Raw genomic sequence first — 230,686 nt, 5'->3', positions numbered from 1 at the left:
ACGCTCCAGCAGATTGACCAGATCCACCGTGGAGAAAAAGCGCACGCGTTTGTTGTGGGCCGTAATTCCGGATACAGCCAAGGCACTGGCCAGGTGTGTTTTCCCGGTTCCAGGGCCGCCGATGAACACGACATTCTGCGCGGTTTCAGTGAACGCTAAGCTGGATAGATCGCTGACCAGCCGGGCATCAGCGCTGGAAGCGCTGAAGTCAAAGCCAGCTAAGTCACGGTGCATGGGGAGTTTTGCCATGTTCATCTGATGATTCACCGAGCGCACCGCGCGATCTGCATGTTCCTGCTGAAGCAGATGTTCCAGCAGCCATTTCGATGAAGCCGTCGACGCTGTTCCTTGAGATACCAGTTCTTCCCAAGCACTGGCCATGCCGTGCAGGCGCAGTTCTTTGAGTTCAGTCATCAGGTCACGCATTGCGATTCTCCTCATCGGTCGTACGGAGCCGGTCGTAGCGCGCCGTATTGGCAACAGGCGCGACCTTGAGTTGCAGGCTGGTTTCTACACAGGGAGGTGGTGCGGTGGAGGTCAAGCGGGCAAGGACATTGAGGATGTGATCGGCGCTCAGACTTCCCGATTCAAGTACCAGCTCCACCGCCACCAGCACAGGTTCGAGACCCGCAATTGGCACAGCAGCCAGTACCTGCATCATGATTCGATCACCGTTGGTGTGACGCCTCAGCCCTCGTTTGAGAAGCCGTAACGGTTTTGGCAGATCAGCAAATGGCGCGCCATTGCGCAGTGCACCAGGCTTGCGTTCGATGAGTGGGATGTAGTGCTGCCAGTCAAAACTGACCTGATCTCGATCAAAGAGGCGCTCATGGCTGGCGATCACCGTTTCGTCGGCAATGACCACGATCCGCGAAGGGTACAAACGGCTGCTGACCCACTGACCAACACGCTCGCAAGGCACCGAATAACGATTGCGCGCCACGCTGATCAGGCAGGTGCTAGAGACACGGACGGTGCGTTCCACGTAGCCATCAAAGGCCGTCGGCATCGGCATCATTTCAGCCTGCTCCAGCTCCAGGACTTCTGCCACCGTCAAACCGTTGTACTGCGGATGTACAAGTTCGGCCCAGAGCGTACGACAGCGTTGGCCGAGCCAGACGTTCAGCTCCTCGAAGGTATGGAACATGCAGTTTTGAGCATCGAGCCAGATTCGTCTCCGGCTGTCCTGCACGTTCTTTTCGACGATGCCTTTCTCCCAGCCAGAGGCCACGTTGCAGAAGTCCGGATCGAACAGATAGTGCGCGCACATCACGGAAAACCGGGCGTTGACCGTGCGGCCTTTGCCTTTGTTGACCTTGTCGACAGCCGTTTTCATGTTGTCGTAGATGCCGCGACGTGGCACGCCACCCAACGCTCCAAACGAACGGGTATGGGCATCAAACAGCATCTCGTGGCCTTGGCTGGGGTACGCAACCAACCAGAATGCGCGACTGGCGCACAGCTTCATGTGGGAGACCTGGATACGTCGAAACAGGCCACCGATCAGCAGACTCTCTTCGCTCCAGTCAAATTGAAACGCCTCGCCGAGCGCAAAAGTCAGCGGTACAAAAGCGCGTAAAGACTTGCCTTGCTCACCTCGCCAAGAGCGTACAAACGCCGTGAGCTGGCTGTAGCCGCCGTCGTAACCCTCGGCCTTGATCTGGTCGAAAAGCGCTTTGGCGCTCCTGCGGTTGTGTTTTGGCCGGAACGAATCGGCCTTGAGCGCCTGTTCCAGCGTCTCGTGGAAAGGGCTGAGTTTGTTGAAGGTTGCGCACCGTTGGTACGCCGGCTGAGTGGCTTCGGGCGCTCTGACCCATTTTCGGATGGTGTTTCTAGAAAGCCCGGTACGCTTGGCTATCTGATGCAGCGAGAGCTTGTCGCGGAAGTACATCCGCCGGATTTTCCCCAACATTTCCATGCTGATCACCCTGTGTTCTCCTGCTCAAAAAGTGAGCAGAAGCAGTTGAACACCTGGGTCAGTTTTCAGTCGGCAGAACAGCCTCTACTGGGTCAGTTTTCGGTCAGCGGCAACAGTTCATCCTCAGACTGCTATTTTCCTCGATCCTCTGGCAGATCCAGGTCGTGTCGAATATCAACACATGACCAACACCGGCATCCTCGAAAGCCTCTTCTATCTTGAGACTGCTTGCCCCAGTGACCCCAGCGTTGGTCATCAGAACATAGACGTCACAGGCTCCCCGCTTCACGAGCTTTCGCACCTTAGCGATTTCGTCCGCCACATCCGAAAGGCTGAGCTTATGATCACGCCGGGCGGTGAACTTGCACTGAATGACGTACCTGCCTGCCAATAGCTCGCCGGTTTTGGGCACCCACTCACCTTGAAAGGCACCGTCCCGGCCACCGTCGTTCCCCTCCAGGAAAGACTCAACCGTTTGACCCAAAACCTGAGTTGCGACCTTGATGCAAAGCTGCTGGAAATCGCTCCATCCAAGCTGATGAAGGTCGTACTTGTTCGAACTCATACTGCGCGCCAATCCTGCGGTGATGGTTGTGGTGGTCGGCGCATAGAGCCATCGCCTTAAGCAGTATTATCTGCGGGTACATCAGCTTAGCTCCTGGCTAATGCCTTCTCCAAAATGACCTTCAGATCCGGAGCAACCGTAAAACCCTCTGGAATGGTGAAGGTGCTCAGAAGCTTATCGCTGTGGCCGTTTTGGGTAGCCACAACTTTGATTTGAGCCAACAGTTTCTTGCCTTTTACGGTCGTTGGACTAGGTCCCGCCTCCTGAACCCATAAGTCATCAGTTGCAGGTGAACCACCATCTGGCCAAATGAGTCTATTGATGACTTGACGTTTTGAGACAAAATCGGCTCGTGCCTTAGTTACAGCCTTGGACGCAGTCTCCCGCCATTGCTCAGCTTCATCAAGCGAGATTCCATACAGCGATGCCAGATAGTCGGCTGAGCAGAAATATCCTTCAATATCAGATCCTGCGGTTGTCCAGGGATACACCCCCTTCGTGCGGAATGTTGTGGCCCATTTGATCGCTTCCTGAGGTGTCATGAAGTCACCATCACGATGGATTACTGCAGTTACATCAATTCTGCCATCAACTAGCAAGCCGGAAAGCAGTTTGTCTTTGGGAAGGTTTTCGATCCCAAAACATCGGCACAGCGACAGCTGGCGACCAAGCTCAGGCCATTGTTTGAGAATGGCCCGCAAAGGTTTGTCATCCTCATCTTCTATGAAGAATAAAACAGATTTGTCCAGCCCCCCCCATCCCAAAAGCCGGCGTATCGCTTCGTCATCATCTGTCTTGACTACACCCTCACTCATCCATACCAGCTTCGTCATAGGGCTGGCTGCACGAACTACATGTGGGCTGTGTGTAGACAAGATGATCTGAGTGTTATGCTCATCAGCCGCTTGCTCCAGAGCTTCAATCAGTCGTTCTTGTCGATTCGGATGGAGATGAGCATCTGGCTCATCAATCAACATAAGTCTTGGCTCAAAAAGAATGAGGTAGGCAAAAATCTGAATCGTTTGGAGTATGCCTGTAGCGGCGGTTTCTAGCGGCCTTTTATACCCATCCATATGCACCGTGGCTGAGATATGAAAGTCTTCCCTGTCATCGTAGGACACATTGATGGACACGTTAGGATGCACTTTCTGCAGCAGCAAGTTTAGCTGCCTCAAACGCTCCTCCCCTTTCAACCCATCAGGTTCATCCGCTTTGCGAGCCTTGAGGTTCAGGAGTATGTTTCGGAGGACGCCTCCGGCATCACCGCTGGCAGCCTGTCTACGCAATGATGGCTGCGCCAAGATGGCCTCCTTTTCAGAGAGGCCAGCCAAGCCAGGTATATAGGTAGTGAGAAACTGAAACCGCTGCTTATACGGAGTGACAGCATTTCCGCCGTCGATATGGGCCGTAATTCCAGCTTTATTCCTCGCCGCCCTTAACCGCACAACAGTCTGAACCGGATCGTCGCCGGCTGCCGCGTGATTGAAGGCAACCTCAACAGGCGTCGATGTCGCTCCTGGTTTTAACTGACCGTTGTGAAGCGTTGAGAGTGGATCACTTGAGGGTATGTAGTCTAGCCGCTCGAAAGAAATCATTTCTTTCGTGTTTTTCGGCAGAATGTAGCTCGCGGCGCGAGCTGCCCAGTGTATAGCCTGAAGTACCGATGATTTACCGCACCCATTCGGGCCGACCAGAATGGTTACTTTCCCCAAAGGTATGCTAGCGCGCTTAGCAGCCTTAAAATTCTGAACAGTGATTGACTCCAAAGGGCTCCAACGCTTCGCACGCGTGGAGCGCGTATCCGGAAACACCACTGCAGTTTCTAAGAGCTGAGGTTTTTCAACTTCTTCCACATCTTCAGTCACGCGTCGTGGGCGCCTAATGCGTATAATTCGGCTAACGGCAGGCGCTAGGTCTGCAATTTCTACTGCGTCTTCCGGGTTCACGAGATCTTGCATCGGTTCCTTCCTATCTATCTATACTGCCACGCGCATGGCACGACTTCGCCAATAAATGGCCTTGAGCCAGTATATGGAGCTCGTGGTTCATTGGATACATCGGCTACGCAGCTTCGGTTGACGTTCGCCACCTAAGAGCAAAGCTGATGACATGCCAAGTTTGGATCAGGCCATGCGCTACCTTGGGCCTACCTGACCTATAGCAGAAGGTCTCCGCATCTCATCTCTGCTCAATGGGTAGGTCAAAGGGCAGAACATCCATCAGATGGGCGAGTCCGCCGGACGCTTACGCGGCATTGACAAATTTCTACGACCTCAACCCACCAATAAAAATTTGTTGAAGACGGAGATAAAGAGCATAGGATCTCAGATCCTGCGGCATCATCAGGTGTTTCTCCATATACCATCAAGCGAGCTAACGGCCAGAAAGGCGGCTCGGGATAAAACGCCTGTGTAGTGCCGACTCGCTAGCTCGTCTAAATCACTAAAGTCTTCTGTCCTTAAGCCTTAGTCGAAAATGTTCTTCGGCTAGCCTTAGCACGCACTACCCTTTTTCGGCCCGACGACCCAATCTTCATCCACCAGTTCTCCAGTGAGATATGTACCCTGTGATCCGGTGAAGTCTGTTTCGAAGGTGTTGGCGTTGCGGAAGTCAGCGCCGTCCAAGTCGGCATCTACAAATTTTGCACCTCTCATGTACGAACCACGGAAGTCAGCACCCGTCAGATCTGCATGGCTAAAATCCGCTACCCAGAAATGTCCGCCAGGACGAACGAGAGGGTCTACGGTGACCGTATAAAATTTCGCGTCACTGAAATTTGCGTGGTTGAACTTCATTACGTCCAATACCCAGTGCCAGTGAACAAGGCTGCCAGGAGCCTGAAGATGGCTAAAATCAGGCACCTTGCGTCGCCTTAGCACCTGATCAATCCGTCCGAATAGCAGGCTACTGAAATGGAAACCGGCGAAATCAACGCCTCGTTTCTGAGCGGCCTCAGCCAAAGGCACCTGGTCGCTAAGGCATTCCACCAAAGCATCGAATTGCCGCAAGTACCGGGCACGACGAAATGGATACCCATAAGGCTCACGCCAGAACCCATTTGCTTGTGAATGCTGGACATAACGAGAAATCAGCTTCTCTTCGTGGGCTGCCTCAGCGAAGGTCGTACCATACTCCTCGGCAACGACGCGCAAGCATGTATCGTGCTTTAGCTCCTCGACTCTTCGAAAGCCTTGTCGCACAAGTCGACTCACTGCGTCTGGGCAGCCGTCACGAGCATCACGTAAAAGTGCCTCAGCATCAGACTTCAAAATCGAAAGTGAAGGTGTATCTGGAGTGTTCATGACCAAACCTCAAATTATCAGCATGGAACCCTAGAGGATGCTGACCATTGAGATGGCTTAAAAGCGGGGGAGCAACACGACGGTGCAGGGGCTTCACCAAGCTAGGGCCGAACGCCTCCGTCAGTGGCGCGTGATGTAATATTGAGAAATTACTGTGCTGCCGTCAAGACGCTGCCACTTCGATTTCGGGCTAACATTCGGTTTGGTCTCTGAACGCAAACGGTGACATCCGTTGTCACCGCTCGAAGATAGCATCTCAGCTTAGGCCCAGGGCGCGGCAAACGATTCGTGCAGTTAAGTCGAAATTCTCCAGTGTGAGCCCATCGATTGGCGAACGCCCCTTCAGTCGCTCATGAGGCTCACAAACCGTCCGATAAAGCCGCCAAGAGTCCACATCTGGAAACCGCTTCAAGACGGCGAGCACCAACCTTTGTCGCAATGGATCAAGCTGCCAATCGGGAATGCGCTGACCGCGATTTCCCAAGCTCAGGGATAGCAGGCGCCGAGCCCTGATATCGCGGTTGATCTGATCTCGGGATTTGCCTGCCAGTTTGGCGAAGACAAGCAGCGGCAAATTATTCGAAGCTTCATAGGTAGCTAGCATCTCGGCGCGCTGACGTTGTATCGCAGATACTTGGGGTTCACGCAGCTGTTCAGTCTGCGTTGAAGCAGGTAGGACAGGTGAATACTGAGCCGCGTTAAGGAACGGTTCGTTGCTTACGGACTTTTTAGAGGCTGGGACCGTCGTCGCTGGGAAGCCACTGCTGTACAGAACGGCGTTTGCGTTCGCGCTTTCCAACGAAGGTAACGAAGCTGCGCCCTCTAAACGAATAGTAAGCGGAGAGCTAGCCGCTTTCAGCTGGCCTTGCCCCCAAAGATCCAGACGGTTCGCCCAGTCCTGCATCATCGTCCGGCGCTGCTCGACATACTCCGCATGATTGTAGGCCGCACTCACCTTGTCCGGATCAGCATGAGAAAGCTGAGCATCAACCCACACCTTCGGATATCCGATCTCGTTCAGTGCCGTCGAGATCGTCGCCCTCATCCCATGACCAGTGAGTTGATCGGCATATCCCATCCGGCGTAACGCGCCATTCAGCGTGTTCTCACTGATACGCTTGCTCAGGTCGCTTCGATGCGCAAATAAGTAGCGCTGTGCGGGGACAACCTGGTCCAGCAAGTGACGCACGATCTCCAGCGCCTGTACCGACAGCGGCACGATATAAGGCGGTACATTTTGGGTCTGTTTACCTGGCTTCCGCATCGCTAGCTGAAGTTGTTTCACCACTTCCGCTGGTATGATCCACAAGCGCTTCTCCAGATCGAACTGATCGGGTGTTGCCAACCGCAATTCGCCCGTGCGAACACCGGTCAGCAGCAACAACCGAAGGCCAAGCCGAGTTTGGTTGGCGCCACCGTAATTTCGAAGAGCAGCCATCAATCCCGGAAGCTCGTCCATACGAAGAAATGGGTTGTGCGTAACCGGAGGTTTGGGGAGTGCGACAACGTCAAGATCTGAAGCTGGGTTGTGTTCCAGCCCCTCGATTTTCACCAGCGCATAGCGGAACAATTGGTTGAACCAGGTCCGGCATTTTTCGGCTGTCGTTAAGGCCTTGCGCTGTTCGATCCTGCTCAGTAAATCCAGCAGATCGTGACGATTGATATCGTAGATGGACCGCCCGCCCAGGGTGGGCAGGACGTCTTTATTGAAGATTCTCAAGATCTGCGAGAGCGTGCTCTGCCGCCCTTCCTTCAGGCTTAGCCTGCGGAACTCTACCCACTGATTGAACACGGCCTCGAAGGTGTGCTCTGTCGCAAAACGAACAGCAAGCCGCTGTTGTTTGCGATGCTCATAGGGATTGATGCCCTGGGCAACCAAGGTACGGGCTTTATCACGACGGGTACGGGCTTCTTTAAGCCCAATTTGGGGATAACTACCGAGGGACATGCGCTTCTGCTTGCCTGCCCAGTAGTAACGGAAGAGCCAGATTTTTCCGCCCCTGGCCGTCACATTGAGTGTGAGACCATCACTGTCGCCGAGGGTGTAGTCATTACCGGTGATTCGGGCGTGCCGAACTGTCATTTCTGAGAGTGCCATCGCGAGCTCCTGAACAGAGTCAGGGCCAGATGCTCATCTCGTTGCGCAAACTGCTCCAGCATCAAACCGATTCGGTACGCGTCAGGATTCTGGACTCAATCCTGGACTTAAACGCACCGGATAGTGCTGGATTTCAGTGGTTCCCGCTGGAACGAAAAAAGGGCCTAAAGGCCCTAATTTCAATCACTTACAGAATTCAGTGGAACTCTGTAGCGCAATATTTGGAGCGGGAAACGAGACTCGAACTCGCGACCCCGACCTTGGCAAGGTCGTGCTCTACCAACTGAGCTATTCCCGCGTCTTGGTGTGGCGCATTCTATAGATTCAGATTACGCCGTCAACCCCTTGATTCAAAAAAGTTTTATTTCGGCTCTACATCCGTCCGCAGATGCGGCCAGGCGGCGCGTAGGTATTGGACCATCGACCACAGCGTCAGGCCGGCGGAAACCAGCAACAGCGCATAGCCCAACAGCACCCAGAAACTGAAGTCCGAAGGGTTGGCCAGCAGGATCACCAGCGCCAGCATCTGCGCGGCGGTTTTCCATTTGCCGAGGTTCGACACGGCGACCTGGGCGCGGGCGCCCAGCTCGGCCATCCACTCACGCAGCGCCGAGACGACAATTTCGCGGCCGATGATCACCGCCGCTGGCAAGGTGAGCCAGAGGTTGCCGTGTTCCTGTACCAGCAGCACCAAGGCCACTGCGACCATCAGCTTGTCGGCCACCGGGTCGAGGAAGGCACCGAACGGCGTGCTCTGCTCCAGGCGTCGCGCCAGGTAACCATCCAGCCAGTCCGTCGCGGCGGCGAAGGCAAAGACCGAGGCGGAGGCCACGTAGCTCCAGTGGTACGGCAAATAGAACAGCAAAATGAAGATCGGAATGAGCAGGACGCGTAGAACGGTAATCAGATTTGGGATATTCATCGGCACAACTGGCTACAAGGTTGACGGGCATTCTACTCGCTGTGCAGGTTTGCATAAATCGACTCAGCGAGCTTTTTACTGATACCGGGTGCTTTGGCTATCTCCTCGATGCTGGCACGAGACAGTTCCTGCAATCCACCAAAATGTTTCAACAAGTCGCGACGGCGCGTCGGGCCGACGCCTGCCACACCTTCCAGTGTAGACGTACGGCGCGTCTTGCCACGGCGGGCACGGTGTCCGGTGATGGCGAAACGGTGGGCTTCGTCACGGATCTGCTGGATCAGGTGCAACGCTGGCGAATCGCCCTTGAGGGTGAACTCATGGGCAGCGTCGTTCAGGTACAAGGTCTCGAAGCCGGCCTTGCGCGTCGCGCCCTTGGCCACGCCCAGCAGGATCAGGTCGGGGACCATCAGCTCATTGAGCACATCGCGGGCCATGGACAATTGGCCCTTGCCGCCGTCCACTAGCAAGATGTCCGGCAACTTGCCCTCCCCGTCCTTCAGCTTGCCGAAGCGGCGCATCAATGCCTGGTGCATGGCCGCGTAGTCATCACCAGGCGTGACACCTTCGATGTTGTAACGGCGGTAATCGGACTTGATCGGGCCTTCCGGGCCGAACACCACGCAGGACGCCACCGTTGCCTCGCCACTGGAATGGCTGATGTCGTAGCACTCCAGCCGCTGCGGCGGCTCGTCCAGGTTAAGGACATCGGCCAGGGCATCGAACCGCGCCGCCACGTGCTGACGGTTGGCCAGGCGCGCGCCCAGGGCCTGTTCGGCGTTGGTCACGGCCAGTTGCTGCCAACGGGCACGGGTGCCACGAACGCGGTGGCTGATGGTCAGTTCACGACCGCGAAGCTTGTCGATGGCTTCGATCAGGGCCGGGAAATCCTCGTGGACCACGTTGACGATCAACTCGGCAGGCAAGTCGCGTTCCGGACTGCTGATGTAGTACTGGCCCAGAAACGCCGCCATGACCTCGGCCACGTCCTCCTCGATACCCACTTGGGGAAAGAAGTTCTTGCTACCCAGCACACGACCGCCCCGCACGCTGATCAAATGCACGCAGGCGCCGCCCGGATTGATGAACGCGGCGATCACATCGACATCACCGCTGCCCCCTTCCATGCTTTGCTGGTCCTGCACGCGGCGCAGCAGGCCAATCTGGTCGCGCAGCTCGGCAGCCCGTTCGAACTCAAGGTTGACCGCCGCGTCTTCCATGGCTGCCGACAGTTCATCGGTCAGCGCATTGCTGCGGCCTTCCAGGAACATCACCGAGTGACGCACGTCTTCGGCATAGACCTGCGGCTCGACGAATCCCACGCAAGGCGCCTTGCAGCGCTTGATCTGGTATTGCAGGCAGGGCCGGGTGCGGTTCTTGTAGTAGCTGTCTTCACACTGGCGAACGAAAAAGGTCTTCTGCAGCAGGCTGAGGCTCTCACGAATCGCCCCGGCGCTGGGATAAGGACCGAAATAGCGACCCTTGGCCTTTTTGGCACCCCGATGAATGCTCAGGCGCGGAAAGGCCCCGTCGGACAGAAACACATACGGGTAGGATTTGTCGTCGCGCAACAGGATGTTGTACGGCGGGCGCCATTCCTTGATCAGCGTCTGCTCGAGCAGCAGCGCCTCGGTTTCATTGGCGGTGATCGTCGTTTCGATTTGCGCGATGCGCCCCACCAGGGCGGCAGTCTTCGGGGCGAGGCCGGTCTTGCGAAAGTAACTGGCCAGGCGCTTCTTGAGGTTCTTGGCCTTGCCGACATACAGCAGGCGTGCGTCGCCGTCGAACATGCGGTACACGCCGGGGCGACCGCTGCAAGTGGACAGGAACGCGCTTGGATCAAACAAATCAGTCATTTTCAGGCGCTGGCATCGACCATGCCGTGGCGCACCGCCAACAGTGTCAATTCGACGTCACTGCTGATCGAAAGCTTCTCGAAGATACGATAGCGGTAGGTGTTGACGGTTTTTGGCGACAGGCACAGCTTGTCGGAGATGATCTGCACCTTCTGGCAACCGACAATCATCAGGGCAATCTGGATTTCCCGCTCCGACAGCGCATCGAAGGGAGAATCGTTGGTTGGCTGGAACGACTTGATCGCCAATTGCTGGGCGATTTGCGGGCTGATGTAGCGTTGCCCGGCAAAAACCAGACGAATGGCCTGGACCATCTCGTTCAAGCCAGCACCCTTGGTGAGGTAGCCCGCCGCGCCCGCCTGCAACAGCCGGGTGGGAAACGGATCCTCTTCGCACACGGTCACCGCGACCACCTTGATGTCCGGGTGACTGCGCAGCAGCTTGCGCGTGGCCTCAAGGCCGCCGATGCCAGGCATCTTGACGTCCATCAACACCACGTCGGGCTTCAATTCACGCGCCTTGATCAGGGATTCTTCCCCGGATTCAGCTTGGCCAACTACCTGCAGGCCGTCTATGTCAGCCAGCATTCGTGTAATGCCCGTACGGACGAGATCATGGTCATCGACCACTAACACCCTAATCAAGCAGACACCTCACGATTTGGTCTTATTTGGGTTGCACAACACCTTAGCAAAAAGCGTCCGGCAGACCTAGCGCAAAGGGACAGATAAAAGTTACAACACGTCTTTATTGAGATAACGCGCGAGGCTTCAAGCACCGGCGTCTCGCTGCATCCTCAGGAAACACTCGTCCTCGCCCACGACGTGCAGGCCCATGCGTTCGTACAACGCCCTGGCCGGATTATCCTTGAACACCGTCAGGCGCAGCGCCGGGCGACGCTCCACCCCCACCAGGCCCCAAACCTGTCCGATCGTCCAGGTCCCGGCGCCCTGCCCGCGAAACGACGCGTCGATCTGCAGCTCCCGGATATACAACGCCCGGGCGTCACGACTGAGACTGACAAAACCCAGCGCCTGGCCGGCACGACTGATTATCCAGTTCTGACGAATGATCCAGGCCAGATCGAATGCTTCGTCCTGCCAGAGCAAATCATGCCTGAGGTAGTAAGGAAGCATGTTGTCGCAGGTCAGCTGCCGGGCGAAGTCGATGTCCTCGCTCGTTGCGGCACGCCACTCGAAGCTCATGAATACCTCATTAAAGCACTGCCACCGGCACGACTTGCCCGGCCCAGCCGTTGGCGTCGCGACGAGCGATCACTAACAACTCGCCCGTACCCGACGCCGCCGCGAGCAGCGCACCGTCCGAGCCCCAGATGGCGCTGCGGCCAGCCGACTCCCAACCGCCAGTAGCGCCGCCATGATTAGCCATCAGCACAGTCATGGCATGCTGCCGGGCATAGCCTTGCAACAACGTCGTATCGGGCACGTAGCCACCTTCGGTAATCAACACGCCTGCTGCATACAGCGTAGCGCCCTGCCCGGCTGCCGCGGCAGCATGGCTGGCGTGGGAGAAATCGGCACACACCGCCAGCGCGATGCGGTCCTGCCCCATCGTCAGCATCGAGCCGCCATGCCCCGGGGCGAAGGCGACTTCTTCCCCCGGATGCAGATGCTGCTTGCTGTACACCCCGAGGGAGCCATCGGCACCGAGGACCAACGCGCCGATCAACACCGGAGCGTCGGCCGACAGTCGAATGGGCATGCCCACCACCGCTGTCAGGCCAAGCTCGCGGGCCAAGTCGCGCAGCGGTTGCAATACGCCATCCTCCGGCAGGATGGCCAGATCCGCCGCCAGGCCGCGCTCGTAGCCGGTGAGCGACAGCTCAGGAAACACTAGCAACTGCACGCCCTGCTCAGCGGCCGCCTGCATGAAATGCTGATGACGCAGAAGGTTGGCGTGAACGTCCCCCGCGATGGAGATCGACTGGGCGGCGGCGAAGGCTGGAGCGGTCATGAGTCATCCTTGGGAGGCGCTGCAAACCTGAAGTTTGTCATAAAGCCCAGCGGACTCAAGCCGGGGTGAACCATTGCATGCCCTCGATAGAATTTTCTGATTGAACCGGCGCCCCGTCCTCAAGTAAGCTCAGGGCCATTCATCGGAGACAGACCATGTTCAACGCCCTCTCACCGCTTCAAACCGCCAGCGCCCCGCGCTCGGTTGCGGCTGCCCGGGCGAACAGCGTTCAAACTCCGGTCAGCTTTTATTTTGGGTATTGGTTTAGCCACTGGCGCGCCTGATACCCAACCGGCGCCCACTTTAAACGGGTCGCCTTCCAGAGTTTTCCAAACCCCCGGTCGGCCTCCCGACCGGGGGTTTTGTTTTTTCAGGCCCCACACATTTGCAGCACCAGACAACTTGAGGATTGAGCCATGAACTACGCCACTTATTACCGTTACGACAGTTTTTCCGCCTGGCGATTTACCAGCCACCGCTCGGGACAGCCTGCCGCCTCCGATCGGTCACCTACCGGTGGCAAGCCTCAATTGCGGGCCAATCCGGCCAATTGTCGAACACCCCACTAGGACCGGCGCGCGGGAATGAACCCGCTGCCCGTCCAGGAAGCCAAATCATGAATTCGTCCGTCTCCGCTTTGCCGCTGTCCACGCTCAACCCTGCCAACGAAGCCCTGACCCTGCGTCTGCCGAGCTCGTTGCAACTCAAGCACCAATTGCCGCTCAGCACCGCGTTGAGCCATCAAGTGAGCGCCCATCGCCAGGCCATCCGCGCGATCCTCGAGGGTGAGGACTCCCGCCTGCTGGTCATCGTTGGCCCCTGCTCGATCCACGACCCGAAATCCGCCCTCGAATACGCCGCCAACCTGGCTCGCGTGGCCCATGAAGTGAGCGACAGCATGCTGCTGGTCATGCGCGCCTACGTGGAAAAGCCCCGCACGACCGTAGGCTGGAAAGGCCTGGCCTACGATCCTGGCCTGGATGGCAGCGATGACATGGCTGCCGGCCTGACCCTGTCCCGGGAACTGATGCGCGAAATATTGCAACTGGGCTTGCCCGTCGCCACCGAACTGTTGCAACCCATGGCCGCCAGCTACTTCGATGACCTGCTCAGTTGGGTCGCCATCGGTGCACGCACCACCGAATCGCAGATCCATCGGGAAATGGCCAGCGGCCTGGGCATGCCCGTGGGGTTCAAGAACGGCACGGACGGCGGGGTCGGCATTGCCTGCGATGCCATGCGCTCTGCCGCCCATCCCCATCGGCATTTCGGCGTGGATAGCCAGGGGCATCCAGCGATCATCCAGACGCCGGGCAACCCCGACACCCACCTGGTGCTACGCGGCGGCCATCGCGGGCCGAACTACGACCAGCAGAGCGTCACGCAGATACACCACGACCTGACCCGCCTCAAGATACCGGCCAGGATCATGGTGGACTGCAGCCACGCCAACAGCGGCAAAGACCCGCTGCGCCAACCGCAGGTGTTCAACGACGTGCTGGAACAACGGCTGCAAGGGAACCGCGCCCTGATCGGCATGATGCTCGAAAGCCATCTGTTCGAAGGCTGCCAACCGCTGAGCCCATCGATGCGCTACGGCGTCTCGGTCACCGACGGTTGCCTGGGCTGGGAGTCCACCGAGCTATTGCTGCGCGAAGCCCATCGCAAGCTGCGATTGCCAGCCTGAGGTCCGAATGCGCCCTCTTCTGGGATAAATACTGTGGCTTGTCTGGATCATTGTGGTGAGCACTTGCTCCCGTTGGGCTGCGCTGTAGGAGCTGTCGAGTGAAACGAGGCTGCGATCTTTCCATTGCCAATTGAGTCTGGAGCGAAAGATCAAAAGATCGCAGCCTCGCTTCGCTCGACAGCTCCTACAGCGACCAGCGGGAGCAGGCTCTCTCGCCACAGATCTATCGCCCCTCCCAAGTGAACAGCATTATCTTCTCTGGGAGCGCCTCGCTCAGCCTGGCGCACTGGAACGAACCTGGACCGTCACCCACTCGGAACGCTGGCTGACGTCATCCAGGCGCTCGACCTGATAGAACACGTCCACCGACCTGTCGCCTTGATCCTGCCAATACACCGCAGGAATCACAAAAGCGAGCGGTTGGCCCGCCGTGGCCTCGGTGATTTCGCGTTCAAGGACATAAGACGAGTTTCCGTTGCACTGCAACCAGACCAACTCGCCCGCCTCAAGCCCGGGATCATCGACGACAATCGTCACCCCCTCTTGCAAATCGTCGACATCCAGCCACCCGTCGTTCATCTCCCGGATCCTGGGCGCCTTCAACGCAGGACGCAGCAGAGGACCGATGTGCACCGACAAGGGCTCGGCACGGCGCACCGAATGTCCGCGCCTGACGACATAGGCCAAGGCCAGGTTGTGCCCTACATGGGGAGCGATCAGCGAATGATCGACCCAGAGCGATACCTCACGACCGACAGCATGGGCTTCTATCTCCAGCACATCGCGCCAAAGCGCGTTGGAGTCCTTGCTGGCCGTCAGGATCAACCGATCGCCGACCGCCATCCTGGCGTAGGGCCGAATCATCACCCACGTTCCGTCAGGTACCCGACTCGGATCAAGGCTGCCACCGACCGCATCGTTGGCAATGGCAGGCAGCAGTTGCGGTGATACATCGCCGATGTCCAGTTGCAGATGTTGCGAAACCAGGGTGGCCGGCAACTGTTTGCCCGTCACCTGGTAGGAGAGCTCCAGCGAGCCACCGTCCAACTCGGCGATATGCGGTTCGCGCACGACGAACACGACGTCTCGCCCTACTTGCCGCTCCGTGACGAACCCGGCCACTTCATGTCGGTAAGGCTCTCCCTCGTTGTTGAGCCCATGCCAACGCAGCAGCACCTCATCCCCGCACGCCATCATCGGATAAGGCTTGACGGTAACGACGGCCTTGCGCCAAGCGGGGTCGATCACCCCGTCTCTGGCCGCTGCCAGGACCGGTGGCGGCAGCCTTGCTCCTGAGGTTGAACGGGATCGTTGAAGAGAGGGGTAAGTGATCATGTACAGGCTCCAGTCCTTGGATGAAGGCACCGTTTGCATAACGGCGCTCGATGGAGCCATTAAAACCCGTTCGCGCCAAACCCACAGCCAGACAAGACGACAACGGCGGTGGTCCCTGGCGTTCAAAGCTGTAGCTGCAAACGACTCGGGTTATAGGAGACCTCCTACACCTTTAGCCAGCACCGGGCTATTTCCCATTCTTCCCACTTTTTCTATTCCGGTTTCCCCGGTTCAGCGCGGTTTCTTCCTACACCGTCCATTACAGGCCTGGATTAGAGTGAAGTCGCAAATTCATCGTGAACCTCTTCGAAAAAGGTACGAACATGCAACGGAATGCAACCACTCAATTTCCCATCCTGTTGGTCCATGGGTTGTTCGGGTTTGACAGGATCGGCGGTTTCGAACTTTTCCATGGCATCAAACTAACCCTACGCGCAGGCGGTGCCCGGGTGTTCATCCCGTACCTGTCGGCCACCCATTGCAACGAGGCCAGAGGCGAACAACTGCTGGCGCAAATCGATCGGGTCCTGGCCGGCACCGGTGCCGCCCGGGTCAACCTGATCGGCCACAGCCAAGGTGCGCTGGCCGCCCGGTATGCCGCCGCGCTGGCACCCGACAAAGTGGCCTCGGTCACGTCGGTCAGCGGTCCCAACCATGGTTCCGAACTGGCCGACTTCCTGCACAAGGCCCTTACCCCCGGACGCTTGCCGGGGCATGTGGCAAGGGGCGTCGCCACACTGTTCGCCGATTTCATCTCGCTGCTTGACGGGCAGGCGCAGCTATCGCCCACCGCCGTCGCCGCGCTGGCGACGTTGACCACTGAGGGTGTGGGCACCTTCAACGACAAATACCCCCAAGGCCTGCCGAAGCACTGGGGTGGGAACGGCCCGGACCGGGTCAATGGCGTGCGCTACTACTCATGGAGCGGTACGTTGCGCGAGGCTACGGGGCAAGCATCGGAGCCTTTGCAGGGTTTCTGCCGCGCCTTTTCCGACTACTTCATCACCGAAGCCGAGCAGAACGACGGCCTGGTCGGACGCTTCAGTTCGCACCTGGGCAAGGTCATTCGCTCCGACTATCCAATGGACCATATGGAGGCCATCAGCCCAGGAGCCGGCATATCACGCAAGGGTACAGACCCCACAGAGCTTTACCTGCGCCACGCCGAGCGCCTGCGCAAAGCCGGCCTTTGATCGCCGGGTCCAAGGTTTTGACGCAATTTTGACAACAACCCGTCAATGAATCCGGTAGGCTCAACACCTTTAACTACATCGAAAGGAATTTCCCTCATGGCCAAAGCCACTGCCCGCCACATCCTGGTTTCCACCGAAGACAAGTGCAACGAACTCAAGGCCCAGATCGAAGCCGGAAAAGATTTCGCCGAAGTAGCCAAGGCCAACTCCACCTGCCCGTCCAGCCGTCAGGGCGGCGACCTGGGTTCGTTCGGCCCGGGCCAGATGGTCAAGGAATTCGACACCGTGGTATTCAGCGCACCGATCAATGTGGTCCAGGGCCCGGTCAAGACCCAGTTCGGCTACCACCTGCTGGAAGTCACCAGCCGTCAGGACTGATCCCGGTACAGATACCCTTCACTCAAGGGTGATGTGATTCATTGTGGCGAGGGGATTTATCCCCGCTGTGGGAGCAAGGCTTGCCCGCGATGAACGATAACGCGGCTTAGCTGTTGGACCGTGGCGCGGCCATCGCGGGCAAGCCTTGCTCCCACAGGTCTTGCTCCCACAGATAAATCCCTTCTCCACAAGGGCTGGCGATTCATGCGCCGCTCGCGTACAAATCGTGTCATCGATCACCCGGCTTTAAGGCTGACAATGCGACTGGCGTTCCCTTCCCTGCTATTGACTGCCGTGGTCCTGCTGACAGGCGCCGTCGGCGCCGATGCAGCACCGCAACATGCCCTGACTGTCTATGGCGAACCGGCCAAATACGCCGAAGGCTTCGGCCACTTCGCCTACACCAATCCCCAGGCCCCCAAAGGCGGGACTATGCGCCGCTCGGCCATCGAGATCGGCCACTTCGACCATGTGCTGCCGTATATCGACAAAGGCATCGGCGTCAGCCAGATCGACGGGATGCTGTATTCGCCACTGGCCCAGCGCTCGCTGGATGAGCCCTATACCGTCTACGGCCTGGTGGCGCAGAAGATGGAGCGAGCCGACGATGGCCTGTCGCTGCGCTTCTACCTGAACCCGAAGGCGCGCTTCGCCGATGGCAAACCCATTACCGCCCAGGACGTGCGCTACAGCTTCGAGCTGTTGATGACCCAGGGCAGCCTGCGCTATCGCACCCAGTTCGCGGCGGTCAAGGACGTCGTGGTCGAGGACGAACGCACCGTTCGCTTCAACTTCAAGAACAACGAAAGCCGTACCCTGCCCCTGGACATCGCCACCCTGCCGGTCTTTCCCGAACACTGGTGGAAGACCCGCGACTTCGCCAACGGCGGCGGCTACGAGGCCCCGCTGGGCAGTGGCCCCTACCGGGTGAGCAAGGTCGATTCCGGGCGCAGCATTACCTTCAAGCGCAATGCCGATTGGTGGGGCAAGGACCTGCCGGTCAGTCGTGGGCTCTACAATTTCGACCATTTCAGCATCGAGTATTTTGGCGACACCGACGTCGCCCGCCAGGTGCTGCGCGGCGGCGCCTATGACTACAACCGCGAATTCTCCGCCACCGGCTACGCCATCGGCTATGACGGCCCGGCCCTGCAGGATGGTCGCCTGCAAAAGGCCCACCTGGCCACCCAAGCCCCCCAGACTGCCCAGGGTTTCGTCTTCAACCTGCAAAAACCGCAGTTCCAGGATCGTCGTGTGCGCCAGGCCCTGGCGATGCTCTGGGATTTCGAATGGAGCAATCGCCAGATGATGCGCAACGTCTATGTGCGTCAGCAGAGTTACTTTTCCAACACTGACCTTGCCGCCCGGGAACTGCCCGATGCCGGCGAACGGGCGATTCTCGAGCCCTTGCGCGGGCAGATTCCCGACGAAGTCTTCACCCAAGTCTTCCAGGCTCCGAAAACCGACGGCAGCGGCGTGATCCGCGACAAGCAACTGCAAGCCCTGGCGCTGCTGGAACAGGCCGGCTGGAAACCCGACGGCGACCGCTTGGTGAATGCCGAGGGCGAGCCGCTGAGCTTCACGTTCCTGAACAGCCAGAACGGTATCGACCGCCTGCTGCTGCCCTATAAACGAACCCTGGCGCAAATCGGCATCGACATGAGCATCCGCCATATCGACGCGTCCCAGTACGTCAATCGCCTGATGAGCCGTGACTACGACATGATCATCACCGGCTACCCCGTCAGCACATCGCCGGGCATGGAGCTCTACAACTACTTCGGCTCGGCGGCCGCCAACGACCCGGGGGCCAACAACTACATGGCCTTGCAGAACCCGGCGGTGGATGCCCTGATCGACGGCCTGGTCAAGGCCACGACCAAAGCCGACATGCTCCACCACGCCCGTTCACTGGACCGGGTGCTGCAATGGAATTACTACTGGATTCCCAACTATTACCCGCCGGGCAGCTCGACCGTGTGGTGGAACCGCTTCGGCATCCCGAAAGTTCAGGCCAGTAATGACGAAGCCATCGAAAGCTGGTGGGAAGTGAGCACCACTCCGTTGACCAACGAGCAGATGCGCGCCGAACGCATCAAGCGCGGCACACCCGGAGGGCCGCATTGATGTGGGCTTATATCGCGCGACGCCTGCTGCTGATCATCCCCACGCTGGTGATTATCCTGCTGGTGAATTTCGTCATCGTGCAGGCCGCGCCCGGCGGACCGGTGGAACAGGCCATCGCCCAGCTGCAAGGCATCGGCGGCGCCAGTGTCGGCGGTTCGGGCAATGCCATGACCGGCAGCTCCCGCGCCAGTCGCGGCCTGGATCCGCAACTGATCAAGGACATCGAGAAACAATACGGCTTCGATAAACCGGCCCACGAACGCCTGTGGCTGATGCTCAGCAGTTACGCTCGCCTGGACTTCGGCAAGAGTTTCTTCCGCGGCGCGACGGTCACCGACCTGATCCTGGAAAAGATGCCGGTGACCATTTCCCTCGGGCTCTGGGCGACGCTGATCACGTACCTGGTGTCGATCCCCCTGGGCATCCGCAAGGCGGTGCGTCACGGTTCGGCATTCGATGTCTGGAGCAGCACGGCGATCATCATTGGCTATGCGATGCCGGCGTTCCTCTTCGCGATGTTCCTGATCGTGGTGTTCGCCGGCGGCACCTCGCTGAACTGGTTTCCGGTGCGCGGGCTGGTGTCGGATAACTTCGAGTCGCTGTCGACGCTGGGCAAGATCGCCGATTACTTCTGGCACCTGGTGCTGCCCGTGACGTCGCTGGTGATCGGCGGCTTCGCCACCCTGACGATCCTGACCAAGAACTCGTTCCTCAATGAAATCACCCGCCAGTACGTGGTCACCGCGCGGGCCAAAGGCATGAGCGAACAACGGGTGCTGTACGGTCACGTGTTCCGCAACGCGATGCTGCTGGTGGTATCGGGCATTCCCCAGGCGTTCATCAGCGTGTTCTTCGCCGGCTCCTTGTTGATCGAGGTGATTTTTTCCCTCGACGGCCTCGGACGCATGAGCTACGAGGCCGCGGTCTCCCGGGATTATCCGGTGGTGTTCGGCTCGTTGTTCATCTTTACGCTGTTCGGCCTGCTGATCAAACTCGTCGGCGACCTCTGCTACACCCTGGTGGACCCGCGCATCGACTTCGCCGCGAGGAACGCCTGATGTTCAAGTTTTCCCCCTTGGGCCGCCGGCGCTTCGAACGTTTCAAGAAAAATCGCCGGGGCTGGTGGTCGCTGTGGCTGTTCATCGGCCTGTTCATCCTGAGCCTGGGCGGCGAGTTGATCGCCAATGACAAGCCGCTGGTGGTCAGCTACCAGGGTTCGCTGTATTTCCCGGTGTTCAAGCGCCATACCGAACAGGAATTTGGTGGGCAGCTGCCGTTCCAGGCCGACTACCGCAGCAGCTACGTGCAGAACCTGATTCACAAGGACGGCGGCTGGCTGTGGTTCCCACCGATCCCGTTCAGCGACGACACACCCAATTACGACCTCAACCAACCGGCCCCGAGCCCACCCTCGACCGTGAACTGGCTGGGCACCGATGACCAGTCCCGGGACGTGCTGGCCCGGGTGATCTTCGGTGCGCGGGTGTCGATCCTGTTCGCCCTGGCCCTGACCGCCATCAGCGCGCTGATCGGTATCGCCGCCGGTGCATTGCAGGGGTATTACGGTGGCTGGGTGGATTTGCTCGGGCAACGCTTGCTGGAAGTCTGGTCCGGGCTGCCGGTGCTCTACCTGCTGATCATCCTGTCCGGCTTCGTCGAGCCGAATTTCTGGTGGTTGCTGGGGATCATGGCGCTGTTTTCCTGGCTGGCCCTGGTGGACGTGGTCCGCGCCGAGTTCCTGCGCGGGCGCAACCTGGAATACGTGAAAGCCGCCCGGGCGCTGGGTTTGTCGGACCGCAAGGTGATCGTGCGGCATATCCTGCCCAACGCGATGAACGCCACCCTGAGCTATCTGCCCTTCATCCTCACCGGGGCGATCTCCACCCTCACCGCCCTGGATTTCCTCGGCTTCGGCATGCCGGCCGGCAGCGCGTCGCTGGGGGAACTGATCGCCCAGGGCAAGCAAAACCTGCAAGCGCCGTGGCTGGGGCTGACGGCGTTTTTCACCCTGGCACTGATTCTTTCTCTACTGGTGTTTATCGGCGAGGCGTTGCGAGACGCGTTCGACCCACGATCATGAAACGGCCATGAAGCAGAACCTTGAGATGAGCGACAACCTGATCGAAATCCGCGACCTGAGCGTGGCCTTCAACGACCAGACGGTGGTGCGCAACCTGTGCCTGGACATCCGCCCCGGCGAGTGCCTGGCCCTGGTGGGCGAGTCCGGCTCCGGCAAGTCAGTGACGGCCCACTCGATCCTGCAATTGCTGCCCGAGACAGAAGCCCGCACCACCGGCAGCATTCGCTACCGCGGCCAGGAACTGCTTGGCGCCGAGGCCAAGATCCTGCGGGAGTTGCGCGGCAACCGGATCGCGATGATCTTCCAGGAACCGATGACCTCGCTGAACCCGCTGCACAGCGTCGAGAAGCAGATCGGTGAAACCCTGATGCTGCACCGGGGCCTGGGCGGCAAAGCGGCGCGCCAGCGCATCCTCGAACTGCTGGCCCTGGTGGGTATCCAGAAACCTGCCGAACGCCTCAAGGCCTATCCCCACCAACTGTCCGGCGGCCAGCGGCAACGGGTGATGATCGCCATGGCCCTGGCCTGCGAGCCGGAGCTGTTGATCGCCGACGAACCGACCACCGCGCTGGACGTGACCGTGCAGCGCAAGATCCTGTTGCTGCTCAAGTCCTTGCAGCAACGGCTCGGCATGTCCTTGCTGCTGATCAGCCACGACCTCAACCTGGTGCGCAGCATCGCCCAACGGGTGTGCGTGATGAAGGCGGGAGAAATCGTCGAACAGGCGCCTTGCGAAACCCTGTTCAGCGCACCGAAACATCCCTACAGCTGCGAGTTGCTGCACGCCGAACCGGAAGGCGAAGCCCTGCCCCGGGACGAGCGCGAAAACGTGTTGCAGGTGCAGGACCTGCGCGTGAGTTTTCCCTTGGGCGGCGGGCTGTTCCGGCGCAAGGAATACTTGCGCGCCGTGGACGGTATCAGCCTGAGCATCCAGCGCGGCAAGACCCTGGGCATCGTCGGCGAGTCCGGTTCCGGCAAGTCCACGCTCGGCCAGGCGATCCTGCGGCTGATCGACTCCGAAGGCAGCATCCACTTCCAGGGCCAGGCCCTCGATCAGCTGTCGCACAAGGCACTACGGCCATGGCGCAAGCAGATGCAGGTGGTGTTCCAGGACCCGTTCGGCAGCCTCAGCCCGCGCATGTCGGTGCAGCAGATCATCAGCGAGGGCCTGGAGGTCCACCAGCCTTCCAGCGCCGAACAGTGTGAAGCCCGGGTGATCCAGGCCCTCAAGGAGGTCGGCCTCGACCCTTCGACCCGTCATCGCTACCCCCACGAGTTCTCCGGCGGCCAGCGCCAGCGCATCGCCATTGCCCGGGCCTTGGTGCTCAAGCCAGCGTTGATTTTGCTGGACGAACCCACCTCGGCACTGGACCGCACCGTGCAGAAACAAGTCGTCGCCCTGCTCCGTCAGCTCCAGGAGAAGTACGACTTGACCTACCTGTTCATCAGCCACGACCTGGCGGTGGTCCGCGCCTTGGCCCACGACATGATCGTGATCAAGGACGGCAAAGTGGTCGAGCAAGGCGCCAGCCATGACGTGTTCGACTCGCCCCAGCATCCTTATACGAAGGAGCTGTTGGCGGCGGCGCATCCGGGGTGGGCATAATCGGCGTTATGCAGTTGGACCGCGTCGCGGCCTTCGCGAGCAAGCCCGCTCCCACAGGTGCTCTCGATCGTTCATACGAACACAATCCAATGTGGGAGCGGGCTTGCTCGCGAAGAGGCCCGAACAGAACCCACACATTCTGGAATTATCATGAACCCCACCGAAAGCCTCAAGGATTATAAGCGCGTCCGCACGCTGGCGATCCGTTCGTTGTTCGAGATCATCGAGCAGTCCAGCGAAGGCACGGTGATTGTCGACCGTGACGCGAATATCGTCTGGATGAACGAACGCTACGCCCGCCGCTTCGGCCTGAACTCGGCGCAGGAGGCGATTGGCCGGGCGTGCGAAAGCGTGATTCCCGGCAGCCTGTTGCGTGAAGTGGTGCGCACCGGGCGCCCGATCCTGCTGGACATGCAGGACACGCCCAAGGAACCCCTGGTGGTGATGCGCCTGCCGATCCACGACAGCGCGGGTGCGGTGATCGGTGCCATCGGCTTTGCCTTGTTCGATGAGTTGCGCAGCCTGTCACCGATGCTCAAGCGCTACCTGAGCATGCAGGAAGAACTGGCCTCCACCCGCTCGCTGCTGCGGGCGCGCCAGACCAAGTACAACTTTGCCCATTTCATTGGCACCAGCAACGCCGGCCTTGAGGTCAAGCGCCGTGCCCGGCGCAGCGCCAGCGCCGATTCGCCGGTGCTGCTGCTCGGCGAAACCGGCACCGGCAAGGAACTGCTGGCCCAGGCCATCCACAGCGCTTCGCCGCGCGCCCACAAGGCGTTCGTCAGCATCAACAGCGCGGCGATTCCCGAGTCGCTGCTGGAAGCCGAATTCTTCGGCACCGCCCCGGGGGCCTTTACCGGGGCCGACCGCAAGGGCCGCGCCGGCAAACTGCAGATCGCCCAGGGCGGTACGCTGTTCCTCGACGAGATCGGTGACATGCCGCTGCCGCTGCAAAGCAAACTGCTGCGCGTGCTTCAGGAAAAGGAATACGAACCGGTGGGCTCCAATGAGGTGCTGCAAAGCGACGTGCGCATAATCGCCGCCACCTCCATGGACCTGGAAGCAGCGATCAAGCGCGGAGAGTTCCGCGCCGACCTGTATTACCGCCTCAACGTGTTGCCGATCCAGGTCCCGCCGTTGCGCGAGCGCCTGGAAGACTTGCCGGCCCTGAGCGAAGCGATCCTTGAAGAACTGCGCAGCCAGCATGAACTGAACCACGCCGCCCTCGACCTGCTGCGGCAACACGCCTGGCCGGGCAACATCCGCGAACTGCGCAACGTGCTGGAACGGGCCGCGCTGCTCAGCGATGACCTGGTGCTCACGGCGGCGGACATCCGCGCCGCCATCGGCACGTTCATACCGGTAACCCACACGGCAAGCCCGAGCCTGGAACCGTTGCCGCAAGAAACTTTCAGCGAGGCCCGGGCACGCTTCGACCGGCAGTTGATCGAAACCACCCTCGTGCAATGCGGGGGCAAAGTGGTTGAAGCGGCCGAGCGGTTGGGGTTGGGGAGGTCGACGCTGTACAAGAAAATGGTGGCGTTGGGGATTGCCGAGTCTCAATAGAGAGACTCTATTCTCAAAATATAGACTACTGACTTTGGAGCGCTTCGCGCTCATCGCGAGCAGGCTCGCTCCCACATGGGATAGCGTTTCTCCTGTTCAACGCGGTCAACTGTGGGAGCGAGCCTGCTCGCGATGAGGCCAGCCCAGCCCATAAAAATCTCAAAACAGAGACAAAACCTTCACCCTCACCCTAAAAATTTAAAAAATTTCCTTATATTTCAGCCAGTTACACACCTGGCACAAAACTCGCTAAAGCCCCCTCCACAGCTTCACCACAACAATAACAATCCAGGAGACACACCATGAGTGTGATCATTGCCTTGGCAGCCCTCACGCTGCTGATGGTCGCCGCCTACCGTGGCTACAGCGTTATCCTCTTTGCCCCCATCGCCGCCCTCGGCGCCGTCCTGCTCACCGACCCGTCCGCCGTCGCCCCTGCCTTCACCGGGGTGTTCATGGAAAAAATGGTCGGCTTCATCAAACTGTATTTCCCGGTGTTCCTGCTCGGCGCGGTGTTCGGCAAATTGATCGAGCTGTCGGGGTTCTCCCGCTCCATCGTTGCCGCGGCGATTCGCTTGCTGGGGACGCGCCAGGCCATGCTGGTGATCGTGCTGGTCTGTGCCTTGCTGACCTATGGCGGTGTGTCGCTGTTCGTCGTGGTGTTCGCGGTGTACCCGTTCGCCGCCGAGATGTTCCGCCAGAGTAATATCCCCAAGCGCCTGATCCCGGCCACCATCGCCCTCGGCGCGTTCTCGTTCACCATGGACGCCCTGCCCGGCACGCCGCAGATCCAGAACATCATCCCCAGCACATTCTTCAACACCACCGCCTGGGCCGCACCCTGGCTGGGCGTGATCGGCACGATCTTCGTGTTCAGCCTCGGCATGCTGTTCCTGCAACGCCAGCGCAACAAGGCCCAGCGTGTGGGCGAAGGCTACGGCACCGAGTTGCGCAACGAGCCGGAAACCGCCGAAGACATCAAGCTGCCAAACCCCTGGATCGCCGTTTCGCCGCTGCTGGCGGTTGGGCTCATGAACCTGTTGTTCACCCAGTGGATTCCCCAGTGGTATGGCAAGACCCACAGCCTCGCGCTGCCAGGCATGACAGCCCCGGTCACCAGCGACATCGCCAAGCTCACCGCGATCTGGGCGGTGCAGGCGGCGTTGCTGGTGGGCATCATCATGGTCTTGCTGTTCGGTTTCCGGGCCATTCGCAGCAAACTGGCCGAAGGCAGCAAGAGCGCCGTGGGCGGTGCGTTGCTGGCGGCGATGAACACTGCGTCGGAATACGGCTTCGGCGCGGTCATCGCATCCTTGCCGGGTTTCCTGGTGCTGGCCGACTGGCTCAAGAGCATTCCCAACCCACTGGTCAACGAAGCGGTGACCGTCACGCTGTTGGCGGGCATCACCGGCTCCGCCTCGGGCGGCATGAGCATCGCTTTGGCGGCGATGTCTGAAACCTTTATCAGCGCCGCACACGCCGCCAACATTCCTCTGGAAGTGCTGCACCGAGTGGCGGCCATGGCCAGCGGCGGCATGGACACCCTGCCCCACAACGGCGCGGTGATTACCCTGCTGGCGGTGACCGGGCTGACCCACCGCGAAGCCTACAAAGACATTTTCTGCATTACGCTGATCAAGACCCTCGCGGTGTTCTTCGTGATCGGTGTGTTCTACGCCACTGGCATTGTGTGAGGTTCCCATGACAACCCCTCTTTCGGGCAAGACCGCCCTGGTCACCGGTTCTACCAGCGGCATCGGCCTGGGCATTGCCCTGAGCCTGGCCAAGGCCGGGGCCAACCTGATCCTCAACGGCTTTGGCGATGCCTCGGCGGTAATCGCCGAGGTGCAACAGTTCGGCGGCAAGGTCGGTCATCATCCAGCCGATGTCAGCGACCCAGCGCAGATCGCCGACATGCTCGCCTACGCCGAGCGCGAGTTCGGCGGCGTGGACATCCTGGTGAACAACGCCGGAATCCAGCACGTGGCCGCCGTGGAGGATTTCCCGGTGGAGCGCTGGGACTTGATCATTGCCATCAACCTGTCCTCGGTGTTCCACGCCACCCGCCTGAGCCTGCCGGGCATGCGTGCCAAGGGCTGGGGGCGGATTATCAACGTCGCCTCGGTGCACGGCCAGGTCGGCTCGGTGGGCAAGGCGGCGTATGTCGCGGCCAAGCATGGGGTGATCGGTCTGACCAAGGTGGTCGGCCTGGAAACCGCCACCAGCAACGTGACCTGCAACGCCATCTGCCCGGGCTGGGTGCTGACGCCGCTGGTGCAAAAACAGATCGATGATCGCATTGCCACCGGCGTCGATCCGCAACAGGCACAGCATGACCTGCTGGCCGAGAAACAGCCGTCCCTGGAATTCGTCACCCCGCCGCAACTGGGGGAACTGGTGCTGTTCCTGTGCAGCGAAGCCGGCAGCCAGGTGCGCGGCGCGGCGTGGAATATCGATGGTGGGTGGTTGGCTCAATAAACTCCTTGCGATCCCTTGTGGCGAGGGGATTTATCCCCCATTTGTGGGAGCAAGGCTTGCCCGCGATGCCCGCTCCGCGGTTTAACAGCAAAACCGCGTTTTCGTTCATCGCGGGCAAGCCTTGCTCCCACAGGCCTTGCTCCCACAGATAAATCCCCTCGCCACAAGATTGGGTCGCTCTATAGTTTGTGTGTACACAAAAAACAAGAGGCACCCCATGTCCGACATCCTCTGGCAACCCAGCCCCGAACGCATCGCCCAGTCGCGCATGAACGCCTTTCGCCAGTTCGTCAACGCGCGGCATCACCTGCAACTGCATGACTACCCGGCTCTGCACGCCTGGAGCATCGATCAGCGCGAAGCCTTCTGGCAGGCCATTGTCGACTTCTTCGAGATTCGCTTTCACCAAGCCCCCGACGCGGTATTGGTGGAAGATTCGCAAATGCCCAGCGCCCAGTGGTTCCCTGGCGCCACGCTGAACTTCGCCGAGCACCTGCTGCGCCGCCGCGATGACGCCGTCGCGGTGGTGGCGCTCGACGAAAACGGCGGCCAGGAACAACTGACCTGGGCCGAACTCGCCGCCCATGTCGCAGGCCTGCAAACAAGCCTGAAAGCCGCTGGCGTCACCCAGGGCGATCGAGTCGCCGCTTGCCTGCCCAACACCTGGCAGACGCTGGTCGGCATGCTCGCCACCACCAGCCTGGGCGCTATCTGGTCGTGCTCGTCACCGGACTTCGGTACCCAAGGCGTCATCGACCGGTTCGGCCAGATCGAACCCAAGGTGCTGATCACCTGCGCCGGTTATCGCTACGCTGGCAAGGTCATCGACCAGCAGGCCAAGGTCAATGAAATCCTCGAACGGCTACCGTCGCTGCAGCAACTGATCGTGTTGCCTTATGCGCAGCCGGACGTGCGCGTCGAGGCATTCAAGACCTCGGCCGCTGTCGCGCTGTGGAACGACTTTTATCAAAGCGGTGGCGAACCGGAATTCGTCAGCGTGCCCTTCGACCACCCGCTGTACATCCTGTATTCCAGCGGCACCACCGGGGTGCCGAAGTGCATCGTCCATGGCACCGGTGGCGTGCTGCTGCAACACGTCAAGGAACATGGCCTGCACGTCGACCTCGGGCCCGAGGATCGGTTGTTCTACTACACGACCTGCGGTTGGATGATGTGGAACTGGCTGGTGTCGGCCCTCGCTGTGGGCAGCACGGTGGTGCTCTACGATGGTTCGCCGTTCCACCCCGGCCCCGAGCGCTTGCTGGACCTGATCGACCAGCAGCGCATCAGCGTCTTCGGCACCAGCCCCAAGTTCCTCGCGGCCCTGGAAAGCGAGGGCCTCAAGCCCCGCCAGACGCACCGTTTGGACAGCCTGAAAACCCTGCTCTCCACCGGTTCGGCACTGGCGCCCCATAGCTACGATTACGTGTACCGCGACATCAAGGCCGATGTTTGCCTGGCCTCGATGTCCGGCGGCACCGACATTGTGTCCTGCTTCGTCAACGGCAACCCACTGTCGCCGGTGCGCCGGGGCGAGATGCAGGGCAAGAGCCTGGGCATGGCCGTGCAGGTCTGGAACGAGGCCGGCAACCCGGTCATCGGTGAAAAAGGTGAGTTGGTGTGCACCCGGCATTTCCCGGCAATGCCCATTGGTTTGTGGAACGACCCTCGGCAGGAAAAACTCCGCGCCTCCTACTTCGCCCAGTTTCCCGGCGTGTGGGCCCAAGGCGACTACGCCGAGGAACTGCCCCACGGCGGTTTCCTGATCCACGGACGCTCCGACGCCGTGCTCAACCCCGGCGGCGTGCGCATCGGCACGGCGGAAATCTATCGGCAGGTGGAAAAAGTCGAGCAGGTGCTGGACAGCGTCGCCATCGGCCAGCAATGGCAGGGCGATGTCCGGGTGGTGCTGTTCGTGCGCTTGCGCGAGGGTGTGACGCTGGATGAAGCCCTGGAGCAAAGGATCCGCCAGGTCATCCGAGCCAACACCACGCCGCGTCATGTGCCGGCGAAGATCCTCGCGGTCAGTGATATTCCGCGAACCATCAGCGGCAAGGTGGTGGAGCTGGCGGTGCGCAATGTGGTGCATGGCGAGGTGGTGAAGAACACCGATGCCTTGGCCAACCCTGGGGCTTTGGAGCAGTTTCGGGATCGGCCGGAGCTGGCGAGCTGACCGTCAGGGCCTCAGACCTGTGGGGAGCAAAAACTTGTGGAGCAAAACACTTATGGGAGCAAAGCTGTGGGAGCAAAGCTTGCTCGCGATACAGGCAACGCGGTTTTTCAGACCTACCGCGTCATCGTTCATCGCGAGCAAGCTTTGCTCCCACAGGTTTGCCTCCACAGGTTTTGCTTCCACAGGTTTGCCTCCACAGGTTTTGCTTCCACAGGTTTGCCTCCACAGGTTTTGCTTCCACAAGTGTTGTTCCCACAGAAGTACTCAATCCATAAGCCCCCACTCACCCGCCGCCGGATCGACCGGTGGCGCCGCCGCCCCCGACTCGCTATGCAACTTCAACCGCAACCGCAGGTTGTTCGCCGAGTCGGCATTTTTCAGCGCTTCTTCCTCATCGATGGCGCCCTCGACCACCAGGTTGAACAGCGCGTGATCGAAGGTTTGCATCCCCAGTTCCTCTGACTTTTCCATGATGCCCTTGAGCTCGCCGAGCTCGTTGCGCCGTATCAGGTCCGCCACCGTCGGCGAGCCCAGCATGACCTCCACCGCCGCTCGCCGCTGGCCGGTGCGGGTGCGCACCAGGCGCTGGGAGACGAACGCCTTGAGGTTGTTGCCCAGGTCATTGAGCAACTGCGGTCGACGTTCTTCCGGAAAAAAATTGATCACCCGGTCCAGGGCCTGGTTGGCGTTATGGGCATGCAAGGTGGAAATCACCAGGTGCCCGGTGTCGGCAAACGCCAAGGCATGCTCCATGGTTTCCCGGTCGCGGATTTCGCCGATCAGCACCACGTCCGGCGCCTGGCGCAGGGTGTTTTTCAGCGCCGCATGAAAACTGCGGGTGTCGACACCGACTTCCCGTTGATTGATGATGGATTTTTTGTGCCGATGGATATACTCCACCGGGTCTTCGATGGTGATGATGTGGCCGCTGCTGTTGCGATTGCGGTAGTCGATCAGCGCCGCCAGGGAGGTCGACTTGCCCGAGCCGGTGGCACCGACGAACAGCATCAACCCCTGTTTCTGCATGATGGTGTCCAACAGCACCCGAGGCAGTTTCAGGTCTTCGAAGCGCGGGATGTCCAGCTTGACGTTGCGGATCACCATGGACACGTCATTGCGCTGCTTGAAGATATTGACCCGGAACCGCCCGACGCCGGCCAGGGAGATCGCCAGGTTCATTTCCAACTCCCGATCGAACTCAAGGCGCTGTTCGGCGTCCATCAGAGACTCGGCGAGCCGGGCAATGTCACCGACCTTGAACGCCTCGTTTCCCAAGGGCTTGATCACGCCCTCGAAACGCGCGCACGGTGGCGCCCCCGTGGACATGTAAAGGTCGGAACCATTCTGGCTCGCCAGGATTCGCAACAACGGATCGATTTCCATGGACTGAAACTTCCGCGAGACATCAATGAAACAAGCTGAGCCGAACATGAAACCCTTCAGACCCACCCGCATGTACCCTCTTCTGAGGATAGTCGACACCGTGGCACAGACACGACAGCCAGGGATCGCGTGATGAACGCGACACCCGCCGGCAGCGATACGCAACGCCTGATCAGCCAGGTGGACTGGGCCCTGACCCCGCTGGGCACTGCCCAAAACTGGCCGCAAAGCCTGCGCACCGCCGTGGACATCATGCTCCATTCGCCCATGGCGATGGCCTTGCTGTGGGGACCGCAACTGTCCCATCTCTACAACGACGCCTTCGGCCGACTGGCCGGTGACAAGCACCCCCGGGCGTTCGGCCGGCCGACCCATACAGCATGGCCCGAACTCAAGAGTGTGACCGAAGGGATTTATCACCGCGTGTTGCAAGGCCAGACGCACACCTGCCGCGACCAGCAATGGCGCGTGCCCTTCGCCGGCCGTCTCTGCGATGTCTGGCTGGACCTGACCTACAGCCCGGTGCGTGACGAAAGCGGCGGCGTCGCCGGCATCCTGGTCACCGCCATCGAGACCAGCGAACGACGCCGCCTGGCCATGGAGTTCGAACGGCGCTCCGAGGCCAGCCTCAAGGCCCAGCACGAAAGCGAAGAGCGCTTGCAACTGGCGCTGGCCGCCGCCGATGCGCTGGGCACCTGGGACTGGGACATCAGCGAAGACCGCTTTATTGCCGACGCCCATTTCGCCCTCTTGCATGGCGTCGATCCCAGCCTGTCGCGCCAGTTGCCCATCAGCGCCTATCTCGAAGGCGTGCACCCCGAGGACCGGGCGATGGTTGCCCGCAGCATCAAGCACTGCATCACCCATGGCACCGAATACGCCGAGGAATACCGGCTGTTGCAGCCCAATGATGAATTACGCTGGGTGTACGTGCGCGGCCGTTGCTACAAGGATCGCCACGGCCGACCCAAGCGCTTTCTCGGCGCGGCGCTGGACCTGACCGAACGCAAGCGCACCGAGCAAGCCCTGCGCCAGAGCCAGACCGAGCTGCAGCTGATCATCAACGCCATGCCGATCCTCATCAGCTACGTGGACCGCGAAGAGCGTTTCCGGCTGAACAACAGCGCCTACCTGGACTGGTACGGCCTGACCCCGCAGGAGCTCTACGGCAAGACCATCCGCGAAGTGCTCGGCGAAGAGGCCTATGCCGCCCGCGCCCAACAGATCGCCGACGCCCTGGCCGGCAAGCCGTGCAGCTTCACCGTGCAGATGGACCATCGCGACGGGCGCCCGCGCCATTCGCTGATCAACTACCTGCCTCGCCATGGGGCGGACGGTGCGGTGAACGGTTTCTACATCTTCGTGATCGACGAAACCGAAAGCCGGAAAACCGAGGAAGCCCTGCGCAACCTCAACGAAACACTGGAAGAACGGGTCATTGCCCGCACCCAGCAACTGGCCGAAGCCAATCACCGGCTGCAAAGCGAGATGTTTGAACGCGAGCGCGCCGAAGAAGCCCTGCGTCATGCGCAGAAAATGGAAGCCGTGGGCCAGCTCACCGGCGGCATTGCCCATGACTTCAACAACATGCTCACTGGCATCCTCGGCAGCCTCGACCTGATGCAACGCTACATTGCCGCTGGTCGCACGGAAGAGATCGGGCGCTTCACCGAAGCGGCGGTGTCCTCGGCCAACCGCGCCGCGGCCCTGACCCATCGGCTGCTGGCTTTTTCCCGACGCCAGTCCCTGGACCGCAAACCGCTGGACGCCAATGACCTGGTGCACTCGCTTGAAGACCTGCTGAGCCGCACCACCGGCGATCACATCGGACTGCGGCTGCAACTGGCCAGCGAACTGTGGCCCGTCAACACCGACGCCAGCCAGTTGGAAAACGCCCTGCTCAACCTGGTGATCAACGCCCGCGATGCCATGCCCGAGGGCGGCGAACTGATCGTCGAAACCGCCAATGTCTATCTCGACGGTACGGACATCAACAGCCTGGAGCCGGTCAAGGCCGGGGACTACGTGATGATCGCCGTCAGCGACAACGGCAGCGGCATGACCCCCGCCGTACTGGCCAAGGCCTTCGATCCGTTCTTCACCACCAAGCCCATCGGCCAGGGCACCGGCCTGGGTTTGTCTATGATCTACGGTTTTGCCCAGCAGTCGGGTGGGCACCTCAACCTCGACAGTGTGCCGGGCCAAGGCACGCGGGTGCAGTTGTACCTGCCGCGCTTGCACGTTTCGTCGGCCCAACCACCCGATACGCCCGAGACGGTCGACGTACCGCCGGCCATCGCCGGGGAAACCGTGTTGCTGGTGGAGGATGAACCCGCCGTGCGTATGCTGGTGCTCGACCTGTTGCAGGCCCTGGGCTACACCGCCCTGGAAGCCCGGGACGCCGTGACCGCGCTTCCCGTGCTGGAATCGGACCAGCGCATTGACCTGCTGGTGACCGATGTCGGACTGCCGGGCATGAATGGCCGGCAACTGGCGGAAATCGCCCGCCAGCACCGGCCGGGGTTGAAAGTGCTGTTCATGACCGGTTACGCGCAGAAAGCCGCCGAACGCCAGGGGTTCCTCGACCAGGGCATGGACATGGTCGCCAAGCCCTTCTCCCTCGATCTGCTGGCCAACAAGATTCGGACGATGATCAACCATGGCAGCTGACTTGAGGCATAATCGCCGCCCCGTCGCACCGTTCAGGTCACCGCAACAATGAAAGCCCAAGCCCGCCATATCCTGGTGAAAACCGCCGAAGAAGCTGAACAGCTCAAGCAACGCATCGCCAAGGGCGAAGCTTTCGACGTGCTGGCCAAGAAATACTCCACCTGCCCTTCGGGCAAACGCGGCGGCGATTTGGGTGAAGTAAGGCCGGGGCAGATGGTCGGGGTGATCGATGCGGTGATTTTCAAGAAGCCGCTGCGGGTGGTGCATGGGCCGATCAAGAGCAAGTTCGGCTATCACCTGGTGCAGGTGTTCTACCGGGATTGATCGGTCACTTTGTCAGCGAAGCCTGTCTGTGGAAACAAAGCTTGCCTGTGGGAGCAAAGCTTTGCTCCCACAGGCCAGCTTTGCTCCCACAGGTGTACATCGATTCCCCCGATCAGTCCTTGGGCATCAACGCCCCCGGCACCTGAATCACCCGGCTCGCCAACAGGTGCCCTGCCTCGGCCGCTTCCACCGGGCTGCCGCCCAGCAAACGACTCGCCAGGTACGCGGCGCTGAAGGAGTCCCCCGCCGCCGTGGTGTCCACGACGCGCTCGACCCGCAGGGCGGGCACCTCATAGGACTGGCCATCGCAACGAATCAGGCAGGCCTCGGCACCGCGCTTGAGCACCACCTCGGGCGTGCCGAGCTGCGCATAGGCTGCGAACACCGCCTCGCTGTCGGCATGACCGAACAATGCCTGTTCATCCTCTACGGTCAGCAGCGCCAGCTCCACATAGGGCAAGACGCTGCGATACGCCGCCCGCGCCGCTCCGATCGAGGCCCAGAGCCTGGACCGGAAGTTATTGTCGAACACCACCAGCGCCCCGCGTCGACGGGCTTCGACCAGGGTTTCGATGAGTTTTCCACGCCCCTGCTCGCCGAGCACCGCCAGGGTGACGCCGCTGAAATACAGCACATCGTAATCCAGCAACGCGGCCAGGATCGGCCCGGCGGCCGGGGTGGTAAAACAATCGCGCACCGCCGCCTCGTTGCGCCAGTAGAGGAAGCGCCGCTCCCCCGCCGCATCGGTCTGGATGCAATACAAACCCGGCAGACGTCCTGGCAAGCGCTGGACCCGTTGCAGCCCGATGTTCTCCGCGGCCCAGCTTGCGCACATGGCATCACTGAAGCTGTCGTCGCCCAGGGCGGTGACGTAATCCACCGCGCCCCTGTCGCCCAAGGCGCGGGCCAGGTACACCGCCGTGTTCAGGGTGTCGCCGCCGAAGCTCTGCAGCAGGCTGCCGTCGGCGCGTTGTTGCAATTCGATCATGCATTCGCCGATCAGGGCGATGCGGGGTTTGGGGTTGCTCATGGATGATCCTGATAATTCAGCGGTGTCTGGCAGGCCGCTATCGCGAGCAAGCTCGCTCCCACAGGGGATCTTGGGTAAACACCCATTTTGTGTTCACAGTCGATCAATGTGGGAGCAAGGCTTGCCCGCGATAGCCGCAACTCGGTTCAAAGGCTAGAAACAAGTCTCCATGCTCTCGACCACCCGCAACTGCTCATCCACCAGGCACCCCACCCGCCACTTGTCGAACGTCAGGCACGGATGTGACGTACCGAACGAGATGATGTCCCCGACCCGCAACTCAACCCCCGCCGCCACGGTCATGAACGCATGCTGGTCCATCACCGCCGTCACCTTGCAGCCACTCACATCGTCACCCGCCAGCGAGTCCGACCCGGGCTGGTAGCGCTTGAGCGGCACCGGCAAGCCAGCGTCGTAGGCCACGTCGCGCTTGCCCAGGGCGATCACCGCGAAGCCCGGCTCCGGCAGCGATTGCACATGGGCCCAGACTTCCAGCGCCGGGCGCAGGCCTTCGTGCAGGTCGCTGCGGCGCTCCAGCACGCAGCACTGCGCCTCTTTGTAGATGCCATGGTCATGGGCCACGTAGCTGCCGGGACGCAGCACGCTGAGGAACCGTCCGTGGGCATTCTGCGCTTCGAAGGATTCGGCGATCAGGTCGTACCAGGCCGACCCCGAGGCGGTGATGATCGGTTTGTCGATGGCAAACGCGCCGTTGTCCTGCAACTGCACCGCCAACCGCACCAGGGACGCCGCGAACGCACGAATGCCACTGATGGCGTGGTCACCGTGGATCACCCCTTCGTAGCCTTCGATGCCAGTCAACGCCAGCGCCGGTTGCGCCTGGATCGCCTCGGCCAGGGCCAACACCTCGGCTTCGGTCCGGCAGCCACAACGCCCGCCGACCACGCCGTACTCGATCATCACATTGATCCGTACGCCGCGAGAGGCGAAGTAAGCGCCCAGGTCAGCGACATTATCCGGATGATCGACCAGGCAGTGGAATTCGAACGCCGGGTCGGCGAGCAAATCGGCAATCAGCGCCATGTTCGGCGCGCCCACCAATTGGTTGGCCATCAACACCCGGCGCACGCCATGGGCGTAAGCGGCACGGGTCTGCACGGCGCTGGCGAGGGTCAGGCCCCAGGCGCCGGCCTCCAGTTGCCGGCGAAACAGCGCCGGGGTCATGCTGGTCTTGCCGTGGGGCGCCAGTTCGGCACCGCTGCGGGTGACGAAATCTTGCATCCAGCGGATGTTGTGCTCCAGCGCCGCGTGATGCAGCACCAGCGCTGGCAGGCTGACGTCCCGGAGCAGGTGGGCGCCGACGGTGGCGGCGCCCTTCTCGACGCCGGCATGAAGGATGGCGGAAGGCATGTTCGAACTCCTCGCACACGGCCGCTAGTGCCGTGGCTGTCTATTCATTGATACGACGGGCCAGGTGGTTGGCGCTTTCGATCAGCACCCGGCGGTAGTCGGCGTAATTGTTCTTGGCGTCGGCCCGTGGGGCGACGATGCACAGGGTGGCGATGGCCACGCCATTCGGGTCTTTGACCGGTGCGGCGAAGCAGTGGGTGAAGGTGTCGGCGACACTGTCGAAGGAGAAAAACCCATCGAGGCCGGCCTGGCGGATTTCCTTGAGGAATTGCTCCAGGGGCAGGCGCTCGCCGTCCGGCAAAATGAAATCGTCGGGGTCGATCAGGTCGACGATCTGCTGGTCGCTCAGATGCGCCAGTAGCAGGCGCCCTGACGCCGTCCACGGGATCGGCGCGTTTTCCCCGATGTCCGATGAAATGCGAAAATGCCGCTCGCCTTCCTTCATCAGCGCGACGGTGTATTTGCGCCCGTTGAGCAGGCACATCTGCGCCGTTTCCCGGGTCTGGCGCACGATCTCCTGCAAGGCCTGGTCAGCCTCGCGGCTCAGATCGAAATGCCGCAGGTGCGCCTGCCCGAGAAAGTACAACTGGCGGCCCAGGTAGACATGGCCTTCCTTGCCCACCGGCTCGAGGATGCGCCGCTCCAGCAGCGACGCCACCAGTTCATAGACCGTGGACTTGGGGCTGCCGATGCCGCTGGCAATATCGTTCGGGCGCAGCGGCTGGCCGATTTCCTTGAGGAAATCGAGGATATCGAACGCCCGATCCAGTCCCCGGGCCCGGCGTTTGATGGTGTCTTCGGTCATGTCTTTGGTTCCCATTCAGTTGGCCGGGAGTTTAACCAGACTGCTGCGCCGCCTGATAGATCGCTATCGCGGGCAAGCCATGCTCCCACAGAAGAATGCGCTCCCTTGTGGGAGCAAGGCTTGCCCGCGATGAGGCCCCCGTGGTTCAGGCTTTTTTCTTGTAGGCGACGCAATCGATCTCGACCTTGCAATCGACCATCATGCTCGCCTGCACGCAGGCTCGGGCCGGGGCGTGTTCCGGGCTGAAGTACTCGCCGAAGACCTTGTTGAAACTCCAGAAATCCCGCGGGTCTTCCAGCCACACGCCGCAGCGCACCACATCCTCCAGGCCGTATCCGGCCTCCTCGAGAATGGCGACCAGGTTCTTCATGGTCTGGTGGGTCTGCTCGACGATCCCGCCGACAATGATCTCGCCGTTCACCGCCGGCACCTGGCCGGACACGTGCAGCCAGCCATCGGCTTCCACGGCGCGGGCGAATGGCCGAGGCTGACCTCCACCTGCGGTGCTGCCGGTGCCGTAGCGCGTAATGCTCATGGGTTATCTCCTTCTTGAGTCGATTGAAAGCTGAATGGATTAAAAACGCGTGTTCTTGAGAAATTCCGCCAGGCGTGGCGACTGTGGCCGTTCGAACAATTCCTTCGGCGGCCCCTGTTCTTCGATGCGGCCCTGGTTCATGAACACGATCTTGTCGGAGACCTCGAAGGCGAAGCGCATTTCGTGGGTCACCAGCAGCATGGTCATGCCGTCTTCGGCCAGGCCCTTGATCACGTTCAGTACTTCGCCAACCAGTTCCGGGTCCAGGGCCGAGGTCACTTCGTCGAACAGCATCAGGCTGGGGTTCATGGCAATCGCCCGGGCAATCGCCACGCGCTGCTGCTGGCCGCCAGACAACTGACCAGGAAAGTGATCGCGCCGCTCCAACAAGCCCACCCGCTCCAACCATTTCTCGGCCAGGGCCACCGCCTCGTCCTTGGGCAGCTTTTTCACTTTGAGCAGGCCCAGGGTCACGTTCTGCAACGCGGTCAAATGCGGGAACAGGTTGAATTGCTGGAAGGCCATGCCGGTCATGGCCCGGTGCCGGGCGATGACTTTCTCGGCGTGGCGCACACGCTTGCCGTCGATGTCGTCGTAACCGATGGACTCGCCGTCGAGCATGATCTGCCCGCCCTGGAATTCTTCCAGCATGTTGACGCAGCGCAGCAGCGTGGTCTTGCCCGAACCGCTGGAGCCGATCAGCGTAACCACGTTGCCGCGCTGCATGCTCAGGTCCACGCCCTTGAGCACTTCCAGCGGGCCGTATTGTTTGCGCAGGCCGCGAATGTCCAGCAGCGGCTGGGTGTTGGATAAGTTCGTATTGGAGAAATTCGAGACGTCAGTCATGGCAAGGCCACCCGCTTTTCAATGTGTCGCCCGAGCAATTCGATGGCGTAATTGATGATGAAAAAGAGAAACCCGGCGAACAGGTAAAACTCCAGGGTCATGAAGGTCCGGGCGATGATCTGCTGGGTGCTGAGCAGCAGTTCGGCAACGCCGATCACCGACAGCAGGGTCGAGGCCTTGACGATCTCGGTGGAGGAATTGACCCAGGTCGGCAAGATCTGCCGCAAGGCCTGGGGCAACAGCACATAACCCAGCGCTTGGAAAAAGGTCAGGCCAATGGCCTGGCTCGCTTCCATCTGACCACGGGGCAATGCCTGCAAGGCCCCGCGCACGATCTCGGCGACGTGGGAGCCACAGAACAGCGTCAGCCCCAGGACCCCGGCCTGGAACGCGCCGATCTGCCAGCCCAGGGCCGGGGCCATGTAGAAGCAGGCCAGCACCAGCACGAACACCGGCGTGCCGCGAATCAGGTCGACGTAGAAGCGAAACGGCGCACGCATCCAGGTCCGGCCATAGGTCAGCACCAGGCCGGCGACCAAGCCGATCAACGTGCCCAACACAATCGCCAACAGCGAACACTGCACGCTGGTCAGGAAGCCCGCCCACAGGGTGTCGCGGGCAACCCATAACTCATGCAACCAACTGGGTGATTCGTACATGGGAGACTCCTAACGGCGGATCGCCAGACGCTGCTCGAAATACCGCAGCACCATGGCAATGAGGTAACAGGCCGCGACATACAGGGCCGTGGTCACCAGCCAGGTTTCGATCACCCGGTAGCTCTCCACGTTGATCTTGCGGGCGTAATAGGTCAGCTCCGGCACGGCAATCGCCGCCGCCAGGGAAGTGTCCTTGAACAGCGAAATGAAGTTGTTCGACAAGGCCGGCAACACGTTGCGCAGCATCACCGGCACGGTGACGTAGGCCTTCACCTGCCACTCGCCCAGGCCGATGGCCAGCCCGGCTTCACGCTGTCCCTTGTGAATGCTCAACAACCCGCCGCGAAACACTTCGGTCAGGTAGGCCCCGGCGTACAGCGAGAGGGTGATGACGAACGACGGCAGCTTGTCCAGGCGGATGCCCAGGCTCGGCAAGGCGAAGTAGATCAACAGGATCAACACCAGGATCGGCGTATTGCGGATCACCGTGACATACACCGACGCCAGCACCCGCAAGACCCGATGTTTGCTCAGCAACGCGAACGCCATCGCCAGGCCGATCACGCAACCGATGGCGATCGACACCAGCGCCAGGGAAAGCCCCAGGCCCAGCCCCGCCAGCAGGGTGTCGAAATCGCGCCAGACGGCGGCAAAGTTCAACTGATAATTCATGGTCGGCAGTACCTTCGACGGAGCGCCCGCAAGTGGCGCCCCGGGCTCACAGGGTCATTTGAATTCAACGGGGAAACCGATCGCTGGCGACGGCAGCTCGACACCGAACCACTGCTTGAAGGACGCCGCATAGGTGGGGAACTCCACGCCGGTCATGGCTTCATGCAAGGTGGTGTTGACGAAGTTCAGCCAGTCCTGGTCGCCGCGCTTGACCGCACAGGCGTAGGTTTGGGGGCTCCAGGCATAGGCCGGGCTGCGGTAGCGGCCAGGGTTCTGCACCATCAGGTATTTGACCGAGGACTGGTCGGTGGCGGCGGCATCGGCGCGGCCGGAGTTCACTGCCTGGTACATCAGGTCGACGCTGTCGTACTGGTCGACCTTGGCCCTGGGCAGCGCCTGGTGCACCAGTTCCTCGGCGTAGACGTTCTGCAGCACCGCCACGGTGACGCCGTCGCCGGCGGCCTTGAGGTCTTCGATTTCCTTGTACTTGCTGTTGGCCGGCAGCAGCAGGCCCACCCCTTCGCGGTAGTACGGCAAGGTGAACGCCACTTGCTGGGCGCGGCTGGCGGTGACGGTGATGAACTGGCAGCTCATGTCGACCTTGTCGGTCAACAGATTGGGAATGCGCGCATCGGAAGACTGCACCACGAACTCGACTTTCTCCGGGTCGTTGAACAGGCCCTTGGCGACCATCCGCGCGATATCGATATCAAAGCCCTGCAACTTGCCATCCGCTCCCTGGAAGTGCCACGGCGCATTGGTACTGCCCGTGCCCACGATCAATTTCCCCCGCTGCAGCACGCTGTCCAGCTTGCTGTCGGCCGCCTGAGCGACCCCCATGGCAGCCGTCGTGGCCGCGAAGAGAAAAACACACGCTTTGAACAAGGAAGGTCGGCGTTGCATGGCAAGCACTCCAGAATGAGTTTATTCCGCTATACCGGAACATGGTATGTAACAACGGAATAGACAGCAGAAAGTGTGCCACAGGTTTGATGCCCGCGGGAGGGCAAAAAGGAAAGTTAAGGAAATCAGGGAGATGGGAAAAACAGACGCCAGGACAGTCGCATCTGCGTGCGACCACTGTTGCTACCGTTGGCCACGACGCACGGGTAACAAGGCCCCAAGCCGGGTACTCGGCGCACTCGGCGCACCGAAACGGAGCCACTGTGGAATGTGTAAATGGATACCCTGTGGGAGCGAGCTTGCTCGCGATGGCGGTATATCAGTCAATATCGATGGCGACTGACCTGACGCTATCGCGAGCAAGCTCGCTCCCACAAGGGTTCGGCGGCGTACCTGGGCTATTTGCGCTTGTAGCTCTTGCTGCCGCCGGGCGTGAGGCAATAGACCCCGCCCCGAGGCCCGACGCAGTAATTGCCACTGCCGCACTGGCAACCCTCGGATGATTTGAGCAGCGATTGCGGCCGGGCCTCGTTCCGAAGCCCCAGCACAGCGGAACAGGACTTCTTCGAAGCACTGATGGAACCGTCGTTGCACAGGAAGGTATCGCCGTCACACCCGGCAATCCCGCCCTTGCGTCCGGAACACGGTTGATTGGCGGCAAGGGCTGAAGTACACAGCACCAACACCAGGGTCGTGACGCAGATGCGAAGTAAAGCAGACGTTCCGTGACAGAGATTCATGACAGCTTCCAGGCTGATAGATGGCCCTATGCTAGCACCGGATAATCTACCGCACCTAACGCCCGCAAAACCTCACCCTGGACAACATCCGCAAATCCCCCTCGCGGTAATAGTCATCACTCCAACTGTCATCCACTGCCAGTGGCTTGACCTGCTTGAGGGCGAGTTTTTTCGCGAAGTAGCGAAAGCGGTAATGTTCATAGAAACGCAGCAACTCCAGCCCGTAGCGGTCGGCCAGGTCGGTGTTGCCCTGGATGATCAGGTAATTCTCGTCGTTGCCGCTGCTGGCGGCGGCGCTCAGGTTGTGGCTGCCGCTGAGGATGGTCGGCGTGTCGCTGGTGAAGTCGGTGACGATGGCTTTGGTGTGCACCAGCAGGTTGCCCTTCTGGCCTTTCATGTTTTCCCGCAGCCAGCCTTCCAGGCCGGTGTTGAGCAGCGCGGTGGCGGCGAATTCGGCGGTGCGGTCGGCGTGAAAGCCGGTGATGCGACTCTTGGTGTTTTGCAGGCCGTAGCGCAACACGTCGTCATTGGGTGCGCCGAGCAAGGCGTCTAGGATGCGCTCGGGCAACACAAAAGCGGTGACGAACAACAGGTCCTTTCGCGCGCCCTTGATGATGTCGACGAAGCGATCCAGGTCGCCCTCCCCGGTGCGCGGCGAGAATCCGGCGAACAATGCCTCCTGCGGATCCATGGCATTGTTGTCGGTCAGCCACTGGCGAGTGGCACCGACGTCCTGGGGTTCGGCCCAGATCTGCTCGAACACCTGGAAGTAGCTGCCGCTCACCCGAGGGTCGTCCAGCACATGGACCACGTTGGCCTGGCGGTAGACACCGTTGGCGGTGAAGTTGGTGCTGCCGCATAGCACGGCTTCGGGTTGCAATGAGCCGCTGACATCTACCTTGCTCAGCACAATGAACTTGTTATGAAAAATGTTGTGGGTGACCCGCCCGCGCTTGTTGGCCGCCGGCATTTTTTCGAGGCTGGCTTCGTTACGCGCCGTGGTGTCGTCGCCCGGCTCGGCGTGGTACAGCACTCGTACTTGGGCGCCGCGAGCGTGAGCGGCAGTCACCGCATCGACGATCACCGGCAGTTCGTATTCATAAATGGCGACATCCAGCGCCCAGTTGGCATCCAGTGCCCGATCGATAAAACCGGTCAGGCGCCCCAGCAGGCCATTTTCCAGCCAGCGACGCGGGGCGTCGGGCCAGTCGTCGATGGACAGGTGCTTGTTGGCGCCGATCAGCGCGTCCACTTCAGGAAACTTGCGCTGGAACGCCTGGCTGGCGGCCACGGCACGGTTGAAGATCACCCGCTGGTTGGCCGGCTGTCCGTCGTCGCTGGTGACGGTGACGGCCAGGGATTCGCCCAACTGCGGTGCTTCGGGGCTGCCGTAGGCCAGGTGCACGCGGTAGTGCATGGTCACGCCGGGGTTGACGGCGTAGTCGGCCCAGCGAAATTTCTGCAACGGTGCCTTGTCGCTGGGGGTGGCGTGGAACTGGGGAAAGGTGTGGGCCTTGTCGGGGAAGGTCAGGCTGTTGAACAGGAACAGCCAGGGCTTGTCACCCTGCTGCTTCTCGATGGCAAAGCCCAGCAGCCCTTTGCGTCGGGATTCCGCCAAGTCCATGGCGAGCAGCACGCCGTTGGTGCCGGCATAGGCCTTGACCCGAAAATCGTCCTGGGCGTTGGTGACGAGTACGCGCATGGTTCACTCCTGTGAGGGGCTGCCTGAGCATAGTGCAGTGATGCGGGTCAGGTGGTCATATCCGGGACCGAGGTGATGCCTTCGCGAGCAAGCCCGCTCCCACATGGGTTCTGCGGCGTTCACACATGATCTGTTCACAGAGATCAAATGTGGGAGCGGGCTTGCTCGCGAAAGCGCCCGCCCAGACACCTTACATTCAAGCCATCACACTTGATCGATATGCCGATACTCAGCCCCCAACCGCCCCGCCAACTGCCGGGCCCGGCCCAGGCGAATCGGGCCTCTTTCGATATCGATCAACAGGCACGGGCAATCGAGAGGCGGCGGTGAAAACCCCTCCTTGACTCGTCCGTCGGTCATCACCAACACCCGCTGCTGCTCCGCCGGGTAGCGCTTGCGTCGGGCCACCAGCCAGCGCCCGGCCTCGTTCAGCGCCGCCAGCAACGGCGTTCCGCCCCCGGCACCCAGCCCATCGAGCCAGTGGCGCAGGCCGGCCGAGGCCTTGAGGCCTTGCACCTGCCAATTGGGGAGCGTGCCGCTGGCCGTCAACAGCGCCAGGCGGGCGCGTTGTCGGTAGGCGTCGTCGAACAGTTGCGCCAGCAGGCCCTTGCCGTCACTCAAGGCGCGATGACGCCGGGTCGAGGCCGACGCATCGACGATGACCAGCCACAACTCATGGGGCGAACGCTGGCGACTGTGAAAGCGCAGGTCTTCGTACAGACGTGGCCGGCCATTGAGTAACGTCCCCGGCCAGTTCACCGCACCGCTGGCCGCCGCTTTGCTGCGGCCCTGGCGGCCCTGGTCGAGTCGTCCTGCACGGGGTCTGGCATTCGCCCCCGCTGGCGAACGGGGGCGAATGCCTAGGGCTTTTTTGGCCAGCTCGGCACGTCACGCCGGGCACCGGTCGGCAATGCCCGGGCCGGCAGGTCGCCCCACTGGCCCTGGCCTTCGTTGGGTTCAGTGGTTTTTTCCGCGCCGGTCGGCGCCTGGGACGGTGCCGGTGCCGAATGCCCACGCCGCCGGTGCCGCAAGGCAAACTCGGCGACCGCATCGATGTCCTCATCGGCAATTGCAACAGCCCCGCGCCAGGCGGCATGGGCCCGGGCCGCCCGCAGCCAGACCAGGTCGGCGCGCAAGCCATCGACCCCGGCGGCAAAACAGCGCTCGGTGATCTGCGCCAGCGCCGCGTCATCCAGAGCGATCCCGGCCAAGCGGTCGCGCGCCTGTTGGCAACGGTCACGCAACTGCTGCTGGGCCGTCTCCCACGCCACGCAGAACGCCAGCGGATCACTGTCGAAATCCAGCCGTCGCCGGATGATCTGACCGCGTTCAGTCGGTGCAGTGTGACCGTCAAGGGCGACGTTCAAGCCAAAACGGTCGAGCAACTGCGGGCGCAACTCACCCTCCTCCGGGTTCATCGTGCCGATCAGCACAAAGCGCGCCGGATGCCGATGGGAAATGCCGTCGCGCTCGATCAGGTTGATGCCACTGGCGGCCACATCGAGCAGCAAGTCCACCAGGTGATCGGGCAGCAGGTTCACTTCATCGACGTACAGCACGCCACCGTCGGCCTTGGCCAACACGCCGGGAGAAAACTGCGCGCGCCCTTCCCCCAGCGCTGCGTCCAGGTCCAGGGTACCCACCAGCCGCTCTTCGGTAGCACCGAGGGGCAAGGTGACGAACTGACCGCTGGCCAGCAGGTCCGCCAGGCCCCGGGCCAGTGTGGACTTGGCCATGCCACGCGGCCCTTCGATCAGCACACCGCCGATTTTCGGATCGATCGCGGCCAGGCACAGGGCCAGTTTCAGATCATCGGCACCGACCACGGCGCAGAGCGGGAAATGGGGGGTGTGGGTCATATCTAATTCTCAAGGGTGGTCGGTAACGTCAATGTCAAAAGGGGACTTGTGGGAGCAAGGCTTGCCCGCGATGAACGAAAACGCGGTTTAGCTGCTAAACCGCGGCGCGACCATCGCGGGCAAGCCCTGCTCCCACAGGGTGGAGATAAATCCCTTTGCCACAGGTCAACCCATCACAGGGGTTGTGTCTCGCCTGCTCAGTAGGCATGTCAGCCATCTTCTTCAATGTCCAACAACAAATTTTCCAACGCCTCGCGATACTCGCCTGGATCCTGCCACATCCCCCGCTGCTGCGCTTCGAGCATGCGCTCGGTCATGTCCCGCAGGGCGTCGGGGTTGTGCTCGCGGACGAAATCCCGGGTGTCCGGGTCGAGCAGGTAGGCATCGGCCAGCAAGGCGTACTGGTGATCGTCGATCAACCGGGTGGTGGCGTCGAAGGCAAACAGGTTGTCCACCGTCGCCGCCAGTTCGAAGGCGCCTTTATAGCCATGACGCTTCACGCCGTCGATCCACTTCGGGTTCGCTGCGCGGGAACGGATGACGCGGTTGAGCTCTTCCTTCAGGGTACGGACCCTGGGCAAGTCTGGCTGGCTGTGATCGCCATGGTAACTGGCCGCCGCATCACCACTGAGGGTCTCGACCGCCGCCAGCATGCCGCCCTGGAACTGGTAGTAATCGTTGGAATCGAGCAGGTCGTGCTCGCGGTTGTCCTGGTTCTGCAACACCGCCTGCACCTGGCTCAAGCGCCGGGAGAACTGCTCCCGGGCGGCCGTGCCTTCATCGCTGGCGCCGTAGGCGTAACCGCCCCAGTTCAGGTACACCTCGGCCAGATCCTCGCGGCTCTGCCACAAGCGCCCGTCAATCGCGCCCTGCACGCCCGCGCCATAGGCACCGGGCTTGGCGCCGAAGATCCGCCAGCCGGCCTGGCGCGCCGCGGCTTCCGGCTCAAGACCCGATGCCAGCAGGGCTTCGCGTTCGCCACGCACCTTGGCCGCCAAGGGGTTCATGTCGTCCGGCTCATCGAGTGCGGCGACGGCCTGCACGGCGGCATCGAACAAGCGAATCAGGTTGGCAAAGGCGTCACGGAAGAAGCCGGACACGCGCAGCGTGACATCGACCCGAGGCCGGTCCAGCAGGCTCAGCGGCAGGATCTCGAAGTCATCGACCCGCTGGCTACCCGTGGCCCACACCGGGCGCACGCCCATCAGCGCCATGGCCTGGGCGATGTCGTCACCGCCGGTGCGCATGGTCGCGGTGCCCCACACCGAGAGGCCGAGCTGGCGCAGGTGGTCGCCGTGATCCTGCAAATGCCGCTCAAGGATCAGGTTCGCCGATTGGAAACCGATGCGCCACGCCGTGGTGGTGGGCAGGTTGCGCACATCCACCGAGAAGAAATTGCGCCCGGTGGGCAACACATCAAGGCGCCCGCGGCTCGGCGCGCCGCTGGGGCCGGCGGGCACGAAGCGCCCGCTCAAGGCATCGAGCAGGCCGCGCATTTCCGCCGGGCCGCAAGCGTCCAGACGCGGGGCCACGACGGATCGCAGGTTTTCAATGATGCTGCCCACCACCTCCCAGCCTGGCGCGTCGAGCTGCTCCACCGCACCGTCCAGCGCCTGCTCGATCAACTGCACAGCGAACAGCTCCAGGCGCTCGCGGGTATCGCCGGCGGTGCGCCAAGGCTCGGCGCTGACCTGACGCAACGCCTCGGGACACTCACCGGTCCAGGGCTCGGCCAAGGCACAATCCAGCGGGTCGAAACCCAGCCCGAACGCCTTGGCCAGCGCCCGCAACAAGCTCGACTGCGCGCCTTTGCCGTCGCCCCGGGGAATGCGCAGCAACGCCAGCAAGGTGTCGATGCGCAGCCGTCCGCTGGGCGACTCACCAAAAATATGCAGGCCGTCGCGGATCTGCGACTCCTTCAAGTCGCACAGGTAAGTGTCCAGGCGTGGCAACCAGATCGCCGCGTCGGCGTCGCTGTCCAGACCGGCATCGAGTTGCAGTTCGCGGTCGATGTGCGTCTCGCGCACCAGGTTGAGGATGTCCCGTTGCAGCTCCCGGGCACGGCGCGGATCGAGCAATTGCGCCTCGTAGTACTCGTCGGCCAGCAGCTCGAGGTTACGCAGCGGCCCATAGGTTTCGGCCCGGGTCAGCGGCGGCATCAAGTGGTCGATGATCACCGCCTGGGTGCGACGCTTGGCCTGGGCGCCCTCACCCGGGTCGTTGACGATGAACGGATAGATATTCGGCAGCGGCCCCAACAGCACGTCCGGCCAGCAGTTTTCCGACAGCCCGACGCCCTTGCCCGGCAGCCATTCGAGGTTGCCGTGCTTGCCGACGTGAATCACCCCGTGGACGCCGTAGGTGTGGCGCAACCAGAAATAAAACGCCAGGTAACCGTGGGGCGGCACCAGGTCCGGGTCGTGGTACACCGCGCTCGGATCGACCTGGTAACCCCGCGCCGGCTGGATGCCAACGAACGTCAGGCCCAGGCGCAGGCCGGCGACCATCAGGCGCCCGTCGCGGCACATCGGGTCTTGCTCGGGCGAGCCCCAGCGCGCCAGCACCGCTTGGCGATTGGCTTCGGGCAGCGCGTCGAACAAGGCCTGGTACTCGGCAAGGGCCAGGCTCTGATGACAGGGACGCAAGTCGAGGCTGTCCAGGTCGTTACTGACCCCGCCGAGCAATTGCTGGATCAATGCGGTGCCGCTCGCCGGCAGTTCAGCCGGCAATGGATAACCTTCGACCTGTAGGGCCCGGAGGATATTCAACGCCGCTGCCGGGGTGTCCAGGCCGACGCCATTGCCGATGCGACCGTCGCGGGTCGGGTAGTTGGCGAGGATCAGCGCCACACGCTTCTGGGCATTGGGCAAGCGCGCCAGGGTGGTCCAGCGTCGGGCCAGTTCGGCGACAAAATCCATGCGCTCGGGCGCGGCCCGGTAGCAGACCACGTCGCTCTGGCTGCGCTCGCTGCGCCAGGCCAGGTCCTTGAAACTGATCGGGCGGCTGATGATCCGTCCGTCCAGTTCCGGCAAGGCAATGTGCATCGCCAGGTCCCGCGGTCCCAGGCCCTGCTCGCTGGCACGCCAGCCGGGTTCGTTGTCCTGGGCGCAGATCGCCTGGATCACCGGGATGTTGCGGCGAAACGGTCGCAAGTGCGGAGCTTCGGGGCTGGATTGCGCGAAGCCGGTGGTGTTGAGGATCACGCCCGCCTGCACCTCGTCCAGCCAGTCCTCTACTAGTGCGAGGCAACCAGGCTCCTTGAGGCTGGCCACGGCAATCGGCAGCGGATTGAGCCCCGCCGCTTGCAGGCGCTGGCAGAACACGTCGATGAACGCGGTGTTCGCCGCTTGCAGGTGGGAGCGATAAAACAGCACCGCTGCCACCGGTTGCCCGGCGCTCCAGTCGGCTTGCCAATCGTCGAGGTTGGCGCTGGTTTTCGCCGGGTGATAGATGGCCGTGCGTGGCAAGGCCTGCGGCTCGGCCCACGGATAATCGCGGCCAAACCATTGGCTGCCGAGGTTGTAAAACAGGTCCAGGGCATTGCCCAGCCCGCCCTGGCGCAAGAACTGCCAGAGCCGGTCGCGGTCTTCGCAGGGCACGTTGCTCAGGTCACTGAGTTCCGGGTCCGGACGATCATCCCCCGGCACCAGGATCAGCTTCACCCCGCGCCCGGCCAGTTCCATCAGGCGCTCGATGCCGTAGCGCCAATAGCCGATGCCGCCGTGCAGCGACAACAGGATGACCTTGGCGTGTTGCAGCACGTCTTCGACATACAGATCCACCGAGGCGTGGTTCTGCACCTGCATCGGGTTGGCGAGGCGAAACTGCGGATAATCGCCCGGCAACTGCTTCGCCGCTTCGGCCAACAGCGCCAGGCTGGAGTCGCCGCTGCACAGGATCACCAGTTCGGCGGGGGTTTGCCCCAGGTCGGCGATGTTGTCATCCGACACGAAACCGCCGGGCTGGGTCCTGAGCAGGTGCATGGCTTAGGCCCCGAGGGCGGCGCGCAATTGCGCTTCGAGCAGCGCGGCGTCAAGCGCCTGGCCGATCAGCACCAGACGGGTGACCCGCGCTTCCTCGGCGCCCCACTGGCGGTCGAAATGCTTGTCGAAACGCGTCCCGACGCCCTGGATCAACAGGCGCATCGGCTTGTTCGGGATCGCCGCGAAACCCTTGACTCGCAGTACGCCGTGCTGGACCACCAGTTGCGTCAACGCGTCGAGCAGCAGGCTTTCGTCAGCCTGGGGCAGTTCGATGGAAATGGAATCGAAGGCGTCATGATCGTGGTCATCATCGTCGCCATCGTGGTGATGGTCGTGATGGCTGTGGCGGCCGTCGATGTGTTCTTCGGAACCAGCGCCCAAGCCGATCAGTACATCCAGCGGCAGGCGACCGCTGCTGGCTTCGATGACCTTGACCGCCGGTGGCAGCTCTTCGGCGACTTCCAGGCGAACTTTGGCCAGGTCTTCAGGGCTGATCAGGTCAGCCTTGTTGAGGATCACCAGGTCGGCGCTCGCCAGTTGGTCAGCGAACAGTTCGTGCAGCGGCGATTCGTGGTCCAGGTTCGGGTCGAGTTTGCGCTGGGCATCGACCTGGTCGGGGAACGCGGCAAAGGTACCGGCGGCCACGGCCGGGCTGTCGACCACGGTGATCACCGCATCAACGGTGCAGGCGCTGCGGATTTCCGGCCATTGGAAGGCCTGGACCAGCGGCTTGGGCAAGGCCAGGCCGGAGGTTTCGATGAGGATGTGGTCGAGGTCGCCACGCCGGGCCACCAGCTCGCGCATCACCGGGAAGAACTCTTCCTGCACCGTGCAGCACAGGCAGCCGTTGGCCAGTTCATAGACGCGGCCGTTGGCTTCTTCTTCGGTGCAGCCGATGGAGCACTGCTTGAGGATCTCGCCGTCGATGCCCAGCTCGCCGAACTCGTTGACGATCACGGCGATACGGCGGCCCTGAGCGTTGTCGAGCATGTGCCGCAGCAAGGTGGTTTTACCCGAGCCGAGGAAACCGGTGACGATGGTGACGGGGAGTTTGGCCAGTGTTTTCATCGGATGCCCTTTGGCAAGGTGGCGGGCAAACGGGACGACAACCGCTGGCACAGGCGCGCGCGGAAGATTTCGCCACCGGATCACCCCGCCCGGTTGTAGTGAGAATCTGTCTCGAGGCAGGTCTCCTGGCTGACGGCGGGCCAATCTTTCGACTGGCAATTGCTGCGCCTTCCCGTGCGCCCGTTTTAAAGGCATGCACAGTGGCCTCGCAGAAACAGCACCGTTCACAGTTGCGGGGGCAGCCGCGGCTTGGACCGCGTTCCCTTCTTAGCTCCGGCACGTGCCGAAGAACCTCGAAGGCGCAAGGCTACGCAGGGTGTGGGGGCGGGTCAATCGCCAGAGCGTGTTGCGGCGCATGGACGGGCCTCATCGCGAGCAGGCTCGCTCCCACAGTTGATCTTTGTTGAACATGAGTTCTGTGATCGGCGAGATTCATTGTGGGAGCGAGCCTGCTCGCGAAGGGCGCAACTCAGTGTCAGCCTGAAACCCCATGCCAATTGACGACCCAGCCCCGCCCATGCTCTCCTGTGCGCCTAGTTATGGGTGCCCTTCACAGGGTGAAACGGGAAACCGGTGAATCGTGTGCTTTACTTCAAGGCCACGTCAGTCCGGTGCTGCCCCCGCAACGGTAAGCGAGCGAAGCGTCTGAACCACTGTGTCCCAGGACATGGGAAGGTGACGCTTGCAGGCCAGGCGCAAGCCCGGCCCCTCGCGAGCCCGGAGACCGGCCCATGACTCATGCATCAACAAACCCGCGGTGGGCGGGCGCTGTTCGAACCTTGGTGGGCTTTCGCCCGGGGTCTCATCGCGCTCGAATGCCCACTGAACAAGAACAGAGGGAAGCGCCATGTCGACCATCAGCAGCACCGCCCGCACCGCCAGCAGCACCACCACCCTGAGCCAACGCCTGAGCGCCGCGATCCTTGCTTCGATCCTGGGCGCGGGGCTGGTCTATTTCGCCGGTTTCTCCCACATCGAAGCGGTGCACAACGCCGCTCACGATACCCGTCACAGCGCCGCCTTCCCGTGCCATTGAGAACTGACGACATGATCAAGCGTATCGCGCAGACCGCCGGTTTCAGCGGCTTGCTGGCCGCCCTGCTGCTGACCCTGCTGCAAAGTTTCTGGGTATCGCCGCTGATTCTCCAGGCGGAAACCTTCGAGAAGGCCCCGGCGACCGAGGTCCATGAACACGCCGACGGGGCGGCTCATACCCATGATGCCGAGGCCTGGGAGCCGGAAGACGGTTGGCAGCGCGTGCTGTCCACCACCGGCGGTAACCTGGTAGTTGCCGTGGGTTTTGCCCTGATGCTGGCGGGCCTGTACACCTTGCGCGCACCGACTCGCACGTCCCAAGGCCTGCTCTGGGGCCTGGCCGGCTATGCCACTTTCGTCCTGGCGCCGACACTTGGCCTGCCGCCGGAGCTGCCTGGCACCGCAGCGGCCGACCTGGCCCAGCGGCAGATGTGGTGGATCGGCACCGCGGCGTCCACGGCGGTGGGCATTGCCTTGATCGCCTTCGGCCGGCATTGGCTGCTCAAGCTGTTGGGTGTGGCGACGTTGCTGGTGCCCCACGTCATCGGCGCACCGCAGCCCGAAGTCCACTCGATGCTGGCGCCCGAAGCGCTTGAGAGCCAGTTCAAGATCGCCTCGCAGTTGACCAACGTCGCGTTCTGGCTGGCCCTGGGCCTGATCAGCGCCTGGCTGTTTCGCCGTGACGGCCAAGCCCACCACGACGCATGAGCGCCGAGCCGATCCTGGTGATCGGCCTGGGCTGCCAGCGTGGTTGCCCGGCCAGCACGCTGCGGGCCTTGCTCGACGAGACGCTGCTGGCCCACGGCATCGAACTTCATCGGGTACGGGCCCTGGCCAGTATCGACCTCAAACGTGACGAGCCCGGGCTGCTGGAGCTGGCCGGGCAACTGGCCCTGCCGCTGACCTGTTTCAGTGTCGAACAGTTGGCCAGCTACGAGCAGCGGCTCAGTCACCGCTCCGAGATCGCCTTCGAGCGCACCGGTTGCTACGGCATCGCCGAAAGCGCCGCCCTGGCCTTGGCCGACCACTTGGGCACACCGCCCGCGACGCTGCTGATTACTCGCCAAAAAGGCCCCAAGAGCACGTTGGCATTGGCGGTCGTGGCGTAAATCCCGATAATCGGCGCCCAGGATCATGAGCGATCTTCATCTGGGCGACACTCACCCACCTTTCAAAGGAGCCGGTCATGACCGTTTACTTCATCGGCGCCGGCCCCGGCGACCCGGACCTCATCACGGTCAAAGGCCAGCGACTGATCCGCCACTGCGCGGTGATCATCTACGCCGGCTCCCTGGTGCCGACCGCCGTCCTGGAAGGCCACTGTGCCGAACAGGTGATTAACAGCGCCGAGCTGCATCTGGAACAGATCATCGAATTGATCAAGAGTGCCCATCTCAAGGGCCAGGACGTGGCCCGGGTGCATTCCGGCGACCCGAGCCTGTACGGTGCCATTGGCGAGCAGATTCGTTGCCTGCGGGAATTGGACATCCCTTTCGAAATCATCCCGGGCGTGACCGCGACCTCAGCCTGCGCCGCCCTGCTGGGCGCCGAACTGACCTTGCCGGACATTTCCCAAAGCCTGATCCTCACCCGCTACGCCGACAAAAGCCCGATGCCCGCTGGGGAAGAACTGGGCAGCCTGGCGCAGCACGGGGCGACCATGGCGATTCACCTGGGGGTCAATCATCTGGAAAAAATCGTCGACGAACTACGGCCCCACTATGGCGCCGATTGCCCGATTGCGGTCATCCACCGGGCGACCTGGCCGGATCAGGATTGGGTGATGGGGACACTGGACGATATCGCGGCAAAGGTACACGCCAAGGGCTTTCGCCGCACGGCGCTGATTCTGGTGGGACGCGTGCTGGGCAATGATGTGTTCAGCGAGTCTTCGCTGTACCGCGCCGGGCATGCGCATCTCTATAGACCCTGACTCGCCAGAGAATCCACCTGGATCCCCCTGTGGGAGCGAACCTGTGGGAGCAAGGCTTGCCCGCGAAGGCGTCGCCTCGGTCTATCAGCTACACCGAGGTGTTTGCATCGCGGGCAAGCCTTGCTCCCACAAGCTCGCTCCCACAGGTTACGAGCTGATCGCAAGATGGTATCGCCACAATCAGTAGTAGGCGTTTTCTTTCTGCGTGTGGTCGGTCACGTCGCGTACGCCCTTGAGTTCCGGAATGCGCTCGAGCAAGGTGCGCTCGATGCCTTCCTTCAAGGTGACGTCAGCCTGGCCGCAGCCCTGGCAGCCGCCACCGAACTGGAGCACGGCGATGCCGTCTTCCACCACGTCGATCAGCGAAACCTGGCCGCCGTGGCTGGCCAGCCCCGGGTTGATTTCGGTCTGCAGGTAGTAATTGATGCGTTCGTTGACCGGGCTGTCGGCATTGACCATCGGCACTTTGGCGTTTGGCGCCTTGATGGTCAGTTGGCCGCCCATGCGGTCGGTGGCGTAGTCGACTACCGCATCGTCCAGGAAGGCTTCGCTGAACGAGTCGATGTACGCGGTGAAGCTCTTGAGCCCCAGCGCGGTGTCTTCGGGTTTTTCTTCCCCCGGCTTGCAGTAGGCAATGCACGTCTCGGCGTACTGGGTGCCGGGCTGGGTGATGAAGATGCGGATCCCGATACCAGGCGTGTTCTGCTTGGACAGCAGGTCGGCCAGGTAATCGTGGGCGGCATCGGTAATGGTAATGGCGGTCATGGAAACTCCTCGCAGGCTTGCCGGCAGTTTACGCCAATCATCGCGCCGGACAAAGTCCCAGTATTTTTGTCAGGAAAGCGCCCGGCGGCACGGAGTTTGCCGCCGGCGCTGTCGATCAGAGGTTCTGGTAGCGATTCATGTCCAACACACCGCTTTCCACGGGCTCCGTCTCCTGGATGTATTGGCTCAGGTCGTGGAAGTAGTACCAGAACTGCGGGTGGCTGCGGCGAATGCCCCAGCGCTCGACAATCCGCTCGAACGCTGGCGCATCCTGGGCGCCTTGCATGGCCTCGACGAACGCCGGCACTTGCCCGGCCGGAATGTTGAACATGAAGTTCGGATAGCTGCTGAACACACCCGGGTAGACCGTCAGCGTGTCCAGCCCCAGCTGGTAGCGCCGCTCCTCGCCCAGCAGGAACGCGACGTTGCTGTGGGCTCGGTTGCGCAGCAGGCTGTAGACCTCACGCTGACCGCTGGCGGTTTCGACGCGCAGCAGGGTCGCTTCCGGCAGTTGGTCGATCACCTTGAGCCCCGCCGCCGGGCGCGACACCAGGCGGCTGAGGGCCTGTTCGGCGTTTTGCAGCGCCGGGTCGATGTTCGGGCGCGAGCAGTAGGCACCGTCACAGCGGTTGATCGGATCGGGACGGGCATTCAGCTCGCCGTACCGGGCCAGCAGTTGCTGGGTGAAATCGCCCTTGGGGTCGAGCTCGTCAAGCTTGAGGGCGGTCGATGTGTCATCGTCGATGGCCTCGTAATCGAGCCACATCTTGAATTGGCCACCAGCCTGGTACCAATCGTCCAGGTAGCCTTCCCGGGCGTCAGCCGGCATCAGGCGCAGAAAATTCTGCTCCGCACCGTTGCGGATCAGGTCGAAATACAGCCGGGTCTGGGCCTGGTGGGACACGTTGCCGAACACATCGAAATTTACCGCCAACTGGTAATAGGTGCGCTCCAGCAACGGGAAGTCGAACAGCCACATCGTCTGCGGCACTTCGCCGATCAACCCCTTGGTGACCGAAGCACTGTCGAAATGCCGGAAAATGCTCAGCAGCGCGTTGTCGTTACCGGCCCACAGCGTCGACCAACTCGGCGCCGGCAGCTCGGCATAGTTGTCGCGGCGCAAGGCCTCGTACTCGTTGCGTTTGTCGCGGTAGTCGAGCCACAGGCTGACGACGCTGCCCACGTCGTCGTTCTGCCCCGGCATCGCCAACAGCGGCGTGGCCTGGCCGCGGTAGTTCGGGTCGGTGATGTACAGGTCGTGTTCGGGGTCCTGGAACAGCGCCCAGAAATTGTCGCGGATCACGTCCGTGGCAATCTGGCCCCGGCACACCGGCCCGCGGATGAAGGTGCGCACGAAATACTCGGCGTTATCGAGCATAAACTGGTAGCGCGCCTGGGCCGGGATCGCTTCGAAGGTGGAAAACGGATTGGCCCGGCGCTCCGGGCCGTAGCCCGGCAACGCGGAGACCTGCCATTTGCCGCTGTAGAACAGGCTCTTGATCCGCGCCATCTTCGCCGCGCTCAAGCCGTAGGTGATGTGGGTCTTGTGCACGATCACCCCTTGCACCGGCCAGAGCCGATAATAGACGCGGGTGCCGGGATCATCGTTCGGTCGGCGGGTGTTGATCAGGTCGATGGGCTGGCCGGTGGGCGTGCGCGAACGGACCCACTGGAAGAAATGCCCCGGCTCGCCGCCCTTGAAATAGATGTGCGCCAGGAACCAATGCTCGAACAACCAGCGGCCCACCAGGCTTTCCCGGGCGCCCGGGGCATTGAGCAGGTTTTCCCATTGCACCACCTGCAAGGCTTCGGCCGCACTCGGCGCCAGGGCCTGCTGATCGATGGGGGCGCCTGCGGCCAGCCAGCTTTGCAGGGTCTGGTATTGCTGGTCGGTCAGGCCGGTGACAGCCAGGGGCATGCCTTCCTTGGGATGGCTGCCTGCGTATTCGTTGAATTGATCCGGCATCGCGCAGCTGTTTTCACGATTGAGGCCCAGCACGATCTCTTCCGGCAGCTTGGCGTTGGGCTGCAACGGTGTGCGGTGGCCCAACTCCAGCATGCGCGCCATCAGGGCAGCCTGGCTGCCTTGGGCGTCGAGCACTGAATAAAAGCCCTTGCGCTGCCAGGCGCGCGGGCCGGAGGCGTCATAGAACAAGCGAGTCGGATCGGCCGCCTGGCGCCGCTCGCCGTCGTACACCGACAGCTTGCTCGCTCCCCGTGCCGCACCTTCGCCGCTGCCCAGGTTCAACTGGCAAGCGGAGTCGTAGCAGGCATGACAGGCCACGCATTTTTCCGTGAAGATCGGCTGGACGTCGCGAGTGTAGGAGATCGCGGGAGCGGGACTCCCGGCGGCTGCGGTAAAACACAACAGCAGCAACAGACTGCCGAATAAGACGCGGTACGGCATGTCTCGGGTCCCTAAGAGATAGTCCGGCGATTCTACCGGGCCAGCATCGCCTTGCAAACATGAGCGATATTCATGCAAAAGCCCATCATGATCAAATCCTGCACAGGTTTGCTATCATCCCGGCCTTCGTAATGGTCTTTTTTCCAGGTAGTCCTATGTCTGATCGCAGCGCTCGCCTTTATCTTCTCCAGCAAGCCCTCAAGGAACGCATCCTGATCCTCGACGGCGGCATGGGCACGATGATCCAGAGCTACAAGCTGGAAGAACAGGACTACCGCGGCAAGCGCTTCGCCGACTGGCCGAGCGACGTCAAGGGCAACAACGATTTGCTGGTGCTCAGCCGCCCCGACGTGATCGGTGCCATTGAAAAAGCCTACCTGGATGCCGGCGCCGACATCCTGGAGACCAACACCTTCAACGCCACCCAGGTGTCCCAGGCCGACTATGGCATGCAGAGCCTGGCCTACGAGCTGAACCTGGAAGGCGCGCGCCTGGCCCGTAAAGTGGCCGACGCCAAGACCCTGGAAACCCCGGACAAGCCGCGCTTCGTCGCCGGCGTGCTCGGCCCGACCAGCCGCACCTGCTCGCTGTCACCGGATGTGAACAACCCCGGCTACCGAAACGTGACCTTCGACGAACTGGTGGAAAACTACACCGAGGCCACCAAGGGCCTGATCGAAGGCGGCGCCGACCTGATCCTGATCGAAACCATTTTCGACACGCTGAACGCCAAGGCGGCGATCTTTGCCGTGCAAGGGGTCTACGAAGAACTGGGCGTCGAACTGCCGATCATGATCTCCGGCACCATCACCGACGCCTCCGGCCGCACCCTCTCGGGCCAGACCACCGAAGCCTTCTGGAACTCGGTGGCCCACGCCAAGCCGATCTCCGTGGGCCTGAACTGCGCCCTCGGCGCCAGCGAATTGCGCCCGTACCTGGAAGAGCTGTCGAACAAGGCCAGCACCCACGTATCGGCCCACCCCAACGCCGGCCTGCCCAATGAGTTCGGTGAATACGACGAACTGCCAGCCGAAACGGCCAAGGTCATCGAAGAGTTCGCCCAGAGCGGTTTCCTGAACATTGTCGGCGGCTGCTGCGGCACCACCCCGGCGCACATCGAAGCCATCGCCAAAGCCGTGGCCGGCTACGCGCCGCGGCCAATCCCGGAGATCCCGCGGGCCTGCCGCCTGTCGGGCCTGGAACCGTTCACCATCGATCGCAGTTCGCTGTTCGTCAACGTCGGCGAGCGGACCAACATCACCGGTTCCGCCAAGTTCGCCCGGCTGATCCGCGAAGACAACTACACCGAAGCCCTGGAAGTGGCCCTGCAACAGGTCGAGGCCGGCGCCCAGGTGATCGACATCAACATGGACGAGGGCATGCTCGATTCGAAGAAGGCCATGGTGACCTTCCTCAATCTGATTGCCGGCGAACCGGACATCTCCCGCGTGCCGATCATGATCGACTCCTCCAAGTGGGAAGTGATCGAAGCCGGCCTCAAGTGCATCCAGGGCAAGGGCATCGTCAACTCCATCAGCATGAAGGAAGGCGTCGAGCAGTTCATCCATCACGCCAAGCTGTGCAAGCGCTACGGCGCCGCCGTAGTGGTGATGGCCTTCGACGAAGCCGGCCAGGCCGACACCGAGGCGCGCAAGAAGGAAATCTGCAAACGCTCCTACGACATCCTGGTCAATGAAGTCGGCTTCCCGCCGGAAGACATCATCTTCGACCCGAACATCTTCGCCGTCGCCACCGGTATCGAAGAGCACAACAACTATGCCGTGGATTTCATCAACGCTTGCGCCTACATCCGCGACGAACTGCCCTACGCGCTGACCTCGGGCGGGGTCTCCAACGTGTCCTTCTCGTTCCGCGGCAACAACCCGGTGCGCGAGGCGATCCACTCGGTGTTCCTGCTCTATGCAATCCGCGCGGGCCTGACCATGGGCATCGTCAACGCCGGCCAACTGGAGATCTACGACCAGATCCCGGTGGAACTGCGCGACGCCGTGGAAGACGTGATCCTCAACCGCACCCCCGAAGGCACCGACGCCTTGCTGGCCATCGCCGACAAGTACAAGGGTGACGGCAGCGTCAAGGAAGCGGAAACCGAAGAGTGGCGCGGCTGGGAAGTGAACAAGCGCCTGGAGCATGCGCTGGTCAAGGGCATCACCACCCACATCGTTGAAGACACCGAGGAATCGCGACTGTCTTTCGCCCGGCCGATCGAGGTCATCGAAGGCCCGCTGATGGCCGGCATGAACATCGTCGGCGACCTGTTTGGCGCCGGCAAAATGTTCCTGCCCCAGGTGGTCAAGTCCGCCCGCGTGATGAAGCAGGCCGTGGCCCACCTGATCCCGTTCATCGAGGCGGAAAAAGGCGACAAGCCGGAGGCCAAGGGCAAGATCCTGATGGCCACGGTCAAGGGCGACGTGCATGACATCGGCAAGAACATCGTCGGCGTAGTGCTCGGTTGCAACGGCTATGACATCGTCGACTTGGGCGTGATGGTGCCGGCGGAGAAGATCCTGCAGGTGGCCAAGGAGCAGAAATGCGACATCATCGGCCTGTCTGGGCTGATCACCCCGTCCCTGGATGAAATGGTGCATGTGGCGCGCGAGATGCAGCGCCAGGACTTCCACCTGCCGCTGATGATTGGCGGGGCCACCACCTCCAAGGCCCACACGGCGGTGAAGATCGAGCCCAAGTACAGCAACGACGCGGTGATCTACGTCACCGACGCCTCCCGCGCCGTGGGCGTGGCGACCCAGTTGCTGTCCAAGGAACTCAAGCCGGCGTTCGTCGAGAAAACCCGCCTGGACTACATCGAAGTGCGCGAGCGTACTTCCAACCGCAGCGCCCGCACCGAACGCCTGAGCTACCCCGCCGCCGTGGCCAAGAAGCCACAGTTCGACTGGAGCAGCTACCAGCCGGTCAAGCCGACTTTCACCGGCGCCAAGGTGCTGGACAACATCGACCTGAACGTCCTGGCCGAATACATCGACTGGACACCGTTCTTCATTTCCTGGGACCTGGCCGGCAAATACCCGCGCATCCTCACCGACGAAGTGGTCGGTGAAGCCGCCACCGCGCTGTACGCCGACGCCCGGGCGATGCTGCGCAAGCTGATCGACGAGAAACTCATCAGCGCCCGCGCCGTGTTCGGCTTCTGGCCGGCCAACCAGGTGCACGACGATGACCTGGAAGTCTACGGCGACGATGGCAAGCCACTGGCGCGCCTGCATCACCTGCGCCAACAGATCATCAAGACCGATGGCAAGCCGAACTTCTCCCTGGCCGACTTCGTCGCGCCGAAGGACAGCGGCGTGACCGACTACGTCGGCGGTTTCATTACCACCGCCGGCATCGGCGCCGAAGAAGTCGCCAAGGCCTACCAGGAGGCCGGCGACGACTATAACTCGATCATGGTCAAGGCCCTGGCCGACCGACTGGCCGAAGCCTGTGCCGAATGGCTGCACCAGCAGGTGCGCAAGGAACATTGGGGTTACGCCCAGGACGAGCACCTGGACAACGACGCCCTGATCAAAGAGCAATACACCGGCATCCGCCCTGCCCCCGGCTACCCGGCCTGCCCGGACCACACCGAGAAAGCCACCCTGTTCCGCCTGCTCGACCCCGAGGCCAGCGAACTGAAGGCCGGGCGCAGCGGTGTGTTCCTCACCGAACACTACGCCATGTTCCCGGCAGCGGCGGTCAGCGGCTGGTATTTCGCCCACCCTCAGGCGCAATACTTCGCCGTGGGCAAGATCGACAAGGACCAGGTGCAGAGCTATACCGCGCGCAAGGGCCAGGACTTGAGCTTGACTGAGCGCTGGCTGTCGCCAAACCTCGGTTACGACAACTGATATAAGGTCTTTTCAGCCCAGATAGACTGTGGCCTTCAGCAGCTATTGCATGGATAGACCCATCCAATAGCTGCTGAAGGCCGCGATCTCTTCAATTTATTTTTTTACAGAGATGAAAACATTAATCGGCTGCTTCCAATCAGAATTAGGTCTACGAGCCTCCAACTGCAACATCCCATTGTAATATCCCGGCGGGAGCGCCATATTGTCCCGTGCATCGTACTGTATTTCGAGGCCAAGCCATTGGCTAAGCGCTCCAATAAAGCGCTTGCTGTTCATATGCTCCCTCCAAGCGTACTCCCCCCCCTCTTCGGTGCGGACACCCCGCAACTTCACGACTACCGCTTGACCCTGGGCGTTTAATAATGACGCATTCAACATCGTAAACTTCTCGTCTGTGCCGGGCGTCAACTGAGTAGGACCAATATTTGCATTCAGAGCAACTATCCCCCCACTGTAAAGTCGCTCAATGCCGGGGACTCGGAGATAAGTCGACACCTGATCTTGCAGTCCACTGACAACCAGCATACGTAGACCTGGCAACTCCGCATTGTAGCCTGACATTCGCGCCGCATTTTCTCGCCATACACGAGCCATATCGGCGGTTTGTGCATTGCCCAATGGCAAGCCATGTGTATCCTTGACTGCCGGCGTCGAATAATAGGGAACCTTGTTACCGCAAAGGTAAGTAGAGGATTTTCCATTGTTATAGCCAAAATTATAGTTGCTCGGATTGTTATTGCAGTCTCCGCCGCCAGCATTGTGCCCAACTTCATGTCGAAAAGCGGCTGGTTGTACCCAGTTGCTAACGCTCGTATAGCCAGGAGCAAAAGCTATTCCACCCGCACCTGCTGCCACTGAGTAAGCTGCACTGACGTCAGTGCTATAGAGGGTTCTGTAAGGCTCCAGCATATCCTGCCAAGCGATCAGTCCGTCCCCCGAAGTATTGTGGGCCACGTCAAAAACATTAACTGCGGCGAGTCGCAAGGAAAGATTCTCAACCCGTGAATTCCTGAGGCCGAGATTGGCTGTCTCCAGTTGTGCCAGAGCAAAGGCGATAGGGTCTGTATTCAATCGACCCAAGGCATAGGCGGTGTAAGCCACCAGCATATCGATATAGCGCGGCTCACCAGCTTTTGAATTGTCCACCGCAGGCACTGAAGTCTCAGACATCTCAACGGTATCGGGAGTCATATAATCGTCGGGCGGCTCTTGGGTAAAAGTGCTTTTCCCCTGCGCATCGACCACCAACAAACCGCGCTTGCCAGGCTCATCGACAATCGCGGTGACCGCACCATCAGGCGACCTGACCACCACCAGCGAGCCTGTTTCGCCATCGCGGGTGTACAAATTGCCGCTTTCTACCGTGTACCCCTGCTCAACCTTGATAGCCGAACGCTCAAAGCGCGCGCTGCCGATTGTATCGGCATATATACTGGCCGACGTCGCTTGGGGCGAATTTTCGGGGCTATCGGTTGCAGCGCTGACCAGTGCGGGCAGCGCAAGTACCAACGTCAGCGCTGTCAGGCCGGAGCGCCCAGCCGTAGAGAATGGATTTCCAGTATTCATGGCGTATTTCCTTGCGAAGACAGGAGCCATAAGACTGATCCCATTAAACCGGGACGACTACTGTCAGATATGACAGTAGCTAGTGTCCTGTATCACAAATACTGTTCCTTTTTGACGGCGTCTGTTGTCGTCATGCTGCGTTGCCGCTCCTCGCCATAGCGGGCTATGACTCGTCGCGGCGCCTTGCCTGACGACAACAGCCACTCGCCAAAAAAGAAACGTATTTGCGAAACAGGACACTAGAGCAGCAAACAAGCCTACGCTTTAACATCAGCAAACCGACCCATCGACGGCACCGGTATCGACAGATCGGCCTTCAGATCCGCAACCGCGGATCAGTTGCGGCGTGACGGTCCAGGTTGGGGTGAACGGTTACCGAATTGCTCCGCTTCACCAACGGTGCTTCGCAAATCGTTCAACTCGCTTCGCGTCAACTCAACCAGCTTCTCCGTGCGCAGGGCATCGACTGTTCGGCCCAACGCATTGAGTTCCAGGTTGTACCGCTGCGTATCGATTCCGCCATCAGCCCGGCGATCCTCCAGTGCGTCCAGGAGCTCATGACGCCTATTGGCGACAACGTCTTCGATATTGCGCATTTGTTGTGGATGTCGCTCCCGAAGATAGGTCATCCAGTAATCACGCGACACCATGCTCACCAATAGCGCATCGCTGCGCTCTGCCTCAAGAATCGAGGTGCGGGTGCGCGCCGCCAGTTCTCCAGTGATCGGCGCGCCGAACGCCATGTGCGTAGGCTGCCCCGGCAAATCGATGCCGTCGCCCCATCCGCTCGTCAGGCCAATGCGATAACGCAGGCGTACTTCCGCCCGATCCCTGCCCTGGCCGGCCGCTTCAGCCAACGTTTCGACCCTCTCCAGCCGGAACAACTGCCGCGACAAGCGCAGCAACGCCTGGCCCCTGAGCAGGGGACGGTCCAGCGGAATGTCACGCAAGGCCTGAAAGACAAACACACGCACTTCCAACTCGCTAAAGGTCAAGATGCGGCCATCGATGCAAGTACCGTGGGTTTCGGCGTTTTGAAACAGCAACTGACGCAACTCGCTGTTTTCGCTGGCAGCGTCCATGATGTTCCAGACCCGTCGCGTCAGTTCTGCCCGGTCAAACCTGAAATCGAACGTATCGGGCAACAGCGCAAGCAATTGGAAGAACCGCTCGTGATCGTTTTCTTCGGCCAACTGCGCCCAGATCCGGCTCCGGACCGTGATTTGTTCACTGTTTGAGCCCACCAGCCATGGACTCAGCGCCTCGGCCGATGCGTCGCCCGTCGGATCAAGAAGAGGTTCGACCGCAGCGACAGAGGCATGCGGATCGTAACGGCCATCAGCGCCTGCGCCACCATCGGAGTCGTCATTGGAGTCCGAGATATCGTCTTGCGGCGCCTCTGACATGGCGATCAAGCTATCGATTTCGTCTCGGGAAAATCCTAAAACCTCTTCGCGATTGCCTGACTCAAGGTATTCCCTGAGTTCATAAAATGTGTTGAGCGACAGGTCTTCGTTATCACTCAAATCCATTCCGTCCACGAGCCTCTGGTGGCTGCCATCCAGCAACCACGCCGGAAGATCAGTAAACTCGTTGCCGCTCAAGTTCAGCACACCCAGCTCTTGCGCGTTCAATAGCTGACTGGGCCAGTTTTCTATCTCGTTATAGCTGAGGTCCAGTGCTTCGATCTGGCCAAAATCCGGAGGATCGAACGTGACCAGTCTATTAATGGTCAAGTTAAGCGAACGCAGGCGACCGTTTGTCAATAACGGGTAAGCCGCCGCAGGCGGCAAGTAGTTATCACCGAATCCCAGATGCTCCAATTGCTCCATTTGCAGGACAGCATCCGGAACGGCGGTCAGTTCATTGCCGCCCAGGTCCAATCGATTCAAATGAGCAAAGGAACCGAAGAAACCGTTTGAGCCCCGTTCGGTCAGCAAGACACCCGAAAGCTCCAGCGTCGTCACGCCAGGAAATTGCACACCCAACTCAGGCAAGTCGCCCAATTGCAGGCCATGCAGACTGAGTGTTTGTCCTGCCCCACCGTGGCGTATCAGTCCCTCTTGCCAAACCTCACGGATGCTCTTGGCCGCCAGCGCGCGGCTTTGCGCGGAAACGGTGCCCCCTGCGACTCGAACTTCTCTGATGAAGAGCCAGTCATTCAACCGTCGAGTCAGCAAGACACACGATTGATGCCACTGGCTGACCTGGTCGTCGATCTGCGTCTCGGTCATCCCGTTTTCACGCCATTGCCCGAGCTTCAGGGCTGCCTGTTCCTGGGTCAGGATCGGATCCAGCCGCTGCAGGCGCAGTTTGCGTCCCGCATCCCCCTCGACCACGGCCGACGCCTCGGGCGGCGGTAATAGAAGTTGAGCGATCGACCAGCTTGTTTCCGTCGGCGGGAATTGATCCGGTACAGACTCCTTGGCAAATCGGGCCAATGCCCCATGGGGAAGCCCTCTTGCATCTTCGACTCGCTGATATGCCGCACTCAAGGCTGCCTCGCCTTCAGGGCTGAAGAGATTACCGGCCAAATGGGTCTTTAACAGGACTTCATCATTGGACAGCACTGTTGGTGGGAGCGACTGCAGTTGGTTATCCCGCAAGTCAAGCCAGGAAAGCTGCGTCAGGTTCTCGGCACCGGCTGGCCAAGCCCGCAACTGGGTGGCTTTGAGGCCCAGTGCCTTGAGCCGGGTCAAGGCACTGACATCAAGCGTCTCGAGCGGGTTGTTTTCCAGATTCAGTTGCTCAAGCATCGTCAACCCATTGAACTGCGCTTGAACAGTGGGCGTGACGAGCAGGTTGTTGTTGCGCATATCGAGTTGCGTCAAGGCCGGCAAGTCTTCGGCGTCGAAAGGCAGCTCGGTGAAGCCGTTGCCGCTTATTTCCAATGTTCGCGTACCGCTGAAGGCCCTGAAAAAGTTGCGCGCCTGCCGGGGGGAAACATCCAACGATCCCAAGCGCAGCGTTTCTACGTGGGAGAAGCTTGCGGGCGGCAACGCTGGGAGCGCCGCAAACTGCTTACCGGGAAGAGCAGACCCGGAAGCCGGCAGCTCAAACAAGGAGCCCCCTGCGGTCGGCAAACCCAGGCGTTGGCGTACAGCGCCGCGCCAGCTGTCTCGCAACGCTCGAAACAACAGACCTCCGCCCTCCCACCACACTGGCGAAAGCAAGGCGTATGACAAATCTTCCGCCCCCGTCGGCTCGAAAAAAAACTGCGCAAAGATTCCATCGTGTTCAGCCCTGAGTGCTTCTACCGCAGCAAATCGTTCCTGAGGAGTATTGGAGGCACTGTCAAATTTCACGGGCAGGCGCCCGACAGACTCGGCCTCCCCGACCAGCAAGCGCAATTGCCCGCGACAGTAGCCGTCCACCATTTGATCCACGTCCACCAAATGGCCGAACGCTCCCGAGTATTCGCTGACGTACCGGTAGGCGCGCGCGAACGCTTGCGGAGTCAGCGCTGACCAATTCAGCGATAGCCCGGCCCACAACTTTTCGTGCCCTTCGAATATTGCATCCGGCAGCGTACGTATCGATGTGCGCGACAGCTCCAGGCGTTCGAGCCGGGGAAGACGCTGCACGTATTCAGGCCATTGCGATAACGTTTGAGGCGCCTCGATTTTCAACGTACGCAAACGGCTCAATGGTGTCAGGTCAAGGTTGTGCATGGCGGTCTGATCGAAACCTGAGTAATCGATGTGCAGCACCTCCAGTGAAGTCAGCGAAGAGAGCCTTTGTGGAAAACTCTCGGCCAGCGAGACAGCAGCGGTGGAAAACCGCAAGTCGGTGAGTCCTGGCATCTGGCTCACCGCGTGCGGCAAGGTGGTCAACGGCGGGTGCCCGAAGGACAGATCGAGGAATCCGGATTCCCTGAGGCCAATCTCCAATTTCGTGACCCCAGGGAAAAGTGCCAGGAAGGCATCCGCATTGGCGTCTGTCATGCCGCCGCCAATCACCGACAATTCCCGTACATGCGCAAAATGGGTGGCTATTGGGGGCAGCGACACCTCACAGGAAAGCACCAGCCGCGCGCCTTCGGGGGACTCTTGCGCTAACGGGCGATTGCGCCAACCGTCCCTGAGCGCCTGCGCAAACCTATTTTTATGCGCATCGGCCGGGCTGCCGAGCGTCTCGCCCAGCCATTGTTCAAGCGTGCCGTCGAGCGACTCCCACTCGCGCTGGCGCGTTTGCAGTTCCAAATAGATCTGCCGTTCGGTCTTGCCCCGTTGTTGCCTGATGAACGCCTCGGCCTGTGGCTCGCTGGGGTAAAGTGCCTCCACCCGCGCCTCAATGGAAGGATGCATTCCCCTACCCCGGCCGCTCGCGTAATACCCCTTGAGCGTCGCGCTCACGCGAACCGGTGGTTTGAAGCGCTTGGCGGGGGTTTCAAGGAGCTGGGTCATGTCCCCACGATGCAGGTAGGCGTAATCGATGATCATGCGTTGCAGCTCGGGGCCGTTCCCCTCCGGCAGCCCCAGGGCGGAACGCGCATCAGCGGGCAGAACCTGCAGGATCGAACGGTAGAAGTTGCCGCCCCGCCGGGGCATGCCACCAGGCTCCTCACCCAGCTCATTGAAGGCCTGATAGCCAGGTCCGTTTTTGATCAGGTATTTTTTTTCAGGCGCATTCTTGTCGCCGATGCTTTCGAGCAGCGCACCCGCGTCGCTTCCCTCGCGCACTTCCAGGCGCAGCGTAACGGGCCAGCCCGGCAGTCTTTCCAGGGCATGCAATGCCAAGCGTCGGCTGTCCGCCGAAACGATATTGTCGCTGTGCAATCCCCCATACGCCCGAACCTGACGTCCTTGTCGTGCATACCAGCGAGCCTCTTCGAGCATGCTCAACGGCGCGCGGCGCTTTGCGTCAAGACGGGCGAGATCCGCAGCACTACCGTGGGCGATGACCTCCTGGGCGGCAGCCTCGCTAAGGCCTGGGCACTCACGCTGCAAAATCCTGATACGACTGTCCACAGGTTCCGTGCCCTTGTAGATCCTTTCAAAAACTTGCTGCCGGGTTAACCCTCCCGGATTTTCTTCAGCTTGCAACTGATCAATCACCTGCGCGGCCTCGGCATCCGCCTTGAACAGCCGCATCGCATCCCTCAGCTCGGGAGGGGGCATCATTCGGTCCATGTGCATTTTGCGTAGCGCGTCATCGCTGACGCCGCTGACATCGGCGAGCCTGAGCAGCATCTCATCCGAAAACGCCGCGGTCTCATGGCCCATGCGCCTGAGCAGCGTCAGGCGATCCCACGCCATCGGGCGCTCCAGCGAATGCCGCCAGGCTCCGTTGCCGTTATGCAGGAGGATAGGTTGGTACGCCGCCTCGTCCGTTGGATGCTTGATTCGCCATTTGTGGATCGATGCGTCGAAAAACTGCTCGTACACCTTTCCCCCTAAACGAATATGGGTTTTCCCATCGACTTCGTATTGCCCCAGCGCGTTCGGAGTGCTCGTATCGGTGAGTGTTACAGCGCTTTCATAGCTGCTCAGTTCCGGCTTCCACAAGCGTGTTTCGCCATTAGGCAACGTCACAGGCTCAAGGCACTCGATCACCGGTTCAGGCTTGATGGCGGCCAGCTTGCTGACCCCGGCCCCCACACCGGCCATCGCGCCCATCAACGCCAGGTTTTCTGCGACGTCGATCAAGTGAGCCTTGGCTGCCCGTTTGTCGCCTTCGCCCCACTCGACCGCACCTTCAAGGGTTTCATATAAAAGCTGTCCCGCCATGACGACCATCATGACCTCGCCCAACACCGGAACGAACATGGATACCAGGTTGAGTGCAAACAGACCCTCCTCCATTAAATGGGCCAGCTTTGCATCCCTTGCCTTGGTGTCGACATCATCCGTTGGAACCGCATGACTGCGCGCATCGGCCAGTACCTTTTCACGATGTCGATCATAGAGGTAGTCCCACGGATCCAAGTTATCGTCCCACAATGCTTGCCCTTTGCGGCTCACCGTCGAAGCTGCGATATAGGGATCAGATTCACGCTGCATTTTTGGGTGTTTGGGGGCAGGATTTTTAATGTACGTCAGGCTATAGGCTGGATTAGTGGACTCGATGAAAATCATCCATGGCGAATCGCTGATGGTTTCGCCTATAGAAATCACTGTATCGCCTAGTGAATGGGCCGCTTCCTGGACAAACTGACTGAAGAAATAAGGCCGCATATCGTACGGCACGAACTGACTGAAAAAACGTTGATAAGGCGTGGGGCCGATGTCTTGAGATTGCCCAGTATCGGGCGTGGTAAGCAATTGTTTGATGCGTGTTTTCAGTTGATCGCCGTTGTAACGCTTCAGCGGATGTTCGGGGTCATGAGGCACGTAGAGAATCGTTTCATCGCTGTAGCGATGCATTTCACAAATCGTGAACGCAACACAGCCCACCAGCCGTTGCTTCATAACGGTCATGTCTTCGAACCAGACCGGTTTTTTGCCCAGCCAAGGGTTGTTCTCCCCCTCGATGACCGAAAGAATCATCGCGTGATCCCCGGGCTCGATATCCTTTGCCAGCAGCGCTTGTTCGGCGGCGGCCCTCATCGCGGTTTTCTGGCTGGCAATGAAGTGCTGGCGCAAAGTCGTTTCGATCGCCGCGTCAGCCGGGTAAAAAAACGATTTGAGGTAGGCCTGGTACTTGGTACCGATATCTAGGGTACGGCACAGGGTGAGGAATTGGCTTACCGACAGGCTCAGAGCCACGGGTGCGTATGCGTCAGGGGTTCCCGTTTCCCTGACAAATCCGGAGCTATGGTGGTAGGCATCGTGATCGCATTCCCAACTTTCGAAGTTGTGCAGCGCGGCCTGCAGCATAGGCAGCTTCAACAACTCAAACGTACCAATTTCTATCCTGAACACACCCATTTCCGTGGCTCGTCTAAGGCACAACAAGGTCTTGTCGACATCCAGCTCTATCTTGAATTGATCTTTCAGTGCCTGAACCAACAGCGGCCTGGCAAAGGTATCGATGTCCTGGAATGAGGACATGGTCTTATCCAGTTGATTCTGTGCCGCAAGACTTTCCTTAAAACAGGCATCCACGACCTTGCGCTGCTCTGGCGAAGCGTTCGCGTACCAGGCCGGCATCTGCGTTCCGACTTGCTTCATCGCCTGCCTGCGTTGCGTCGAAGCCTCGATGAGCCATGCCGGCATGGCGGCTTCCAGGAAGTCCGCGTGCAGACTCTCCGTGGCCCGTGGCTTTGGCTGTATTTTTTCCGGGGACTGTGTGGAATCGGGTGACATACATCGCTCCTTTGAATGAAGCGACAGCAGACCCGTTTAGCGAACCGCATGGGCGGTACATAGTTATAGGTCGATGGGAAACTGTGTAATGAGGGATTTAAGCCTGCAGAGATTGGCTATGCTCTCCACATACGACCTTGTGTATGGAGAGCATCATGGACGAACCAAGCGAAAATAAGGCGCCCACCCTCTGGCAAATGCTCCACAGCGTGGGAGCGGCGGCCCTTGGCGTGCAAAGCGGAAAAAACCGCGCCCGCGACTTCACCCACGGCAAGCCGAGTCACTTTATTCTGCTGGGCATCCTGTTTACGGTGATTTTCGGGTTGACGTTGTATGGGATCGTCAATCTGGTGTTGTACTTTGCGGGCGTATAGAACGGATCTGCAAATATGGAACCGGGCCTCGTGCGAAACGAAACAGCCGTACCGCCCGTCTCGATCTGAGTCGCTCTAGCGCCGCCCCAGGGCATCGAGCGAAAAGGCATAGCGCTCGCCATCCGGGTGAGACACCAGGCTGAAGCGCTTGAAGTCCAGGCGATAGTCCTTGGCGGGATTCATGTTCAACCACGCGCGGGCGCGGGCCGGATCGAGCGATTGCATCAGGTCGATCTGCTGGTTGTAACCGCCATGACGCGCGAGGTCGACGCCTCGGGCGTGATCATGGAGCAGCACCATGGCCCACCCTCCCAAGCTGAAGTGCCCGGTGAACAGCACGCTCAAGCGCCCGTCGATACGGGCCTGGAGCGCCGCCCTGGAGCTGTTCATGGCGCTGAACAACACATCCTTGCCCGGTTGGCGACCCGCCGCCTCGAACGCCTGCATGGCACCCAGGGCCATTTCATCGTTGGCCGACCAGACCAGCGCGGTCTGCGGATAGCGCTTGACCAACTGGCTCGCCTGCTCATGAGCCCGTTCGCGATTCCACTCGCCATAGACCAACTGGCGCAGGTGCACTTGCGGGTGCTCGGCCAGCGCCCGGAGCAGGCCCTTCTCGCGCAGTTGCGCCGAAGGGGTGAGTTTCTTCCCGGAAAAAGCCAGCAAGTCGAGGGTCTGCCCAGGTGCCAGCGGTCCGTATTGGCGCAACAGTTCCTTGAGCATCAGGTAACCGCTGCGCTCATCATTGGGCACCAGGCTGCCGAGCAACTCGGGAGGTGCGGCACCGTTCTCTGTCAGCAGGCGAGTCTGATCGCTGGTCAACGTGTTGTTCACCAGGAACAGCTTGACCCCACTGCCCTGCGCCAATTGCAGGATCCGCGGGGCGACATATTGCTCGTTGACCAACACCAGGTAGTCCGGACGGTCCTTCGCCGTGACGGCCTCGCGCGCCAGGCGAATCATCAGTTGGGGATCGCGCCCGGCATACTCCACGCGCAGCCGCAAGCCCAGCTTGCTTGCCGCCGCTTGCATGAATTCGGTGTAGCTGACCCAGAAGGGTTCGGTGGAGTGGCCCGGGTTCAGGAACACGACCGAAGGAGCAGTCGAACTGCCAGGCAACGCCTCGGAAGAAGAAACCACATGGGCGGCTTGGGCCTGCGTCCAGAATGACAGGCATAACAGCCCCAATAGCCTGCAGATAAACTTCGACATCCCGCCCGCCCCAAGTAATACGCCACCCAGTATAACGACCCGGGTGGCGAACCGGCACATGAACGCGAGACCTTCATGTGGCCGGCAACGGCTCGAACCTATTGATGGCTGACCCAGAACACTGCGGTGCCCACCACCAGGATAATCAGGAACAAAATGGCCCAGGCATCAACAGAACTGTCGCTTTTCCTTGCTTTGGTCGGATTGCTCATTGCATCGCCTCTTGTCGGTTTTGTAGGTGATTGCATAGGGACTCGACCACAGTTAAGACGATGATTGCCCGCACGACAAATGTGGGTTAGGCAATAATCAATCTCATTAGTCGATTTGGTTCTTTACATATACTCAAACATCACTTTTGCGCATAACTCAAAACAGGTATCTTGCACCGGCTCCTCTAGGAGTGCGCGGCCGTGCGCGCAGAATTGCCGAGGCAGAACCCGATTCCAGCGAGCCAACATGCAGCTGTTTCTGATCGGCCCAAGCCTGAGACCGAGACTTATATGTACGTATATGACGAGTACGATCAGCGGATCATCGAGGACCGCGTCAAGCAGTTCCGTGATCAGACCCGACGCTATCTGGCAGGCGAGCTGAGCGAAGAAGAATTCCGCCCTCTGCGCTTGCAGAATGGCTTGTATATCCAGCGCTTCGCCCCGATGCTGCGCGTGGCTGTGCCTTATGGCCAACTGACCTCGCGCCAGGTGCGCATGCTGGCGAAAATTGCCCGCGACTACGACAAGGGCTACGCCCACATCAGTACCCGGCAGAACGTCCAGTACAACTGGCCAGCCCTGGAAGATGTGCCCGAGATTCTCGCCGAACTGGCCACCGTGCAGATGCACGCGATCCAGACCAGCGGCAACTGCCTGCGCAACGTCACCACCGACCAGTTCGCCGGTGTCGCAGCCGACGAGCTGATCGACCCGCGCCCATGGTGCGAGATCGTCCGCCAGTGGACGACGTTCCACCCGGAATTCGCCTACCTGCCACGCAAGTTCAAGATCGCCATCAACGGCTCGACCTCGGACCGTGCGGCCATCGAAGTCCACGACATCGGCCTGGAGACGGTCTACAACGCGGCCGGCGAGCTGGGCTTCCGTGTGCTGGTGGGCGGTGGCCTGGGACGTACGCCGGTGGTCGGCGCGTTCATCAACGAGTTCCTGCCGTGGCAGGACCTGCTGAGCTACCTCGACGCCATCCTGCGGGTATACAACCGCTACGGCCGTCGCGACAACAAATACAAGGCGCGGATCAAGATCCTGGTCAAGGCCCTGACGCCTGAAGTGTTCGCCGAGAAGGTCGACGCCGAGATGGCTCACCTGCGTGGCGGCCAGACCACCCTGACCGAAGCCGAAGTGCATCGCGTCGCCAAGCATTTCGTCGACCCGCAGTACAAAGCCCTGGGCAATCAGGACGCCGAACTGGCAGCCCTCGACAAGGAACACCCGGGCTTCGCCCGCTGGCGCACCCGCAATACCCTGGCCCACAAGAAGCCGGGTTATGTCGCGGTGACCCTGTCCCTGAAGCCGACCGGCGTCGCGCCCGGCGACATCACCGACAAGCAACTGGACGCCGTGGCCGACCTGGCCGAGCGCTACAGCTTCGGCCAGCTACGCACTTCCCACGAGCAGAACATCATCCTGGCAGACGTTGAACAGAGCCAGTTGTTCACCCTGTGGGGCGAGCTGCGCGAGCAAGGTTTCGCCACCCCGAACATCGGCCTGCTGACCGACATGATCTGCTGCCCGGGCGGCGACTTCTGCTCGCTGGCCAACGCCAAGTCGATCCCTATCGCCGAATCGATCCAGCGTCGTTTCGACGACCTGGACTACCTGTTCGACATCGGCGAGCTGGACCTGAACATTTCCGGTTGCATGAACGCCTGTGGTCACCACCACGTCGGCCACATCGGCATCCTGGGCGTGGACAAGAAAGGCGAAGAGTTCTACCAGGTCTCCCTGGGCGGCAGCGGTAGCCGCGACGCCAGCCTGGGCAAGATCCTCGGCCCGTCGTTTGCCCAGGACGACATGCCTGACGTGATCGAGAAGCTGATCGACGTGTACATCGAACAACGTACCGAAGACGAGCGCTTCATCGACACTTACCAACGTATTGGCATCGACCTCTTCAAGGAACGCGTCTATGCAGCGAATCATTAAGAACAACGAGGTCATCGACGAAACCTGGCACCTGCTGCCCAAGGACGCGACCTTCGACGGCATCTCCAACTGTGACGACCTGATCGTGCCCCTGGCCCTGTGGCGCGATCATGCCCACGCCCTCAAGGCCCGCGACGGCGGCCTGGGTGTGTGGCTGGACGCCGACGAGGAAGCCGAGGAAATCGGCGAGGACGCCAACCAGTTGCAGGTCATCGCCTTGAACTTCCCGGCCTTCACCGACGGGCGCAGCTACTCCAACGCTCGCCTGCTGCGTGACCGCTATGGTTTCAAGGGTGAATTGCGGGCAATTGGCGACGTGCTGCGCGACCAGCTGTTCTACATGCGCCGCTGCGGCTTCGACGCCTTCGCCTTGCGTGCCGACAAAGACCCCTACGAAGCCCTCGAAAGCCTCAGGGACTTCTCGGTGACCTACCAGGCTGCCACTGACGAACCGCTGCCGTTGTTCCGTCGTCGCTGAAACAGCCCCATGAAAAAGCCCTGAGCCGGGGATACCGGTTCAGGGCTTTTTTGAGGGTGAGTGATCGATGCCCAGCCACCTCGGAATCACTGTGGGAGCGGGCTTGCTCGCGAAAGCGGTGTGTCTGAACAGAGGATGTTGGATGTGCCGCCGCCTTCGCGAGCAAGCCCGCTCCCACAGGGAATTGGCGGTGGGACTCAACGCTGAGAGCCCCTACCCCCGAGTTACCAGAACCGCTGCTGGGTCAGGCGGCTCCACCAACTGAGCAGCACGCGATCCACCGAACCGCTGGCCGCCATGCCTATACGCTCCTGCAGGCTTTTGCGTTCGGCGTAGTGCAGGTGGTACAGCTCGGCACCCTTGGCCCGCTCGGCCAGGTATTCATCGCTGGTTTTCAGCTCGTCCACCAAGCCCTTGCCCTGCGCCGCGACACCCAGCCAGACTTCACCGGTCGCCACTTCATCGATGGCCAGTTGCGGGCGGTAGTTGGACACGAAGTTCTTGAACAGCTCATGGGTGATGTCCAGGTCTTCCTGGAATTTCTCCCGGCCCTTCTCGGTATTTTCGCCGAACACCGTCAACGTGCGTTTGTATTCCCCGGCCGTCAACACTTCGAAATCGATGTCATGCTTCTTCAGCAAACGGTTGACGTTGGGCAATTGCGCGACGACGCCGATGGAGCCCAGGATCGCAAAAGGAGCGCTGATAATCTTCTCGCCAATACACGCCATCATGTAGCCACCGCTGGCCGCGACCTTGTCGATGCAGACCGTCAACGGCACGCCGGCCTGACGGATCCGCGCCAGTTGCGACGAGGCCAGGCCGTAGCTGTGGACCATGCCGCCGCCACTTTCCAGGCGCAGCACCACTTCATCCTTGGGTGTCGCCAGGGTCAGCAGCGCGGTGATTTCATGACGCAGGCTCTCGGTGGCCGAGGCCTTGATGTCACCGTCGAAATCCAGCACGAACACCCGGGGCTTGGCCGCCGGCTTGTCCTTGTTTTTCTTCCCGGCCTTTTCAGCCTTGCCCTCGGCCTTGCGCAGCGCCTTGAGCTGATCCTTGTCCAGCAGCGTCTGCTCCAGGCGCTCACGCAGTCCCTTGTAGAAATCGTTGAGTTTGCTCACCTGCAACTGGCCGGTCGACTTGCGCCGCCCCTTGCTGCGCAGCGCCGCAAAACTGGCCAGCACCACCAGGATGGCGATCACCAACGTCACGGTCTTGGCCAGGAAACCGGCGTACTCGATGAAAAACTCCACAGCAACTCCTTAAATGCGATGCGCCACTGAACGCAGGCGCGTAACGGCTCCAGCATACCCATGCGACTGCGTCGCGGCCAGTCATGAAACCTGTGGTTACCTTGAGGCGAGCGAGGCAGGACAAGGCTGCAACGGGCATTTCAAACAAGCGTATGTTTTTTCATTGACAGCTCACCGCCATCCCCATAACCTCGCCAAACCTTCAACGTACCGGGATGACGCGGACGTGGGCAGTATCTATCTGATTCGACATGGCCAGGCCTCCTTTGGTGCGGACGACTACGATGTCCTTTCACCCAATGGCGTGCGCCAGGCGCAAGTGCTCGGCGGCCACCTGGCGGAGCTCGGTGTCGTATTCGATCGCTGCCTCTCGGGTGACCTGCGTCGCCAACAGGATACCGCCATCGGCGCGCTGGGCCAGATGTCCGCCGCCGGGTTACCGGTTCCCGGGCTGGAAATCGACGCCGCGTTCAACGAGTTCGATGCCGACGCGGTCATTCGCGCCCTGCTGCCGGACATGCTCCCCCAGGAGCCCGAGGCGCTGCATATCCTGCGCAACGCTGCGCAGAACCGTGCCGAGTTCCAGCGCATCTTCGCACTGATCGTCGAACGCTGGCTCAGCGGCCAGTATGACCCGCCGGGCCTGGAAAGCTGGCTGGGTTTCGTCGAGCGGGTCCAGGCGGGCCTGCACCGCATCCTGGAGCAAGCCGACAACACCCATAAAATCGCCGTATTCACCTCCGGCGGCACCATCACCGCCCTGCTCCACCTGATCACCCAGATACCGGCCCGACAGGCCTTCGAACTGAACTGGCAAATCGTCAACACCTCGCTCAACCACCTGAAATTCAGGGGTCGCGAGGTGGCCCTGGCTTCCTTCAACAGCCATGCCCACCTGCAACTGCTGAAGGCCCCGGACCTCATCACCTTTCGCTGAGTCCGGATTACTGTAGACCCTTGCTGTACCACCCAAATAAGGATCGAAACCATGACCTCCGTAGCCGACGCCGTACAAGCCATGAAAGCCAAGTTCAACCCAGCCGCCGCTGCCGGCCTGGACCTGGTATTCGGTTTCCGCATCGACGATACCAAGAATTTCTCGCTGATCGTCAAGGACAGCACCTGCGAACTGCAGGAAGGTGAGAACCCGGACGCCCAGGTGACCCTGGTGATGGACGGCGAAACCCTGCAGGGCATCGTCGACGGCAGCACCGACGGCATGCAAGCGTTCATGGGCGGCAAGCTGCGCACCGAAGGCGACATGATGCTGGCCATGAAACTGTCCGAGCTGTTCCCAGGCTGAGACTGCGCTCGCGTTCTTCGCGGGCCTTTGATTGCAAACGAATCCCGCCCCCGTGGCGGGATTCGTGTTTTTGCCTCAAGTATCTTCGCTGGCTGCCCCGCCGCTATCGCGAGCAGGCTCGCTCCCACAAGGGATCTGCGGTTCGCAGGTATCGGGGAGGCGCGTCAGCTCTTACAATGCCCGCTTCCCCGTATCGGCCTGAACATGGACATCGACCTCGCTCGCACCTTCCTGGAAATCGTCCGCCACGGCAGCCTCGCTGCTGCGGCCGAAAAGCTGCACGTGACCCAGACGGCGATCACCGCCCGGGTCCAGAAGCTCGAAAGCCAGCTTGGCTGCGCGCTGTTCGTACGCAACAGGGCCGGCGCGCGCTTGACCAGCGACGGCGAGGCGTTTGTGGTCTACGCCAACCAGCTCGTGCAGACCTGGGAAGCAGCCCGTCGGGACCTGCCACTGCCCGAGGGCTATCGCAACGTCTTGCACCTGGGGGGCGAGGTCAGCCTGTGCAATCCGTTGATGCTCGCCTGGGCCGGCGGACTGCGCCAGAAGATTCCCGGCCATGCCCTGCGCATGGACATCCGCGACGGCGAGAAACTGCTGCAACAGCTGGAGCTGGGTCTGCTGGACGCGGCGGTGGTGTATCAACCCGAATACTGGCCGCGGCTGCAGGTAGAACAGCTGCTGGAAGAAAAGCTCATCCTGGTACGCCTGGCCGCCCGTCCCGAGCCCTACGTGTACATCGACTGGAGTGCTGACTTCCGGCGCCAACACGACACCGCGCTACCAGACAAGGCCAAGGCCGCCGTGACCTTCAACCTCGGCCCCCTGGCCCTGCAGTACATCCTGGAAAACGGCGGCAGCGGCTACTTCCGCACCCGGGTCGTGCAGAGCTACCTGGACAGCGGCATCCTGGAACGGGTGCCCAAGGCACCGGAATTCAACTACCCCACCTACCTGGTCTACTCCCGCGATCGGGATTCAGCGGCGTTGCAGCAGGCGTTCGAGGTGTTGCGAGAGATCGTCAAGACCGGCAGCGACTGGTCGCAGCGCTGGGATCCATTGACCTGACAGGTTGGGAGGCAAGGCATGAGGGGCCGTCGTGGCCAGAGCTTGCTCCCGCTTTGTAGGAGCTGGCGAAGCCTGCGATCTTTTGATCTTTTGATCTTTTGATCTTTCGCTTGAGGTTCAAGTGGCAGGGAAAAGATCGCAGCCTCGTTGCACTCGACAGCTCCTACACAGCTCCTACGGCCCAGCGGGAGCAATCTCTGGCCACAAAAGCCCTTCGCACTACCTCTGCATGTGGGCCACGATCTCGTCCTTGACCAGTAATCGCTTCTTCTTGAGCGTCTCCAAAGCATCGTCGGACAACGCGCCGGAGGACGGTTTCTCGGCTTCGACCACCTCGGCATCAAGTTGGGAGTATTTTTGAAGTAACGAGTCGAGCCTTGGATTCTCGCTGCGTTTTTGCTGGATGTGGTCTTTTGTGCATTTGAGATCCTGGCACAAATCGTGGGACACCGGCATGGAACACCTCCTTCGATGGGTCGGTGGCAGACGCCCTTGCGGCGCCCGTCGATTATCAGGATGGCCTCCTCGACAGGGTTCTGTCGACCGCCAATCCGACCAGCGGTGACCGTTCGTCGTACCGGATCGCTTGGCGATCAAACCTTTGCCGGTGCCTCGCCCTCCATTGAGCAGAGACGACAAGAATCGCTCGTTCAACGTGTGTGGAGACTTACCTATGGACAGATTCACCCTGCGTCAACTCGGCCTGGCAGTTGCCCTGAGTACCAGCATGGGCATGGCATGGGCCGCGACTTCCAACGACTTTGTCGACAACGCGGCGGCCGGTGGCATTGCAGAAATCGAGACCAGCAAACTGGCCTTGGAAAAAAGCCAATCGGCGGACATCAAGGAATTCGCCAACAAGATGATCACCGACCACACCAAGGCCAACGAAGAGCTGAAAGCCCTGGCGCAAAAACATGACATCGAAGTACCCGACGACACCACGTTGATGAAAAAAGCCAAGGCGAAGATTCTCGACGTGCGCGATGAATCCTTTGATGCGGCCTACGCCAACAACCAGGTCAAGGCCCACGAAGAAACCATCGCCCTGTTCAAGAAAGAAGCCGAAACCGTTACCGACGACAAGAAGGCTGGCAATACCGAACTCAAGGCGTTCGCCCAGAAGATGCTGCCGGAACTGCAACATCACCTGGAAGCCGCCAAGAAACTTCAGGCTGCGCATCCAAGCAAGTAGAGCGAGGCACGAAAAAAGCCCGGCGCCTCCGTTGGAAGGGAAGCGCCGTTTTTTCGAAGCCCTCCCTGTGGGAGCGAGCTTGCTCGCGATAGCGGTGGTCCAGTCACAGGGATATCGAATTTGCCACAGTCATCGCGAGCAAGCTCGCTCCCACAATGAATCGGTGTCGCACATCCGTCATGGGCTAGCCACCATCGGTGTCGATATCAGCGTCAGTATCCTCGCCAGATTTCGGCCGATCCGGTTCAGGCTTGAAGCCGGGGCTGAAGGTGTTGTCATTGTCCCTATGACGATTTTTCTGATCGACCTCCGTGGCGGCGCTCTGGGCCTGGTCCGTTCCGGCAGGGCGCAGTGGTTGGGTGGTTGCGGAATCGTCGTTCATAGGCACCTCGTTCATGGCAGGGCCGGATGGATGACCGGTCTCGAACATTCGAAAGTGACGCGACGGCATCGGTTCCATTTGTTTGCAGTGCCGCGATCAGCCGCCCAGCACACTCCTCACCATCCGGGTCAGCGCGTCCGGGCCGTAGGGTTTGCTCAACAAATGGGTATCGGGGCTCAACTGATGGTTGCGGGAGATGATGTCCCGGGTGTGCCCCGAGGTGAACAGCACCGGGACCGGTGGGTTCTGCACCTTGGCCCAGGCGGCGAGGTCGGAACTCTTGATCAGGCCGGGCATGACGACGTCGGTGAAGATCAGGTCCACCGAGATGCCTTCCAGCAGCAGCCTCATCGCCTCATCGCCGTTGGCGGCCGTGAGGGTCCGATAGCCAGACTGCTCCAGCAGTTCCACCGACGCGCTGCGCACCTCGTCGTTGTCCTCCACCACCAGGATCGTCTCTTGCCGGCCGGACTGAAGCGCGTCGTGTTGCTCGGTTTCGCCCGCTTCGGGCGCAAGGCTTCGAGGAAAATACATCCGTACCCGCGTGCCCTCGCCCAGGTCGCTGGAGATCTCGATATGGCCGCCACTCTGCTTGACGAACCCGAACACCATGCTCAATCCAAGCCCAGTGCCCTGGCCATCGGTCTTGGTGGTGAAAAACGGTTCGAACACCTGCTTCAGGATCTCGGGCGGCATGCCGGCACCGCAGTCGATCACCGACAGCCGGACATAGTCGCCGGCCGAGATCCCCTTGCCGGCACAGAACGCTTCATCGAGCCCGATGTTCTCCCCGATCAGGCGGATGATGCCCTCGCCGCCCATGGCATCGCGGGCATTGATCGCCAGGTTCAACAGGGCGTTTTCCAATTGATTGCGATCGACGTGGATGCACCAGGGCTCCTGGGGCAGGCTCACTTCAATCTGGATGGTTTCACCCAAGGCCCGTTGCAGCAGCTCACCCATGCCCTCGTAGATGCGTCGTGGGTTGTAGACCGCCGGTGACAATGGCTGGCGCCGGGCAAAAGCCAGCAGTTGCGATGACAACTTGGCCCCTCGCTCCACGGCTTCGATGGAGGCACTGACCCGCCGTTGCACGTTGACGTTGTCCCGCTCGTGGCGGGCCAGCAAGTGCAGGTTGCCGGCAATCACTTGCAGCAGGTTGTTGAAGTCATGGGCCACGCCACCCGTGAGACCGCCAATGGCCTCGAGCTTTTGCGACTGACGCAACTGTTCTTCTGCCGCCAGTCGCGCCTGCACCTCGTCGGCGACCCGCTGTTCCAGGTCGCGGGTGAATTTGAGCAGCGAAGCTTCGGCTGTCTTGCGTTCATTGATGTCAATCAGCACACCTGGAAAACGCAGGGGCTTGCCCGTGGCATCGAATTCGCAGCGACCGCTGGCCAGCACCCACAGGTCATCACCGCCTATGCGGCGCACCCGATATTCAGCGCTGTAGGGGATGCCCGTACGCACGGTCAGTTCGATCCGCTGGTTGACCTCTTCAAGGTCATCCGCGTGGATGCGCTGGCGGGCGATTTCGATGGGCAGTGCGTCCAGCGAACAGTCTGGCGGGTAGTTGAAGGTACGGGCGAAACGCTCATCGCCCGACAGCGTGTCGGCTTGGATGTCCCAGACGAACGATCCCAGCAATGGTCCGGCCGAGAGGGCCAACTGGATGCGTTCATTGACGGCTCGGTAACTGCGTTCGGCCTCTTGCCGGGCACGCTCGGTCAACACGAGCTCGGTGGTTTCCACCACAATCGCCAGCACGCCCGCCGGGGACTGGTCGTCATCGGGCACCGGGCTGTAATAGAGGTCCATCCACACATCTTCAGGCTTGCCATCGCGCAGCAGGACCAACTCTTTGCTGCGGTAGGACAAGGTGCCGCCGGCCAGGCAGACGTCCAGCACATGCCGATTGAATTCGGCGACCTCCGGCCAGCCCAACTCCACCGCGCACCCCAGCAGGTAAGGATGGCGGCCACCGGCGAACTCGGCATAGGCATCGTTGTAGATCATGAAGCCCTGGCGGCCCCACAACATCACCATCGGCAGGGGCGAAGCCAGCAGCAACTGAACGGCACTGCGCAGGCTGGCGGACCAGTGCTCGATGGCGCCCAACTCGGTCCGGCTCCAATCGAACGCCCGGATACGCCCGGCCATTTCACCGCCCCATCCAGGGCACCCGTGATTCTGGGATAGAAACTGCATGGTCGATTCTGAACCTCAAAATGCCTGCTGGGAGTCGGCATACACAAATCCCTTGCGATCAGAGCTTCGAGCGCTGGGTTGGCGTTTGGTTTCATGTGAGGGTGCTGTTTGGATCGAGGACATGATTCCTGTGGCAAAAGTAAATATCTGTGGCGAGGGGATTTATCCCCGCTGGGTTGCGCAGCAACCCCCTGCGTCCTGTCTGACACATCACAGTGGCTGATGAATCATGGGGTTGCTTCGCAACCCAGCGGGGATAAATCCCCTCGCCACGTAATTCCGTTGCCGCAGAAATCGTGTCTCCAGCCTAAAACAACGTGCGGATTCAGCGGAAATCACGGCTCTGCACCTGGATCCCCGCCAACAACTCGGTCAGGTCGCTCAGGCGCCCGGCGATCAGGTGGCGGACCTCGCCGACGCTTTCCCAGCGCCCGTCGACCTTGAGCAATTGCGAGCCCACCAGGGTTTTGCGCTGGCGCTCGGCCAGGTCGCGCCAGACCACCACGTTGAGGTTGCCGAATTCATCTTCCAGGGTGACAAAGGTCACGCCACTGGCCGTGCCCGGGCGTTGGCGGCCGGTGACCAGCCCGGCGACGCTGACGTTGCGGCCATGCTCCACATCCTGCAACTCCCGTGAACTGCGGCAGCGCCGGGCGCGCAGTTCGGGACGCAGCAGGGCCAGCGGATGAGGGCCCAGTGTCGTACCGAGCGTGGTGTAATCGGCAAACAGGTTTTCCCCCAGCGTGGGTTTTGGCAGGGCCACAGGCGGTTCTTCCTGGCAGGGCAAACCGGCGAACAAGCCCAGTTGCTTCTGCACCCCGGCCACCTCCCAGCGGGCACGATGGCGATCACCGGCCAAGCCCTGCAAGGCACCGGCATCGGCCAGTTGCGCCTGGGCCCGGGCATCGAGTTGCGCGCGCTCGCCCAAGTCAGCCACGTCGCTGAAGGGCCGATGCCGGCGGGCCGCTTCGATACGGCGGGCATCCTCTTCGCGAAAGCCCTTGACCATGCGCAGCCCCATGCGGATCGCCGGTTGCCGACCGTCCATGGGCTCGAGGCTGCAATCCCAATCGCTGGCACGCACGTCCACCGGACGGATCGACAGTTGATGCCGGCGGGCATCCTGGAGGATCTGGTCCGGGCTGTAGAACCCCATGGGCCAACTGTTGATCAGGGCACAGGCGAACGCCGCCGGTTCGTGGCATTTGAGCCAACTGCTGGCGTAGGTCAGCAAGGCGAAACTGGCGGCGTGGGATTCCGGGAAACCGTAATTGCCGAAGCCTTTGATCTGTTCGAAGATTTGCGCGGCAAACTCAGCGGTGTAGCCGTTTTTCTTCATCCCTTGCGCCAGGCGTTCCCGATGGGGCTCCAACCCACCGTGACGTTTCCAGGCCGCCATGGAGCGACGCAATTGGTCTGCTTCACCCGGGGTGTAATCGGCCGCGACGATGGCGATCTGCATGACCTGTTCCTGGAACAAGGGAACACCCAGGGTGCGGTTGAGCACTTCCTTCAACGCTTCAGAGGGATAAGTCACCGCCTCTTCTTTGTTTCTGCGGCGCAGGTACGGATGCACCATCCCACCCTGGATTGGCCCGGGCCGCACGATCGCCACTTCGATGACCAAATCGTAGAAGGTCTTGGGTCGCAGCCGAGGCAACATCGACATCTGCGCCCGGGACTCGATCTGGAACACACCGATGGTGTCGGCGCGGCTGATCATTTCGTAGGTCGCCCGATCATCCTTGGGCAGCGACGCCAGGGCGTAGCGCTGGCCCCGGTAGTGCTCGATCAAATCGAAACAACGACGAATCGCACTGAGCATGCCCAGGGCCAGGATGTCCACCTTGAGTAACCCGACCGCGTCCAGGTCGTCCTTGTCCCACTGAATGATGGTGCGTTCGGCCATGGCGGCGTTTTCCACCGGCACCAGGGTGTCCAGGGGTTGCTCGGAAATCACGAAGCCACCCGGGTGCTGGGACAAATGCCGGGGAAAACCGATCAATTGCCGGGTCAGGCTCAGGACCCGGCGCAACACCGGGCTGTCCGGGTCGAAGCCGCCTTCACGCAAGCGCTCCACTGGCGGCGCCTCGTCGCTCCAGCGGCCACAGCAGTCGGCCAGGGCGTTGATCTGGTCCGGCGGCAGGCCCAGGGCCTTGGCGACATCGCGCACCGCCCCGGCGCCGTGGTAACTGCTGACCACCGCCGTCAATGCCGCACGATGACGGCCATAGCGCTGGAACACGTACTGCAGCACTTCCTCGCGACGCTCATGTTCAAAGTCGACGTCGATGTCCGGCGGCTCGTTGCGCTCCCGGGACAGGAAGCGTTCGAACAGCAGGCTGGTAAGGCTGGGGTCGATTTCGGTGATGCCCAAGGCGTAGCACACCGCCGAGTTGGCCGCCGAACCGCGCCCCTGGCAAAGGATATGGCGGCTGCGGGCGAAGCTGACGATGTCCTGTACGGTGAGGAAATAGCTGTCATAACCCAACTCGGCGATCAGGCTCAGTTCCTTGTCGATCTGTGCCCGCACTTTGTCTGTCACGCCAGCCTTCCACCGCTCGCGCATGCCACACTCGGTCAGTTCCCGCAGCCAGGACGCCGGATCATGCCCCTCGGGCACCAGCTCGCGGGGGTATTGGTAACGCAGTTGACCAAGATCGAAGGTGCAGCGCCGGGCGATGTTCAGGGTTTCGTCGAGCAAGGCCCGCGGGTAGAGATCGGCCAGATCCTTGCGGCTGCGCAAGTGGCGCTCGCCGTTGGGGTGCAGGCGCTGGCCAGCCTCGGCCACCGTGACGTGGTGGCGGATGGCGGTCATGGTGTCCTGCAAGGCACGACGACCACGCACGTGCATGTGCACATCGCCACTGGCCACGGCGGGAAGATTCAAGCGCTCGGCCAGCGCCAACGAGTCTGCCAACCGGCGGCGGTCGTCCTGCCCACAATGCAACTGGACCGCCAGCCACAGGCGTCCGGCAAAGATCGGCTGGAGCCAACGGCCATGTTCCTCGACATCTTTGCCCTCGGCTATCCACAACGCCAGCAGCCCGGGCAAGGGCTGGTCGAAATCCTCTCGCACGATGCGATAGTGGCCCTTCTCGCTGCGACGCCGGGCGCGGGTGATCAGCCGGCACAAGGCTTGATAGCCTTCCAGGTCTTCCACCAGCAACACCAGTTTCGGGCCGTTCTCGACCTGGATTTCGCTGCCGACGATCAGTTGCAGCTCCAGTTCCTTGGCCGCCTGCCAGGCCCGGACGATTCCGGCCAAGGTGCATTCGTCGGTGATCGCCAGGGCCTGGTAGCCCTCTTGCCTGGCCCGACGACACAGCTCCAGGGCACTGGAGGCGCCGCGCTGGAAGCTGAAGTTCGACAGGCAATGCAGCTCGGCATACTCAACGCTCATGCGAACCAACCCTGCAGCCACAACGGCCCGCCCTCGCCCACCGTTCGATAGGCCCAGCCACGTTGTCCGCTGCGGGTTTCGATCAGGTAGTAGTCGCGGCGTACGTCGGCACCGTCCCACCAGCCGGTCTCGATGCGCTCCGGGCCCATGAGGACTCGCGCCTGGCTGTCCTGCAGCACCTGGGCCTCATTCAGCAACCAGCCGGGACGCTGCACGCCAGCGCGCACCGGGCAGGCCCGGGGCCGGGGTTGGGGCGTCATTTGCCAGGCGCATTCAGGTCGATGGTCATCGCGAAACCCCAGGCCCTGCACCGCGTCATCCCCCAGCCGCGCCCGCAGCCGTTCGCGCAGTTGCTCCCAAGGCAAGGACTGTTGCGGGCGCTCGTCGAACAGCTCCAGGCGCTGGGGCACGAAACTCGGCAGGTCCTCGGCACACAAACGAAAACCCCGCACCGGGGCCGCGACCTGCACCTGTTCCAAGCGACCGCGGGCCAGTTCGAAGAGCATCGCTGGGTCCCGTTCGGCGCTGAGCAGGCCGACCTTGATCACGGTATCCGGCAACCCGGCGTGCTCCAGGTGCAGGTCGAAACGCTGCACGCCGCTGTCGCGTCCGCACAGGAAGGCCGACAAGTCACCGGTCAGCCGGCGCAACGGAAACAGCAGCGCCTGATGGGACTGAACGTCGTAGTTGAGTTCGATGCGTACATCGAAACGGTCTGGCGGCAGGTAGAACGACAGCGCCAGGGTGCGACTGCCCGTCAGCGCGTCGAGGTGCTTGAGCACCTGGGCCTCGAAGCGCCGAGCCAGGGTCTGCCGGGGCAAGGCCTGGACCTGGCTCAGGCGGCGCAGGCCCATGCGCGACAGCGCCGTGGCGACCTCGGGTTCCAGGCCGATCCGCTCCACGGGCATGTCTCCCAGGCATTGCTGCAAAGTCTCGGCGTCGGGCACCACCAGGGCGTCGTAGGCATTGGCCAACACCCGCGCCGCCACCGGATTGGGAGCGGCGACGATGCGATGGCGAAAGCCCAGCTCGGTCAGCTCGGCCCGCAAGCGCACCTCGAACACCGGCCAGGGGCCAAACAGGCCCAGGCTCGACTCGATCTCGAACAGCAGCGTACGCGGGTAATGCACGCTGACCTGGGAACTGAAACGGTAGGCCCAGGCTGCCAGGAACTGTTGCCAATATTCGATCTGCGCCGCGTCGTATTCGGCGGTGGCAAAGCCTTTGCTCAAGGCCTGGGCGGCGGTCATGGTCTGGCCGGGGCGCAAGCCCAGGGCTCGTGCCGGCGCATTCACCGCTTGCAGCACCCGACGCTGGGCCGGACCGGTCAGCAATGCCAGGGGCTGCTCGGGATCGGGGCGCTGACGCAGCGCGGCGTCCAGCGCCAATTGCGGGAAGAGAATACAGACCCAGCGCATCGCAACCTCAATGCCCGGTTTGTGGGACGAGCGTGGCAAAGGCAATCGGCGCCGAACGAGCCAACCCGCCGCGGCACTTGAGCACGCGCAATTGCGCCGGCCGGGTATCGATGGCGATGCGCAGCGCCGCCGGCGACGGGTTGATGGCCTCCTGGATCGAGCGCCAGGCGAACGCCAGGGTCTGGCCGGTTTCCGCCGCCACTTGCAAGCGACGCAAGGCCCGGTCGTCCGCCTGGCGGGGCCAGCACAGGACCGCGCCACAACTGCCAGAACGCAAGCATTGTTCGGTGGCCCACAGGGCATCGCGCTCATCGGCGCGGATCACCGACAACTGACGCAGGTCGACGCCAGCGTTCTGCCAGGCCTGGGGATAGGGCACGAACGGTGGCGCCACCAGCACGATCCGCTCCCCCGCCGCCGCCAGCCGCGCCAGGGTCGGCCACACCAGTTGCAACTCGCCGACGCCCGGCGCGGCGATGAGCAGTTCCGTCAACGCCGACTCCGGCCAGCCACCACTGGGCAACGCCGCGTCCAATGCCGCATGACCGGTGGGTTGCGGGCTGGCGGCTGGCGGCGCAGGCCGGCCCTTCCAGACCTGGCCGCCGTTGAACAGCGTGTCCAGCGCAACGACAGCGCCCATCAGCCTTGCCTCACCAAGCCACAGAACACCCCTTCTATCGCCAGGTCCTGGTCGGCCTCGACGATGATCGGTTGGTAGGCCGGGTTGCGCGGCAACAAGCGCACCCGCTCGCCAATGCGCTCGAAGCGCTTGATGGTGACTTCGCCATCCAGACGCGCCACGACAATCTGGCCGTTGGAGGCCTGGGGTGTGCGCTGCACGCCCACCAGATCACCGTCAAGAATGCCGTCCTCGATCATCGAATCGCCCTGGACCCGCAGCAGGTAATCCGGCGCCTTGGTAAAAATCGCCGGGTCCAGCATCAGGCGACTGTGGACCTCGGCATCGGCGCCGATCGGCAACCCGGCGGCCACTCGCCCCAGCACCGGCACGTCCAGCAGCTCGGGTCGTGGTGGCTGGTTCAGCAAGCGAATGCCCCGGGCCTGGTGCGGATTGACCTCGATGAAACCGGCTTCGGTCAGCGCCAGCACATGCTTGCGCGCCACACTGCGGGAGGCAAAACCGAACGCCTCGCTGATTTCAGCGAGGCTGGGAGGCTGGCCCTGATCGGCGATGCGTTCGCGGATGAAAGTCAGGATGGCGGTACGGCGGGGAGTGAGAGTCGTCATGGAGTACATTTGTACTCTTCCGGGGTTTTTCTGACAAGCGCCACCAGTCAGTTCACAGCGGGGATAACCCCCCTCACCACAGGCTCATCGTTTTCTTGGCCAACAGCATTCACAGGAGGAACGCATTCATAGGGGTTCTGTGGGAGCAAGGCTTGCCCGCGATAAAGAACACACGGTTTATCTGGTACCGAGTCGCCTGCTTCGCGGGCAAGCCTTGCTCCCACAGAGCGGCTGGCCACAGGGGCATTGCGTGCTCAGGGGAGTAACAGCCCCTGCTCCCGTTCGCACAACTGCACCACGTAATCCCACAACACCCGCAAGCGTACGGATTTATGCAGTTCGCGGCGGGTGCTGATCCAGTAGCTGCGGCGGATGGTCTCGTCCGGAAGCAACCGCACCAATGTCGGGTCGCCGCTGGCCATGTAGCACGGCAGCACAGCGATCCCCAGGCCCGAGCGCGCGGCCTGTTGCTGGGCGATGACGCTGGTGCTGTGGAACACCACCCGAGGGTTGCGGCAAAAGCTGTTGAGGAACATCAGTTCCTGGCTGAACAGCAGGTCGTCGACATACCCGATCCAGGCATGGCGGGCCAGGTCTTCGCGGCTGCGCAGCGCCGGCGAGCGGTCCAGGTAGGCCTGGCTGGCGTACAGCGCCAGGCTGTAGTCGGTGAGCTTGCGGGTGACCAGCAGGTCGGCCGCCGGGCGTTCGAGGTGGATGCTGATTTCCGCCTCACGGTTGAGGATGCTGACAAAGCGCGGCACCGCCACCAGTTCCACCTCCAGCCCCGGATAGCGCTGGAACAGCCCGTCCATGCGGCTGGCGAGGAACATGATGCCCAGCCCTTCGGTCACCCCCAGGCGGATCTTGCCCAGGGGCGCACTGGACTGGGTGATGTCCTCCTGGGCCAGCAACGCCACGTTCTCCATGGCTTCGGCGTGCTTGAGCAGCGTCTCGCCGGCCGGGGTCAGTTCATAACCCTGGGCATGCTGGACAAACAGCGCGGTGCCGAGGCTTTTCTCGATGGCCTCGATGTGCCGGGCCACCGTGGCGTGGGTGGTGTTCAGGCGTCGTGCAGCCGTCAGCAGACGCCCGCTGCGTTGCAGCTCCAGGAAATAACGCAGGTCATTCCAGTCGAACATGAGGCGATCCTTGAACGCGCCTGAAGGCATGACTGTTTATAAACGCACAGCCGCTGCGCAAAAACTAACATTCTTTTGACGAAAACTAACAACTAGGATGGATCCCACAAAAACAAGAATGAGGTCGCGAATGCAACCTGTCGTCGATGAATACGATTACGTGATCGTGGGCGCCGGCCCTGCCGGATGCCTGCTGGCCAATCGGCTGTCGGCCAACCCGCAACACCGGGTGCTGCTGCTCGAAGCCGGCGGGCGCGACAACTATCCGTGGATTCACATCCCGGTCGGCTACCTGTTCTGCATCGGCAACCCACGCACCGACTGGTGCTTCAAGACCGAAGCACAACCCGGCCTGCAAGGGCGCGCCCTGAGCTACCCCCGCGGCAAGGTCCTGGGTGGCTGCTCCTCCATCAACGGCATGATCTACATGCGCGGCCAGGCGACGGACTACGACAGCTGGGCCGCCGAGGGCAATGCTGGCTGGGCCTGGAACGACGTGCTGCCGCTGTTCCGCCAGAGTGAAAACCACTTTGCCGGCGCGTCCGAATTCCACGGCGCCGGCGGCGAATGGCGGGTCGAACGCCAGCGCCTGTCATGGCCGATTCTCGATGCCTTTCGCAGTGCCGCCGAACAGAGCGGCATCCCCAACGTCGACGACTTCAACAGCGGCGACAACGAAGGCTGCGGTTACTTCCAGGTCAACCAGAAAGCCGGGGTGCGCTGGAACGCGGCCAAGGCGTTTCTCAAGCCGGTTCGCCACCGCGCCAACCTCACGGTGCTGACCGACGTCGAGGTCGACCGCGTGCTGCTGCGTGACGACCGCGCACACGCCATCAGCGCGCGCTGGCAAGGCAAGGGCATGACCTTCAAGGCCCGCAAGGAAATTGTCCTGTGCGCCGGCGCCGTTGGCTCGCCGGGCATCCTGCAACGTTCCGGGATCGGCCCGCGCAGCCTGCTGCAACACCTGGGCATCGGCGTGACCCATGAACTGCCCGGGGTCGGCGGCAACCTGCAAGACCACCTGCAACTGCGGCTGATCTACCAGTTGGAAAACGCCCGCACCCTGAACCAGATCGCCGGCACCCTGTGGGGCAAGATGGGCATGGGCCTGCGCTACCTGTACGACCGCAGCGGCCCACTGTCCATGGCCCCCAGCCAACTCGGCGCATTCGCCCGCTCGGGCCCGGAGCAGGCCTCGGCCAACCTCGAATACCACGTGCAGCCGTTGTCCCTGGAACGCTTCGGCGAACCGCTGCACAGCTTCCCGGCGTTCACCGCATCGGTCTGCGACCTGCGCCCGCAAAGCCGTGGCCGGGTGGACATTCGTTCGGCCGACCCGCACGAAGCGCCGCTGATCCAACCCAATTACCTGAGCCACCCCGAAGACTTGCGGGTCGCCGCCGACGCCATCCGCCTGACCCGACGCATCGTCGCGGCCCCGGCCCTGAGCGCGTTCAAACCGGTGGAATACCTGCCGGGCCCCAGCCTGCAAACCGAAGAGGAACTGCACCAGGCCGCCGCCCGGATTGGCACGACGATTTTCCACCCGGTCGGCACGTGCCGCATGGGCCAGGATCGCGACGCGGTGGTGGATGCGCAACTGCGTGTCCATGGCATCAAGGGCCTGCGCATCGCCGACGCCTCGATCATGCCGCGCATCACCTCGGGCAACACCTGCTCGCCGACGTTGATGATTGCCGAGAAGGCGGCGCAGATGATGCTTGAGGCAGACACCCGAATTACCACGCTGCAAAAGGAGCCCGCCACGGTATAGAAAACAACAGAGTCCCCCTGTGGGAGCGGGCTTGCTCGCGAAAGCGGTGTGCCAGTCGACATCATCGTTAGCTGACACACAGCTTTCGCGAGCAAGCCCGCTCCCACAGGGGAAATGTGTAAGCAAAGGGAAACGTATCAAATCAGGAGGCGCCACCCCGGCGTCGCAGTGGAACAACAAAAACAATCACTGTGAGGGATACCGCTATGTCCGAGCATGTTCAGTCCCTGGAAGCCACGCGCAGCGTCGGCACCAGCCAGGAAACCCAGAAAGTCATCTTCGCCTCGTCCTTGGGGACGGTGTTCGAGTGGTACGACTTTTTTCTCTATGGCGCCCTGGCGGCGGTGATCAGCAAGCAGTTCTTTGCCGGGGTCAACGACACCACCGCGTTCATTTTCGCCCTGATGGCGTTCGCCGCCGGTTTCATCGTGCGGCCGTTCGGGGCCCTGGTGTTCGGTCGGTTGGGGGACATGATCGGGCGCAAGTACACGTTCCTGGCGACCATCGTATTGATGGGCCTGGCGACGTTCTGCGTCGGCCTGCTGCCCAACTACGCCAGCATCGGCATCGCCGCGCCGATCATCCTGGTGGTGTTGCGCATGCTCCAGGGCCTGGCCCTGGGCGGTGAGTACGGTGGCGCAGCAACCTACGTTGCCGAGCATGCGCCAATGGGCAAGCGCGGTTTTCATACCAGCTGGATTCAGTCCACGGCCACCCTCGGGCTGCTGCTGTCGCTGCTGGTGGTGCTGGGCTGTCGCTACTTCACCGGCGATCAGTTCGAAGTCTGGGGCTGGCGCATTCCGTTCCTGCTGTCGATCCTGCTGCTGGGCATCTCCACCTGGATTCGCCTGAGCCTGCATGAGTCGCCGGCCTTCCTGAAAATGAAAGAAGAAGGCAAGTGCTGCAAGGCGCCGATCCGCGAATCCTTCGGCAAATGGGAGAACCTGAAGGTGGTGCTGATCGCCCTGTTCAGCATCAACGCAGGGCAAGCGGTGACCTTCTATGCCGCGCAGTTCTACGTGCTGTTTTTCCTCACCCAGTTCCTGAAGATGGACCCGGCCCTGGCCAACAGCCTGCTGATTGTCAGCGTGGTGATCGGCGCACCGTTCTTCATCTTTTTCGGCTGGCTGTCGGACAAGGTCGGGCGCAAACCGGTGCTGATGATCGGCCTGCTGCTGGCCACCGCGCTGTACTTCCCGATCTTCAAGACCCTGGCCCACTACGCCAACCCGGCCATCGACCAGGCGAGCCGCCAGGCACCGATCACCGTGATCGCCGACCCGGCCACCTGCACCTTCCAGTTCGACCCGGTGGGCAAGGCGCGTTTCGACAGCCCTTGCGACAAGGTCAAGACCTTCCTGGTCAAGCAAGGCCTGCCCTACAGCAGCGTGGCGGCTCCGGCTGGCAGTTCCGTGCAGGTCAGCGTCGGTGACGTGAAACTCGAAGGTTACGACGAAGCGGCCCTGCGCGGCGCCGTGACCCTGGCAGGCTATCCGCAACAGGCCGATGCCCAGCAGATCAACCGGCCAATGATCGTGGCCTTGATCGTGGCACTGATCATCATCTCGGCGATGTGCTACGGACCGCTGGCGGCGTTGATGGTCGAACTGTTCCCGACCCGCATTCGCTACACCTCCATGTCCCTGCCCTATCACATCGGCAACGGTTGGTTCGGCGGTTTCCTGCCCACCGTGTCGTTCGCCCTGGTGGTCTACACCGGGGATATTTTCTATGGGCTGTGGTACCCGGTGGTGATCACCGGGGTCAGCCTGGTGGTGGGCATGATCTGCCTGCGGGAAACCCGGAACGTGGACCTGGATAAAAACTGAGGACGAAACCGTAGCGAGGGCACTGGCGCCCTCGCCAGCGGATCAGAAGCGCGCCTTCATGGTCATGGTGAAGTTGCGCGGCTCACCGTAGTAGTTACCGAAGTTCTCGGTACCGATGGTGGTGTAGTAGCGCTTGTCGAGCAGGTTGTTGCCATTGAGGGCCAACGACCAGGTGTCATCGATGCGGTAGCCAACGCGACCGTTCCACACGGCATAACCGGCCTGGGTGATCTTCTCGCCCGTCGCCGGCGATACGCGGAAGTTGTCGCTTTGGGCATTGACCCCGGCGCCGACACTGACCCGTTCGAACGCTCCGCCGAGGGCATAATCGGCCCACAGGCGCAGCACATGGCGTGGCACGTAGCTGTTGAACGAACCACCGTTGAGGCTGGTGTCAATGTCGTTGAGGGTCTTGGTCTGGGTGTAGGTGTAGCCGGCCAGCAGTTGCAGGCGCTCGATGACTTCACCGCTGATCTCGGCTTCGAACCCCTGGGCGCGAACCTTGCCGGCGTTCTCATAGCAGTAACCGTCCGAGGACGCACAACTTGAGAAGTAGTCGGTCTGGGCCTGGTCTTTCTGCAACGTGCGGAACAGGTTGAAGGCGCTGTTCAGGCTTCCCTCGAACCACTCCCCCTTGATCCCCAGCTCATAACTCTCGCCCACCAGGGGCTTGAGCGCCGAACCGCTTGCGGAGCGATAGTTGCCCTGGGGCGTGAAGATATCCGAATAACTGGCATAAGCCGTCAGGTGCTCATTGAGGTCCAGCAACACGGCGGTAAACGGCGTGACCTGGCCCGTCTCCGTGCTCTTGGCGTGCTCCGAACCGCCGGTGAGAAACTGCGAGTCGGTCTTGGAGCGGTACCAGCTCACCCGACTGCCGACGACAAAGGTCAACGGGTCTGCCAGTTTCAGGCGCAGGGTCGAATACATGCCTTGCTGCTGGGTAACGGTCTTGACCGGGCCACCGCGCGTCGAGTTTTCAATGAAGTAACTGTCGTCCGGTTCGGGAATATGTCGATCCGGATCGAACACGTTCTGCTTCTGCGGCAAGAAGGCGACCGAGAAAAAATCGTCCTTGTCCGAACGACTGGCGTTGAAACCCACGATCAATTCATGTTGCTGCCCCAGGGCGTCGAACTTGCCGTCCAGGTAGGCGTCGAGGCCGTAATCGACCTGGTCGTAGTCGTACATGCTGCCCAACAGGTTGGTGGTCGAGGTGCCTGGCGCCACCGAACCCGATGCAAAGGCGTATTTGATGTCCTGGGTATTTTTCGTATAGACACCGGCGACCTTCACCGCCCAGTCGTCATTGAGCTGATGCTTGAGATCGCTGAACACCGTGGTGCGCTGGCTGCGCCAGGTGTTCCACGACGGATCCAGGCAAGTGGAACGGCTGAGTTTCAAATCGCTGCCGTCCCGGTAGCGAGGAAGCCCGCCCCAGCAAGGGCTTGCATCGACGTCTTCATAGGCAACGCCCACGCCGAGCGTCGTGTCGGGCGACAGATCGAAATCCAGGGCACCGTAATAAATCTGGTCCTTGCGCCGGGCATCGTCGTAGAAAAAATGCCGGCTCTGCTCGGCGATCACCGCCCTGCCCCGCACGGTACCGGAATCATTCAGCGGGCCACCGGTATCGACCTGCCCGCGGTAGTTGTCCCAGGTGCCGCCCGAGAGGCTGAGTTCGGTCTGGGCCGTGGCCTGGCCGCGTTTGCGCACGAAATTGACGCCACCGGAAGTACCGCCCGCGCCCTTCATCATCCCGGCGGCGCCGCGCAGGACTTCGACACGGTCGTAATAGGCCATGTCGCTGCTGAAACTGTCGGCCTGGACATAGCTGTTGCCCATGTCCAGCGGAACGCCGTCGTATTGATACTGGCCGGACATCCGGAACCCACGGGAATAGAAATACTTACCGCCCATGGTCGAGTCGTAGACGGTAATGCCGGGGGTCTTTTCCATCACTTGATCGATGGTGTTGAGGTTCTGGTCATCGAGCATCTTGCGGGTGATCACCGTCACCGACTGCGGCGTTTCGCGCAGGGAATGCTCGCCCTTGCCGATGGTCACCGCGCCCGTCGTGTAGGAGCCACTGTTCTCGGTGGTCGCCCCGAGCATCTGAGCCTCGATGCGGGTGGCTCCCAGTTCCATGACCGAACCGTTGGCGGGCAGCCGGCGCAGCACGTACGTGCCGTTGGCCTGGGGCTCAGCTTGCAGGCCACTACCGCCAAGAATGCGAGCGAAACCGTCACCCACGCCGAAAGAACCTCTCAGGCCGGGCGATTGCAAATCCTCCAGTTGCCGGGCATCAAACGACAGGGCGACACCGGCGGCGCTGGAGAAGCGGGTCAGCACATCCACCAGGCTGCCGGCGCCGATATCGTAGGCCTGCACCAAACGCTGCTGCGCCGAGGCACCTGGAACCGGGCTGGCATTCACGGCCGTGGCGCCGGCGGTGGTGACCGCCAGCAAGCCGATTTTCACTGCAAACACCAGACGGCCTGGCGCGCTTACCCAAGGCATATTTCCCCTCCCCAAAACAGTCGATAAAAACTCACTGAGGAAGAGCCGAACGAGGGGGGTGAAAAGTGCAGGGCCGGATTTTTTTATTACACAGCGTCACCGCCGATCGCCACCCGCGACCTGGACCCAGAATCGGCTGTAGCGGGTCACTTGCAACGAGAAACCACTTTCCAGCGCGGCCAAGGCAAGATCGGTGTTATCGACGGGAAACACACCGGAAACTTTCAAGTCGCCAATCGCCGGGTCCCAACGCAGCACACCGGGGCGGTAGCGCGACAGTTCATCCAGCAGCGCCGCCAGGGGACGATCAATGGCGATGATGCTGCCCTTCTGCCAGGCACCGACCGACACATCGTTGCCACGCAACGTGCCCAGCGACCGCTCATTGAAACCCAGGCGCTGGCCGGCTTCGACCCGCCTCCTTGCTCCAGTCGCCAGCAGGCTCACCTCGACCGCTTTCTCCAGCACCGCCACTTCGCCGCCTCGCGCCTGGCCACGGACGATAAACCGCGTGCCCAGCGCAAGCACCTCGACCGGCCCCGTGACCACCTTGAACGGACGCCGCAAGGGATCGACCGCCGTCGTCACGAGCACCTCACCCCGCAACAGCTCCAGGCGCCGCTGCTGTCCATCGAAACGAACATTGATCGAAGTATCGGTGTTGAGCAGGACCGTGCTGCCATCGGCCAGTTGGAACTCGCGACGCTCGCCCACGGCGGTGCGGTAATCGCAAAACAGGTTCTGGCTTGCCTGGCTGTGCCAGCCCAACCAACCCAGGCCGCCAGCGGACGTCAGCAGCAAGGCGCTGCGCAACACCTGGCGGCGGGATCGATGGTGGGTGTCGCTCAAGGTCGGCGCGGCCAGGGCGCCCGGTACGCTTGCCATCTGCTCGGCCACTGCCGCCATGCGTTGCCAGGCCTGGCTGTGCAACGGATCGGCAGCCAGCCAGGCGTGCCAGTCGGCCCGGTCCGCGTCGGTGCTGATGCCGGAATGCAGCCGGGCGTACCACTGCGCCGCTACACGAATGGCGTTCAACTCTTCCGGGGGCAGGTTCATGAAAGTTGCAGTTGAATCTGCATCAGGCAGCAATGCTCCATGGCCTTGGCCATGTGGTTGTTGACCGTGCGTACGCTAACCCCCAGGCGTTCGGCAATTTGCGGGTACGTCAGGCCGTCGAACTGCGACAGGATGAACGCCTGCCTGACCCGCGGCCCCAACCCCAGGAGCAAGCGGTCGATCTCCAGCAGGGCCTGGAGCATGATCGCCTGCTCTTCCAGCGAGGGGTGCTGCTCTTGCGGCATGGCCGCCAATACTTCGAGGTAGGATTGCTCCAGCGAGCGACGGCGAAACAGGTCGATCAACAGCCCTTTGGCGATCATCGACAGGTACGGTCGTGGCTCACGGATATCCAGCGCAGTGCGCGCCTTGATCACCCGCACAAACGTATCCTGGGCAAGGTCCGCGGCATCGAAGGTGTTGCCCAAACGCTTGCGCAGCCAGCCCTGGAGCCAACCGTGATGATCACTGTACAGAACGTCGACAGCACTGCGTAGGGACAGATCGTTGGCGGACATGGCAATGGAATAATTCGCGACTGATAATGACTCGCATTGTCATAGAGCCCATCACCGCTTGCAACCCAAACATACCCGGCCACTGCCCACTCGCTGGAATGACTCAGTTCAGGGAGTGACTTTTCACCGTGCTTTCCACCAGGTCCAGCATTTGTCCCAGCGCCCAGGGCTTGGCGATGAACGAAGCGTGGTGCTTGATTCCCGCGCTTTCCGGCGTTTCGAAGCCGGACATGATCAGCAGCGGTATCTGCGGCCAGCGGTCTCCGGTCAGGTTGGCCAGGTCCGCGCCGTCGATCTTGCCGGGCATGGTGATATCGGTGAGCAACAGGTCGACGTAATCGGCGCTCTCTTCGAGAAACGTCAACGCCGCGTCGGCGCTTTCCCGAGGCTCCACGACAAACCCTTCCTCCTCGAGGATTTCACAGAGGAACTCCAGGATGGTCGGATCATCTTCCACAACGAGAATCAAACGTGTAGTCGCCTGGCCGTTGCCATTTGGCATCGAATTCATGAAAGTGACTCTCCTTGACCTCATAAAACCTTCTTTGCGGCAACAACCGCCTTGAAGTTATGAGCAATCCCCCTGCGAGAAATTCATTCTGTGTGCCAACAGGCCGCCGAATGTCACGCCAGAGCCCCCCCGGCAACGCAGTGCAACGCTTTTTATCTGTATATCCATACAGATAAAACTTGCCCTGGCGCGCATCCATGACCATGCTACAACCCCATGAAACCTGCTCAGGAAAAGGGCGCTATGCAGCTGTACCTGTGTGAAAAACCGTCCCAGGCCAAGGACATCGCCGCCGTGCTCGGTGCCACGCGCCGTGGCGACGGTTGCTGGCTGGGCCCTGGCATCACGGTCACCTGGTGCATCGGCCACCTGCTGGAAACCGCCCCGCCCGACGCCTACGACGCGCGCTACAAGCGCTGGGTACTGGCCGACCTGCCCATCGTGCCGGCGCAATGGAAAATGACCGTCAAGCCGAAAACCGCCAGCCAGTACAAGGCGGTCAAGCGCCTGCTGGGGGAAGCGAAGGAATTGGTGATCGCCACCGACGCCGACCGCGAAGGCGAAATGATCGCCCGGGAACTGGTGGAACATTGCCGTTATCGCGGGCCGATCCGGCGGCTATGGCTCTCGGCCCTGGACGAAGCATCGATCCGCAAGGCCCTGGCCGCCCTCAAGCCAGGGGCCGAAACCTTCAACCTGTATCACTCGGCGCTTGGCCGTTCCCGGGCCGACTGGCTGATCGGCATGAACATGAGTCGCCTGTTCACCTTGCTGGGGCGCCAGTCCGGCTACCAGGGCGTGTTGCCGGTGGGCCGCGTGCAGACACCGACGCTGCGGCTGGTGGTGGACCGCGACCGCAGCATCGCCGACTTCGTGCCGGTCGCCTACTGGGCCATCGACGTGCAGCTCAGCCACGAAGGCACGGCGTTCACCGCCCAGTGGCGCGCCGATCCGGACGCCTGCGACGACCAGGAACGCTGCCTGAACCAGGCCCTGGCCCGGGACGCCGCCCAAGCCATGAGCAACGCCGCCACCGCCCGGACACTGAAGGTACGTACCGAACGTCTGCGCGAAGCGGCACCGTTGCCCTTCGACCTGGGCACGCTGCAGGAAGTCTGCTCGAAGAAACTCGGCCTCGGCGCCCAGGAAACCCTGGACATTGCCCAGTCGCTCTACGAGACCTACAAGCTCATCACCTACCCTCGCAGCGATTGCGGTTTCCTGCCCTTGAGCCAGCACAGTGAGGCACCGGCCATCCTGGCCGCCCTCGCCCAGGCCGACCCAAGCCTTGCACCGCTGCGCGAGCACCTGCAACCGCAACGCAAGTCCCGGGCCTGGAACGACGCCAAGGTCAGCGCCCACCACGGCATCATTCCCACCGCCGCCGCCAGGAACCTCGACAAACTCGCGGGCAAGCAGCGCGCGGTCTATACGCTGATTCGCGCGCGCTACCTGGCGCAGTTCCTGCCCAACCACGAATACGACCGGACCCAGGCCGACTTCGACTGTGCCGGCCAGGCGCTGCGTGCCGTGGGCAAGCAGATCGTCGAACCCGGCTGGAAACGCGCCCTGCCCGAAGCGCTGGCACCGGCAAAAGGCCGTGAAGCACCGGCGCCGCAGACCTTGCCGGCGCTGAGCGAAGGTCGCGATTGCGCCGTGGACGAGGTGAAACCCAAGGACCTGTGGACCCAACCGCCCAAGCCGTTCACCGAAGGCGACCTGATCAAGGCGATGAAGAACGTCGCCAAGCTGGTGGAAGACCCGCTGCTCAAGCAAAAGCTCAAGGACACCACCGGCATTGGCACCGAAGCGACCCGGGCCTCGATTATCCAGGGGCTGCTCGACCGCGGTTACCTGGTGAAAAACGGTAAGGCGCTGTCCGCCACCCCGGCGGCCTTCAGCCTGATCGACGCCGTGCCCCGGGCCATCGCCGACCCGGGCACCACGGCCATCTGGGAGCAAGCGCTGGACATGGTGCAAAGCGGCGAAATGAGCCTGGAAGAATTCGTGACCCGGCAAGCCGCCTGGATGAGCAAGCACGTCGCCCGCTGCCAGGGCATGAGCCTGACCATCAGCGGCCCGGCCAGCCCCGCCGGGCGTGGCGCCACGCCGTGGAAAAACAAACGCAAGCCAGCCAAGCGCAAGACCAGCGGTGCACCGCGCAAGGCGAGCAAGACCAAGGCGACCTGAGCAGCGGCTCACCGAAGACATGGAACCTGTGGCAGAAGATCTGTGGGAGCAAGGCTTTGTGGGAGCAAGGCTTGCCCGCGAAGCAGACGACTCGGTTCCAGATCGACCGTGTGTTCTTCATCGCGGGCAAGCCTTGCTCCCACAGATAAGTCCGCGCCTTCGCCGATTTTTCATACCCAAACCGTTTTGTCCGACAATATGTAGTGACCAAAAATAATCACTACAAAACCGTTGACGCCTCCGATTTGCCCTTGCATGATGCAGACGTCTCCCCGATCGGGAGTACAGGCAACTGTTTGAGCAAGCTCGTCTGACCGCCGAGCTGTTTTTTGGATAAGGGACTGCCCACAAGGCAGATTGAAGGTGCTGACCTGGCCTGACCGTCCGGTAACAAGGACGAGAAACGTCGGCGAAGATCCTCATGATGCGCGTGGTTCAACCCTCGAAAGTTGACACTGCCTGAAGATTCTTCGCTGTTTCTCTTCGTTGTAGCGCATTTGCGTAGCAGCCCTTCGATAACACTACACAACCGATGCACGACCCCGTCGAAGTTCGATGGAGGAACGCTGACGGCCTGGTTTCGGTGCTCGCCATGCAGGCACTGGGCAGGTACTTACCGAATAGCGAAGTTTTTGCGAACCACCAGACAGATCAACCAAATGGTCAAGGGGCTTACACATGAATCTGAATAATCAACCATCTATTGATGAACTGGCTCGCATATTCGCCGCACACAAGGACACGCTCGACAACCATATCCTGTGGATCAGCAAGACTGGCCAGGTGCATATGGACTGCCTCTCGCCCTACACCCGCGAAGACGAGTTCGAAAAGAACACGCAAGAGCTGGGCGCCCGGCTGAAGATGTACCGCCGTGGCCAGGGCTACGTTGGCAAGAAGGCTGCGGCAGACAAAGACTTCATCGGTCGCGTGTTGCAAACGCTGACCCAGGCCTGGCAGTCGATGCAGAGCACCTCTGAGGTCCGGGTCATCGACCGCCTCTGCTGATCACCACTCAACAAAAAGGCCCGCGCCTGGATCAGGAGCGGGCCTTTTTTTGTGAGGCCGGCTCTAGAACACCGACCAGCCGATCCGCTGACTCATCAACTCCAGCGCCGCCATGCCGGCCAGGGAGTTGCCGGCGACGTTGAGCTCAGGTGACCAGACGCACACCGTGAACCGCCCCGGCACCACGGCGACAATCCCGCCACCGACCCCGCTCTTGCCCGGCAGGCCGACGCGATAAGCGAAATTGCCGGCCTCATCGTACAAGCCGCTGGTGGCCATGATGGAGTTGACCTGCTGGGTTTGCCGGGCGGTGAGGATCTGTTCGCCGCTGTGCTTGCAGAACCCGTCGTTGGCCAGGAAGCAGAACGCCCGCGCCAGGTCGACACAGCTCATCCGCAGGGCGCAGTGGCTGAAATAACTGCGCAGTACCGCTTCCACATCGTTATGGAAATTGCCGAACGATTGCATCAGGTACGCCATCGCCGCGTTGCGGGCGCGGTGCTGGTATTCCGATTCGGCGACCTTGCCGTCCACCATCACCTGTGGATTACCCGACAGACGGCGCACGAAATCGCGCATCGACAACGCCGGAGCGGCGAAACGCGACTGGTTGATATCGCAGATCACCAACGCGCCGGCATTGATGAACGGGTTGCGCGGTCGACCACGTTCGAATTCCAGTTGCACCAGGGAATTGAACGGTTGGCCAGACGGCTCATGGCCCAAGCGCTCCCAGATCGCCTCGCCTGAATGCCCGATGGCCTGCACCAGGCTGAACACTTTGGAAATACTCTGCACCGAAAACGCTGTTTCGGCGTCGCCGGCGCAATACAACTCGCCGTCGTTGCCATACACGGCAATACCCAACTGGTTGGACGCTACGGTGCCCAGGGCCGGAATATAGTCGGCCACCTTGCCCTGACCAATCAGGGGGCGAACCGTATCGAGGATCTCGTTCAACAGTGCTTGCATATGCGCGGGGTCCAGTCATTCCCCGTTCGAGTGCGGGGATACAGACGCTAGACGCTGGTGGGCGGGAGCAGAGCACACTGATTATCAAACTTCAGGCACACACACCTGTGGCAAGGGGCTCTGTGGGGCAGACTTTGTGGGAGCAAGGCTTGCCCGCGATGAAGATCACACGGTCTATCTGGAACCGAGTCGCCTGCTTCGCGGGCAAGCCTTGCTCCCACAGGATGCAAGCGTTTTCATGGGCGCTGGTCGTCGAATCGAGCGGTCTATAGTGCAAAGGATCAATCGGCAGGAGTAGACGATGCGTCAGGTCATGCAAAAAGAACCCTGGTGGGCCTCGCCGCCCAAGCCCGGGCAGGATGAAAGCGAGCTGGAATGGGGCTGGCTGGTGATCTACAGCGAAGGCGAGCCGCGCTTCGAATTCATCAAGGAACGCCCATCGGACGAGCAGATCCGCCAGCGCAAGGGTTGTCGCGTCACCCTCGGGTCAGAATGAGTCGGCCCGTCACGGCTTGATGTCCGGCAATGCCACCGCTCGATTGGCCAGGTCCGCCTCCACCAGGTCTCCTTTAATTGCCTCGTCCAGGTAATACACCGGTGCCATCACCCCGCTGAGGGGATGCTTGAGCGACTTGGACCACGCCTCATCGAACGCAGCGCTCAGGCTTTTGCGGATCTGCGCCTCCATTTCCGGCCGCTCGCCCTCGTGGATGATCGCGCGAATGCCCGCCACGCCCACCGAGATCAACGCCCCGGCCGCCTTCCCGGCCACGGCCGCCGCCGCGCTGGTCGCCCCACGCGTGGCAAATTGCGCCTCGATTTTTTCGCTGGTGCGTTGCGCCACCGTTGCGATCACCGCCTCCGATGGCCCGGCCCCTGTGTCAGCGGCCTTGTTGACGTGATCGATCAGGGCCGCATAAGCCGGCAGTGTGTTCAGCGGCTCGGTGTGAACCATCTCGTACAACGAAGCATCACGCGCCGGCGGCGGCCCCAGGCGGACGGCAGGAATGCTGTGCAGGCGCCGGTTCATCAATTCGTTCGGGATGCGATGGCGCAGGGCAATGACCTGGACCTGCTGATTGAGCAGGCGTAGGTAATAGCCCGTCGCGTTGGCCCTGATCGCCTCGGGATCAATTTCCACCGCCACCGGTTCCAACACCTGCTCACGATATTGTTCTTGCAGGTAGACCGCCAGACGCCTGGCCGAGGAATCCGCCTCACCCTCGGCGCTGGCGGCGTACCAACTGACCTTCACCGCCAGCCACTCCTGGGTCCAATAGCTGCTGAACCAGGGAATGAATTCAGCCTCGGTGCGTTCATAGACCAACACACGCCAATGCTCCATCGAACCGCGGGCGTAGAGTCCGGCCTGTTCGATAGCGCTTTTCGATGCTGCGATGATCTGCTGGTCCACCTGTCGCCAAGTATCCTGGGCTATCACTACCTTGGCGACCGGTTGGCCGCGCTGTGACGTGGCGCACCCCGCCAGAACGAGCATAACGGCCAACATCAGCGAACGCAGCACAGTCGCGCCACCCCGGATTCAGGTCATCCACGGGGTTGAGTATAGGTCGCGAGAAACAGGGATCCCGGCCTAAACCAAAAACCAATGTGGGAGCGAGCTTGCTCGCGATTGCGGTGGGTCAGCAGCATTGATATCAACTGCTCCACCGCTATCGCGAGCAAGCTTTGCTCCCACAGGAACGCCCACTGGATCTGATCCAACAGGTCTTTGGCAGGGCCTTCAGCCCAGCGCCGTGTCGAGGAACATCATCACCGCAAACCCCATCATCAAGCCCAGGGTGGCCGGGGTTTCATGGCCGTTACGATGGGTCTCGGGAATCACCTCGTGGGACACCACGAAGATCATCGCCCCCGCCGCCAGCCCCAGGCTGATGGGGTACGCGATGGCGACGCCCGACGACATGCCCAGGCCGATCACCGCGCCCAGTGGTTCCATCAACCCCGAACCGACCGCGATGAGCGCGGCGCGCAAGGTGCTGATACCGGTGACGCGCAGTGCCATGGCAATGGCCAGGCCTTCGGGGATGTCCTGGATGGCGATGGCAGTGGTCAGGGGCAGGCCGACCTTGAAGTCGCCGTCGGCAAAACTGACGCCGATGGCCATGCCCTCCGGCAAGTTGTGCAAGGTGATGGCAAGCACGAACAGCCAGACGCGATTGATGCGCTCGACCTGGGGCCCACGTCGGCCGCTGAGTTCGTGCTCGTGCGGCACGAAACGGTCCAGGCCGATCATGAGAACAACGCCCAAGCCCAGGCCGACCACGACGACAAATGCGGCGAGCAACTGGTTGCCACAGATGACTTGTGCCGCCTCGATGCCTGGCAGGATCAACGAGAACGAACTGGCGGCGAGCATCATGCCGGCGGCAAAACCGAGCATGATGTCCTGGGTACGCGAGGAGATATCCCGCAGTACCACAGCCATCAACGCCCCCAGGGCGGTAGCGGCAAAGCCCGAGGTACCGCCCAGCACCGCGTAGCCCAGGTTCTGACGGTCGGCGCCGACCAGGGCGTTGTAGCCGCTGTAAAGCAGCAATGCAGTCACCAACGCCAGCCCGAGCCAGAACGTCACCCCCAGCAACAGGTTGTCTTGCACCGGGTTCAGCCAGGTGCGCCAAGGGGATCGAATCCGGGAGGTGGGCTGGTCCATCGAAGGTCCTTACGGGTCTTGACCAAAACATGGCTGATCGTGCGCCAAAACGGTGGCAACGATCAAACGTAATATCCAGGCAAGGAAGCGCTGCCCTCGCCGTTTTTTTATAGTCGAAGGAAGTAGCAGGATGATTTATCTTTTATTCAATAAACGAGACCAAGGGTGATTGACTCAGCGATTAACCAATATCTTTTAACGAATAAAGCGGAAAAGCTGTAAAAGCCGGCTGTAGTTTAAACCCGGCAAACTCCACTATATAAACCCATTGGGGCCCCATGCCATGGGCACGGGGCTAGCCATGTCAGCGGGCATTATGAATCGTCGCCACGGCTGTTTTCACCGCCTTTTCTACCCGCGTTGGAGGCTTTTTCCCGATCGTTGGCAAAGTTGCCGCCCGAGGCCTGGCCACCTTTGCGGCCGGCTTCCGACGCCCGTTCAGGGTCGTTGGCAAAATTACCGCCCGAGGCTTGCCCGCCTTTGCGGCCGGCTTCTGCGGCACGCCCAGGGTCGTTGGCAAAATTACCACCCGATGCCTGCCCTCCCTTGCGCCCGGCCTCGGATGCACGCTCAGGATTATTGGCGAAGTTGCCACCTGATGCATGGCCGCCCTTTTTCCCGGCTGCCGATGCCTTTTCACGATCGTTAGCGAAATTGCCAGGATTGTTATTTCCTGTGTTAGCCATTTCATTCACCTCGTTTAGTTGATATCAACGAGCCTTGCTGGCTCGTCTTATTCGGAAAACATGACGCCGCCAAGGTTTTAAGAGAAATCTGCAAACGGCGACGAGTGGTCAATGCCGATATTTCCCCTGCTGCCTCGGCCTCTATTGCAACAGGCAGTGATTGATTAGCCGCCCTGAACACCGAAACTTCATCCAGCAAAATCCTGTGGGAGCGAGCTTGCTCGCGATGGCGGTGTGTCAGTCAATATCAATACAGGCTGATCCGACGCTATCGCGAGCAAGCTCGCTCCCACAGGGGGCCAGGTCGCGCCAGCACCCCGTTGCAGCGGTCTCGAAAGCGCGTCAGGAAGAGCCCACCATCAACTGCACCTCAAGGTTGGCCGTCGCCACACCGTGGTTTGCCACATACACATCGGCGGTCCAGCCCTTGGTCTGGTTGTGATAGGACTGAGTGCCCAAGGCCGTGCCGCTGTCCCACTCCAGGATGTCGCCAATATCGATGTCATTGGCCGAACGCAGCGCCAGCACGGTATGGCCGTGCTCCTTCCCCACGTACACACCCACCAATCCGCGCTGTCTGTTGATGGCCCGTACTTCACCGATGGTCTGCTTCATAAGCCTCCTCTGCGACAGGTTCAGAGCGACCGAAACAACCCGATCGCTCTTTCACACATAAGTGTGGAGGCCCCTCCTGCAAGGAAAGTTTGCACAACAGCGCCGCTGAGCGACGAAAGGCGTGACGCAGGCCTCGTGCTCGACAGTGCTACCCTCAACGAATCCAGGCCCACGGAGAACCCCCCATGCCGGACGATTTCCATCGCGAACCGCTCGATCAGTTGCAGGCGTACCTGGCCGGACGCCGTTTCCTGGTGCTCACCGGTGCCGGCATCAGCACCCCTTCGGGCATCCCCGACTACCGCGACAGCGACGGTGTGCGCCGGGGTCGACAGCCGATGATGTACCAGGAGTTCCTCGCCCAGGCCGAGGCACGACGGCGCTACTGGGCGCGGGCGATGCTGGGCTGGCCCCGCGTGCGGCAGGCCAAGCCGAACGCGGCTCACGAGGCCTTGGCCGAGTTGCAGGCACGGCAACGCATCACCGGCCTGATTACCCAGAATGTCGACACGCTGCATGACCAGGCCGGCAGCCAGGACGTCATCGAACTGCACGGCAGCCTGCATCGCGTGCTGTGCCTGGATTGTGGCCAGCGTAGCCAACGACAGCAGATTCAACAGTTGATGGAAACCGAAAACCCTTACCTGGCCGGCGTCGATGCGGTGCAGGCGCCCGATGGCGACACCCTGCTCGACCCGGCTTTCGAGGCGCGCTTCCAAGTGCCCCGCTGCCCTCATTGCGGCGGCGAGCGGTTGAAACCCGACGTGGTGTTTTTCGGCGAAAACGTCGCCCCCCTCACCGCGACCCGCGCCGTGCAAGCCGTCGAGCAAGCGGACGGCCTGCTGGTGGTGGGCTCGTCGCTGATGGCGTATTCGGCGTTTCGCCTGTGCCGGGCCATCAAGGACCAGGGCAAGCCGCTGCTGGCAATCAACCGGGGCAAGACCCGGGCCGATGAGCTGCTGGACCTGAAGCTGGAAGAGCCGTGCGAGCAACTGTTGCCACTGTTGATCTGACACCACGCCATACCCCTGTGGGAGCGGGCTTGCTCGCGAATGCGGTGTGTCAGTCGATATCTGCGTAGCTGACACACCGCATTCGCGAGCAAGCCCGCTCCCACAGGGGATTGTGGTTACTTCGGTATCAACTGCGCCCCCAAATCCTGATCCCTGAGCGTATCGAACAACGCCTGCGCCGCCGCCGACAGTTCATGCCCCGGCTTGGTCAGCACCCCGATGGCCCGTTCGATCACCGGATCGCTCAAGGTGATGCAGCGGGCACCCAGTTCATGCATCTGCCCGACGCACAGCGCCGGCACGGCACTCACCCCCAGCCCGCTGGCGACCATCCGCCCGACGGTCGCCAACTGGTGGCTCTCGAACTCCACAGGCAGTTTCATGCCCCGGGCCAGCAGATGTTCTTCCAGCATCACCCGTACGGTGGAGGGTCGTTGCAACGTGATGAAGGGCTGTTCCAGCAAGGTTTCCCACTGGATCTCGTCGCGCAGGGCAAGCGGTGAGTCCAGCGGCACCACCGCGACGAAGCGATCGAGATACAAAGGTATGAACGCCAATGACGAACCCTGCATCGGCTCGAACGCCACGCCCAATTCGACATGACGATCACGCACCATTTCCAGCACCTGTTCGTTGATCACGTCGTTGACCGTGACGTTGACATTCGGGTAGCGGGCGCGGAAGGTCTTGAGGATCGGCGGCAACAAGTTGCCGGCAAATGACGGCATCGCCGCCAACGTCACGCGACCGCGCTGCAAGGTGAAGCGCTGGCGCATTTCGTCCTCGGCGTTGTCCCAGTCGGCAATCAGCCGTCGGGCCAGTGGCAGCAAGGATTCACCTTCGGGCGTCAGCGCCACGTTACGGGTATTGCGGCTGAACAAGCGACCGCCGAGGCCTTCTTCCAGGGCCTTGATGGTCAGGCTCAGGGCCGACTGGGACAGATGCAGCCGCTCGCAGGCCACGGCAAAGCTCAGGCTCTGGGCCACGGCGAGAAAGGCGCGGATTTGCTTGAGGGTCATGGGCGTCCTGTGTCCGGTTGCGTAGGAGCTGCCGAAGGCTCGGGCCGAGTTCGGACGATCTTTTGATCTTTCGCTTGGGATTCAAGCGTCTCTGGCAAGATCGCAGCCTCGTTGCACTCGACAGCTCCTACAGTGGGAGGCAATTATTGAGTTTTATCAATCAATCCAACCTAAAAATCAACTTAACAAATATATGACTTGGCGCAACACTGCATCCCATTGCGACCCCATCAAGAATAAAAGAGGTGTCTATGGCAGGTTTCGACAAACGCGTGAGCTCCTATGAAGAAGCGCTGGAAGGCTTGAAGGACGGCATGACCGTCATTGCCGGCGGCTTCGGCTTGTGCGGTATCCCGGAAAACCTGATCGCCGAGATCAAGCGCAAGGGCATCCGCGACCTCACCGTGGTGTCCAACAACTGCGGCGTCGACGGTTTCGGCCTCGGCGTGCTGCTGGAAGACCGGCAGATCCGCAAGGTGGTCGCCTCCTACGTGGGCGAAAACGCCCTGTTCGAGAAGCAGCTGCTCAGCGGCGAAATCGAAGTCGTACTCACCCCCCAAGGCACCCTCGCCGAAAAAATGCGCGCCGGTGGCGCAGGCATCCCGGCGTTCTTCACCGCCACCGGCGTCGGCACCCCGGTGGCCGAAGGCAAGGAAGTGCGTGAATTCCATGGCCGCCAGTACCTGATGGAAGAATCCATCACCGGCGACTTCGCCATCGTCAAAGGCTGGAAGGCCGACCATTTCGGCAACGTGATCTATCGCCACACCGCCCAGAACTTCAACCCGCTGGCCGCCACGGCGGGCAAGATCACGGTGGTGGAAGTCGAAGAAATCGTCGAACCCGGCGAGCTGGACCCGACGCAGATCCACACCCCTGGCATCTACGTCGACCGGGTCATTTGCGGCGCGTTCGAAAAACGCATCGAACAGCGCACCGTGCGTAAGTGATCCCCTGCCCCCGGCCCGAATGAAGGAATAACAACATGGCACTTTCCCGCGAACAAATGGCTCAACGCGTCGCCCGCGAAATGCAGGACGGCTACTACGTGAACCTGGGCATCGGCATTCCGACCCTGGTCGCCAACTACATTCCCGAAGGCATGGAAGTCATGCTGCAATCGGAAAACGGCCTGCTCGGCATGGGCGCGTTTCCCACCGAAGCCGAAGTCGATGCCGACATGATCAACGCCGGCAAACAGACGGTCACCGCGCGCATCGGCGCGTCGATCTTCTCGTCGGCCGAATCGTTTGCCATGATCCGTGGCGGCCACATCGACCTGACCGTGCTGGGCGCGTTCGAGGTGGACGTTGAAGGCAACATCGCCTCGTGGATGATCCCCGGCAAACTGGTCAAGGGCATGGGCGGCGCGATGGACCTGGTGGCCGGTGCCGAGAACATCATCGTCACCATGACCCATGCGTCCAAGGACGGCGAATCGAAACTGCTGCCCCGTTGCAGCCTGCCGCTGACCGGCGCCGGTTGCATCAAGCGGGTGCTGACCGACCTCGCCTACCTGGAAATCCAGGATGGCGCCTTCATCCTGAAAGAACGTGCCCCAGGCGTCAGCGTCGAGGAAATCGTCGCCAAGACCGCCGGCAAATTGATCGTGCCGGACCACGTGCCGGAAATGCAGTTCGCTGCCCAGTGAGGAGAGATTCGATGCAAGAAGTCGTGATTGTCGCCGCTACCCGTACCGCCATTGGCAGTTTCCAGGGTTCGCTGGCTGCCATTCCCGCGCCGGAACTCGGTGCCGCGGTGATTCGTCGCCTGCTGGAACAGACCGGTTTGTCGGGCGAACAGGTCGATGAAGTGATTCTTGGCCAGGTGCTGACCGCAGGATCCGGGCAAAACCCGGCTCGCCAGGCGGCGATTCTGGCCGGCCTGCCTCATGCGGTGCCGGCGCTGACCCTGAACAAGGTCTGCGGCTCGGGGCTCAAGGCATTGCACCTGGGCGCCCAGGCGATCCGCTGTGGCGACGCCGACGTCATCATCGCCGGCGGCATGGAGAACATGAGCCTGGCCCCGTACGTGTTGCCGGCCGCCCGCACCGGCCTGCGCATGGGCCACGCGAAGATGATCGACAGCATGATCACCGACGGCCTGTGGGACGCCTTCAACGATTACCACATGGGCATCACCGCCGAGAACCTGGTGGACAAGTACGGCATCAGCCGCGAGGAGCAGGACGCTTTCGCTGCCGCGTCCCAACAGAAGGCCGTCGCCGCCATCGAGGGCGGTCGGTTCGCCGATGAGATCACGCCGATCCTGATTCCCCAGCGCAAAGGCGATCCGGTGGCGTTCGCCACCGACGAGCAGCCGCGCGCCGGTACCACCGCCGAATCCCTGGGCAAGCTCAAGCCTGCCTTCAAGAAGGACGGCAGCGTCACCGCGGGCAATGCGTCCTCGCTCAACGATGGCGCCGCCGCCGTGATCCTGATGAGCGCGGAAAAAGCCAAGGCCCTGGGCCTGCCCGTGCTGGCGAAAATCAGTGCCTACGCCAATGCCGGCGTCGACCCGGCCATCATGGGCATTGGCCCGGTCTCGGCCACCCGCCGCTGCCTGGACAAGGCCGGCTGGTCGCTGGATCAACTGGACCTGGTCGAAGCCAACGAAGCCTTCGCCGCCCAATCGCTGGCCGTGGCCCGGGAATTGAAATGGGACATGGACAAGGTCAACGTCAACGGCGGCGCCATCGCCCTGGGCCACCCTATCGGCGCATCGGGGTGCCGAGTCCTGGTGTCGCTGCTGCATGAAATGATCAAGCGCGACGCCAAGAAAGGCCTCGCGACACTGTGCATCGGCGGCGGCCAAGGCGTGGCCCTGGCGCTGGAACGGGCATAACCGACACAAGTTCAACGGTGGTTGCGCGGACCCACGAATATCCGCGCAGCCACTGGCACCACCACCGGCGCAACCTCGGTTGCGCCGGTTTTTTTTGCCTGCTGGTTTTGAGCACGCCCTACCGGCCCCTTCGCGAGCAGGCTCGCTCCCACAGGAGGGCCTGGGTGTTCACAGATCCGCTGCCCGCCACAGATCCATTGTGGGAGCGAGCCTGCTCGCGATGGCGGTGGGTCAGTTTGCAGTGATGCTGAATGTGCAGGCCCCTTCGCGAGCAGGCTCGCTCCCACAGGAGGGCCTGGGTGTTCACAGATCCGCTGCCCGCCACAGATCCATTGTGGGAGCGGGCTTGCTCGCGATGGCGGTGGGTCAGCTTGCAGTGATGTTGGATGTGCAGGCCCCTTCGCGAGCAGGCTCGCTCCCACAGGAGGGCCTGGGTGTTCACAGATCCGCTGCCGCCACAGATCCACTGTGGGAGCGAGCCTGCTCGCGATGGCGGTGGGTCAGTTTGCAGTGATGCTGAATGTGCAGGCCCCTTCGCGAGCAGGCTCGCTCCCACAGGAGGGCCTGGGTGTTCACAGATCCGCTGCCGCCACAGATCCACTGTGGGAGCGAGCTTGCTCGCGATGGCGGTGGGTCAGGCGACGATGAGCCGTCAGGAACCTGCGCCAAACCGGTCACGGCTGTTGGTCAGGTGCAGCCACATGGCGGCGCGGGCGGCGTCCGGATCCTGGCGTTTGATGGCGTTGAAGATCGCCTCATGCTCGAGGTTGGCCAGTTGTGCCAGCTTGCCCAGGTCGGCCTGGCCGCGTTCAGCCACGTTCACTCGGGTCCTGGGGATCATCGCACTGCCCAGGTGCTGCATGATTTCGACAAAACAGGCATTGTCCGTGGCCTCGGCGATGAGCAGATGGAAGCGCCGGTCGGCCTCGACACAGCTGTCGTTGTTGCTGGACAAACGCTGATAGTCATCCAGCGCCTGGCGCATCTGCTGCAACTGGTGTTCGCTGCGACGCTGGGCCGCCAAGGCCACCGCCTGGGTTTCCAGGCCCAGGCGCAACTCCAGGATTGCCCGCACACCCGCCGCAGTGTCGACATTGAGCCGCAACCCCGGCTCGCCGGTTTGCGCCAGCACAAAGGTGCCGATGCCGTGGCGGGTCTCCACCAGCCCCGAAGCCTGCAACTTGGAAATCGCCTCGCGTACCACCGTCCGGCTGACGCCATGCTCGCGAACGATGGCACCTTCCGATGGCAGTTTTTCCCCGGGTTTCAACTGCCCCAACAAGATGCTCTGGCTCAGCTTCGCCACCAGGTCATGGGCCAGGTTGTGGGTACGCTTGCGCAGGGGTGCTTCGGTGTCTTGCGGCATCGCCAGGGTTCCTCGAAAACAGGCTGATCGATCCTACCACCGGCAGGCTTGAGAGTGAGCATTACAGAACGCCAAACTTGTATGACAACACACTATATCTGGCGATTAACTTCGAAAATCAACGCCAAAAAAACCTCGACCCCTACCGCACCGCACCCCCTGCGCACAATCAAAAACCTCAACATCACCTAATAAATACGGCACCAACAAGTCCAACCGCCCATCCAGTCGCGCTAAAAAATGTCTTGTCACTCAAAAAAATCAAGTTGTATGATGTCTATCAACATCGGCACCTGCACGATGCCCCGCATAAAAATAACGAGTGGGAGAAAAACCAGTGAACACATCCAGCCTCAAGGCGAATGCCGGAGCGGATCCGGTGCTGCTGTCGGCCATTGCCAAGGTCAAGCGCCACATCCTGCCGCTGTTCGTCATCATGTTTATCGTCAATTACATCGACCGTGTGAACATCGGCTTCGTGCGTGCCCATATGGAGCACGACCTGGGCATCGGTGCCGCGGCCTATGGCTTTGGTGCCGGCCTGTTCTTCATCGGCTATGCGCTGTTCGAAGTCCCGTCCAACATCCTCTTGCAACGAATCGGCGCGCGCATCTGGCTGACCCGCATCATGCTCACCTGGGGCCTGGTGGCCGCCTGCATGGCCTTCATCCAGAACGAAACCCACTTCTACATCCTGCGCTTCCTGCTGGGCGTGGCCGAAGCCGGTTTCTTCCCTGGGGTGATCTACTACTTCACCCGCTGGCTGCCGGGTGTCGAACGCGGCAAAGCCATCGCCATCTTCCTCAGCGGTTCGGCCATCGCGTCGCTGATCTCCGGCCCGCTGTCGGGGTTGCTGCTGCAAATCAACGGCCTGGGCATGCACGGCTGGCAGTGGATGTACTTCATCGAAGGGATGTTTTCCGTCTGCCTGTGCGTCTTCGTCTGGTTCTGGCTGGACTCCAAGCCCCACGACGCCAAATGGTTGAGCCGCGAAGAACAAGATGTGCTGGTCCAGACCATCGACGATGAACAGCGCGCACGGGAAGCTGCTTCGCCGATCAAACTGTCCATCGGCCAGCTGCTCAAGGACCGCCAGATCCTCCTGTTTTGCCTGATCTACTTCTTCATCCAATTGACGATCTATGCCGCCACGTTCTGGCTGCCGAGCATCATCAAGAAAATGGGCGAACTGAGCGACATCCAGGTCGGGCTGTTCAACTCGATCCCGTGGTTGCTGTCGATCGTCGGCATGTACGCCTTCGCCTCGTTGTCGGCCAAGTGGAAATTCCAGCAGGCCTGGGTCGCCACGGCCCTGTTGATCGCGGCAGCCGGGATGTTCATGTCCACCACCGGCGGACCGATCTTCGCCTTCGTCGCCATTTGTTTCGCGGCCCTGGGTTTCAAGTCGGCGTCGTCGCTGTTCTGGCCAATTCCCCAGGCTTACCTGGACGCCCGGATCGCCGCCGGGGTGATTGCCCTGGTCAACTCGGTGGGCAACCTCGGTGGGTTCGTTGCCCCGACCACGTTCGGCCTGCTGGAACAGCACACCGGCTCGATCCAGGGCGGCCTCTATGGCCTGGCGGCCACCTCGATCATTGCCGCGATCATCGTGTTTGCCGCACGCAACACGCCCAAGCCCAAAGCCGTGACAACTCCAGCCGACCCGGCCGCCAGCCACGTCTGATCATTCGATTGTTCAAGGATAAGTACAGATGAGCACCCCAGAAACCAGCAAAGCCCCGATCATCACCAGCATGCAGATCGTGCCCGTGGCCGGCCATGACGGCATGTTGCTGAACCTCAGCGGCGCCCATGGCCCGTTCTTCACCCGCAACATCGTCATCCTCAAGGACAACGCCGGCCACACCGGCGTGGGCGAGGTACCCGGTGGCGAGCGCATTCGCCAGACCCTCGAAGATGCCCGCTCGCTGGTGGTCGGCAGCCCCATCGGCACGTACCAGAAGATCCTCAACACGGTGCGCCACGCCTTTGCCGACCGCGATGCCGGCGGCCGTGGCCTGCAGACTTTCGACCTGCGCATCACCATCCACGCGGTGACCGGCCTGGAAGCGGCACTGCTGGACCTGCTCGGCCAACACCTGGACGTACCGGTCGCGGCGCTGCTTGGCGAAGGCCAGCAACGCGATGAAGTGAAGATGCTCGGCTATCTGTTTTACGTCGGCGATCGCCAGCAGACCGACCTGCCCTACCGCAGCGAACCGGACGCCGACAACGACTGGTTTCGCGTGCGCCACGAAAAAGCCCTGGACGCCGACGCCGTGGTCCGCCTGGCCGAGGCCGCCCACGCCCGCTATGGCTTCCAGGACTTCAAGCTCAAGGGCGGCGTGCTGCAAGGCGACGCAGAGATCGAAGCGGTCACGGCGCTGGCCGAGCGCTTTCCCCAGGCACGCATCACCCTGGACCCGAACGGCGCCTGGTCACTCAAGGAAGCGGTGCGTTTGTGTCGCGACCAGCACAAGGTGCTGGCCTACGCCGAAGACCCTTGCGGTGCCGAGAATGGCTATTCGGGCCGCGAGGTCATGGCCGAGTTCCGCCGCGCCACGGGCCTGAAGACCGCCACCAACATGATCGCCACCGACTGGCGCGAGATGGGCCACGCCATCACCTTGCAGTCCGTGGACATTCCCCTGGCCGATCCGCACTTCTGGACCATGCAGGGCTCGGTACGGGTGGCGCAGATGTGTAATGAATGGGGCCTGACCTGGGGTTCGCACTCCAACAACCACTTCGACATTTCCCTGGCGATGTTCACCCACGTGGCCGCCGCCGCACCGGGCGACATCACGGCCATCGACACCCATTGGATCTGGCAGGACGGCCAGCGGCTGACCAAGGCGCCGTTGCAGATCCAGGGCGGCTGCGTGCAGGTGCCGAAAAAACCGGGGCTGGGGATTGAGCTGGACATCGACCAACTGGCCAAGGCCCATGAGTTGTACAAGGGCATGGGCCTTGGCGCGCGGGACGATGCGGTGGCGATGCAGTTCCTGATTCCGGGTTGGACGTTCAACAACAAGCGGCCGTGCCTGGTTCGCTGAGTCGATCAGAAGTGACCTGCGAATGATCGTTCCTCACGCTCTGCGTGGGAATGCAGCCAGGGACGCTCCGCGTTCCAATAGCGTGACGCAGAGCGTCACAGGAGGCATTCCCACGCGGAGCGTGGGAACGATCAGACATCCAGGCTTAGCCTTCTAACCCTCCGGCCGCAGGATCAATACCGCCAACGGCGGCAAGTTGAGTTCCAGCGACAGCGCCTGGCCATGGCTCGGTACTTCTTCGGTGGAGGCCCCGCCGCCATTGCCATAGTTGGAACCGGCGTAGGTGTCGGCATCGCTGTTGAGCAATTCGACCCAGCGCCCGCCGAACGGCACGCCGACCCGGTAGGCCTCGCGTGGCACCGGTGTGAAGTTGGCGACCACCAGCACCGGCCGGCCCTCCTTGCTCCAGCGCAGCCAGGCGTAGACGCTGTTGAGCGCATCGTCACCAATCAACCACTGGAACCCCTGGGGCGCATCATCCTGGTCATGCAGCGCCGGTTCTTCGCGATACAGCCGGTTCAGATCGCTCACCAGTTTCTGCACGCCACGGTGCTCAGGGTATTGCAGCAGGTACCAGTCCAATTGCTGGTCGTGGTTCCACTCGCGCCATTGGCCGAACTCACAGCCCATGAACAACAGCTTCTTGCCGGGATGGCCCCACATGAAGCTGAGGTAGGCCCTCAGGTTGGCGAATTTCTGCCAACGGTCACCGGGCATCTTGTCGATCAGCGAGCGTTTGCCATGAACCACTTCGTCATGGGAAATCGGCAGGACGAAGCGCTCGGACCAGGCATACACCAGGCCAAAACTCAGTTCGTTGTGGTGATGGGCGCGGTACACCGGGTCTTGCTGGATGTAGTGCAGCGAATCGTGCATCCAGCCCATGTTCCACTTGTAGGCAAAACCCAGGCCGCCCTGCTGGGTGCTCTGGCTGACGCCTGGCCACGCCGTGGATTCTTCGGCGATGACCAGCGCACCGGGGGTTTCCAGCGCCACCACATCGTTGAGGTGCCGCAGGAAATCGATGGCTTCGAGGTTTTCCCGTCCGCCGTGGCGGTTGGGCACCCACTCACCGGCCTTGCGCGAATAGTCGCGGTACAACATCGAGGCCACGGCATCCACCCGCAGGCCATCGACGTGGAAATGCTTGAGCCAGTGCAGCGCCGACGCCAGCATGAAGCCGTGCACTTCGGTGCGGCCCAGGTTGTAGATCAGCGTGTCCCAATCCTGGTGAAAGCCTTCCAGCGGGTTGCCGTATTCGTACAGCGCGGTGCCGTCGAACTGGGCCAGGCCGTGGGTGTCGGTGGGAAAATGCGCCGGTACCCAGTCGAGGATGACGCCGATATTGGCCTGGTGACAGGCGTTGACGAACGCCGCGAAATCGTCTGGCGAGCCGAAGCGTGCCGTCGGCGCGAATTGCGACAGCGGCTGATAGCCCCAGGAACCGCCGAACGGGTGCTCCATGATCGGCATCAGCTCGATGTGGGTGAAGCCCAGGTCCTTGACATACGGAATCAGCCGCTCGGCCATTTCATGCCAGTTGTATTGCCGGGCCACCTCCCCCGCCTCGTCGATTTCGCACTGCCAGGAGCCGGCGTGCAATTCGTAGATCGACAGCGGCGCACCCGGGAGCTGGCGCTCGCGACGGTGCTGCATCCACTCGTCGTCCTGCCATTCGATCTTCAGGGGTGAGGCGACTCTCGACGCCGTGTCTGGCGGCATCTGCGTGGCCAGGGCCACTGGGTCGGCCTTGAGCGGCAGGATGCCGTGGGCACCGAGGATTTCATACTTGTAACCTTCACCGGCACCCAGCCTGGGGACGAATATCTCCCACACGCCGGACGGATAACGGATGCGCATCGGATGCCGACGCCCGTCCCAGACGTTGAAATCCCCGACCACCGAAACGCGCCGGGCATTCGGCGCCCAGACCGCGAACCGCACGCCGTCGATGCCATCGACGGTGGTCAGTTGCGCACCGAGGCAGGAACTGAGATCGCGGTGATTGCCCTCGCCAAACAGGTAAAGGTCCATCTCCCCCAGCAACGGACCGAAGCTGTAGGGGTCTTCGGCAACCTGCTCGCCGCCGGCCCAACGGGTGCGCAGCAAGTACGCCTGGGCACGGTCGAAATGGCCGACGAACAGCCCCGGGGTTGCGGTGGGTTGCAGTTCCCCCAGCTCTTCGCCGCCATCGCGGGCCAGCACATGCACGCTCAGGGCTCCGGGCAGATACGCGCGAATGAACTGGCCGCCGGCGTCGTCGCCATGAGGCCCGAGGATGGAAAACGGGTCGTGGTGTTCGGCGCGCACCAGCGCGTCGATGTCATGGGGCGCCGGCAGCAACGACTCTTTGGCCTGCCCCTGTGGTTCTTTGTTCGAGACACTCATGATTCTCTCCACTAAATCGGTCCGGCTACGTCGGAAAAGGGTTGCAGCCCACTCAATAACCCGACCAGACCGTGCAACGGCACGGGCAGCCAGGTGGGGCGATTCTCGGCTTCATAGGCCACTTCATAGGCCGCCTTCTCCAGGCCGAACAACGCCAGCGCGGCGTCTTCGCCTTCAGCATCCTTCCACTCATGGGCAAGACTAGCTGCCGCCAGCCGATATGCCTCGACAAATGCCTGGCGAGCCTCTTTCAGATAACGATCGGCGACCCGTTGCCGCGCCGCATCGGCATCGGCCGTGCTGTCGACGGTGTGCAAGTGAATCGCCATGGCTGCCGCATAATCGAAGGAACGCAGCACGCCACTGACGTCCTTATAGGGGCTGTGCTTGCCCCGTCGTTCATGCAATGGTCGCGCCGGCTCACCTTCGAAGTCGATCAGGTAGGCGTCGCCCTTGATCACCAGCACCTGCCCCAGGTGCAGGTCGCCATGGACGCGAATGCGCAAGCCTCCTTCAGCCTTGCCGGCCAGTGCCTGGACATGGGCCAGGACGGTTTTCTTGTGCTCCAGCAAGCGTGCGACCATGGCCTGGTCCGCGGGGTTCAATTGGCCCTGGTTCTGCTTGAGCAGGCGCAAGGCGTTTTCCACTTGGGCGACCACGTCCTTGCCGATGGCCTGGGCTTGCTTGGCGTTGGTGGCCTGCGGCGCGAAGTCCGGATCGTCGGTAGCCTGGGCCAATACCTGGTGCATTTCCCCCAGGCGCTGGCCGAGCATGCCGGCGAAATCCTTCAGTTCGCCCAGGGCGTTGTAATGCTGCTCCTGTTCGGAGACTGCGTCCGCCAGCTCATCGCGCAGGGCGCGTTCGAGGTTGTTCTGGGTCCATTCCCAGGCATCGCCCTGATTGCTCAAATAGCCCTGGGCGATCATCAGCAGCGCATCTTCACCCTGGGCGTCGCGGCGAACCACCGAACCCAACAGCGGTGAAATATTGCTGAAACCGGCAGCGGTCAGGTAGGCGCTCATTTCCAGTTCCGGGTGGACACCCGAGGCGACCTTGCGAATCAACTTGAGCACCAGGCTGCTGCCCACCACCACCGAACTGTTGGACTGTTCGGCGGACAGGTAACGCACCTCTGGTTCGTCTCCCAGGTTCAGCGCGGCCAGGCCTTCGGTGGGTTCGAAGCGCAACTCACCTTCGGCGAACGGCAGCACCGTGGCGGCCTGCATGCTGTGCAGCACGGCGCGCACGAAGCTTTCCAGGCTGAATGCATCGGTGATCAGGCCCACCTGACGCACCCGACGTACCCGCGACAACGCCAGTTGCTGCGGTAACGCCGCACCCACCTGGTCTTCGGCGAGCAAGCCGAACGGCAGTTGATAACGCAGGGTCTGGCCGCCACTGGTGACATCGATTTCACTGAGCAGCACCGGGTGCTGCGGGTCACCAAAGCGCACGCCGTAGACAATCTCGACCTTCTCGATCGCACTGTCCTTGCCGGCGAACCAGCGCCGGTTCTGCAACCAGCTCGGCAGGATGGTTTGCTCCAGCGTGGTGCGCGATGGCGCTTCGAGCAATTCTTCCAGGCGTTTTTTCAGCACCAGGGTGGTGAAGTCCGGCAAGCTCTGGGCCGGTTCCACGTGCCAGCTCGGCATCTGGTTCTCGGTTGCCAGGGCGAACCAATAGAAGCCATACGGCGCCAGGGTCAGCAGGAAGTTCAACTGGCCGATGGGTGGGAAAGCGTTACCGCCGAGCATCTCCACCGGGACCATGCCGGCGTAGGTCGACAGATCCAGTTCGGCGGCCTGGGCGCTGCGGGACACGTTGGCCACGCAGAGGATGATTTCGTGCTTGCCGTCGGGGCCGGTGTATTCGCGGGTATAAGCCAGGATCCGGCGATTGCTCGGCGAGAGCATCTTCAACGTGCCACGGCCAAAGGCCTTGGACTGCTTGCGCACCGCCAGCATCCGCCGCGTCCAGTTGAGCAGCGAGTGCGGGTCGCCGGCCTGGGTCTCGACGTTGACCGACTGGTAGCCGTACTGCGGGTCCATGATCGGCGGCAGCACCAGGCTGGCCGGGTCGGCGCGGGAGAAGCCGCCGTTGCGGTCGATGGACCACTGCATCGGCGTACGCACGCCATCACGGTCGCCCAGGTAGATGTTGTCGCCCATGCCGATTTCATCGCCGTAGTACAGCGTCGGCGTGCCGGGCATCGACAGCAGCAGGCTGTTGAGCAGCTCGACGCGACGACGGTCGCGCTCCACCAACGGCGCCAGGCGCCGACGAATACCCAGGTTGATGCGCGCCCGACGGTCGGCGGCGTAGTAGTTCCACAGGTAGTCACGCTCCTTGTCGGTGACCATCTCCAGGGTCAACTCATCATGGTTGCGCAGGAAAATCGCCCACTGGCAATTGGCGGGGATCTCCGGGGTCTGGCGCAGGATGTCGGTGATAGGGAAGCGATCTTCCTGGGCCAGCGCCATGTACATGCGCGGCATCAACGGGAAGTGGAAGGCCATGTGGCATTCGTCACCGTTCATCCCTTGGGCGTCGACATCGCCGAAGTACAACTGGGTATCTTCCGGCCACTGGTTGGCTTCGGCCAGCAACATGCGGTCAGGGTAGTTGGCGTCGATCTCGGCGCGGATCAGCTTCAGGACGTCATGGGTCTCGGGCAGGTTTTCGTTGTTGGTGCCGTCGCGCTCGATCAGGTACGGGATGGCGTCCAAGCGCAAGCCGTCGATGCCCATGTCGAGCCAGTAGCGCATCACCGACAGCACGGCCTTGATGACCTGCGGGTTATCGAAGTTGAGGTCGGGCTGGTGGGAGTAGAAGCGGTGCCAGAAGTACTGGCCCGCCACCGGGTCCCAGGTCCAGTTGGACTTCTCGGTGTCGAGGAAGATGATTCGCGTGCCGTCGTACTTGTGGTCGTCATCGGACCAGACGTAGAAGTCCCGCGCCTTCGAACCCGGCTTGGCCTTGCGCGCGCGCTGGAACCAGGGGTGCTGGTCCGAGGTGTGGTTGATGACCAGCTCGGTGATCACCCGCAGGTTGCGCTTGTGGGCTTCGGCAATGAACCGTCGCGCATCGGCCATGGTGCCGTAGTCGGCGCTGACGCCGCGGTATTCGGCAATGTCATAACCGTCGTCACGCCGGGGGGAAGGATAGAACGGCAGCAGCCAGATGGTGTTGACGCCCAGGTCGGCGATGTAGTCGAGCTTTTCGATCAGGCCGGGAAAGTCACCGATCCCGTCGTTATTGGAGTCGAAATAGGATTTTACGTGGACCTGGTAAATCACCGCGTCCTTGTACCAGAGCGGATCTTTGATGAAGGTGGCAGACCGGGGTTTCTTCGCCATTTGCAACTCCTGATGAATTCAATAAAGCCGCGGGATACAGGCTTGTGAGGTCTTGTTGTGTTGCGAGGCCTGCGCTTTAGTGGGAGCAAAGCTTGCTCGCGATGCAGGCACCTCGACTCCTCAGGGAGACCGCGTTCTCTTCATCGCGGGCAAGCCTTGCTCCCACAGCATCACGCCACGCTGATCCGCCAAATCCCAAACGGCTGGTATGCCGGGTCAATCCGCATGAACTGGTGCTTGCCGTACCAGCTCCAGCGATGTCCGTTCATCAGATCCTCGCCCTGGGTCTGGGCGTCGTCGGGCAGGCCCATCTCCCAGAGCGGCAACTCGAAACTGGCTTCCTGCGGGTTGTGCGGATCAAGGCTCACCGCCACCAGGATGAAATTGCTGCCGTCGGCGGTGCGCTTGCCGAAATAGAGAATGTTGTCGTTCCAGGCGTTGTAGATTTTCAGGCCCAGGTGGGTATGCAGCGCGGGGTTCTGCCGGCGGATGCGGTTGAGCTGGGCGATCTCGGCAACGATGTTGCCCGGCGCGGTGAAGTCCCGGGGACGGATCTCGTATTTCTCCGAATCGAGGTATTCCTCCTTGCCCGGCACCGGTGCCGATTCGCACAGTTCGAAACCCGAATACATGCCCCACAGGCCCGAGCCCATGGTTGCCAGGGCCGCACGGATCAAAAAACCAGCGCGCCCCGATTCATGGAGAAAGGCCGGGTTGATGTCTGGCGTGTTGACGAAAAAATTCGGCCGGTAGCATTCACGCCACGGCGATTCATTGAGTTCACTGAAGTAGGTCGCCAGTTCAGCCTTGGTGTTGCGCCAGGTGAAATAGGTGTAGCTCTGGGAGTAACCGACCTTGCCCAGCCGCGCCATCATCGCCGGCGTGGTGAACGCTTCAGCCAGGAAGATCACTTCAGGGTAGTGCGCCCGCACATCGGCGATCAGCCATTGCCAGAACGGCAGTGGTTTGGTGTGAGGGTTGTCGACGCGGAATATCTTCACGCCTTCCTTGACCCAGCCCACCACGATGTCCCGCAGCTCCACCCACAGGCTGGGAATTGCATCGGCCGCATAGAAATCAACGTTGACGATGTCCTGGTATTTCTTCGGCGGGTTTTCCGCATATTTGATCGTGCCGTCCGGCCGCCAACTGAACCAGCCCGGGTGCTGCTTGAGCCAAGGATGGTCCTGGGAACACTGGATCGCGAAGTCCAGGGCGATCTCCAGGCCGTGGTCAGCGGCCGCCGCCACCAGGCGCCGGAAGTCCTCGCGGCTGCCCAATTGCGGGTGAATGGCCTCGTGCCCGCCCTCCTCGCTGCCAATGGCATACGGGCTGCCCGGGTCGTCGGGACCGGCGGTGAGGGAATTGTTCGGGCCTTTGCGGAAACTGCGACCGATGGGATGGATCGGCGGGAAGTACAGCACGTCGAAGCCCATGTCCTGGATCATCGCCAGGCGCGAATGCACGTCGTTGAAAGTGCCGTGGCGTTGGGGATCGTCGGTGATCGAGCGGGGAAACAGCTCATACCAGCTGGCAAACTCGGCCAGCTGGCGCTCCACATCCAGCGGATACTCGGGGCTGACGCTCAAGTATGGGCGATGATCGGCCCGGGACATCAGATCGGCACTGCGCGGTGCCAGGAACAGCGCCACCTGCTCGGTCGGCAACAGGCCGGAGAGCTCATGGTGCAAGGCCGCCAGTTGCTCGCTCAGCTCACCGGTGCTGCGCTCGACGGCCATTTGCACTTGGTTGCGCCCTTCCTGCAATTCCAGGCTGATCGGCACCCCTGCCCCGAATTTCTTTTCCAGCTCGTAGCGAAAACTGGCGAACTGATCGATCCAGGCTTCGATACAAAACACATAGCGGCCTTGTTCCGGCACGTTGAACTGGCCCTGCCAGCCGTTGTTGCCCAGGTCACTCATGACCTCGCTGTTCCACACTTCATCCTGCAGCGCACGCCAGCGAATGCGCACGGCCAGCTTGTCATGACCATCGGCGAAGACTTTGCTGGTCACTGTCACATCCTGCCCAGCCACGGCCTTGGCGGCGAATTGCCCAGCGTCGATCACCGGCATGGTGTTTTCAATCGCGATACGCGGCAACAGCAAGGCTTGGGACAGCGGTAAATGCGGGTTGCAGGCCAGTTCAGTCGGGTGTTCGGCAGTCATCGAGCATCGCTCCTTTTACGCCCCATGGACGCGCTTGTGGCGGTAAAGGCCCAACGGGTCCCTGAAAAAACTCACTTAAACTCCGAACCGAATCAACGGCTAAAAGTTCAGAGGTATTTACCCCGATGCATCCGGGGATCAAAGCCGGCGCAAGGAGGTCAACAACAATAAGCACGACTCAAGCCATGTGCGTCACGGAGACCCGTCCTGATGAATATTCCCATCCCGGCCGAAACACCCGATCCGAACATCGACGACCCCACCTTGCCCCCGCCCGGCCCTGATCCGGAACCGATTCCAGAGAAGGACCCGCCGCTGGACCCACAACCGCCGCTGGGTGACCCGCCGAGCGAGGCGCCGCCGGAGCGGGTTTGAATCAAGCGTAGTAATAAAGAAACTGGATGACGAAAAACCTGTGGGAGCGGGCTTGCTCGCGAAGGCGGCGTGACAAGCAATATTTTCATTGACTGACGCACCGCTTTCGCGAGCAAGCCCGCTCCCACAGGTTGTGTTTGCAGGCTTATAGCGGTGTCACGGCTTGTCGCCCTTCTCCAAAGCCCGGACGATCACCGGCATCACACTGAAGATCGCCAGCGCCAGCACCGTACTGAGCACCGCCGTCGCCTCCCGGCCCAACCCGGCGGCGACGCCAATGGCGGCAGTCATCCAGAGGCCGGCAGCGGTGGTCAGGCCCTTGACGTGACCTTCGTCGCCGTCGGTGTTTTTCAGGATGGTGCCGGCGCCGAGAAAACCGATGCCAGCGACCACGCCTTGTATCACCCGGCTCATCGCGTCGGCCTGGGCCCCGGACATCTGTGGCACCAAGACGAACAGCGCCGCCCCCAGGGCCACGAGCATGTGGGTTCGCACGCCGGCAGCCTTGCCCTTGTGTTCGCGCTCGAAACCCAGGATGCCGCCCAGCAGCGCGGCCATGAGCAGGCGCACCGTGACCCGGGTCATCTGCTGGGCATCGGTGATGTCGGCGAATTCCGCCTGCAGGGTTACCCAGACTTCATGCCACCAGGCGTCCATGGACCGTCCTCTTGTTCAGTCGATAAACGATGGACCGCAGGCGACGCCAGAGGTGCGCCCGACCGCTGATCAGCCGCCACGAACCCTGGCTTGTTCGCGAGACCTAACGTTCATGACCCCAGAAGGAGGAACACCATGACTGTCCGTATCGATGACAACCAGACCTGCCATTTCGAAACCGCCAACGGCACCGAACAGCGCCCCGCCAGCGAGCTGACCATCATCACCGACCCGGACAAGGCCATGTCAGTCGTGGAGCTCAACGGCGACCGGGTCTACATCACCGAGGCCGAGGCCGATGCACTGACCGTGGCCGGCGCGGTCGACGGGCGCAAGCACCTGAAGGCCAGCGAAAGCGGCTCGGCGATCTGAACCGCTTGAAGCCTCTGCGAGGTCTTCAATCGGTGAGAGCAAAGCTTGCTCGCGATGAAAACAACACGAGACCTCTTGAACCGAGGTGCCTGTATCGCGAGCAAGCTTTGCTCCCACTGCCCCCTGGCCTCAACGGTATGTTCGCTCGTCCGCGGGTGCATCAAAGTGTCGCAGGGCCTGGGTTTCGCGGCATCTGATCCGGTTTTTATCGAAACACCTGAGTCTGTTATGCAAACAGTTCCATGGTCATAGTGCGCCGGCCAGATAGAGGCTGATGAGCGACCGACCATGAGCGATAGAATCCCCGTCCAGTTGATACAGACGTTCGAACCTGCGCCAACGAAGATAAAGGCCAGGAGCACCGACAACCTGATCCACACCCGCAGTTTCACCGGCTTGTTTCGCACCTTGCGTATCAGCGGTGCGGGGGTTCTGTTCCTGCTGTTCTTCGGCACGGTGTGGTTGAACTGGGGCGGTCGCCAGGCGGTGCTCTGGGACCTTTCCGAAAGCAAGTTCCACATCTTTGGCGCGACCTTCTGGCCCCAGGATTTCATCCTGCTGTCGGCCTTGCTGATCATCGCCGCCTTCGGCCTGTTTGCGATCACCGTGTTTGCCGGTCGCGTGTGGTGCGGCTACACCTGCCCGCAGAGTTCCTGGACCTGGATCTTCATGTGGTGCGAGAAAATCACCGAAGGCGAACGCAACCAGCGGATCAAGCTGCAGGCCTCGCCCTGGGGCCTGAACAAACTCTTGCGCCGCTCAGCCAAGCACACCTTGTGGCTGGCCATCAGCCTGCTCACCGGCCTGACGTTCGTGGGGTACTTCACGCCGATCCGCCCATTGGCCGAGGAACTGCTGACCCTGCAAATGGCCGGCGTAAGCCTGTTCTGGGTACTCTTCTTTACCGCAGCCACCTACCTCAACGCCGGCTGGCTGCGTGAAGCGGTGTGCATGCATATGTGCCCCTATGCACGCTTTCAGAGCGTGATGTTCGACAAGGACACACTGACCATTTCCTACGATGCGGCCCGTGGTGAGATCCGCGGCCCACGCAAACGCGAGGCAAACCCGGCCAATATTGGCCTGGGCGACTGCATCGACTGCCAGATGTGCGTGCAGGTCTGCCCCACCGGCATCGACATCCGCGACGGCCTGCAGATGGAATGCATCGGCTGCGCGGCCTGCATCGATGCCTGCGACTCGATCATGGACAAGATGGGTTACGCCCGCGGCCTGATCAAATACACCTCCGAACATCAGTTGCAGGGCGGCAAGACTCACCTGCTCAGGCCTCGGCTGATCGGCTATAGCGCCGTGCTGCTGGTGATGATCGGCGCGCTGGTCGTGGCGCTGATGCAACGGCCCATGGTGTCGCTGGATGTCAGCAAGGACCGTGGCCTGTTCCGCGAAAACAGCGCAGGCCAGATCGAGAACATCTACAGCCTGAAAATCATCAACAAGACCCAACAGCGCCAGGATTACCAACTGTCCCTGGTGGACGGCGACGGCTTCATCCTGCAAGGCAAGACCCAACTGAGCCTGGCCCCGGGGGAAATCGTCGATGTGCCGGTGTCGGTGGCGATGCTCAGCGAACGGCCTGATAAAGGCTCCCAGGAAATGACGTTCAAGGTCGCCGACAGTGACGAGCCGGGCATCTACAGCATCGCCAAGAGCCGTTTTGTCGCACCGATGAATCGTTGAACCCGTAAGATGCCGGGCACCTGTGGGAGCGAGCCTGTGAGGGCAAGCCTGTGGGAGCAAAGCTTGCTCGCGAAGAACGATGACACGACCTTACTGTTGATTTGTGTCGCCTGTATCGCGAGCAAGCTTTGCTCCCACACGCTCGCTCCCACAGTTTAAGAAACGCAAACCACGCGTTATCCACTACTGGGCCCCACCATGAAACGCTACGAGAAATTTGCCGACGACATCGCCGAACTGATCCGCTCGGGCATGCTGGGGCCAGGTCAGCGCGTGCCGTCGGTACGCTACGCCAGCCAGACCTACGGTGTCAGCCCGTCCACCGTGTTCCAGGCCTACTACCTGCTGGAACGACGCGGCATGATCCGGGCCCGGCCGCGCTCCGGCTACTTCGTCAACACCCACGCGCCGAGCCCGTTTTCGGAGCCTGCGATCAGCAGCCAGGTGCACGAGTCCACCGAAGTCGACGTCAGTGAGTTGGTATTTTCGGTCCTCGACTCGATCAAGGACCCGGCCACCGTACCGTTCGGCTCGGCATTCCCCAGCCCGACGCTGTTCCCACTGCAACGGCTGTCCCGTTCGCTGTCCAGCGCAACACGGGACATGGACCCGCGAATGGTGGTCACGGACATGTCGCCGGGCAATCCACACTTGCGCCGACAGATCGCCCTGCGCTACATGGTCGGCGGGTTGATGCTGCCCATGGAGGAACTGCTGGTCACCAACGGCGCCCTGGAAGCCTTGAACCTGTGCCTGCAAGCCGTGACCGAGCCCGGCGACCTGGTGGCGATCGAAGCGCCAGCGTTCTACGCCAGCCTGCAAGTGTTGGAGCGCCTGAAGCTCAAGGCCGTGGAAATTCCCGTCCACCCGCGCGACGGCATCGACCTGGACGTGCTGGCGCAGACACTGGAGCGCCATCCGATCAAGGCCTGCTGGTGCATGACCAGCTTCCAGAACCCCATGGGCGCGACCATGCCCGAGGAGCGCAAACAGGCGCTGGTCGAGTTGCTGCGCCGCCATCAGGTGCCGCTGATCGAGGACGACGTGTACGCCGAACTCTATTACGGCCAGCAGGCCCCCAAGCCCGCCAAGGCGTTCGACACCGAAGGGCTGGTGATGCATTGCGGTTCGTTCGCCAAGAGCCTGGCACCGGGTTATCGCATCGGCTGGGTTGCCGCCGGGCGCTACGCGCAGAAGATCGAACGGCTCAAGCTCATGACCTCGCTGTGCGCCTCGATGCCGGCCCAGGCTGCCATCGCCGACTACCTGCAACACGGCGGTTACGACCGTCACCTGCGCAAACTGCGCTACGCCCTGGAAGAACAGCAAAGCGCGATGCTCGCCGCCATCGCCCGCTATTTCCCGGCCCAGACCCGGGTCAGCCAGCCAGCGGGGGGCTACTTCCTGTGGCTGGAGTTGCCGGAGCAGATGGATTCACTGAAATTGTTCCAGATGGCCTTGGCCCAGGGCATCAGCATCGCGCCGGGACCGATCTTTTCACCGACCCGGCGTTTCAGGAATTGCATCCGCTTGAACTATGGCAGCCCGTGGACCGAGGCCTCGGAAAAGGCCATGGAGACGTTGGGGCGGATTATTCGATCGTTTTGATATTTGGGTTGCCTGTCGGGCCGCCATCGCGAGCAAGCTTTGCTCCCACATTGGAACGCTGCCCCCTGTGGGAGCAAAGCTTGCTCGCGATAGGGCCAAAACAGCCCCCCCAGGACTCAGCGCCCGCCCCCCAGGTCCACAAACGTCCCGGTCGCATACGAAGCCTTATCCGACAGCAGCCAGATAATCGCTTCGGCCACTTCATCCGGACGCCCGCCCCGGGCCATGGGGATCGCAGATTCCAGCTTGCTGACCCGGTCCGGGTCGCCACTCAGGGCATGGAAATCGGTGTAGATATAGCCTGGGCGCACCGCGTTGACGCGAATGCCTTCGCCGGCCACTTCCTTGGACAAGCCGATGGTGAAGGTGTCCAGCGCGCCCTTGGAGGCTGCGTAATCGACGTACTCCCCCGGTGCGCCCAGGCGCGCGGCCACCGACGAGACGTTGACGATGCTGCCACCCTGCCCGCCATGCCTGGGCGACATGCGCAGCACCGCGTGCTTGGCGCAAAGAATCGGCCCCAGGACGTTGGTCTTCATAATCTTGAGAATGCGGAATTCGGACATTTCATCGAGCCGGGATTTCTGCGCGACCGTGCCGGCGTTGTTCACCAGGGCGGTGACACGGCCCAGCTCGGCGTCCACCCGGTCGAACAGGCCGATCACTTCGTCTTCGATGCTCACGTCGGCCCGCACGGCAATCGCCTGCGCGCCCTTGGCCCGGACCTGTTCGAGCACCTCCTGCGCGGCACTCTCATCGGACTGGTAATTGATGCAGATCCGATAGCCCAACTCGGCAGCCAACAGCGCCGTGGCCGCCCCGATTCCGCGGCCGCCACCGGTGATGACGATGACTTTATCCACGTTTGCTTCCCCCATTCCACGGATAGACGTGCGCTGCCAAGAATAGCGTTCACGTCACGCTTTGCAAAAACCGCTGCGCTTACCGGGCCAGGGCGCGCAGATCCAGGCGTCCATCCAGCAGCGGCGGGCACCAGTAATAGCCGCCAGTGATTGGCCGGCTCATGCGATACAGGCCATCGGTGATGCCGTCTTCCAGGCCACTCATGCGGCGCAGTTGTGCCTCGAAGGCATCGAGGGAGAAACCGAACGCCAGGAACATCAGCCCCGCACGGTCGCCTTCGATCCACGGCATGGAGCGACGGACCACGAACGCCTCCGGGGCGAAGCTTTCCTGGGCGGTGCGCTTGACGTGGGCCGACTCCGGCGCGTCGTCGAGTTCTTCGTTGTCGCTCAGTCGACGGCCCATGATGTTGTCGCGCTCATGGGGTTGCATCGCCGCGAAGCCGTCCAGATCGTGCTGCCATTGCTGGATCGCGGCGAAACTGCCACCGCGCACCCCATCGGCGCCCTGGGCCAGGGCGGCAGCGATGGCCGCTTCGTCGTGAGGGTTTTCGGTGCCGTCTTCGTAGCCGGTCAGGTCATGGCCGGTCATGTGGCGGAAGGTTTCGTTCATCTGCACCAGGCGCAGCGCCGGGGCCAGCGCCGCCTCGATGGCGCGACTGCGGTGCATCAGCTCGCCGCGGTCTTCGCCGTGCAACCAGCACCACAGCGCGTGTTGGGTCGACGGGTTGTCCACGCCCACTCCGGTCAAGGCAGGAAAGGCCCGCAGGCCTTCGACCTGGGCCCCCAGCGCCTGGACCAGCGACTCGCCAAAGCCGACCACGGCCCGGCCATCGAGCAGCAACCGGAGTTTATCTACCGCAGCCGGCAACGCCTCGACCGATTCCAAGGCAAAAAACATATGACGGGCCTGAGGCGGAACAGGGGTGGCGAGAATGCCGGGCTGGTAGTAACTCATATGAACTCCTTTAGAAAGAGCGCAAGTTTACCCGGCGGCTGCCGCTTTGTGTGGTTTGGCTTGAGGTCCGGTCGCGCCGGGAAACCGGGCCGTTTTGTGGGAAGGCTCCCGCAGCCCTGTCAGACCACTCAGAAACATGCCTCGGCCGATAGCCTCGGATTGCCGGGCAGCCAAAAACGCCCTAGATTGCCCCCCTCTAGGAAGGCCAACGAGAACGCTGCACCATGCAAATTGCCAGATCGATACTCGCCGGGACTTTTTTCCTGGTCTGCGGGACGCCCGCAGGCTTTGCCCAGGAGCGCATTGAAGACACAGTCAATGCCGTCATCCAACCGTTGATGAAGCAACAGGACATCGCCGGCATGGCCGTGGCGGTCACCTACAACGGTCAACGCCATTACTTCAACTACGGCGTGGCCTCCAAGGACACGAAAAAGCCGGTCACCGACCAGACCCTCTTCGAAATCGGCTCCGTCAGCAAGACCTTCACCGCCACCCTCGGCGCCTATGCACAGGCCCTGGGCAAGCTGTCCCTGGCCGACCCGGCCAGTCGCTTCGCCCCCGAGCTGCGCGGCAGCGCCTTCGACGGCATCAGCCTGCTCAATCTCGCCACCTATACCGCCGGTGGCCTGCCGCTGCAGTTTCCCGACGAGGCGGACCATCCGGACCGGATGTTTGGTTATTACACAACCTGGAAGCCGCTCTACCCGGTCGGCACCCAACGGCTCTATTCAAACCCGAGCATCGGCCTGTACGGCTATCTGGCAGCCCGCAGCCTGGGGCGGCCGTTTGACGAGGTGATGGAGCGCACGCTGATGCCAGGACTGGGGCTCAAGCACAGCTATGTGCGGGTGCCGCAGGATCAGTTGGGCCGATACGCCCAAGGCTATGCCAAAGACGGCAAGCCCGTCCGGGTCGGGCCAGGTGCCCTGGATTCCGAGGCTTATGGGGTGAAAACCAGCTCATCGGACCTGATGCGTTTCCTCGAGGCCAACCTGCGACCTGAAAAACTGGACGCGGATCTGAAGCAAGCGATTGCCACGACGCATACAGGTTTCTACAAGGTTGGCGGGATGAATCAGGGGCTGGGCTGGGAGTTCTACCCCGCTCCGTTCACCTTGGATGACCTGCTCGCGGGCAACACACCGCAGATGGCCCTGACCCCACAAAAAGCCGAAGCTCTCAACCCGCCCCGCCCTGCGCCGGACGGCGCCTGGATCAACAAGACAGGATCCACCAACGGTTTCGGCGCGTACGCGGCGTTCGTGCCTGGAAAGGACTTGGGGATCGTCATGCTAGCGAACAGAAACTACCCGATCGAAGAACGGGTGAAGGCGGCGCATCGGATCCTGATGGCGTTGGATGCTCAATAAAGGACGACGAGTCCCCCTGTGGCGAGGGGATTTATCCCCGCTGGGGCGCGAAGCGGCCCTAACATTCTGGCAACTCGATATGTCAGGCATATTGAGTTGACGGCTTAGGGGGGCTGCTGCGCAGCCCAGCGGGGATAAATCCCCTCGCCACAAAGGGGCCTCGGCGCTATTGGGGATCAATCATCCAGCGGCTTCGGCGGCGGCGCCGGCTTGGCGGCCTTGCCAGGCTTGGTGCCTTTCGCATCCTTGGCCGGTGCAGGCTCTGGCGCGGGTGGTGGGGCTGGGGGTGTCGCTTCTTTTTCTGCCGCAGGCAGTTTATCGACGGCATCGAAGAGGTCTTTCAATTCGATCGCCCCGGAATGCTCAAGCTTCTTTTCCCCGTCCTTGCCCACCAGGATGATCTTGGTCTGCGCACCGGCTCCCAGCTTGAGCGAGCGAATCAGCGCCATGGTGCTTTGCGGGTCCAGGTCCTTGCCATCGCGCTGCCCAATGGTATTGAGCACGGTATAGAGCACCATGTTGCGCTCGGAAAAGCCCTGCTTGCCTGCCGGCTCATCCAAGGCCTTTTTCAGGCTCACCCAGGTAGGGTCGACCGTACTGGGCGCGATAACCACAAGGGGACGTGACCTGCCTGCGTCCGCCAACAGGGGGGAATCGCCATCGGCAGCGAACAGAGGGCCGGCAATGGCCAGCAAGGTAGCGAAGGTCAACGACCGAATGAGCATGCGCCTCTCCTTTTGATATTTACGCTGTACTGAGTACACAGGGCGGCGATTGTTCCGCGTGCGTCACCCAATACTGCGCCGGCCTGACTTGAAGCTTAGGCGAGGGGGTTCATTGCGCAACCGCAAGGAGAGCGCCGAAGTCGGGAGAGACGATTGTGGGAGCGAGCTTGCTCGCGATAGCGTCATGACGGCCAACATCGAGTCGACTGACACACCGTTATCGCGAGCAAGCTCGCTCCCACACTATTGGACTTGAGGTGACCCGTTCTAAAACGCCAGCTTGAACCCGATCATCGCCAGCATCACCGCCAGGCACGGACGCAGCAGTTCGTCGGAGATGCGTCCCGACAAATGACTCCCCAGGTAGATCCCCGGCAGCGAACCGATCAGCAGGAAGCCCAGGATGTGCCAATCCATGTTGCCCATGCTCGCATGGCCCAGGCCCGCCACCAGGGTCAGCGGCACGGCGTGGGCGATCTCGGTGCCCACCAGGCGCTTGGTGACCAGGAACGGGTAGAGGATGAACAGCGCGACAGTACCCAGGGCGCCAGCGCCGATCGAGGTCAACGCGACCATCGTACCCAGCACGAGGCCAGTGATGACCGTCAGCACATTGAGGCGGACACCAGAGGGGTTGTAGTGGCCGCCAGCGCGGTCATGAGCGAATTGAAGCAGGCGCTTCTTGAACAGGATCGCCAGGGCGGTGGCGAACAACACAAAGCCCAAGGCTTGCTTGATCACCGCGTTCATGGCGTCGGGGGAGCTGTGCAGGCTGCTGAGGAACCACAGCGTCAAGCCGACCGCCGGCACGCTGCCCAACGTCAGCCAGCCGGTGATCGCCCAGTCGATGTTGCGATTTTTTGCATGAACCAGCACACCACCAGACTTGGTAATGGCCGCGTACAGCAGGTCTGTACCTACCGCCGTCGCCGGGTTGATACCAAACCACAACAGGATCGGGGTCATCAGCGAACCCCCGCCGACGCCGGTCATCCCAACGATGAAGCCGACCACCAGGCCTGCAACGACTAAACCGACATTACCGAAATCCATTAAACCCGTCTCAGCACGACCGCGTGAAAAATCTGGCCGCGAGCATAGCGATTTTTCTTATAACCCCCTATATCGATGTGATCTATCTTTATTCCTTTTCCATCACTTCACTGAACCGGCAAGAAGTTGAGGAACAGCAGGCTCTGGGCGTAATTCAAGCCGATCCGCCGGTAACGCTCATCGAGCATCTGGGTCAGCAGGTCCAATCGGGCGACGATTTTTCCAAACTCCACGGCGAAACTCAGGTTGCTGCCCTCCTCCGAAATCTCATTGGAAAACAGCAACAGCTTACCGTCCTTGTTCTGCCGCTGGCTCAGCAGCCAGGTGGCTTTTTCGATATTGCGCGCCGCGTTGCTGACGAAACGCGGGTCGATGGTGTCGGTCATGTAGAACTCGAGGCGATTGCCGTGCGCGGTGACCAGCATGCTGCCGATGGCATAGATGAACGCCCCGACCCGATCACCGAGAAATTCCGGGCTCATGGCATAACTCAGGGCCGCCAGGTCCTTCTTGCCACCCAGGGTTGGCAAGGGCTGTTGCTGCTCGATGGCCAGGCGCACCTGTTTTTCTGCGGTGCGGGCGTCGAGAAAGCCGGACTTGCGCAGTTCTTCGGGGTTGCGCAGGTAAAGCTTGCTCATCAGCAGATAGAGGCTTTGCAGGTTGTCATGCATCGACAACGTGGCCATGCGATCGACGCTGGTCTGCAAGAATTCCTGGGGCCTGGCGTTGCTGAACTGCGTGACCATGTCCTGCCCCTGCTGATGGCTACAGCCGCCGCTGAACAGCATCGACACACCAACCAACAACGCCAGGCAGCAGCGGCGCAATCTCGTCACAGAATCAAAAACACCGGCCATCGAGTCTCGGTCTGGGCATGGGGAAGCGATGGGGGTCGCCGCTTCCAGGCCCATGGATAGAGCAGCAAAAAACGCAAAAGTGCAGTGTTGGAAGAAAACCTCAATCTATCGCAACGCCTCCGCAGCCTAATTAGTCTTACTTTTTAATTGATAAATCTCTATTTATGGCTATAAATCCCTTCTCATCCATCAAATAGAAAGACTACTAATCAGAAAAACCTTCAGCGCTGTCCGACCAGTAACGGACTCGCCCCGCGTTCAAAACAACAACAAAACAACAGGAAGGAAGGTCATACCATGCTTGAATCCAGACAACTGCTCACGGCCCTCGGAGTGTCCCTGATGATCGCCACCTCGGCTTCCCAGGCTGCCGGCCTGACCAACGAACGCGGTGCGTTCGGCAAGACCGACGACGGCACGGCGGTGGAGAAATTCGTGCTGCGCAACAGCCACGGCATGGAGGCCACGGTCATCACCTATGGCGGCATCCTCCAGTCATTGAGCGTGCCGGACAAAAACGGCAAGGTCGCCGACATCGTGCTCGGTTTCGACGACGTGCAGGGTTACCAGAAGAACGGCAGCGTGTATTTCGGCGCGACCATCGGCCGCTTTGGCAATCGCCTGGCCGACGGCGCCTTCGAGCTGGACGGCAAGCGTTACCAAGTGCCGCAGAACGACCATGGCAACTCCCTGCACGGCGGGCCGCATGGGTTCGACAAGCGTGTCTGGAAGGCCCAGCCCCATAATGCCAAGGACTCGGTGGGCGTCACCCTGACCTACCTGTCACCCGATGGCGAGATGGGCTTTCCCGGTGCGCTGAAGACCGACGTCACCTACAGCCTCAACGAACAGAACGAGTTGCGCATCGAGTACAAGGCCACCACCGACAAGCCCACGGTGCTGAACCTGACCAACCACAGCTATTTCAACCTGGCCGGCGCCGGCAACGGCGACATACTCGAGCAGCTCGCGACCCTGCACGCGGCTCACTACACGCCGGTCACCGGCAAGCTCATTCCCACCGGCGAACTGGCCCCCGTGGCCGGTACGCCGATGGACTTCACCCAACCCACCGCCATCGGCACCCACATCAAGGCCGATCACCCACAACTCAAGTTCGCCGAACCGAAACAAGGTGGCTTCGATTTCAACTGGGCGCTGGACGCCAAAGGCGACGTGAACAAACTGGCCGCCGAAGTGTATGACACAGACTCCGGACGACGCCTGCAGCTCTACACCACCGAGCCTGGCGTGCAGTTCTATACCAGCAACTTCCTCGACGGCACCGTCAAGGGCAAGCAAGGCAAGGTCTATCCGCATTGGGGCGCGTTCACCCTGGAAACTCAGCACTACCCTGACTCGCCCAACCAGCCGAACTTCCCCTCGACGCGGCTTGATCCGGGCCAGACCTACACCCAGACCATGGTGTTGAAGTTCTCCGCAAAATAGAAAAGCTGCGCAACCCCCGTAGGAGCTGACGAGCGAAGCGAGGCTGCGATCTTTCCCCAGGCAATTGAGTCTGGAGCGAAAGATCAAAAGATCAAAAGATCGCAGGCTTCGCCAGCTCCTACGACTATCCTGCTGTCCATTGGATTATCGATCAGCACAACAGGAGAAAGGCATGAGGACGCTGGAATTGGCGGGGGTGTCCGTACCGGTCATTGGCCAGGGCACCTGGCGCATGGGTGAGGAACCGTCTGATCACAAGAAAGAAGTGGCCGCCCTGCGGTTGGGAATCGAATTGGGCATGACCCTGATCGACACGGCGGAGATGTATGCCGAAGGCGGTGCCGAAACCGTCGTTGGCGAAGCGATCACCGGCCTGCGCGACCAGGTTTTCCTGGTGAGCAAGGTCTATCCCCACAACGCCAGTCGCAAAGGTATTCCCCTGGCCTGTGAACGCAGTTTGCGCCGGCTCGACACCGATTACATCGACCTTTATCTGCTGCACTGGCGCGGGCAGTACCCGCTGGCCGAAACAGTCGAAGCCTTCGAGCGTCTGCGCGAAGAAGGCAAGATCGGCCGTTGGGGCGTGTCGAACTTCGATGTGGCGGACCTTGAAGAGCTGGCCGCGCCGGCCTGCGCGACCAACCAGGTGCTGTACAACCTGCAGGAGCGCGGCATCGAATTCGACCTACTGCCCTGGTGCCAGCGCCAGTCCATGCCCGTCATGGCTTACTGCCCGGTCGGCCAGGGCGGGCAGCTGCTCAAGGATCACACCCTGGGACAGATCGCCGAACGCCATCGCGCCACACCGGCGCAGATCGCACTGGCCTGGCTGCTGCGCCAGGACAATGTGATTGCCATTCCCAAGGCCGTGAAGCCTGAGCATGTGCGTTTGAATGCCGAAGCGGCCAACCTCAAGCTGGAACCGCAGGACCTGGCCGCCCTCGACCTGATATTTCCCCAGCCCCAGGGCAAGCAGCGCTTGGCGATGGTCTAACCCCCATCCAAAGATTCACGCTGATCTGTGGCGACGGAGTTTATCTGTGGGAGCAAGGCTTGCCCGCGATGAAGACGACACGGTGTCCTGGGAAAACGGGGCGCCCGCATCGCGGGCAAGCCTTGCTCCCACAGGGGATAAAACCCTGACCACGGGCTTGGTCTGAATACTGGAGAACCTCAGAACAACCCCATCTGCCCGCCCACCAACGTCGAAAAATCATCATCCACAAACGGCAGGATCGCATCCGCCACTGGCTGTAGCTGTTTGCTCACGTAGTGGTCGTAATCGATTGACGCGCTGCGGATTTCCAACGGTTCGGGGCCGGCGACGGTGATGACGTAGCTGATCCAGCCACCATTCTGGTATTGCCGCGGGCGGCCCTGGCGCTGGTTGAACTCATCGGCCAACCGCGCCGCCCGCACATGGGGTGGGACGTTGCGCTCATAGTCTTCCAGCGGCCGGCGCAGACGCTTGCGGTAGACCAACCGTTCATCGAACGCACCGGACAGGGTCTGCTGCACATAATCGCGCACATAATCCTGATAGGGCTTGCGGTGGAAGATCCGCCCGTACAGCTCCTGCTGGAATTGCCGGGCCAGCGGCGACCAGTCGGTGCGCACGGTTTCCAGGCCTTTGTAGACAATTTCGTCGCTCCCATCGGCACGTGTCACCAGCCCGGCGTAGCGTTTCTTGCTGCCCTCCTCGGCGCCGCGGATGGTCGGCATCAGAAAACGCTTGAAATGCGTTTCGAACTGCAGCTCCAGCGCACTTTCCAGCCCGAACTCATCACGCACCTGCCCACGCCACCATTGGTTGACGTGCGCCACCAACTCGCGACCGATCCTGGCCGCTTCCTCCTGGCCATGGGCCCGGCGCAGCCAGACGAACGTGGAATCGGTATCGCCATAGATCACCACATGCCCCTGGGCTTCGATCAACTGGCGGGTGTGCTGCATGATCTGGTGACCACGCAGGGTGATGGACGAGGCCAGGCGCGTGTCGAAGAAACGGCAGCCACTGGAACCGAGCACGCCATAAAAGGCGTTCATGATGATTTTCAACGCTTGGGACAGCGGCGCATTGTGCTCGCGCTTGGCGATCTCCCGGCCTTCGGAGATCCGCGCCACGATGGCCGGCAGGCAATGTCGAGTACGGGAGAAGCGCGCCCCGCGAAAGCCTGGCACCGACTCCTGGTCATCCGGGTGGCGCAGCCCTTCGATCAAGCCCACCGGATCAATCAGGAAGGTGCGGATGATCGATGGATACAGGCTCTTGTAGTCCAGCACCAGCACCGACTCGTAGAGCCCCGGCTGGGAATCCATGACAAACCCACCCGGGCTGGCCTCGGGCGGGCGCTGGCCCAGGTTGGGCGCAACAAACCCTTGGCGATGCATCAGCGGCATGTACAGGTGCGTGAAGGCCGCCACCGAACCCCCGCTGCGGTCCGCCGGCAGGCCGGTGACGCTGGCCCGTTCCAAGAGAAACGTGAGCAGTTCGGTCTTGGCGAAGATCCGCGTCACCAGTTCACAGTCCTTGAGGTTGTAGCGGGCCAGGGCCGGCTTGTCCTCGGCGAACATGCGATTGATCTCGTCCATGCGCTGGTACGGGTTATCGATGGACTTGCCCTCCCCCAAGAGCGTCTGGGCAACGTTTTCCAGGCTGAACGAGGGGAAACTCCAGGTCGCCGAACGCAACGACTCGATACCGTCGATGATCAACCGGCCAGCGGCCGAGGCGAAGAAGTGATTCTTGCGCGCGCCGTGCTCGCGCCATTGCATCTCTTCGCCACCACGCCCCAGGCGCAACGGCACGGCCAGGCGCCGGGCGTGTTCATGCAGCACCCGCAGGTCGAACTGCACCAGGTTCCAACCAATGATCGCGTCAGGGTCGAAATGGGCGAGCCAGTCGTTGAGTTTTTTCAGCAAGACCGTGCGCGATTCGCAGTATTCCAGCTGGAAATCCACGCCGGTATCGTCGCCATTGGGCGGCCCGAGCATGTAGACCTGGCGCTCGCCGCAGCCCTCCAGGGCGATGGAATACAATTCGCCCTGGGCGGTGGTTTCGATGTCCAGGGACACCAGGCGCAACGGTGGACGGTATTCGGGCGCCGGTTTCATCAGGGCATCGACCAGCAAGCCATCGGCGGCCGGCGTACCGCCAAACCAGACCGGGGCGGTGATGAAACGCTCCATCAGGTAGCGCTCCGGCGGCCGGATGTCCGCTTCGAACACCTCCACACCGGCGCGGCGCAAGGTGCTGTCCAGGCGCATCAGTTGGGCATGTTGCTGGCAATACAGCCCCAGCACCGGACGATGCTCGAAATCCAGCAGGTCCAGGGGGCGTAGTTCTACCTCCTTCTCCCCTTGCAGCAAGGCTTCGAGCTGGCCGCGCTGGATCTGCGGCACAAAGGCCACCGACGTTTGCACGGGCAGGCGCACGCGCCGGGGACCGGCGTCGGTCGCCAGCCAGAACTCGACTTCGGTGCCGGCCGGGGTATCGCGCCAATGCCGGGTCAGGACGAAGCCCTGCTGTAAATCCACCGCTGCAACCTCGAATTCTACGTAAGCGACGATTCTACCCTGTGGCGAGGGGATTTATTCCCTTGTGGGGGCAAGGCTTTTGTGGGAGCAAGGCTTGCCCGCGATGCGGTTCAACTGCTAGACCGCGTCATCGTTCATCGCGAGCAAGCTTTGCTCCCACAGGATTGCTCCCACAGAGAGACGCCCCTCGCCACAAAGGTGGATGACATCACATCGAAGGAGAATTTCCGGGCAATGACGCTTTTGGACGACTGGCCGCCGCTTTACCGCTTGCTCTGCGCCGTTGGGTCTACGATGCTTTAACCACCAGCAAAAACAACACCTGAGGCTCCCCCATGAAAACCGTCGCGCAGTTGCTCCGGATAAAAGACGAGAAGAACCAGCAAGTGCACACCATCTCACCGGACGACATGGTATTGCAGGCCCTGATGCGCATGGCCGAGAAGAACGTCGGTGCCTTGCTGGTGGTGAAGAACGACGAAGTGCTGGGGATCATCAGCGAGCGCGACTATGCCCGCAAAATGGTCTTGCGCGGACGCTCATCGGTGGGCACGAAGGTCAGTGACATCATGGTCTCCCCCGTGATCACCATCGACCCGCACCAGAACGTCGAGACCTGCCTGAGCATCATGACCGAAAAACACCTGCGGCATTTGCCAGTGGTAGAGGACGGCAAACTGGTCGGCCTGCTGTCCATCGGTGACCTGGTCAAGGAAGCCATCGCCGAACAGGCCGATCTGATCAGACAACTGGAGCAATACATTCGCGGGGAATGATCCATTCGGTCGGGTTGCTCATTCCCAAGGCACTTCTATATTGAAGGGGTTGTTCCTGCGAGCATCCCGATGGCCGACACCGACCGATTGATCATTTGTGAACATTGCGATGCGGTGTACGAACCGGCGATGCTCGCTGCGCACCAGAAAGCCTCGTGCGTGCGCTGCCACGCGGTGATCCAGCGCCACAACGGCCTGACCATCGAGCAGCGCCTGGCCTTGAGCGTGACGGCGGCGGTGCTGTGGGCCTTCGCCAACATCTACCCGATCATGAGCATCCGCCTCCAGGGCCTGAGCAACAGCGCGACGTTATGGGATTCCATCGTGGCGCTGAGCCAGGGGCCGATCACCTTCATCGCCCTGGTGACGGCGGTGGCAATCATTATCGCGCCGGCCTTCCAACTGGCGCTCCTGATCTGGGTGCTGGGCCATGCCTACCTCCAGCAGCGGGCGCCGGGGTTCAACCTGTGCATGCGCAGCCTGGAAACCCTGCGCCCCTGGAGCATGCTGGAAGTGTGCCTGCTGGGCGCGCTGGTGGCGGTGATCAAGCTCGCCGGCCTGCTGGACGTGCTCCCGGGCATCGGCCTGTTCGCCCTGGCGGCCTTGAGCCTGCTGATGATCCGCATTGCCGGGCGCGATGTTCGCGACCTGTGGGACAGCCTGTGAACGGCCAGCCGCTGGACACCCCGCCAGAGGCCCGCGACCTGGACCTGTGCCTGTGCCACAGCTGCGGCCTGGCCTGCGACATGACCAACGAACCCGAGACCTGCCCCCGCTGCGACGCCGCCCTGCATCGACGCAAACCCGACGCCATCACCCGCACCTGGGCCTACATGCTGGCCGCGCTGGTGTTCTACATCCCGGCCAACCTGCTGCCGGTCATGAATACCCAGATGCTCGGCGAAGGCGCCGACAGCACCATCATCAGCGGTGTCATCGAGTTCTGGCAAAGCGGCGCCTGGGACATCGCCCTGATTATCTTCATCGCCAGCATCGCGGTGCCCGGCATCAAGTTCGTGGTGCTGACCCTGCTGCTGGTGACCGCACAACGGCGCAGCACCTGGGCCCAGGTTCAGCGGGCGAAGCTGTACCGGCTGGTGGAAGTCATCGGCTACTGGTCGATGCTCGATGTGCTGGTGGTGGCCCTGGTGGCAGCCCTGGTCAAGTTCCAGGCATTGAGCGACATCGAACCACGACCGGGCATCCTGTTCTTCGGCCTCGTGGTGCTGTTCACCATGCTGTCGGCCATGAGCTTCGACCCCCGGCTGATCTGGGATACCCAACCATCCGAGGAGGTTATGGATGAAGTCGCAAGCCACTGACGGGCAACACCCCGCACCCGGCCGCGCCCACGTCACCACCCGCCGCTGGACGGTGTCGCTGGTATGGATCGTGCCGATCATTGCGGTGCTGGTGGGCATTTCCCTGGTGGTCCACAACTGGCTGCAGGAAGGCCCGACCATCACCATCACCTTCAAGACCGGCCAGGGCCTGACCGCCAACAAGACCCAGGTGAAATATCGCAACGTGGTCATCGGCCAGGTCACCGACGTGCAACTGAGCCACGACCAGAAGAACGTCACCGCCACGGTCAAGCTCGCCAAGACAGCCGACACCTTCACGCACGAAGACTCGGTGTTCTGGGTGGTTCGGCCGCGCATCGGGGCCGGCGGTATCTCGGGGATCGACACCTTGCTGTCCGGGGATTTCATCGGGGCCGACGCCGGCCAGTCGAAAGTGCGCGCCAAGTCCTTCACCGGCCTGGAGAACCCGCCCCCCATCACCTATGGCGAACCGGGCAAGCGCTTCACCCTGCACTCCCAGGACCTCGGCTCGCTGGACATCGGCTCGCCGGTGTACCTGCGCAAGATCCCGGTGGGCCAAGTGGTGTCCTACGCCCTGGACGCCGAGGGCAAAGGCGTCAACATCGACGTGTTCGTCAACGCGCCCAATGATGTGTACGTCACCGAAAACACCCGGTTCTGGAACGTCAGCGGCGTGGACGTGAACGTCGGTGCCAACGGTTTCGCGGTCAAGACCGAATCGCTCTCGGCCCTGCTGCTGGGCGGCATCGCGTTTCGGGCGCCGGAGTACAGCCCCAACGACGTCCCCGCCAGCGAGGACAAGACCTACGAACTGTTTGCCGACCAGCAGAGCGCCCTCGCCCCGCCCGATGGCAAGGCGCAATACCTGGCCCTGCGGTTCGACCAGGCCCTGCGCGGCTTGCGCGTCGGTGCGCCGGTGGAGTTCCTGGGGGTGGAAGTTGGCAGGGTGGTGGCCATCAATCTGGATTTCGATGAGAAACAGCGCAGTTTTCCGGTCAACGTCGGCGTGGTGATCTACCCACAGCGCCTGGGCAAGGCCCATGAGAAACTGCTCAAGGCACTCAATCACGACCCGGAGGACGAAGCCGCCTCTGCCCGCCTGATGGGCAGCTTTGTCGATCGGGGGCTGCGTGCCCAGGCCCGCAGCGGCAACCTGCTGACCGGGCAGTTGTACATCTCGCTGGATTTCTACCCCAAGGCGGAAAAAGTCGCCTTCGACCCCACCGCCCGGCCTGTGCGCATACCGACCATTCCCGGTAGCCTCCAACAATTGCAGGAACAATTGCAGGCGATGGTCGAGCGAATCAACAAACTGCCGCTGGAAAGCGTCGCCAGCAACCTGAATGGCAACCTGGTGGAGCTGCGCAAAGGCCTGGCCCAATTCAATAGCAAGACGCTGCCAAGTGTGCAAAACACCTTGCAGGACGTCAGCAAAACCCTGCAATCGGCCAACTCGACCCTGGCCGAAGATTCACCGCAGCGCGAACAACTGACCCAGACCCTGGACGACCTGGGGCGCATGTCGCGCTCGCTGCGCGAGCTGTCGGACTACCTGAGCCGCCATCCCGAATCGCTGCTTCGCGGCCGTCCCAAGGACGCACCGGCGCAGAACCTCACATTGCCGGTGAAAGAATGATCACAGGAGCGCGCGCCATGCCACTCACGCTGAAACTCACCCTGGTTGCCGTGGCGTTGCTGCTCGGCGCCTGTCGCAGCGATCCGATCCACTACCACACCTTGAGCCCCGCTCAGCCGGCGGGCCTGTCGCGCTCCGGCGTGGACATCCAGATCGAACAGGTGAGCGTTCCGCCCCAGGTGGATCGCACCCAGATGGTCATTCGCCAGGGCAACAGCGGGTTGGCGATCCTGGAAACCGAATGGTGGGGCGCCAGCCTGGCCGACGAACTGCACAGCAGCCTGGACGAACAACTGAGCAACCCCGGCGCGCCGAAGTCATTGCTGCGGGTAGACGTGCAACGCTTTGACTCGATCCCTGGCCGCTATGCCCGCATGGATGTGCAATGGCGCCTGCGCAGCCTGGGCGGCGACGCTCGCCCCCTCACGTGCCGCAGCAGCCTGCAGACACCGGCGGGAACCAACATCGACGACCTGGTGACGGCGCACCAGCAGAATGTCCGGCAATTTGTCGACCTGGTTGAGCAGGCGGCTGCACGCAAAGCCTGTCCTTGACCCTGTAGGAGCTGCCGAAGGCTGCGATCTTTTGATCTTTTGATCTTTCGCTTGAGACTCAAGCGTCAGGGGAAAGATCGCAGCCTCGCTTCGCTCGGCAGCTCCTACAAAGGCCAATGCAGCGACAGCACCGGCGCCACGCGTGGATGGCGGTCGATGCGTTCCAACAATTCGTAGAACGCCGGACGGGCGCTCAGCATCGCCTCCCGCGTGTTTCTCCACTTCGTGATCACGGCCGCCAGGATATCCAGCGCCCCCGGTTCCTCACCGCCTAGAAAAGCTCGGGTCGAGAACTGGTCGGCAAACAACGCCCAGTTGCGATACAGCCGTTGCTGCGTGCCGGATACCAAGCGCTGCCGAGTCGCTTCATCCGCGTCGTCCAGCCAGCGCTCCGGAAAATCGATAATGCCGATGGGCGTGTAGCAATTGGCCGCGATGTAGACCAAGCCCCGTATGGCTTGCGCACGCAGGGCCGGGTCTTGCGGGAGCAGCTTCGATGCGGGGAAGGTCAACCCGAGGTGAATCAGGATCGCCGCCGCTTCGGTCAGCACCGAGCCGTCCGGTAACTGCAGGGTCGGCACCTGCTTCAGAGGATTGAGTGCCTCGAGCGCTTTCGCCGCATCGTTGTCTTGCGTCGAATAGGCATCGACCCGCCGATAAGCCACCTCACAAAGACACAGGGCAACCTCCACCGCCGAAGAGCCGGATTGCCTGCAACCGAATAACTGATACATGAACCTACCTCCTGCATAAGGGTTAGCCGGTAGAACCCCCGAGTCCATCCGTGTTCCATCAAGCTGACCGGTAGCGGGCCAACGAGCTATCACTGCCGTCGATGTTCACCATCATGCCAATGAAGTTCTCTTGATGATCGCCCGGGACAACAATGGCCCCACACAAACCACTGCACCCCGGAGCACACCATCATGAAACGCCAAATCATCCTCAGCCTCGCTTTCTCCGTACTGGCCGCCAACGTATTTGCCGCCTCGTCCCAACCCGTCGTCGCCGAAGGCGGTTCTGATCGCCTGATCGAAAACCGCGTCGCTGAAGGCGGTGCCGATCGCCTGCTGGAACGTCGTGTCGCTGAAGGTGGCTCCGATCGCCTGATCGAAAACCGCGTCGCTGAAGGCGGTGCCGATCGCCTGCTGGAACGTCGTGTCGCTGAAGGTGGCTCCGATCGCCTGATCGAAAACCGCGTCGCTGAAGGCGGTGCCGATCGCCTGCTGGAACGTCGTGTCGCTGAAGGTGGCTCTGATCGCCTGATGGAAAACCGCGTCGCTGAAGGCGGTGCCGATCGCCTGCTGGAACGTCGTGTCGCTGAAGGTGGCTCCGATCGCCTGATCGAAAACCACGCATGAATTGCTTGAACGCAACAAATGATCGGCAACACACCTCGTGGCGAGGGAGCTTGCTCCCGCTCGGGCGCGCAGCGGCCGCAACAATCACCAGGCCGCTGCGCAGTCCACCCGATACACCGCTTAAGACTGATCCCGCACCAAACCCATCCCCCTAAAAGCCCGGCCTCATCCACCGGGCTTTTTCATGCCCCAAAGCCTGGCTAACGCCCCGACGCCCGCTTCATGCATCGCTGATAACGCTCATCCACCCGCTTGGCAAACCACGCCGTGGTCAGCTTGCGCGTGATCTTCGGGCTCTTGAGCACGATTCCCGGCAATACCGCCCGAGGCAACGCCTTGCCCTCGGCCTTGTCAGCCAGTTCGAACACACGCTTGTAGAGCTTGCTGTCCTCGAACGCCAGGCTGTCGCCCAGCTCCAATTGATTGCGAATGGTCGGGTTGCGCATTTCCAACGACTTGCCCAACGTGCGCACAGCCAGTTCCGTGCTGCCTGGCATGATTGAATCATGGGCAATCAGATCACCGTCCAGCGCCAGGAAAATGCCCGACGCCACACTCACCGCATGCTGGAAAGCCGCGTTGCGGCTGGCGTACCACCCCGCATTGAAATCGGCAAAACGATACAACGGCTCGGTGTAGCTCACCGGATAGCCCAACAAATGCGCGATACCGAAATACATCCCGCCACGACGACTGAACACTTCGCGACGAATCGAGCCATCCACCGTGTAGGGATAATTGCGCGCATTAGCCTGTGCAAACGCGATACTGACCTGCATCGGCCCACCGGTATGCACCGGATTGAAACCGCCGAACAGTGTCTTGCCCAACGGCACCATGCCGATGAAATCATCGAAGATCCCACTCAGCTCTTTTTCACTACGCGCCGCGTTGAGCCGATCGCTGTAGCTTTTACCGTTGGGCGAGCGCACCTGAAGTGCACCACTGACCAGCAGCTCCGGAATGTGCACCTTCGCCGCACGACGGTTGATCTCTTGACGAGCGATCTTGCCCAGCCCCGGCACCGGTGGGTCAGACTGGAACGTCGATTCCTGTTCGGTCACCGCCAGGACAGCACAGATGTTCTGCGTCGTAGAGGGAATCTGCTGGGCCGCAAAGGCCACGTAGATGTCAGTCGCCCAGCCTTCGCGATCCACAGTCTTGGCCGGCAACAACTGTACGATCTGCTTCTTGACCTCAGCGGGCGAACGCTCAGGCTCCTGCGCCTGACGGCTACCGCAACCAGCCAAAGCCAGCAGCGCAGCAAGGCTGATCATCAATCGGTTGAATTGCATGGTGCTCCATCGAGTTCGTTATTCCGGAGCAACCATACGATCAAAAGTGGATGCGGGCTATGCCCAATGTGGGAGCGAGCTTGCTCGCGATGAATGGTGGTGAAGATGGATCTCACACCCAACCCCGGGAGCAGCGCTGGATCAGATCCCGCTCAGCGCCAGGTCCATGGCAAAGTAGGTGAAGATCAGGTCTGCCCCCGCCCGCTTGATTGCGCCAAGGCTCTCGCGTACCACGCGGGCTTCGTCGATGGCGCCAGCCTGGGCGGCGAACTTGATCATCGCGTATTCGCCACTGACCTGATAAGCCGACAGCGGCAGGTTCGAAGCCTGGCGAATGTCGCGGATGATATCGAGGTAGGCACCGGCCGGCTTGACCATCAGCGCATCGGCACCTTCCTGTTCATCGAGCAAGGACTCGCGCAGTGCTTCGCGGCGGTTCATCGGGTTCATCTGGTAGCTCTTGCGGTCACCTTTCAACGCGCTGCCACCGGCCTCGCGGAACGGGCCATAGAGCGCCGAAGCAAACTTGGTGGAATAGGCCATGATTGCCGTCTGGCTGAAACCGGCTTCATCCAGGGCCCGGCGAATCGCCTGGACCTGCCCGTCCATGGCCGCCGATGGCGCGATCACATCAGCACCGGCGCGGGCCGCCGCTACGGCTTGCTTGCCCAGGTTGACCAGGGTCCGGTCGTTGTCCACTTCATCGCCGTGGAGCACACCGCAATGACCATGATCGGTGTATTCACAGAAGCAGGTGTCGGACATCACGATCATTTCCGGCACCGCGTCCTTGCAGATCCCGGCCATGCGTGACACCAGGCCGCGCTCGCTCCAGGTGTCGCTGCCATCGTTGTCCAGGTGGTGGGACACACCAAAGGTCATCACCGACTTGATGCCGGCACGGGCGTAGCGCTCGATCTCACCGGCCAGCTTCGACTCAGGGATGCGTACCACGCCCGGCATGCTCTTGATCGGCACAAAATCATTGATTTCCTCTTCGACGAAAATCGGCAGCACCAGATCGTTCAAGGTGAACTCGGTTTCCTGGAACAGGCTGCGCAGGCTTGCATTGCGACGCAGACGGCGTGGACGTGCTTCGGGGAACTGACTGGACATGGGACTCCTGGGCAGAAATGGGTGCTCGATCATAAGGAGCAAAGCTTATGCCCTGGCCGGCCAGGGCACAAACGTCGACTGGAAAACAGCGTGTTACCGGCCGGGCAATCATCTACTCACAAGGTCAGCGAGTCATTGATGCACGTCACCCGGCATTCAGGCTGCCGGTGGCTTGTAATCGAATCGGTGAGTCGTCGGGTGACTCATTCCGGAATCTTCAACCCACGCGCTACAGCCGGTCGAGCCAGGAAACGCTCCAGCACCCGCGTCACATTGGGGAAGTTCTGGATCCCGACCAAATCACCGGCCTCGTAAAAGCCGATCAAGTTGCGCACCCAGGGGAACGTGGCGATATCAGCGATGGTGTAGCGCTCGCCCATGATCCAGTCGCGCCCTTGCAGACGCCCATCGAGCACCTTGAGCAGGCGCTTGCTTTCCTCGACGTAGCGATCGCGCGGCCGCTTGTCCTCGTAGTCCTTGCCGGCGAACTTGTTGAAGAACCCCAACTGCCCGAACATCGGCCCGATCCCGCCCATCTGGAACATCAGCCACTGGATCGTCTCGTAGCGCGCCGCCGACTCCTGGGCCAGCAGTTGCCCGCTCTTGTCCGCCAGATAAATCAGGATCGCCCCCGACTCGAACAACGCCAACGGCTGGTCGCCCGGCCCATGGGGATCGAGAATCGCCGGGATCTTGTTGTTGGGGTTCAGGGAAAGGAACTCGGGCGACAGTTGGTCGTTGCTGCCAAAGTCCACTTTGTGGGGCTCGTATGGCAGGCCGATCTCTTCCAGCATGATCGAGACCTTCACACCGTTGGGGGTGGGCAGGGAGTAGAGCTGAATCCACTCCGGGTACTGGGCAGGCCATTTCTCGGTGATGGGGAATGGGGTCAGGTTGGGCATGAGGTGGATTCCAAGTGCTATTTAGAAAGCTGGAGCATAAATCAGATGACTGAGCTTTTGGATCCGGGATCATGCTGGCTACACATGGCTATTCAAAAAGCCGAAAGGGAAGGAGAACAGGTGAAAGTCCCTACCGGGTGCGAATTAAGCTGCCTGACCGCGGGTTAAAAATACGCGTCGCCAACGCCTGCGAATTTTTTGCATCAAAACGGCCTATCGTTGGTTGAATTGCTAGGTCCGTGGCTCTGAGGGCGAGCCACGGCCTATGGGATCATCCTTTGGAGTAAATCAGAAGCGGAGAAAGCTGATCCTCTTCAGTCAGAGCCCCGTGATGCCCTTTCCATGACATTTGGTTTTTTTCCGTAAGGCTCTGTACGATGCCACCCCGTCCTGTCGGATATACAATCAGATCTCCCAAACGCTGTTCAAAGGAGACTCTCACAGTCCCCCCGAACAAACCCTCGTTAACCGCTTGGCTGCGAGAGAGCACCATGAAATCGTCACCGAGCTTGTTCTTCCAGCGCTCCAATGCAGCACACGTTTTTCCAGCCTCTGTGTAAATGTGCCGGGCACGAATATCACCCGCAATCCACGCCACGCCCTCTTGAAGACCAGCGTCGGTATCAAAGTCGAAAATGGCTTCGGACGAAAGGGTTGTCATGCCGTGGTCGGCAGCGACTAGTAGTTTTGTTCCTCGAGCAAGCGCGCTGGCCGTTGAGGAAATCAGAGTGTCCACCTGCCGCAGGCTATCGAGCCAGGCTTCTGAGTTCGTGCCATAGACATGACCCGCGTAATCCAACTCACCCAGATAAACGTAAATCAACCGTCGCGATGATTTTTTAAGCGCCCCCCTGATTTTAAAACCACAGTGCCAATAGTCCATATAGGGAGTAATTGTGGCTCCTTTATAAATAGCTTTACTGTAACGGGAGTTAGCTATTTTTAACGGGAGTATACATTCTATGTTCAGACCCAGTTCGCTGGCAGTTTCCCAAGCAGTCTTTTCGATTGCAAAAATCGGCGGATCAACGGAATGAGTGCCGCTTGTTTGATTACGACAAAAACCGCCCATTTGCCATGACAATGGGGAAAATGCGGTCCGATTATTCAACGCAAAGCGGCTCCCAACTATACCGTGCTGGCCGCTTCCTTGCCCGAGAGCAAAGGAAGCCAAACTGGTCGCGGTAGTGGCAGGAAATCCGACTCCGAAAGACTGACCTGTGCAAAGCAGTGTTTTCAGGAATGGTGCATGGGACTGATGCTCGTCGAGCAATAGCTGCCCCAATCCATCAACGATGAAAATGACCAGTCCATTTGTAGGCTGGAGGTCGAATCCAGAGTCAAATGAGGGAACACCCAAGCTCGCCAAAATGGCATGTGACAGTTGAGTCAGTCCGGACTTCGGAGCGTGACTCGCGTTTTGAGTCGAGATCTTCATGTCAGCGGTCTCGCGAAAGGATAGCGGAACTGGCAGCGACGCTATGCATTACGTTGCGTACTACATCGGTGGTCGCCAGAAACTCTCCCTTTGTCAAATCACCCACAACAAAAAGCCCGGGAATTTCATTATGACGGTTGGAAAGTGCTTGATAAGTTAGCGGATTAATGGAAACACCGCCCAACGGGTGGGTCGTGATCGAGCCATTGGCTAACATATTCTTCAACAAGGGTACTTCTTTGAGATCCATCTCCCCATAACCAACACCACGTCCATCGATCAAATACTGGACATTTAAGCACTCATTTCGACCATGATAAATATCAAAGCCCTGCTCAGTAGCCTCAACCCCCTGTAAATCAGAGTAAATCTCTAATTGTTCACCTTGCATTAATTGCAGTATACGTACGGCACTAAACACAGGGAACGCCGCTAGATACGTCATCCAAGGTCCATAGTATTTTGTCATGAACTCGGCTTTCTCTGGATCACTTAGTCTCGCCCACAACTTATCTATGACCGAATAAGAGGCCAACAAAACGCTTTGCCACAGGTGATTACCCCGCGAGCAACTGCTTATTTCTCGCTCAAGCTCCTCGGTCCGTGTCGCTCCGGGTTTTGCTAGGGCATCCCAGTCAATGAGACCATTTGTGACCCTATCGAGTTCTTTTTTATGGTGCGTAAGAATGGACTCAAGTGTTTGGTTTTTTTCATTAAGCAGAGCTGTGATAAACGTGCTTGGATCATAGCCAGAGTGCTCAGCAATAACCTTGGGTAGTTTGCCAGTTCTGGACACCATTGTTATTCTTCCAATATGGCCTTTTTCTTGGAGTGCCAGTGCCGCATCGATCGCCGTTAACCGAGAACCTATAATCCCCACCGTGGCATGGATCGGTATGTCCATAGCTTGATAGGGAGAGCAGAAAAAATTTTGGGGGGCATTGGATAGCAACGGAAACCTAGGTGCATGCCCGATACAAATAATAACTTTGTCAAAAATCTCTTTGGTGCCGTTGCTAAACTCCACGGAAAACTTACCAACAGACTGAATAGGTGTCACACAGGAAACCGACGTATTAATAAGTTCCGCAAAGGAGGCGCCGTTCAATGCTCGCTGCAACTGATGACCTACATACAATCCAAATAAGCGCCGCGACGAAAACTCTGACCATGCCTGTTCTTCATCTGGGAAATATTCTTGCCATAACGATTGATTTTTTGCGCGCCACTCGACGAATTCTAGAGGATTATCAGGATTAATACTCATGACTGAAGCAGGCAGATTGATAAGATGACTGTTATAGCCAGTACCAAAAGCTAGACCTGAGCCCGGTTTTCGCCCATCGGCTATAACGTACTCAAGTACGGAATACTGTGTTTCGAGCTGAGTGTATAGCCGAATGAACAGACTAACTCCCGTAGGCCCCGCACCGACTTGAAGAATTCTCACTTGGCCACCCCCGCTTGCAATGTGATGGCTATCCTATTCGCTTCAACTCGATCTATCTTCCCGCTCATGGTCACCGGCAAGTCCTTGGTGAAGTAAATATCGTTACTGCTGACAGGATAATCCTCAAGATTGGAAACATGCTCGGCGATTGCTTCGCGCTTAAGCCTGGCACTAGTCGGCTTGAGCTTTACCAGCAGAAGTATTTTTTTATTTAAATCGTGCCGCGTTGTGGTGGCGACGCACTCCAATATATCTTCATGGGCGCGCAAGTGCGCCTCTAACTCTGTGAGATCTATGAGTTTTCCGTGTACTTTAATCCGAGCATCGGCGCGGCCATGAAGATTGAAATTTTGCCCATCATATGAAGCCAGGTCGCCCGTCCGATACCATCGAGCATGGCGGCCAAGCGGTAGACGACGCAGATATCGACCTGATGTTCTGACGTCATGGTGCAAATACCCCTGACCAACACCACCTCCGCCAATGTAGAGTTCTCCCACCTCATGGAGATCAGTATGCGTACCGTCATCCTTTAGAATCGTAATTAAAGTGCACGGAAAGGGCACACCAATAGGAAGAGGAGCATCATTTTGGAGCTTACTTAGCGCTTCATGGGTAGCCTCAAAATAGGTGCTATCTATGGTTGTTTCGGTCGTCCCATATGAAAACACCAAGCGACAGTCGTCAGAGATTATTTTACGAACATCCTTAAACTCCCTAACACGCATAACATCAGACCCAGCAATCAGCAGTTTAAAACTACTCAGCTTTACGTTATTTCTTAACGCATAACCGTAGAGTTCCCTAAGAATAATTGGAGTGAACTCAGCACACTCTATCTGGTAGGTGATAATAAATTCAGCCAAGTTTTCAACAACATATTTCTCGGCTGAAGTAGGCACGTAGATTATGGCCCCAGAGCAAAGCCCACGAAGCCAGTCACCAGCAAACACGTCAAAGGAAAGGCTGGCGAACTGGAGATGCCTTTTGAGTTTTTTCAATTGATAGATCTCGTCCCACCCCCTGAATATTTCAATCAGATTGGCGTGCCCAATAGCTACTCCTTTGGGGTCTCCAGTTGAGCCGGAGGTGAACATAATGTAGGCCAAGGGATGGTAACGTTGTGTGAGCGCAGCGTAGGAAGCAGGTATAGGCAGTTCCTTATAGTGGACAAACTCAGGATCATCGCTTTGCCAAATATAAGGAAGGTCTTGTTCGGATAGAACAAACTCGACATTAGCTACGGCCAAGGTACGTTGTATTTTTGCAGGAGGCAGAGAGGCGTCTATTGGACAGTAGATGCACCCCGCGTGTAGACACCCCAACATAGAAGCAAGCGCATCGCCAATATTATTTTGCATAATAGCGATGACGCTGCCGACCTCCACACCTCTGCCTTGAATGTAAGTAGATACCTTATAAATTTTATCTCTTAGCTCTTGATATGTGACAACACTATCACCTACCACAATAGCTGCCGTATCGGGTGAGGAATAACAGTGACCCAACACAAGATCAAGTATCGAATCATGAGGAACTGCCTGAGACATAAAAAACCCTTATATTTATAATTTTGGCGCATCAAGCTTTAAGCGTAATGCTATTAACCAAAGAGCACCTTGACCTAGCAATTAGAAACAAGGCACACCAGCGCTGGGCATAATTTCACTGGAGGCATACCTGAATCAGCTATTTCGTGCGAAATATAAATTCCGAAGGCCGCAGCAAATTATCCACCACTGAGAGTGGTGAACCCGTAGACACACACCGAGGTAAATAATTAGGGAGACAGCTTGTTAAAACAACAAACATACGCGAGACAAAATCCAGGCGTTATCCTAATCATTTTCCGCCTTCCTTGGCTGTCATCTGAACCCAATGTTTAGCGGTTGTTGTTTTTCCTGTCAACCCTCACCTATTTGTTTAGGCCAACTAACCTTGCACAGTGGGCATTTCAAAGTCATTCGCAAAAGCTACAAAATGTAACGACGCCTTCGCAAGCAGCTGAGAAGCTGCCACTCCCATACAACAAAGATATATCTAAAGTACGCACTATAAAAAAGTAAGACTCCAATATTTTGTAGTTCTACTGAGACATGACTTCACCGGGCAAAAAAATCTTGTCAGACAAGAATGTCAGATATCTAAACAGGCGCGCTTTTCAGGGGCTGACATGCAGGAACCCTGCGGTGCCGGGCGAACACGAGACTTTGTCAACGGGGCGGGGTCAGGGAGAGAAGCGATGAACGTAGGGCGATTCGCTAAATTCAGATGCCCATGAACCCGTCACGGAATTCACATCGGCCCTTCTTAAATCCGCAACATCCTGTCGTTAACGTTCGTCCCATCTCCTGACGGAGATCGCTAGAGTGCACCGGGACCAGCCAGGATCGAACCAAAGGACTTGAAGAGACTCTGAGCAATGCCCCCGAAGATTCGACGCGGCGTAATGACAGGGAAACCACCCGAGGCCAACCGCTTCGCGGTGCCAGGGTTTGTCAGCCTGACTCAAGAGTGCTGAAGAAAAACTATTCGATGATGAACCCACTGAATTTCGCCAGGCGCTTCAAACACCGTTCGTGGCTGGTGCTGCCGACGCTGCTGGTGGTCTGTGGACTGGTGCTGTCGCTGGAATCCAGCGTCAGCCGCGCCCAGCCGGCCGACGGCGTGCAGACGTTGGTGTTCCTGCGCCACGCCGAGAAACCCGCCGGAGGCCTGGGCCAGCTCAACTGCCAGGGCCTCAACCGCGCCATCGACCTGGCCACCCTGCTGCCGGAAAAATTCGGCAAGGCCGACTACGTGTTCGCGGCCAACCCGACCCGCAATGTCGAAGAGGGTGAGCTGGACAATTCCTACAGTTATATTCGCCCGCTGATGACCATCAGCCCCAGTGCCATCAAGCTCGGGTTGCCGGTGAACATCAATTATTCAGCCAACGACACCAGCGACCTCGCTGATGAACTGCTGGACGACAAGTACCACAACGCCACCATCTATACCGCCTGGTCACATGGCTACCTGCCAGAGTTGATCAACAAGGTCGCCGGGGAGGCCGTGGGCAAGAAGCAGACCATTACCGATGACTGGGCGTCAGGCGATTTTGATTCGCTGTACGTGCTGACCCTGACCTGGCACAACGGCAAGGCCAGCCTCTCTAGTCAGAGCTACAAGCAAGGCTTGGATAATGGCCAGGAGACCTGCCCGACCTGATCAGTCGCTATTTCCCTTTGTGGGAGCGAGCTTGCTCGCGATAGCGTCAGACCCATTGATATTGATGTGACTGAAATACCGCTATCGCGAGCAAGCTCGCTCCCACAGGGATTGACAGTGGATATCAAACCTGTGGTCACCCGCCCCGGGCCGCCCGCTCCCGCAGATATTCCAACACCGCCGCCTGTTCCCCCGAGAACTCGATCCGCAAGCCCTTCTTTTCCCGCTGGAACACGTACATCGGGTCGTAATACTCACGCAACAAGCCTTCGATCCAACCGCGATGCAAGTCGACGGCGCCGCTGTTGGCCTGCTCGGCCAGGGCGGCTTCCAGAATGTTCATCAAACGCCGGTGACGGTCGCCGCCCAGGCGCTTGTGGATGTTGTCCAGGCTGGCCAGCAACCGCTCGGAAAACAACGAGAAACCTTCGTCGCCATGTACAGCGACAAATTCCGCACACAGGTCGATGACGTAATCCTGCAGGATCCGCTCGACCCGATGCTCCAGGCTGTCTTCCAGCCAGACCATCGGAACCTGCTGCATGCGCTGGTACAAAGGCAGCGGCAAGGCGCAACTGCCGACCGCACGACTCTCATCTTCCAGCACGAATTGTTCGATGCCGGCGGCGCGTTTTTTCAGTACGTCCACGGCCAGGCGGTTTTCAAAATCGATGTTGGAAGGCTGGCCGGTGGCGCGTTTGCCGAAGCTGGAACCGCGATGGTTGGCATAACCTTCCAGATCCAGGCTGTTGCTCAGTTGGCCCAGCGCTTCGGTCTTGCCGGTGCCGGTCATGCCGCCCAGCAGCACCAGGTCGCACTGGGCAACCGCCTGCTCGACCGTGTCCAGCAAGAAGGTGCGCATGGCCTTGTAGCCACCGCCGACCCTGGGGTAATCAATGCCCGCTTCGTCCTTGAGCCATTGCTGGACGATCTGCGAACGCAAGCCTCCGCGAAAGCAATACAGCAAGCCGTCGGGATGGGTCTTGGCGAACTCGGCCCAGGCCTGGATGCGCTGGGCCTTGGTTTCGCCGGACACCAGTTGATGCCCCAGGACAATGGCGGCCTGCTGCCCCTGCTGTTTGTAGCAGGTACCGACGCGTTGCCGTTCGCTGTCGGTCATCAACGGGAGATTGACCACGCCGGGGAACGCCCCCTTGATGAATTCGATCGGGGCGCGTGTGTCCATCATCGGCCGGTCATTGAGGAAGATGTCGCGGTAATCGGTGATGTCATGGCTCATCAAGACACCTCGACCGCGTAACTCTGTCGCTCGACCAGTTCGCCGATAGGTTCCAGCGCCAGCCCGAGTTCAGCGGCCACCCGCAGGAACTCGATCTCGCCTTCAGGGGTGACGGCAATCAGCAGGCCACCGCTGGTCTGCGGGTCGCACAACACGCGCTTGTGCAGTTCCTGGACCCGACCGACCTTGCTGGCGTAGCTGTCGTAGTTGCGCAGCGTACCGCCCGGTACACACCCCAGGTCGAGGTAGTACTCGACGCCCGGCAGGCGCGGCACCGCGTCATAGCGGATGCGCGCGGTCAGTTGGCTGCCGTCGGCCATTTCCACCAGGTGCCCGAGCAGGCCGAAACCGGTGACGTCGGTCATCGCCGTCACTCCGTCGAGCTTGCCGAAGCGGCTGCCGGGTTTGTTGAGGGTGCACATCCAGTCACGGGCCAGGCCAACATCGGCGGCGCGCAACTTGCCTTTCTTTTCCGCCGTGGTGAGGATGCCGATGCCCAAGGGCTTGGTCAGGTACAGGCGGCAACCGGCGGTGGCCGTGTCGTTGCGTTTCATGTGGCGCTTTTGCACCAGGCCTGTGACCGCCAGGCCGAAAATCGGCTCGGGCGCGTCGATCGAATGCCCACCGGCCAGGGGGATACCGGCCTCATCACACACGGACCGACCGCCGCGAATCACGTCCCGGGCAATTTCCGGGGCCAATACGTTGACTGGCCAGCCGAGAATCGCGATGGCCATCAGCGGATCCCCTCCCATGGCGTAGATGTCGCTGATGGCATTGGTGGCGGCGATGCGTCCGAAATCGAAGGGATCGTCGACAATCGGCATGAAAAAATCGGTGGTCGAGACCACGCCACGCTCCTCGTCGATGGCGTACACCGCCGCATCGTCCCGCGAAGCATTGCCGACCCACAGCTTGGGATCAAGGTTCTGCGCACCGCTACCGGCCAGGATCACTTCCAGTACCTGGGGCGAAATCTTGCAGCCGCAGCCGGCGCCGTGGCTGTACTGGGTCAGGCGAATCGGCTCGCTCATGGGCATACCTCTGGTCAGTCAAGATGGCCGATTCTATCAGCAACGCCGCCGACCCAGTGCCGCGTCGAACATTCACCGCTGCCAACAGAACAAGAACAAAGCCTGAATTGCGTTTTACGCTGGTGGGCCGCTACTTTCACAACGGCGGCAACTGGCAGGACGGCAGTGAGCTTAACTTTGGCGATGGCCACTTCCGCGCCCGCTCCGACGGCTGGGGATACTACGCCGGGGTTGGCTATCAATTCTGAGCACACCGTAGAAGCACACTTCGAATCCATGGAGGTCACGAATACATGATCAATCGCCTGTCTATTTCAATCGGCCTGGCCTGCACGGCCCTGTTCTGCTCGACCGCCGGGGCCGCACCGCCGCTTCAACCCAAAGTGATGCTGATCACGATGTTCGCCCCCGAGGCTCAGAACTGGATCGATCGCCTCGAACTCAAGACTGAAATCCGCGTGCCGGGACTGTCCGCCGAATACCCGACGATCCGCTGCAATGCCGAGCGGGTCTGCCTGCTGATCACCGGCATGGGCCAGACCAACGCCGCAGCCTCGACACTGGCCCTGGCGCTCTCCCCCACCGTCGACCTGCGCAAAAGCTATTTCCTGGTGGCCGGGATCGCCGGCATCAACCCACACCACGGCACGCTTGGCACGACGGCCTGGGCCCATTACCTGGTGGAGTTCGGCACCCAATGGGAGCTGGATTCGCGGGATGTACCCAAGGACTGGCCCACCGGCTACCTGGGCATCAACACCAAGGGGCCGAATGAAAAGCCGCCGCTGGACTACAAGACGGAAGTCTTCGAACTCAACCCGGCCCTGCAAGCCAAGGCCTTTGCCCTCAGCCAGAAGGTGACCTTGGCGGAAAGCAAGGAATCGGCGGCCTGGCGCTTGAAGTATCCGTACGCCCCGGCCAACCAACCACCGGTGGTGACCCGCTGCGACACCCTGGCCGGCAACACCTGGTTCTCCGGTACCCGCCTGAGCGAGCGCGCCGAAGTCTGGACTCGCCTGCTCACCGACAACAAGGGCGTCTACTGCACCACCCAACAGGAAGACAACTCCACCTACGAGGCCTTGCTCCGGGCCAGCCGCGAAGGTCGGGTGGACATCAACCGGCTGGCCGTTCTGCGGGCCGGGTCCGATTTCGACCGCCCCGAGCCCGGCGGCAACGAAGTGGACAACCTGCTCAAATACGCCGACCAGGGCGCGTTCGTCCCTGCGTTGGAAAACCTGTTCCGCACCGGCAACCCGCTGGTGCAGGACATTGTGAAGAACTGGTCGGCGTGGAAAGACGGCGTGCCTGGCGTTTGATCACCAGCCGCGCCGGCTCTTGGGGAGAAGGAAGCGATCTGTGGGAGCAAGGCTTGCCCGCGATGCAGTCGACGCGGTCCTTTGTGAACCGAGGCGCCTGCATCGCGGGCAAGGCTTGCTCCCACAGGTTGGGGCTAATCTCTACGGATCACTCAATGGAATTTTCCATTGCGGGAAGAATCACTTGAACATCAGCCGTGCGTACCCATCCAGGAGACCGCCGATGTCCCTCGACCCTGCTGCCGACAGCACTCACCTTGATTACGGCCTCGACACGCTGTTTGGTCGTGACACCAAAAGTGTCGACTGCGAGTTCGACGTCAAACGCCTCGATGACGGCGAACCGCCCTGGTTCGCGCTGCACGTGCGACCACCACTGCCGGCGGATCTGGATAAAGCCCAGATCGTGGTGTTCAACGCCGAAGGCCGGCGCATCAGCGGTATTGTCCGGCGAACCGAGCGCCTGGCCGACGACAGCCTGCAATTGGACGTGGAACCCGACTGAGTGTTTCAGGCCGGGCTCCCTCGCTGGTCGAGCGCTTCCTTACACGTATGCGGCGAAGTACTCAGTCGAACTTGACCAGGTTCAGCACCGGCAACGGCCCACCCGGGAATTGAGTCAAGCGTGCGCCAACGCTCAATGGGCCCAGGTCCACACCGAAGAATCCCAGCCGATCGATCAACTGCGCGACTTCCCCACGGGCCTGCTCATCGTCGCCAGTCAGGAATAGCACGCGCTTGCCGCCTTCGGACGCTGGATCAGCCTCCAGCAGGCGCGCCAACATGTGGTTGAACGCCTTGACCACCCGTGCCCCCGGCACCCATTCGCTGAACACCTCGGTAGAAGCCCGGCCTTGCAGATCAATCGCCTCGAACTCCGGGACTTTGATTGCGTTGTTGGCATCGATCACGATTCGTCCGGCAAAGTCCGGCAAGCCATTCAGCGCCTGGGGCAACTTCGGCCAGTTGACGGCCACCAGCACCATGGGTTGGGCAGCGGCTTGCTGCACGGTGCCGGCGCGGACGGTGGGGCCGAGCTCGGCGACCAACTCGGCCAGGCTTTCGGGGCCGCGGCTGTTGGCAATCACGACGTTGATGTTCTGACGGGCCAAGGCCCGGGCAAATGCACTGCCAATGGCGCCTGCGCCGATGATGCCGATGGTGTCGATGCTGCTCATGTCGTATGTCCTCACAGTTGGATAACCCTGGGCGGTGATGTCCGCCGTTGAGGTGCATATTGCCCTTGCTATTACGTGATGATTAGCCAGTAATACGTTGAATCATTTTCAAGCATTACTATCAGGTCACTTTGATGGAAAGCCTCGCCAATCTCGAATGCTTTGCCCGCAGTGCCGAAACCGGCAGTTTCTCGGCGGCCGCCAGGTTGCTGGCCCTGACGCCCGCGGCCGTGAGCCGCAATGTGGCAATGCTGGAGCGAAACCTGGGGGTGCGGCTGTTCCAGCGCTCGACCCGCAAGCTGTCCTTGACCGAGAACGGCGAACACTTCCTGGCCAGCATCGGCACGCATCTCGAAGCCTTGCAGGCCGCCATCGGCGCCGTGACCACTGAACGTGGCGAGCCGGCCGGGGTATTGCGCCTCAGCCTGTCACCAAGCTTCGGCATCGGCCATGTGCTGCCGTTGATGCCACAATTTCTGGCCCTCCACCCATTGATCCGCCCGCAATGGCATTTCGAGAACCGACGGGTAGACCTGATCGCCGAAGGTTTCGACGCAGCGATTGGCGGCGGCTTCGAACTGACGCCTGGCGTGATCTCGCGAACCTTGGCGCCGGCACATCTGGTCGCGGTAGCCAGCCCAGCCTACCTGGCCGCACGCGCCTGCCCCGAGCACCCGGAAGATCTGACCCACTTCGATAACATCGTGCTGCGCTCCAGCCTCACCGGGCGCGTACGTCAGGCCACGATGCGTAACGCCGCCGGTTTCGAGTCGGCGTTGCGGCTGCCTGAATCCATCATTCTCAACGACCCGGTCGCCATGCGCGAAGCCACCTTGCTGGGCCTGGGCATTTCGCTGCTGACCGTGCCGGACGTGCTGCCCTGGCTGGAGCGCGGCGAACTGGTACGGCTGCTGCCGGACTGGTACATGGACCTTGGCGTGATTTCCCTCTATTACCCCAGCCGCACGCTGATCCCGGCCAAGACTCGCGCCTTTATCGACTTCATCACCGAACACTTCGAGCGTGAGGGATTGGCGCAGCGTTTCAGTGCTGCGCGGGGTTGAGCCTTAGGGTCTTTCGTGCCAGTTCTGCCGCCATCGCGAGCAAGCTCGCTCACAGAGGGCTTGTGTCGAACCAAATATCGAGACCAGCCCCCCACACTGTGTGCGAGCTTGCTCGCGATAACGTCAGCCCAGCCTCCCCCAACCTCGTGGCGAACAAGCTCGCCCCCACAGTGGGTTTGCGACGCGGGCGGTGCTAACGTGGCGCCTCGAGGACTGACAAGGATGACCGCGTGCTGCTGCTCAAATTGCTGGTGATTCCCGCGTTCCTGCTGCTGATTTCCCTGGCGGGCAGGCGCTGGGGACCGAGTGTGGCCGGCTGGCTCTCGGGGTTGCCAGTCGTGGTGGGGCCGATTCTGTTGTTCCTGGCCATAGAACAAGGCGAGCTGTTTGCCGCACAGTCGGCGACCGCGGCGTTGGCAGCGATGTTCGCGATGATTGCCTTCTGCGTGGTGTACGCCCAGGTCGCCCAGCATCGCAACTGGCCCTGGGCGCTGGGCATCGCGCTAGGCGTCTGGACCCTGGTGGCGTTGATCCTGTCCTGGCTACCGGCTTCGCTGCCGTTGTCGAGCCTGATCGCCCTGGCCGCGCTGCTGGCGGCGCCGTATCTGTTCCCCACGGTCCGGCCGGTGATGAACGGGCCGGCGGCCAAATCCGACAAACTGCTGCTGCGCATGATCGCCGGCGCGCTGTTGACCCTGGCGGTGACGCTGCTGGCCAGCACCGTGGGCGAACGTTGGAGCGGGTTGCTGGCGGTGTTCCCGGTGCTGGGCAGTGTCATGGCGGTGTTCTCCCAACAAACCCGGGGGCCGGCCTTCACCGCCGCGCTGCTGCGGGCGACGGCCACCGGCATGTATTGCTTCGCCGCCTTCTGCCTGACCCTGGCCCTCGCCCTGCCGGTGCTGGGCATGCCCGCCTTTGCCTTGGGCGTCGCGGTGTCGATGGCCATGTTGCTGGTGACCCGACGGCTGCTGGTGCGGGCACCGCCCGGCGACACCGCACACCTTTCACCAAAATGACGGTCTCTTCTGCACTGGCGCTGGAGTCAGGTGCGACGCCCGTGGGATGATCGGCCTCCAGGCACGACCATCTGTGGAGCGTTTCAATGTCATTGCTGAGTAAACAAGCCGCCGCCCTGTTGCTGGGGGCCATCGCCAGTCTGGTCGTGGTATCCGCCCAAGCGGCCCCGGCCAAACCTGCCGGCGATGCACCGGCGCAGAAAGTGTCGATGCTCGGCGGCAAGTTCACCTTCACCTTGCCCAAGGGCTTCACGGCGACGCCGCTACCCGCCGGTGAAGTGGCCCAGGGCACCGCTGGGGCGACAGGGACGATGTACAGCAATGCCACCAGCAGAACCGTGGTGATTGCCGCGGAGAACACCATCGTCAACGGTACGAATGTGAAGGACGATGATGGTGCGTTCCTCGACACCACCATGGCCGACTTCGCCGCCCAGCGCATCAAGGCCCTGCCGGACGCCAAGATCCTCAGCGAAAAAAGCCTGAAGCAAAAAGGCACCGGCCTGGGCCTGCGCCAGCTCGACACCAGCGCGACCCAGGGCGGCGGACCCACCCTCGACACCACCTTGCTGGGCGCCTCCGGCACGCGCATGGCCGTGGTGCAAATCATCTCCCGGGCCAGCGACAAGGCCGGTCATGAAGCGTTGGTGAAACAGATCGCCAGCGGTAAGTAACAAGCACCCTGTGGGAGCGAGCTTGCTCCGGGCGGCGATCCGACGATGGCATCGGCACATCCTGGCATTGATGCAAGCTGATCCACCGCTATCGCGAGCAAGCTCAGCTCCCACAGGGTCCACAACCACCGCAAAATGTGTGCGAGCTTGCTCCGGGCGGCGATCCGACGATGGCGTCGGCACATCCTGGCATTGATGCAGCTGATCCACCGCTATCGCGAGCAAGCTCAGCTCCCACAGGGTCCACAACCACCGCCAAATGTGGGAGCGAGCTTGCTCCGGGCGGCGATCCGACGATGGCGTCGGCACATCCTGGCATTGATGCAGCTGATCCACCGCTATCGCGAGCAAGCTCAGCTCCCACAGGGTCCACAACCACCGCAAAATGTGGGAGCGAGCTTGCTCCGGGCGGCGATCCGACGATGGCATCGGCACATCCTGGCATTGATGCAAGCTGATCCACCGCTATCGCGAGCAAGCTCAGCTCCCACAGGGTTTCGCCCACAGGGACTTAAGGTGGTCAGGGATTGAGCCGTTCCAGCCAGGCCCGCAGGTCCTGCACTTCCAGGGCGCTGATGCTGTGGCCCACACCCGGGTAGGCATGGAATTCCGGTTCCAGCGCCAGGGTCTTCAGGAAGGTGTTGGCCTCGGTGCCATCGTGGTAGGGAATGATCGGGTCTGCCGTGCCATGGCCGATGAACACCGCCAGTGCCCGGCGCGATTCATTGGGGGTCAGCTCCGCACGCAACACCGACAGGACCCGCCCGCCCATCGCGGCAATACCATCGACGGCTTCGGGGTGTCGCAACGCAACTTCGTAGCTCATCATCGCGCCCTGGCTGAACCCTACCAGGTAGACCTTGCTCGCGTCGGTCGAGTACTTGGCCCGAGCCTTGTCGATGAAGTCCAAGAGCATCTGGCCGCTGGCCTTCAGGTCCGAGGTGTCACCGTCATAGGCACCCTCGCCCTTTTTCGCGAACCACTGATAACGGTCCTGTTCCATGCTCTTCGGTGCCCGCACCGAGAGGTAGTTGTAGTCCCGAGGCAACTCGCCCCTGAGTTCGAACAGGTCCTGTTCGTTGCTGCCGGAGCCGTGCAGGAAGATCACCAGCGGGCGGTTGCCGGCTTGCTCATCGGCTTGGGCCAGGTAGTTGAGCGGCAAGTCCGTGTGCAGCGAGGGTTGGGCCTGCAACCCGGACGAGACCAGCAATAGAAACAGAGCGAGCGCTTTAAACATCAACCTTCCTCCATCGTTCGATAGCCGCACGACAAAAAGCGTGCGGTGAGGTAGACAGCACTTATCAGTCGTTGCTCAATTTCCCCGTACGAATCGGCTCACGCCCGGCGACTTTTGCCTGCCAGATGCCCGGCTGGGTGTAGCGCCCGCGGTCCAGGGCGAACAGCACGCCACTGGTGCCAGCCCGCACGGTGGTGACCCGATCACTCAACGGATCGACCACTTCGAACAGCGGATCGCCCTGCTCCACCCATTCGCCAGCCTCGCGCAGAAAGCTCACCACGCCATGGTGCGGCGCGAACAGGTATTGAGTGCCTTCGAACGGAAAGCCTTCGCAGCACTCGGCGGGTGCGGATGGCCAGTCCCCGGCGATAAACCCCTGCTCGGCCAAAAAACCGAGAATGGCTTCACAATTGGCCTGGGCCTGTTCCACCCGGGTGTCGCCCATGCTGCCCAGCTCCAGCGTCGTCGCCAGGTTCGCCGCTGGGATCGCCGCCGCAGGAAAGGCTTTGGCCAGGCGCAACCAGGGTGAAGAGCAGGACTCGTCGAACGAACTGCCACCGGAATCTTCACTCAGCAACGCCACCCCGGCCTTCAGGCGTGCGGCCAGGGAGCGCCATTGCGGCCACTGTTGCGGCAAGGCATACAAATGGATCGCGGCCTCGAAATCGCAATGCAGGTCCAGGGTGATGTCGGCGTCGCAGGCATGGCGCAGCAGCAGGCGATGCAGCGCTTCAAGTTGCGAAGGCGACGCCGGCAGGTCGTCGAGAACCTGGGCCATGGTCTGGCGGATCAAGGTGATATTGGCGGCCGGGTCATCACCCAGGCGATCACCAATGCGTTGCGCCACCGGTGCACTGAGTTCCACGAAAGAGCGGTTGAAATTCTTGCCGCTGCCCAGTTCGAAACGCCCCATGTGGGCGCTTTGCAGATGTTGATCCAGGCCGATGGGATTGGCCACCGGCACCAGCTCGATCACCCCTTTGAGCAGGCCTTGCGCCTCGAGGTCGTTGAGCCGCTGCTTCAGCTCCCAGGCAGTACGCATGCCCGGCAGTTCGTCGGCGTGCAGGCTGGCCTGGATGTAGGCCTTGCGCGGGCCATGGCCATAACGAAACACACTGAGCCGGCGCTCGGTGCCCAGGTGGCTCCATGGCAGGGTATGGTCGATGCGTTGCATGAAATCTCCAAATGACTAGGCTGCGATCTTTTGATCTTTCGCTCTGGACTCAACTGGCAGTGGAAAGATCGCAGCCTCGCTTCGCTCGACAGCTCCTACAGCAGCGCCTACCGATTAATGCCCGTAGACATCAAAAGCGAAGTATTTGTCCTGCACCTTCTTGTACGTGCCATTGGCGCGGATTTCGCTGATGGCGGCGTTGAATTTATCGGCCAAGGCCTTATCGCCCTTGCGCACCGCAATGCCGGCGCCACCGCCGAAGTATTTCGCGTCTTCATAGGTCGGGCCCACGAAGGCAAAGCCTTTGCCGGCATCGGTCTTCAGGAAACCGTCGTCGAGGTTGACCGAGTCGGCCAGCATGGCGTCGAGACGACCGGCGACCATGTCCAGGTTGGCTTCCTGCTGGGAGCCGTAGCGCACCAGGTTGATCCCGGCAGGCACCAGCACTTCGGTGGCGAAACGGTCGTGGGTACTGGCACGTAGCACACCGACTTTCTTGCCCTTGAGCTCGGTCAGCGGGTCCTTGACCTCGGAGCCTTCCTTCATCACGAAACGCGCCGGGGTGTGGTAGTACTTGATGGTGAAATCGACGTTTTTCTTGCGGTCGTCGGTGATGGTCATGGACGACAGGATCGCATCGATCTTCTTCACTTTCAGCGCGGGGATCAGGCCATCGAACTCCTGCTCGACCCAGGTGCACTTGACCTTCATCTGCTCGCAGAGGGCGTCGCCGATATCGACATCGAAGCCGGTCAGCTTGCCATCGGCGGTTTTCATCGAAAACGGCGGATAACCGGCCTCGATCCCGAGGCGGATCGGCTTGGCGTCTTCGGCCACGGCCGACAGGGACAATACGGACAGTGCCAGGGCACCGAACATGGCTAGCTTGTTCATTTTCGCTCCTGAGTGCGCAGGTATTTTATTGATCGTTATAGGCAGATTCGTAGGCAGCGTTCGGTCAGGAAAAACCGAAGTGGCCGGAGTCTAGAGGGGCACTCGGGAGGGGAATTATGTTGAGGCGACAAATACTTATAAAAAGCCACTAATGCCGTGTTGTAACGCCGAAGTTCTGTAGGAGCGAGCTTGCTCGCGATCGCGGTGCGTCAGCGTGCCTCAATGCCAAATGTGCCGCCGTCATCGCGAGCAAGCTCGCTCCCACAAAAAGCTGTTTGCGCTGTCTCAGCAGTCGCAGCTGATCGCCTCGTCCGCCATGCGCTCCACTGTGCCGCTCAGGCGAAAGCCTTCATCGAGCCAGCCCATGACGCCGCCGATCATTTCCTTGACCGGGTATCCCAACGTTGCCAGGCGCACTGCCGCCTTGTTCGCGCCATTGCAATGCGGGCCGGCGCAATACACCACGAACAGGGTGGTCTTGGCATAGGCGGCCAGTGCCTGGGCGGTGAGAGTGCGGGTTGGCAGGTTGATCGCCCCGGGTACGTGGCCGCGTTCGTAGGCCAGTGGTCCGCGTACATCCACCAGCACAAAATCGATGTTGCCGGCCTGTTGGCTGGCATGAACGTCGGAACAATCGGTTTCGAATGTCAGGCGACGGCTGAAATGCTGCAGGGCGATATCGGAGGGGGCAGCAGGCACTTCGCGAACCAGGCTGGTCATGGGCGTGTACTCCAGGATAGATAAGGCGTGAAGAGACTTTATCCCCCCAATGCTTACCGCTACAGTGGCGCACAAGACACTCTGTGGGAATTTTCCGCCAAATGCAGCCTAACCCTGGTCTGGTCGCGATCCTCGCCTACGACGGCCTGTGTACTTTCGAATTCGGTGTCGCCGTCGAGATCTTCGGATTGGAGCGACCGGAATTCGATTTCCCCTGGTACACGCATCGGATCGTCGCGGTCGATGACGGCCCGATGCGCGCCATGGGCGGCTTCCAGGTATTGGCTGATGGCGGCATGGAACTGCTCGAAACCGCCCGGACCATTGTCGTGCCAGGCTGGCGCAACCGCAGCGAGCCACCGTCCCCGGCGTTGCTCGAGGCACTGCGCAGGGCCCACGCCCGTGGTGCGCGCCTGCTGTCGATCTGCTCCGGTGCCTTCGTACTCGCCGCCGCCGGGCTGCTCGATGGCCTGGGCGCCACGACTCATTGGCGCTACACCGACGAACTGGCCGCAAGCTTTCCGGCCGTGCGAGTAGACCCGGATGTGCTGTACGTGGATTCAGGACAGGTCATCACCTCGGCGGGCAGCGCCGCCGGTATCGATGCCTGCCTGCACCTGGTGGCACGGGACTATGGCATCCAGGTCGCCAACTGCGTGGCACGCCGGTTGGTGATGTCGCCGCAACGTACGGGCGGCCAGGCGCAGTTCATTCCCTCACCGGTCAGCCGCACGCCACGCAGCGACCTGTCGAGTGTCATGCAATGGGCCCGCGAACGCCTGCACGAACCCCTCGGCGTGCGCGAACTGGCCAGCCAGGCGGCCATGAGCGAACGCACCTTCCTGCGCCATTTCACCCAGGCCTGCGGCGTGTCGCCCAAGGCCTGGCTGCAACATGAACGCCTGGCCCGGGCCCGCGAGTTGCTGGAAAGCACCGGGGACAACACCGATAACATCGCGCAACTGTGCGGCTACCGCTCGGTGGAAAGCTTTCGCGTGGCGTTTCGCAGCGTCGTGGGGTTGGCGCCGTCGGTGTATCGGGAGCGGTTTGGGCGGGGGTAAAGAGCCTACTGGCGATGAAGCTGTCGAACGCTGCTGTGGTGAGGGCATTTATGTGGGAGCAAAGCTTGCTCGCGATATGAGCACCTCGATTTCTGGAAGACCGCATCGCCTGTATCGCGGGCAAGCCTTGCTCCCACATACCCTCTCGCCACAAGGTGATGCGCAAGCGTCATTGAGGCTTGCGCAACAAATAAGTATCCATGATCCAGCCATTGGCCTTGCGCGCGGCCTTGCGGGTGCGCTCGATGTCATCGGCCACATCCCCCAGGCGGCCGGCGATAAGGATTTCATCCGGCGTCCCCACATAGGCTCCCCAGTAGATCTGCGTCTCGGGATCGCTCACCTGGCGATAGGCGTCCTCGGCATCGAGCATCACCACCACACTCGCCGCGTCGCCCACCTGCCCCGCCGCCAACCGGCGTCCGGTGGTGATTTCCAGCGAGCCGCCAATGCTGTTCAACGGCACTTTATGCCGGGCGGCCAGGGCCTGGACGCTGGTGATGCCGGGGATCACCTCGAATTCGAAGGCGCAGCGGCCCGCGTCGAGAATCGCCTGCAAGATGCGCACCGTACTGTCGTACAACGCCGGATCGCCCCACACCAGAAAACCACCCCGTTGACCGTCGGACAGTTCTTCATTGATCAAGCGTTCGAAGGTGGCCTGTTTAGCCCGGTTCAAGGCTTCGACGCTGTCCTTGTAGTCCAGGTCGCCGCGTTGGCGTTCCGGGCTGTAGGCTTCGACGAAACGGTAGGTGCGATCAACGATGTAGCGCCGACAGACTTCGCGCCGCAGGTCCAACAGTTTGTCCTTGGCCGGGCCTTTGTCCATGAGGAAGACCACGTCCAAGCGGTTCAAGGCTTTCACTGCCTGCATCGTCAGTTGATCCGGATCGCCGGCCCCAATGCCAATGACTGACAACGTCTTCATCGCGGCGACTCCTGGTCAGGTCCCTGGGTGCGTAATCGCCATACGCCGTTGAAACGCAATTCGAGGGTGGACAACGGTTCAATGTCGATCCGGTTGAATGTGGCGGCCGGGCAGCCCAAGACATTCACCAGGGCTGCGCGGATCACGAAGGGGTGGGTGACGGCCAGCAGATGTCCGGGCCGGGTTTCCAGACTGGCCAGCCAATTCCCGACACGGCGACACAACTGGGCGACAGATTCACCACCATGGGGGGCCGCCTCGACATCATCGAGCCAACTCTGCAGGGCTTGCGGTTCAGCCTGGAGCAAGTCATCGATGGACAACCCGCGCCAGCGTCCCAGATCGCAATCGGCCAGGGCCAGGTCCTGCTCGGGCTCGTCGCCGAACAAGGCGGCGGTCTGGCGCGTGCGCAGTTCCGGCCCGCACAGCAGTTGCCGGACATTTCGGTAGTGGTGGTCGATCTGCGCGCGGCGTGCCAGCCAGTCGGCGTCCAGCGGTTCGTCCAGGCCAAAGCGCGCCTGCTTCTGGGCGGTGGTGCGGGCGTGGCAGATCAAGGTCAGGCGAGTGGCTTGCACACTGGATTCTCAGGCAATCGGAAGGGTCGCACGGGCGGGATATTCACGCACTTAGCTGTACAGCACCTTATACGAAATCAAATAAGTGAGACAAAAAGGCGTTATGTCCGACATCGTCAGAAGCATCGACTGACATACCCGGTCTACCCAGCCGGGACCAACTCCTACAAGGGTTTCGCACAATATTGGAGCATTTTAAACGGAACGTAAAAACCACTGGACATGTAGCACCAGCTACATAAATACTGTTTTCAGGAGTTATGAAAGAAATTCAACACCCATCCTGGCAAGGAGCACGGATGCCACCTCTCAGAGACCTGATCACCGATCCCGGCCTGGTTTTGACGCCGTCGGAACGCAAGGTCGTACGTGCCCTGCTCGATCACTACCCACGCAACGGCCTCGGCCCGATGTCACGCCTGGCAGACCATGCCGGTGTCAGCGACCCGACCATCGTGCGGCTGGTGAAAAAACTCGGGTTTGGCGGTTACGCCGAATTCCAGGATGCACTGCTCAGTGACATGGACCATCGCCTGCGCTCCCCCCGCACCCTGTTGAAACCGCGGGCCAAATTGCAGCAAGGCGATACCTGGAGCCAGTACCTGGCCGCCAGTCAACGCCACCTCATCGACACCCAGGCCCTGACCCAGCCCGAAGACGTGCGCATTCTCGTGCAGTGGTTGCTCGACAGCCGCCATCAGGTGCATTGCTTCGGCGGGCGTTTCAGCAGCTTCCTGGCCCACTACCTGCTCAACCATTTGCGGCTGTTGCGCGCCGGCTGTTTTGCCCTGGAAGACAACGCCCAACTGCCTGACCGGCTGTTCGACGTGCAGCGCCAGGATGTGGTGCTGATCTTCGATTACCGCCGCTACCAGGCCCAGGCCCTGCGCGTGGCCAGCGCGGCCAAGGAACGGCACGCCCGGGTCGTTCTGTTCAGCGACGTCTACGCCTCGCCATTGCGCGAGCTGTCCGACCTGATCATCAGCGCCCCGGTGGAATCGATCTCGGCCTTCGACAGCCTGGTGCCGGCGCTGGCCCAGGTCGAGGCGCTGATTGCCTGCCTGACCCTGCAATGCCCCGAGCTGGCCGAACGCCTGGAAGGCATCGATGCCTTGCGCACGGAATTCAACACGCACCTGTTGGAGGAAAAATAAGGATGTTCTCGCTCCCCCACCGCTCGCCCCGGGATTTGCCGTTCACCTGCCAGCACACCGCCTTGCTGCTGGTGGACATGCAACGCGCCTGGCTGGAACCGCAATTCGATGCCCACCTGCACACCCAGGAGGCCGAGTATTTCATTCAGCGGGCCCGCCAGCAGGTCATCCCCAACCAGCAGCGCTTGCTCGGCGCGATGCGCGAAGGGCTGCACAACGTGTTGCACACCCACATCGAAAGCCTCACCGCCGATGGCCGCGACCGTTCCCTGGATCACAAGCTGTCGGACATGCACCTGCCCAAGGGCAGCCCCGAGGCGCAGATCATTGCCGAACTGGCGCCGCTGGAAAACGAAATCGTGCTGCCCAAGACCTCCTCCGGGGTCTTCAATTCCACCAACATCGACTACGTGCTGCGCAACCTGCAGACCCGCCACTTGATCGTTGCAGGCATCGTCACCGACCAGTGCGTCGATATGGCCGTGCGCGACGCCGCCGATCGCGGCTACCTGGTCACACTGGTGGAAGATGCCTGCGCCACCTACACCGAACAACGGCACCTGGCGTGCCTGAACGCAATCAAGGGTTATTGCTGGATCACCGATACCGACACCGTGCTCGCGCGGTTGCAGGAGATGCAGCCATGAGCCGCCTCGATCCTGCCGCCGTCCTCGCCCCGCTGCCCGTCACGACCCTGGTGACCACCGACCTGATCGGCGTGACCCGTGGGCGCTCGTTTCCCAGCGATGAATTGCCCCACTACGTCACCGCGGGCTGTGGCTGGGTGCCGGCCAACAGCGCGCTGACGCCCCAGGACATCATCGCTTCGGCCAACCCCTGGGGCGCTTATGGCGACCTGCGGCTGGTGCCGGACCTGTCCAGCCGGGTGACCGTCAACAACGGCCCCGACGCCCAGGCGCCTGCCCTCGACTTCATCCATTGCGACATTCGGGAGACCGACGGCCGCCCCTGGAGCGCCTGCCCGCGCACGCTGTTGCAGGACGAAGTGGAGCGTTATCGCGGCGAACTGGGCTTGCAGGTTTTCGCCGCGTTCGAGCATGAATTCAACCTGCTTGCCACGCCTGCGCAGCCTGATCGCCTGGCCTTCAGCCTCCAGGCCCAGCGCCAGCAGGCCGAATTCGCCGGGTGGTTGCTCAGTGCCCTGCGGGCCGGCGGTGTCGAGCCGGAAATGTTCCTGCCGGAATATGGCCAGCATCAATACGAAATCACCTGCCGCCCGACCTTGGGCGTGGCCGCTGCCGACCGAGCCGTGAACGTCCGGGAAATCACCCGCGAGATCGCCCGGCAAATGGGCCTGGACCTGAGCTTCGCCCCCAAGACCGCGGAACACGCCGTGTGCAACGGCGTGCATTTGCACCTGAGCCTGCAAGACCTGAGCGCGGACCCGGTGCTGCATGACGCCGCCAGCAGTAATGGCTTGTCCAGCCTCGGCCAGCATTGGGCCGCTGGTGTGCTGCACTATCTGCCTGCCCTATGTGCGTTGACTGCGCCGACGCCGGTGTCCTACGAGCGCCTGCAACCTCATCACTGGAGCGCGTCCTATGCGTGCCTGGGACAGCGCAACCGCGAAGCGGCGCTGCGCATCTGCCCGACCGTGAGCCTGAGCGGCAAACCGCTGGCGAACCAGTACAACCTGGAGTTCCGTGCCATGGACGCCACCGCCTCGCCACACCTGGCGATGGCGGCACTGCTGATTGCCGGGCGACTGGGTATCCAGCAACGGCTGGCCTTGAACGCTGTCACTGATGAAATACCCGATGAGCTGGATGAAGCACAACGTCGTGCCCGTGGCATTATCGCCCTGCCGACAACCCTGGCCCAGGCACTGGACTGCCTGCGCCACAGCGGGGCGCTGCTCGAGACCCTGCCCGGTCCGCTGGTCGAAACCTACTTCGCCTTGAAGGCCCAGGAGCTGGCCTTGACCGAGGCGCTGTCACCTGCCGAGCGTTGTGAGCACTATGCACGAATCTATTGAATGTGCTGAATCAGGCCTCTACACCAAGCCCCCCTACCGACTGGCCCGGGAGGACTCCGAACACCCGGTGCTGCTGGTGTGCGAGCACGCCAGCCGCTTCATTCCCGATGCGCTGAACGACCTGGGCCTGGATGAAACCGCGTCCCAGGAGCACATTGCCTGGGACATTGGCGCCCTGCACCTGGCCGAACGCCTGTCCGAAACCCTCGGCGCGACCTTGCTGGCTGCCAATTACTCACGGCTGTTAATTGACCTCAACCGGCCGCTGCATGTGCCGGACAGCATTCCGGCCCAGAGCGAGATCTACCAGGTCCCGGGCAACCATGACCTGGACGAGGCCACGCGCGAATATCGCCAGCAGTGTCTGTTCCATCCCTTCCATGATCGGTTGCGGGCATTGATCGACCAGCGCCTGGCCGCCAACCGGCCGGTGCGCGTGGTGGGCATCCACAGTTTCACCCCGGTGTTCTACGGCCAGCCGCGCGCCCTCGAAGCGGGCGTGCTGTTCGGCGAAGCCAAGGAATACGCCCAGCACATCGTCGACGGGCTAGGCCGGCATTCGCTGCGAGCAGCGGGCAACCAACCCTACAAGATCAACCCCCTGACCGACATGACGGTCCCGGTGCACGGCGATGGCCGCGGCCTGGACTCGGTGTTGATCGAAGTGCGCAACGACCAACTGCGCAGCCCCGAGGCGGTGCGGACCTGGAGCGCCTACCTGGCACCCCTGCTGTAGCGCGGCAGCGGCAAGTTCCCCGCGACAGACAGCAAGCAAGCGCAACCCACACAGCTGAAAAGGAAAACGGCTCATGAGCATTGAGGCATTTGGCTACAAACAGGAATTGAAACGCGGCCTGTCGCTGACAGACCTGGTGGTATACGGGATGATTTTCATGATCCCCATCGCCCCGTTCGGCGTGTATGGCTACGTCAACGCCGAGGCACCGGGGATGGTGCCGCTGGCGTACATCATCGGCATGGTGGCGATGCTGTTTACTGCCTTGAGCTACGGCAGCATGGCCCGGGCCTTTCCGGTGGCAGGTTCGGTCTATTCCTACGCGCAACGGGGCCTTAACCCACACGTCGGCTTCATTGCCGGCTGGCTGATGCTGCTGGACTACCTGCTGATCCCGCCGCTGCTCTATGTCTACGCCGCCATGGCGCTGAACCATTTGTACCCGGACATCCCCAAGGTCGGTTTCATCCTGGCCTTCCTGGTGAGCGCGACCTTCGTCAACCTGCGGGGCATCACCTTCACCGCGCGGATGAACATCATTTTTCTGCTGGCGCAGCTGGTGGTGCTGGGGATTTTCCTGTTCTACGCCTGGAATGCCCTGCAGGGCGGGGCCGGTAACGGCCAACTGACCCTGGCGCCGCTGTACAGCCCGGAACACTTCAACTTCGCCCTGCTGATGCAAGCCGTGTCCATCGCGGTACTGTCGTTCCTGGGCTTCGACGCCATTTCCACGCTGGCTGAAGAGATCAAGGGCGACCCGGGTCGCAGCGTCGGTAAGGCAGCCCTGGTGACCTTGCTGGTGATGGGGGCGATCTTCGTGGTGCAGACCTGGATCGCCACGGACCTGGCCGCTGGCATGGGTTTCAAGTCCGCCGACACCGCATTCTATGAAATCGCCGAATTGGCAGCCGGCAGTTGGCTGGCCACCTTGACCGCGGTTGCCACGGCCCTGGCCTGGGGCGTGGCCGTGGCGATCACTTCGCAGGCGGCGGTGTCGCGCCTGTTGTTCGGCATGGCCCGGGACGGCCAGTTGCCCAAGGTGCTGGCCAAGGTCCATCCGAAACACAACACCCCGTATTTGAGCATCTACCTGGTAGCGGTGCTGTCGCTGTTGATCTGCTACCTGTTCATCGACGCCGTGGACACCCTCACCTCCCTGGTCAATTTCGGCGCCCTGAGCGGCTTCATGTTGCTGCACATCACCGTCATCAACCATTACTGGCGCCGCCAGCAGTCCGGCCAACTGATTCGCCACTTGATTTGCCCACTGGTCGGCTTCGTGATCGTCGCGGCCATCATGTACAACATGGGTGTGGCTGCGCAGAAGCTCGGCCTGATCTGGATCGCCGCGGGCGTGGTCTACCTGTGTGTGCTCAACAAATTCGGCAACCCCAGCGCCGTGCCCGATCCGGCCGGCCAGTGAGGGTCGGCAGTCGAATGATTCGGCCAACCGTGGTTACAACGCGTGGACATCGACAGTGATCGTCAAGCCCGGTGCTGGTCACCGGGCTCTCTGGAACAGGAGTGCAATCCATGCTGGCCTTACGTCCAGTTCAATTAACCGATCTGCCGCAACTGCAACAACTGGCCCGTGACAGCCTGGTGGGTGTCACGTCGCTGCCGGACGATACCGCGCGCCTGGAGGAAAAGATCCTCGACTCGTGCGCCTCGTTCGAGGCCGATGTGCAGGGTCCTGGCGCGGAGAATTATTTCTTTGTCCTGGAGGACCTGGCATCCGGGCGCCTGGTCGGTTGTTCGGAAATTCTCTCCAGCACCGGTTACAACGAACCGTTCTACAGCCTGCGCAATCGGCCGTTTTCCAGCGAGTCCCGGGAGCTGAATATCCAGCATGGCGTGCCCGCGCTGTCACTGTGCCAGGACCTCAACGGCCAGACGCTGCTGCGTGGCTTCCACATCGACGCCGAGCGGGTGCGCACACCGGCATCGGAGCTGCTATCCCGGGCCCGGCTGATGTTCATCGCCGCCCATCCCCAGCGCTTTGCCGAATCGGTCATCACCGAAATCGTCGGGTTCAGCAGCGAGGACGGTCAGTCGCCCTTCTGGGACGCCATCGGCCAGCACTTCTTCGACCTGCCCTACGTCGAAGCCGAACGGTTGTGCGGCTTGCAGAGCCGGACCTTTCTCGCCGAGCTGATGCCGCAATACCCGATCTACGTACCCATGCTGCCGCCAGCGGCCCAGGCCTGCATCGGCCGGGTGCATCCCGACGGCCAGGAAGCCTTCGACATCCTGGCGCGCGAGGGTTTCGAGACCAACAGCTACGTCGATATCTTCGACGGAGGGCCGACCTTGCATGCCCGTATCGCCAACATCCGTACCATCACGCAAAGTCGGAGCGCCACGGCCCGGCAAAGCCTGCAGATCGATGCCAGAGGCCGTTACCTGGTGAGTAACGACCGTCTTGGAAACTACCGGGCCATCGTCGCCGAGCTGGACGTCAACGCCGAGGGCCCCGTGGCTCTGTCGCCCGACATGCTCGCAGCCCTGGGCGTCATGGATGGCGAGCGGATCCGGGTGGTTGCCCTATGAACCTCACTCGATCCCATGGCACGCATCAGCGCTTGGACCGACACAATGAAGGAGCTGCAGCATGATTGTCCGTCCGGTCGCCATTACCGATCTGCCCGCATTGCTGGACCTGGCCCGTTGCGCAGGCCCCGGCTTCACCAGCCTGCCGGCCAACGAAGAGCGCCTGGCCCATCGTATTCGCTGGGCCCAACGGACCTTTGCCGGACAAGTCGAACGTGCCGACGCCGATTACCTGTTCGTGCTCGAAGACGATGATCGGCAGGTAGTGGGCATCAGCGCCCTGACCGGCGCGGTCGGGCTGCGCGAGCCCTGGTACAACTATCGGGTCGGGCTGACGGTCAGCTCGGCGCCGGAGTTGGGGATCCAGCGGCAGATCCCGACGCTGTTCCTCAACAACGAGATGTCCGGACAATCGGAAATCTGCTCGTTGTTCCTGCACCCCGAGCAACGTCGCGGTCATAACGGCCGCCTGCTGTCCCTGGCGCGCCTGCTGTTCGTGGCCGAATTTCCCCAGCTGTTCGGCGAAAAAATGATCGCCGAACTGCGGGGCCATGCCGACGAACAGGGCTGTTCGCCGTTCTGGGATAGCCTGGGACGGCATTTTTTCAAGAAAGACTTCAGCTACGCCGATCAGTTGTCCGGCATGGGCAACAAGTCGTTCATCGCCGAACTGATGCCACGCCAGCCGCTGTACACCTGCCTGCTCACCGAACAGGCCCAGGCGGTGATCGGCAAGGCTCACCCGAACACCGAGCCGGCCATGAAAATCCTCAGCGCCGAAGGTTTCAGCCATAAGGGCTACATCGACATCTTTGACGGCGGCCCCGTGATCGAGGCGCCAGTGTCGAAGATCCGCACGGTACGCGACAGCCAGACGCTGACCCTGATCATTGGCACCCCGGACGAACAGGCACCGGTCTGGCTGATTCACAATCGGCGCAGGGAAAACTGCCGCGTCACCAGCGCTCGCGCGCACCAGCATGGCCACAAGCTGCTCGTCGATCGCCTCACCGCCAAACGCCTGCAAGTGCAACCGGGTGATACGGTGCGCGCCGTGGCATTGCTCAAGCAGGCCCGGCAGGCTGTGGCGGCGTAACTCCCCGACTTCCCGTCCTGGCACTTTCTTCCCCTCGCGCAATGTGAGGATGAAGTGTTTCAAGCAGATAAAACACAACTTTTCTTACGCGCCATAAAGGCGCCGTGATCGTCGACCAGCAATACTTATCGACAATTGCAACGTTGCTCTCCCACCTACCCAACACCATACTTTCCAACACCGAGCCACTGCAACGAAAACGATCATGATAAAAACTTTAATTACCAAGAAGTTTTCGCCCGCCTATATAGCGGAAAAAATTAAAACATTGGACATGACGTCAGAAACAAAACAATTGATTTGCCAGTTAATCGACAAACCAGAGTTCTCCAGGAAATCCTTCCGGAGGGCGACAATCATGAACATCACCAATGCGCATACCGGAACCCTGATGCTGCATCAGACGAACATAGGCAATATCTGTATCAAATCCGCCACATTTGACTCTCGCTCGTCAGCGCTGTACTCGGTACCTGGCCAAAGCATTTTATTTACGCTTGATCGACCCTTCGAAATCCAGCGATATACTGTCAATGAGCATCGTGTCGAAAAAGCAGACAGGGTTATTATCGACAAGAGAAATCCGTTCGTCATTGACGGCCGAGACACTTTATTCGATCACATACAAACCTGCCGTCAGCCGGCCAAGCTGACAGGTCGAATCAATCTGCCTGACAGAGCTGCGGACATCAGCGTATTTGATCGTATTACCCTGCGCAAAATAGCCTGGTTGCCCCACGACGAAAGCGCTGCCCGCTATTTGACCAGCCTCGAGCTGCTCGAAACAATCCAAGACCCCAACAGTGTCAAAGTCGCCGAGGAACTGGTCTATCACTATCACTGCGCCGTGGTGTGGAAGGCCTTCCAGATACTCTATCGGGCCGACCGCCACAAGGCGTTGACGTACGTTCCGCTGTTAAAAAAACACAAGAGTGCGCGCCTCGACCGTTTGCTTCATCCACTGGAGGCGGCGGCATGAAACTGGACACCTTCATAGAACGCATAAAAACATACGATCTACTGCGAGACAAAGCCGATGTCGTTGAAGACTTGCGCCAGCTGGCCTCGAATCGCTCTATTCTGAGCCAACATCTTCATGCCGTGATCCAGGCGGACGGATTCGCCATTCGCAACAGCCTTTACAACGCTTATGCGTTTGTATTGCACAGCAATGATGAGTTCACCCTCCGCCTGGGATTCTGGGCCCCGGTAGAAACCCATGACGAGAGCGAAACTTTCATTTACAACCTCAACCACAGTCATGATTTCGACATGTATGCGGTCGGTTATAGCGGAGATGGCTACACGACAATCATTCGTGAAATTCTTGATGAACTTCCGTTACAAATGGGCAAGGCGCCACGACTGGGCAAAGAGCGAAGCGTAAAACTGGCGCCAGGCGAAGTCATATTCATGCCCGCCTTGCGGGAAATTCATAGACAGATTGCGCCTCGGTCAATGTCCGCATCATTGAGCTTGCTTATTCATCCAGAGCGTTCAATCAGAGCCGATGAAGCCTGGTGTTTCGATAACAATTACACGCCGCTTTACCCTGGCATAGCTTCGCAAGAAACAGCGCTATTTACCGATACGCTGTCCTTGCTCAACCCCGGGCAACCATTGGCTGCCCTATAACCTCAGAGAACAAAAAAGGAAAACCTAATGAGTCAGAATATGGATAATTTGAATGATTGGGATAAAGCCCCTTTGCTGCGCGCAGGCATTCATGTAGTGGATACCGCGACAAAGCTAACGAGCGAAGCGCCGTGTCAGCTTCCCGAGTGGACATTACGCTTCAACGTCGGGAACATCCATGAGATCAAACAAATCCTGAGCATGCCTACCCAAGATTAATAATATGTAAGCCCCCTTCTGCCAGGCTGCAGACTTCCCGGTCTGCGGCCCTCTTTTGGTGCAATGAAAAGCATAGCCCATGCGCATTCGTCATCATCTTTATCGCCGCCACGTGATAGCCTTTGGATCTTTCGGCGTTGACACTTTTGCTCAAGCCTTTCCATTCCATTGGTGGAACTCATATGTCCAGGCTTTCCCATCAAGATTTGCGTCGTAACTTTCGCCAATTGCTGGCTTCCAACACCTGCTACCACACCGCCTCGGTGTTCGACCCGATGTCGGCGCGCATTGCCGCCGACCTGGGTTTCGAAGTAGGCATCCTGGGAGGTTCGGTGGCGTCTTTGCAAGTATTGGGCGCGCCGGACTTCGCCCTGATCACCCTCAGCGAATTTGCCGAACAGGCCACCCGCATCGGCCGCGTGGCCCAACTGCCGGTGATCGCCGACGCCGACCACGGCTACGGCAATGCCCTGAACGTGATGCGCACCATCGTCGAACTGGAACGGGCCGGCATCGCGGCGCTGACCATCGAGGACACCTTGTTGCCGGCCCAGTTCGGGCGTAAATCCACCGACCTGATCGGCGTAGCCGAAGGTGTCGGCAAGATTCGTGCGGCGCTGGAGGCGCGAGTCGATCCGGAAATGGCGATCATCGCCCGGACCAACGCCGCGATTCTGCCGGTCCAGGAAATCATCAGCCGTACCCGACAATATGAGCGTGCCGGGGCGGACGGGATTTGCATGGTGGGCGTGCAAGACTTCGATCACCTGGAGAAGATCAGCGAAAACCTGACCGTGCCGCTGATGCTTGTCACTTATGGCAACCCGTTGCTGCGCGACGACAAGCGCCTGGCCGAATTGGGCGTACGCGTGACCATCGACGGCCACGGCGCCTATTTCGCCGCGATCAAGGCGACCTACGACAGCCTTCGCGAACAACGGCAGATCTTCACCCAGGCTTCGGACCTGAGCGCCACCGAACTGACACACACCTACACCCAGCCCGAGGACTACATCCGCTGGGCCGAGGAGTACATGAGCGTCAAGGAGTAAGCGGACTCGCCCCCACAGGATTAGCCTGTGGGAGCAAAGCTTGCTCGCGATGGCGGTGGCACCTCCCACATTGATGCAAGCTGACCCACCGCTATCGCGAGCAAGCTTTGCTCCCACAGAGGCCCTTGATGGGCCAGATCCTAGCCCTTGCTACGCAGCATTTCTTTGGGCACGTACTTGCCGATCTCGAACTTGCCGATGGCCGCGCGATGGACTTCATCCGGGCCGTCGGCCAGGCGCAGGGTGCGTTGCATGGCGTACATGTAGGCCAGCGGGAAATCGTTGGAAACCCCGGCACCACCGTGGATCTGGATCGCCCGATCAATGACCTTCAAGGCCACGTTTGGTGCGACGACCTTGATCTGGGCGATTTCACTCTTCGCCACTTTATTGCCAACCGTGTCCATCATGTACGCCGCCTTCAACGTCAGCAGGCGCGCCATGTCGATTTCCATCCGCGAGTCGGCAATCTTGTCGATGTTACCGCCCAGGCGCGCCAACGGCTGACCGAAGGCCGTGCGGCTGACGGCACGCTTGCACATCAATTCCAATGCCCGCTCGGCCATGCCGATGGAACGCATGCAGTGGTGAATCCGGCCCGGGCCGAGGCGACCCTGGGCAATTTCAAAGCCGCGTCCTTCACCCAACAAAACGTTTTCGTACGGCACCCGCACGTTATCGAACAGCACTTCGGCATGCCCGTGGGGCGCATCGTCGTAGCCGAACACCGGCAGCGGCCGGACGATCTTGACCCCAGGCGTGTCCACCGGCACCAGGATCATCGAATGCTGGGCATGGCGTGGCGCATCGGGGTTGCTCAGGCCCATGAAGATCAGGATCTTGCAGCGCGGATCGCAGGCCCCTGAGGTCCACCATTTCTTGCCGTTGATGACCCACTCATCGCCGTCACGCTCGGCACGGGCGGCCATGTTGGTGGCGTCCGAGGAGGCCACGTCCGGCTCGGTCATGGCAAAGGCCGAGCGGATCTCGCCGCGCAGCAGTGGCTCGAGCCAGCGTTGCTTTTGTTCTTCATTGGCATAGCGCACCAGCACTTCCATGTTGCCGGTGTCCGGCGCCGAGCAATTGAACGGCTCCGGCCCCAGCAACGAGCGCCCCATGATCTCTGCCAGCGGCGCGTATTCCAGGTTGGTCAGGCCGGCACCCAGTTCGGATTCAGGCAGAAACAGGTTCCACAGGCCTTCTGCCTTGGCCTTGGCCTTGAGCTCTTCCATGATGGCCGTGGGTTGCCAGCGGTCGCCTTCGGCCACTTGCCGTTCGAACACGGCTTCGGCCGGGTAGACGTAGGCATCCATGAACGCCGTGACGCGTTCACGCAGTTCCTGAACCTTGGGGGAATAGGCAAAATCCATGAGCAGCACCTTCTTGGCAGAGGTTGTTTTAGGTCATGAAATCGATGCTAGTTCAGCTACGAAAATTTACCTAACCTATTCTCGGCGTGTATTAACATTCATCACCGATATATGTTTCACTGATTCTCATCGCCACCCGGCACCTCACAACAAGCCCAAGAACAAGAGTGCAGCGCCATGAATCTGAGCAAGGTCGACCTCAACCTTTTCATTGTCTTCGATGCGATCTACACCGAAGCCAACCTGACCCGCGCCGGGCAGATCGTCGGCATCACTCAGCCGGCCGTGTCCAATGCCCTGGCGCGTCTGCGCGAGACCTTCAACGACCCGCTCTTCGTGCGCACCGCCCAGGGGATGGTGCCGACGCCCATGGCCCAGAACATCATCGGTCCGGTGCGCAACGCCCTGTCGCTGCTGCGGGTATCGGTGCAGGAAAGCCGGATCTTCAACCCGTTGCAGGCCGTCAAGACCTACCGCATCAGCATGACCGACCTCACCGAAGGCGTGATCCTGCCGCTGCTGTTCCAGCGCCTGCGTCGCCTGGCGCCGACCGTGGCGATCGAGAGCTTCCTCTCCAAGCGCCGTGAAACCACCAAGGAACTGGCCGCCGGCCGCCTCGACTTCGCCGTGGATGCACCGCTCAACACCGACCCGCAGGTGCGCCACGTCAAGTTGATGGAAGACCGCTACGTGTGCGCCATGCGCAAGGGCCATCCGTTGGCGGGCAAGGAAAAGATCAGCCTCGATGATTACCTGGCACAGACCCACGTGCATATTTCCAGCCGCCGCAACGGGCTGGGGTATGTCGACCTGGCCCTCGGCAAGATGGGTATCCAGCGCAAGATCGCCCTGCGCTCCCAGCATTACCTGATGGCCTCCCAGGTGCTGCAACAAACGGACATGGTCATGACCGTCCCCGAGCGCTTTGCCCGTCGTCACGATCTGCATGCCTTCCTGTTACCCGTCAACGATGTGCCGCCGGTGGAAACCCACCTCTACTGGCATGAAAGTACCGACCAGGACCCGGCCAACCGCTGGATGCGCGAGCAGATGATCGAGCTGTGCCAGCAGGTGACGGCCCATGAGAAGAAGCTCGATAAGGTGGTGTAAGGCTATAGACCGCGTCATCGTTCTTCGCGAGCAAGCCCGCTCCCACATTGGACCTGCGGTGCACGCAGCATTTCTGTACGACACAGAACCTGTGGGAGCGGGCTTGCTCGCGAAGAGGCCCGCACCGGCAACACACCTGCGATTGCTTGACGCGAACGTAAACCTGCCTTTAGCTTAGCGCCAGCCCCTTTCGTTTCGAGCGCTTCCATGAGCAGCCAGACCTACAGCATCTCCGACCTCGCCCGCGAGCTGGATATCACCACCCGGGCCATCCGTTTCTACGAAGAACAAGGCCTGTTGAGCCCGGAGCGACGGGGCCAGGAGCGCATTTACTCGCCGCGGGACAAGGTCAGCCTGAAGCTGATCCTGCGCGGCAAGCGCATTGGCTTTTCCCTGGCCGAATGCCGCGAGCTGATCGAACTCTACGACCCCTCCAGCGGCAATCAGAAACAGCTGCACAGCATGCTGGCGAAAATCACCGAGCGCCGGGAACAGCTCGAACAGCAATTGCTGGACATCGAACAGATGAAGCTGGAACTCGACACCGCAGAAGAACGCTGCATCCAGGCGCTGGAGCAGACGCTCAATGGCGAGGAAATCGTCCAGTAACACAACATGCCCCTTGTGGGAGCGAGCCTGCTCGCGATAGCGATGTAACTGACAACATCAATGTTGACTGACATACCGCTATCGTCGGATCGCCGCCCGGAGCAAGCTCGCTCCCACAGGGGGCAGCATCGTTCTCGATACTTTGGCAACTCACTACAGGTCAATCCCCATGTCCCTCCCCTCCTTTGTACGCCTGATCGAAGTCGGCCCCCGTGACGGGCTGCAGAATGAAGCACAGCCCATCAGCGTCGCCGACAAGGTGCGCCTGGTGGATGCCTTGAGCGCCGCCGGCCTGGGTTACATCGAAGTCGGCAGTTTCGTCTCGCCCAAGTGGGTGCCGCAAATGGCCGGTTCCGCCGAGGTGTTCGCGCAGATCCAACGCAAGCCCGGTGTGACCTATGGCGCCCTGGCGCCGAACCTGCGGGGTTTTGAAGACGCGCTAGCGGCGGGTGTAAAAGAAGTGGCGGTGTTCGCCGCCGCGTCCGAAGCGTTCTCCCAGCGCAATATCAACTGCTCCATCAAGGACAGCCTGGAGCGTTTCGCACCGATCATGGAGGCCGCAAAACAGCACGGCGTCAGTGTGCGCGGTTACGTGTCCTGCGTGCTGGGCTGCCCGTATGAAGGTGCGGTCAAGCCTGAACAGGTGGCTTGGGTCGCTCGGGAGCTGTATGCCATGGGCTGCTACGAAGTCTCCCTGGGCGACACCATCGGCACGGGCACCGCCGGTGCCACCCGCAGGATGTTCGAGGTGGTGGGCGCCGAGGTGCCTCGGGACAAGCTCGCCGGACACTTCCACGATACCTACGGCCAAGCCATGGCCAACGTATACGCCAGCCTGCTGGAAGGCATCGCGGTGTTCGACAGCTCCATCGCCGGCCTGGGCGGCTGCCCTTACGCCAAGGGCGCCAGCGGTAACGTTGCCACCGAAGACGTGCTGTACCTGCTCAACGGCTTGGGTATCGAAACCGGTGTCGACCTGGACGCCCTGATCGCCGCGGGCCGGCAGATCTGCGACGTCCTCGGCCGCCCTAGCGGTTCGCGTGTCGCCAAGGCCCGCAGCGCACAGTGAGGTGTTACCGCTGGCTTTGTAACAGCGGTGAAACGAGTAACACGGAAACAATTTGTCAGGTTTGGCGCGCCAGGTTTTTCAGCCATAAAATACAAGCTGTTGATTTATATAGAGTTTTAAAAGTTGGCACGCCACCTGCTATATCTCTTGCATAACAAGAATAAAAAAACGCAGCAAACCCAATAAAAACAAGACGAAACGACTCTGACATAACAAAAACAACACGGCAGAGACGCAGCTAACAGATTTTTTTGGAGAGGATGTGCTTTTCAGGGTGCTTTCAGGAGCAACCCGCAACCGGGCAGAGAACAATAAAACTACCTTCAGGTAGCTCCCGAATCGGTTGGATCGCAAGGCGAAAAAGCAGATCAGCGCTCAAAAAAATACGTTTGCTCTTGATCCCGGATGGGGATCGCCAAAAACAGCGGTAAAGGGCAACGGCTGCCAAAAACAACAACAGGCCGCCCCTCAATAATAAAAAAAGAGCACGCGACGACAAAATTAAAGGGGAGCTTCGGCTCCCCTTTGTGCTGTCTGGGGTTTGGGATTTTCTTGTGGGAGCGGGCTTGCTCGCGAAGGCGGCCTGAGAGGTGGCCTGAGAGGTGGCCTGGATTTTGTTGATCGAGTACATATCCGTTGCTGCGGTAACGGCGGCTTAGGGTTCCGCCCTGACGGCGGGTCACTTTCGAAAAGCGCGAAAGTAACCAAAGCGCTTCTGCCCCACCACTCGGCACCTCGCCTAGGCTCGGTGTGCCCTCACTCCGGCATTGCTCCGTGGGCCGCCGCGAAGGGCCATCCATGGCCCAGCGCGGCTACCTCGGCATCCATGCCGAGGTGCCCACTGCGCAATGCCTGCGTTCGGCCAGCGTGGTTTAACGGGGCGCCCCAGATCAAGATCTAAAGCAAGAGCAAGAGCAAGAGCAGGGCACATGCCGGCATCTATGTGGCTGAGCCACCGCTATCGCGAGCAAGCTCGCTCCCACACTGGATCTTCAGCAGACCCAAAGCCCATGTGCACCGCAAAACCTGTGGGAGCGAGCCTCCCACAGGATGAATGCGGTCACCCCGAACCAGGTCGGCTATCAGGCCGCCTCGCGGTGGACGTTGATCTCGGGCGCCCCGTTAACCACGATGGCCGAACGCAGGCATTGTGGAGTGGGCATCCCGGCATGGATGCCGGGATAGCCGCGCTGGGCCATGGATGGCCCTTCGCGGCGGGCCCACGGAGCAATGCCGGAGTGAGGGCACACCGAGCCTAAGCGAGGTGCCAAGTGGTGGGGCAAAAGCGCTTTGCTTACTTTCGCGCTCCGAAAGTGAGTCGCCGTAAGGGCGAAACCCTAAGCAGCCGTTACCGCAGCAACGGATATACCCCCTACGGCTGTTGGCCCTGTCGGGCTATTACCCTTGCAGCTTGAGCTCGAAAACGGCGGCACAGCCAACATTGATGTCGCCTGGCACACCGCCTTCGCGAGCAAGCCCGCTCCCACAGGAGATCTTGCTCAGCCTTCTCTATCGCGCAGTTCTTCGATGCTGATCTCGCGCATGCGGAATTTCTGGATCTTGCCGGTGACCGTCATGGGAAATTCTTCGACGAATTTGAAATGACGCGGTGTCTTGAAGTAGGCGATGCGCTCCTTGCACCAGGTTTGCAGTTCTTGTTCGGAGGCACTGTGGCCGGGATGAAACTTGATCCAGGCAACGATTTCCTCGCCATAGCGCGAACACGGGATGCCGATCACCTGCACGTCCGCCACCGCCGGGTGAGTGAAGAAAAACTCCTCCAGCTCACGCGGGTAAATATTCTCCCCGCCGCGGATGATCATGTCCTTGTTGCGCCCGACGATGCGCACGTAGCCCTGCTCGTCCATGGTCGCCAGGTCGCCGGTGTGCATCCAGCCCTCCGGGTCGATGGCATCGGTGCTGCCCTTGGGGTTGTTCCAGTAACCGAGCATCACGCTGTAGCCGCGGGTACACAACTCACCGATAGCACCCCGTGGGACGATATTGCCGGCCTCATCGATAATTTTGCTTTCCAGTTGCGGCTGGGTGCGGCCGACAGTGGTCACGCGCAGTTCCAGTTCGTCGGTAGGACCGGTCTGCAATGACACTGGGCTGGTTTCTGTCATGCCGTAGGCAATCTGCACTTCGGCCATGTGCATTTCATTGATGACCCGTCGCATCACTTCGATGGGGCATGTGGCCCCGGCCATGATGCCAGTGCGCAGGCTGGACACGTCGAAATCGCCCCGCTGCGGCTGGTCCAGCAGGGCGATGAACATGGTGGGCACGCCATACAGTGCCGTGGCTTTTTCCTCGGCCACGGCCTTTAGCGTCAGCAACGGGTCGAAGGCATCGTTGGGGTAGATCATGGTGCTGCCATGGGTCATGCAGCCCAGGTTACCCATGACCATGCCGAAGCAATGGTAGAGCGGCACCGGGATCACCAGCCGATCGTCAGCCGTCAGGCCCAGGCTTTCGCCGACCATGTAACCGTTATTGAGAATGTTGTGATGACTGAGGGTCGCGCCCTTGGGGAAGCCGGTGGTGCCGGAGGTGTACTGGATATTCACCGGTTGATCGGACTGCAGGCTGGATTGGCGTTCGGCCAGTTGTGCAGGCGTCACCGCCGCACCCAGGGCGGCGAGTTGCGACCAGGGCAGGAAACCTGCCGGCGGCTGGGAATCGAGGCTGATCACACCGCGTAAATCCGGCAAGCGTTCGCTCTGCAGGTGGCCAATCGATTGCTCCGCCAGCTCCGGTGCCAGCGTTTGCAACATGGCGTGATAATCCGAGGTCTTGAACGCACCGGCACACACCAGCCATTGGCATCCGGATTGTTTAAGCACGTATTCGAGCTCGGAGACGCGATAGGCCGGATTGATATTGACCAGAATGACGCCGATCTTCGCACTGGCGAACTGGCTGATGCACCACTGGGCGCAATTGGGCGCCCACACGCCAAGGCGATCACCGGTTTTCAAGCCTAGCGCCAGCAAGGCTCGGGCGTGAAGATCAACGGCCTCGGCCAGTTGTTGCCAGGTATAACGCAACGATTGATGACGAACCACCAACGCCTCGCCCTCCGGATAGCGCGTCACGGTCTGGTCGAAAACTTCGCCGATGGTTTGGGCCAGCAAGGCCTTGTCCTCGGAACCACGGGTGTAGCTGAGCTGCGAATGCGAACCGGGTTGATCCATGACGCCCCCTCTTGTCTTTATTAGTGGGTGTAGCGGTGGAATCTCATGCACAGATGCCTTTGGTAAAGCGATTCAAGCGCACTTACTCTGGCCCAAGTTGACGTTAACGTAAAGGCCGATTGACAGCCTCTCGTCGCAGGCTTACGTTAACGTAAAGGTGAGAGCGATTCCGCCACTCTCCGCACCCGATAAAAAAGCCAAAGGTGTTCCCATGAGCTACCCATCCCTGAACTTTGCCCTCGGCGAAACCATCGACATGTTGCGCGACCAGGTACAGGCCTTCGTCAAGGCCGAACTGGCGCCGCGAGCAGCGCAGATCGATATCGACAACCTGTTTCCCGCCGACATGTGGCGCAAGTTCGGCGACATGGGCCTGCTGGGCATCACCGTACCGGAAGAATACGGCGGCGCAGGCCTGGGCTACCTGGCCCACGTGGTGGCGATGGAAGAAATCAGCCGCGGTTCGGCCTCGGTCGCCCTCTCCTACGGTGCCCACTCCAACCTCTGCGTGAACCAGATCAACCGCAACGGCAATCACGAACAGAAAACCAAATACCTGCCCAAGCTGATCAGCGGCGAACACATCGGTGCCCTGGCGATGAGCGAGCCGAACGCCGGTTCCGACGTGGTCTCGATGAAACTGCGCGCCGACAAGCGTGGCGACAAGTACGTGCTCAATGGCAGCAAGACCTGGATCACCAACGGCCCCGATGCCAACACCTACGTGATCTACGCCAAGACCGACCTGGAAAAAGGCCCCCACGGCATCACCGCGTTCATCGTCGAGCGCGACTGGAAAGGCTTCAGCCGCAGCAACAAATTCGACAAGCTCGGCATGCGCGGCTCCAACACCTGCGAGCTGTTTTTCGATGACGTCGAAGTACCGGAAGAAAATATCCTCGGTGCCCTCAACGGTGGCGTGAAAGTGCTGATGAGCGGCCTCGACTACGAGCGCGTCGTGCTCTCTGGCGGCCCGACCGGGATCATGCAGGCCTGCATGGACCTGATCGTGCCCTACATCCACGACCGCAAGCAGTTCGGCCAGAGCATTGGCGAATTCCAGCTGATCCAGGGCAAGGTCGCCGACATGTACACCCAGCTCAACGCCAGCCGCGCCTACCTGTATGCCGTGGCCCAAGCCTGCGAGCGCGGCGAAACCACCCGCAAGGACGCCGCCGGGGTGATCCTCTACAGCGCCGAACGCGCCACGCAAATGGCCCTCGACGCGATCCAGATCCTCGGCGGCAATGGCTACATCAACGAATTCCCGGCCGGTCGTCTGCTGCGTGACGCCAAGCTGTACGAAATCGGTGCTGGCACCAGTGAGATTCGTCGGATGTTGATCGGCCGCGAACTGTTCAACGAAACCCGCTAACGGAGCTGACCATGGCCACGCTGCACACTCAGCTCAACCCGCGCTCGCCGGAGTTCATCGCCAACCGCGATGCGATGCTCGGACACGTCGAGGCCCTGCGCACCCTGCTCGCACACATTCGCCAAGGCGGCGGTCCCAAGGCCCAGGAACGGCACACCTCGCGGGGCAAGTTGCTGCCCCGTGAACGCATCAACCGGCTGCTGGACCCGGGTTCGCCGTTTTTGGAAATCAGCCCATTGGCAGCCCACGACGTCTATGGCGAAGACGTGCCGGCGGCCGGCGTGATTGCCGGCATCGGCCGCGTGGAAGGCGTCGAATGCATGATTGTCGCCAACGATGCGACGGTCAAAGGTGGCTCCTACTACCCGCTGACGGTGAAAAAACACCTGCGCGCCCAGACCATCGCCCAGCAGAATCGCCTGCCCTGCATTTACCTGGTGGACTCTGGCGGCGCCAACCTGCCGCGCCAGGACGAGGTGTTCCCGGACCGTGAGCACTTCGGCCGGATCTTCTTCAACCAGGCCAACATGAGTGCCCAGGGCATCCCGCAGATCGCCGTGGTCATGGGTTCCTGCACCGCCGGTGGCGCCTATGTGCCGGCCATGGCGGACGAGGCGATCATGGTCCGTCAGCAGGCGACGATTTTTCTCGCCGGCCCGCCGTTGGTGAAAGCCGCCACCGGTGAGGTGGTCAGTGCCGAAGACCTGGGCGGCGCCGATGTGCACTGCAAGATCTCCGGCGTGGCCGACCATTATGCCGACAGCGACGAACATGCCCTGGCACTGGCCCGCCGCAGCGTGGCCAACCTCAATTGGCGCAAACAGGGCGAGTTGCCGCATCGTCTGCCAATTGCCCCGCTCTACTCGGGCGAGGAGCTGTACGGCGTGGTTTCGGCCGACGCCAAGCAGCCGTTCGATGTGCGGGAAGTGATCGCGCGCCTGGTGGACGGCTCGGTGTTCGACGAATTCAAGGCGCTGTTCGGAACGACGCTGGTGTGCGGCTTCGCCCACTTGCACGGCTACCCGATCGCGATCCTGGCCAACAACGGCATTCTCTTCGCCGAAGCCGCGCAGAAAGGCGCGCACTTCATCGAATTGGCCTGTCAGCGCGGGATCCCGTTGCTGTTCTTGCAGAACATCACCGGTTTCATGGTCGGGCAGAAGTACGAAGCCGGCGGCATCGCCAAGCACGGGGCCAAACTGGTGACAGCCGTGGCCTGCGCGAAAGTGCCGAAATTCACCGTGATCATTGGCGGCAGTTTCGGCGCAGGTAACTACGGCATGTGCGGCCGCGCCTACGACCCGCGGTTCCTGTGGATGTGGCCGAACGCGCGGATTGGCGTGATGGGCGCCGAACAGGCGGCCGGCGTGCTGGTACAGGTCAAGCGTGAACAAGCCGAACGCAGCGGCCATCCCTTCAGCGCCGAACAGGAAGCCGAGATCAAGCAACCGATCCTCGATCAGTACGAAGAACAGGGTCACCCCTACTATTCCAGTGCCAGGCTGTGGGACGACGGCGTCATCGACCCGGCCCAGACCCGCGATGTGCTGGGCCTGGCCTTGTCCGCGTCACTGAACGCGCCTATCGAACCGAGCCGCTTCGGCGTGTTCCGGATGTAAACGGGGAATGTCCATGGATAACTTCAACACCCTCGAACTGCACACCGACCCACGGGGCGTTGCCACCTTGTGGCTCAGCCGCGAGTCGAAAAATAACGCGTTCAATGCCGAAATGATCCGCGAACTGATCCTCGCCCTGGACCACGTCAGCAGCGATCCAAGCTTGCGCTTCCTGCTGATCCGCGGTCGCGGCAAGCATTTCAGCGCCGGCGCCGACCTCGCCTGGATGCAGCAATCGGCCGAGCTCGACTACCACACCAACCTCGATGACGCCCGGGAACTGGCGGAGCTGATGTACAACCTCGCCAAGCTGAAAATTCCTACGCTGGCCGTCGTCCAGGGCGCCGCGTTCGGTGGCGCACTGGGGCTGATCAGCGCTTGTGACATGGCCATTGGCGCCGATGAAGCACAGTTCTGCCTGTCGGAAGTGCGCATTGGCCTGGCGCCGGCGGTGATCAGCCCGTTCGTGGTGCAGGCCATCGGCGAGCGTGCCACGCGTCGTTATGCCCTGACGGCGGAGCGCTTCGACGGGCAACGTGCGAAAGAAATCGGTTTGCTGTCGGAAAGTTACCCGGCCGAGGCCCTGGATTATCAAGTCGAACAATGGATCGACAACCTGTTGCTCAACAGCCCGGCGGCCATGCGCGCCAGCAAGGAACTGCTGCGTGAAGTCGGCAACGGCGCCCTTACCCCGGCGCTGCGGCGCTACACCGAAAATGCCATCGCCCGCATCCGCGTCAGCCCGGAGGGCCAGGAAGGCCTGCGGGCGTTCCTGCAAAAGCGTGCGCCGAACTGGCAAGCCGAATCGAATAACAAGGAGCCGCGTCGATGAGCGCCCCTGCCCTCACCACGTTGCTGGTGGCCAACCGTGGCGAAATCGCCTGCCGCGTGATGCGCACCGCCAAGGCCATGGGCCTGACCACCGTTGCCGTCCACAGCGCCACCGACCGCGATGCCCGCCACAGCCGTGAAGCCGACATCCGCGTCGACCTGGGCGGCAGCAAAGCCGCCGACAGCTACCTGCAAATCGACAAGCTGATCGCCGCAGCGAAAGCCAGCGGCGCCCAAGCCATCCATCCCGGTTATGGCTTTCTGTCCGAGAACGCCGGGTTCGCCCGAGCGATAGAAAGCGCCGGGCTGATCTTCCTCGGCCCACCGGCCTCGGCCATTGATGCCATGGGCAGCAAATCGGCGGCCAAGGCCTTGATGGAAACCGCCGGGGTGCCCCTGGTGCCGGGTTATCACGGCGAAGCCCAGGACCTGGAGACCTTTCGCGACGCCGCCGAGCGCATCGGCTACCCGGTATTGCTCAAAGCCACGGCCGGCGGTGGCGGCAAGGGCATGAAAGTCGTCGAGGACGTCAGCCAACTGGCCGAAGCCCTGGCCTCGGCCCAGCGTGAAGCGCAGTCCTCGTTCGGCGACTCACGGATGCTGGTGGAAAAATACCTGCTCAAGCCACGCCATGTGGAAATCCAGGTATTTGCCGACCAACACGGCAACTGCCTGTACCTCAACGAACGCGATTGCTCGATCCAGCGCCGCCACCAGAAAGTCGTGGAAGAAGCCCCCGCCCCCGGCCTGACCCCGCAACTGCGCCAGGCCATGGGTGAAGCCGCCGTGCGCGCAGCCCAGGCGATTGGTTACGTCGGGGCCGGCACGGTGGAGTTCCTGCTGGATGCGCGGGGCGAGTTTTTCTTCATGGAAATGAACACCCGGTTGCAGGTCGAGCATCCGGTCACCGAAGCGATCACCGGACTGGACCTGGTAGCCTGGCAGATCCGCGTCGCCCAAGGCGAACCCTTGCCGATCACTCAAGCGCAAGTGCCGCTGCTCGGTCACGCCATCGAAGTGCGGCTGTATGCCGAAGACCCGGTCAACGATTTCCTGCCGGCCACCGGGCGCCTGGCGTTGTATCGAGAATCGGCCGAGGGCCCAGGCCGGCGGGTCGACAGCGGGGTTGAAGAAGGCGATGAAATCTCGCCGTTCTACGACCCGATGCTCGGCAAGCTGATTGCCTGGGGTGAAGACCGGGAACAGGCGCGCTTGCGGCTGTTGAGCATGCTCGACGAATTTGCCATTGGCGGGCTGAAAACCAACATCGGGTTCCTGCGCCGAATCGTGGCCCACCCCGCCTTCGCGGCAGCAGAACTGGACACAGGATTTATCCCACGTTACCAGGCGCAATTGCTGCCAGAGCCGGGCGAATTGGATGACGCATTCTGGTTAGCAGCCGCCCAGGGCTTCGCCTTGAGCCTGGCACCGCGCGTGCGCGGCGATGATGCCGATTCGCCCTGGGCCAGCAGCACCGGGTTGCGTCTGGGGCTGCCCAGGGAAACTACCTTGCACCTGAGCTGCGAAGGCCAGGATCGCGCGCTGACGCTGGACGTTAGCGCCCATTGCGCGGAACTCGAGGGCGAGCAACTGGTGATCGAGCACCACGGCCTGCGCCGCAGTCATCGGGCCATTCGCCAGGGCGACAGCCTGTATCTGCAATGGGCGGGTGACCTGCACCGGATCGACCTGTACGACCCGTTGGCCGCCGCAGAGGCCAGCCACAGCCATCAAGGTGGCCTGGCCGCGCCCATGAACGGCAGTATCGTCCGGGTACTGGTGAGTGTCGGCCAGTCGGTGGAGGCCGGGGCTCAACTGGTGGTGCTGGAGGCCATGAAAATGGAGCACAGCATTCGTGCGCCCAAGGCCGGCGTGATCAAGGCGCTGTATTGCCAGGAAGGCGAAATGGTCAGCGAAGGCAGCGCCCTGGTCGCGTTCGAAGAATAGGCATCGGCCCGCTCCCAGGGCCGATCCAGTCAGAACCTGATGGTGGCCTGCACCACCACACCGATGAGGCGACATTGCTCGGTGTACAGGTTTTTCGGGTAAGTCGGATTGAGCGGAACCAGGTAACGCTGCCCGCTCTCCTCGATCAATTTGCGAAAGGTCGCGTCACTGCTGCCGGGCAAGCAGGCAACCACCAGTTTGCCGGGCACCGCCTCGACGGCCGGATCCACCAGGATCGACATGCCCTCGGGAATGCTCAAGCCGCTGGGTGCGGTCATCGCGTCGCCCACCACCACCAGCCAGAACGCGGCCCCCAGGGCGTGGTAGTCCGTCAGTTCGTAGCGCGCCGGGCTGTAGGCGCCAGGATCGCCTTCGCGAACCTCGCCAACCTCGTGCCATTCACTGACCGGGTAGCGGAAGTACGGGTTGTACTTCTGCGCCAGGGTCATGCCTTCGTCCGTGGAGGTGTCCGGCTCGCGAATCACCATCGCCACTTCCAGAAACTCCAGCCCCAATTCCCGCAGGACCCGGTTCATGTCATCGACACTGGGTTGCCGGCGCCTGGTCAGCCAATGGCCGACGCCGCCCTGGGACATTCCCAACCGTTCTGCGAGCACCACTTGCGTGATGCGCAGCTCCTTCATCTTGGCCTTGACCAACTCTATCCATTTATCCATGTGCGGCACGATACGTGGATGACTCCGACCATTCAAAACACAAATTGTAGTATTTAAATTATCGTCACAATTACGATAAGTACTATTCTGGATTCAGGAGTTCAGCCCCACACACGGAGATTTTCCTCACCATGGATACACCCAACAAAGACCAGCCCAGCAGCCCTTTCGACAGCACGTTCCCTTCCTTTCAGGATTGCCCGGCGGCCAAACGCGCCCTCGACTACTACTTGAAACCAAGTGTTTCCCAGGCACAGTCAGAACATCGCTTCTTCGACGTCAACCACAGCGTCAGCGCAGAAGAAGCCCTTGTTCACGCCTCCGACCTGCTGCGCTGTGCAGCGGCGACCGCCCACGAGTCTGCCAACCAGTTGAACGGCTCGAGCCGTGACCTGGCATTTTCGGTGGTGCACATGATTGATCTGGTCAAGGTGATGCTTGACCGATCCCTGGATGGCTACCCGACTCGCTAGGGGTAACGCTTGGGAATGTCGCCGCGAACGCGGACGACGAGAAAAATTTTCCAATCGGTGCGATAAAACCATTTGACTTGCAAATGATAATGATTATTATTGCATCAGCTGGTCGCGAGATCAGTCGATAGATCAGAAGACCTTAGGTCGGACTTCTGGAATATCTCCTCATCAGGCTAATCACGGTTTTTGACCCGGCTTTTTGCCGGGTCTTTTTTTTGCCGATTTTTCGGCTTATGGCTTCAGGCTAATGAAGTCTTTTGGGTGCTGCCAATTCGGTGGCGGCGATGATAGCAAATGAATATCCGTTTGCAAGAGACGCCCCGCCACACAGGCGAAAACTATCGACAACCAGCGCTTGAGAATCAATTGCAGACTCTCTAAGCTGGCTCGGCGTCCAGGGAGGACGCCCCCTCGTTTACGTGACGTAAATCGTCTCGGTTCCCCCGTCTTGCGTGTACAGTAATGGCCATGAAAATCCTCTCCAGGAATCGTGACCGTGGCTAAATCTTCCTTTGATATCAGTGCCAATTTCGACAGCGGCAACATCGAGGTCGTCGACATCAGCAACCCGTTGCAGTCGTTGCTCAAGATCAGGCCCGACACCCGCAGCGCCCATTTCCAGTGGTTCCACTTCAAGGCCAGCGGCCTGCACGTCGGCCAGGAGTATTCCTTTCGGCTGCTCAACGCCAGTCAATCGTCTTACAACAAGGCCTGGACGGGCTATCAGGCCGTTGCCTCCTACGATCACGTCAACTGGTTCCGCGTTCCGACCCAATTTGAAGGCGACGCCCTGCGTTTTTATCTGGAGACCGAACAGACCAACGCCTGGTTCGCCTACTTCGAACCCTACAGTCGCGGCCGACATGATTGGCTGATCGAGCAAGCGCAACACAAGGCCGGCACCGAACTATTGGCCGTCGGTAAAAGCGTGGAAGGCCGTGACATTCAACTGCTGCGCAAGGGCAGCGGTGCCGAAGGCCGGCGCAAAGTCTGGATCATCGCCCAGCAGCATCCCGGCGAGCACATGGCCGAGTGGTTCATGGAGGGCGTGATCGAACGCCTCCAGCAGCATGACGATGCGCAACTGAACCAGTTGCTCGCCAAGGCCGATCTGTACCTGGTGCCGAACATGAACCCGGACGGCGCGTTCCACGGGCATCTGCGGACCAACGCCATAGGCCAGGACCTCAACCGCGCCTGGCAGAACGCCAGTCCGGAAATCAGCCCCGAGGTGTTTTTCGTCCAGCAGCAAATGGAAAAGTACGGCGTCGATCTGTTCCTCGATGCTCACGGCGATGAGGAAATCCCCCACGTCTTCACCGCCGGTTGCGAAGGCAACCCGGGCTACACGCCACGCATTGCCGAACTTGAAGAGCGCTTTCGCAGCCATCTCAAGCATCAGACCAAAGACTTCCAGACTGCTTACGGCTACACCCGCGACGAACCGGGCCAGGCCAACATGACCCTGGCCTGTAACGCGGTCGGCCAGAAATATGACTGCCTGTCCCTGACCCTGGAAATGCCGTTCAAGGACCACAACGATCACCCGAACCCGATCACCGGCTGGTCTGGCAAACGCTCGATGCAACTGGGCAAGGATGTGTTGAGCACCATCGAGGCCATGGTTGACGAATTGCGCTGATCCAACGACCTGATCATGTCCCTCGTCTAGGGTGAACACCTGTGGCGAGGGAGCTTGCTCCCGCTCGGCGTTGTAGGAGCTGGCGAAGCCTGCGATCTTTTGATCTTTCACTTGAAATTCAAGCGCCAGTGGAAAGATCGCAGCCTCGCTTCGCTCGGCAGCTCCTACAGACACTACCCAGCGGGAGCAAGCTCCCTCGCCACAGGGTTCATTAGCCTTTGCCGCGCAACATACTGTCCAACACCTCATCCCGGCGCACCCACGCGTGAAACAGCGCCGCCGCCAGATGCACCAGCACCGTCACGAACAACAGGTAAGCCAGGTACCCGTGGGCCTTGCGCAGCAGTGCGAACGTCTGGGCGTGCGCTGGCAGAATCGACGGCAGTTGCAACGAGTCGCCGAGCATCACCGGGTCCCCCGCCGCCGAAATCATGCCCCAGCCCAACAGCGGCAGGACCAGCATCAGGGCGTACAACAGCACATGCGAGGCGTTTGCCGCCAGCACTTGCCAGGCCGGTAGATCGGCCGGCAGCGGCGGTTGGCGGGTAGTAAAACGCACCACCAAGCGCACGATCACCAACAGCAAAATCGCGATACCCAATGGCTTGTGCAACTGCAGCAGCCATTCATGGCGTTCGGACACCGAGGCGACCATGCCCGCGCCGATGAACAGCATGGCGATGATCATCACTGCCATCAGCCAGTGCAGCAGCCGGGCCAGCGGTGCAAAGTGACGAGGGGCGCTCATGGGCGGGACTCCTGTTTGGCGGGCAACTGGCTCACTTCGCTGGCACGTCGCAGGTAGGAACTGGCGTAGGCGGCGGAGCGCGCGACCAATAGCGGGTCTTCGGAACCTTCGATCCCTTGGGGCAGGATCAGCGGGTCATAGTTGATGTCGCGGCATTCGCCGTTGTTCTGCGCCTGGGTGCGCTCAAGCACCAACGTGCCGGCATTGAGTACCTTGCGGTCGGCGGGCCAGGCCTTGCTGGCATCGTTCACCGGGTCACCCGGGTTGGCCAGGGTGATGTTCAACTGCCAGCGCAACGGCCCGGCGGCGAGACGCTTGGCCAAGTCCTGCTCGAGGAAGTCGCCCCCCTGGGGTGGCGTCGCATCCGCAGCATCCTGGCTCATCGGCACCACGCCCCAGCGCACCGCCTGGCGCTGCCCGGCAGGGTTGACCAGATAGAACGCGTTGATGCCGTTGTAGGTTTCGGTGGCATAGCTGGCCGACGGCTTGGCGCTCTTGATCCATTGCAGGAACGGCACCGCTTCGGGGTGCGCAGCAAAGAACGCCGGTACGGCCGCAGGGTTCGGTTTTCCTGTGGCAGGGTCCGGCGACTGGGCTTGCTGGAGTTGGTAGAAGGCTTCGGGCGTGCCCACCGGAAACACCGGCATGCTGTTCATGCCGGTGCGCCATTGCTGGCCGTTGGCCTGGGTAAAGCGCAGTGCCAGGCTGCGAATCGGCACACCGCCGTCCGGTGCATAGGGGTTGCCGCTGGGCAAGGCGAAACGCCCAACCACTGGCGTTTGCGGCTGCGAGAACACTTGGGCGCTGGAATAGGCGCTGGCCTCGCCCGTGCTTTGGAAATAGCCCGCGACGCAGACACCTTTTGAGTGGTTGCGTCGAAAGCCTGGGTGAACGCCGTTGTTTTTTTCCAGCACATTGACCAATGCCTGCGGTGTCAGGCGCTGTGGGTCGAGGCTACCATTGACGTAGGCAAACGCCCCGGCCAGCGCGGCAACAATCACGGCGATGCCGCTCAGGCGCAATGTCAGGCCGGCGGCACTCAAGGGTGGCCGGCTCGACGAGGGTGAAGGATCAACCATGAGAAAGCTCCAGGGCTCGGGGCCATTTGTTGGAAAGGACCCGTCAGACGAAGGCGTGACAGGTTTATTCCCACGCCTCGTATTTATTTTTCCTGCACTGGAATAATCTCGTTTGCGGGTCGTCTTTCCAGTCCCGGCGCAGTGACTGCCCACAGAAGCCACACCCTTATGAACGCATTCGACGAACAGTTGCGCGAGCTCATCCCCAGGCTACGGCGTTTTGCCGTGTCGCTGACGCGCAACCCGAGCAACGCCGACGATCTGGTGCAGATGTGCCTGGAACGGGCATTGTCCAAGTGGAACGACAAGCGTCCGGACGGCGATCTGCGAGCCTGGCTGTTTTCGATTCTGTATCGGCAGTTTCTCGACGGTCATCGCCGCTCCCGACGGTATGCGCGCATGCTGGAGTTTTTCACCGGCCGCGACGATGCCCACCCTTCGGCCGAGCGCAGCGTGATCGCGCAATCGTCCCTGCAGGCCTTCGACCAACTCACGACGGAACAACGCGCGCTGTTGTTGTGGGTGTCGGTGGAAGGCTTGAGTTACCAGCAAGTCGCCGACATCCTCGGCGTGCCGACCGGCACGGTCATGTCCCGCCTGTCCCGCGCTCGCCAGGCCCTGCGCCAACTCAGCGACGGCGAAATCACCCGCCCTACCCTGCGGATACTCAAATGATCAACATGCCCCCCAGCGACAGCGACCTGCACGCCTACGTCGATCGCCAACTGAGCGAGGCCGACCAGCGCCTGGTGCAGGCCTACCTGGCCAACCAGCCGGAAGTCGCCGCCCGGGTCCGCGCCTGGCAACAGGACGCACAGCACCTGCGCACGGCCTTGAGCGGCGCCTTGCAACAACCGCCCAACCCGGACCTCGACCCGGCCATGATTCGCCAGCGCCTGAAACATCGCTCCCGCCGCCATTTGGCCAACGCCGCCGTGTTGCTGCTGGCCGTCAGCGTGGGTGGCTTCGGTGGCTGGCAGGCGCGGCAAATGACCCTGCTCAGCGCCGCAGCCCCCATGGCCGATGCCTTGCAGGCATACCGTTTGATTGCCCAGCAGGGCATCCTTCCGGCCGATTACCAGACCGGTGACGAGCAGAGCATGCAAGGCTGGCTCGACCGCTACTTCACCCAGGCCGACCGACTGCCTGACCTGTCGGGTGCCGGCTTCAGGCCGGTCAGCGGGCGCTTGCTCAGCACCGAACAAGGCGCGGCGGCGATGGTGGTCTATCAGGACCCGAGCGGTCAGAAAATCAGCTTCTACGTGCGCCCACCCGGCCCGAAAAATTTCCTCCTGCCCCGGGGCAGTCGCCGCGAGGGCGAGCTGCAAGCCGAGTACTGGTCCGGGCCGGGCTACAACTATGCGATGGTCATCCCCAGTGATACGCCGACGGTGCAGCGGCTCAAGCAGACCCTGAATTTCTGAGCACCCCATCTACCTGTGGAACATCCCTGTGGGAGCGAGCCTGCTCGCGATAGCGGTAGTTCAGTTAGAGATGATGTCGACTGTCACACCGCTATCGCGAGCAGGCTCGCTCCCACAGGGAACATCAGTTGCTTTTGAGAGTGTGTTCAGCCCTGCCCAAACACCTGCGAAGGCCTGCGCAGCAACGGATCGAACGGGTTGATCCGCGGTCCGATCAGGGCCGCCTCGCGCTTGAGCATGTCCACCACCGTCGGCAGGCGATCGGGCCCCAGGCGGTCGCTCACGGTTGCCACGCTCAACGCGGCCACGGCCCGGCCGTCACGATCGAGAATCGGCACGGCCACCCCGGCCATGCCTTGCAATAGGCCTGTATTGCGCCCGGCGTAGCCCAGCGTACGGACGTTCTCCACTTCCGAGCGCAGGAAGACTTCGTCGTACAAATGGCCGATCCGCGCCTCAAGGACAAAGTGGTGTTCCAGTCGATGGCCTCGTCCACGTTCGGCCTGCACGGCTTTTTGATGTTCAACCGGATCCAGGGCGACAGCGAAACCGACGTTGAGCCGGGCGTCAAGGCCTGGCCGAACACGGTGGGGCGCAACGTGCTGGCGTACATCCCGAGCTCGGCGAAGCTATCCGAAATGCTGCAGACCGACGAAGCCGCGCTGTTCCCGCTGACGCCGACCCAGGTGACCGCGCTGAAACTCAAGGGCATGCCGGTCGAATATGCCCAGCCGAAGGAAGGCGCCGTGGTCCTCAACGTCGCCGAATGCGCCATCGCGCAAAACACCCAACCGGAACTGGCGCAAAAGCTCGCGGCTTTCCTGCTGACCCCGCAAGCCCAGGCCATCGCCCTGGAAGAAGGCGACCAGATCCCGTCCAACCCCAACACCCCGACCACCGACAAGACTCGCGGTCAGGTGGAGGCGATGAAGCAATACCTGGAAACGGCGATTGCCGTGGATTGGGACCAGGTCAACGAACAACGCCCGGCCTGGAACGCCCGCTGGAACCGCAGTATCGAGCGCTAGCGCGATCGACTGTGGCAAGGGGAGCGACACTGTTGTGGGAAAAACTGCTGTGAACAAATGCTGTGGGAGCAAGGCTTGCCCGCGATGAAAATGACGCGGTCTCTGAGAAAACGAGGCGCCTGCATCGCGGGCAAGCCTTGCTCCCACAGATAAATCCCCTCGCCACAGGGTGTTGTACTGAGCTGATTATTGGTTAACTGTCTGGCTACGGACGCCAGACCCTCCCCTTGATCAACAGCGACCCCCACCATGCACACCCTCGCCCAACTACGCGCCGGCCAGCTCTGCGGCATTACCCGGCTGGACCTGGCCTGCGGCTTGACGGAGTTTCCCCGGGAAATCTTCGACCTGGCCGACTCCCTCGAGATTCTCAACCTCAGTGGCAATCAGTTGGACACGCTGCCCGACGACCTGCATCGGCTGACGCGCCTGCGTGTGCTGTTCTGTTCGGACAACCGCTTCACAGAACTGCCCGAATGCCTGGGCCGTTGCAGCGCCTTGACCATGGTCGGTTTCAAGGCCAATCGCATCGCGCACGTCACGGGCGCCGCACTGCCGCCACGGCTGCACTGGTTGATCCTGACCGACAACTGCGTCAGCCAATTGCCAGATGAACTGGGCCAACGCCCCGATCTGCAAAAACTGATGCTGGCCGGCAACCGCTTGCGGCAATTACCGGCGAGCCTGAGCCAGTGTCATCGCCTCGAACTGTTGCGCATCGCCGCCAACCAACTGAGCGAACTGCCGCAATGGCTGCTCACGTTGTCGAGCCTCAGTTGGCTGGCCTACGCCGGCAACCCGCTGGAAGCCCAGGCAGAAGCGGCGGCGCTGAATACCACGACGTCTATCGACTGGTCGCATCTGGAACTGCAACAACCACTGGGCGAAGGCGCGTCGGGGGTGATTCATCAGGCGCTCTGGCAGGCGCCCGGCCAGGCGGCACGAAAGGTCGCAGTGAAGCTGTACAAAGGCCAGATGACCAGCGACGGCTCGCCCCTGCATGAGATGCATGCCTGCATCACGGCCGGTCGCCACTCGAACCTGATTGAGGTGCTGGGCCAGGTTGCCGGGCACCCCGAGCAACAGGCCGGGCTGGTGATGGCGCTGGTCGAGCCCAGCTACCGTAACCTCGCCGGGCTGCCGAGCCTGGCGTCATGCAGCCGCGACGTCTATGCCGATGAACTGCGCCTGAGCGCTCCGGCGGCCCTGCGCATCGCCCATGGCATCGCCTCGGTGGCGGCGCACCTGCACCGCCAGGGCATCACCCACGGAGATCTCTACGGGCACAATATTCTGTGCGATGACCAGGGCGATTGCCTGCTGGGGGATTTTGGCGCGGCGTCGTTCCACGCCACCACAGACAACCTGCAAACCCGCGCACTGCAACGCATCGAAGTGCGGGCCTTCGGGATTCTGCTGGGGGAATTGCTGGCGCGGATCGAACCGGGGCTCGGTGCGCAGGATCTTGCGTGGCTGCTGGATTTGCAAGCGCGCTGCTGTCAGCCGGAGGTGCTGGCACGGCCAGGGTTCGATGAGATTGAAAGGTTGCTGAGCGAGTTCAAACACATCGACTAAACCAGCACCCCAAGCTAACAAGCACACCGCCTATTGTGGCGAGGGGATTTATCTGTGGGAGCAAGGCTTGCCCGCGATGCGGACACCCCGTTTTCTCAGAGACCGCGTCATCTTCATCGCGGGCAAGCCTTGCTCCCACAGAATGAACCGCACCCAGGGATAAATTCCCTCGTCACAGGGGTGTACTGCTTAACCCGCCAACCCGACAAACATGTCCTGCACGTCATCGTGGTTGTCGAGGCCTTCGAGGAAGGCTTCGACTTCAGCCATCTGCTCGTCGGTGAGGCCACTGACCGGGTTTTTCGGCTGGTAGCCCAGCTTGGCCGACAATACGGTGAAACCCTGCTCCGGCAAGGCCTTCTGGACAGCGTCGAGGTCGGCAGGGTCGGTGAGGAACAACGTCGCGTCGTCTTCGCCCGGCTCGAAATCCTGGGCGCCGGCCTCGATGGCGGCCATTTCCGGATCGGCGTCCGGGCTGTCCGGCGCGGCTTCGATCATGCCGACATGGTTGAAGTCCCACGCCACCGAACCCGAGGCGCCGAGTTGGCCCTTGCGGAACGCGACGCGAATTTCGGCAACGGTGCGGTTGATGTTATCGGTCACGCATTCAACGATCAGCGGCACCTGGTGCGGCGCGAACCCTTCGTAGGTGACGCGGTGGTATTGCACGGTTTCACCGAGCTGGCCAGAACCTTTCTTGATCGCACGTTCCAGGGTCTCGCGGGGCATCGAGGCCTTCTTCGCCTGTTCGACAACCAGTCGCAAGTGCGCGTTGGTAGCGGTATCCGCACCGTTGCGCGCGGCAATGGTGATTTCCTTCACCAGTTTGCCGAAGATCTTGCCCTTGGCGTTGGCAGCCGCTTCTTTGTGTTTAACCTTCCACTGTGCGCCCATTACTCACTCTCTTGTCTGACGCGCCGAGACATCTGCCGGCCGGCGCTGTGGCGCAAGTTTATACGGCCTAAACCGGCTGATCGACCAAAAAATGCACCCTGCCGGATCGACATTTTCACAGCGTGTTGTAGGGCGTTTCTGAAATAGCGCCTCACAAGCACCGTTTTCCCCCGCGGTTTCGTACCCTCTGCGCCTCTCTCCCCGCCAGTAGGAGCTGCGATGCGCAACGACACGGAAAGTCCCTTCAGCCTGACGCTCACGCAAAGCGACTTGCAACTGCAAGTCTTGCGCTTCAACGGCCGCGAAGCCCTCAACCAGCCATACCGCTTTGACCTCGAACTGATCGGCCTGGCCCCACCGATAGATCCCAAGCTGCTCTTGGGGGAACCGGCCTTCCTGCGCCTGGACGGTGAATCGGGCGTCCATGGGATTGTCCACAGCGTTAGCCTCAATGCCCTGGCGCCGCGGCGCATCGGCTATCGCTTGACGTTGGTTCCCTACCTCCAGCAACTGGAGCAAGGCCCGCGGCGCCGGGTTTTCCATCGGCTCAGCGTGGTACAGGTGCTGCAACGCCTGCTGGAAGAACACGCGCTACCCGTCGACGGTTACCGTTTCGAACTGCCCCATGGGCAGTATCCGTGTCGCCCATTCTGCATCCAGTACGACGAAAGCGACCTGACCCTCCTGCAACGGCTGTGCGAGGAGGAAGGCATCCATTACCACTTCGAACACGCGCCCCAGGGCCATGTCCTGGTGTTTGCCGAAGACCCGAAGAGCTTTCCCGCGCGCCCCGTCGAGCTGCCTCTGCACCCGAACGACAGCCAGCTACCGACCATCAAGCGCTTGTATTTGCGTCACCACCCGATGATGCCTGGCCTGCCTGTCGGGTTCAGTGACCGGGCCCAGCCCGAAACCGAGGCCTCGGCAGCGAATCAACCCCTTGAGCGGATCGATCACGAAGCCATGCGCAGCAACCCGGCCTTGGCTCACCGTTACCAGGCCGGTCGCCGCCACCTTGAACGATTGCGCTGCCGGCAACGGGAAATCCATGGCCACAGCACCCAACCGACCGTGCACGGCGGCAACATCGTGCAGATCTGCGAACACCCGGTTTCCACCTTCAACGATCAATGGCTGATCACCGAGGTCCAGCATCGCGGACGACAGTTTTCGATCCTGGAACCGGACCTGCCCACCACACCGTCGGCCCGTGACTACCGCAACCGGTTCACCGCCATTCCCTGGTCTACCACGTTCCGGCCGGCCCTCAAGCACCCCAAGCCCTGCATCCCCGGGTACCACCTGGCCTATGTACTCGGCCGCACCGGCCAGCCGGCCAGCCCCGATGAGCGCGGCCAGGTGAGTGTCAGCCTATGGGCGCCGGACCAGGACGGCATCACGCTGCCCGTGTCGCGGCTGACGCTGGATGGCAGCCCCAGCCTGATGGCCGGCAGCGAAGTGCTGGTGAGTTTTCTCGATGGCGACCCTGATCGACCGGTGCTGTGCCCGGGGGCTGTCGATACTGGCGCAGGACAAACCGCCGCACCCCCGAAACCGCCCCGGCGCAATCCTGATGCCGGGTTGCTGTTGGACTGGCTGCTGAATCCGCCGGACTTCACACCCTGATACATCCCTGTGGCTTCATGCGGGCAAAACTGATCTGGCTCATGCCAATTCAACGAAACGGGCTTACAGTAAATAGACAACGCCGCTCTAGACGGCGCTCTACCCTGATCGTTGGAGATACCCGCAATGCCCTGGAAAAGCTCAGAAAGCCGCTACAGTACCGTCACGGTGACCTTGCATTGGCTGATGCTGGTGCTGCTGGCCGTGGTTTATGCCTGCATCGAGTTCCGGGGGATTTTCCCCAAGGGCAGTGGCGGCCGGACCCTGATCAAGGAAGCGCACTTCATGCTCGGCCTGACAGTGTTCCTACTGGTCTGGCTGCGCCTGTTCGCCCGCAGCATGGGTAAGACACCGGCGATTTTCCCGGCCTCGCCTGTGTGGCAAACCGTCCTGGCTCGCCTGATGCACTGGGCGCTGTACCTGTTCATGATCGCCATGCCGCTGCTGGGCTGGCTGATCACCAGCGCCGAAGGTCATCAAGTGATGTTCTACGGTTTCGATCTGCCCTTGCTCATCGATCAGGACAAGGAGTTTGCCAAGCAACTGGAAGGCTGGCATGTGCTGGGTGGCACCATCGGCTATTGGTTGATTGGCTTGCATGCCTTGGCGGGGCTGTACCACCACTATGTGGTACGGGACAACACGCTGTTGCGGATGATGCCCAAACGCGGCTGATCGCTGTTACTCGAACCCTCGGCGGCCTTGCAAACCGCCGGTGTGGACGAAAATCAAACGGGTGCCGGGGGCAAAGCCTCCGGCCTCGACCCGCGCTTTAAGCAACATCAAGGCTTTGCCGGTGTACAACGGCTCCAGTTCGATGGCCGCCGTGGTTTCGATGAACTCGGCGAGTTCGGCATCGACCCGGGCGAAACCGCCACGGCTGCCGTCGAACAGTTCATAAAGCGCACGGCAAAGGCCCGCCTCCCCCAAGATGCTTTCGACTTGCTGCGCCACGCCATGGTCCTGGGGCACCGCCAGCACGCCATAGACCGGACGCTGTCCTGCTTCGGCCAGCACCAGCCCGGCCAGCGATGTGCCGGTGCCGCAGGCCAGCCACCAGCCGTGATAATCCGCCCATCCCAACGTTGCCAGTTGTTCACGGACATTGGCTGCCCAGGCCATGCAGCCTAGTGCGCCAGGCAACCCCGAACCGCCCTCGGGCACCGGATGCAAATAGGGATAGCGGATCTGCCACGGCGCCCAGAAACCCGGCGCGTGCCGCTCTCGGTATCCGCCAAAACCCAACCAGTGCAGGTCCATGCCAAACGCCTTCAGGTCGCGCACTGTTGGCGTGTCCTGGGGATGACCACGCAACAACCCCACCGTGGGAAACCCGAAGCGCTTGCCCGCCGCGGCCAACGCATGCAAATGGTTGGAATAGGCCCCGCCCAGGCTCATGACCCCCTCGGCACCGGCCTCATGGGCGGCGCGCAAATGATGGACCAGCTTGAACCACTTGTTGCCGCTGATCAGCGGATCGATCCGGTCCAGGCGCAACACCGCCACTTCAACACCGGCACGGGCGAGCCAGTCCAGGTGAAGGGGGTCGAGTCGGGGTTGGGGATGCCAGTCGAGGGCGGGAAGCAGCATGGCAGCAGGCCCGTGGGGAAATAGGCCGGCATCTTAACAGCTGGTCGCGGACTCCCTGACATCGAAAAAACTTGTGGGAGCGAGCCTGCTCGCGATAGCGGTGGGTCAGCCAGCATTTCTGAAACTGACTAACCGCCATCGCGAGCAGGCTCGCTCCCACAGGGGATCCGGGTGTCTACAGGGCTGTACGTTACAACTGCGCCGCCAACCGCGAACCCTGGTTGATCGCCCGCTTGGCGTCCAGCTCCGCCGCCACGTCGGCACCGCCGATGAGGTGAACGGTCTGCCCCGCCGCCTCCAGGCCTTCCTGCAATTCACGCAGCGGATCCTGGCCGGCGCAGATCACGATGTTGTCCACGGCCAGCACGTGCGGCTCACCGGTTTCGCCGATGCGAATGTGCAAGCCATCGTCGTCGATCTTCAGGTACTCGACGCTGTTGAGCATCTGCACCTGCTTGTTCTTCAGGCCCGTGCGGTGAATCCAGCCGGTGGTCTTGCCCAGGCCGTCACCGACCTTGGACGCCTTGCGTTGCAGCAGGAACACCTGGCGCGCCGGTGCATGAGGTTCGGCCTTGATCCCGGCCACGCCGCCGCGAGCCTCGAGGTGGGTGTCGATACCCCACTCCTTCCAGAACGCCTCGCGGTCCTGGCTGGTGGCAACGCCCTGATGCACCAGGAACTCCGACACGTCGAAGCCGATACCGCCGGCACCAATCACCGCGACACTGCGGCCCACCGGCTTGCGCTCGAGGATCACGTCCAGGTAGCTCAACACCTTGGCATGCTCCACCCCGGGAATCGCCGGCACGCGTGGGGCGATGCCGGTAGCAAGAATGATCTCGTCATAACCGCCAGCCACCAATTGCGCCACATCCACCCGAGTGTCGAGGCACAGTTCGACATGGCTGGTCTGCAATTTGCGCTTGAAGTAGCGCAGGGTTTCGAAGAACTCCTCCTTGCCCGGCACGCGCTTGGCGACGTTGAACTGGCCACCGATTTCACTGGCCGAATCGAACAGCGTTACCTGATGCCCACGCTCGGCCGCCACCGTGGCAGCGGACAAGCCGGCCGGGCCGGCACCGACCACGGCGATTTTCTTCACCTGGGTCACCGGCAGATAGTTCAGCTCGGTTTCGTGGCAGGCCCGCGGGTTCACCAGGCAACTGGTGAGCTTGCCGCCAAAGGTGTGGTCCAGGCACGCCTGGTTGCAACCGATGCAGGTGTTGATTTCATCGCCGCGACCGGCAGCGGCCTTGTTGACGAACTCCGGATCGGCCAGGAACGGCCGGGCCATGGAGACCATGTCGGCATCGCCTTCAGCGAGGATCTGCTCGGCCACTTCCGGGGTGTTGATGCGGTTGGTGGTGATCAGCGGGATGCTCACCGAGCCACGCAGCTTGGCCGTGACCTTGCTGAACGCGGCGCGCGGAACCTTGGTGGCGATGGTGGGAATTCGCGCTTCGTGCCAACCGATACCGGTGTTGATGATCGTCGCGCCGGCCTGCTCGATGGCCTTGGCCAACTGGACGATTTCGTCCCAGGTGCTGCCGCCTTCCACCAGATCGAGCATCGACAGGCGAAAGATGATGATGAAATTCGGGCCTACCGCCTCGCGCACCCGACGCACGATTTCCACCGGCAGGCGCATGCGGTTCTCATAGCTGCCGCCCCAACGGTCGGTACGGTGGTTGGTGTGGGCCGCCAGGAACTGGTTAATGAAATAACCTTCCGAGCCCATGATCTCGACGCCGTCGTATTCGGCCTTCTGGGCCAGTACCGAACAGGTGACGAAATCGCTGATCTGTTTCTCGATGCCCTCCTCGTCCAGTTCCTTGGGCTTGAACGGGTTGATCGGCGCCTGGATCGCGCTCGGTGCCACCTGCTTGGGACTGTAGGCGTAGCGCCCGGCATGGAGAATCTGCATGCAGATCTTGCCACCGGCCTCGTGTACGGCCCGGGTAACGATCTGGTGCTTGAGCGCTTCTTCTTCGGTGGTCAGCTTGGCTGCGCCGGAGTAGACACCGCCTTCGTCGTTCGGTCCGATCCCACCGGTGACCATCAGGCCGACGCCACCCCGGGCACGCTCGGCAAAGTACGCCGCCATGCGTTCGAAGCCGCCGGGTTTCTCTTCCAGGCCGGTGTGCATCGAGCCCATCAGGGTACGGTTGCGCAAGGTGGTGAAACCCAGGTCCAGCGGGGCCAGCAGGTGCGGGTAATGAGAGGTGGTCATCGGTAACTCCACAACGGGCGATCACGGGAAAAAGCGCGAGCTCTGCGGCTTGCGTCTGTCATGACCCACAGCGTAAGAGTCGGGGTGCGGGCGCTCAATGACCGTAACTGACAACTTAATGATCCAAATGTGCAGCGTGCCGATCCACCGTGCGTGACTCTCGACGGGATGGACCAGTCCTATCAACGCTGGCCCAGGTGCTCAAACCAACAATACGCTAATCACACGGTCGCCCTTGCATGCATCCCCAACGAAAAATGCTGCACAACGAGTTGCACGCCCGCCCGTCGTTGTATTTCGACGAACCGGCCCACGTCTTCCACCTGGCGTTTCTGGGCGACAACGCCCAGTGCAACGCGCTGCTCGAGCGACTGTGCCCTGAAACCCACGCAGCAGAAGCCGCACAAGGCATCACCCGCCTGGAAGGACACCCGCTCAAGTGGGAGCGCCACGCCGAGTTCTTCACCCTGACCCTCGTCGTTCCCGCCAGCACCAATGAACTGCACTGGACAACGCTGCCCGACTGCCTTGCCCAGGGTATCGAAGGTCATTCCCAGCACCTCATCAATGCCGTTCAGGTGGTGGTGCGCGCCGAAGCCGGTCTCGACCTGCCCAGCTACGGTTTCAAGGACCCTTGCGGCTCGTGCGTGGGCGGCGGCGATGCAGTGGTCTGGAGCGATTTTCGCCTGACCGAGGACGGCACCAACCGCCTGCTGTTCATCAATCGACGGCTCAACGCTTATCGCCAGGGCCGCATGATCCGGCGCCTGCTGGAAATCGAGACCTATCGCATGATGGCGTCCTTGTCGCTCAATACCGCCAAGGCACTGGACCCGCAACTGAACGAATTCGATCGCACCCTGGTGAGCCTGTCCGAGCGCAACGCCAATGCCAGCGGCGTGCATGCCAAGGCCTTGCTGGAGGACATCGCCCTGCTGTCTCGCCAGGTGGTCAGCAGCACGGTCAGGAATCGCCACCGTTTCAGCGCAACCCGCGCCTACGCCCAACTGGTGTTCGAGCGCCTGGGGGAGTTGCGCGAAAGTCACCTGGGCGATTGCCAACGGCTGGGCGTGTTCATCGAACGGCGCTTCAAACCCACGGTGCGTTATTGCGCAGCCACCGAACAGCGCCTCGAACAACTGGCCATGAGCGTCGCCAATCTGGGTGACTTGCTGCAAGCACGCGTGCAAGTCGAGATGGAAGACCAGAACGCCGAGATCCTGCGCAGCCTCAATGCCCGCGCCGATGCACAAATAAAAATCCAGCGCGCGGTGGAAGGCCTGTCGATCATTGCCATCACCTACTACCTGATCAATCTGTTCAAACTGGTCTACAGCGGGCTGCACGCCTTGGGCGCGAACCTCTCGGCCCGCGAAGCGCTGCTGGGCATGACGCCGCCGGTGCTGTTGATCATGCTGCTGATTCTGATCCGGATCAGGAAGGCCAAAAGTCACTAGCGCGCCTTGCCCGCGCAGCACGCGGTCCAAGGGTTCCATGGACGCCTTTGCGTGTGCCTGCCGTGAGGACAAATCAGCGTCCGCCCTTCGCTAATCCCTTGTTTTACCGTACCCTGCCCCGTAACTCTTGATGAAAAATCACGAACCTGCACACGGCCGCTGACTGTTCCCCATGCGCAAATTTCTGTACCTGCTGTTTTCCTTGGCCTTGATTGCCGCCCTGATCACCTACGCACTGTGGACGACGGATCGTCCGGTGGGTCATTACCTGTCGGACCTGCGCATCCACCTGGCGGTGAACCAGGGCACGCCCGCCGACCGCGGCAATCTGCTGGGCATCCAGCCCGAACTGTTCCCCACCGACTACCAGAGCCCCGAGCGCCTGCATCGCAAACTGGCGGCCTATCTGCAGGCGGCTCGCGACCAGGGCTTGCTCAATGCCAAGACCGTGGTGGTCCTGCCCGAGCACATCGGCACCTGGTTGATGGTCGGCGGTGAAAAAGACGAGTTGTACCAGGCCACCACGTTGAAGGAAGCCATGAACTGGCTGGCGGTCAGCAATCCGCTGGCGTTTATCCAGGCGCTGGTCAGCGCTCAAGGCGATAACCGACTGGGCGATGCCTACCTGCGCATGAAAGCCGAGCGCATGGCCCATGACTATCAAGCGCTGTTCGGTGGCTTGGCCAAGGAGTTCGGCATCACCCTGGTGGCCGGTTCCATCGTACTTCCCGAGCCCAGCGTCAGCGACGGTGAACTGAAAGTCGGCCGCGGCGCGCTGTATAACAGCAGCCTGGTGTTCGGCAGCGACGGCCGGCCAATCGGCCAGCCACAACGCCAACGACATCCCGTCTTTGAACAGCAGGATGTGCTTGGCGCCGACCACCCGGGCGCCCCCCACGTCATCGACACCCCCGCCGGACGCCTGGGCGTGCTGATTGGCAGCGACAGCTGGTACCCGCTCCACTACCGGCAACTCAACGACCAGGGCGCGCAACTCATTGCGGTGCCCGCCTTCATCATCGGTCGCGATACGTGGGACAAACCCTGGAGCGGTTACAAAGGCCTGTCCACGCCGAGCGAGGTAAGCCTCAAACCGGGTGAAGTGAGCGAGGGACAAGCCTGGCATCGCCTGACACTGACCGGCCAATTGCCCATCAGCCAGGCCCGAGGCGGCGTCAGCGTGTTCCTACGGGGCCAGTTCTGGGACAGCGGCAGCGCCGGCCAGAGCTTCATCAGCCACAACGGCCAACACTTCCCCGATGGCAACGCCCGTGGCGCCCGCCTGCTGAACCTGTGGTTGTGAACATGAAACCGCAGCCCATGCGCCTGGGGGACTTGTCAGTGGGCTTCGTCCATAGCCTGGCTGACGCCGTCGCCAGTCATGGGCAAGACCCTCGACCTTTGCTCGAACAGTATGGTCTTGATGCCGCGCGCCTGGCCGAGCCCGGGGCACGTCTGTCGATTCCACGCTACATGCGCTTGGGCCACGCTGCGATTCAACAGACTCAGGACCCGGCCCTGGGCCTGCGCATGGGTCAGCTCGGGCGCTTGAGCCAGGCCGGGCTGGCGGGCGTTACCGCCGCCCAGGCACCGACCGTGCGCGAGGCCGCCCGCTGCATGATCCGCTTCGAACCGCTGTATGGCTCCAACTATCGCGGTCAGTCGAGCTTCCACGAGGATGCCCGGGGTGCTTGGCTACGGTTCTATTCCATCAGCCCGTATAACGCCTACAACCGCTTCGTCGTGGATTCGATCATTGCCGGCTGGCTTGCCCAACTGTCCAGCGTCAGTGGCATCGCGCTGCGACCCGAACGCATCGAAATCGAATTTGAGGCGCCGGCATACCTGGAGGCCTACCGCACGCTCGGCGACTGCCCGATCCAGTTTGGCGCCGAACAGAATCAACTGCGCCTGGGCCTGGACAGCCTCGCCCAGCGCAACCCACAGCATTGCCCCAGCACCTGGCACCATCTGCTTCAGTTGTGTGAACGGGAACTGGAACAACTGACCCGCACTCGCAGCCTGCGTGAGCGCATCATCCAGCTGCTGGGGCCGTTGCTCAACGGCGGCCGGGAACCCGACCTGGAAGAAGTGGCGGCCCGCCTGAAGCTGCCAACCTGGACCCTGCGTCGCAAGCTGGCCGAGGAAGGCACGCAGTTTCGCGCCATCCTCAACGACACCCGCCGCGACCTGGCCATGACCTATATACGCGATACCGAACTGGCGTTCGGCGAAATCGCCTACCTGCTGGGGTTTGCCTCAGCCGAGGCCTTTCAACGTGCCTTCAAGCGCTGGAACGACCAGACGCCCGGGGAGTTTCGTCGTAGTCACCGAGGGGTTTGAGCTTCAAGAACCTGACTTGGCGCTTACCACTTGTAGCTCGTAGCGGTTTTCACAACTCCGTCGCATCTTCGGCGGGTTCCAACGGGTCCAGTTCATATGCCTGGTATTCCAGCAGCTCTTCCTGATAATCATCCATTGCGTGTCCTTCCCCTGTCATTGAAACCAATGCCTGATGGCGCTGGCATCAGCATAAAGCTGCTTTATGAACAAAACATGAAGCAAAGGCTTCATGAATTAAACGTAGCACAGGGTCGGGAAATTACCGCGTGAAGTGTGACAGGGCGTAACTCCCTGCCACTGGACCTCAGGATGCCGGCAGCGGCTGAATCGGCTCGCTCGGGGGCGGTAACGAGCTGGACGGTGGAGGTGTAACGGTTTCCGTCGTCGGCGCAGACTCGAACGACTCGGGCGCAATTGGCGCTGGCTCGCTCGGCGGTGCGACGGGCTCCGACACCGTGGGAGCGGTTTCGACGGGGGCCGGTGCGGCCTCCTCTACCGGCGTGGCCGCTGCGGGCACAGGTGCTGGCGCAGGCGCAGGAGCCGGCATCAGGGCAGCCGGTTCAGCCTTGGTTTCCGGGATACCCAGCTCAGTTTTCGGCTTATCGGTCTCCTCAGTCTTCTCGGCAGCTTTCTTCGCTTCGGGAGGCAGGAACAGCTCGACCAAGGCAAAGAAACGCTCATAGAACTTGGCTGCCGACACGGTTTCGCTGGCGACCTTGACCATCGAATCATCCGAGGAGCCGATCGGCATCGATACCGAACCCAACACGCCCACGCCCAGGCTGGCGGAGTTGTTGGTCTTCTTCAGGGCATAACGGTCCTGCAAGGCGTTGGCGAACATCGTCGCACGGTGGCCAGTACCGCCGTCTTCGGCACAGACCAGGTTGAAGCTGATTTCCATGTGGGTGTCGCCGGTCTGCTGGAAACTCTTGTGACCGCTGACCAGCTTCGGATCGCTGCTGGTGATGATGTAGCCCTGGCTGAGCAACGCCCGACGCCCGGCCTCGCAGGTCGCCGCGTCGCTCACTGGATAAGTGCGCGAAAACGTGCCGGAGTCATCGAAATTCTCGTGTTCGTAGATGGCGGTTTTCTTCGACGAGCAACCGGCTGCGGCGGCCAGCACCAATGCAAGCCCGACGGTGCGCATGTGAATTGATTTGAACATTGAACATCCTGAGAAAAACGGTCCGGGGCGTATTGTGCAACAGAACGCGGCCTGGCCGCGTGGCTAATCTTGTTTCAAGGGGGTTACAAGTTTACTGGGGGTTGTTTGCAGGAAAAAGACGCTGATCCGGTAGATCGACGAATACCCGCTTTCCATGCAACAAGCAGATACAAAAACCTGACGGTTCGGGTTAATGCTGTTCACTTGAGCGGTTAATGAAGATTTTTTTATTCCGTTTCTGGAGGCGTGGTTAGGTGTGTATATCCATTGCTGCGGTAACGGCGGCTTATGGTTCCGCTCTTACAGCGGGTCACTTTTGGAAGAGCGCCAAAAGTAACCAAAAACGCTTTGCCCCACCACTCGGCACCTCGCTTAGGCTCGGTGTGCCCTCACTCCGGCATTGCTCCGTGGGCCGCCGCGAAGGGCCATCCATGGCCCAGCGCGGCTAACCCGGCATCCATGCCGGGTTGCCCACTGCGCAATGCCTGCGTTCGGCCAGCGTGGTTTAACGGGGCGCCCCAGATCAAAAGCCAAAGCGAGGCGGCCTAACAGCCGGCCTGATTTTGACGGGACCGCGCGCCCCCTGTGGGAGCGAGCTTGCTCGCGATGACGTCGGCAAATCCAACATCATCGTTGACTGGAACACCGCCTTCGCGAGCAAGCTTTGCTCCCACAGATCTAATGGGTGTACGACCGGGAGAGCCAGGTCGGCTGTTAGGCCGCCTCGCGGTGGACGTTGATCTCGGCGCCCCGTTAACCACGCTGGCTGAACGAAGGTATTGCGCAGTGGGCAACCCGGCATGGATGCCGGGTTAGCCGCGCTGGGCCATGGATGGCCCTTCGCGGCGGCCCACGGAGCAATGCCTTCGTTCAGGCATGCCGAGCCTAGGCGAGGCACCAAGTGGTGGGGCAGAAGCGCTTTGGTTACTTTCGCGCTCTTCGAAAGTGACCCGCTGTAAGAGCGGAACCATAAGTAGCCGTTACCGAAGAAATGGATATACACCCAAACCCAAGCCCAAAAAAAACGGCGCTTCCCATTTCTGAAGAAGCACCGTTTTCTCTAAGTGAACAGCATTACAGCCAGGTTTACCCAAACATCAAGCCATTAGAAACGTTTGATATCCGCCTGACTCTCCAACTGCTTGCGATACGCCGCGAAGTCCTGCTGACCAACACGGGACGCCAGGTAGCGGCGATACTCCGCCTTCTCTTCGTCAGTCGGTGCCGCCGCTTCGTTCACGCCGTTCAGACGCACGACCACCAGGCTGCCGTCAGGCAAGGTCACGCTGCTGAACGTCGGCTTGTCCTTGGACTCAGGCTTAGGCATGCGGAACAGTGCTTGCAGCACCGCCGGGTCGATGCCTTCCTGGTTGCGGGTGGCCGCCTGGATGGCTTTCCAGCCTTGGCCGTCGACCGGCTTGTCCAGTGCAGTCTTGCCGTCACCCAGGCTGGCGATCAACTCGTCGGCGCGGGTCTTGGCCGCTGCGCTGGCGTGTTCCTTGGCCAATTGAGCACGAATGGGGCCCGCCACTTTTTCCAGCGGCAATTGCTCAGGCTTGCGGTGTTCCTTGGCACGCAGCACCACGACGGTTTCCGGGTCCAGCTCGATGGCGGTGCTGTTGGCACCCTCCTCCAGCACTTCCGGGCTGAACGCAGCGGTAACCACAGCACGATTGGCCGCAATCCCTTCGCCGCCTTCACGACCGAACGGGGCCGAGGTGTGGACGGTCAGCTTCAAGTCCTGGGCAGGTTGCGCCAGGTCGGACGCTTCGAACGAGGCATCCTCCAGTTGCTTGGTCGCCTCAACGAAACGCTGCTCCACCTGCTGGGTCTTCAGCTCGCGGACCAGTTTATCCTTCAGGCTGGCAAACGTAGGCACTTCAGGCGCTTCGACACCCAGCAGCTTGATCAGGTGCAAACCGAAATCGGTGCGTACCGGTGCCGAGACCTGGTCCTTGTTCAAGGCGTACAAGGCCTTTTCGAACTCCGGATCGTAGACGCCTGGACCGGCATAGCCCAGATCGCCACCGTTGTTCGCCGAACCCGGATCCTGGGAAAACTCCTTCGCCAAGGCTTCAAACGACTCGCCTTTGGCCAAGCGAGCCTGGACTTCTTCGATCTTCGCCTTGGCCTGGGCTTCGGTCACCTTGTCGTTCACTTCGATCAGGATGTGCGCAGCCCGACGCTGTTCGGACAGGTTGGCGATTTCTTTCTGGTAGGCCGCTTGCAGGTCTTCGTCCTTGACGCTGACCTGGTCGAAGAAAGAAGCTTTCTTCAGCTCGAGGTAATCGATGACCACCTGGTCAGGCGTCATGAACTCCTTGGCGTGCTGGTCATAGTAGGCCTTGACCTCGTCTTCGGTCAGCTTGACGGAGGCCGGGTCGGCCTTGATGTTCAAGGTGGCGAAATCACGCGTCTGTTTTTCCAGGCGGGCAAATGCCAGCACTTGGGCATCGGTGACAAAACCGCTGCCTGCCAGGCCGGCGCGCAACTGACCAATCAGCATTTCCTGAGCCAGCATCTGGCGGAACTGCATACGGCTGTAACCCAGCTGGCGGATCACCTGATCGAAACGCTCGGCGCTGAATTTGCCATCGACCTGGAACTCAGGCGTTTGCAGGATCACTTGATCGAGCGCCGCTTCGGAGAAAGCGAACTTCGCATCGTGTGCGCCTTGCAGCAGCAGCTTGCGGTCGATCAGGCCCTTGAGCGCTGAATCGCGCAGCATTTTTTCGTCCAGCAGGGAGGCGTCAAAATCCTTGCCCAGCTGTTGCATAAGCTGACGGCGTTGCATGTCGACGGCTTGGCTAAGCTCGTTCTGGCTGATGTTTTCGCCGTTGACTTTGGCCGCCTCGTTGCTATTGGTGGTGGCTTGAAAAATGGCATCGAAACCGGTCAGCGCCATCAATGCGACGATGACCCCGATGATGGTCTTGGCAATCCAGCCTTGTGAATTGTCCCTGATATTCTGCAGCATGCGTCCCCCAGAAACGGTTGAACTTCAAATTTAGGCAACCGTGGAGCGTGGGTAGAATCCGGATAGAAGAAAGGCGCATCCGAGGATGCGCCTTCTCGTAACTGGCGGAGCGGACCGGGCTCGAACCTGCAAGCCCTGGCGTGCCAGACCGGTTGCAACCGGCCGTATTACCGCTCCGCTGCCAAGCCAGGCATGACCCCGACCCGGATAAACTCAACGAAACCTTAGTTAACGGCTTCTTTCAGTGCTTTACCAGCTTTGAAGCCTGGCTTTTTGGCAGCAGCGATTTCCAGCGTCTTACCGGTCTGCGGGTTGCGACCGATACGAGCAGGACGATCGGTCACGGAGAAGGTACCGAAACCGACCAGAACAACGGAGTCACCAGCCTTCAGAGCGCCAGTGACGGATTCGATTACAGCGTCCAGCGCACGGCCAGCAGCAGCTTTCGGGATATCAGCGGATGCAGCGATAGCATCAATCAGTTCCGACTTGTTCACTCTAAGTCCCCTTATATCTATTTGAGATGATTCTAAGTTTTTTTGGTGAAAGCAAAAACGAGTGCTGAATGGCCTGCAGACACTTAAGAGCCGCTTTATAACAAGGGCTCTAAAAAACTGTCAAGGAAGCCCCCCAGGCAAATGCGTATTAATGCGTGCTAATTCTTTCCTTAGAGTCAGACTCTCGCTTTTCTTCCTTCGCGACAATCTCCGGAGCCACATCCGGCAAGGGCTCCGGCGCGTATTGCAGCGCAATTTGCAGGACCTCGTCAATCCATTTAACGGGTTTGATCTGAAGATCTTGCTTGATGTTGTCAGGAATTTCCTTCAGGTCGCGGACATTCTCTTCGGGAATGATCACGATCTTGATCCCGCCCCGGTGTGCCGCCAGCAGTTTTTCCTTCAGGCCGCCAATCGCCAGGACCTGGCCGCGCAGCGTGATTTCACCTGTCATGGCGACATCGGCGCGCACCGGAATACCGGTCAATGCCGAGACCAGGGCCGTGCACATGCCTACGCCAGCGCTCGGACCGTCCTTGGGTGTGGCCCCTTCGGGCATGTGGATATGTGTGTCGCGCTTCTCATGGAAGTCCAGGGGAATGCCCAGGCTGCGGGCGCGGCTGCGAACCACCGTCAGCGCTGCGGTGATCGATTCGACCATCACATCACCCAGGGAGCCGGTCTTGATCAATTGACCCTTGCCCGGTACCACGGCCGCTTCGATGGTCAGCAGCTCACCACCGACCTGGGTCCAGGCCAGGCCAGTCACCTGGCCGATCTGGTCCTGTTGCTCGGCGAGGCCATAACGGAACTTGCGCACGCCCAGGAAGTGCTCCAGCAGGTCCGCAGTGACCTTGACCGCGAAGCGTTTTTCCAGCGCATGTTCCTTGACCGCCTTACGGCAGACCTTGGCAATCTGCCGTTCCAGGCCACGCACACCGGCTTCGCGGGTGTAGTAGCGAATGATGTCGCGAATCGCTTCCTCGTCGAATTCCAGCTCGCCTTTTTTCAGGCCGTTGGCCTGGATCTGCTTGGGCGAAAGGTATTTCACCGCGATGTTGATCTTCTCGTCCTCGGTGTAGCCCGGCAGACGAATCACCTCCATCCGGTCCAGCAACGCTGGCGGAATATTCATGGAGTTGGAGGTGCAGAGGAACATCACATCCGACAGGTCGTAATCGACCTCCAGGTAGTGATCGTTGAAGTTGTGATTCTGCTCAGGATCGAGGACTTCGAGCAACGCAGAAGCGGGATCGCCACGCATGTCGCTACCCATCTTGTCGATTTCGTCCAAAAGGAACAGCGGATTGCGTACGCCGACCTTGGTCATCTTTTGAATCAATCTTCCCGGCATCGAACCGATGTAGGTACGACGATGACCACGAATTTCCGCCTCGTCGCGCACGCCGCCAAGGGCCATGCGTACGAATTTGCGGTTGGTGGCGTGGGCAATCGACTCCGCCAGGGAGGTTTTACCGACCCCTGGAGGACCGACCAGGCACAGGACCGGACCACGAATCTTTTTCACGCGCTTCTGCACGGCGAGGTATTCAAGGATGCGTTCCTTGACCTCTTCCAGGCCGTAATGGTCGGCGTCGAGGATGTCCTCGGCGCGCGCCAGATCCAGGCGCACCTTGCTCTGGGCTTTCCATGGCACCTGGACCAGCCAGTCGATGTAGGAGCGCACCACGGTGGCCTCGGCAGACATCGGCGACATTTGCTTGAGCTTGTTCAGCTCGGCCTGGGCCTTGGCCAGTGCATCCTTGGGCAAGCCGGCGGCATCAATGCGCTTTTTCAGCTCTTCGATTTCGTTGTGGCCTTCATCGCCATCGCCCAGTTCTTTCTGAATGGCCTTCATCTGCTCATTCAGGTAGTACTCGCGCTGGCTGCGCTCCATTTGTTTCTTGACGCGACCGCGAATGCGTTTCTCGACCTGCAACAGATCGATTTCGCCGTCGAGCAATGCCAGCACGTGTTCGACACGGGCCGACAGATCAATAATCTCGAGAATTTCCTGCTTCTGCTCGATCTTGAGGGCCATGTGGGCCGCCATCGTATCGACCAGCCGTCCCGGCTCGTCGATGCTGTTAAGCGACGACAGGACCTCTGCAGGCACCTTCTTGCCCAGTTGCACGTATTGTTCGAACTGCGACAGCAGACTGCGGACAAACACTTCCGACTCACGCTCGGGCGCATCGACTTCTTCGATCAGCGACACCTCGGCCCGGCAATGGCCGTCCACTTCGCTGAAACGCTCGACAGTACCGCGCTGCTCGCCTTCGACCAAGACCTTGACGGTGCCGTCGGGCAACTTGAGCAATTGCAGAACCGTTGCAATCGTCCCTACGCGATACAGTGCGTCTTCGCCGGGATCATCGTCGGCTGGATTTCTCTGGGCCAGCAGAAGAATCTGCTTGTCACCCGTCATCGCAGCCTCAAGGGCTTCGATGGACTTCTCGCGCCCCACGAACAGCGGGATAACCATGTGCGGATACACCACGACATCGCGCAATGGCAGGAGAGGCAATTCGATGGTTGTCTTCATGATTTCGCCTCTACGGCGGCCCTAGGGCCGGAAACAGATGGAAGTAAGCTTGAAACCAAGATGGGGGCAGCCTTGAAAAAAAACAAGCGCTAAGACACGTCTAAAACGCGCTAAAAGCAAAGGGGCCCGAAGGCCCCTTCTTTATTCCGGCAGCGGGACGCTTAAGCGTCCGGTGCGGCCTTGGCAGCCGGCTCACTGTTTTCATAGATATACAGTGGCTTGGACTTGCCTTCTATAACGCTTTCATCGATCACGACTTTACTCACCTCGGATTGCGAGGGGATTTCATACATCGTGTCGAGCAATACGCCTTCAAGAATCGAGCGCAATCCACGGGCACCGGTCTTACGCTCCAGGGCACGTTTGGCGACCGATTTCAGCGCGTCGGAACGGAACTCCAGGTCTACACCTTCCATTTCGAACAGCTTGGCATACTGCTTGGTCAGGGCGTTTTTCGGCTCGGTCAGAATCTGCATCAACGCTGCTTCATCCAACTCGTCCAGCGTTGCCAGGACAGGCAGACGACCGACGAATTCCGGGATCAGACCGAACTTGACCAAATCGTCAGGCTCGACTTCACGCAGGGACTCACCGACTTTCTTGCCTTCTTCCTTGCTGCGCACTTCGGCGTTGAAACCGATGCCACCGCGGGTGGAACGGTTTTGAATAACCTTTTCCAGGCCGGAGAACGCACCACCGCAGATGAACAGGATGTTACGGGTGTCGACTTGCAGGAATTCCTGCTGCGGATGCTTGCGACCACCCTGGGGTGGAACGGAAGCGACCGTACCTTCGATCAACTTGAGCAAGGCCTGCTGCACGCCCTCACCGGAAACATCCCGGGTGATGGACGGGTTGTCGGACTTGCGGGAAATCTTGTCGATTTCGTCGATGTAGACAATACCCATCTGGGCCTTTTCCACATCGTAGTCGCACTTCTGCAACAACTTCTGAATGATGTTCTCGACGTCTTCACCTACATAACCCGCCTCGGTGAGGGTGGTTGCGTCGGCGATGGTGAACGGAACGTTCAGCAAGCGGGCCAGGGTTTCGGCAAGCAAGGTCTTACCCGAGCCTGTCGGGCCGATCAGCAGGATGTTGCTCTTGCCGAGTTCGACGTCGTCATTCTTCTTGTCACGTTGGTTCAGGCGCTTGTAGTGGTTGTACACCGCTACGGCCAGTACCTTTTTCGCACGTTCCTGACCAATCACATACTGATCAAGGATGCCGCTGATTTCTTTAGGCGAAGGCAATTTATGCGCGCTGCTCTCGGCCTGGGCTTCCTGCACCTCCTCGCGGATGATGTCATTGCACAGGTCGACGCACTCGTCGCAAATGAAGACCGAGGGGCCGGCAATCAATTTGCGCACTTCATGCTGGCTTTTGCCACAGAAGGAGCAATAAAGCAGTTTGCCGTTGTCCTCGCCGTTGCGGGTGTCAGTCATTCGATCGATCCAAATCCGATAGGCTTGCAACACAAGATGAAGGCAATTGCGGGCTTTTTCAAGCCCGCAGGTGATCGGACCAGCCGATCAACCTCATTTTGAGCTGCTTATTTTAAGCGGGGCGCTGGCTGATCACTTCATCGATCAGGCCATATTCACGTGCGGCTTCAGCGCTCATGAAGTTGTCGCGGTTGGTATCGCGCTCGATTTCTTCAAGCGTGCGCCCGCTGTGCTTGGCCATCAAGGTGTTGAGGCGCTCGCGGATGAAGAGGATTTCCTTGGCATGGATTTCGATATCCGATGCCTGGCCCTGGAAACCGCCCAGTGGCTGGTGAATCATCACGCGCGAGTTCGGCAGGCAGTAACGCTTGCCATGGGCACCAGCAGTCAGCAAAAACGCACCCATGCTGCACGCCTGACCGATACAGGTCGTCGAAACGTTAGGCTTGATGAACTGCATGGTGTCGTAGATCGACATGCCCGCCGTCACCGAACCGCCAGGGGAGTTGATATAGAGATGGATATCCTTGTCCGGGTTTTCGGCTTCAAGGAACAACAGTTGCGCACAGATCAGGTTGGCCATGTAGTCCTCTACCGGGCCCACCAGAAAGATGACGCGCTCCTTGAGCAGACGCGAGTAGATGTCATAGGCACGTTCGCCGCGGGCGGACTGCTCGATAACCATCGGGACCAGGCCGCCTGCGGCCTGGATGTCAGAGCTATGCTGATAAAAAGAATTGCGGGACATGTCTCGCAGTCACTCCCAAATAGTTATGTCTTGAATACGCATAAGCCAGCACGAAGGCTGGCTTATGGGTGTGTATTTCTTACCGCAGAACCATCAATCGGCTTGTGGAGCTTCCACCGGCTTGACCGCTTCTTCGTAAGAGACCGCTTTATCGGTCACGCTAGCTTTCTGCAGAACAGTATCCACAACTTGTTCTTCCAGCACAACCGAACGGACTTCGTTCAGTTGCTGGTCGTTCTTGTAGTACCAGGACACGACTTGCTCAGGCTCTTGATAGGCCGAGGCCATTTCCTGGATCAGCTCGCGAACGCGGGCTTCGTCAGGCTTGAGCTCGAACTGCTTGACCACTTCGGCGACGATCAGGCCCAGCACGACGCGGCGCTTGGCTTGCTCTTCGAACAGCTCTGCCGGCAGTTGGTCCGGCTTGATGTTGCCGCCGAACTGCTGAACAGCCTGCACGCGCAGACGGTCAACTTCGTTGGACAGCAGGGCCTTTGGCACTTCGATCGGGTTGGAGGCCAGCAGACCGTCCATGACCTGGTTCTTGACCTTGGACTTGATAGCCTGGCGCAGTTCACGCTCCATGTTCTTGCGAACTTCGGTGCGGAAACCTTCCAGACCGGTTTCCTTGATGCCGAACTGGGCGAAGAACTCTTCGTTCAGCTCAGGCAGTTTCGGCTCGGAAACGGTGTTGACGGTCACGGTGAACTCGGCGGCTTTGCCAGCCAGGTCCAGGTTCTGGTAATCCTCAGGGAAGGTCACGTTCAGAACGCGCTCTTCACCGGCCTTGGCGCCAACCAGGCCATCTTCGAAGCCAGGGATCATGCGACCGGAGCCCAGCACCAGCTGGGTAGCCTTGGCGGAACCGCCCGCGAACACTTCACCGTCGACCTTGCCGACGAAATCGATGTTCAGTTGATCTTCGTTCTGGGCTGCACGCTCAGTCACTTCGAAACGGGTGTTCTGCTTGCGCAGGATGTCCAGCATCTTGTCCAGGTCGGCATCCGACACGTCAGCGCTCAGGCGCTCGACGGCGATGGATTCGAAACCGGCAACCTTGAACTCAGGGAACACTTCGAAAATAGCGACGAATTCCAGGTCCTTGCCTTTTTCCAGCACTTTAGGCTCGACGGACGGAGCGCCGGCCGGGTTCAGCTTCTGCTCGACGACCGCTTCGTAGAACGAAGACTGGATCACGTCGCCCACGGCTTCCTGACGCGCATCAGCTTCGTAACGCTGACGGATCACGCTCATTGGCACTTTGCCTGGGCGGAAACCTGGGATTTTGGCCTTTTGGGCAGTCTGCTGCAGACGCTTGTTGACCTGAGTCTCGATGCGCTCAGCCGGCACGGTGATGCTCATGCGGCGCTCAAGAGCAGAAGTATTTTCAACAGAAACTTGCATGGATATTCCTCGTTGCACAGACGTTGGCCGGGCGTTTCCGACCCCAGAATCAAGGGCATGCATTCTAGTAGGTCAAACTCAAGAAGTCACCCTACTGAAAACGCGCTGGAAACAGGCGCCGGATTTAGGACGGGACAAACGGTCATGCCCCACCCGGATTGCAAATACAGTCGATTCAGCCCAAGGCTCTGCGCCAACGCTTCTATATATAGAAGCGGCTGGCCCGGCCGCGCAGCGCCCAGCCCCACAAGGAGACCGACGGACATGCCGCGCATCATCACGAAACACATTCGCGAGGACCCGACCGCAGCGCGCACCCAAAAAAACAGCGCCAATGCCAAACACAGAACCACTGAAAACAAAAACGGCGCAGCCCTTTTCAGGTACTGCGCCGTTTTCTGCTATTTAAATAGCGACTTGTATGGTGCGGACGGAGAGACTCGAACTCTCACACCTTGCGGCGCTGGAACCTAAATCCAGTGTGTCTACCAATTCCACCACATCCGCGTATCAAGCTTTTAAAGCAAAGGCGCCAGATTGTTAGATCTGGCGCCTCTCTAGAATATGGGGTGGACGATGGGGATCGAACCCACGACAACGGGAGTCACAATCCCGTGCTCTACCAACTGAGCTACGCCCACCATATTGCCTTGTTGCCTTACTTGTGCCAAAGCTGCCTAATTGGCGCACCCGGCAGGACTCGAACCTGCGACCATCCGCTTAGAAGGCGGATGCTCTATCCAGCTGAGCTACGGGCGCCTTTTTAATCTGTATTCTTGGACGATTACAAACTAAGTGCTTTCAGTTTTGCCGAGTTGAAACAACCAACTCCGCTCCACCTTCTTAACCAGTGCTAGGCTGTGCCCGACAAGTGCGACGAATGTTATAGACGGCCTGATAGGTCGTCAACTCTTTTTTAAAAAAAATTCATTTAATTAAAGGGGTTAGGGGAATTTGCAGACCAAGCGCCTTTGCCCTCACGCCCCGGCATGCGAGAATGCGTTCTCTTTTTTTCCCCTCTCGATGGTTAACCACGCGCAATGACTGCACAACTTATCGACGGCAAATCGATCGCCGCCAGCCTGCGCCAGCAGATCGCCCAACGAGTCACCGAGCGCCGCGAGCAAGGCCTGCGTACGCCCGGCCTTGCGGTGATCCTGGTCGGCAGCGATCCTGCCTCTCAGGTTTATGTCTCGCACAAGCGTAAAGACTGTGAAGAGGTCGGCTTCCTTTCCCAGGCCTACGACCTGCCTTCCGAAACCACCCAGCAAGCGTTGGCCGATCTGATCGATCGCCTGAACGATGACCCGAACATCGATGGCGTTCTGCTCCAGCTGCCGCTGCCTGAACACCTCGACGCCTCCAAACTGTTGGAGCGTATCCGCCCGGACAAAGACGTCGATGGCTTCCATCCTTATAACGTCGGTCGCCTGGCACAACGTATCCCGCTGCTTCGTCCCTGCACCCCTAAAGGCATCATGACCCTGCTGGAAAGCACTGGCGTGGACCTGTATGGCCTCGACGCCGTAGTGGTGGGTGCGTCCAACATCGTTGGCCGTCCAATGGCCATGGAGCTGCTGCTGGCCGGCTGCACCGTGACCGTGACCCATCGCTTCACCAAGGACCTGGCCGGCCATGTCGGCCGTGCCGACCTGGTGGTGGTGGCCGCCGGCAAACCCGGCCTGGTACGGGGCGAGTGGATCAAGGAAGGCGCCATCGTCATCGACGTGGGCATCAATCGCCAGGAAGATGGCAAGCTGGTGGGCGACGTGGTCTACGAGACCGCCCTGCCCCGCGCTGGCTGGATCACGCCGGTACCCGGCGGCGTAGGCCCGATGACCCGCGCCTGCTTGCTGGAAAACACCTTGTACGCGGCCGAGACGCTGCATAGCTGACACACCGCTTCAATCCAGCCATAAACCCTGTGGGAGCGAGCCTGCTCGCGATAGCTTGGGATCAGCCAACATCAATGCTGGCTGAAACACCGCTATCGCGAGCAGGCTCGCTCCCACAAGAGTTTTTGTCGCCTGATCCTTATCGGCAGGCGTTGGCCTATGCCGCGACTCCCTGGATCGCGCAAATTACGAACTTTTTCAGATTCGGTCCGCCAAAATCCCCCTTCATTAAACTTTATTTACTCACAACCCTCGGCGGTACAGGCATATAGCGCTGCTGTCGCCCATACTCCTAAAATGCGACGTTTTTTTTAAAAGTCGTTGCTCAACGGCACCTTCAACTCTATCGAGTCTACTCGCGTGAAAATCCGTCTTTCCATCATCAGCCTATTCATCGCTTTCACAGGCAGCTTTATCACGCAAAATGTCGTTGCACAGGAAACCATCGCGGCCCCTCGGGACACGACCAAGCTGCAAGTCGCCTCGGGCAGCGCGATGTTGCTGGACCTGCAGACGGACAAAGTCGTCTATTCGAGCAACCCGGACGTGGTGGTGCCCATCGCGTCGGTAACCAAGTTGATGACCGGCCTGATCGTGCTGGATGCCAAACAGAACCTGGATGAATACATTTCCATCACCATCGCCAACACCCCAGAGATGAAGGGCGTGTTTTCCCGGGTCAAGCTCAACAGCGAACTGTCGCGCAGAGACGTGCTGCTGATCGCCCTGATGTCTTCGGAAAACCGTGCCGCCGCCAGCCTCGCCCACCACTATCCGGGCGGCTACGCGGCGTTCATTGCCGCCATGAACGCCAAGGCGAAGGCGCTGGGCATGACCAGCACCCATTACGTCGAGCCAACGGGCCTGTCGATCCACAACGTCTCGACCGCCAGGGACCTGACCAAGCTGCTGATCGCTGCTCGCAAGTATCCGCTGCTGAGCGAACTGAGCACCACCAAGGAAAAGACCGTTACCTTCCGCAAGCCGGCGTACAGCCTGGGCTTTCGCAACACTGACCACTTGGTCCACAAGGCCAACTGGGATATCCAGTTGACCAAGACCGGCTTCACCAACCAGGCTGGCCACTGCCTGGTGCTGGTGACGAAGATAGGCAATCGCCCGATGGCACTGGTGATTCTCGATGCGTTCGGCAAATACACGCACTTCGCCGATGCCAGTCGGATTCGTAGCTGGGTGGAAACCGGAAAAAGCGCCGCAGTGCCGTCAGTGGCCCTGCAATACAAGGCTGCCAAGAATCTCAAGAGCCGCCAGAGTGGTGTGGTGGAGGCTTCCAAGTAATCCGCGAACCCTAAAAGCTCTGACCCGTTGTAATGCTGTTCACTTAGAAAAAGCGGCGCCTCTTTCAGAAATGGGGAAGTGTCGTTTTTTTTGGTTTTTTGCGGTACTTGTTTTGGTGTGTATATCCGTTGCTGCGGTAACGGCGGCTTAGGGTTCCGCTCTTACAGCGGGTCACTTTTGGAAAGAGCGCCAAAAGTAACCAAAAACGCTCTGCCCCACCACTCGGTGCCTCGCCTAGGCTCGGCATGCCTGAACGAAGGCATTGCTCCGTGGGCCGCCGCGAAGGGCCATCCATGGCCCAGCGCGGCTACCTCGGCATCCATGCCGAGGTGCCCACTGCGCAATACCTTCGTTCAGCCAGCGTGGTTAACGGGGCGTCCGAGATCAACGTCCACCGCGAGGCGGCCTAGTAGCCGACCTGGCTCTCCCGGTCGTACACCCGTCAGATCTGTTTGAGCAGGACCTGTGGGAGCAAAGCTTGCTCGCGAGGCGGCCTGATAGCCGACCTGATTCTCCGGTCATACCCCGATCCAATTGTGGGAGCGGGCTTGCTCGCGAAGACGGCGCTACATTCAGCATGGATGCAAGCAGACCCACCGCCATCGCGAGCAAGCTTTGCTCCCACAGAGATCGGCGGTGGACGCTGATCTTATAAACGACCAAAAACCTGTGTGGGAGCGAGCTTGCTCGCGATAGCGGTGGCTCAGCCACATAGATGCCGGCATGAGCCCCGCTCTTGCTGTCGCTGTCGCTGTCGCTGTCGCTGTTGCTGTTGCTGTTGCTTTGGATCTTGATCTGGACGCCCCGTTAAACCACGCTGGCCGAACGCAGGCATTGTGGAGTGGGCATCCCGGCATGGATGCCGGGATAGCCGCGCTGGGCCATGGATGGCCCTTCGCGGCGGGCCCACGGAGCAATGCCGGAGTGAGGGCACACCGAGCCTAGGCGAGGTGCCGAGTGGTGGGGCAAAGCGCTTTTGGTTACTTTTGGCTGGTCCGGCTCCCGGCTCTTCCAAAAGTGACCCGCTGTAAGAGCGGAACCATAAGCCGCCGTTACCGCAGAAACGGATATACACACCAACCCACGGCAATCTCTAGACCTTCAGGTCACCCAGCGGATCATAAGGCTTGGGCTTGCGCTCATCCTCCTTCTTATCCAGAGGCGCCTTGGCCGGCCCTACCGGATCAACCTGGGGATCCTCAAGGTCCGGCGAATCCGGATCAAACCCCAGATCATCACCACTGGAATGCTCTGACGAATGTGGCCCCGTAGGTGTTTTCGACTGTGCCATGCGTGCCTCCTCCAATCACGGTCGGAAAATGCCCAACCCTGACGATAAGAGCCTCAGGCCTCCCAGGTTGTGCCGGGCAAGTGACGAACGGGGTGAACGATCAATGCGCCGCTTCCAAGGTCTTGGTGGCCCGGGCCGCAGCTTGCTCCTGCCCGGCCCCAGCCAATTCGCCCGCCGCTTTGAGCCACCGCTGCGAGTCGACATTGGCCGGAAGCTGCGTAGGTCGCTGGACCAGCACCGCCCAGCCGCCCGCGCCGTTGAAGGCCGATTCAAAGGCACTGAAGCTCATCGACTGCCGCCGGTTCATGCCTGAGCGCAGCAATACCGTCTGTTTCTGACGGTTGTAGCCGGCGAGAATCCCATACCGAGGCTCGGCCCAGAACGCCGAACCGTCGGTATAGCGCACCAACACCGGATAGCCTGCCGCGACCTGCTCCAACAGCGCGGGCAGCTTGGCGTCGAGGGGATACACCAGCAACCCGTATTCGCGCGCCAGGGTTTGCATATTCTGCTGTAAACCGGCTTCGCCACCTGGCAGGTGCAACGGTTTCTCCAGCAGCCCCGGGGTGATCACCGTGCCTTGCAACGTCAGCAGGGCCGCCAGGGACTGCGGGGCGCCCTGGTACATTTCGCCGCGAAAGAACGGCACGCTGTTGAGCTCCACCCGTTCGGGCAGGCGCTGGATCTGTGGCGAAACACTGCCCGCACACCCCACCAGGGCGACGAGGCAGGACACCGCCAGTACCAGTGATCGAAAAGATGAAATGACCGGCGACATGATGACTCTCTTGTTCAGGTACCCGGCATCCGGGCCAGGCTTGGGTCGACGATCATAAGGTGCACACAGCCCTGGGTATAGCCATAACGGCAGTTTTACGAGCGCGATAGAACGAAGCGATCCGTGCCCAACCGCCACAGATCGACTACCTGCAACACTTGAGCGACTAGACTGTCCATGTATTAGGTGAGTGATCCCGGACCGGGGATAAAAGGAGGCACAGATGAGCCTGACCACGACAATTCTGATGCTGATATTCGGCTGGCTGAGCGTAGCCATGGCCATGCTGTGGGGCGTGCTTCGGATCACTCGACGCCATCATCACACGCTACCAGCGCCATCGGAAAAAGCCGCCAAACCTAGCCGGCGCCACGCCGCCGCACACTGACCTTTCGCTTTCAAACCCATAGCTCTCAAATCCAAAAAAAAGCCACCCGGGCCTGGACCCGGGTGGCTTCTGTCTGCCTGGCATCAGGCGTTGTCAGCCAATGCCCTTTCCTTGGCCCGACGGGACAACATGTTCAACACTTCGATTGCCGCCGAGAACGCCATGGCCGCGTAGATATAGCCCTTGGGCACATGAGCACCGAAACCTTCGGCGATCAGCGTCATGCCGATCATGATCAGGAAGCCCAGGGCCAGCATCACCACTGTCGGGTTGTCATTGATGAACTTGGCCAGCGGTTCGGCCGCCAGCAGCATCACCAACACCGATACGACAACTGCGATGATCATGATCGGCAAATGCTCGGTCATGCCCACGGCCGTGATGATGCTGTCGATGGAGAACACCAGGTCCAACATCAGGATCTGACCGATTGCCGCGGCAAAGCCCAGGGTCACGCCGGACGTGGCCGACTTGGGATCATCCGGTGCTGGGTCCATGCTGTGGTGGATTTCAGTGGTCGCTTTCCACAGCAGGAACAGGCCGCCGGCGATCAGGATCATGTCTTTCCAGGAGAACGCCTGGCCCAGGATTTCGATGACTGGTTCGGTCAACTGCACAATAAAGGCAATGGTGCTCAACAAGCCCAGGCGCAGGATCAACGCCATGCCGATACCGATCCGCCGCGCCTTGGCACGATGCTGTTGGGGCAGCTTGTTGGTCAGAATCGAAATGAAGATCAGGTTATCGATGCCAAGCACGATTTCCATCACGACCAGAGTCGCCAGGGCGATCCACGCGGTGGGGCTGGCGGCGAGCTGTAAAAGATAATCCATGGGGCAGTCCTGACTGATGTGACGCGTTAGATGGTTTTAGTAGGGGTTTGGGTTTCGTCGGCTTCGTCCGCCGGCTCTTTCTTCGGGCTGATCAAGCCGCCAGTGGCTTCGCTGATCGCCTGCTCAGCGGCCTTGTGGGTGTCGTCGATGGCCTGCTTGGCGGTTTCTGCCGCCTGCCCCATCAGTTGCTGGGCACTTTTTTCAGCCTGTTCACAGCCCGCCAGCGTCGTTGCGGACATCACCAACAGGGCTGCAAGCCCCAGGGATTTGTATGTCATGGAATAAATGCCTCTTGAGAGAATAGAAGGTGCGCGAAAGTGGCCCGCCAATGACCAGGCATTCTAGAGACGCGAATAGTTCAGGAAAATTCGTATTTTCAGCGGTTATACTTCGGTTTTTACGAACATCGGTGAATCCATGCTCAACTACCGACAATTGCATTACTTCTGGGTGGTGGCAAAAACCGGCAGCATCGTGCGAGCGTGCGAGCAGTTGAACCTGACCCCACAGACCATCAGCGGGCAGATTTCCCTGTTCGAGCAGACCTATAACCTCAAGCTGTTTCGCCGTGTCGGGCGACAATTGGAACTGACCGAGGCCGGCCGCCAGACCTTGCCCTACGCCGAACACATGTTTCAGCTGGGCGGCGAGCTGGAGCTGATGTTGCGGGCCCAGCCCAACGAGCAGCAAACCCTGTTTCGGGTCGGGGTCGCGGATGTGGTGCCCAAATCCATCGTCTATCGGCTGTTGGCGCCGACCATGGAGTTGAACGAGCCGCTGCGCATCACCTGTCGCGAGGACAAGCTCGAACGGCTGCTGGCGGACCTGGCGATCCAGCGTCTGGACCTGGTGATTTCCGACAGCCCGATGCCGACTCACCTGGACATCAAGGGCTACAGCCAGAAGCTGGGGGAATGCGGGATCAGCTTTTTCGCCACCGCCGCGCTGGCCGAACGCTACGGGCAGGATTTCCCTCATGGCCTGCATGACGCTCCGTTGCTGATTCCCGGGCCGGAAACCGTGGTGCGCAGCCGCTTGCAGCGCTGGTTCGCCGAGCAACAGATCCAGCCGCGCATCGTCGGCGAGTTCGACGACAGCGCATTGATGCAGGCCTTCGGCCAATCAGGCAGCGGGATTTTCATCGGCCCGAGCGTGATCGCCGAAGAGGTCAAGCGCCAGTACGGCGTAGAAGTGATCGGCCAGACCGATGCGGTGAGCGAATCCTTCTACGCCATTTCCGTGGAGCGCAAGGTCAGCCACCCCGGCATCGTCGCGATTGCCGAAGGCGCCCGTCGCGAGTTGTTCAGCGCTTAGCTATCCATGCAGGTGGCGCGGGGCTTGAAGGTCATCAGCAGCAACGCCAGCAGGATCGATACGAAGATGAACCCGGCCGCCGCAAACCCGACACTGCCCAAGCCCAGGGTATCGATGACCCGGCCACCGACCATCGCCCCCAGGCCAATCCCCAGGTTGGCCCCGGCGATGTTCAACGAGGCGGCAAAGGCCGGGGCCTGCGGGGCCGCCTTCATCAGCCGCACATGGCTGACCAGGAACAAGGCCGCCTGGGTCACGCCCCAGATGCCCATCGCCGCCGCCAGCGCGAGGGGCGAATGAATGCTCGGCACCAACGCCACCATGCCGCCGATCAGGAACAGGCAGAAGACCATCGATGCGATCAACGGATGCCGGTCCACCGCCCGACCACCCAGGGAATTGCCCAGCAGCCCGACGGCGCCAAAGCCCATCAGGCACCAGCCCACCAGGGTGCCATCGAATCCGGCAAGGCGCTCAAGGATATCTGCCAGATAGGTGTAGGCAGTGAACATGCCGCTGAACACCAGGATCGACAACAGCACATGCCCTTGCATCAACGGGCTGCGCAGGATCTTGAATTGCGAACGAAAACTCACCTGATGCTGGTGCAGGTTGGTTTTCGGCAAGTAGATAAACAGCAGCAAGGCCTTGGCAAAGGCAATGACCGCCAGGATCGCGAATGCGCTGCGCCAGCCAAACGCATCGGAAATCAACGTGCCCACAGGAATGCCGAACACCGTGGCACAGACGATGCCAAAGCCGATTCGGGCGATGGCCCGCCCGGCCAACTGTGGCCCGACAATGTCCACCGCCGTTTCACTGGCCAGCGCCCAGAACACCGGCAGACCCAGGGCCGGGATCAACCGGGCAACGGCCATCACCCAGATGTTGGGGGCGACTGCGGCGAGCATGTTGGCCAGACCGAACATCACCAGCACGCTGATAAACAACTTGCGCCGCTCGAAGCGGGCGAACCAGGCCGTCAGGAATGGCCCGAACGCCGCCACCGTAAACGCGAACAACGTCACCAGCAGCCCGGCCTGGGGGATGGTGACCTGCAAGTCGCGAGCGATAGAGGGTAACAGGCCAACGATGACGAATTCCGTGGTCAGCACCGTAAAACCGGCAGCCGACAACAGGAAAATGGGTAACAACATGCAGAACTCCAGCGAAACGACGACACCAGCGTCAGCCCATGGGCTCGCTGGCGGGTATAGAAAGGTGATGAAGGCAAAGCCTAACAGAATGCGTCCACCAGACAAAACGCGCTTGAACACCCGAGTGACGGATCGTCACAGGTCCGTCAGATTTTTCATCGGGCTGTGATAAAGTCCGCGGCCTGCAAACGCCGTACTTTCTCACGGTCCGCTCATGTGGCCTGCCCGCTTGTTGCCCTGACGCGTCGACCGTCGCACACAATAAAATCAGAGATGCCGCTATGACAGCTTCGTCCGTTACCCCTATGCAACGCCTCAAACGCACCAGCCTGGTGACGCAAATCATCATCGGTCTGATCGCCGGTATTGTCCTGGCATGGCTGGCGCCCGACGTGGCGAAGTCCACCGCATTCATCGGCAAGGTCTTCGTGTCCGCGCTCAAGGCCGTGGCGCCGATCCTGGTGTTCGTGCTGGTCATGGCATCGATTGCCAACCACAAGCATGGCCAGGAAACCCATATCCGGCCGATTCTGTTCCTCTACCTGCTGGGCACTTTCGCCGCAGCGGTGGTCGCGGTGGTTGCCAGTACGCTGTTTCCCTCCAGCCTCGTGCTGTCGACCCAAGACGTCGCAGTCACGGCGCCCGGTGGGATCAGCGAGGTGCTGCAAAGCCTGCTGCTGAGTGTGGTGGATAACCCGGTCCGGGCGCTGATGGACGGTAACTTCATCGGCATCCTGGCCTGGGCCATCGGCATGGGCATCGCCATTCGTCATGCTGGCCAGACCACCCGCACCGTGCTCGAAGACCTGTCCAACGGCGTGACCGTGATCGTGCGCCTGGTGATCCGCTTCGCCCCACTGGGGATCTTCGGCCTGGTGGCCTCGACCCTGGCGACCTCCGGTTTCGGCGCCCTGCTCGGCTACCTGCAACTGCTCACCGTACTGATCGGCTGCATGCTGTTCGTGGCGTTGGTGGTCAACCCGCTCATCGTGTTCTGGAAACTGCGTCGCAACCCCTACCCGCTGGTGTTCACCTGCCTGCGCGAGAGCGGTATCACGGCGTTTTTCACACGCAGCTCGGCGGCGAATATTCCGGTGAACCTGGAACTGAGCAAACGCCTGGGCCTGCACGAAGACACCTATTCGGTGTCGATCCCACTGGGCGCGACCATCAACATGGCGGGCGCTGCCATTACCATCACCGTACTGACCCTGGCGGCCGTGCATACCCTGGGTATCGCGGTGGATATACCAACGGCGGTGCTGCTGAGCGTTGTCGCGGCCATTTGCGCCTGCGGCGCATCTGGAGTGGCCGGCGGTTCGCTGTTGCTGATTCCCCTGGCGTGCAGCCTGTTTGGCATTCCCAGCGAAATCGCCATGCAAGTGGTTGCGGTGGGCTTCATCATCGGTGTCCTGCAGGACTCGGCGGAGACGGCGTTGAACTCGTCGACGGATGTGCTGTTCACAGCGGCGGCGTGCCTGGGTGAGGAAGAGAAGCTCGCGCGTACGGCGTAATGGATTGGGGCAAGCTCAACCCTATGTGACAACTGATCCACCGCCTTCGCGAGCAAGCCCGCTCCCACATTGGTTTTGTATTCACCACATAACCCTTGTGGGAGCGGGCTTGCTCGCGAAGCAGGCGCCTCGGTCGATCAGAATCACCCAAATATGAAGCCACAAAAAAGCCCGGGAACGGCCAACACCGTCCCGGGCTTTTTCATGCCTGCGGGGTTAGAACGCGCCCATGTAGTCGCGCTTGCCCACTTCCACGCCATTGTGGCGCAGCAAGGCGTAGGTGGTGGTGACGTGAAAGAAGAACTGCGGCAGGCCGTAGGTCAGCAGGTAGTTCTGGCCGCTGAAGCGCTTTTCCTTCGGCGTGCCCGGACGGGTGACGATTTCGATGCCTTCCTTGCCATCGATCTGCTCAGGCTTGATGCCGTCGATAAAGGCCAGGACCTTGGCGATCAAGGCTTGCAGCTCGGCGAAGGTGGTCTCGCTGTCCTCATACTTCGGCACTTCGATCTCGGCCAGGCGTGCAGACACACCTTTGGCGAAGTCCACCGCGATCTGCACCTGGCGCACCAACGGGAACATGTCCGGGTACAGGCGGGCTTGCAGGAAGGCGTTCGGGTCGATGTTCTTCGCGGTGGCGTGGGCTTCGGCCTTGTTCAGAACGTCGCTCAACGCGTTGAGCATCTGCTTGAAAACCGGGACGGAAGCGGCGTACAGGGAAATAGTCATGGCAATCTCATGCAGGTGGCAGGAAAGAATGAATCAAACGGCTGCGATTATAGCCACGGCTTGTTGCACGGCTTGTCTTTTATTGCGCAAGGATTAGGCTAGGCGGCTTCCACAGCATAGGGAACGCGCGATGAGCATCGAAGAACAACAGCAGGCTGAAGAACCGCGGCTCAATAGCACGGAAATCCGCATCCTCGGCGCGCTGGTCGAGAAACAGGCCACCAACCCCGAGACCTACCCGCTGACCCTCAACGCCCTGGTACTGGCCTGCAACCAGAAAACCAGCCGCGAACCGGTGATGAACCTCAACCCCGGCCAGGTCGGCCAGAGCCTGCGGGCACTGGAAGGTCGCGGCTTTACCAAACTGGTGATGGGCAGCCGCGCCGACCGCTGGGAGCATAGGGTCGACAAAGCCCTGGAGCTGGTGCCGGCCCAGGTGATCCTGATGGGCCTGCTGTTCCTGCGTGGCCCGCAAACGGTCAATGAGCTACTGACCCGCAGCGGACGGATGCATGACTTCGAAGACGCCGAACAAGTCGTGCACCAGCTTGAACGCCTGATCGCCCGGGGGCTGGCGCTGCTGGTGCCACGCCAGGCCGGCCAGCGCGA

At 61.0% G+C, this 230,686-nt stretch carries 191 protein-coding genes, 4 tRNA genes, 3 pseudogenes and 2 riboswitches (2 of these 200 running past the window's edge); of the genes and pseudogenes, 93 read left to right on the top strand and 105 right to left on the bottom strand.

Going from position 1 to position 230,686, the window contains the following annotated elements; all coding sequences use genetic code 11:
* The 12 genes from istB to AD662_RS11060 form a co-directional block, all read right to left on the bottom strand.
* Positions 1 to 426 carry the 5' portion of an IS21-like element ISPsy20 family helper ATPase IstB gene (istB, locus tag AD662_RS11115; RefSeq protein WP_024677664.1) on the bottom strand. Its footprint begins 378 nt before the window's first position, so only the first 426 of its 804 coding nucleotides appear in the window; the start codon lies at positions 424 to 426; the stop codon falls past the left edge of the window.
* Positions 419 to 1,918, bottom strand: a complete 1,500-nt coding sequence (gene istA, locus AD662_RS11110) for an IS21 family transposase (RefSeq protein ID WP_139213169.1) — start codon at positions 1,916 to 1,918, stop codon at positions 419 to 421. Before istA ends, istB begins: the two co-directional genes overlap by 8 nt.
* 103 nt (positions 1,919 to 2,021) lie before the next feature.
* Positions 2,022 to 2,483, bottom strand: a complete 462-nt coding sequence (locus AD662_RS11105) for a restriction endonuclease (RefSeq protein ID WP_053187168.1) — start codon at positions 2,481 to 2,483, stop codon at positions 2,022 to 2,024.
* Between the two features lie 86 nt (positions 2,484 to 2,569).
* Positions 2,570 to 4,441, bottom strand: coding sequence for an ATP-dependent nuclease (locus AD662_RS11100; protein ID WP_235862393.1), 1,872 nt, complete (start codon positions 4,439 to 4,441; stop codon positions 2,570 to 2,572).
* 534 nt (positions 4,442 to 4,975) lie between these two features.
* Positions 4,976 to 5,785, bottom strand: a complete 810-nt coding sequence (locus AD662_RS29635; RefSeq protein WP_082308744.1) for a pentapeptide repeat-containing protein — start codon at positions 5,783 to 5,785, stop codon at positions 4,976 to 4,978.
* Between the two features lie 256 nt (positions 5,786 to 6,041).
* Positions 6,042 to 7,883, bottom strand: a complete 1,842-nt coding sequence (locus AD662_RS11090; protein ID WP_053187162.1) for a tyrosine-type recombinase/integrase — start codon at positions 7,881 to 7,883, stop codon at positions 6,042 to 6,044.
* A 222-nt stretch (positions 7,884 to 8,105) separates the two neighbouring features.
* Positions 8,106 to 8,181: transfer RNA gene (locus tag AD662_RS11085), tRNA-Gly, on the bottom strand.
* A gap of 63 nt (positions 8,182 to 8,244) precedes the next feature.
* Positions 8,245 to 8,805, bottom strand: a complete 561-nt coding sequence (gene pgsA / locus AD662_RS11080) for a CDP-diacylglycerol--glycerol-3-phosphate 3-phosphatidyltransferase (protein ID WP_018608070.1) — start codon at positions 8,803 to 8,805, stop codon at positions 8,245 to 8,247.
* A 32-nt stretch (positions 8,806 to 8,837) separates the two neighbouring features.
* A complete protein-coding gene (gene uvrC / locus AD662_RS11075) occupies positions 8,838 to 10,661 on the bottom strand; it encodes an excinuclease ABC subunit UvrC (RefSeq protein WP_018608068.1) in 1,824 nt (607 codons plus the stop codon).
* 2 nt (positions 10,662 to 10,663) lie between these two features.
* The gene (gene gacA, locus AD662_RS11070) at positions 10,664 to 11,305 is read right to left on the bottom strand and encodes a response regulator transcription factor GacA (RefSeq protein WP_003200277.1); all 642 of its coding nucleotides are present in this window, start codon (positions 11,303 to 11,305) and stop codon (positions 10,664 to 10,666) included.
* A gap of 126 nt (positions 11,306 to 11,431) precedes the next feature.
* Positions 11,432 to 11,866: a GNAT family N-acetyltransferase gene (locus AD662_RS11065; protein ID WP_018608064.1), complete on the bottom strand. Its 435-nt coding sequence runs from the start codon at positions 11,864 to 11,866 to the stop codon at positions 11,432 to 11,434.
* A gap of 10 nt (positions 11,867 to 11,876) precedes the next feature.
* Complete coding sequence (locus AD662_RS11060; RefSeq protein ID WP_018608062.1) at positions 11,877 to 12,635, bottom strand: carbon-nitrogen hydrolase family protein; 759 nt, start codon at positions 12,633 to 12,635, stop codon at positions 11,877 to 11,879.
* A 616-nt stretch (positions 12,636 to 13,251) separates the two neighbouring features.
* Between AD662_RS11060 and AD662_RS11055 the strand changes: the two genes are divergently transcribed.
* Positions 13,252 to 14,322, top strand: a complete 1,071-nt coding sequence (locus AD662_RS11055) for a 3-deoxy-7-phosphoheptulonate synthase (protein ID WP_018608060.1) — start codon at positions 13,252 to 13,254, stop codon at positions 14,320 to 14,322.
* A 273-nt stretch (positions 14,323 to 14,595) separates the two neighbouring features.
* On the opposite strand, the gene AD662_RS11050 is transcribed toward AD662_RS11055, so the two are convergent.
* Complete coding sequence (locus AD662_RS11050; RefSeq protein WP_018608058.1) at positions 14,596 to 15,570, bottom strand: hypothetical protein; 975 nt, start codon at positions 15,568 to 15,570, stop codon at positions 14,596 to 14,598.
* Positions 15,571 to 15,980: 410 nt separating this feature from the next.
* Between AD662_RS11050 and AD662_RS11045 the strand changes: the two genes are divergently transcribed.
* From AD662_RS11045 to AD662_RS11000, 10 genes are all read left to right on the top strand, one after another.
* The gene (locus AD662_RS11045; RefSeq protein ID WP_018608056.1) at positions 15,981 to 16,850 is read left to right on the top strand and encodes an esterase/lipase family protein; all 870 of its coding nucleotides are present in this window, start codon (positions 15,981 to 15,983) and stop codon (positions 16,848 to 16,850) included.
* 96 nt (positions 16,851 to 16,946) lie between these two features.
* On the top strand, positions 16,947 to 17,228 hold the full coding sequence (locus AD662_RS11040; RefSeq protein WP_053178838.1) for a peptidylprolyl isomerase: 282 nt from the start codon (positions 16,947 to 16,949) through the stop codon (positions 17,226 to 17,228).
* 258 nt (positions 17,229 to 17,486) lie between these two features.
* Positions 17,487 to 19,355 (top strand): extracellular solute-binding protein, encoded by a 1,869-nt coding sequence (locus AD662_RS11035; protein WP_053187160.1) that lies wholly within the window; start codon positions 17,487 to 17,489, stop codon positions 19,353 to 19,355.
* Complete coding sequence (locus AD662_RS11030; protein ID WP_018608051.1) at positions 19,355 to 20,413, top strand: microcin C ABC transporter permease YejB; 1,059 nt, start codon at positions 19,355 to 19,357, stop codon at positions 20,411 to 20,413. The genes AD662_RS11035 and AD662_RS11030 overlap by 1 nt, the downstream gene beginning before the upstream one ends.
* Positions 20,413 to 21,435 (top strand): ABC transporter permease, encoded by a 1,023-nt coding sequence (locus tag AD662_RS11025; RefSeq protein ID WP_018608049.1) that lies wholly within the window; start codon positions 20,413 to 20,415, stop codon positions 21,433 to 21,435. The genes AD662_RS11030 and AD662_RS11025 overlap by 1 nt, the downstream gene beginning before the upstream one ends.
* A gap of 25 nt (positions 21,436 to 21,460) precedes the next feature.
* A complete protein-coding gene (locus AD662_RS11020) occupies positions 21,461 to 23,041 on the top strand; it encodes an ABC transporter ATP-binding protein (RefSeq protein ID WP_053187312.1) in 1,581 nt (526 codons plus the stop codon).
* A 150-nt stretch (positions 23,042 to 23,191) separates the two neighbouring features.
* Positions 23,192 to 24,607 carry a sigma-54 interaction domain-containing protein gene (locus tag AD662_RS11015; RefSeq protein ID WP_018608046.1) on the top strand — a complete coding sequence of 472 codons (1,416 nt, stop codon included), beginning with the start codon at positions 23,192 to 23,194 and terminating at the stop codon, positions 24,605 to 24,607.
* Positions 24,608 to 24,909: 302 nt separating this feature from the next.
* The gene (locus tag AD662_RS11010; RefSeq protein WP_018608044.1) at positions 24,910 to 26,301 is read left to right on the top strand and encodes a GntP family permease; all 1,392 of its coding nucleotides are present in this window, start codon (positions 24,910 to 24,912) and stop codon (positions 26,299 to 26,301) included.
* Between the two features lie 7 nt (positions 26,302 to 26,308).
* Complete coding sequence (locus tag AD662_RS11005) at positions 26,309 to 27,085, top strand: 3-hydroxybutyrate dehydrogenase (RefSeq protein ID WP_053187157.1); 777 nt, start codon at positions 26,309 to 26,311, stop codon at positions 27,083 to 27,085.
* Positions 27,086 to 27,302: 217 nt separating this feature from the next.
* Positions 27,303 to 29,258, top strand: coding sequence for an acetoacetate--CoA ligase (locus AD662_RS11000; RefSeq protein ID WP_053187154.1), 1,956 nt, complete (start codon positions 27,303 to 27,305; stop codon positions 29,256 to 29,258).
* A gap of 264 nt (positions 29,259 to 29,522) precedes the next feature.
* On the opposite strand, the gene AD662_RS10995 is transcribed toward AD662_RS11000, so the two are convergent.
* Positions 29,523 to 30,641, bottom strand: coding sequence for a PilT/PilU family type 4a pilus ATPase (locus tag AD662_RS10995; RefSeq protein ID WP_033062680.1), 1,119 nt, complete (start codon positions 30,639 to 30,641; stop codon positions 29,523 to 29,525).
* A 132-nt stretch (positions 30,642 to 30,773) separates the two neighbouring features.
* Here AD662_RS10995 and AD662_RS10990 point away from each other — a divergent pair, with 132 nt between their 5' ends.
* Entirely contained in the window at positions 30,774 to 33,311 is a 2,538-nt protein-coding gene (locus tag AD662_RS10990; RefSeq protein ID WP_053187151.1) for a hybrid sensor histidine kinase/response regulator, read from the top strand.
* A gap of 48 nt (positions 33,312 to 33,359) precedes the next feature.
* A complete protein-coding gene (locus tag AD662_RS10985; RefSeq protein ID WP_003182808.1) occupies positions 33,360 to 33,635 on the top strand; it encodes a peptidylprolyl isomerase in 276 nt (91 codons plus the stop codon).
* Between the two features lie 112 nt (positions 33,636 to 33,747).
* Here the strand turns inward: AD662_RS10985 and AD662_RS10980 are convergent, their stop codons facing one another.
* From AD662_RS10980 to cobW, 14 genes are all read right to left on the bottom strand, one after another.
* Entirely contained in the window at positions 33,748 to 34,665 is a 918-nt protein-coding gene (locus AD662_RS10980; RefSeq protein ID WP_053187149.1) for a sugar kinase, read from the bottom strand.
* 153 nt (positions 34,666 to 34,818) lie between these two features.
* Entirely contained in the window at positions 34,819 to 36,036 is a 1,218-nt protein-coding gene (locus AD662_RS10975; protein WP_053187146.1) for an amino acid deaminase, read from the bottom strand.
* 40 nt (positions 36,037 to 36,076) lie between these two features.
* Positions 36,077 to 36,841, bottom strand: coding sequence for an IclR family transcriptional regulator (locus AD662_RS10970; protein ID WP_018608027.1), 765 nt, complete (start codon positions 36,839 to 36,841; stop codon positions 36,077 to 36,079).
* A gap of 145 nt (positions 36,842 to 36,986) precedes the next feature.
* A complete protein-coding gene (locus tag AD662_RS10965) occupies positions 36,987 to 37,376 on the bottom strand; it encodes a RidA family protein (protein WP_013692714.1) in 390 nt (129 codons plus the stop codon).
* Between the two features lie 39 nt (positions 37,377 to 37,415).
* Complete coding sequence (locus tag AD662_RS10960; RefSeq protein ID WP_053187143.1) at positions 37,416 to 38,222, bottom strand: amino acid ABC transporter ATP-binding protein; 807 nt, start codon at positions 38,220 to 38,222, stop codon at positions 37,416 to 37,418.
* A complete protein-coding gene (locus AD662_RS10955) occupies positions 38,219 to 38,881 on the bottom strand; it encodes an amino acid ABC transporter permease (RefSeq protein WP_014338686.1) in 663 nt (220 codons plus the stop codon). The genes AD662_RS10960 and AD662_RS10955 overlap by 4 nt, the downstream gene beginning before the upstream one ends.
* 9 nt (positions 38,882 to 38,890) lie before the next feature.
* The gene (locus tag AD662_RS10950; RefSeq protein WP_018608019.1) at positions 38,891 to 39,553 is read right to left on the bottom strand and encodes an amino acid ABC transporter permease; all 663 of its coding nucleotides are present in this window, start codon (positions 39,551 to 39,553) and stop codon (positions 38,891 to 38,893) included.
* A gap of 54 nt (positions 39,554 to 39,607) precedes the next feature.
* Positions 39,608 to 40,456, bottom strand: coding sequence for a transporter substrate-binding protein (locus AD662_RS10945; protein ID WP_053187140.1), 849 nt, complete (start codon positions 40,454 to 40,456; stop codon positions 39,608 to 39,610).
* A 398-nt stretch (positions 40,457 to 40,854) separates the two neighbouring features.
* Positions 40,855 to 41,196: a YdcA family protein gene (locus tag AD662_RS28440; RefSeq protein ID WP_074849642.1), complete on the bottom strand. Its 342-nt coding sequence runs from the start codon at positions 41,194 to 41,196 to the stop codon at positions 40,855 to 40,857.
* Between the two features lie 55 nt (positions 41,197 to 41,251).
* A complete protein-coding gene (locus tag AD662_RS10940; RefSeq protein WP_018608015.1) occupies positions 41,252 to 42,898 on the bottom strand; it encodes a phospholipase D-like domain-containing protein in 1,647 nt (548 codons plus the stop codon).
* Positions 42,899 to 43,102: 204 nt separating this feature from the next.
* A complete protein-coding gene (locus AD662_RS10935; RefSeq protein ID WP_053178812.1) occupies positions 43,103 to 43,657 on the bottom strand; it encodes a vWA domain-containing protein in 555 nt (184 codons plus the stop codon).
* Positions 43,658 to 43,758: 101 nt separating this feature from the next.
* Positions 43,759 to 44,757, bottom strand: coding sequence for a magnesium chelatase ATPase subunit I (locus AD662_RS10930; protein ID WP_053187137.1), 999 nt, complete (start codon positions 44,755 to 44,757; stop codon positions 43,759 to 43,761).
* Positions 44,758 to 44,966: 209 nt separating this feature from the next.
* Positions 44,967 to 48,740, bottom strand: a complete 3,774-nt coding sequence (cobN, locus tag AD662_RS10925; RefSeq protein WP_053187134.1) for a cobaltochelatase subunit CobN — start codon at positions 48,738 to 48,740, stop codon at positions 44,967 to 44,969.
* A gap of 3 nt (positions 48,741 to 48,743) precedes the next feature.
* Complete coding sequence (cobW, locus tag AD662_RS10920) at positions 48,744 to 49,808, bottom strand: cobalamin biosynthesis protein CobW (RefSeq protein ID WP_003200209.1); 1,065 nt, start codon at positions 49,806 to 49,808, stop codon at positions 48,744 to 48,746.
* Between the two features lie 98 nt (positions 49,809 to 49,906).
* Positions 49,907 to 50,119, bottom strand: a riboswitch (cobalamin riboswitch).
* 213 nt (positions 50,120 to 50,332) lie between these two features.
* A riboswitch (cobalamin riboswitch) is annotated at positions 50,333 to 50,555 on the top strand.
* A 100-nt stretch (positions 50,556 to 50,655) separates the two neighbouring features.
* Between cobW and AD662_RS10915 the strand changes: the two genes are divergently transcribed.
* From AD662_RS10915 to cobM, 4 genes are all read left to right on the top strand, one after another.
* A complete protein-coding gene (locus AD662_RS10915; RefSeq protein WP_014338677.1) occupies positions 50,656 to 50,844 on the top strand; it encodes a CbtB domain-containing protein in 189 nt (62 codons plus the stop codon).
* A gap of 11 nt (positions 50,845 to 50,855) precedes the next feature.
* Positions 50,856 to 51,551 (top strand): CbtA family protein, encoded by a 696-nt coding sequence (locus AD662_RS10910; RefSeq protein ID WP_018604738.1) that lies wholly within the window; start codon positions 50,856 to 50,858, stop codon positions 51,549 to 51,551.
* Positions 51,548 to 51,952, top strand: a complete 405-nt coding sequence (locus AD662_RS10905) for a cobalamin biosynthesis protein (protein ID WP_053187131.1) — start codon at positions 51,548 to 51,550, stop codon at positions 51,950 to 51,952. Before AD662_RS10910 ends, AD662_RS10905 begins: the two co-directional genes overlap by 4 nt.
* Before the next feature lie 77 nt (positions 51,953 to 52,029).
* A complete protein-coding gene (gene cobM / locus AD662_RS10900) occupies positions 52,030 to 52,776 on the top strand; it encodes a precorrin-4 C(11)-methyltransferase (RefSeq protein ID WP_053187130.1) in 747 nt (248 codons plus the stop codon).
* 180 nt (positions 52,777 to 52,956) lie between these two features.
* Here cobM and nfuA read toward each other — a convergent pair whose 3' ends face one another.
* Entirely contained in the window at positions 52,957 to 53,541 is a 585-nt protein-coding gene (nfuA, locus tag AD662_RS10895) for a Fe-S biogenesis protein NfuA (RefSeq protein ID WP_003182850.1), read from the bottom strand.
* 115 nt (positions 53,542 to 53,656) lie between these two features.
* Positions 53,657 to 55,948 carry a fatty acid cis/trans isomerase gene (locus AD662_RS10890; RefSeq protein ID WP_053187125.1) on the bottom strand — a complete coding sequence of 764 codons (2,292 nt, stop codon included), beginning with the start codon at positions 55,946 to 55,948 and terminating at the stop codon, positions 53,657 to 53,659.
* Positions 55,949 to 56,103: 155 nt separating this feature from the next.
* Between AD662_RS10890 and metH the strand changes: the two genes are divergently transcribed.
* Positions 56,104 to 59,814, top strand: a complete 3,711-nt coding sequence (gene metH, locus AD662_RS10885; protein ID WP_053187122.1) for a methionine synthase — start codon at positions 56,104 to 56,106, stop codon at positions 59,812 to 59,814.
* A gap of 96 nt (positions 59,815 to 59,910) precedes the next feature.
* Here the strand turns inward: metH and AD662_RS10880 are convergent, their stop codons facing one another.
* Positions 59,911 to 61,383 carry a hypothetical protein gene (locus tag AD662_RS10880; protein ID WP_053187119.1) on the bottom strand — a complete coding sequence of 491 codons (1,473 nt, stop codon included), beginning with the start codon at positions 61,381 to 61,383 and terminating at the stop codon, positions 59,911 to 59,913.
* Positions 61,384 to 61,718: 335 nt separating this feature from the next.
* The gene (locus AD662_RS10875) at positions 61,719 to 68,630 is read right to left on the bottom strand and encodes an NEL-type E3 ubiquitin ligase domain-containing protein (RefSeq protein WP_053187116.1); all 6,912 of its coding nucleotides are present in this window, start codon (positions 68,628 to 68,630) and stop codon (positions 61,719 to 61,721) included.
* Between the two features lie 155 nt (positions 68,631 to 68,785).
* On the opposite strand from AD662_RS10875, the gene AD662_RS10870 reads away from it, so the two are divergent.
* Complete coding sequence (locus AD662_RS10870; protein WP_018604755.1) at positions 68,786 to 69,004, top strand: DUF2970 domain-containing protein; 219 nt, start codon at positions 68,786 to 68,788, stop codon at positions 69,002 to 69,004.
* Positions 69,005 to 69,079: 75 nt separating this feature from the next.
* On the opposite strand, the gene AD662_RS10865 is transcribed toward AD662_RS10870, so the two are convergent.
* Entirely contained in the window at positions 69,080 to 70,216 is a 1,137-nt protein-coding gene (locus AD662_RS10865; protein WP_053187113.1) for an ABC transporter substrate-binding protein, read from the bottom strand.
* Between the two features lie 503 nt (positions 70,217 to 70,719).
* Between AD662_RS10865 and AD662_RS10860 the strand changes: the two genes are divergently transcribed.
* Positions 70,720 to 72,378: a nitrite/sulfite reductase gene (locus AD662_RS10860; protein ID WP_053178797.1), complete on the top strand. Its 1,659-nt coding sequence runs from the start codon at positions 70,720 to 70,722 to the stop codon at positions 72,376 to 72,378.
* Complete coding sequence (locus AD662_RS10855) at positions 72,362 to 72,856, top strand: DUF934 domain-containing protein (RefSeq protein ID WP_053187110.1); 495 nt, start codon at positions 72,362 to 72,364, stop codon at positions 72,854 to 72,856. The genes AD662_RS10860 and AD662_RS10855 overlap by 17 nt, the downstream gene beginning before the upstream one ends.
* Positions 72,857 to 73,080: 224 nt before the next feature.
* Here AD662_RS10855 and sohB read toward each other — a convergent pair whose 3' ends face one another.
* Positions 73,081 to 74,112: a protease SohB gene (gene sohB / locus AD662_RS10850; RefSeq protein WP_003200184.1), complete on the bottom strand. Its 1,032-nt coding sequence runs from the start codon at positions 74,110 to 74,112 to the stop codon at positions 73,081 to 73,083.
* Positions 74,113 to 74,338: 226 nt separating this feature from the next.
* Between sohB and AD662_RS10845 the strand changes: the two genes are divergently transcribed.
* The 3 genes from AD662_RS10845 to AD662_RS10835 all read left to right on the top strand — a co-directional run bounded on the left by AD662_RS10845 (position 74,339) and on the right by AD662_RS10835 (position 76,483).
* The gene (locus AD662_RS10845) at positions 74,339 to 75,049 is read left to right on the top strand and encodes a histidine phosphatase family protein (RefSeq protein ID WP_018604782.1); all 711 of its coding nucleotides are present in this window, start codon (positions 74,339 to 74,341) and stop codon (positions 75,047 to 75,049) included.
* Between the two features lie 51 nt (positions 75,050 to 75,100).
* Complete coding sequence (locus tag AD662_RS10840) at positions 75,101 to 75,415, top strand: SCP2 sterol-binding domain-containing protein (RefSeq protein WP_053178793.1); 315 nt, start codon at positions 75,101 to 75,103, stop codon at positions 75,413 to 75,415.
* Between the two features lie 204 nt (positions 75,416 to 75,619).
* The gene (locus AD662_RS10835) at positions 75,620 to 76,483 is read left to right on the top strand and encodes a LysR family transcriptional regulator (protein WP_018604787.1); all 864 of its coding nucleotides are present in this window, start codon (positions 75,620 to 75,622) and stop codon (positions 76,481 to 76,483) included.
* 219 nt (positions 76,484 to 76,702) lie between these two features.
* Here AD662_RS10835 and AD662_RS10830 read toward each other — a convergent pair whose 3' ends face one another.
* Positions 76,703 to 76,939: an HP1242/YdcH family protein gene (locus AD662_RS10830; protein ID WP_018604789.1), complete on the bottom strand. Its 237-nt coding sequence runs from the start codon at positions 76,937 to 76,939 to the stop codon at positions 76,703 to 76,705.
* A 217-nt stretch (positions 76,940 to 77,156) separates the two neighbouring features.
* On the opposite strand from AD662_RS10830, the gene AD662_RS10825 reads away from it, so the two are divergent.
* Positions 77,157 to 77,678: a DUF4142 domain-containing protein gene (locus AD662_RS10825; protein ID WP_018604791.1), complete on the top strand. Its 522-nt coding sequence runs from the start codon at positions 77,157 to 77,159 to the stop codon at positions 77,676 to 77,678.
* 184 nt (positions 77,679 to 77,862) lie between these two features.
* Here AD662_RS10825 and AD662_RS10820 read toward each other — a convergent pair whose 3' ends face one another.
* The 7 genes from AD662_RS10820 to AD662_RS10790 form a co-directional block, all read right to left on the bottom strand.
* A complete protein-coding gene (locus tag AD662_RS10820; protein ID WP_053187107.1) occupies positions 77,863 to 78,108 on the bottom strand; it encodes a hypothetical protein in 246 nt (81 codons plus the stop codon).
* Between the two features lie 48 nt (positions 78,109 to 78,156).
* Positions 78,157 to 80,268 carry an ATP-binding protein gene (locus AD662_RS10815; RefSeq protein ID WP_074849640.1) on the bottom strand — a complete coding sequence of 704 codons (2,112 nt, stop codon included), beginning with the start codon at positions 80,266 to 80,268 and terminating at the stop codon, positions 78,157 to 78,159.
* Positions 80,269 to 80,593: 325 nt separating this feature from the next.
* Positions 80,594 to 83,692 (bottom strand): error-prone DNA polymerase, encoded by a 3,099-nt coding sequence (locus AD662_RS10810; protein WP_408003936.1) that lies wholly within the window; start codon positions 83,690 to 83,692, stop codon positions 80,594 to 80,596.
* Positions 83,668 to 85,089 carry a Y-family DNA polymerase gene (locus AD662_RS10805; RefSeq protein ID WP_053187099.1) on the bottom strand — a complete coding sequence of 474 codons (1,422 nt, stop codon included), beginning with the start codon at positions 85,087 to 85,089 and terminating at the stop codon, positions 83,668 to 83,670. The genes AD662_RS10810 and AD662_RS10805 overlap by 25 nt, the downstream gene beginning before the upstream one ends.
* A 7-nt stretch (positions 85,090 to 85,096) precedes the next feature.
* Positions 85,097 to 85,729, bottom strand: a complete 633-nt coding sequence (gene imuA, locus AD662_RS10800; protein WP_053187097.1) for a translesion DNA synthesis-associated protein ImuA — start codon at positions 85,727 to 85,729, stop codon at positions 85,097 to 85,099.
* A complete protein-coding gene (lexA, locus tag AD662_RS10795) occupies positions 85,729 to 86,346 on the bottom strand; it encodes a transcriptional repressor LexA (RefSeq protein ID WP_018606049.1) in 618 nt (205 codons plus the stop codon). The genes imuA and lexA overlap by 1 nt, the downstream gene beginning before the upstream one ends.
* A gap of 245 nt (positions 86,347 to 86,591) precedes the next feature.
* Positions 86,592 to 87,476 (bottom strand): LysR family transcriptional regulator, encoded by an 885-nt coding sequence (locus AD662_RS10790; RefSeq protein WP_014338655.1) that lies wholly within the window; start codon positions 87,474 to 87,476, stop codon positions 86,592 to 86,594.
* Positions 87,477 to 87,606: 130 nt separating this feature from the next.
* On the opposite strand from AD662_RS10790, the gene AD662_RS10785 reads away from it, so the two are divergent.
* Both AD662_RS10785 and AD662_RS10780 read left to right on the top strand, forming a co-directional pair.
* A complete protein-coding gene (locus tag AD662_RS10785) occupies positions 87,607 to 89,250 on the top strand; it encodes a GMC family oxidoreductase (protein WP_053187094.1) in 1,644 nt (547 codons plus the stop codon).
* Between the two features lie 206 nt (positions 89,251 to 89,456).
* Positions 89,457 to 91,079, top strand: a complete 1,623-nt coding sequence (locus AD662_RS10780) for an MFS transporter (RefSeq protein ID WP_053187091.1) — start codon at positions 89,457 to 89,459, stop codon at positions 91,077 to 91,079.
* A gap of 42 nt (positions 91,080 to 91,121) precedes the next feature.
* Here AD662_RS10780 and AD662_RS10775 read toward each other — a convergent pair whose 3' ends face one another.
* The 4 genes from AD662_RS10775 to AD662_RS10760 all read right to left on the bottom strand — a co-directional run bounded on the left by AD662_RS10775 (position 91,122) and on the right by AD662_RS10760 (position 95,684).
* On the bottom strand, positions 91,122 to 93,599 hold the full coding sequence (locus AD662_RS10775) for a TonB-dependent siderophore receptor (RefSeq protein WP_053187088.1): 2,478 nt from the start codon (positions 93,597 to 93,599) through the stop codon (positions 91,122 to 91,124).
* A 96-nt stretch (positions 93,600 to 93,695) separates the two neighbouring features.
* Positions 93,696 to 94,655 (bottom strand): FecR domain-containing protein, encoded by a 960-nt coding sequence (locus tag AD662_RS10770; RefSeq protein ID WP_018611351.1) that lies wholly within the window; start codon positions 94,653 to 94,655, stop codon positions 93,696 to 93,698.
* Positions 94,652 to 95,173, bottom strand: a complete 522-nt coding sequence (locus AD662_RS10765; RefSeq protein WP_053178778.1) for a sigma-70 family RNA polymerase sigma factor — start codon at positions 95,171 to 95,173, stop codon at positions 94,652 to 94,654. The genes AD662_RS10770 and AD662_RS10765 overlap by 4 nt, the downstream gene beginning before the upstream one ends.
* Positions 95,174 to 95,276: 103 nt before the next feature.
* Positions 95,277 to 95,684, bottom strand: coding sequence for a response regulator (locus AD662_RS10760; RefSeq protein ID WP_018611355.1), 408 nt, complete (start codon positions 95,682 to 95,684; stop codon positions 95,277 to 95,279).
* A 243-nt stretch (positions 95,685 to 95,927) separates the two neighbouring features.
* On the opposite strand from AD662_RS10760, the gene AD662_RS10755 reads away from it, so the two are divergent.
* A complete protein-coding gene (locus AD662_RS10755) occupies positions 95,928 to 97,874 on the top strand; it encodes a DNA topoisomerase III (RefSeq protein ID WP_053187085.1) in 1,947 nt (648 codons plus the stop codon).
* 678 nt (positions 97,875 to 98,552) lie between these two features.
* Positions 98,553 to 98,882 carry a hypothetical protein gene (locus tag AD662_RS10750; protein ID WP_014338648.1) on the top strand — a complete coding sequence of 110 codons (330 nt, stop codon included), beginning with the start codon at positions 98,553 to 98,555 and terminating at the stop codon, positions 98,880 to 98,882.
* Positions 98,883 to 98,945: 63 nt separating this feature from the next.
* Here AD662_RS10750 and glsB read toward each other — a convergent pair whose 3' ends face one another.
* A complete protein-coding gene (gene glsB / locus AD662_RS10745; protein ID WP_014338647.1) occupies positions 98,946 to 99,854 on the bottom strand; it encodes a glutaminase B in 909 nt (302 codons plus the stop codon).
* Positions 99,855 to 100,155: 301 nt separating this feature from the next.
* Here glsB and AD662_RS10740 point away from each other — a divergent pair, with 301 nt between their 5' ends.
* A complete protein-coding gene (locus AD662_RS10740) occupies positions 100,156 to 100,350 on the top strand; it encodes a hypothetical protein (protein ID WP_018611361.1) in 195 nt (64 codons plus the stop codon).
* A gap of 9 nt (positions 100,351 to 100,359) precedes the next feature.
* On the opposite strand, the gene AD662_RS10735 is transcribed toward AD662_RS10740, so the two are convergent.
* From AD662_RS10735 to AD662_RS10720, 4 genes are all read right to left on the bottom strand, one after another.
* Entirely contained in the window at positions 100,360 to 101,379 is a 1,020-nt protein-coding gene (locus tag AD662_RS10735) for a hypothetical protein (RefSeq protein ID WP_053187082.1), read from the bottom strand.
* 219 nt (positions 101,380 to 101,598) lie between these two features.
* Positions 101,599 to 102,528 (bottom strand): ZIP family metal transporter, encoded by a 930-nt coding sequence (locus AD662_RS10730; protein WP_018611365.1) that lies wholly within the window; start codon positions 102,526 to 102,528, stop codon positions 101,599 to 101,601.
* Positions 102,529 to 102,842: 314 nt separating this feature from the next.
* Positions 102,843 to 103,214, bottom strand: coding sequence for a con-10 family general stress protein (locus tag AD662_RS10725; protein ID WP_018611367.1), 372 nt, complete (start codon positions 103,212 to 103,214; stop codon positions 102,843 to 102,845).
* A 342-nt stretch (positions 103,215 to 103,556) separates the two neighbouring features.
* A complete protein-coding gene (locus tag AD662_RS10720) occupies positions 103,557 to 103,829 on the bottom strand; it encodes a hypothetical protein (protein WP_018611369.1) in 273 nt (90 codons plus the stop codon).
* A gap of 185 nt (positions 103,830 to 104,014) precedes the next feature.
* On the opposite strand from AD662_RS10720, the gene AD662_RS10715 reads away from it, so the two are divergent.
* On the top strand, positions 104,015 to 104,842 hold the full coding sequence (locus AD662_RS10715) for an NAD-dependent protein deacetylase (protein WP_053187078.1): 828 nt from the start codon (positions 104,015 to 104,017) through the stop codon (positions 104,840 to 104,842).
* Positions 104,843 to 104,958: 116 nt separating this feature from the next.
* On the opposite strand, the gene AD662_RS10710 is transcribed toward AD662_RS10715, so the two are convergent.
* Positions 104,959 to 105,861, bottom strand: coding sequence for a LysR family transcriptional regulator (locus tag AD662_RS10710; protein ID WP_053187075.1), 903 nt, complete (start codon positions 105,859 to 105,861; stop codon positions 104,959 to 104,961).
* A gap of 251 nt (positions 105,862 to 106,112) precedes the next feature.
* On the opposite strand from AD662_RS10710, the gene AD662_RS10705 reads away from it, so the two are divergent.
* The 3 genes from AD662_RS10705 to AD662_RS10695 are packed head-to-tail and all read left to right on the top strand — an operon-like array spanning position 106,113 to position 108,705.
* A complete protein-coding gene (locus AD662_RS10705) occupies positions 106,113 to 106,811 on the top strand; it encodes a CoA transferase subunit A (RefSeq protein WP_053187071.1) in 699 nt (232 codons plus the stop codon).
* Between the two features lie 35 nt (positions 106,812 to 106,846).
* Complete coding sequence (locus AD662_RS10700) at positions 106,847 to 107,512, top strand: CoA transferase subunit B (protein WP_003180355.1); 666 nt, start codon at positions 106,847 to 106,849, stop codon at positions 107,510 to 107,512.
* Positions 107,513 to 107,523: 11 nt separating this feature from the next.
* Complete coding sequence (locus tag AD662_RS10695; protein ID WP_018611380.1) at positions 107,524 to 108,705, top strand: acetyl-CoA C-acetyltransferase; 1,182 nt, start codon at positions 107,524 to 107,526, stop codon at positions 108,703 to 108,705.
* 652 nt (positions 108,706 to 109,357) lie between these two features.
* On the opposite strand, the gene AD662_RS10690 is transcribed toward AD662_RS10695, so the two are convergent.
* Positions 109,358 to 110,071, bottom strand: a complete 714-nt coding sequence (locus AD662_RS10690; RefSeq protein WP_053187069.1) for a FadR/GntR family transcriptional regulator — start codon at positions 110,069 to 110,071, stop codon at positions 109,358 to 109,360.
* 337 nt (positions 110,072 to 110,408) lie between these two features.
* Between AD662_RS10690 and AD662_RS10685 the strand changes: the two genes are divergently transcribed.
* Together AD662_RS10685 and gudD are read left to right on the top strand one after the other, a co-directional pair.
* Positions 110,409 to 111,755 carry an MFS transporter gene (locus AD662_RS10685; protein ID WP_053187065.1) on the top strand — a complete coding sequence of 449 codons (1,347 nt, stop codon included), beginning with the start codon at positions 110,409 to 110,411 and terminating at the stop codon, positions 111,753 to 111,755.
* 28 nt (positions 111,756 to 111,783) lie between these two features.
* Positions 111,784 to 113,127, top strand: a complete 1,344-nt coding sequence (gene gudD, locus AD662_RS10680) for a glucarate dehydratase (RefSeq protein WP_053187062.1) — start codon at positions 111,784 to 111,786, stop codon at positions 113,125 to 113,127.
* 153 nt (positions 113,128 to 113,280) lie between these two features.
* Here the strand turns inward: gudD and glgB are convergent, their stop codons facing one another.
* From glgB to AD662_RS10665, 3 genes are all read right to left on the bottom strand, one after another.
* The gene (gene glgB, locus AD662_RS10675) at positions 113,281 to 115,515 is read right to left on the bottom strand and encodes a 1,4-alpha-glucan branching protein GlgB (protein ID WP_018611388.1); all 2,235 of its coding nucleotides are present in this window, start codon (positions 115,513 to 115,515) and stop codon (positions 113,281 to 113,283) included.
* A gap of 11 nt (positions 115,516 to 115,526) precedes the next feature.
* Complete coding sequence (treS, locus tag AD662_RS10670) at positions 115,527 to 118,871, bottom strand: maltose alpha-D-glucosyltransferase (RefSeq protein WP_053178761.1); 3,345 nt, start codon at positions 118,869 to 118,871, stop codon at positions 115,527 to 115,529.
* A gap of 170 nt (positions 118,872 to 119,041) precedes the next feature.
* Complete coding sequence (locus AD662_RS10665) at positions 119,042 to 121,039, bottom strand: alpha-1,4-glucan--maltose-1-phosphate maltosyltransferase (RefSeq protein ID WP_053187060.1); 1,998 nt, start codon at positions 121,037 to 121,039, stop codon at positions 119,042 to 119,044.
* 210 nt (positions 121,040 to 121,249) lie between these two features.
* Here AD662_RS10665 and AD662_RS29510 point away from each other — a divergent pair, with 210 nt between their 5' ends.
* Positions 121,250 to 121,414 carry a hypothetical protein gene (locus AD662_RS29510; RefSeq protein WP_013692690.1) on the top strand — a complete coding sequence of 55 codons (165 nt, stop codon included), beginning with the start codon at positions 121,250 to 121,252 and terminating at the stop codon, positions 121,412 to 121,414.
* Positions 121,415 to 121,570: 156 nt separating this feature from the next.
* Here AD662_RS29510 and AD662_RS10660 read toward each other — a convergent pair whose 3' ends face one another.
* A complete protein-coding gene (locus tag AD662_RS10660; RefSeq protein WP_053178757.1) occupies positions 121,571 to 122,071 on the bottom strand; it encodes an MgtC/SapB family protein in 501 nt (166 codons plus the stop codon).
* Positions 122,072 to 122,206: 135 nt separating this feature from the next.
* On the opposite strand from AD662_RS10660, the gene AD662_RS10655 reads away from it, so the two are divergent.
* The 3 genes from AD662_RS10655 (at position 122,207) to mapR (ending at position 125,752) form a co-directional block, all read left to right on the top strand.
* On the top strand, positions 122,207 to 122,443 hold the full coding sequence (locus AD662_RS10655) for a DUF3203 family protein (RefSeq protein ID WP_018611402.1): 237 nt from the start codon (positions 122,207 to 122,209) through the stop codon (positions 122,441 to 122,443).
* 288 nt (positions 122,444 to 122,731) lie between these two features.
* A complete protein-coding gene (ccoG, locus tag AD662_RS10650; protein WP_053187057.1) occupies positions 122,732 to 124,144 on the top strand; it encodes a cytochrome c oxidase accessory protein CcoG in 1,413 nt (470 codons plus the stop codon).
* 198 nt (positions 124,145 to 124,342) lie between these two features.
* The gene (gene mapR / locus AD662_RS10645) at positions 124,343 to 125,752 is read left to right on the top strand and encodes a GntR family transcriptional regulator MpaR (RefSeq protein ID WP_014338630.1); all 1,410 of its coding nucleotides are present in this window, start codon (positions 124,343 to 124,345) and stop codon (positions 125,750 to 125,752) included.
* Positions 125,753 to 125,868: 116 nt separating this feature from the next.
* Here mapR and AD662_RS10640 read toward each other — a convergent pair whose 3' ends face one another.
* Complete coding sequence (locus AD662_RS10640; protein WP_003200090.1) at positions 125,869 to 126,615, bottom strand: SDR family oxidoreductase; 747 nt, start codon at positions 126,613 to 126,615, stop codon at positions 125,869 to 125,871.
* 79 nt (positions 126,616 to 126,694) lie between these two features.
* Complete coding sequence (locus AD662_RS10635) at positions 126,695 to 127,573, bottom strand: Dyp-type peroxidase (protein ID WP_018611411.1); 879 nt, start codon at positions 127,571 to 127,573, stop codon at positions 126,695 to 126,697.
* A 224-nt stretch (positions 127,574 to 127,797) separates the two neighbouring features.
* Between AD662_RS10635 and ampC the strand changes: the two genes are divergently transcribed.
* On the top strand, positions 127,798 to 128,946 hold the full coding sequence (gene ampC / locus AD662_RS10630; protein ID WP_018611413.1) for a class C beta-lactamase: 1,149 nt from the start codon (positions 127,798 to 127,800) through the stop codon (positions 128,944 to 128,946).
* A 176-nt stretch (positions 128,947 to 129,122) separates the two neighbouring features.
* On the opposite strand, the gene AD662_RS10625 is transcribed toward ampC, so the two are convergent.
* The 3 genes from AD662_RS10625 to AD662_RS10615 form a co-directional block, all read right to left on the bottom strand.
* Complete coding sequence (locus AD662_RS10625; protein ID WP_018611419.1) at positions 129,123 to 129,671, bottom strand: DUF4174 domain-containing protein; 549 nt, start codon at positions 129,669 to 129,671, stop codon at positions 129,123 to 129,125.
* Between the two features lie 267 nt (positions 129,672 to 129,938).
* The gene (locus tag AD662_RS10620) at positions 129,939 to 130,724 is read right to left on the bottom strand and encodes a sulfite exporter TauE/SafE family protein (protein ID WP_014339233.1); all 786 of its coding nucleotides are present in this window, start codon (positions 130,722 to 130,724) and stop codon (positions 129,939 to 129,941) included.
* A gap of 107 nt (positions 130,725 to 130,831) precedes the next feature.
* Positions 130,832 to 131,581, bottom strand: coding sequence for a hypothetical protein (locus AD662_RS10615; RefSeq protein ID WP_018611422.1), 750 nt, complete (start codon positions 131,579 to 131,581; stop codon positions 130,832 to 130,834).
* A gap of 297 nt (positions 131,582 to 131,878) precedes the next feature.
* Here AD662_RS10615 and AD662_RS10610 point away from each other — a divergent pair, with 297 nt between their 5' ends.
* The gene (locus AD662_RS10610) at positions 131,879 to 133,030 is read left to right on the top strand and encodes an aldose epimerase family protein (RefSeq protein WP_018611424.1); all 1,152 of its coding nucleotides are present in this window, start codon (positions 131,879 to 131,881) and stop codon (positions 133,028 to 133,030) included.
* Between the two features lie 172 nt (positions 133,031 to 133,202).
* Complete coding sequence (locus AD662_RS10605; protein ID WP_018611426.1) at positions 133,203 to 134,024, top strand: aldo/keto reductase; 822 nt, start codon at positions 133,203 to 133,205, stop codon at positions 134,022 to 134,024.
* A 179-nt stretch (positions 134,025 to 134,203) separates the two neighbouring features.
* Here AD662_RS10605 and AD662_RS10600 read toward each other — a convergent pair whose 3' ends face one another.
* Entirely contained in the window at positions 134,204 to 136,567 is a 2,364-nt protein-coding gene (locus AD662_RS10600; protein ID WP_053187054.1) for a DNA polymerase II, read from the bottom strand.
* 335 nt (positions 136,568 to 136,902) lie between these two features.
* On the opposite strand from AD662_RS10600, the gene AD662_RS10590 reads away from it, so the two are divergent.
* The 5 genes from AD662_RS10590 (at position 136,903) to AD662_RS10570 (ending at position 140,858) form a co-directional block, all read left to right on the top strand.
* A complete protein-coding gene (locus AD662_RS10590; RefSeq protein WP_018611433.1) occupies positions 136,903 to 137,343 on the top strand; it encodes a CBS domain-containing protein in 441 nt (146 codons plus the stop codon).
* 69 nt (positions 137,344 to 137,412) lie between these two features.
* Positions 137,413 to 138,009, top strand: coding sequence for a paraquat-inducible protein A (locus AD662_RS10585; RefSeq protein ID WP_053187051.1), 597 nt, complete (start codon positions 137,413 to 137,415; stop codon positions 138,007 to 138,009).
* A gap of 11 nt (positions 138,010 to 138,020) precedes the next feature.
* On the top strand, positions 138,021 to 138,665 hold the full coding sequence (locus AD662_RS10580) for a paraquat-inducible protein A (RefSeq protein WP_033062822.1): 645 nt from the start codon (positions 138,021 to 138,023) through the stop codon (positions 138,663 to 138,665).
* The gene (locus AD662_RS10575; protein WP_018611439.1) at positions 138,646 to 140,304 is read left to right on the top strand and encodes a PqiB family protein; all 1,659 of its coding nucleotides are present in this window, start codon (positions 138,646 to 138,648) and stop codon (positions 140,302 to 140,304) included. The genes AD662_RS10580 and AD662_RS10575 overlap by 20 nt, the downstream gene beginning before the upstream one ends.
* 17 nt (positions 140,305 to 140,321) lie before the next feature.
* The gene (locus tag AD662_RS10570; RefSeq protein WP_018611445.1) at positions 140,322 to 140,858 is read left to right on the top strand and encodes a PqiC family protein; all 537 of its coding nucleotides are present in this window, start codon (positions 140,322 to 140,324) and stop codon (positions 140,856 to 140,858) included.
* A 104-nt stretch (positions 140,859 to 140,962) separates the two neighbouring features.
* Here AD662_RS10570 and AD662_RS10565 read toward each other — a convergent pair whose 3' ends face one another.
* Positions 140,963 to 141,592, bottom strand: a complete 630-nt coding sequence (locus AD662_RS10565) for a glutathione S-transferase family protein (RefSeq protein WP_018611447.1) — start codon at positions 141,590 to 141,592, stop codon at positions 140,963 to 140,965.
* 192 nt (positions 141,593 to 141,784) lie between these two features.
* Here AD662_RS10565 and AD662_RS10560 point away from each other — a divergent pair, with 192 nt between their 5' ends.
* A complete protein-coding gene (locus tag AD662_RS10560; protein WP_053187048.1) occupies positions 141,785 to 142,219 on the top strand; it encodes a hypothetical protein in 435 nt (144 codons plus the stop codon).
* Between the two features lie 200 nt (positions 142,220 to 142,419).
* Here the strand turns inward: AD662_RS10560 and AD662_RS10555 are convergent, their stop codons facing one another.
* The 6 genes from AD662_RS10555 to AD662_RS10530 form a co-directional block, all read right to left on the bottom strand.
* Positions 142,420 to 143,514, bottom strand: a complete 1,095-nt coding sequence (locus AD662_RS10555) for a DUF1615 domain-containing protein (protein ID WP_053187046.1) — start codon at positions 143,512 to 143,514, stop codon at positions 142,420 to 142,422.
* Between the two features lie 141 nt (positions 143,515 to 143,655).
* A complete protein-coding gene (gene hemB / locus AD662_RS10550; protein WP_018611454.1) occupies positions 143,656 to 144,630 on the bottom strand; it encodes a porphobilinogen synthase in 975 nt (324 codons plus the stop codon).
* A 203-nt stretch (positions 144,631 to 144,833) separates the two neighbouring features.
* Entirely contained in the window at positions 144,834 to 145,532 is a 699-nt protein-coding gene (locus AD662_RS10545; protein ID WP_018611456.1) for a glutathione binding-like protein, read from the bottom strand.
* A 271-nt stretch (positions 145,533 to 145,803) separates the two neighbouring features.
* Positions 145,804 to 146,970 carry an alkaline phosphatase family protein gene (locus tag AD662_RS28420; RefSeq protein WP_074849632.1) on the bottom strand — a complete coding sequence of 389 codons (1,167 nt, stop codon included), beginning with the start codon at positions 146,968 to 146,970 and terminating at the stop codon, positions 145,804 to 145,806.
* Between the two features lies 1 nt (position 146,971).
* Positions 146,972 to 148,420, bottom strand: coding sequence for an FAD/NAD(P)-binding protein (locus AD662_RS28415; RefSeq protein ID WP_074849629.1), 1,449 nt, complete (start codon positions 148,418 to 148,420; stop codon positions 146,972 to 146,974).
* On the bottom strand, positions 148,417 to 149,970 hold the full coding sequence (locus tag AD662_RS10530) for an AMP-binding protein (RefSeq protein WP_074849627.1): 1,554 nt from the start codon (positions 149,968 to 149,970) through the stop codon (positions 148,417 to 148,419). The genes AD662_RS28415 and AD662_RS10530 overlap by 4 nt, the downstream gene beginning before the upstream one ends.
* 985 nt (positions 149,971 to 150,955) lie before the next feature.
* Here AD662_RS10530 and AD662_RS10525 point away from each other — a divergent pair.
* Positions 150,956 to 151,630 (top strand): hypothetical protein, encoded by a 675-nt coding sequence (locus AD662_RS10525; RefSeq protein WP_018611465.1) that lies wholly within the window; start codon positions 150,956 to 150,958, stop codon positions 151,628 to 151,630.
* A 136-nt stretch (positions 151,631 to 151,766) separates the two neighbouring features.
* On the opposite strand, the gene mnmH is transcribed toward AD662_RS10525, so the two are convergent.
* Together mnmH and selD are read right to left on the bottom strand one after the other, a co-directional pair.
* The gene (gene mnmH / locus AD662_RS10520) at positions 151,767 to 152,870 is read right to left on the bottom strand and encodes a tRNA 2-selenouridine(34) synthase MnmH (RefSeq protein WP_018611467.1); all 1,104 of its coding nucleotides are present in this window, start codon (positions 152,868 to 152,870) and stop codon (positions 151,767 to 151,769) included.
* Positions 152,870 to 153,904 (bottom strand): selenide, water dikinase SelD, encoded by a 1,035-nt coding sequence (gene selD, locus AD662_RS10515; protein ID WP_024618015.1) that lies wholly within the window; start codon positions 153,902 to 153,904, stop codon positions 152,870 to 152,872. Before selD ends, mnmH begins: the two co-directional genes overlap by 1 nt.
* Before the next feature lie 107 nt (positions 153,905 to 154,011).
* Between selD and AD662_RS29275 the strand changes: the two are divergent.
* The 3 genes and pseudogenes from AD662_RS29275 to AD662_RS10505 form a co-directional block, all read left to right on the top strand.
* A pseudogene (locus AD662_RS29275) lies at positions 154,012 to 154,152 on the top strand (nucleoside-specific channel-forming protein Tsx); the annotation flags it as partial.
* Positions 154,153 to 154,197: 45 nt separating this feature from the next.
* Positions 154,198 to 155,223, top strand: a complete 1,026-nt coding sequence (locus tag AD662_RS10510; protein ID WP_053187037.1) for a purine-nucleoside phosphorylase — start codon at positions 154,198 to 154,200, stop codon at positions 155,221 to 155,223.
* A gap of 223 nt (positions 155,224 to 155,446) precedes the next feature.
* A complete protein-coding gene (locus AD662_RS10505) occupies positions 155,447 to 155,728 on the top strand; it encodes a hypothetical protein (protein WP_018611472.1) in 282 nt (93 codons plus the stop codon).
* Positions 155,729 to 155,789: 61 nt separating this feature from the next.
* Here the strand turns inward: AD662_RS10505 and AD662_RS10500 are convergent, their stop codons facing one another.
* On the bottom strand, positions 155,790 to 156,392 hold the full coding sequence (locus AD662_RS10500) for an NADPH-dependent F420 reductase (protein ID WP_033062826.1): 603 nt from the start codon (positions 156,390 to 156,392) through the stop codon (positions 155,790 to 155,792).
* A gap of 143 nt (positions 156,393 to 156,535) precedes the next feature.
* Between AD662_RS10500 and AD662_RS10495 the strand changes: the two genes are divergently transcribed.
* The 3 genes from AD662_RS10495 (at position 156,536) to AD662_RS10485 (ending at position 159,155) form a co-directional block, all read left to right on the top strand.
* Entirely contained in the window at positions 156,536 to 157,465 is a 930-nt protein-coding gene (locus tag AD662_RS10495; protein ID WP_053187034.1) for a LysR family transcriptional regulator, read from the top strand.
* A 230-nt stretch (positions 157,466 to 157,695) separates the two neighbouring features.
* The gene (locus AD662_RS10490; protein WP_018611477.1) at positions 157,696 to 158,481 is read left to right on the top strand and encodes a hypothetical protein; all 786 of its coding nucleotides are present in this window, start codon (positions 157,696 to 157,698) and stop codon (positions 158,479 to 158,481) included.
* An 86-nt stretch (positions 158,482 to 158,567) separates the two neighbouring features.
* Positions 158,568 to 159,155 carry a DcrB/PsbP domain-containing protein gene (locus AD662_RS10485; RefSeq protein ID WP_018611479.1) on the top strand — a complete coding sequence of 196 codons (588 nt, stop codon included), beginning with the start codon at positions 158,568 to 158,570 and terminating at the stop codon, positions 159,153 to 159,155.
* Positions 159,156 to 159,675: 520 nt separating this feature from the next.
* On the opposite strand, the gene AD662_RS10480 is transcribed toward AD662_RS10485, so the two are convergent.
* The 4 genes from AD662_RS10480 to AD662_RS10465 all read right to left on the bottom strand — a co-directional run bounded on the left by AD662_RS10480 (position 159,676) and on the right by AD662_RS10465 (position 163,183).
* A complete protein-coding gene (locus tag AD662_RS10480) occupies positions 159,676 to 160,392 on the bottom strand; it encodes an alpha/beta hydrolase (protein ID WP_053187030.1) in 717 nt (238 codons plus the stop codon).
* A gap of 64 nt (positions 160,393 to 160,456) precedes the next feature.
* The gene (locus tag AD662_RS10475; RefSeq protein ID WP_053187027.1) at positions 160,457 to 161,569 is read right to left on the bottom strand and encodes a M14 family metallopeptidase; all 1,113 of its coding nucleotides are present in this window, start codon (positions 161,567 to 161,569) and stop codon (positions 160,457 to 160,459) included.
* 114 nt (positions 161,570 to 161,683) lie between these two features.
* Positions 161,684 to 162,463, bottom strand: coding sequence for an ABC transporter substrate-binding protein (locus tag AD662_RS10470; RefSeq protein WP_053187024.1), 780 nt, complete (start codon positions 162,461 to 162,463; stop codon positions 161,684 to 161,686).
* 285 nt (positions 162,464 to 162,748) lie between these two features.
* On the bottom strand, positions 162,749 to 163,183 hold the full coding sequence (locus tag AD662_RS10465) for a rhodanese-like domain-containing protein (RefSeq protein ID WP_018611488.1): 435 nt from the start codon (positions 163,181 to 163,183) through the stop codon (positions 162,749 to 162,751).
* 101 nt (positions 163,184 to 163,284) lie between these two features.
* Between AD662_RS10465 and ftrA the strand changes: the two genes are divergently transcribed.
* Positions 163,285 to 164,244, top strand: a complete 960-nt coding sequence (gene ftrA, locus AD662_RS10460; protein ID WP_053187021.1) for a transcriptional regulator FtrA — start codon at positions 163,285 to 163,287, stop codon at positions 164,242 to 164,244.
* Between the two features lie 169 nt (positions 164,245 to 164,413).
* Here the strand turns inward: ftrA and cobF are convergent, their stop codons facing one another.
* Positions 164,414 to 165,172 carry a precorrin-6A synthase (deacetylating) gene (cobF, locus tag AD662_RS10455; protein WP_053187020.1) on the bottom strand — a complete coding sequence of 253 codons (759 nt, stop codon included), beginning with the start codon at positions 165,170 to 165,172 and terminating at the stop codon, positions 164,414 to 164,416.
* Positions 165,169 to 165,747, bottom strand: a complete 579-nt coding sequence (locus AD662_RS10450; protein ID WP_053187017.1) for a histidine phosphatase family protein — start codon at positions 165,745 to 165,747, stop codon at positions 165,169 to 165,171. The genes cobF and AD662_RS10450 overlap by 4 nt, the downstream gene beginning before the upstream one ends.
* 299 nt (positions 165,748 to 166,046) lie before the next feature.
* On the opposite strand from AD662_RS10450, the gene AD662_RS10445 reads away from it, so the two are divergent.
* From AD662_RS10445 to AD662_RS10395, 11 genes are all read left to right on the top strand, one after another.
* Positions 166,047 to 166,901, top strand: a complete 855-nt coding sequence (locus AD662_RS10445) for a MurR/RpiR family transcriptional regulator (protein WP_024619146.1) — start codon at positions 166,047 to 166,049, stop codon at positions 166,899 to 166,901.
* Between the two features lie 2 nt (positions 166,902 to 166,903).
* Entirely contained in the window at positions 166,904 to 167,548 is a 645-nt protein-coding gene (locus tag AD662_RS10440) for a cysteine hydrolase family protein (protein ID WP_053187014.1), read from the top strand.
* Positions 167,545 to 168,897, top strand: coding sequence for a type I glutamate--ammonia ligase (locus AD662_RS10435; RefSeq protein ID WP_053187011.1), 1,353 nt, complete (start codon positions 167,545 to 167,547; stop codon positions 168,895 to 168,897). The genes AD662_RS10440 and AD662_RS10435 overlap by 4 nt, the downstream gene beginning before the upstream one ends.
* Positions 168,881 to 169,633, top strand: a complete 753-nt coding sequence (locus AD662_RS10430) for an N-formylglutamate amidohydrolase (RefSeq protein ID WP_033062818.1) — start codon at positions 168,881 to 168,883, stop codon at positions 169,631 to 169,633. The genes AD662_RS10435 and AD662_RS10430 overlap by 17 nt, the downstream gene beginning before the upstream one ends.
* Before the next feature lie 73 nt (positions 169,634 to 169,706).
* The gene (locus AD662_RS10425; RefSeq protein ID WP_053187008.1) at positions 169,707 to 171,056 is read left to right on the top strand and encodes an APC family permease; all 1,350 of its coding nucleotides are present in this window, start codon (positions 169,707 to 169,709) and stop codon (positions 171,054 to 171,056) included.
* A 110-nt stretch (positions 171,057 to 171,166) separates the two neighbouring features.
* Positions 171,167 to 172,183 (top strand): arginine N-succinyltransferase, encoded by a 1,017-nt coding sequence (locus AD662_RS10420; RefSeq protein WP_018611509.1) that lies wholly within the window; start codon positions 171,167 to 171,169, stop codon positions 172,181 to 172,183.
* Positions 172,184 to 172,244: 61 nt separating this feature from the next.
* A complete protein-coding gene (gene astA / locus AD662_RS10415) occupies positions 172,245 to 173,279 on the top strand; it encodes an arginine N-succinyltransferase (RefSeq protein WP_018611511.1) in 1,035 nt (344 codons plus the stop codon).
* Between the two features lie 205 nt (positions 173,280 to 173,484).
* Complete coding sequence (locus AD662_RS10410) at positions 173,485 to 174,258, top strand: hypothetical protein (protein WP_074849625.1); 774 nt, start codon at positions 173,485 to 173,487, stop codon at positions 174,256 to 174,258.
* Positions 174,255 to 174,914 carry a hypothetical protein gene (locus AD662_RS10405; RefSeq protein ID WP_053187006.1) on the top strand — a complete coding sequence of 220 codons (660 nt, stop codon included), beginning with the start codon at positions 174,255 to 174,257 and terminating at the stop codon, positions 174,912 to 174,914. The genes AD662_RS10410 and AD662_RS10405 overlap by 4 nt, the downstream gene beginning before the upstream one ends.
* A 27-nt stretch (positions 174,915 to 174,941) precedes the next feature.
* Positions 174,942 to 175,133 (top strand): hypothetical protein, encoded by a 192-nt coding sequence (locus AD662_RS10400; protein ID WP_082308741.1) that lies wholly within the window; start codon positions 174,942 to 174,944, stop codon positions 175,131 to 175,133.
* A gap of 182 nt (positions 175,134 to 175,315) precedes the next feature.
* Positions 175,316 to 176,185: an isocitrate lyase/PEP mutase family protein gene (locus tag AD662_RS10395; protein WP_018611520.1), complete on the top strand. Its 870-nt coding sequence runs from the start codon at positions 175,316 to 175,318 to the stop codon at positions 176,183 to 176,185.
* A gap of 140 nt (positions 176,186 to 176,325) precedes the next feature.
* Here AD662_RS10395 and AD662_RS10390 read toward each other — a convergent pair whose 3' ends face one another.
* Entirely contained in the window at positions 176,326 to 177,555 is a 1,230-nt protein-coding gene (locus tag AD662_RS10390) for an acyl-CoA dehydrogenase (protein ID WP_024618896.1), read from the bottom strand.
* 177 nt (positions 177,556 to 177,732) lie between these two features.
* Here AD662_RS10390 and AD662_RS10385 point away from each other — a divergent pair, with 177 nt between their 5' ends.
* From AD662_RS10385 to AD662_RS10375, 3 genes are all read left to right on the top strand, one after another.
* On the top strand, positions 177,733 to 178,665 hold the full coding sequence (locus AD662_RS10385; protein ID WP_018611524.1) for a LysR family transcriptional regulator: 933 nt from the start codon (positions 177,733 to 177,735) through the stop codon (positions 178,663 to 178,665).
* 207 nt (positions 178,666 to 178,872) lie between these two features.
* Positions 178,873 to 179,274 (top strand): MerR family transcriptional regulator, encoded by a 402-nt coding sequence (locus tag AD662_RS10380; RefSeq protein WP_024618895.1) that lies wholly within the window; start codon positions 178,873 to 178,875, stop codon positions 179,272 to 179,274.
* 169 nt (positions 179,275 to 179,443) lie between these two features.
* Positions 179,444 to 180,343 (top strand): hydroxymethylglutaryl-CoA lyase, encoded by a 900-nt coding sequence (locus AD662_RS10375; protein WP_003199998.1) that lies wholly within the window; start codon positions 179,444 to 179,446, stop codon positions 180,341 to 180,343.
* Between the two features lie 1,082 nt (positions 180,344 to 181,425).
* Here the strand turns inward: AD662_RS10375 and AD662_RS29270 are convergent.
* A complete protein-coding gene (locus tag AD662_RS29270) occupies positions 181,426 to 181,614 on the bottom strand; it encodes a nucleoid-structuring protein H-NS (protein ID WP_156331354.1) in 189 nt (62 codons plus the stop codon).
* Between the two features lie 228 nt (positions 181,615 to 181,842).
* Positions 181,843 to 183,540, bottom strand: coding sequence for an AMP-binding protein (locus AD662_RS10370; RefSeq protein WP_053187003.1), 1,698 nt, complete (start codon positions 183,538 to 183,540; stop codon positions 181,843 to 181,845).
* A 211-nt stretch (positions 183,541 to 183,751) separates the two neighbouring features.
* On the opposite strand from AD662_RS10370, the gene AD662_RS10365 reads away from it, so the two are divergent.
* From AD662_RS10365 to AD662_RS10350, 4 genes are read left to right on the top strand one after another with little or no spacing between them, the layout of a single operon-like run.
* Positions 183,752 to 184,915 carry an isovaleryl-CoA dehydrogenase gene (locus tag AD662_RS10365; RefSeq protein WP_013692666.1) on the top strand — a complete coding sequence of 388 codons (1,164 nt, stop codon included), beginning with the start codon at positions 183,752 to 183,754 and terminating at the stop codon, positions 184,913 to 184,915.
* A gap of 11 nt (positions 184,916 to 184,926) precedes the next feature.
* A complete protein-coding gene (locus AD662_RS10360; RefSeq protein ID WP_053187000.1) occupies positions 184,927 to 186,534 on the top strand; it encodes a carboxyl transferase domain-containing protein in 1,608 nt (535 codons plus the stop codon).
* A gap of 13 nt (positions 186,535 to 186,547) precedes the next feature.
* The gene (locus AD662_RS10355; RefSeq protein WP_053186997.1) at positions 186,548 to 187,366 is read left to right on the top strand and encodes a gamma-carboxygeranoyl-CoA hydratase; all 819 of its coding nucleotides are present in this window, start codon (positions 186,548 to 186,550) and stop codon (positions 187,364 to 187,366) included.
* On the top strand, positions 187,363 to 189,312 hold the full coding sequence (locus tag AD662_RS10350; RefSeq protein ID WP_053186994.1) for an acetyl/propionyl/methylcrotonyl-CoA carboxylase subunit alpha: 1,950 nt from the start codon (positions 187,363 to 187,365) through the stop codon (positions 189,310 to 189,312). Before AD662_RS10355 ends, AD662_RS10350 begins: the two co-directional genes overlap by 4 nt.
* Positions 189,313 to 189,341: 29 nt before the next feature.
* Here AD662_RS10350 and AD662_RS10345 read toward each other — a convergent pair whose 3' ends face one another.
* Positions 189,342 to 189,989, bottom strand: a complete 648-nt coding sequence (locus AD662_RS10345) for a LexA family protein (protein ID WP_024616054.1) — start codon at positions 189,987 to 189,989, stop codon at positions 189,342 to 189,344.
* Positions 189,990 to 190,120: 131 nt separating this feature from the next.
* Here AD662_RS10345 and AD662_RS10340 point away from each other — a divergent pair, with 131 nt between their 5' ends.
* Positions 190,121 to 190,462: a DUF6124 family protein gene (locus tag AD662_RS10340; protein ID WP_053186991.1), complete on the top strand. Its 342-nt coding sequence runs from the start codon at positions 190,121 to 190,123 to the stop codon at positions 190,460 to 190,462.
* 493 nt (positions 190,463 to 190,955) lie between these two features.
* Positions 190,956 to 192,107, top strand: coding sequence for a M14 family metallopeptidase (locus AD662_RS10335; RefSeq protein ID WP_053186988.1), 1,152 nt, complete (start codon positions 190,956 to 190,958; stop codon positions 192,105 to 192,107).
* A gap of 211 nt (positions 192,108 to 192,318) precedes the next feature.
* Here AD662_RS10335 and AD662_RS10330 read toward each other — a convergent pair whose 3' ends face one another.
* Together AD662_RS10330 and AD662_RS10325 are read right to left on the bottom strand one after the other, a co-directional pair.
* The gene (locus tag AD662_RS10330; RefSeq protein WP_003199979.1) at positions 192,319 to 192,855 is read right to left on the bottom strand and encodes a cytochrome b; all 537 of its coding nucleotides are present in this window, start codon (positions 192,853 to 192,855) and stop codon (positions 192,319 to 192,321) included.
* Positions 192,852 to 193,934, bottom strand: a complete 1,083-nt coding sequence (locus tag AD662_RS10325) for a catalase family peroxidase (protein WP_053186985.1) — start codon at positions 193,932 to 193,934, stop codon at positions 192,852 to 192,854. Before AD662_RS10325 ends, AD662_RS10330 begins: the two co-directional genes overlap by 4 nt.
* Positions 193,935 to 194,102: 168 nt before the next feature.
* Between AD662_RS10325 and AD662_RS10320 the strand changes: the two genes are divergently transcribed.
* Positions 194,103 to 194,609 (top strand): sigma-70 family RNA polymerase sigma factor, encoded by a 507-nt coding sequence (locus tag AD662_RS10320; protein ID WP_018602303.1) that lies wholly within the window; start codon positions 194,103 to 194,105, stop codon positions 194,607 to 194,609.
* Entirely contained in the window at positions 194,606 to 195,358 is a 753-nt protein-coding gene (locus tag AD662_RS10315) for an anti-sigma factor family protein (RefSeq protein ID WP_053178690.1), read from the top strand. The genes AD662_RS10320 and AD662_RS10315 overlap by 4 nt, the downstream gene beginning before the upstream one ends.
* Before the next feature lie 146 nt (positions 195,359 to 195,504).
* Here the strand turns inward: AD662_RS10315 and AD662_RS10310 are convergent.
* A pseudogene (locus AD662_RS10310) lies at positions 195,505 to 195,801 on the bottom strand (IclR family transcriptional regulator domain-containing protein); the annotation flags it as partial.
* Here AD662_RS10310 and AD662_RS10305 point away from each other — a divergent pair.
* Positions 195,793 to 196,386: pseudogene (locus AD662_RS10305) on the top strand (ABC transporter substrate-binding protein); the annotation flags it as partial. The pseudogenes AD662_RS10310 and AD662_RS10305 overlap by 9 nt on opposite strands.
* 249 nt (positions 196,387 to 196,635) lie before the next feature.
* Complete coding sequence (locus AD662_RS10300) at positions 196,636 to 197,961, top strand: leucine-rich repeat-containing protein kinase family protein (RefSeq protein ID WP_053186982.1); 1,326 nt, start codon at positions 196,636 to 196,638, stop codon at positions 197,959 to 197,961.
* 189 nt (positions 197,962 to 198,150) lie between these two features.
* On the opposite strand, the gene AD662_RS10295 is transcribed toward AD662_RS10300, so the two are convergent.
* Positions 198,151 to 198,855: a YebC/PmpR family DNA-binding transcriptional regulator gene (locus tag AD662_RS10295; RefSeq protein ID WP_018602312.1), complete on the bottom strand. Its 705-nt coding sequence runs from the start codon at positions 198,853 to 198,855 to the stop codon at positions 198,151 to 198,153.
* 219 nt (positions 198,856 to 199,074) lie between these two features.
* Here AD662_RS10295 and AD662_RS10290 point away from each other — a divergent pair, with 219 nt between their 5' ends.
* Both AD662_RS10290 and AD662_RS10285 read left to right on the top strand, forming a co-directional pair.
* Positions 199,075 to 200,481 carry a type VI secretion system Vgr family protein gene (locus AD662_RS10290; RefSeq protein ID WP_053186979.1) on the top strand — a complete coding sequence of 469 codons (1,407 nt, stop codon included), beginning with the start codon at positions 199,075 to 199,077 and terminating at the stop codon, positions 200,479 to 200,481.
* 126 nt (positions 200,482 to 200,607) lie between these two features.
* Positions 200,608 to 201,156, top strand: coding sequence for a cytochrome b (locus AD662_RS10285; RefSeq protein ID WP_014339294.1), 549 nt, complete (start codon positions 200,608 to 200,610; stop codon positions 201,154 to 201,156).
* A gap of 6 nt (positions 201,157 to 201,162) precedes the next feature.
* On the opposite strand, the gene AD662_RS10280 is transcribed toward AD662_RS10285, so the two are convergent.
* Together AD662_RS10280 and AD662_RS10275 are read right to left on the bottom strand one after the other, a co-directional pair.
* A complete protein-coding gene (locus AD662_RS10280; RefSeq protein ID WP_053186977.1) occupies positions 201,163 to 202,071 on the bottom strand; it encodes a 1-aminocyclopropane-1-carboxylate deaminase/D-cysteine desulfhydrase in 909 nt (302 codons plus the stop codon).
* Positions 202,072 to 202,261: 190 nt separating this feature from the next.
* On the bottom strand, positions 202,262 to 204,301 hold the full coding sequence (locus tag AD662_RS10275; protein WP_018602319.1) for an oxidoreductase: 2,040 nt from the start codon (positions 204,299 to 204,301) through the stop codon (positions 202,262 to 202,264).
* Positions 204,302 to 204,540: 239 nt separating this feature from the next.
* On the opposite strand from AD662_RS10275, the gene AD662_RS10270 reads away from it, so the two are divergent.
* From AD662_RS10270 to AD662_RS10260, 3 genes are all read left to right on the top strand, one after another.
* Positions 204,541 to 205,758, top strand: coding sequence for a DUF3422 domain-containing protein (locus AD662_RS10270; protein ID WP_053186971.1), 1,218 nt, complete (start codon positions 204,541 to 204,543; stop codon positions 205,756 to 205,758).
* A gap of 172 nt (positions 205,759 to 205,930) precedes the next feature.
* Positions 205,931 to 207,061 (top strand): carbon-nitrogen hydrolase family protein, encoded by a 1,131-nt coding sequence (locus AD662_RS10265; protein WP_053178679.1) that lies wholly within the window; start codon positions 205,931 to 205,933, stop codon positions 207,059 to 207,061.
* 2 nt (positions 207,062 to 207,063) lie between these two features.
* On the top strand, positions 207,064 to 208,101 hold the full coding sequence (locus tag AD662_RS10260) for an AraC family transcriptional regulator (RefSeq protein ID WP_018602325.1): 1,038 nt from the start codon (positions 207,064 to 207,066) through the stop codon (positions 208,099 to 208,101).
* Between the two features lie 304 nt (positions 208,102 to 208,405).
* Here the strand turns inward: AD662_RS10260 and AD662_RS10255 are convergent, their stop codons facing one another.
* From AD662_RS10255 to AD662_RS10205, 10 genes are all read right to left on the bottom strand, one after another.
* Positions 208,406 to 209,266 carry a DUF2242 domain-containing protein gene (locus AD662_RS10255; RefSeq protein ID WP_053178676.1) on the bottom strand — a complete coding sequence of 287 codons (861 nt, stop codon included), beginning with the start codon at positions 209,264 to 209,266 and terminating at the stop codon, positions 208,406 to 208,408.
* Between the two features lie 1,105 nt (positions 209,267 to 210,371).
* Entirely contained in the window at positions 210,372 to 212,243 is a 1,872-nt protein-coding gene (locus tag AD662_RS10250) for a SurA N-terminal domain-containing protein (RefSeq protein ID WP_018602330.1), read from the bottom strand.
* Positions 212,244 to 212,467: 224 nt separating this feature from the next.
* A complete protein-coding gene (locus AD662_RS10240) occupies positions 212,468 to 212,740 on the bottom strand; it encodes an HU family DNA-binding protein (protein ID WP_002552737.1) in 273 nt (90 codons plus the stop codon).
* Positions 212,741 to 212,888: 148 nt separating this feature from the next.
* Positions 212,889 to 215,285 (bottom strand): endopeptidase La, encoded by a 2,397-nt coding sequence (gene lon / locus AD662_RS10235; RefSeq protein ID WP_014339302.1) that lies wholly within the window; start codon positions 215,283 to 215,285, stop codon positions 212,889 to 212,891.
* 161 nt (positions 215,286 to 215,446) lie between these two features.
* A complete protein-coding gene (gene clpX / locus AD662_RS10230) occupies positions 215,447 to 216,730 on the bottom strand; it encodes an ATP-dependent Clp protease ATP-binding subunit ClpX (protein ID WP_003183176.1) in 1,284 nt (427 codons plus the stop codon).
* Positions 216,731 to 216,842: 112 nt separating this feature from the next.
* A complete protein-coding gene (clpP, locus tag AD662_RS10225) occupies positions 216,843 to 217,478 on the bottom strand; it encodes an ATP-dependent Clp endopeptidase proteolytic subunit ClpP (RefSeq protein ID WP_018602422.1) in 636 nt (211 codons plus the stop codon).
* A gap of 93 nt (positions 217,479 to 217,571) precedes the next feature.
* A complete protein-coding gene (gene tig, locus AD662_RS10220) occupies positions 217,572 to 218,882 on the bottom strand; it encodes a trigger factor (protein ID WP_018602424.1) in 1,311 nt (436 codons plus the stop codon).
* Positions 218,883 to 219,304: 422 nt separating this feature from the next.
* Positions 219,305 to 219,389 (bottom strand) — tRNA-Leu (locus AD662_RS10215).
* A gap of 58 nt (positions 219,390 to 219,447) precedes the next feature.
* Positions 219,448 to 219,523, bottom strand: a tRNA-His gene (locus tag AD662_RS10210).
* 41 nt (positions 219,524 to 219,564) lie between these two features.
* A tRNA-Arg gene (locus AD662_RS10205) sits at positions 219,565 to 219,641 on the bottom strand.
* Positions 219,642 to 219,922: 281 nt separating this feature from the next.
* On the opposite strand from AD662_RS10205, the gene folD reads away from it, so the two are divergent.
* The 3 genes from folD to AD662_RS29265 all read left to right on the top strand — a co-directional run bounded on the left by folD (position 219,923) and on the right by AD662_RS29265 (position 222,486).
* Positions 219,923 to 220,777 (top strand): bifunctional methylenetetrahydrofolate dehydrogenase/methenyltetrahydrofolate cyclohydrolase FolD, encoded by an 855-nt coding sequence (gene folD, locus AD662_RS10200; protein ID WP_014339305.1) that lies wholly within the window; start codon positions 219,923 to 219,925, stop codon positions 220,775 to 220,777.
* A 360-nt stretch (positions 220,778 to 221,137) separates the two neighbouring features.
* Positions 221,138 to 222,076: a D-alanyl-D-alanine endopeptidase gene (pbpG, locus tag AD662_RS10195; RefSeq protein WP_053186967.1), complete on the top strand. Its 939-nt coding sequence runs from the start codon at positions 221,138 to 221,140 to the stop codon at positions 222,074 to 222,076.
* A 245-nt stretch (positions 222,077 to 222,321) separates the two neighbouring features.
* Entirely contained in the window at positions 222,322 to 222,486 is a 165-nt protein-coding gene (locus tag AD662_RS29265; protein WP_156334901.1) for a hypothetical protein, read from the top strand.
* 683 nt (positions 222,487 to 223,169) lie between these two features.
* On the opposite strand, the gene AD662_RS10185 is transcribed toward AD662_RS29265, so the two are convergent.
* A complete protein-coding gene (locus tag AD662_RS10185) occupies positions 223,170 to 223,367 on the bottom strand; it encodes a DUF6021 family protein (protein WP_018610056.1) in 198 nt (65 codons plus the stop codon).
* A gap of 100 nt (positions 223,368 to 223,467) precedes the next feature.
* A complete protein-coding gene (locus tag AD662_RS10180; RefSeq protein ID WP_053186964.1) occupies positions 223,468 to 224,145 on the bottom strand; it encodes a hypothetical protein in 678 nt (225 codons plus the stop codon).
* Between the two features lie 223 nt (positions 224,146 to 224,368).
* Between AD662_RS10180 and AD662_RS29505 the strand changes: the two genes are divergently transcribed.
* The gene (locus AD662_RS29505; RefSeq protein WP_018610052.1) at positions 224,369 to 224,533 is read left to right on the top strand and encodes a hypothetical protein; all 165 of its coding nucleotides are present in this window, start codon (positions 224,369 to 224,371) and stop codon (positions 224,531 to 224,533) included.
* An 83-nt stretch (positions 224,534 to 224,616) separates the two neighbouring features.
* On the opposite strand, the gene AD662_RS10175 is transcribed toward AD662_RS29505, so the two are convergent.
* Positions 224,617 to 225,366 carry a TerC family protein gene (locus tag AD662_RS10175; protein ID WP_014339310.1) on the bottom strand — a complete coding sequence of 250 codons (750 nt, stop codon included), beginning with the start codon at positions 225,364 to 225,366 and terminating at the stop codon, positions 224,617 to 224,619.
* 26 nt (positions 225,367 to 225,392) lie between these two features.
* Entirely contained in the window at positions 225,393 to 225,644 is a 252-nt protein-coding gene (locus tag AD662_RS10170) for a hypothetical protein (RefSeq protein ID WP_024619156.1), read from the bottom strand.
* A gap of 139 nt (positions 225,645 to 225,783) precedes the next feature.
* On the opposite strand from AD662_RS10170, the gene nhaR reads away from it, so the two are divergent.
* On the top strand, positions 225,784 to 226,680 hold the full coding sequence (gene nhaR, locus AD662_RS10165) for a transcriptional activator NhaR (RefSeq protein WP_014339312.1): 897 nt from the start codon (positions 225,784 to 225,786) through the stop codon (positions 226,678 to 226,680).
* On the opposite strand, the gene AD662_RS10160 is transcribed toward nhaR, so the two are convergent.
* On the bottom strand, positions 226,677 to 227,837 hold the full coding sequence (locus AD662_RS10160) for an MFS transporter (RefSeq protein ID WP_018610045.1): 1,161 nt from the start codon (positions 227,835 to 227,837) through the stop codon (positions 226,677 to 226,679). The genes nhaR and AD662_RS10160 overlap by 4 nt on opposite strands.
* A gap of 281 nt (positions 227,838 to 228,118) precedes the next feature.
* Here AD662_RS10160 and sstT point away from each other — a divergent pair, with 281 nt between their 5' ends.
* Entirely contained in the window at positions 228,119 to 229,351 is a 1,233-nt protein-coding gene (gene sstT, locus AD662_RS10155; protein WP_053186962.1) for a serine/threonine transporter SstT, read from the top strand.
* A 216-nt stretch (positions 229,352 to 229,567) separates the two neighbouring features.
* Here the strand turns inward: sstT and AD662_RS10150 are convergent, their stop codons facing one another.
* Positions 229,568 to 230,077, bottom strand: a complete 510-nt coding sequence (locus AD662_RS10150; protein ID WP_018610042.1) for a DUF1993 domain-containing protein — start codon at positions 230,075 to 230,077, stop codon at positions 229,568 to 229,570.
* A gap of 130 nt (positions 230,078 to 230,207) precedes the next feature.
* Between AD662_RS10150 and AD662_RS10145 the strand changes: the two genes are divergently transcribed.
* On the top strand, positions 230,208 to 230,686 hold the 5' portion of the coding sequence (locus AD662_RS10145) for a YceH family protein (protein ID WP_018610040.1). Its footprint extends 169 nt past the window's final position; only the first 479 of its 648 coding nucleotides appear in the window; it begins with the start codon at positions 230,208 to 230,210; its stop codon lies off the right edge, out of view.

It is taken from the genome of Pseudomonas kilonensis, from assembly GCF_001269885.1.
Taxonomy (GTDB): domain Bacteria; phylum Pseudomonadota; class Gammaproteobacteria; order Pseudomonadales; family Pseudomonadaceae; genus Aquipseudomonas; species Aquipseudomonas kilonensis.
This window is presented reverse-complemented; position numbering and strand designations above follow the sequence as displayed.

What these genes read in the sequence shown, in the direction of transcription:
- istA (WP_139213169.1), bottom strand. Translation starts at nt 1,918, where the DNA reads ATGGAAATGTTGGGGAAAATCCGGCGGATGTACTTCCGCGACAAGCTC.
- AD662_RS11105 (WP_053187168.1), bottom strand. Translation starts at nt 2,483, where the DNA reads ATGAGTTCGAACAAGTACGACCTTCATCAGCTTGGATGGAGCGATTTC.
- AD662_RS11100 (WP_235862393.1), bottom strand. Translation starts at nt 4,441, where the DNA reads ATGCAAGATCTCGTGAACCCGGAAGACGCAGTAGAAATTGCAGACCTA.
- AD662_RS29635 (WP_082308744.1), bottom strand. Translation starts at nt 5,785, where the DNA reads ATGAACACTCCAGATACACCTTCACTTTCGATTTTGAAGTCTGATGCT.
- AD662_RS11090 (WP_053187162.1), bottom strand. Translation starts at nt 7,883, where the DNA reads ATGGCACTCTCAGAAATGACAGTTCGGCACGCCCGAATCACCGGTAAT.
- pgsA (WP_018608070.1), bottom strand. Translation starts at nt 8,805, where the DNA reads ATGAATATCCCAAATCTGATTACCGTTCTACGCGTCCTGCTCATTCCG.
- uvrC (WP_018608068.1), bottom strand. Translation starts at nt 10,661, where the DNA reads ATGACTGATTTGTTTGATCCAAGCGCGTTCCTGTCCACTTGCAGCGGT.
- AD662_RS11065 (WP_018608064.1), bottom strand. Translation starts at nt 11,866, where the DNA reads ATGAGCTTCGAGTGGCGTGCCGCAACGAGCGAGGACATCGACTTCGCC.
- AD662_RS11060 (WP_018608062.1), bottom strand. Translation starts at nt 12,635, where the DNA reads ATGACCGCTCCAGCCTTCGCCGCCGCCCAGTCGATCTCCATCGCGGGG.
- AD662_RS11055 (WP_018608060.1), top strand. Translation starts at nt 13,252, where the DNA reads ATGAATTCGTCCGTCTCCGCTTTGCCGCTGTCCACGCTCAACCCTGCC.
- AD662_RS11045 (WP_018608056.1), top strand. Translation starts at nt 15,981, where the DNA reads ATGCAACGGAATGCAACCACTCAATTTCCCATCCTGTTGGTCCATGGG.
- AD662_RS11040 (WP_053178838.1), top strand. Translation starts at nt 16,947, where the DNA reads ATGGCCAAAGCCACTGCCCGCCACATCCTGGTTTCCACCGAAGACAAG.
- AD662_RS11035 (WP_053187160.1), top strand. Translation starts at nt 17,487, where the DNA reads ATGCGACTGGCGTTCCCTTCCCTGCTATTGACTGCCGTGGTCCTGCTG.
- AD662_RS11030 (WP_018608051.1), top strand. Translation starts at nt 19,355, where the DNA reads ATGTGGGCTTATATCGCGCGACGCCTGCTGCTGATCATCCCCACGCTG.
- AD662_RS11025 (WP_018608049.1), top strand. Translation starts at nt 20,413, where the DNA reads ATGTTCAAGTTTTCCCCCTTGGGCCGCCGGCGCTTCGAACGTTTCAAG.
- AD662_RS11020 (WP_053187312.1), top strand. Translation starts at nt 21,461, where the DNA reads ATGAGCGACAACCTGATCGAAATCCGCGACCTGAGCGTGGCCTTCAAC.
- AD662_RS11015 (WP_018608046.1), top strand. Translation starts at nt 23,192, where the DNA reads ATGAACCCCACCGAAAGCCTCAAGGATTATAAGCGCGTCCGCACGCTG.
- AD662_RS11010 (WP_018608044.1), top strand. Translation starts at nt 24,910, where the DNA reads ATGAGTGTGATCATTGCCTTGGCAGCCCTCACGCTGCTGATGGTCGCC.
- AD662_RS11005 (WP_053187157.1), top strand. Translation starts at nt 26,309, where the DNA reads ATGACAACCCCTCTTTCGGGCAAGACCGCCCTGGTCACCGGTTCTACC.
- AD662_RS11000 (WP_053187154.1), top strand. Translation starts at nt 27,303, where the DNA reads ATGTCCGACATCCTCTGGCAACCCAGCCCCGAACGCATCGCCCAGTCG.
- AD662_RS10995 (WP_033062680.1), bottom strand. Translation starts at nt 30,641, where the DNA reads ATGGAAATCGATCCGTTGTTGCGAATCCTGGCGAGCCAGAATGGTTCC.
- AD662_RS10990 (WP_053187151.1), top strand. Translation starts at nt 30,774, where the DNA reads ATGAACGCGACACCCGCCGGCAGCGATACGCAACGCCTGATCAGCCAG.
- AD662_RS10985 (WP_003182808.1), top strand. Translation starts at nt 33,360, where the DNA reads ATGAAAGCCCAAGCCCGCCATATCCTGGTGAAAACCGCCGAAGAAGCT.
- AD662_RS10980 (WP_053187149.1), bottom strand. Translation starts at nt 34,665, where the DNA reads ATGAGCAACCCCAAACCCCGCATCGCCCTGATCGGCGAATGCATGATC.
- AD662_RS10975 (WP_053187146.1), bottom strand. Translation starts at nt 36,036, where the DNA reads ATGCCTTCCGCCATCCTTCATGCCGGCGTCGAGAAGGGCGCCGCCACC.
- AD662_RS10970 (WP_018608027.1), bottom strand. Translation starts at nt 36,841, where the DNA reads ATGACCGAAGACACCATCAAACGCCGGGCCCGGGGACTGGATCGGGCG.
- AD662_RS10965 (WP_013692714.1), bottom strand. Translation starts at nt 37,376, where the DNA reads ATGAGCATTACGCGCTACGGCACCGGCAGCACCGCAGGTGGAGGTCAG.
- AD662_RS10960 (WP_053187143.1), bottom strand. Translation starts at nt 38,222, where the DNA reads ATGACTGACGTCTCGAATTTCTCCAATACGAACTTATCCAACACCCAG.
- AD662_RS10955 (WP_014338686.1), bottom strand. Translation starts at nt 38,881, where the DNA reads ATGTACGAATCACCCAGTTGGTTGCATGAGTTATGGGTTGCCCGCGAC.
- AD662_RS10950 (WP_018608019.1), bottom strand. Translation starts at nt 39,553, where the DNA reads ATGAATTATCAGTTGAACTTTGCCGCCGTCTGGCGCGATTTCGACACC.
- AD662_RS10945 (WP_053187140.1), bottom strand. Translation starts at nt 40,456, where the DNA reads ATGCAACGCCGACCTTCCTTGTTCAAAGCGTGTGTTTTTCTCTTCGCG.
- AD662_RS28440 (WP_074849642.1), bottom strand. Translation starts at nt 41,196, where the DNA reads ATGAATCTCTGTCACGGAACGTCTGCTTTACTTCGCATCTGCGTCACG.
- AD662_RS10940 (WP_018608015.1), bottom strand. Translation starts at nt 42,898, where the DNA reads ATGCGCGTACTCGTCACCAACGCCCAGGACGATTTTCGGGTCAAGGCC.
- AD662_RS10930 (WP_053187137.1), bottom strand. Translation starts at nt 44,757, where the DNA reads ATGACCCACACCCCCCATTTCCCGCTCTGCGCCGTGGTCGGTGCCGAT.
- cobN (WP_053187134.1), bottom strand. Translation starts at nt 48,740, where the DNA reads ATGCACCTGCTCAGGACCCAGCCCGGCGGTTTCGTGTCGGATGACAAC.
- cobW (WP_003200209.1), bottom strand. Translation starts at nt 49,808, where the DNA reads ATGAAAACACTGGCCAAACTCCCCGTCACCATCGTCACCGGTTTCCTC.
- AD662_RS10915 (WP_014338677.1), top strand. Translation starts at nt 50,656, where the DNA reads ATGTCGACCATCAGCAGCACCGCCCGCACCGCCAGCAGCACCACCACC.
- AD662_RS10910 (WP_018604738.1), top strand. Translation starts at nt 50,856, where the DNA reads ATGATCAAGCGTATCGCGCAGACCGCCGGTTTCAGCGGCTTGCTGGCC.
- AD662_RS10905 (WP_053187131.1), top strand. Translation starts at nt 51,548, where the DNA reads ATGAGCGCCGAGCCGATCCTGGTGATCGGCCTGGGCTGCCAGCGTGGT.
- cobM (WP_053187130.1), top strand. Translation starts at nt 52,030, where the DNA reads ATGACCGTTTACTTCATCGGCGCCGGCCCCGGCGACCCGGACCTCATC.
- nfuA (WP_003182850.1), bottom strand. Translation starts at nt 53,541, where the DNA reads ATGACCGCCATTACCATTACCGATGCCGCCCACGATTACCTGGCCGAC.
- AD662_RS10890 (WP_053187125.1), bottom strand. Translation starts at nt 55,948, where the DNA reads ATGCCGTACCGCGTCTTATTCGGCAGTCTGTTGCTGCTGTTGTGTTTT.
- metH (WP_053187122.1), top strand. Translation starts at nt 56,104, where the DNA reads ATGTCTGATCGCAGCGCTCGCCTTTATCTTCTCCAGCAAGCCCTCAAG.
- AD662_RS10880 (WP_053187119.1), bottom strand. Translation starts at nt 61,383, where the DNA reads ATGAATACTGGAAATCCATTCTCTACGGCTGGGCGCTCCGGCCTGACA.
- AD662_RS10875 (WP_053187116.1), bottom strand. Translation starts at nt 68,630, where the DNA reads ATGTCACCCGATTCCACACAGTCCCCGGAAAAAATACAGCCAAAGCCA.
- AD662_RS10870 (WP_018604755.1), top strand. Translation starts at nt 68,786, where the DNA reads ATGGACGAACCAAGCGAAAATAAGGCGCCCACCCTCTGGCAAATGCTC.
- AD662_RS10865 (WP_053187113.1), bottom strand. Translation starts at nt 70,216, where the DNA reads ATGTCGAAGTTTATCTGCAGGCTATTGGGGCTGTTATGCCTGTCATTC.
- AD662_RS10860 (WP_053178797.1), top strand. Translation starts at nt 70,720, where the DNA reads ATGTACGTATATGACGAGTACGATCAGCGGATCATCGAGGACCGCGTC.
- AD662_RS10855 (WP_053187110.1), top strand. Translation starts at nt 72,362, where the DNA reads ATGCAGCGAATCATTAAGAACAACGAGGTCATCGACGAAACCTGGCAC.
- AD662_RS10840 (WP_053178793.1), top strand. Translation starts at nt 75,101, where the DNA reads ATGACCTCCGTAGCCGACGCCGTACAAGCCATGAAAGCCAAGTTCAAC.
- AD662_RS10835 (WP_018604787.1), top strand. Translation starts at nt 75,620, where the DNA reads ATGGACATCGACCTCGCTCGCACCTTCCTGGAAATCGTCCGCCACGGC.
- AD662_RS10830 (WP_018604789.1), bottom strand. Translation starts at nt 76,939, where the DNA reads ATGCCGGTGTCCCACGATTTGTGCCAGGATCTCAAATGCACAAAAGAC.
- AD662_RS10825 (WP_018604791.1), top strand. Translation starts at nt 77,157, where the DNA reads ATGGACAGATTCACCCTGCGTCAACTCGGCCTGGCAGTTGCCCTGAGT.
- AD662_RS10820 (WP_053187107.1), bottom strand. Translation starts at nt 78,108, where the DNA reads ATGTTCGAGACCGGTCATCCATCCGGCCCTGCCATGAACGAGGTGCCT.
- AD662_RS10815 (WP_074849640.1), bottom strand. Translation starts at nt 80,268, where the DNA reads ATGCAGTTTCTATCCCAGAATCACGGGTGCCCTGGATGGGGCGGTGAA.
- AD662_RS10805 (WP_053187099.1), bottom strand. Translation starts at nt 85,089, where the DNA reads ATGCGCTGGGTCTGTATTCTCTTCCCGCAATTGGCGCTGGACGCCGCG.
- imuA (WP_053187097.1), bottom strand. Translation starts at nt 85,729, where the DNA reads ATGGGCGCTGTCGTTGCGCTGGACACGCTGTTCAACGGCGGCCAGGTC.
- lexA (WP_018606049.1), bottom strand. Translation starts at nt 86,346, where the DNA reads ATGTACTCCATGACGACTCTCACTCCCCGCCGTACCGCCATCCTGACT.
- AD662_RS10790 (WP_014338655.1), bottom strand. Translation starts at nt 87,476, where the DNA reads ATGTTCGACTGGAATGACCTGCGTTATTTCCTGGAGCTGCAACGCAGC.
- AD662_RS10785 (WP_053187094.1), top strand. Translation starts at nt 87,607, where the DNA reads ATGCAACCTGTCGTCGATGAATACGATTACGTGATCGTGGGCGCCGGC.
- AD662_RS10780 (WP_053187091.1), top strand. Translation starts at nt 89,457, where the DNA reads ATGTCCGAGCATGTTCAGTCCCTGGAAGCCACGCGCAGCGTCGGCACC.
- AD662_RS10775 (WP_053187088.1), bottom strand. Translation starts at nt 93,599, where the DNA reads ATGCCTTGGGTAAGCGCGCCAGGCCGTCTGGTGTTTGCAGTGAAAATC.
- AD662_RS10770 (WP_018611351.1), bottom strand. Translation starts at nt 94,655, where the DNA reads ATGAACCTGCCCCCGGAAGAGTTGAACGCCATTCGTGTAGCGGCGCAG.
- AD662_RS10765 (WP_053178778.1), bottom strand. Translation starts at nt 95,173, where the DNA reads ATGTCCGCCAACGATCTGTCCCTACGCAGTGCTGTCGACGTTCTGTAC.
- AD662_RS10760 (WP_018611355.1), bottom strand. Translation starts at nt 95,684, where the DNA reads ATGAATTCGATGCCAAATGGCAACGGCCAGGCGACTACACGTTTGATT.
- AD662_RS10755 (WP_053187085.1), top strand. Translation starts at nt 95,928, where the DNA reads ATGCAGCTGTACCTGTGTGAAAAACCGTCCCAGGCCAAGGACATCGCC.
- AD662_RS10750 (WP_014338648.1), top strand. Translation starts at nt 98,553, where the DNA reads ATGAATCTGAATAATCAACCATCTATTGATGAACTGGCTCGCATATTC.
- glsB (WP_014338647.1), bottom strand. Translation starts at nt 99,854, where the DNA reads ATGCAAGCACTGTTGAACGAGATCCTCGATACGGTTCGCCCCCTGATT.
- AD662_RS10740 (WP_018611361.1), top strand. Translation starts at nt 100,156, where the DNA reads ATGCGTCAGGTCATGCAAAAAGAACCCTGGTGGGCCTCGCCGCCCAAG.
- AD662_RS10730 (WP_018611365.1), bottom strand. Translation starts at nt 102,528, where the DNA reads ATGGACCAGCCCACCTCCCGGATTCGATCCCCTTGGCGCACCTGGCTG.
- AD662_RS10725 (WP_018611367.1), bottom strand. Translation starts at nt 103,214, where the DNA reads ATGGCTAACACAGGAAATAACAATCCTGGCAATTTCGCTAACGATCGT.
- AD662_RS10720 (WP_018611369.1), bottom strand. Translation starts at nt 103,829, where the DNA reads ATGAAGCAGACCATCGGTGAAGTACGGGCCATCAACAGACAGCGCGGA.
- AD662_RS10715 (WP_053187078.1), top strand. Translation starts at nt 104,015, where the DNA reads ATGCCGGACGATTTCCATCGCGAACCGCTCGATCAGTTGCAGGCGTAC.
- AD662_RS10710 (WP_053187075.1), bottom strand. Translation starts at nt 105,861, where the DNA reads ATGACCCTCAAGCAAATCCGCGCCTTTCTCGCCGTGGCCCAGAGCCTG.
- AD662_RS10705 (WP_053187071.1), top strand. Translation starts at nt 106,113, where the DNA reads ATGGCAGGTTTCGACAAACGCGTGAGCTCCTATGAAGAAGCGCTGGAA.
- AD662_RS10700 (WP_003180355.1), top strand. Translation starts at nt 106,847, where the DNA reads ATGGCACTTTCCCGCGAACAAATGGCTCAACGCGTCGCCCGCGAAATG.
- AD662_RS10695 (WP_018611380.1), top strand. Translation starts at nt 107,524, where the DNA reads ATGCAAGAAGTCGTGATTGTCGCCGCTACCCGTACCGCCATTGGCAGT.
- AD662_RS10690 (WP_053187069.1), bottom strand. Translation starts at nt 110,071, where the DNA reads ATGCCGCAAGACACCGAAGCACCCCTGCGCAAGCGTACCCACAACCTG.
- gudD (WP_053187062.1), top strand. Translation starts at nt 111,784, where the DNA reads ATGAGCACCCCAGAAACCAGCAAAGCCCCGATCATCACCAGCATGCAG.
- glgB (WP_018611388.1), bottom strand. Translation starts at nt 115,515, where the DNA reads ATGAGTGTCTCGAACAAAGAACCACAGGGGCAGGCCAAAGAGTCGTTG.
- treS (WP_053178761.1), bottom strand. Translation starts at nt 118,871, where the DNA reads ATGGCGAAGAAACCCCGGTCTGCCACCTTCATCAAAGATCCGCTCTGG.
- AD662_RS10665 (WP_053187060.1), bottom strand. Translation starts at nt 121,039, where the DNA reads ATGACTGCCGAACACCCGACTGAACTGGCCTGCAACCCGCATTTACCG.
- AD662_RS29510 (WP_013692690.1), top strand. Translation starts at nt 121,250, where the DNA reads ATGAATATTCCCATCCCGGCCGAAACACCCGATCCGAACATCGACGAC.
- AD662_RS10660 (WP_053178757.1), bottom strand. Translation starts at nt 122,071, where the DNA reads ATGGACGCCTGGTGGCATGAAGTCTGGGTAACCCTGCAGGCGGAATTC.
- AD662_RS10655 (WP_018611402.1), top strand. Translation starts at nt 122,207, where the DNA reads ATGACTGTCCGTATCGATGACAACCAGACCTGCCATTTCGAAACCGCC.
- ccoG (WP_053187057.1), top strand. Translation starts at nt 122,732, where the DNA reads ATGAGCGATAGAATCCCCGTCCAGTTGATACAGACGTTCGAACCTGCG.
- mapR (WP_014338630.1), top strand. Translation starts at nt 124,343, where the DNA reads ATGAAACGCTACGAGAAATTTGCCGACGACATCGCCGAACTGATCCGC.
- AD662_RS10635 (WP_018611411.1), bottom strand. Translation starts at nt 127,573, where the DNA reads ATGAGTTACTACCAGCCCGGCATTCTCGCCACCCCTGTTCCGCCTCAG.
- ampC (WP_018611413.1), top strand. Translation starts at nt 127,798, where the DNA reads ATGCAAATTGCCAGATCGATACTCGCCGGGACTTTTTTCCTGGTCTGC.
- AD662_RS10625 (WP_018611419.1), bottom strand. Translation starts at nt 129,671, where the DNA reads ATGCTCATTCGGTCGTTGACCTTCGCTACCTTGCTGGCCATTGCCGGC.
- AD662_RS10620 (WP_014339233.1), bottom strand. Translation starts at nt 130,724, where the DNA reads ATGGATTTCGGTAATGTCGGTTTAGTCGTTGCAGGCCTGGTGGTCGGC.
- AD662_RS10615 (WP_018611422.1), bottom strand. Translation starts at nt 131,581, where the DNA reads ATGGCCGGTGTTTTTGATTCTGTGACGAGATTGCGCCGCTGCTGCCTG.
- AD662_RS10610 (WP_018611424.1), top strand. Translation starts at nt 131,879, where the DNA reads ATGCTTGAATCCAGACAACTGCTCACGGCCCTCGGAGTGTCCCTGATG.
- AD662_RS10605 (WP_018611426.1), top strand. Translation starts at nt 133,203, where the DNA reads ATGAGGACGCTGGAATTGGCGGGGGTGTCCGTACCGGTCATTGGCCAG.
- AD662_RS10590 (WP_018611433.1), top strand. Translation starts at nt 136,903, where the DNA reads ATGAAAACCGTCGCGCAGTTGCTCCGGATAAAAGACGAGAAGAACCAG.
- AD662_RS10585 (WP_053187051.1), top strand. Translation starts at nt 137,413, where the DNA reads ATGGCCGACACCGACCGATTGATCATTTGTGAACATTGCGATGCGGTG.
- AD662_RS10575 (WP_018611439.1), top strand. Translation starts at nt 138,646, where the DNA reads ATGAAGTCGCAAGCCACTGACGGGCAACACCCCGCACCCGGCCGCGCC.
- AD662_RS10570 (WP_018611445.1), top strand. Translation starts at nt 140,322, where the DNA reads ATGCCACTCACGCTGAAACTCACCCTGGTTGCCGTGGCGTTGCTGCTC.
- AD662_RS10565 (WP_018611447.1), bottom strand. Translation starts at nt 141,592, where the DNA reads ATGTATCAGTTATTCGGTTGCAGGCAATCCGGCTCTTCGGCGGTGGAG.
- AD662_RS10560 (WP_053187048.1), top strand. Translation starts at nt 141,785, where the DNA reads ATGAAACGCCAAATCATCCTCAGCCTCGCTTTCTCCGTACTGGCCGCC.
- AD662_RS10555 (WP_053187046.1), bottom strand. Translation starts at nt 143,514, where the DNA reads ATGCAATTCAACCGATTGATGATCAGCCTTGCTGCGCTGCTGGCTTTG.
- hemB (WP_018611454.1), bottom strand. Translation starts at nt 144,630, where the DNA reads ATGTCCAGTCAGTTCCCCGAAGCACGTCCACGCCGTCTGCGTCGCAAT.
- AD662_RS10545 (WP_018611456.1), bottom strand. Translation starts at nt 145,532, where the DNA reads ATGCCCAACCTGACCCCATTCCCCATCACCGAGAAATGGCCTGCCCAG.
- AD662_RS28420 (WP_074849632.1), bottom strand. Translation starts at nt 146,970, where the DNA reads ATGAAGATCTCGACTCAAAACGCGAGTCACGCTCCGAAGTCCGGACTG.
- AD662_RS10530 (WP_074849627.1), bottom strand. Translation starts at nt 149,970, where the DNA reads ATGTCTCAGGCAGTTCCTCATGATTCGATACTTGATCTTGTGTTGGGT.
- AD662_RS10525 (WP_018611465.1), top strand. Translation starts at nt 150,956, where the DNA reads ATGATGAACCCACTGAATTTCGCCAGGCGCTTCAAACACCGTTCGTGG.
- mnmH (WP_018611467.1), bottom strand. Translation starts at nt 152,870, where the DNA reads ATGAGCCATGACATCACCGATTACCGCGACATCTTCCTCAATGACCGG.
- selD (WP_024618015.1), bottom strand. Translation starts at nt 153,904, where the DNA reads ATGAGCGAGCCGATTCGCCTGACCCAGTACAGCCACGGCGCCGGCTGC.
- AD662_RS10510 (WP_053187037.1), top strand. Translation starts at nt 154,198, where the DNA reads ATGATCAATCGCCTGTCTATTTCAATCGGCCTGGCCTGCACGGCCCTG.
- AD662_RS10505 (WP_018611472.1), top strand. Translation starts at nt 155,447, where the DNA reads ATGTCCCTCGACCCTGCTGCCGACAGCACTCACCTTGATTACGGCCTC.
- AD662_RS10495 (WP_053187034.1), top strand. Translation starts at nt 156,536, where the DNA reads ATGGAAAGCCTCGCCAATCTCGAATGCTTTGCCCGCAGTGCCGAAACC.
- AD662_RS10485 (WP_018611479.1), top strand. Translation starts at nt 158,568, where the DNA reads ATGTCATTGCTGAGTAAACAAGCCGCCGCCCTGTTGCTGGGGGCCATC.
- AD662_RS10480 (WP_053187030.1), bottom strand. Translation starts at nt 160,392, where the DNA reads ATGTTTAAAGCGCTCGCTCTGTTTCTATTGCTGGTCTCGTCCGGGTTG.
- AD662_RS10475 (WP_053187027.1), bottom strand. Translation starts at nt 161,569, where the DNA reads ATGCAACGCATCGACCATACCCTGCCATGGAGCCACCTGGGCACCGAG.
- AD662_RS10470 (WP_053187024.1), bottom strand. Translation starts at nt 162,463, where the DNA reads ATGAACAAGCTAGCCATGTTCGGTGCCCTGGCACTGTCCGTATTGTCC.
- AD662_RS10465 (WP_018611488.1), bottom strand. Translation starts at nt 163,183, where the DNA reads ATGACCAGCCTGGTTCGCGAAGTGCCTGCTGCCCCCTCCGATATCGCC.
- ftrA (WP_053187021.1), top strand. Translation starts at nt 163,285, where the DNA reads ATGCAGCCTAACCCTGGTCTGGTCGCGATCCTCGCCTACGACGGCCTG.
- cobF (WP_053187020.1), bottom strand. Translation starts at nt 165,172, where the DNA reads ATGAAGACGTTGTCAGTCATTGGCATTGGGGCCGGCGATCCGGATCAA.
- AD662_RS10445 (WP_024619146.1), top strand. Translation starts at nt 166,047, where the DNA reads ATGCCACCTCTCAGAGACCTGATCACCGATCCCGGCCTGGTTTTGACG.
- AD662_RS10440 (WP_053187014.1), top strand. Translation starts at nt 166,904, where the DNA reads ATGTTCTCGCTCCCCCACCGCTCGCCCCGGGATTTGCCGTTCACCTGC.
- AD662_RS10435 (WP_053187011.1), top strand. Translation starts at nt 167,545, where the DNA reads ATGAGCCGCCTCGATCCTGCCGCCGTCCTCGCCCCGCTGCCCGTCACG.
- AD662_RS10430 (WP_033062818.1), top strand. Translation starts at nt 168,881, where the DNA reads ATGCACGAATCTATTGAATGTGCTGAATCAGGCCTCTACACCAAGCCC.
- AD662_RS10425 (WP_053187008.1), top strand. Translation starts at nt 169,707, where the DNA reads ATGAGCATTGAGGCATTTGGCTACAAACAGGAATTGAAACGCGGCCTG.
- AD662_RS10420 (WP_018611509.1), top strand. Translation starts at nt 171,167, where the DNA reads ATGCTGGCCTTACGTCCAGTTCAATTAACCGATCTGCCGCAACTGCAA.
- astA (WP_018611511.1), top strand. Translation starts at nt 172,245, where the DNA reads ATGATTGTCCGTCCGGTCGCCATTACCGATCTGCCCGCATTGCTGGAC.
- AD662_RS10410 (WP_074849625.1), top strand. Translation starts at nt 173,485, where the DNA reads ATGATAAAAACTTTAATTACCAAGAAGTTTTCGCCCGCCTATATAGCG.
- AD662_RS10405 (WP_053187006.1), top strand. Translation starts at nt 174,255, where the DNA reads ATGAAACTGGACACCTTCATAGAACGCATAAAAACATACGATCTACTG.
- AD662_RS10400 (WP_082308741.1), top strand. Translation starts at nt 174,942, where the DNA reads ATGAGTCAGAATATGGATAATTTGAATGATTGGGATAAAGCCCCTTTG.
- AD662_RS10395 (WP_018611520.1), top strand. Translation starts at nt 175,316, where the DNA reads ATGTCCAGGCTTTCCCATCAAGATTTGCGTCGTAACTTTCGCCAATTG.
- AD662_RS10390 (WP_024618896.1), bottom strand. Translation starts at nt 177,555, where the DNA reads ATGGATTTTGCCTATTCCCCCAAGGTTCAGGAACTGCGTGAACGCGTC.
- AD662_RS10385 (WP_018611524.1), top strand. Translation starts at nt 177,733, where the DNA reads ATGAATCTGAGCAAGGTCGACCTCAACCTTTTCATTGTCTTCGATGCG.
- AD662_RS10380 (WP_024618895.1), top strand. Translation starts at nt 178,873, where the DNA reads ATGAGCAGCCAGACCTACAGCATCTCCGACCTCGCCCGCGAGCTGGAT.
- AD662_RS10375 (WP_003199998.1), top strand. Translation starts at nt 179,444, where the DNA reads ATGTCCCTCCCCTCCTTTGTACGCCTGATCGAAGTCGGCCCCCGTGAC.
- AD662_RS10370 (WP_053187003.1), bottom strand. Translation starts at nt 183,540, where the DNA reads ATGGATCAACCCGGTTCGCATTCGCAGCTCAGCTACACCCGTGGTTCC.
- AD662_RS10365 (WP_013692666.1), top strand. Translation starts at nt 183,752, where the DNA reads ATGAGCTACCCATCCCTGAACTTTGCCCTCGGCGAAACCATCGACATG.
- AD662_RS10360 (WP_053187000.1), top strand. Translation starts at nt 184,927, where the DNA reads ATGGCCACGCTGCACACTCAGCTCAACCCGCGCTCGCCGGAGTTCATC.
- AD662_RS10355 (WP_053186997.1), top strand. Translation starts at nt 186,548, where the DNA reads ATGGATAACTTCAACACCCTCGAACTGCACACCGACCCACGGGGCGTT.
- AD662_RS10350 (WP_053186994.1), top strand. Translation starts at nt 187,363, where the DNA reads ATGAGCGCCCCTGCCCTCACCACGTTGCTGGTGGCCAACCGTGGCGAA.
- AD662_RS10345 (WP_024616054.1), bottom strand. Translation starts at nt 189,989, where the DNA reads ATGGATAAATGGATAGAGTTGGTCAAGGCCAAGATGAAGGAGCTGCGC.
- AD662_RS10340 (WP_053186991.1), top strand. Translation starts at nt 190,121, where the DNA reads ATGGATACACCCAACAAAGACCAGCCCAGCAGCCCTTTCGACAGCACG.
- AD662_RS10330 (WP_003199979.1), bottom strand. Translation starts at nt 192,855, where the DNA reads ATGAGCGCCCCTCGTCACTTTGCACCGCTGGCCCGGCTGCTGCACTGG.
- AD662_RS10325 (WP_053186985.1), bottom strand. Translation starts at nt 193,934, where the DNA reads ATGGTTGATCCTTCACCCTCGTCGAGCCGGCCACCCTTGAGTGCCGCC.
- AD662_RS10320 (WP_018602303.1), top strand. Translation starts at nt 194,103, where the DNA reads ATGAACGCATTCGACGAACAGTTGCGCGAGCTCATCCCCAGGCTACGG.
- AD662_RS10315 (WP_053178690.1), top strand. Translation starts at nt 194,606, where the DNA reads ATGATCAACATGCCCCCCAGCGACAGCGACCTGCACGCCTACGTCGAT.
- AD662_RS10300 (WP_053186982.1), top strand. Translation starts at nt 196,636, where the DNA reads ATGCACACCCTCGCCCAACTACGCGCCGGCCAGCTCTGCGGCATTACC.
- AD662_RS10295 (WP_018602312.1), bottom strand. Translation starts at nt 198,855, where the DNA reads ATGGGCGCACAGTGGAAGGTTAAACACAAAGAAGCGGCTGCCAACGCC.
- AD662_RS10290 (WP_053186979.1), top strand. Translation starts at nt 199,075, where the DNA reads ATGCGCAACGACACGGAAAGTCCCTTCAGCCTGACGCTCACGCAAAGC.
- AD662_RS10285 (WP_014339294.1), top strand. Translation starts at nt 200,608, where the DNA reads ATGCCCTGGAAAAGCTCAGAAAGCCGCTACAGTACCGTCACGGTGACC.
- AD662_RS10280 (WP_053186977.1), bottom strand. Translation starts at nt 202,071, where the DNA reads ATGCTGCTTCCCGCCCTCGACTGGCATCCCCAACCCCGACTCGACCCC.
- AD662_RS10275 (WP_018602319.1), bottom strand. Translation starts at nt 204,301, where the DNA reads ATGACCACCTCTCATTACCCGCACCTGCTGGCCCCGCTGGACCTGGGT.
- AD662_RS10270 (WP_053186971.1), top strand. Translation starts at nt 204,541, where the DNA reads ATGCATCCCCAACGAAAAATGCTGCACAACGAGTTGCACGCCCGCCCG.
- AD662_RS10265 (WP_053178679.1), top strand. Translation starts at nt 205,931, where the DNA reads ATGCGCAAATTTCTGTACCTGCTGTTTTCCTTGGCCTTGATTGCCGCC.
- AD662_RS10260 (WP_018602325.1), top strand. Translation starts at nt 207,064, where the DNA reads ATGAAACCGCAGCCCATGCGCCTGGGGGACTTGTCAGTGGGCTTCGTC.
- AD662_RS10255 (WP_053178676.1), bottom strand. Translation starts at nt 209,266, where the DNA reads ATGTTCAAATCAATTCACATGCGCACCGTCGGGCTTGCATTGGTGCTG.
- AD662_RS10250 (WP_018602330.1), bottom strand. Translation starts at nt 212,243, where the DNA reads ATGCTGCAGAATATCAGGGACAATTCACAAGGCTGGATTGCCAAGACC.
- lon (WP_014339302.1), bottom strand. Translation starts at nt 215,285, where the DNA reads ATGAAGACAACCATCGAATTGCCTCTCCTGCCATTGCGCGATGTCGTG.
- clpX (WP_003183176.1), bottom strand. Translation starts at nt 216,730, where the DNA reads ATGACTGACACCCGCAACGGCGAGGACAACGGCAAACTGCTTTATTGC.
- clpP (WP_018602422.1), bottom strand. Translation starts at nt 217,478, where the DNA reads ATGTCCCGCAATTCTTTTTATCAGCATAGCTCTGACATCCAGGCCGCA.
- tig (WP_018602424.1), bottom strand. Translation starts at nt 218,882, where the DNA reads ATGCAAGTTTCTGTTGAAAATACTTCTGCTCTTGAGCGCCGCATGAGC.
- folD (WP_014339305.1), top strand. Translation starts at nt 219,923, where the DNA reads ATGACTGCACAACTTATCGACGGCAAATCGATCGCCGCCAGCCTGCGC.
- AD662_RS29265 (WP_156334901.1), top strand. Translation starts at nt 222,322, where the DNA reads ATGCCTGAACGAAGGCATTGCTCCGTGGGCCGCCGCGAAGGGCCATCC.
- AD662_RS10185 (WP_018610056.1), bottom strand. Translation starts at nt 223,367, where the DNA reads ATGGCACAGTCGAAAACACCTACGGGGCCACATTCGTCAGAGCATTCC.
- AD662_RS10180 (WP_053186964.1), bottom strand. Translation starts at nt 224,145, where the DNA reads ATGTCGCCGGTCATTTCATCTTTTCGATCACTGGTACTGGCGGTGTCC.
- AD662_RS29505 (WP_018610052.1), top strand. Translation starts at nt 224,369, where the DNA reads ATGAGCCTGACCACGACAATTCTGATGCTGATATTCGGCTGGCTGAGC.
- AD662_RS10175 (WP_014339310.1), bottom strand. Translation starts at nt 225,366, where the DNA reads ATGGATTATCTTTTACAGCTCGCCGCCAGCCCCACCGCGTGGATCGCC.
- AD662_RS10170 (WP_024619156.1), bottom strand. Translation starts at nt 225,644, where the DNA reads ATGACATACAAATCCCTGGGGCTTGCAGCCCTGTTGGTGATGTCCGCA.
- nhaR (WP_014339312.1), top strand. Translation starts at nt 225,784, where the DNA reads ATGCTCAACTACCGACAATTGCATTACTTCTGGGTGGTGGCAAAAACC.
- AD662_RS10160 (WP_018610045.1), bottom strand. Translation starts at nt 227,837, where the DNA reads ATGTTGTTACCCATTTTCCTGTTGTCGGCTGCCGGTTTTACGGTGCTG.
- sstT (WP_053186962.1), top strand. Translation starts at nt 228,119, where the DNA reads ATGACAGCTTCGTCCGTTACCCCTATGCAACGCCTCAAACGCACCAGC.
- AD662_RS10150 (WP_018610042.1), bottom strand. Translation starts at nt 230,077, where the DNA reads ATGACTATTTCCCTGTACGCCGCTTCCGTCCCGGTTTTCAAGCAGATG.